At 66.5% G+C, this 222,459-nt stretch carries 216 protein-coding genes, 13 tRNA genes, 2 pseudogenes and 1 riboswitch (2 of these 232 cut by a window edge); of the genes and pseudogenes, 96 read left to right on the plus strand and 135 right to left on the minus strand.

Going from position 1 to position 222,459, the window contains the following annotated elements; all coding sequences use genetic code 11:
- From AASM09_RS14265 to AASM09_RS14305, 9 genes are all read left to right on the plus strand, one after another.
- Window positions 1-305 carry the 3' portion of a peroxiredoxin gene (locus AASM09_RS14265; protein WP_049430673.1) on the plus strand. It extends 175 nt beyond the left edge of the window, so only the last 305 of its 480 coding nucleotides appear in the window; its start codon lies beyond the left edge, outside the window; its stop codon occupies window positions 303-305.
- An 84-nt stretch (window positions 306-389) separates the two neighbouring features.
- Complete coding sequence (locus tag AASM09_RS14270) at window positions 390-1,790, plus strand: PhoH family protein (protein ID WP_014036782.1); 1,401 nt, start codon at window positions 390-392, stop codon at window positions 1,788-1,790.
- On the plus strand, window positions 1,787-2,290 hold the full coding sequence (locus tag AASM09_RS14275) for a hypothetical protein (RefSeq protein WP_049430676.1): 504 nt from the start codon (window positions 1,787-1,789) through the stop codon (window positions 2,288-2,290). Before AASM09_RS14270 ends, AASM09_RS14275 begins: the two co-directional genes overlap by 4 nt.
- A gap of 12 nt (window positions 2,291-2,302) precedes the next feature.
- Entirely contained in the window at window positions 2,303-2,971 is a 669-nt protein-coding gene (locus tag AASM09_RS14280) for a YoaK family protein (RefSeq protein ID WP_049430678.1), read from the plus strand.
- A 135-nt stretch (window positions 2,972-3,106) separates the two neighbouring features.
- The gene (thiD, locus tag AASM09_RS14285; RefSeq protein ID WP_100443620.1) at window positions 3,107-3,916 is read left to right on the plus strand and encodes a bifunctional hydroxymethylpyrimidine kinase/phosphomethylpyrimidine kinase; all 810 of its coding nucleotides are present in this window, start codon (window positions 3,107-3,109) and stop codon (window positions 3,914-3,916) included.
- Window positions 3,913-4,839 carry an alpha/beta hydrolase family protein gene (locus AASM09_RS14290; protein ID WP_049426725.1) on the plus strand — a complete coding sequence of 309 codons (927 nt, stop codon included), beginning with the start codon at window positions 3,913-3,915 and terminating at the stop codon, window positions 4,837-4,839. Before thiD ends, AASM09_RS14290 begins: the two co-directional genes overlap by 4 nt.
- Window positions 4,830-4,906 (plus strand) — tRNA-Arg (locus AASM09_RS14295). The genes AASM09_RS14290 and AASM09_RS14295 overlap by 10 nt, the downstream gene beginning before the upstream one ends.
- Before the next feature lie 69 nt (window positions 4,907-4,975).
- Window positions 4,976-5,052, plus strand: a tRNA-Arg gene (locus AASM09_RS14300).
- Between the two features lie 32 nt (window positions 5,053-5,084).
- Window positions 5,085-5,161 (plus strand) — tRNA-Arg (locus tag AASM09_RS14305).
- A gap of 617 nt (window positions 5,162-5,778) precedes the next feature.
- On the opposite strand, the gene AASM09_RS14310 is transcribed toward AASM09_RS14305, so the two are convergent.
- Complete coding sequence (locus tag AASM09_RS14310) at window positions 5,779-6,699, minus strand: LysR family transcriptional regulator (protein WP_100443621.1); 921 nt, start codon at window positions 6,697-6,699, stop codon at window positions 5,779-5,781.
- A gap of 140 nt (window positions 6,700-6,839) precedes the next feature.
- Between AASM09_RS14310 and AASM09_RS14315 the strand changes: the two genes are divergently transcribed.
- Window positions 6,840-7,541, plus strand: a complete 702-nt coding sequence (locus tag AASM09_RS14315; protein WP_049428172.1) for a pirin family protein — start codon at window positions 6,840-6,842, stop codon at window positions 7,539-7,541.
- Window positions 7,542-7,653: 112 nt separating this feature from the next.
- On the opposite strand, the gene AASM09_RS14320 is transcribed toward AASM09_RS14315, so the two are convergent.
- Together AASM09_RS14320 and AASM09_RS14325 are read right to left on the minus strand one after the other, a co-directional pair.
- Entirely contained in the window at window positions 7,654-9,858 is a 2,205-nt protein-coding gene (locus AASM09_RS14320; protein WP_080354986.1) for a TonB-dependent siderophore receptor, read from the minus strand.
- A gap of 144 nt (window positions 9,859-10,002) precedes the next feature.
- A complete protein-coding gene (locus AASM09_RS14325; protein WP_049428171.1) occupies window positions 10,003-10,698 on the minus strand; it encodes an alpha/beta hydrolase in 696 nt (231 codons plus the stop codon).
- Between the two features lie 184 nt (window positions 10,699-10,882).
- Between AASM09_RS14325 and AASM09_RS14330 the strand changes: the two genes are divergently transcribed.
- A complete protein-coding gene (locus AASM09_RS14330) occupies window positions 10,883-12,022 on the plus strand; it encodes an MFS transporter (RefSeq protein ID WP_049428188.1) in 1,140 nt (379 codons plus the stop codon).
- Window positions 12,023-12,116: 94 nt separating this feature from the next.
- Here AASM09_RS14330 and AASM09_RS14335 read toward each other — a convergent pair whose 3' ends face one another.
- Entirely contained in the window at window positions 12,117-13,235 is a 1,119-nt protein-coding gene (locus AASM09_RS14335) for an alpha/beta hydrolase (protein ID WP_049428170.1), read from the minus strand.
- A gap of 182 nt (window positions 13,236-13,417) precedes the next feature.
- Between AASM09_RS14335 and AASM09_RS14340 the strand changes: the two genes are divergently transcribed.
- Complete coding sequence (locus tag AASM09_RS14340; protein ID WP_049428167.1) at window positions 13,418-14,764, plus strand: c-type cytochrome; 1,347 nt, start codon at window positions 13,418-13,420, stop codon at window positions 14,762-14,764.
- Complete coding sequence (locus AASM09_RS14345; protein ID WP_049428164.1) at window positions 14,761-15,687, plus strand: c-type cytochrome; 927 nt, start codon at window positions 14,761-14,763, stop codon at window positions 15,685-15,687. Before AASM09_RS14340 ends, AASM09_RS14345 begins: the two co-directional genes overlap by 4 nt.
- A 12-nt stretch (window positions 15,688-15,699) precedes the next feature.
- On the opposite strand, the gene AASM09_RS14350 is transcribed toward AASM09_RS14345, so the two are convergent.
- Window positions 15,700-17,319, minus strand: coding sequence for an OmpA family protein (locus tag AASM09_RS14350; RefSeq protein WP_238378627.1), 1,620 nt, complete (start codon window positions 17,317-17,319; stop codon window positions 15,700-15,702).
- 60 nt (window positions 17,320-17,379) lie between these two features.
- Between AASM09_RS14350 and AASM09_RS14355 the strand changes: the two genes are divergently transcribed.
- Complete coding sequence (locus AASM09_RS14355) at window positions 17,380-19,758, plus strand: TonB-dependent receptor (protein ID WP_049428162.1); 2,379 nt, start codon at window positions 17,380-17,382, stop codon at window positions 19,756-19,758.
- Between the two features lie 8 nt (window positions 19,759-19,766).
- On the plus strand, window positions 19,767-21,875 hold the full coding sequence (locus AASM09_RS14360) for a phosphocholine-specific phospholipase C (RefSeq protein ID WP_049428159.1): 2,109 nt from the start codon (window positions 19,767-19,769) through the stop codon (window positions 21,873-21,875).
- Window positions 21,876-21,975: 100 nt separating this feature from the next.
- On the opposite strand, the gene AASM09_RS14365 is transcribed toward AASM09_RS14360, so the two are convergent.
- The 4 genes from AASM09_RS14365 to AASM09_RS14380 form a co-directional block, all read right to left on the minus strand.
- Window positions 21,976-23,571, minus strand: a complete 1,596-nt coding sequence (locus AASM09_RS14365) for an alkaline phosphatase D family protein (RefSeq protein WP_049428156.1) — start codon at window positions 23,569-23,571, stop codon at window positions 21,976-21,978.
- Window positions 23,572-23,581: 10 nt separating this feature from the next.
- The gene (locus AASM09_RS14370) at window positions 23,582-26,515 is read right to left on the minus strand and encodes a TonB-dependent receptor (protein WP_343368477.1); all 2,934 of its coding nucleotides are present in this window, start codon (window positions 26,513-26,515) and stop codon (window positions 23,582-23,584) included.
- 141 nt (window positions 26,516-26,656) lie between these two features.
- A complete protein-coding gene (locus AASM09_RS14375) occupies window positions 26,657-27,679 on the minus strand; it encodes a FecR family protein (protein WP_049428151.1) in 1,023 nt (340 codons plus the stop codon).
- Entirely contained in the window at window positions 27,676-28,191 is a 516-nt protein-coding gene (locus AASM09_RS14380) for an RNA polymerase sigma factor (protein WP_049428148.1), read from the minus strand. Before AASM09_RS14380 ends, AASM09_RS14375 begins: the two co-directional genes overlap by 4 nt.
- Before the next feature lie 139 nt (window positions 28,192-28,330).
- On the opposite strand from AASM09_RS14380, the gene AASM09_RS14385 reads away from it, so the two are divergent.
- Together AASM09_RS14385 and aceE are read left to right on the plus strand one after the other, a co-directional pair.
- Complete coding sequence (locus tag AASM09_RS14385) at window positions 28,331-28,630, plus strand: hypothetical protein (protein WP_049428145.1); 300 nt, start codon at window positions 28,331-28,333, stop codon at window positions 28,628-28,630.
- A 244-nt stretch (window positions 28,631-28,874) separates the two neighbouring features.
- Window positions 28,875-31,547, plus strand: a complete 2,673-nt coding sequence (gene aceE / locus AASM09_RS14390; RefSeq protein ID WP_049428143.1) for a pyruvate dehydrogenase (acetyl-transferring), homodimeric type — start codon at window positions 28,875-28,877, stop codon at window positions 31,545-31,547.
- A gap of 51 nt (window positions 31,548-31,598) precedes the next feature.
- On the opposite strand, the gene AASM09_RS14395 is transcribed toward aceE, so the two are convergent.
- The gene (locus AASM09_RS14395) at window positions 31,599-32,081 is read right to left on the minus strand and encodes a hypothetical protein (protein ID WP_049428141.1); all 483 of its coding nucleotides are present in this window, start codon (window positions 32,079-32,081) and stop codon (window positions 31,599-31,601) included.
- A 203-nt stretch (window positions 32,082-32,284) separates the two neighbouring features.
- Between AASM09_RS14395 and AASM09_RS14400 the strand changes: the two genes are divergently transcribed.
- A complete protein-coding gene (locus AASM09_RS14400; protein WP_049428137.1) occupies window positions 32,285-34,615 on the plus strand; it encodes a TonB-dependent receptor domain-containing protein in 2,331 nt (776 codons plus the stop codon).
- A gap of 120 nt (window positions 34,616-34,735) precedes the next feature.
- Complete coding sequence (locus AASM09_RS14405; protein WP_049428182.1) at window positions 34,736-35,170, plus strand: DUF4189 domain-containing protein; 435 nt, start codon at window positions 34,736-34,738, stop codon at window positions 35,168-35,170.
- A gap of 105 nt (window positions 35,171-35,275) precedes the next feature.
- Here the strand turns inward: AASM09_RS14405 and AASM09_RS14410 are convergent.
- The 15 genes from AASM09_RS14410 to rlmE form a co-directional block, all read right to left on the minus strand.
- Window positions 35,276-35,368, minus strand: a tRNA-Ser gene (locus tag AASM09_RS14410).
- A gap of 78 nt (window positions 35,369-35,446) precedes the next feature.
- Window positions 35,447-35,650, minus strand: coding sequence for a carbon storage regulator CsrA (csrA, locus tag AASM09_RS14415; RefSeq protein ID WP_004152909.1), 204 nt, complete (start codon window positions 35,648-35,650; stop codon window positions 35,447-35,449).
- A gap of 147 nt (window positions 35,651-35,797) precedes the next feature.
- On the minus strand, window positions 35,798-38,446 hold the full coding sequence (alaS, locus tag AASM09_RS14420; RefSeq protein WP_049428135.1) for an alanine--tRNA ligase: 2,649 nt from the start codon (window positions 38,444-38,446) through the stop codon (window positions 35,798-35,800).
- Window positions 38,447-38,555: 109 nt separating this feature from the next.
- Window positions 38,556-39,047 carry a recombination regulator RecX gene (recX, locus tag AASM09_RS14425; RefSeq protein WP_005409024.1) on the minus strand — a complete coding sequence of 164 codons (492 nt, stop codon included), beginning with the start codon at window positions 39,045-39,047 and terminating at the stop codon, window positions 38,556-38,558.
- A gap of 110 nt (window positions 39,048-39,157) precedes the next feature.
- The gene (gene recA / locus AASM09_RS14430; RefSeq protein ID WP_049428133.1) at window positions 39,158-40,195 is read right to left on the minus strand and encodes a recombinase RecA; all 1,038 of its coding nucleotides are present in this window, start codon (window positions 40,193-40,195) and stop codon (window positions 39,158-39,160) included.
- A 204-nt stretch (window positions 40,196-40,399) separates the two neighbouring features.
- Window positions 40,400-41,035, minus strand: coding sequence for a transcriptional repressor LexA (gene lexA, locus AASM09_RS14435; protein WP_049428130.1), 636 nt, complete (start codon window positions 41,033-41,035; stop codon window positions 40,400-40,402).
- 186 nt (window positions 41,036-41,221) lie between these two features.
- Entirely contained in the window at window positions 41,222-42,904 is a 1,683-nt protein-coding gene (gene ubiB / locus AASM09_RS14440; RefSeq protein WP_049428179.1) for a 2-polyprenylphenol 6-hydroxylase, read from the minus strand.
- A gap of 34 nt (window positions 42,905-42,938) precedes the next feature.
- Window positions 42,939-43,433: a CinA family protein gene (locus AASM09_RS14445; RefSeq protein WP_049428177.1), complete on the minus strand. Its 495-nt coding sequence runs from the start codon at window positions 43,431-43,433 to the stop codon at window positions 42,939-42,941.
- 103 nt (window positions 43,434-43,536) lie between these two features.
- Window positions 43,537-44,847 carry a ribosome rescue GTPase HflX gene (gene hflX, locus AASM09_RS14450; RefSeq protein WP_049428128.1) on the minus strand — a complete coding sequence of 437 codons (1,311 nt, stop codon included), beginning with the start codon at window positions 44,845-44,847 and terminating at the stop codon, window positions 43,537-43,539.
- 14 nt (window positions 44,848-44,861) lie between these two features.
- Window positions 44,862-45,137, minus strand: coding sequence for an RNA chaperone Hfq (gene hfq, locus AASM09_RS14455; RefSeq protein ID WP_004152891.1), 276 nt, complete (start codon window positions 45,135-45,137; stop codon window positions 44,862-44,864).
- Window positions 45,138-45,233: 96 nt separating this feature from the next.
- On the minus strand, window positions 45,234-46,187 hold the full coding sequence (gene miaA, locus AASM09_RS14460; RefSeq protein WP_049428127.1) for a tRNA (adenosine(37)-N6)-dimethylallyltransferase MiaA: 954 nt from the start codon (window positions 46,185-46,187) through the stop codon (window positions 45,234-45,236).
- Window positions 46,187-47,083 (minus strand): dihydropteroate synthase, encoded by an 897-nt coding sequence (gene folP, locus AASM09_RS14465; protein ID WP_049428125.1) that lies wholly within the window; start codon window positions 47,081-47,083, stop codon window positions 46,187-46,189. Before folP ends, miaA begins: the two co-directional genes overlap by 1 nt.
- Before the next feature lie 648 nt (window positions 47,084-47,731).
- Window positions 47,732-47,917, minus strand: a complete 186-nt coding sequence (locus AASM09_RS14470; RefSeq protein ID WP_008265807.1) for a hypothetical protein — start codon at window positions 47,915-47,917, stop codon at window positions 47,732-47,734.
- Window positions 47,918-48,018: 101 nt separating this feature from the next.
- Window positions 48,019-49,953, minus strand: a complete 1,935-nt coding sequence (ftsH, locus tag AASM09_RS14475) for an ATP-dependent zinc metalloprotease FtsH (RefSeq protein WP_049427664.1) — start codon at window positions 49,951-49,953, stop codon at window positions 48,019-48,021.
- Window positions 49,954-50,022: 69 nt separating this feature from the next.
- The gene (gene rlmE / locus AASM09_RS14480; RefSeq protein ID WP_005409014.1) at window positions 50,023-50,655 is read right to left on the minus strand and encodes a 23S rRNA (uridine(2552)-2'-O)-methyltransferase RlmE; all 633 of its coding nucleotides are present in this window, start codon (window positions 50,653-50,655) and stop codon (window positions 50,023-50,025) included.
- A gap of 65 nt (window positions 50,656-50,720) precedes the next feature.
- On the opposite strand from rlmE, the gene yhbY reads away from it, so the two are divergent.
- A complete protein-coding gene (gene yhbY / locus AASM09_RS14485) occupies window positions 50,721-51,026 on the plus strand; it encodes a ribosome assembly RNA-binding protein YhbY (protein WP_004152868.1) in 306 nt (101 codons plus the stop codon).
- A 13-nt stretch (window positions 51,027-51,039) separates the two neighbouring features.
- Entirely contained in the window at window positions 51,040-51,414 is a 375-nt protein-coding gene (locus AASM09_RS14490; protein ID WP_010485970.1) for an Mth938-like domain-containing protein, read from the plus strand.
- A gap of 149 nt (window positions 51,415-51,563) precedes the next feature.
- On the opposite strand, the gene AASM09_RS14495 is transcribed toward AASM09_RS14490, so the two are convergent.
- The 4 genes from AASM09_RS14495 to surE are packed head-to-tail and all read right to left on the minus strand — an operon-like array spanning window position 51,564 to window position 54,429.
- On the minus strand, window positions 51,564-52,346 hold the full coding sequence (locus AASM09_RS14495; RefSeq protein ID WP_049429574.1) for a peptidoglycan DD-metalloendopeptidase family protein: 783 nt from the start codon (window positions 52,344-52,346) through the stop codon (window positions 51,564-51,566).
- Window positions 52,343-52,957: a YqaA family protein gene (locus AASM09_RS14500; RefSeq protein WP_014036746.1), complete on the minus strand. Its 615-nt coding sequence runs from the start codon at window positions 52,955-52,957 to the stop codon at window positions 52,343-52,345. The genes AASM09_RS14495 and AASM09_RS14500 overlap by 4 nt, the downstream gene beginning before the upstream one ends.
- Before the next feature lie 18 nt (window positions 52,958-52,975).
- A complete protein-coding gene (locus AASM09_RS14505; RefSeq protein ID WP_049429575.1) occupies window positions 52,976-53,653 on the minus strand; it encodes a protein-L-isoaspartate(D-aspartate) O-methyltransferase in 678 nt (225 codons plus the stop codon).
- Window positions 53,650-54,429, minus strand: a complete 780-nt coding sequence (gene surE / locus AASM09_RS14510) for a 5'/3'-nucleotidase SurE (RefSeq protein WP_012510655.1) — start codon at window positions 54,427-54,429, stop codon at window positions 53,650-53,652. The genes AASM09_RS14505 and surE overlap by 4 nt, the downstream gene beginning before the upstream one ends.
- A 208-nt stretch (window positions 54,430-54,637) precedes the next feature.
- Here surE and AASM09_RS14515 point away from each other — a divergent pair, with 208 nt between their 5' ends.
- Window positions 54,638-55,177 carry a Smr/MutS family protein gene (locus AASM09_RS14515; protein WP_049429576.1) on the plus strand — a complete coding sequence of 180 codons (540 nt, stop codon included), beginning with the start codon at window positions 54,638-54,640 and terminating at the stop codon, window positions 55,175-55,177.
- A gap of 215 nt (window positions 55,178-55,392) precedes the next feature.
- Here the strand turns inward: AASM09_RS14515 and truD are convergent, their stop codons facing one another.
- From truD to AASM09_RS14565, 10 genes are all read right to left on the minus strand, one after another.
- A complete protein-coding gene (gene truD / locus AASM09_RS14520; protein WP_049429577.1) occupies window positions 55,393-56,424 on the minus strand; it encodes a tRNA pseudouridine(13) synthase TruD in 1,032 nt (343 codons plus the stop codon).
- Entirely contained in the window at window positions 56,421-56,918 is a 498-nt protein-coding gene (ispF, locus tag AASM09_RS14525; protein WP_049429578.1) for a 2-C-methyl-D-erythritol 2,4-cyclodiphosphate synthase, read from the minus strand. The genes truD and ispF overlap by 4 nt, the downstream gene beginning before the upstream one ends.
- A gap of 34 nt (window positions 56,919-56,952) precedes the next feature.
- Window positions 56,953-57,651 carry a 2-C-methyl-D-erythritol 4-phosphate cytidylyltransferase gene (gene ispD, locus AASM09_RS14530; RefSeq protein WP_049429579.1) on the minus strand — a complete coding sequence of 233 codons (699 nt, stop codon included), beginning with the start codon at window positions 57,649-57,651 and terminating at the stop codon, window positions 56,953-56,955.
- Window positions 57,648-58,001, minus strand: coding sequence for a cell division protein FtsB (gene ftsB, locus AASM09_RS14535; protein ID WP_100443622.1), 354 nt, complete (start codon window positions 57,999-58,001; stop codon window positions 57,648-57,650). Before ftsB ends, ispD begins: the two co-directional genes overlap by 4 nt.
- A gap of 4 nt (window positions 58,002-58,005) precedes the next feature.
- The gene (gene eno / locus AASM09_RS14540; protein ID WP_049429549.1) at window positions 58,006-59,298 is read right to left on the minus strand and encodes a phosphopyruvate hydratase; all 1,293 of its coding nucleotides are present in this window, start codon (window positions 59,296-59,298) and stop codon (window positions 58,006-58,008) included.
- A 96-nt stretch (window positions 59,299-59,394) separates the two neighbouring features.
- The gene (locus tag AASM09_RS14545) at window positions 59,395-59,652 is read right to left on the minus strand and encodes a hypothetical protein (RefSeq protein ID WP_238378628.1); all 258 of its coding nucleotides are present in this window, start codon (window positions 59,650-59,652) and stop codon (window positions 59,395-59,397) included.
- Window positions 59,653-59,723: 71 nt separating this feature from the next.
- Window positions 59,724-60,071, minus strand: coding sequence for a hypothetical protein (locus AASM09_RS14550; protein WP_049429548.1), 348 nt, complete (start codon window positions 60,069-60,071; stop codon window positions 59,724-59,726).
- Window positions 60,068-60,898: a 3-deoxy-8-phosphooctulonate synthase gene (gene kdsA / locus AASM09_RS14555; RefSeq protein WP_049429547.1), complete on the minus strand. Its 831-nt coding sequence runs from the start codon at window positions 60,896-60,898 to the stop codon at window positions 60,068-60,070. The genes AASM09_RS14550 and kdsA overlap by 4 nt, the downstream gene beginning before the upstream one ends.
- 89 nt (window positions 60,899-60,987) lie before the next feature.
- Entirely contained in the window at window positions 60,988-62,652 is a 1,665-nt protein-coding gene (locus tag AASM09_RS14560; protein WP_005408998.1) for a CTP synthase, read from the minus strand.
- A gap of 400 nt (window positions 62,653-63,052) precedes the next feature.
- On the minus strand, window positions 63,053-63,286 hold the full coding sequence (locus AASM09_RS14565; RefSeq protein WP_049429546.1) for a hypothetical protein: 234 nt from the start codon (window positions 63,284-63,286) through the stop codon (window positions 63,053-63,055).
- Window positions 63,287-63,458: 172 nt separating this feature from the next.
- Here AASM09_RS14565 and parE point away from each other — a divergent pair, with 172 nt between their 5' ends.
- The 3 genes from parE (at window position 63,459) to AASM09_RS14580 (ending at window position 67,708) form a co-directional block, all read left to right on the plus strand.
- Complete coding sequence (gene parE, locus AASM09_RS14570; protein WP_049429545.1) at window positions 63,459-65,348, plus strand: DNA topoisomerase IV subunit B; 1,890 nt, start codon at window positions 63,459-63,461, stop codon at window positions 65,346-65,348.
- Between the two features lie 180 nt (window positions 65,349-65,528).
- Window positions 65,529-66,107: a GNAT family N-acetyltransferase gene (locus AASM09_RS14575; RefSeq protein WP_049426670.1), complete on the plus strand. Its 579-nt coding sequence runs from the start codon at window positions 65,529-65,531 to the stop codon at window positions 66,105-66,107.
- Between the two features lie 107 nt (window positions 66,108-66,214).
- Window positions 66,215-67,708 carry a S10 family peptidase gene (locus AASM09_RS14580; RefSeq protein WP_343368478.1) on the plus strand — a complete coding sequence of 498 codons (1,494 nt, stop codon included), beginning with the start codon at window positions 66,215-66,217 and terminating at the stop codon, window positions 67,706-67,708.
- Window positions 67,709-68,068: 360 nt separating this feature from the next.
- Here the strand turns inward: AASM09_RS14580 and AASM09_RS14585 are convergent, their stop codons facing one another.
- Together AASM09_RS14585 and AASM09_RS14590 are read right to left on the minus strand one after the other, a co-directional pair.
- Window positions 68,069-69,190, minus strand: coding sequence for an inorganic phosphate transporter (locus AASM09_RS14585; protein WP_006431323.1), 1,122 nt, complete (start codon window positions 69,188-69,190; stop codon window positions 68,069-68,071).
- 13 nt (window positions 69,191-69,203) lie between these two features.
- Window positions 69,204-69,830 (minus strand): DUF47 domain-containing protein, encoded by a 627-nt coding sequence (locus tag AASM09_RS14590; RefSeq protein WP_004152833.1) that lies wholly within the window; start codon window positions 69,828-69,830, stop codon window positions 69,204-69,206.
- 292 nt (window positions 69,831-70,122) lie between these two features.
- Here AASM09_RS14590 and AASM09_RS14595 point away from each other — a divergent pair, with 292 nt between their 5' ends.
- Entirely contained in the window at window positions 70,123-71,427 is a 1,305-nt protein-coding gene (locus tag AASM09_RS14595) for a hemolysin family protein (protein ID WP_005408992.1), read from the plus strand.
- Window positions 71,411-72,070: an exopolysaccharide biosynthesis protein gene (locus AASM09_RS14600; RefSeq protein WP_049428963.1), complete on the plus strand. Its 660-nt coding sequence runs from the start codon at window positions 71,411-71,413 to the stop codon at window positions 72,068-72,070. The genes AASM09_RS14595 and AASM09_RS14600 overlap by 17 nt, the downstream gene beginning before the upstream one ends.
- 109 nt (window positions 72,071-72,179) lie before the next feature.
- Here the strand turns inward: AASM09_RS14600 and AASM09_RS14605 are convergent, their stop codons facing one another.
- The 4 genes from AASM09_RS14605 to AASM09_RS14620 all read right to left on the minus strand — a co-directional run bounded on the left by AASM09_RS14605 (window position 72,180) and on the right by AASM09_RS14620 (window position 75,362).
- Entirely contained in the window at window positions 72,180-72,677 is a 498-nt protein-coding gene (locus AASM09_RS14605; RefSeq protein ID WP_049428962.1) for a pyridoxamine 5'-phosphate oxidase family protein, read from the minus strand.
- Window positions 72,678-72,746: 69 nt separating this feature from the next.
- Window positions 72,747-73,742, minus strand: coding sequence for an LLM class flavin-dependent oxidoreductase (locus AASM09_RS14610; RefSeq protein ID WP_049428961.1), 996 nt, complete (start codon window positions 73,740-73,742; stop codon window positions 72,747-72,749).
- 192 nt (window positions 73,743-73,934) lie between these two features.
- Window positions 73,935-74,702 carry a sulfurtransferase gene (locus AASM09_RS14615; RefSeq protein ID WP_100443623.1) on the minus strand — a complete coding sequence of 256 codons (768 nt, stop codon included), beginning with the start codon at window positions 74,700-74,702 and terminating at the stop codon, window positions 73,935-73,937.
- A 294-nt stretch (window positions 74,703-74,996) separates the two neighbouring features.
- Entirely contained in the window at window positions 74,997-75,362 is a 366-nt protein-coding gene (locus AASM09_RS14620; protein ID WP_049430657.1) for a DUF6164 family protein, read from the minus strand.
- 70 nt (window positions 75,363-75,432) lie between these two features.
- Here AASM09_RS14620 and AASM09_RS14625 point away from each other — a divergent pair, with 70 nt between their 5' ends.
- Together AASM09_RS14625 and AASM09_RS14630 are read left to right on the plus strand one after the other, a co-directional pair.
- Window positions 75,433-75,867 (plus strand): FKBP-type peptidyl-prolyl cis-trans isomerase, encoded by a 435-nt coding sequence (locus AASM09_RS14625; RefSeq protein ID WP_049430655.1) that lies wholly within the window; start codon window positions 75,433-75,435, stop codon window positions 75,865-75,867.
- Window positions 75,854-77,101 (plus strand): TIGR03862 family flavoprotein, encoded by a 1,248-nt coding sequence (locus tag AASM09_RS14630; protein WP_049430653.1) that lies wholly within the window; start codon window positions 75,854-75,856, stop codon window positions 77,099-77,101. Before AASM09_RS14625 ends, AASM09_RS14630 begins: the two co-directional genes overlap by 14 nt.
- Window positions 77,102-77,223: 122 nt before the next feature.
- On the opposite strand, the gene AASM09_RS14635 is transcribed toward AASM09_RS14630, so the two are convergent.
- The 4 genes from AASM09_RS14635 to AASM09_RS14650 form a co-directional block, all read right to left on the minus strand.
- Complete coding sequence (locus tag AASM09_RS14635) at window positions 77,224-77,685, minus strand: GNAT family N-acetyltransferase (RefSeq protein WP_049430650.1); 462 nt, start codon at window positions 77,683-77,685, stop codon at window positions 77,224-77,226.
- A gap of 106 nt (window positions 77,686-77,791) precedes the next feature.
- Window positions 77,792-79,414: an FMN-binding glutamate synthase family protein gene (locus tag AASM09_RS14640; RefSeq protein WP_049430648.1), complete on the minus strand. Its 1,623-nt coding sequence runs from the start codon at window positions 79,412-79,414 to the stop codon at window positions 77,792-77,794.
- A gap of 55 nt (window positions 79,415-79,469) precedes the next feature.
- A complete protein-coding gene (locus tag AASM09_RS14645; protein ID WP_049430646.1) occupies window positions 79,470-80,756 on the minus strand; it encodes a nucleotide sugar dehydrogenase in 1,287 nt (428 codons plus the stop codon).
- A 142-nt stretch (window positions 80,757-80,898) separates the two neighbouring features.
- Window positions 80,899-81,333, minus strand: coding sequence for a BLUF domain-containing protein (locus AASM09_RS14650; RefSeq protein WP_049430643.1), 435 nt, complete (start codon window positions 81,331-81,333; stop codon window positions 80,899-80,901).
- A gap of 131 nt (window positions 81,334-81,464) precedes the next feature.
- Here AASM09_RS14650 and AASM09_RS14655 point away from each other — a divergent pair.
- Window positions 81,465-81,551: transfer RNA gene (locus tag AASM09_RS14655), tRNA-Leu, on the plus strand.
- A 56-nt stretch (window positions 81,552-81,607) separates the two neighbouring features.
- On the plus strand, window positions 81,608-81,856 hold the full coding sequence (locus tag AASM09_RS14660) for a hypothetical protein (RefSeq protein WP_049430641.1): 249 nt from the start codon (window positions 81,608-81,610) through the stop codon (window positions 81,854-81,856).
- Window positions 81,857-82,019: 163 nt separating this feature from the next.
- Here the strand turns inward: AASM09_RS14660 and hemN are convergent, their stop codons facing one another.
- Window positions 82,020-83,429, minus strand: a complete 1,410-nt coding sequence (hemN, locus tag AASM09_RS14665; protein WP_049430659.1) for an oxygen-independent coproporphyrinogen III oxidase — start codon at window positions 83,427-83,429, stop codon at window positions 82,020-82,022.
- A 44-nt stretch (window positions 83,430-83,473) separates the two neighbouring features.
- Complete coding sequence (locus AASM09_RS14670) at window positions 83,474-83,914, minus strand: group III truncated hemoglobin (protein ID WP_049430639.1); 441 nt, start codon at window positions 83,912-83,914, stop codon at window positions 83,474-83,476.
- 179 nt (window positions 83,915-84,093) lie between these two features.
- Between AASM09_RS14670 and AASM09_RS14675 the strand changes: the two genes are divergently transcribed.
- Together AASM09_RS14675 and AASM09_RS14680 are read left to right on the plus strand one after the other, a co-directional pair.
- Complete coding sequence (locus AASM09_RS14675) at window positions 84,094-84,381, plus strand: hypothetical protein (protein WP_049430638.1); 288 nt, start codon at window positions 84,094-84,096, stop codon at window positions 84,379-84,381.
- Window positions 84,378-85,427, plus strand: coding sequence for a 4Fe-4S dicluster domain-containing protein (locus AASM09_RS14680; RefSeq protein WP_049430637.1), 1,050 nt, complete (start codon window positions 84,378-84,380; stop codon window positions 85,425-85,427). The genes AASM09_RS14675 and AASM09_RS14680 overlap by 4 nt, the downstream gene beginning before the upstream one ends.
- Before the next feature lies 1 nt (window position 85,428).
- On the opposite strand, the gene AASM09_RS14685 is transcribed toward AASM09_RS14680, so the two are convergent.
- Both AASM09_RS14685 and AASM09_RS14690 read right to left on the minus strand, forming a co-directional pair.
- Window positions 85,429-85,665 (minus strand): hypothetical protein, encoded by a 237-nt coding sequence (locus tag AASM09_RS14685; RefSeq protein WP_005408923.1) that lies wholly within the window; start codon window positions 85,663-85,665, stop codon window positions 85,429-85,431.
- Window positions 85,666-86,018: 353 nt separating this feature from the next.
- Window positions 86,019-86,228 (minus strand): hypothetical protein, encoded by a 210-nt coding sequence (locus AASM09_RS14690; RefSeq protein WP_049430635.1) that lies wholly within the window; start codon window positions 86,226-86,228, stop codon window positions 86,019-86,021.
- A 111-nt stretch (window positions 86,229-86,339) separates the two neighbouring features.
- Here AASM09_RS14690 and AASM09_RS14695 point away from each other — a divergent pair, with 111 nt between their 5' ends.
- On the plus strand, window positions 86,340-86,741 hold the full coding sequence (locus AASM09_RS14695; RefSeq protein WP_005408921.1) for a transcriptional regulator: 402 nt from the start codon (window positions 86,340-86,342) through the stop codon (window positions 86,739-86,741).
- A 22-nt stretch (window positions 86,742-86,763) separates the two neighbouring features.
- A riboswitch (Fluoride riboswitch) is annotated at window positions 86,764-86,827 on the plus strand.
- Window positions 86,828-86,901: 74 nt separating this feature from the next.
- On the plus strand, window positions 86,902-87,294 hold the full coding sequence (gene crcB / locus AASM09_RS14700) for a fluoride efflux transporter CrcB (RefSeq protein ID WP_049430634.1): 393 nt from the start codon (window positions 86,902-86,904) through the stop codon (window positions 87,292-87,294).
- 3 nt (window positions 87,295-87,297) lie between these two features.
- Here the strand turns inward: crcB and AASM09_RS14705 are convergent, their stop codons facing one another.
- The gene (locus AASM09_RS14705) at window positions 87,298-88,131 is read right to left on the minus strand and encodes an AraC family transcriptional regulator (protein ID WP_100443624.1); all 834 of its coding nucleotides are present in this window, start codon (window positions 88,129-88,131) and stop codon (window positions 87,298-87,300) included.
- 134 nt (window positions 88,132-88,265) lie between these two features.
- On the opposite strand from AASM09_RS14705, the gene AASM09_RS14710 reads away from it, so the two are divergent.
- A complete protein-coding gene (locus AASM09_RS14710; RefSeq protein ID WP_049430632.1) occupies window positions 88,266-88,760 on the plus strand; it encodes a DUF6265 family protein in 495 nt (164 codons plus the stop codon).
- An 18-nt stretch (window positions 88,761-88,778) separates the two neighbouring features.
- Here the strand turns inward: AASM09_RS14710 and AASM09_RS14715 are convergent, their stop codons facing one another.
- Window positions 88,779-89,285: an AAA family ATPase gene (locus tag AASM09_RS14715; protein WP_049430630.1), complete on the minus strand. Its 507-nt coding sequence runs from the start codon at window positions 89,283-89,285 to the stop codon at window positions 88,779-88,781.
- A gap of 261 nt (window positions 89,286-89,546) precedes the next feature.
- Here AASM09_RS14715 and AASM09_RS14720 point away from each other — a divergent pair, with 261 nt between their 5' ends.
- The 3 genes and pseudogenes from AASM09_RS14720 to AASM09_RS14730 all read left to right on the plus strand — a co-directional run.
- Window positions 89,547-90,623, plus strand: coding sequence for an alpha/beta hydrolase family protein (locus tag AASM09_RS14720; protein WP_049430629.1), 1,077 nt, complete (start codon window positions 89,547-89,549; stop codon window positions 90,621-90,623).
- Window positions 90,624-90,713: 90 nt separating this feature from the next.
- Window positions 90,714-90,914, plus strand: a complete 201-nt coding sequence (locus AASM09_RS14725; RefSeq protein ID WP_049430627.1) for a hypothetical protein — start codon at window positions 90,714-90,716, stop codon at window positions 90,912-90,914.
- Window positions 90,915-90,955: 41 nt separating this feature from the next.
- Window positions 90,956-91,033: pseudogene (locus AASM09_RS14730) on the plus strand (thioesterase family protein); the annotation flags it as partial.
- Window positions 91,034-91,117: 84 nt separating this feature from the next.
- Here AASM09_RS14730 and AASM09_RS14735 read toward each other — a convergent pair.
- Together AASM09_RS14735 and AASM09_RS14740 are read right to left on the minus strand one after the other, a co-directional pair.
- Complete coding sequence (locus AASM09_RS14735) at window positions 91,118-91,387, minus strand: hypothetical protein (RefSeq protein WP_049430626.1); 270 nt, start codon at window positions 91,385-91,387, stop codon at window positions 91,118-91,120.
- Between the two features lie 124 nt (window positions 91,388-91,511).
- Window positions 91,512-92,216 carry an ArsR/SmtB family transcription factor gene (locus tag AASM09_RS14740; protein WP_049430624.1) on the minus strand — a complete coding sequence of 235 codons (705 nt, stop codon included), beginning with the start codon at window positions 92,214-92,216 and terminating at the stop codon, window positions 91,512-91,514.
- 105 nt (window positions 92,217-92,321) lie between these two features.
- Between AASM09_RS14740 and AASM09_RS14745 the strand changes: the two genes are divergently transcribed.
- Window positions 92,322-92,969, plus strand: coding sequence for a flavin reductase family protein (locus AASM09_RS14745; protein ID WP_049430621.1), 648 nt, complete (start codon window positions 92,322-92,324; stop codon window positions 92,967-92,969).
- Between the two features lie 4 nt (window positions 92,970-92,973).
- On the opposite strand, the gene AASM09_RS14750 is transcribed toward AASM09_RS14745, so the two are convergent.
- The 3 genes from AASM09_RS14750 to AASM09_RS14760 form a co-directional block, all read right to left on the minus strand.
- On the minus strand, window positions 92,974-93,501 hold the full coding sequence (locus AASM09_RS14750; protein ID WP_238378629.1) for a DUF4124 domain-containing protein: 528 nt from the start codon (window positions 93,499-93,501) through the stop codon (window positions 92,974-92,976).
- A gap of 92 nt (window positions 93,502-93,593) precedes the next feature.
- The gene (locus AASM09_RS14755) at window positions 93,594-94,103 is read right to left on the minus strand and encodes a GNAT family N-acetyltransferase (protein ID WP_065428084.1); all 510 of its coding nucleotides are present in this window, start codon (window positions 94,101-94,103) and stop codon (window positions 93,594-93,596) included.
- 78 nt (window positions 94,104-94,181) lie between these two features.
- On the minus strand, window positions 94,182-94,679 hold the full coding sequence (locus tag AASM09_RS14760; protein WP_049430615.1) for a GNAT family N-acetyltransferase: 498 nt from the start codon (window positions 94,677-94,679) through the stop codon (window positions 94,182-94,184).
- 107 nt (window positions 94,680-94,786) lie between these two features.
- Between AASM09_RS14760 and AASM09_RS14765 the strand changes: the two genes are divergently transcribed.
- Window positions 94,787-95,191 carry an NUDIX domain-containing protein gene (locus AASM09_RS14765; protein WP_049430614.1) on the plus strand — a complete coding sequence of 135 codons (405 nt, stop codon included), beginning with the start codon at window positions 94,787-94,789 and terminating at the stop codon, window positions 95,189-95,191.
- Between the two features lie 72 nt (window positions 95,192-95,263).
- On the opposite strand, the gene AASM09_RS14770 is transcribed toward AASM09_RS14765, so the two are convergent.
- The 3 genes from AASM09_RS14770 to AASM09_RS14780 form a co-directional block, all read right to left on the minus strand.
- Window positions 95,264-95,337, minus strand: a tRNA-Cys gene (locus tag AASM09_RS14770).
- A 66-nt stretch (window positions 95,338-95,403) separates the two neighbouring features.
- Window positions 95,404-95,479 (minus strand) — tRNA-Gly (locus AASM09_RS14775).
- A 142-nt stretch (window positions 95,480-95,621) separates the two neighbouring features.
- Window positions 95,622-95,697: transfer RNA gene (locus tag AASM09_RS14780), tRNA-Gly, on the minus strand.
- Between the two features lie 130 nt (window positions 95,698-95,827).
- Here AASM09_RS14780 and AASM09_RS14785 point away from each other — a divergent pair.
- Together AASM09_RS14785 and AASM09_RS14790 are read left to right on the plus strand one after the other, a co-directional pair.
- A complete protein-coding gene (locus tag AASM09_RS14785) occupies window positions 95,828-96,217 on the plus strand; it encodes a hypothetical protein (RefSeq protein WP_049429468.1) in 390 nt (129 codons plus the stop codon).
- Window positions 96,210-96,623, plus strand: a pseudogene (locus AASM09_RS14790) (hypothetical protein); the annotation flags it as partial. The gene AASM09_RS14785 and the pseudogene AASM09_RS14790, both read left to right, overlap by 8 nt.
- Before the next feature lie 17 nt (window positions 96,624-96,640).
- Here AASM09_RS14790 and AASM09_RS14795 read toward each other — a convergent pair.
- From AASM09_RS14795 to AASM09_RS14885, 19 genes are all read right to left on the minus strand, one after another.
- Window positions 96,641-97,561, minus strand: a complete 921-nt coding sequence (locus AASM09_RS14795; RefSeq protein ID WP_049429470.1) for an HlyD family secretion protein — start codon at window positions 97,559-97,561, stop codon at window positions 96,641-96,643.
- On the minus strand, window positions 97,558-98,286 hold the full coding sequence (locus AASM09_RS14800) for an ABC transporter ATP-binding protein (RefSeq protein ID WP_049429471.1): 729 nt from the start codon (window positions 98,284-98,286) through the stop codon (window positions 97,558-97,560). Before AASM09_RS14800 ends, AASM09_RS14795 begins: the two co-directional genes overlap by 4 nt.
- A 10-nt stretch (window positions 98,287-98,296) precedes the next feature.
- Window positions 98,297-99,436, minus strand: coding sequence for an ABC transporter permease (locus tag AASM09_RS14805; protein ID WP_049429472.1), 1,140 nt, complete (start codon window positions 99,434-99,436; stop codon window positions 98,297-98,299).
- Window positions 99,433-100,896 (minus strand): efflux transporter outer membrane subunit, encoded by a 1,464-nt coding sequence (locus tag AASM09_RS14810; RefSeq protein ID WP_049429473.1) that lies wholly within the window; start codon window positions 100,894-100,896, stop codon window positions 99,433-99,435. Before AASM09_RS14810 ends, AASM09_RS14805 begins: the two co-directional genes overlap by 4 nt.
- Before the next feature lie 369 nt (window positions 100,897-101,265).
- Window positions 101,266-101,341: transfer RNA gene (locus AASM09_RS14815), tRNA-Gly, on the minus strand.
- A 115-nt stretch (window positions 101,342-101,456) separates the two neighbouring features.
- Entirely contained in the window at window positions 101,457-102,563 is a 1,107-nt protein-coding gene (locus tag AASM09_RS14820) for an NAD(P)/FAD-dependent oxidoreductase (protein ID WP_049429474.1), read from the minus strand.
- Between the two features lie 138 nt (window positions 102,564-102,701).
- Window positions 102,702-102,777, minus strand: a tRNA-Gly gene (locus AASM09_RS14825).
- Between the two features lie 111 nt (window positions 102,778-102,888).
- Window positions 102,889-103,515 (minus strand): CDP-diacylglycerol--glycerol-3-phosphate 3-phosphatidyltransferase, encoded by a 627-nt coding sequence (gene pgsA, locus AASM09_RS14830; RefSeq protein ID WP_010486073.1) that lies wholly within the window; start codon window positions 103,513-103,515, stop codon window positions 102,889-102,891.
- Window positions 103,516-103,533: 18 nt separating this feature from the next.
- The gene (uvrC, locus tag AASM09_RS14835; RefSeq protein WP_049432503.1) at window positions 103,534-105,378 is read right to left on the minus strand and encodes an excinuclease ABC subunit UvrC; all 1,845 of its coding nucleotides are present in this window, start codon (window positions 105,376-105,378) and stop codon (window positions 103,534-103,536) included.
- Window positions 105,375-106,787 (minus strand): nhl repeat protein, encoded by a 1,413-nt coding sequence (locus AASM09_RS14840; RefSeq protein WP_049432506.1) that lies wholly within the window; start codon window positions 106,785-106,787, stop codon window positions 105,375-105,377. Before AASM09_RS14840 ends, uvrC begins: the two co-directional genes overlap by 4 nt.
- Window positions 106,784-107,272, minus strand: a complete 489-nt coding sequence (locus tag AASM09_RS14845; protein WP_049432508.1) for a low molecular weight protein-tyrosine-phosphatase — start codon at window positions 107,270-107,272, stop codon at window positions 106,784-106,786. The genes AASM09_RS14840 and AASM09_RS14845 overlap by 4 nt, the downstream gene beginning before the upstream one ends.
- The gene (gene kdsB, locus AASM09_RS14850) at window positions 107,269-108,042 is read right to left on the minus strand and encodes a 3-deoxy-manno-octulosonate cytidylyltransferase (protein WP_100443625.1); all 774 of its coding nucleotides are present in this window, start codon (window positions 108,040-108,042) and stop codon (window positions 107,269-107,271) included. The genes AASM09_RS14845 and kdsB overlap by 4 nt, the downstream gene beginning before the upstream one ends.
- A 74-nt stretch (window positions 108,043-108,116) precedes the next feature.
- Window positions 108,117-109,136, minus strand: a complete 1,020-nt coding sequence (gene lpxK, locus AASM09_RS14855) for a tetraacyldisaccharide 4'-kinase (protein WP_049432514.1) — start codon at window positions 109,134-109,136, stop codon at window positions 108,117-108,119.
- Window positions 109,136-110,884: a lipid A export permease/ATP-binding protein MsbA gene (gene msbA, locus AASM09_RS14860; protein ID WP_049432515.1), complete on the minus strand. Its 1,749-nt coding sequence runs from the start codon at window positions 110,882-110,884 to the stop codon at window positions 109,136-109,138. The genes lpxK and msbA overlap by 1 nt, the downstream gene beginning before the upstream one ends.
- Window positions 110,881-111,303 carry an ExbD/TolR family protein gene (locus tag AASM09_RS14865; protein WP_004152323.1) on the minus strand — a complete coding sequence of 141 codons (423 nt, stop codon included), beginning with the start codon at window positions 111,301-111,303 and terminating at the stop codon, window positions 110,881-110,883. The genes msbA and AASM09_RS14865 overlap by 4 nt, the downstream gene beginning before the upstream one ends.
- Window positions 111,304-111,306: 3 nt before the next feature.
- Window positions 111,307-111,969, minus strand: a complete 663-nt coding sequence (locus AASM09_RS14870) for a MotA/TolQ/ExbB proton channel family protein (protein ID WP_049432517.1) — start codon at window positions 111,967-111,969, stop codon at window positions 111,307-111,309.
- Between the two features lie 3 nt (window positions 111,970-111,972).
- On the minus strand, window positions 111,973-114,372 hold the full coding sequence (locus AASM09_RS14875) for a DNA internalization-related competence protein ComEC/Rec2 (RefSeq protein WP_049432519.1): 2,400 nt from the start codon (window positions 114,370-114,372) through the stop codon (window positions 111,973-111,975).
- A gap of 59 nt (window positions 114,373-114,431) precedes the next feature.
- Window positions 114,432-115,775: a sensor histidine kinase gene (locus AASM09_RS14880; RefSeq protein WP_049432522.1), complete on the minus strand. Its 1,344-nt coding sequence runs from the start codon at window positions 115,773-115,775 to the stop codon at window positions 114,432-114,434.
- 1 nt (window position 115,776) lies between these two features.
- On the minus strand, window positions 115,777-116,448 hold the full coding sequence (locus AASM09_RS14885; protein WP_033833867.1) for a response regulator transcription factor: 672 nt from the start codon (window positions 116,446-116,448) through the stop codon (window positions 115,777-115,779).
- Between the two features lie 145 nt (window positions 116,449-116,593).
- Here AASM09_RS14885 and AASM09_RS14890 point away from each other — a divergent pair, with 145 nt between their 5' ends.
- Together AASM09_RS14890 and AASM09_RS14895 are read left to right on the plus strand one after the other, a co-directional pair.
- The gene (locus AASM09_RS14890; protein ID WP_049432526.1) at window positions 116,594-117,361 is read left to right on the plus strand and encodes a MipA/OmpV family protein; all 768 of its coding nucleotides are present in this window, start codon (window positions 116,594-116,596) and stop codon (window positions 117,359-117,361) included.
- A 30-nt stretch (window positions 117,362-117,391) separates the two neighbouring features.
- Window positions 117,392-117,676 (plus strand): hypothetical protein, encoded by a 285-nt coding sequence (locus AASM09_RS14895; RefSeq protein ID WP_049432529.1) that lies wholly within the window; start codon window positions 117,392-117,394, stop codon window positions 117,674-117,676.
- Window positions 117,677-117,718: 42 nt separating this feature from the next.
- On the opposite strand, the gene AASM09_RS14900 is transcribed toward AASM09_RS14895, so the two are convergent.
- On the minus strand, window positions 117,719-117,859 hold the full coding sequence (locus tag AASM09_RS14900; RefSeq protein ID WP_005408867.1) for a hypothetical protein: 141 nt from the start codon (window positions 117,857-117,859) through the stop codon (window positions 117,719-117,721).
- 162 nt (window positions 117,860-118,021) lie between these two features.
- Between AASM09_RS14900 and AASM09_RS14905 the strand changes: the two genes are divergently transcribed.
- From AASM09_RS14905 to AASM09_RS14915, 3 genes are all read left to right on the plus strand, one after another.
- On the plus strand, window positions 118,022-118,591 hold the full coding sequence (locus AASM09_RS14905) for a TlpA family protein disulfide reductase (RefSeq protein WP_049432533.1): 570 nt from the start codon (window positions 118,022-118,024) through the stop codon (window positions 118,589-118,591).
- Window positions 118,592-118,703: 112 nt separating this feature from the next.
- Entirely contained in the window at window positions 118,704-118,892 is a 189-nt protein-coding gene (locus AASM09_RS14910; RefSeq protein WP_005408865.1) for a hypothetical protein, read from the plus strand.
- Between the two features lie 257 nt (window positions 118,893-119,149).
- Complete coding sequence (locus AASM09_RS14915) at window positions 119,150-119,470, plus strand: hypothetical protein (protein WP_100443626.1); 321 nt, start codon at window positions 119,150-119,152, stop codon at window positions 119,468-119,470.
- Window positions 119,471-119,565: 95 nt separating this feature from the next.
- On the opposite strand, the gene AASM09_RS14920 is transcribed toward AASM09_RS14915, so the two are convergent.
- The 3 genes from AASM09_RS14920 to uvrB all read right to left on the minus strand — a co-directional run bounded on the left by AASM09_RS14920 (window position 119,566) and on the right by uvrB (window position 121,945).
- A tRNA-Val gene (locus tag AASM09_RS14920) sits at window positions 119,566-119,640 on the minus strand.
- A 98-nt stretch (window positions 119,641-119,738) separates the two neighbouring features.
- Window positions 119,739-119,813: transfer RNA gene (locus AASM09_RS14925), tRNA-Val, on the minus strand.
- A gap of 107 nt (window positions 119,814-119,920) precedes the next feature.
- On the minus strand, window positions 119,921-121,945 hold the full coding sequence (uvrB, locus tag AASM09_RS14930) for an excinuclease ABC subunit UvrB (RefSeq protein WP_343368479.1): 2,025 nt from the start codon (window positions 121,943-121,945) through the stop codon (window positions 119,921-119,923).
- 171 nt (window positions 121,946-122,116) lie between these two features.
- On the opposite strand from uvrB, the gene AASM09_RS14935 reads away from it, so the two are divergent.
- Window positions 122,117-122,611 (plus strand): GspH/FimT family protein, encoded by a 495-nt coding sequence (locus AASM09_RS14935; RefSeq protein WP_049432598.1) that lies wholly within the window; start codon window positions 122,117-122,119, stop codon window positions 122,609-122,611.
- 48 nt (window positions 122,612-122,659) lie between these two features.
- Here the strand turns inward: AASM09_RS14935 and AASM09_RS14940 are convergent.
- The 13 genes from AASM09_RS14940 to grxD form a co-directional block, all read right to left on the minus strand.
- A tRNA-Asn gene (locus AASM09_RS14940) sits at window positions 122,660-122,736 on the minus strand.
- A gap of 47 nt (window positions 122,737-122,783) precedes the next feature.
- A complete protein-coding gene (locus AASM09_RS14945; protein WP_049432588.1) occupies window positions 122,784-123,209 on the minus strand; it encodes a type IV pilin protein in 426 nt (141 codons plus the stop codon).
- Between the two features lie 13 nt (window positions 123,210-123,222).
- Window positions 123,223-127,038 carry a pilus assembly protein gene (locus tag AASM09_RS14950; RefSeq protein WP_049432585.1) on the minus strand — a complete coding sequence of 1,272 codons (3,816 nt, stop codon included), beginning with the start codon at window positions 127,036-127,038 and terminating at the stop codon, window positions 123,223-123,225.
- An 11-nt stretch (window positions 127,039-127,049) separates the two neighbouring features.
- Complete coding sequence (locus tag AASM09_RS14955) at window positions 127,050-127,571, minus strand: pilus assembly PilX family protein (RefSeq protein WP_049432582.1); 522 nt, start codon at window positions 127,569-127,571, stop codon at window positions 127,050-127,052.
- A gap of 3 nt (window positions 127,572-127,574) precedes the next feature.
- On the minus strand, window positions 127,575-128,744 hold the full coding sequence (locus AASM09_RS14960; RefSeq protein ID WP_049432579.1) for a PilW family protein: 1,170 nt from the start codon (window positions 128,742-128,744) through the stop codon (window positions 127,575-127,577).
- The gene (pilV, locus tag AASM09_RS14965) at window positions 128,741-129,241 is read right to left on the minus strand and encodes a type IV pilus modification protein PilV (protein ID WP_005408857.1); all 501 of its coding nucleotides are present in this window, start codon (window positions 129,239-129,241) and stop codon (window positions 128,741-128,743) included. Before pilV ends, AASM09_RS14960 begins: the two co-directional genes overlap by 4 nt.
- Window positions 129,238-129,753: a pilus assembly FimT family protein gene (locus AASM09_RS14970; RefSeq protein ID WP_049432576.1), complete on the minus strand. Its 516-nt coding sequence runs from the start codon at window positions 129,751-129,753 to the stop codon at window positions 129,238-129,240. The genes pilV and AASM09_RS14970 overlap by 4 nt, the downstream gene beginning before the upstream one ends.
- Window positions 129,754-129,914: 161 nt before the next feature.
- Entirely contained in the window at window positions 129,915-131,303 is a 1,389-nt protein-coding gene (ppnN, locus tag AASM09_RS14975) for a nucleotide 5'-monophosphate nucleosidase PpnN (protein WP_049432572.1), read from the minus strand.
- A 251-nt stretch (window positions 131,304-131,554) separates the two neighbouring features.
- Complete coding sequence (locus AASM09_RS14980; RefSeq protein ID WP_049432570.1) at window positions 131,555-131,956, minus strand: hypothetical protein; 402 nt, start codon at window positions 131,954-131,956, stop codon at window positions 131,555-131,557.
- A gap of 29 nt (window positions 131,957-131,985) precedes the next feature.
- A complete protein-coding gene (locus AASM09_RS14985) occupies window positions 131,986-132,753 on the minus strand; it encodes a Fic family protein (RefSeq protein ID WP_157804737.1) in 768 nt (255 codons plus the stop codon).
- A 120-nt stretch (window positions 132,754-132,873) separates the two neighbouring features.
- Window positions 132,874-136,122: a TonB-dependent receptor gene (locus tag AASM09_RS14990; RefSeq protein WP_080355089.1), complete on the minus strand. Its 3,249-nt coding sequence runs from the start codon at window positions 136,120-136,122 to the stop codon at window positions 132,874-132,876.
- A 232-nt stretch (window positions 136,123-136,354) separates the two neighbouring features.
- Window positions 136,355-137,131, minus strand: coding sequence for an SDR family NAD(P)-dependent oxidoreductase (locus AASM09_RS14995; RefSeq protein WP_049432566.1), 777 nt, complete (start codon window positions 137,129-137,131; stop codon window positions 136,355-136,357).
- The gene (gene grxD, locus AASM09_RS15000) at window positions 137,128-137,448 is read right to left on the minus strand and encodes a Grx4 family monothiol glutaredoxin (RefSeq protein WP_005408852.1); all 321 of its coding nucleotides are present in this window, start codon (window positions 137,446-137,448) and stop codon (window positions 137,128-137,130) included. Before grxD ends, AASM09_RS14995 begins: the two co-directional genes overlap by 4 nt.
- A gap of 121 nt (window positions 137,449-137,569) precedes the next feature.
- Here grxD and AASM09_RS15005 point away from each other — a divergent pair, with 121 nt between their 5' ends.
- On the plus strand, window positions 137,570-138,148 hold the full coding sequence (locus AASM09_RS15005; protein WP_049432595.1) for a superoxide dismutase: 579 nt from the start codon (window positions 137,570-137,572) through the stop codon (window positions 138,146-138,148).
- A gap of 48 nt (window positions 138,149-138,196) precedes the next feature.
- Here AASM09_RS15005 and AASM09_RS15010 read toward each other — a convergent pair whose 3' ends face one another.
- The 5 genes from AASM09_RS15010 to purE all read right to left on the minus strand — a co-directional run bounded on the left by AASM09_RS15010 (window position 138,197) and on the right by purE (window position 141,553).
- Window positions 138,197-138,736: a transposase gene (locus AASM09_RS15010; RefSeq protein WP_238378630.1), complete on the minus strand. Its 540-nt coding sequence runs from the start codon at window positions 138,734-138,736 to the stop codon at window positions 138,197-138,199.
- A 133-nt stretch (window positions 138,737-138,869) separates the two neighbouring features.
- Window positions 138,870-139,160 carry an IS110 family transposase gene (locus AASM09_RS15015; protein WP_238378631.1) on the minus strand — a complete coding sequence of 97 codons (291 nt, stop codon included), beginning with the start codon at window positions 139,158-139,160 and terminating at the stop codon, window positions 138,870-138,872.
- 280 nt (window positions 139,161-139,440) lie between these two features.
- The gene (locus tag AASM09_RS15020) at window positions 139,441-139,782 is read right to left on the minus strand and encodes a carboxymuconolactone decarboxylase family protein (RefSeq protein ID WP_004152082.1); all 342 of its coding nucleotides are present in this window, start codon (window positions 139,780-139,782) and stop codon (window positions 139,441-139,443) included.
- Window positions 139,783-139,904: 122 nt separating this feature from the next.
- Window positions 139,905-141,053, minus strand: a complete 1,149-nt coding sequence (locus tag AASM09_RS15025) for a 5-(carboxyamino)imidazole ribonucleotide synthase (protein WP_049432564.1) — start codon at window positions 141,051-141,053, stop codon at window positions 139,905-139,907.
- Complete coding sequence (gene purE / locus AASM09_RS15030; protein WP_005412808.1) at window positions 141,050-141,553, minus strand: 5-(carboxyamino)imidazole ribonucleotide mutase; 504 nt, start codon at window positions 141,551-141,553, stop codon at window positions 141,050-141,052. Before purE ends, AASM09_RS15025 begins: the two co-directional genes overlap by 4 nt.
- 58 nt (window positions 141,554-141,611) lie before the next feature.
- Between purE and AASM09_RS15035 the strand changes: the two genes are divergently transcribed.
- The 4 genes from AASM09_RS15035 (at window position 141,612) to AASM09_RS15050 (ending at window position 144,321) form a co-directional block, all read left to right on the plus strand.
- On the plus strand, window positions 141,612-141,881 hold the full coding sequence (locus AASM09_RS15035) for a Trm112 family protein (RefSeq protein ID WP_049432560.1): 270 nt from the start codon (window positions 141,612-141,614) through the stop codon (window positions 141,879-141,881).
- Window positions 141,878-142,729 carry a carboxylating nicotinate-nucleotide diphosphorylase gene (nadC, locus tag AASM09_RS15040; protein ID WP_049432557.1) on the plus strand — a complete coding sequence of 284 codons (852 nt, stop codon included), beginning with the start codon at window positions 141,878-141,880 and terminating at the stop codon, window positions 142,727-142,729. Before AASM09_RS15035 ends, nadC begins: the two co-directional genes overlap by 4 nt.
- 172 nt (window positions 142,730-142,901) lie before the next feature.
- On the plus strand, window positions 142,902-143,903 hold the full coding sequence (locus tag AASM09_RS15045; RefSeq protein ID WP_049432554.1) for a DUF2272 domain-containing protein: 1,002 nt from the start codon (window positions 142,902-142,904) through the stop codon (window positions 143,901-143,903).
- Window positions 143,904-143,970: 67 nt separating this feature from the next.
- The gene (locus AASM09_RS15050; RefSeq protein ID WP_005415950.1) at window positions 143,971-144,321 is read left to right on the plus strand and encodes a DUF3301 domain-containing protein; all 351 of its coding nucleotides are present in this window, start codon (window positions 143,971-143,973) and stop codon (window positions 144,319-144,321) included.
- Window positions 144,322-144,406: 85 nt separating this feature from the next.
- On the opposite strand, the gene AASM09_RS15055 is transcribed toward AASM09_RS15050, so the two are convergent.
- From AASM09_RS15055 to AASM09_RS15085, 7 genes are all read right to left on the minus strand, one after another.
- On the minus strand, window positions 144,407-144,859 hold the full coding sequence (locus tag AASM09_RS15055; protein WP_049432553.1) for a ClpXP protease specificity-enhancing factor: 453 nt from the start codon (window positions 144,857-144,859) through the stop codon (window positions 144,407-144,409).
- 84 nt (window positions 144,860-144,943) lie between these two features.
- The gene (locus AASM09_RS15060; RefSeq protein ID WP_005415948.1) at window positions 144,944-145,579 is read right to left on the minus strand and encodes a glutathione S-transferase N-terminal domain-containing protein; all 636 of its coding nucleotides are present in this window, start codon (window positions 145,577-145,579) and stop codon (window positions 144,944-144,946) included.
- Window positions 145,580-145,713: 134 nt separating this feature from the next.
- Window positions 145,714-146,463 (minus strand): cytochrome c1, encoded by a 750-nt coding sequence (locus AASM09_RS15065; RefSeq protein WP_049432549.1) that lies wholly within the window; start codon window positions 146,461-146,463, stop codon window positions 145,714-145,716.
- A complete protein-coding gene (locus tag AASM09_RS15070; RefSeq protein WP_049432546.1) occupies window positions 146,456-147,715 on the minus strand; it encodes a cytochrome b in 1,260 nt (419 codons plus the stop codon). The genes AASM09_RS15065 and AASM09_RS15070 overlap by 8 nt, the downstream gene beginning before the upstream one ends.
- Entirely contained in the window at window positions 147,715-148,335 is a 621-nt protein-coding gene (petA, locus tag AASM09_RS15075) for a ubiquinol-cytochrome c reductase iron-sulfur subunit (protein ID WP_049432544.1), read from the minus strand. Before petA ends, AASM09_RS15070 begins: the two co-directional genes overlap by 1 nt.
- Window positions 148,336-148,537: 202 nt before the next feature.
- Window positions 148,538-149,458 (minus strand): lytic transglycosylase domain-containing protein, encoded by a 921-nt coding sequence (locus tag AASM09_RS15080; RefSeq protein ID WP_049432541.1) that lies wholly within the window; start codon window positions 149,456-149,458, stop codon window positions 148,538-148,540.
- 46 nt (window positions 149,459-149,504) lie between these two features.
- Window positions 149,505-150,473, minus strand: a complete 969-nt coding sequence (locus AASM09_RS15085; RefSeq protein WP_100443627.1) for a helix-turn-helix transcriptional regulator — start codon at window positions 150,471-150,473, stop codon at window positions 149,505-149,507.
- 80 nt (window positions 150,474-150,553) lie between these two features.
- On the opposite strand from AASM09_RS15085, the gene AASM09_RS15090 reads away from it, so the two are divergent.
- Both AASM09_RS15090 and miaB read left to right on the plus strand, forming a co-directional pair.
- Window positions 150,554-151,174: a glutathione S-transferase family protein gene (locus tag AASM09_RS15090; RefSeq protein WP_012510589.1), complete on the plus strand. Its 621-nt coding sequence runs from the start codon at window positions 150,554-150,556 to the stop codon at window positions 151,172-151,174.
- 187 nt (window positions 151,175-151,361) lie between these two features.
- The gene (gene miaB / locus AASM09_RS15095; protein ID WP_049431322.1) at window positions 151,362-152,780 is read left to right on the plus strand and encodes a tRNA (N6-isopentenyl adenosine(37)-C2)-methylthiotransferase MiaB; all 1,419 of its coding nucleotides are present in this window, start codon (window positions 151,362-151,364) and stop codon (window positions 152,778-152,780) included.
- A gap of 87 nt (window positions 152,781-152,867) precedes the next feature.
- Here miaB and AASM09_RS15100 read toward each other — a convergent pair whose 3' ends face one another.
- The 3 genes from AASM09_RS15100 to AASM09_RS15110 are packed head-to-tail and all read right to left on the minus strand — an operon-like array spanning window position 152,868 to window position 155,877.
- Window positions 152,868-153,980, minus strand: a complete 1,113-nt coding sequence (locus AASM09_RS15100; RefSeq protein ID WP_049431320.1) for an ABC transporter permease — start codon at window positions 153,978-153,980, stop codon at window positions 152,868-152,870.
- Entirely contained in the window at window positions 153,977-154,900 is a 924-nt protein-coding gene (locus AASM09_RS15105) for an ABC transporter ATP-binding protein (RefSeq protein WP_049431317.1), read from the minus strand. The genes AASM09_RS15100 and AASM09_RS15105 overlap by 4 nt, the downstream gene beginning before the upstream one ends.
- A gap of 20 nt (window positions 154,901-154,920) precedes the next feature.
- Window positions 154,921-155,877 (minus strand): HlyD family secretion protein, encoded by a 957-nt coding sequence (locus tag AASM09_RS15110; RefSeq protein ID WP_049431315.1) that lies wholly within the window; start codon window positions 155,875-155,877, stop codon window positions 154,921-154,923.
- A gap of 441 nt (window positions 155,878-156,318) precedes the next feature.
- Between AASM09_RS15110 and AASM09_RS15115 the strand changes: the two genes are divergently transcribed.
- From AASM09_RS15115 to AASM09_RS15150, 8 genes are all read left to right on the plus strand, one after another.
- Entirely contained in the window at window positions 156,319-157,305 is a 987-nt protein-coding gene (locus AASM09_RS15115) for a PhoH family protein (protein WP_033834734.1), read from the plus strand.
- Entirely contained in the window at window positions 157,302-157,787 is a 486-nt protein-coding gene (ybeY, locus tag AASM09_RS15120; RefSeq protein ID WP_005408831.1) for an rRNA maturation RNase YbeY, read from the plus strand. Before AASM09_RS15115 ends, ybeY begins: the two co-directional genes overlap by 4 nt.
- 48 nt (window positions 157,788-157,835) lie before the next feature.
- Window positions 157,836-158,444, plus strand: coding sequence for a hypothetical protein (locus AASM09_RS15125; RefSeq protein WP_049431310.1), 609 nt, complete (start codon window positions 157,836-157,838; stop codon window positions 158,442-158,444).
- Window positions 158,445-158,519: 75 nt separating this feature from the next.
- Entirely contained in the window at window positions 158,520-159,128 is a 609-nt protein-coding gene (locus AASM09_RS15130) for a hypothetical protein (RefSeq protein ID WP_100443628.1), read from the plus strand.
- A complete protein-coding gene (locus AASM09_RS15135) occupies window positions 159,128-159,715 on the plus strand; it encodes a hypothetical protein (protein WP_049431302.1) in 588 nt (195 codons plus the stop codon). The genes AASM09_RS15130 and AASM09_RS15135 overlap by 1 nt, the downstream gene beginning before the upstream one ends.
- A gap of 64 nt (window positions 159,716-159,779) precedes the next feature.
- Window positions 159,780-160,661, plus strand: coding sequence for an HlyC/CorC family transporter (locus tag AASM09_RS15140; protein ID WP_005408827.1), 882 nt, complete (start codon window positions 159,780-159,782; stop codon window positions 160,659-160,661).
- On the plus strand, window positions 160,658-161,908 hold the full coding sequence (locus AASM09_RS15145; protein WP_343368480.1) for a DUF4105 domain-containing protein: 1,251 nt from the start codon (window positions 160,658-160,660) through the stop codon (window positions 161,906-161,908). The genes AASM09_RS15140 and AASM09_RS15145 overlap by 4 nt, the downstream gene beginning before the upstream one ends.
- A gap of 6 nt (window positions 161,909-161,914) precedes the next feature.
- Window positions 161,915-162,937, plus strand: a complete 1,023-nt coding sequence (locus tag AASM09_RS15150) for a magnesium and cobalt transport protein CorA (RefSeq protein ID WP_049431296.1) — start codon at window positions 161,915-161,917, stop codon at window positions 162,935-162,937.
- A gap of 84 nt (window positions 162,938-163,021) precedes the next feature.
- On the opposite strand, the gene AASM09_RS15155 is transcribed toward AASM09_RS15150, so the two are convergent.
- The 4 genes from AASM09_RS15155 to AASM09_RS15170 form a co-directional block, all read right to left on the minus strand.
- The gene (locus tag AASM09_RS15155; protein WP_343368481.1) at window positions 163,022-164,386 is read right to left on the minus strand and encodes an NAD-dependent succinate-semialdehyde dehydrogenase; all 1,365 of its coding nucleotides are present in this window, start codon (window positions 164,384-164,386) and stop codon (window positions 163,022-163,024) included.
- A 66-nt stretch (window positions 164,387-164,452) separates the two neighbouring features.
- On the minus strand, window positions 164,453-165,295 hold the full coding sequence (locus AASM09_RS15160) for an ABC transporter permease subunit (RefSeq protein WP_049431292.1): 843 nt from the start codon (window positions 165,293-165,295) through the stop codon (window positions 164,453-164,455).
- Window positions 165,292-166,224: an ABC transporter permease subunit gene (locus AASM09_RS15165; protein WP_049431291.1), complete on the minus strand. Its 933-nt coding sequence runs from the start codon at window positions 166,222-166,224 to the stop codon at window positions 165,292-165,294. The genes AASM09_RS15160 and AASM09_RS15165 overlap by 4 nt, the downstream gene beginning before the upstream one ends.
- Window positions 166,221-167,357 (minus strand): ABC transporter ATP-binding protein, encoded by a 1,137-nt coding sequence (locus AASM09_RS15170; RefSeq protein WP_010486163.1) that lies wholly within the window; start codon window positions 167,355-167,357, stop codon window positions 166,221-166,223. Before AASM09_RS15170 ends, AASM09_RS15165 begins: the two co-directional genes overlap by 4 nt.
- 291 nt (window positions 167,358-167,648) lie before the next feature.
- On the opposite strand from AASM09_RS15170, the gene AASM09_RS15175 reads away from it, so the two are divergent.
- Window positions 167,649-169,031: a flavin-containing monooxygenase gene (locus AASM09_RS15175; RefSeq protein ID WP_049431288.1), complete on the plus strand. Its 1,383-nt coding sequence runs from the start codon at window positions 167,649-167,651 to the stop codon at window positions 169,029-169,031.
- Window positions 169,032-169,070: 39 nt separating this feature from the next.
- Here AASM09_RS15175 and AASM09_RS15180 read toward each other — a convergent pair whose 3' ends face one another.
- The 3 genes from AASM09_RS15180 to AASM09_RS15190 form a co-directional block, all read right to left on the minus strand.
- Window positions 169,071-170,180 carry a polyamine ABC transporter substrate-binding protein gene (locus AASM09_RS15180; protein ID WP_049431287.1) on the minus strand — a complete coding sequence of 370 codons (1,110 nt, stop codon included), beginning with the start codon at window positions 170,178-170,180 and terminating at the stop codon, window positions 169,071-169,073.
- Window positions 170,181-170,272: 92 nt separating this feature from the next.
- The gene (locus tag AASM09_RS15185; RefSeq protein WP_005408818.1) at window positions 170,273-171,670 is read right to left on the minus strand and encodes a glutamine synthetase family protein; all 1,398 of its coding nucleotides are present in this window, start codon (window positions 171,668-171,670) and stop codon (window positions 170,273-170,275) included.
- Window positions 171,667-172,428 carry a gamma-glutamyl-gamma-aminobutyrate hydrolase family protein gene (locus tag AASM09_RS15190; RefSeq protein ID WP_049431284.1) on the minus strand — a complete coding sequence of 254 codons (762 nt, stop codon included), beginning with the start codon at window positions 172,426-172,428 and terminating at the stop codon, window positions 171,667-171,669. Before AASM09_RS15190 ends, AASM09_RS15185 begins: the two co-directional genes overlap by 4 nt.
- A gap of 160 nt (window positions 172,429-172,588) precedes the next feature.
- Here AASM09_RS15190 and AASM09_RS15195 point away from each other — a divergent pair, with 160 nt between their 5' ends.
- The 5 genes from AASM09_RS15195 to AASM09_RS15215 all read left to right on the plus strand — a co-directional run bounded on the left by AASM09_RS15195 (window position 172,589) and on the right by AASM09_RS15215 (window position 179,260).
- The gene (locus AASM09_RS15195; RefSeq protein ID WP_049431281.1) at window positions 172,589-173,866 is read left to right on the plus strand and encodes an NAD(P)/FAD-dependent oxidoreductase; all 1,278 of its coding nucleotides are present in this window, start codon (window positions 172,589-172,591) and stop codon (window positions 173,864-173,866) included.
- A 50-nt stretch (window positions 173,867-173,916) separates the two neighbouring features.
- Complete coding sequence (locus AASM09_RS15200) at window positions 173,917-175,521, plus strand: MASE1 domain-containing protein (RefSeq protein WP_049431278.1); 1,605 nt, start codon at window positions 173,917-173,919, stop codon at window positions 175,519-175,521.
- Between the two features lie 198 nt (window positions 175,522-175,719).
- Window positions 175,720-177,273 carry an MASE1 domain-containing protein gene (locus tag AASM09_RS15205; RefSeq protein ID WP_049431275.1) on the plus strand — a complete coding sequence of 518 codons (1,554 nt, stop codon included), beginning with the start codon at window positions 175,720-175,722 and terminating at the stop codon, window positions 177,271-177,273.
- Window positions 177,274-177,369: 96 nt separating this feature from the next.
- On the plus strand, window positions 177,370-178,713 hold the full coding sequence (locus AASM09_RS15210) for a diguanylate cyclase (protein WP_049431271.1): 1,344 nt from the start codon (window positions 177,370-177,372) through the stop codon (window positions 178,711-178,713).
- Window positions 178,714-178,798: 85 nt separating this feature from the next.
- Entirely contained in the window at window positions 178,799-179,260 is a 462-nt protein-coding gene (locus tag AASM09_RS15215) for a bacteriohemerythrin (RefSeq protein ID WP_004151683.1), read from the plus strand.
- Here AASM09_RS15215 and AASM09_RS15220 read toward each other — a convergent pair.
- Window positions 179,241-180,542: an MFS transporter gene (locus AASM09_RS15220; RefSeq protein WP_049431326.1), complete on the minus strand. Its 1,302-nt coding sequence runs from the start codon at window positions 180,540-180,542 to the stop codon at window positions 179,241-179,243. The genes AASM09_RS15215 and AASM09_RS15220 overlap by 20 nt on opposite strands.
- Window positions 180,543-180,674: 132 nt before the next feature.
- On the opposite strand from AASM09_RS15220, the gene AASM09_RS15225 reads away from it, so the two are divergent.
- Window positions 180,675-181,214 (plus strand): hypothetical protein, encoded by a 540-nt coding sequence (locus tag AASM09_RS15225; RefSeq protein ID WP_238378632.1) that lies wholly within the window; start codon window positions 180,675-180,677, stop codon window positions 181,212-181,214.
- On the opposite strand, the gene AASM09_RS15230 is transcribed toward AASM09_RS15225, so the two are convergent.
- Entirely contained in the window at window positions 181,189-182,685 is a 1,497-nt protein-coding gene (locus tag AASM09_RS15230) for an aldehyde dehydrogenase (RefSeq protein ID WP_049431269.1), read from the minus strand. The two genes, AASM09_RS15225 and AASM09_RS15230, sit on opposite strands and share 26 nt — an antisense overlap.
- A gap of 103 nt (window positions 182,686-182,788) precedes the next feature.
- On the opposite strand from AASM09_RS15230, the gene AASM09_RS15235 reads away from it, so the two are divergent.
- From AASM09_RS15235 to AASM09_RS15265, 7 genes are all read left to right on the plus strand, one after another.
- On the plus strand, window positions 182,789-184,141 hold the full coding sequence (locus AASM09_RS15235) for an aspartate aminotransferase family protein (protein WP_049431265.1): 1,353 nt from the start codon (window positions 182,789-182,791) through the stop codon (window positions 184,139-184,141).
- 63 nt (window positions 184,142-184,204) lie between these two features.
- Entirely contained in the window at window positions 184,205-185,083 is an 879-nt protein-coding gene (locus AASM09_RS15240; RefSeq protein ID WP_049431261.1) for a plasmid replication/partition related protein, read from the plus strand.
- A gap of 124 nt (window positions 185,084-185,207) precedes the next feature.
- Entirely contained in the window at window positions 185,208-186,494 is a 1,287-nt protein-coding gene (locus AASM09_RS15245; protein ID WP_049431259.1) for a DUF445 domain-containing protein, read from the plus strand.
- 250 nt (window positions 186,495-186,744) lie between these two features.
- The gene (locus AASM09_RS15250; protein ID WP_049431256.1) at window positions 186,745-187,059 is read left to right on the plus strand and encodes a DUF3649 domain-containing protein; all 315 of its coding nucleotides are present in this window, start codon (window positions 186,745-186,747) and stop codon (window positions 187,057-187,059) included.
- A complete protein-coding gene (locus AASM09_RS15255; RefSeq protein WP_049431254.1) occupies window positions 187,056-188,684 on the plus strand; it encodes a PepSY-associated TM helix domain-containing protein in 1,629 nt (542 codons plus the stop codon). Before AASM09_RS15250 ends, AASM09_RS15255 begins: the two co-directional genes overlap by 4 nt.
- Window positions 188,681-189,010: a DUF3325 domain-containing protein gene (locus AASM09_RS15260; protein WP_049431251.1), complete on the plus strand. Its 330-nt coding sequence runs from the start codon at window positions 188,681-188,683 to the stop codon at window positions 189,008-189,010. Before AASM09_RS15255 ends, AASM09_RS15260 begins: the two co-directional genes overlap by 4 nt.
- A gap of 29 nt (window positions 189,011-189,039) precedes the next feature.
- The gene (locus AASM09_RS15265; protein ID WP_049431248.1) at window positions 189,040-189,513 is read left to right on the plus strand and encodes a hypothetical protein; all 474 of its coding nucleotides are present in this window, start codon (window positions 189,040-189,042) and stop codon (window positions 189,511-189,513) included.
- Window positions 189,514-189,632: 119 nt separating this feature from the next.
- On the opposite strand, the gene rlmKL is transcribed toward AASM09_RS15265, so the two are convergent.
- Both rlmKL and AASM09_RS15275 read right to left on the minus strand, forming a co-directional pair.
- A complete protein-coding gene (rlmKL, locus tag AASM09_RS15270) occupies window positions 189,633-191,771 on the minus strand; it encodes a bifunctional 23S rRNA (guanine(2069)-N(7))-methyltransferase RlmK/23S rRNA (guanine(2445)-N(2))-methyltransferase RlmL (RefSeq protein WP_049431246.1) in 2,139 nt (712 codons plus the stop codon).
- Between the two features lie 145 nt (window positions 191,772-191,916).
- Window positions 191,917-192,444, minus strand: a complete 528-nt coding sequence (locus AASM09_RS15275; RefSeq protein WP_049431244.1) for an alpha/beta hydrolase — start codon at window positions 192,442-192,444, stop codon at window positions 191,917-191,919.
- Window positions 192,445-192,516: 72 nt separating this feature from the next.
- Between AASM09_RS15275 and AASM09_RS15280 the strand changes: the two genes are divergently transcribed.
- Window positions 192,517-193,083: an N-acetylmuramoyl-L-alanine amidase gene (locus tag AASM09_RS15280; RefSeq protein ID WP_049431240.1), complete on the plus strand. Its 567-nt coding sequence runs from the start codon at window positions 192,517-192,519 to the stop codon at window positions 193,081-193,083.
- A gap of 385 nt (window positions 193,084-193,468) precedes the next feature.
- Here the strand turns inward: AASM09_RS15280 and AASM09_RS15285 are convergent, their stop codons facing one another.
- From AASM09_RS15285 to AASM09_RS15295, 3 genes are all read right to left on the minus strand, one after another.
- Window positions 193,469-194,371 carry a sulfurtransferase gene (locus tag AASM09_RS15285; protein ID WP_049431238.1) on the minus strand — a complete coding sequence of 301 codons (903 nt, stop codon included), beginning with the start codon at window positions 194,369-194,371 and terminating at the stop codon, window positions 193,469-193,471.
- On the minus strand, window positions 194,368-195,171 hold the full coding sequence (locus AASM09_RS15290; RefSeq protein WP_049431235.1) for a CoA pyrophosphatase: 804 nt from the start codon (window positions 195,169-195,171) through the stop codon (window positions 194,368-194,370). Before AASM09_RS15290 ends, AASM09_RS15285 begins: the two co-directional genes overlap by 4 nt.
- Before the next feature lie 177 nt (window positions 195,172-195,348).
- A complete protein-coding gene (locus tag AASM09_RS15295; protein ID WP_005408797.1) occupies window positions 195,349-196,050 on the minus strand; it encodes an FKBP-type peptidyl-prolyl cis-trans isomerase N-terminal domain-containing protein in 702 nt (233 codons plus the stop codon).
- A gap of 167 nt (window positions 196,051-196,217) precedes the next feature.
- Between AASM09_RS15295 and AASM09_RS15300 the strand changes: the two genes are divergently transcribed.
- Genes AASM09_RS15300 through nth form a run of 3 tightly spaced genes read left to right on the plus strand, consistent with a single transcriptional unit; the run spans window position 196,218 to window position 198,050 of the window.
- On the plus strand, window positions 196,218-197,000 hold the full coding sequence (locus AASM09_RS15300; protein ID WP_049431232.1) for an enoyl-CoA hydratase/isomerase family protein: 783 nt from the start codon (window positions 196,218-196,220) through the stop codon (window positions 196,998-197,000).
- 4 nt (window positions 197,001-197,004) lie between these two features.
- Entirely contained in the window at window positions 197,005-197,358 is a 354-nt protein-coding gene (locus AASM09_RS15305; RefSeq protein ID WP_049431229.1) for a hypothetical protein, read from the plus strand.
- Window positions 197,358-198,050 carry an endonuclease III gene (gene nth, locus AASM09_RS15310; RefSeq protein WP_049431226.1) on the plus strand — a complete coding sequence of 231 codons (693 nt, stop codon included), beginning with the start codon at window positions 197,358-197,360 and terminating at the stop codon, window positions 198,048-198,050. The genes AASM09_RS15305 and nth overlap by 1 nt, the downstream gene beginning before the upstream one ends.
- Window positions 198,051-198,131: 81 nt before the next feature.
- Here nth and AASM09_RS15315 read toward each other — a convergent pair whose 3' ends face one another.
- Window positions 198,132-199,364, minus strand: coding sequence for a porin (locus tag AASM09_RS15315; protein ID WP_049431224.1), 1,233 nt, complete (start codon window positions 199,362-199,364; stop codon window positions 198,132-198,134).
- A 509-nt stretch (window positions 199,365-199,873) separates the two neighbouring features.
- Between AASM09_RS15315 and pstS (AASM09_RS15320) the strand changes: the two genes are divergently transcribed.
- The 11 genes from pstS (AASM09_RS15320) (at window position 199,874) to rnt (ending at window position 209,759) form a co-directional block, all read left to right on the plus strand.
- Entirely contained in the window at window positions 199,874-200,890 is a 1,017-nt protein-coding gene (gene pstS / locus AASM09_RS15320) for a phosphate ABC transporter substrate-binding protein PstS (RefSeq protein ID WP_049431219.1), read from the plus strand.
- 651 nt (window positions 200,891-201,541) lie between these two features.
- Entirely contained in the window at window positions 201,542-202,630 is a 1,089-nt protein-coding gene (pstS, locus tag AASM09_RS15325; RefSeq protein ID WP_049428038.1) for a phosphate ABC transporter substrate-binding protein PstS, read from the plus strand.
- Between the two features lie 82 nt (window positions 202,631-202,712).
- Window positions 202,713-203,681 carry a phosphate ABC transporter permease subunit PstC gene (gene pstC, locus AASM09_RS15330; protein ID WP_005412771.1) on the plus strand — a complete coding sequence of 323 codons (969 nt, stop codon included), beginning with the start codon at window positions 202,713-202,715 and terminating at the stop codon, window positions 203,679-203,681.
- Window positions 203,681-204,544 carry a phosphate ABC transporter permease PstA gene (gene pstA, locus AASM09_RS15335; protein WP_032127902.1) on the plus strand — a complete coding sequence of 288 codons (864 nt, stop codon included), beginning with the start codon at window positions 203,681-203,683 and terminating at the stop codon, window positions 204,542-204,544. Before pstC ends, pstA begins: the two co-directional genes overlap by 1 nt.
- Before the next feature lie 19 nt (window positions 204,545-204,563).
- Entirely contained in the window at window positions 204,564-205,394 is an 831-nt protein-coding gene (gene pstB, locus AASM09_RS15340; protein WP_005408788.1) for a phosphate ABC transporter ATP-binding protein PstB, read from the plus strand.
- A gap of 65 nt (window positions 205,395-205,459) precedes the next feature.
- On the plus strand, window positions 205,460-206,167 hold the full coding sequence (gene phoU / locus AASM09_RS15345) for a phosphate signaling complex protein PhoU (protein WP_049444209.1): 708 nt from the start codon (window positions 205,460-205,462) through the stop codon (window positions 206,165-206,167).
- Window positions 206,168-206,424: 257 nt separating this feature from the next.
- Window positions 206,425-206,781 (plus strand): HvfA family oxazolone/thioamide-modified RiPP metallophore, encoded by a 357-nt coding sequence (locus AASM09_RS15350; RefSeq protein WP_049428737.1) that lies wholly within the window; start codon window positions 206,425-206,427, stop codon window positions 206,779-206,781.
- Window positions 206,768-207,643 (plus strand): HvfB family MNIO-type RiPP peptide maturase, encoded by an 876-nt coding sequence (locus AASM09_RS15355; protein ID WP_049428734.1) that lies wholly within the window; start codon window positions 206,768-206,770, stop codon window positions 207,641-207,643. Before AASM09_RS15350 ends, AASM09_RS15355 begins: the two co-directional genes overlap by 14 nt.
- Window positions 207,636-208,391 carry an HvfC family RiPP maturation protein gene (locus tag AASM09_RS15360; RefSeq protein ID WP_049428732.1) on the plus strand — a complete coding sequence of 252 codons (756 nt, stop codon included), beginning with the start codon at window positions 207,636-207,638 and terminating at the stop codon, window positions 208,389-208,391. The genes AASM09_RS15355 and AASM09_RS15360 overlap by 8 nt, the downstream gene beginning before the upstream one ends.
- 26 nt (window positions 208,392-208,417) lie before the next feature.
- Window positions 208,418-208,939, plus strand: coding sequence for an HvfX family Cu-binding RiPP maturation protein (locus tag AASM09_RS15365; protein ID WP_049428729.1), 522 nt, complete (start codon window positions 208,418-208,420; stop codon window positions 208,937-208,939).
- Between the two features lie 235 nt (window positions 208,940-209,174).
- Complete coding sequence (gene rnt, locus AASM09_RS15370) at window positions 209,175-209,759, plus strand: ribonuclease T (RefSeq protein ID WP_005408782.1); 585 nt, start codon at window positions 209,175-209,177, stop codon at window positions 209,757-209,759.
- A 141-nt stretch (window positions 209,760-209,900) separates the two neighbouring features.
- Here rnt and AASM09_RS15375 read toward each other — a convergent pair whose 3' ends face one another.
- The 3 genes from AASM09_RS15375 to AASM09_RS15385 all read right to left on the minus strand — a co-directional run bounded on the left by AASM09_RS15375 (window position 209,901) and on the right by AASM09_RS15385 (window position 215,249).
- Complete coding sequence (locus tag AASM09_RS15375) at window positions 209,901-212,927, minus strand: ligand-binding sensor domain-containing diguanylate cyclase (RefSeq protein ID WP_049428725.1); 3,027 nt, start codon at window positions 212,925-212,927, stop codon at window positions 209,901-209,903.
- Window positions 212,928-213,104: 177 nt separating this feature from the next.
- Window positions 213,105-214,514, minus strand: a complete 1,410-nt coding sequence (locus tag AASM09_RS15380; protein WP_049428723.1) for an ATP-binding protein — start codon at window positions 214,512-214,514, stop codon at window positions 213,105-213,107.
- Between the two features lie 6 nt (window positions 214,515-214,520).
- Complete coding sequence (locus AASM09_RS15385) at window positions 214,521-215,249, minus strand: response regulator (RefSeq protein WP_005408779.1); 729 nt, start codon at window positions 215,247-215,249, stop codon at window positions 214,521-214,523.
- 203 nt (window positions 215,250-215,452) lie between these two features.
- Here AASM09_RS15385 and AASM09_RS15390 point away from each other — a divergent pair, with 203 nt between their 5' ends.
- The 3 genes from AASM09_RS15390 to AASM09_RS15400 are packed head-to-tail and all read left to right on the plus strand — an operon-like array spanning window position 215,453 to window position 220,082.
- Window positions 215,453-216,691, plus strand: coding sequence for an efflux RND transporter periplasmic adaptor subunit (locus tag AASM09_RS15390; RefSeq protein WP_049430101.1), 1,239 nt, complete (start codon window positions 215,453-215,455; stop codon window positions 216,689-216,691).
- On the plus strand, window positions 216,688-218,646 hold the full coding sequence (locus AASM09_RS15395; protein WP_049430102.1) for a MacB family efflux pump subunit: 1,959 nt from the start codon (window positions 216,688-216,690) through the stop codon (window positions 218,644-218,646). The genes AASM09_RS15390 and AASM09_RS15395 overlap by 4 nt, the downstream gene beginning before the upstream one ends.
- Window positions 218,643-220,082, plus strand: a complete 1,440-nt coding sequence (locus AASM09_RS15400) for a TolC family protein (protein WP_049430103.1) — start codon at window positions 218,643-218,645, stop codon at window positions 220,080-220,082. The genes AASM09_RS15395 and AASM09_RS15400 overlap by 4 nt, the downstream gene beginning before the upstream one ends.
- 172 nt (window positions 220,083-220,254) lie before the next feature.
- On the opposite strand, the gene rlmB is transcribed toward AASM09_RS15400, so the two are convergent.
- The 3 genes from rlmB to rnr form a co-directional block, all read right to left on the minus strand.
- Complete coding sequence (gene rlmB / locus AASM09_RS15405) at window positions 220,255-220,998, minus strand: 23S rRNA (guanosine(2251)-2'-O)-methyltransferase RlmB (protein ID WP_049430104.1); 744 nt, start codon at window positions 220,996-220,998, stop codon at window positions 220,255-220,257.
- Between the two features lie 93 nt (window positions 220,999-221,091).
- Entirely contained in the window at window positions 221,092-221,541 is a 450-nt protein-coding gene (locus tag AASM09_RS15410; RefSeq protein ID WP_080355057.1) for a GFA family protein, read from the minus strand.
- A 132-nt stretch (window positions 221,542-221,673) separates the two neighbouring features.
- A protein-coding gene (rnr, locus tag AASM09_RS15415; RefSeq protein ID WP_049430106.1) for a ribonuclease R crosses the window boundary here: on the minus strand, window positions 221,674-222,459 show its 3' end. It continues 1,680 nt past the right edge of the window; only the last 786 of its 2,466 coding nucleotides appear in the window; its start codon lies beyond the right edge, outside the window; it ends in the stop codon at window positions 221,674-221,676.

Below are 222,459 nucleotides of genomic sequence, written 5' to 3' on the forward strand. Positions count from 1 at the left end.
CGAAGTTCAGGAAGGCCGGTGCGGTCGTGCTCGGTGTCTCGCGCGACTCGGTGAAGTCGCACGACAACTTCTGTGCCAAGCAGGGCTTCAGCTTCCCGCTGGTCAGCGATGGCGACGAAGCGCTGTGCACCGCCTTCGACGTGATCAAGATGAAGAACATGTACGGCAAGCAGGTACGTGGCATCGAACGCAGCACCTTCCTGATTTCCCCCGACAGCCGCATCGTGCAGTCCTGGCGCAAGGTCAAGGTTGCCGGCCATGCCGATGCTGTTCTCGCCGAACTGAAGGCCTCCCAGTCCAAGTGAGTCCCACTGCCTACTGTGTCTGCCATCACCCTGCCCCGCAGCAGGCCGTGGTGGTTTTTCCCTGTCCGTAACCAGGAATCGACGATGACCCGAGGCAAGCGCATCTACGTGCTGGATACCAACGTGCTGATGCACGATCCCACCGCGCTGTTCAAATTCGAAGAGCACGACGTCTACCTGCCCATGCAGGTGATCGAGGAGCTGGACAACGGCAAGAAGGGCACCTCCGAAGCGAGCCGCAACGCCCGCCAGGTGAGCCGCTTCCTCAACGAGCTGGTGCAGGCGTCGGGCCTGGACAACCTGGCCGACGGCATTCCGCTGCAGCGGCCCAATGGCCTGCAGCTGCGCGGCAAGCAGAGCGCGGGCAAGCTGCGCTTCCAGACCAGCCATTTCGATGCCGGCAAGAGCTTCGGCAAGGTCATCCCGGACAACGCCATCCTCGGCGCGATCCTGGCCCTGAAGGAAGAGACCCCGGACCTGCCGGTGGTGTTCGTTTCCAAGGACATCAACCTGCGGATCAAGGCTGCGATCGCCGGCATCGTGTCCGAGGACTACGAGAACGACCGCGCGCTGGACGATTTCAGCCTGCTCTACACCGGCGCCACCGAGCTGCCGGAAGACTTCTGGAAGCGCCATGGCGACGACCTGCGCAGCTGGAGCGACAAGGGCCGTACCCATTACGAAATCCTCGCGCAGGACGGCGAGGAGTGGTATCCGAACCAGTACGTCTACCTGCCCGGCGAAGACGAAGTCGAACTGCGCGTAAGCCGCGTGGTCGGCGACGGCAAGGTGGTGCTGTCGCTGGTCGATGATTTCCGCCACGGCAGCCACGCCGTGTGGGGCATCAGTGCGCGCAACCGCGAGCAGAACTTCGCGCTCAACGCACTGATGGACCCGGAGATCGACTTCGTCACCCTGCTGGGTACCGCCGGTACCGGCAAGACCCTGCTGGCACTGGCCGCCGGCCTGGCGCAGACGATGGACCAGCAGCGCTACCGCGAGATCATCATGACCCGCGCCACGGTCAGCGTCGGCGAGGACATCGGTTTCCTGCCGGGCACCGAGGAAGAGAAGATGACGCCGTGGATGGGCGCGCTGACCGACAACCTGGAAGTGCTCACGCACAACCAGGAAGGCGGCACCTGGGGCCGCCAGGCCACCAACGACCTGCTCGCCAGCCGCATCAAGATCCGCTCGATGAACTTCATGCGCGGCCGCACCTTCCTGTCGCGCTACCTGATCCTGGACGAGGCGCAGAACCTCACCCCGAAGCAGATGAAGACGCTGATCACCCGTGCCGGCCCCGGCACCAAGATCGTCTGCCTGGGCAACGTCGAGCAGATCGACACCCCGTACCTGACCGAAACCACTTCGGGCCTGACCTACGCGGTGGATCGCTTCAAGAACTGGCCGCATAGTGCGCACATCACCCTGCGCCGTGGCGAGCGTTCGCGCCTGGCCGATTACGCTTCGGAGGTGTTGTGAACCGCTGCACCCGCCTGCTGCTGCCCACAGCTGCGATCACCCTCACAGCCGTGCTCGGCGCCTGCACCACTACGCGCGGCCCGGCCAGCGTGCCGACCGCCGAGCGCACCGGCCAGTCCTGGGTCGTCACCCGCCCGATCATCGCCGCGCAGGTGCTCGACACCTGCTCGCGGCCCAGCCCCGGCCGCGAGGCCGGGCGCGTCAGCGGCTACTGGGCACCCAGCCGGCAGCAGATCGATCAGCTGGAAGCGCGGCTGTCATCGCTTGAAGCACAGGTGCCGAAGGTGCTGGACTTCGACCGCCAGTACGTCGGCATCGAAAGTGCCGGCAAGCGGCTGATCTACATCAACGCCTTCCCGCACGACGACAGCGGCGTGAATCCCGCACGGGAAGCGATCCGCACCTGCGATGGCGGCGCACAGTTCTGGGGCGCAGTGTTCGATCCGGCCAGCAACACCCTCAGCGAGCTGCAGTTCAACGGCGGCTTCGGCGGGCCCTGAGGGGCCCCGCCGATGGGAATACGCCTGCCCACCTGGGTCTGGATCGGTGCGGTCGCGCTCTCGTGCGTAGCCGGCATGGTCAACGTGGTCGGCTTCCTCGGTTTCGAGCACCAGGCGGTCAGTCACATGACCGGCAGTACCAGCCAGCTCGGCATGGCACTGGCCCAGGGGGACTGGCGCGCCGTCGGGCACCTGTGGGGGCTGCTGATCGCGTTCTCGCTGGGCGCGATGCTCAGCGGCCTGCTGATCCAGGACAGCGCCCTGCAACTGGGCCGGCGCTATGGCGTGGCACTGGCGCTGGAATCGGCGCTGCTGCTGATCGCCATTCCGCTCTTTGAACAACAGCAGATCTGGGGCGCGCTGGCCGCCGCCATGGCCTGCGGCCTGCAGAACGCGATGGCCACCACCTTCAGTGGCGCGGTGGTGCGCACCACCCACCTCAGCGGCATGTTCACCGACCTTGGCATCGGCCTCGGCCACCTGCTGCGCGGGCTGCCGCTGCAGGTGCGGCGCCTGACCCTCAGCGGACTGATCATCAGCGGCTTCCTCGCCGGCGGTGTCATCGGCGCCTGGCTGTTCGTACGCTGGCAATACGACGCCCTGCTCGCTCCGGCCCTGCTGACCGGCCTGACCGGGCTGGGCTATGTGCTGTACCAGCAGTGGGCACGTTGGCGGCATTGAGGGTCGCGCTGCGGGCGCCCGGGGGTCAGATCCCTTTTCCTGCGAAAAAGGGATCTGACCCCGCCTGACGGATCAAAGGCATCCACGCATGGCGTGGATCTACCCTCCCCTGCAGGACCACGGCACAATCGCCTGATGAGCCCGACCACTCCCGTTTCCGCCCTCACCATCGCCGGCTCCGACTCCGGCGGCGGCGCCGGCATCCAGGCCGACCTGAAGGCCTTCGCCGCACATCGCGTGCACGGCCTTTCGGCGATCGCCGCGCTGACCGCACAGAACACCCGCGGCGTGACCGCCGTGCATGTGCCACCGATCGACTTCCTGCGTGCACAGCTGGACGCCTGCTTCGACGACTTCGACATCCACGCGGTGAAGCTCGGCATGCTGGCCAACGCCGAAGTGATCAACGCCGTCGCCGACGCACTGGAGAAGCATCGTCCGCCCCACGTGGTGCTGGACCCAGTGATGGTCGCCACGAGCGGCGCACGCCTGCTGGAAGACAGCGCATTGCAGGCCATGCGTGAGCGCCTGATCCCGCTGGCCACGCTGATCACCCCCAACACGCCGGAAGCAGAACTGCTGGTCGGCCGGAAGATCAGCAACGGCGAAGACGCTGAGCAGGCGGCCTCCGCCCTGCTCGATCTTGGTGCGGGCGCGGTGCTGCTGAAAGGCGGCCACCTGCAGGAAGGCAATCGCGTGATCGACCGCTATTTCGACGGCGTCAGCAGCGAAGAATTCATCCATGCGCGCCTGCCACTGGATGCGCACGGTACCGGCTGCACGCTGGCCTCGGCCATCGCCGCGCAGCTGTGCAATGGCCTGAGCCTGGCCAATGCCTGCGAAGCCGGCATCGACTACATCGCACGTGGGCTGCAGCAAGGCTATGCGCCGGGCCGCAGCGAAGTGCTGGTGCTCGACCATTTCGGCGCGGCACCGCACGCATGAGCCTGACGCCGCGCATCCTCGCCGTGCAGTGCAACGACGGCCATCGCTACGAAGTGATCGCCTGCGTGCCCGCACAGCCCATCGCGCGCCTGCTGTGGCTGCCCGCGCTGGGCGTGGCTGCGCGCCACTACCTGCCGCTGGCGCAGGCACTGGCGGCGAAGGGCGTGGCGGTCTACCTGCATGAGTGGCGCGGCAACGGCAGCAGTTCGCTGCGGCCATCGCGCACGCGGGACTGGGGCTATCGGGAAGTACTCGAACAGGATCTGCCGGGCAGCCAGGCCGTTCTGGCTGCAGCGGATGACGAGGCTGGCGCCCTGCCCTGGATCATCGGCGGCCACAGCCTCGGCGGGCAGCTGGCCTGCGTGCACGCAGGCCGCAATCCGCAGCACTTCAACCGGCTATGGCTGGCCGCCAGCGGCTCACCGTTCTGGCGCAGCTTCCCGCCACCGCGGGGCTGGCTGTTGCCGCTGGTCTACCGCTTCCTGCCGTGGATCGCGCAACGCCAGGGCGTCCTGCATGGTCGTCGCCTTGGCTTCGGCGGTACCGAGGCGCGCGGCCTGATCGCCGACTGGGCGCGCGTCGGCCTGAACAACCATTACGCCGCGGTCGGCATGGACGAAGACCTCGACGCGCAGATGGCGCGCGTGCATGGCAGCGCGCAGGCGGTGCTGATGGAACATGACTGGCTGGCACCGACCGGATCGATGCGCACGCTGCTGGCGAAACTGCCGAATGTGGTCGCGCAGCTGCGCGTGCTGTCCGCGCAGGAACTGGGTACGCACGCCGATCACTTCGCCTGGCTGAAGGCCCCGGACGCCGTGGCTGACAGCTTTTTCATTCAGTTGGATGAAAATTTTCACAAAACTGTTGACGGTGCGCGCCGACATCCGCATAATTCCGCTCCTGTCGCAGGGCGCCCGTAGCTCAGTTGGATAGAGTACCTGGCTACGAACCAGGCGGTCGGGAGTTCGAATCTCTCCGGGCGCACCACTCGACAGGTTTCCAGCATCCGCCGCTGGAAATGAAGTAAAATTAAGTAGTAAATTGATTGTGTACCGCGCGCCCGTAGCTCAGTTGGATAGAGTACCTGGCTACGAACCAGGCGGTCGGGAGTTCGAATCTCTCCGGGCGCACCATACACAGTCAACACAACAAGTTTATGTAATTGGCGCCCGTAGCTCAGTTGGATAGAGTACCTGGCTACGAACCAGGCGGTCGGGAGTTCGAATCTCTCCGGGCGCACCATTACACCGAAACAGCAGGCCTCGGCCTGCTGTTTTTTTTATGTGTGTTTTTCGGCAGGGCTGCGCCCTGCACCTGCCGAAGCCACGGCCGGAGCAACAGCAACAGCTGGCATTCCGAGGGATGGTGGGGCGGCATGGGCAGGCAGGACACGCCGTAAACCCATCCATGGGGGCTCGATGGCGGCATCCATGCCGCCAACGGTCCTGCCTGCCCATGCCGCCCCACCTCTGACAGATTTCCGCGATCTGATGGATCCACGCCATGCGTGGATGAATCTCCATCGAGTTCGAGTTCGAGTTCGAATATTTCGACAATTGATCGAAGAGCATCCACGCATGGCGTGGATCTACTGTGTCGACCAAGGTCGACACCCACCGATCGCACCAGCACCGACAGATCGCCGGAAACTGTCGAAGGCGGGGTGGGTCCGGTTGCGGGAGTGTCCGCGGCATGGATGCCGCGGCCAAGCCCCCATGGACGGGTTTACGGCGTCTCCCGCAACCGGACCCACCCCGCCATCCCTCAGGAAACCAGCTGTTGCTGTTGCTGTTGCTGTTGCTTTTGCTTCGGCCATAGCTGTTGCTTCGGCGGGTGCAGGGCGCAGCCCTGCCAAACCCCTACCCCCTGGCCATTGCCTGCCACCACTGCGACAGCAGCTCCGGCCTGCGCAGGCGCTCGCGCCACCAGCGCAACGCGGCGCCGTCCTCACCGGTGCGCCAGGCCAGCCAGAAGGTTTCTTCCGGCTTGTGCTCCTCCACCTCACGGATCACCAGCTGGCCGCGCGCGACCGCGGCGCGCGCGCACGGCTCGGGCAGGAAACCGAAGCCCACGCCTTCGCACTGCAGTTTCAGCTTGCTGGCCATGTCGGGCACCGTCAGCATCTCCTGCCCCATCAACAGGCCCACCGTGCGCGGCAGCAGCCGTCGCGCCGAATCGGAGACGGCGATCGCGCAGTGCTCGACCAGCTGCTCGCGACCCAGCACACCCGGCACTGCAGCCAACGGATGATCGGGCGCGACCGCGAACACGAACTCCACCGTGCCCAGCGGCTCGACCACGTAGCCACCCCCACTGGGGCCCTCGCCCGGTGCACCGACCAGCAGGTCGGCCCGGCGGTCCAGCAGGGCCTCCCAGGTGCCGGACAGCGCCTCGCCGATCAGCCGCAACCGGGTCGGTGCCTCGGCCTCACGAAACGCGGCGATGTCCGGGCCGAGCAGCCAGGTCGGAAACACCGAGTCCACCGCCAGGGTCAGCTCGGTCTCCCAGCCCGACGCCACCCGGCGCACCCGCAGTTCCAGCTCGCGTGCGGCGCGCAGCAGATGCCGCCCTTCATCCAGCAGCGCGCGGCCGGCCTCGGTCGGCTCGGCGCGCGGGCCGACCCGGTCGAACAGCTGAACGCCCAGGTCCTCCTCCAGCTTGGCCACGGTGTAGGAGATGGTCGAGGGCACCTTGTGCAGGGCCTTGCCGGCGCCGGCAAACGAGCCGCGGCGGTCGATGGCGTCCAGGATCTGCAGGGCATCGAGGCTGAGCTTGAGCATTCGAATTTTTCGATGATGGCTGTCAAAACTATCCGTTTTTCAAACCCTGGGCGCAAGCGGATACTTCTCTCCAACGGGGAAACACAGCGGCTACCGACCCACCCCGCCCCATCGAAACCATCGAACAAGGAGATTCCATCATGCTGCAGATCCGCAAGAGCGCTACCCGTGGCCTGGCCGAGCATGGCTGGCTGTCCTCGCGCCATACCTTCTCCTTTGCCAACTACTACGACCCCCGCTACGTCAGCTTCGGCCCGCTGCGGGTGATCAACGAAGACAAGGTGATCGGCGGACAGGGCTTCGGCACCCACGGCCACAGCAACATGGAGATCATCTCCTACGTGCTGGGCGGTGCGCTGGAACACAAGGACTCGATGGGCACCGGTTCGGTGCTGCGCTACGGCGACGTGCAGCGCATGAGCGCCGGCAGCGGCGTCACCCACAGCGAGTTCAACCACTCGGCCGACGAGACCGTTCACTTCCTGCAGATCTGGATCTTCCCGGATGCGGAGAACATCGCGCCGTCCTACGAGGAGACCCACTTCACGCCGGACAGCAAGCGCGGCCAGCTGCGCCTGATCGCTTCGCCGGACGGTGCCGACGGTTCGCTGCGCATCCACCAGGATGCCCGCATCTTCGCCACCATTCTCGATGGCGGCCAGAAGCTGCACCACGCTCTCGGCAACGGTCGTGGCGCGTACGTGCAGGTGGCGCGTGGCCAGCTGCAGGTGAACGGCATCACCCTGGAAGCCGGTGATGCGCTGCAGGTCAGCGACGAAGCGCAGCTGACCCTGGAGAACGGCAACGACGCCGAAGTGCTGGTGTTCGACCTGCCGCTGTAACGACAGCGCCCGCGATGCCATCACGCATCGCGGGCGTCTTTGTAGAGCCGAGCCCATGCTCGGCTGCGGTTGGCAGCCAGCCGAGCGTGGGCTCGGCTCTACAGGACCGGTGTCAGAACCTGTAATTCAAGCTCAACCGCACATTGCGCGGCTCGCCCCAGGTATAGGTGCTGTACCAGCTGAAGATCGTGTAATACCGCTTGTCCAGCAGGTTGTTGACGTTGAGCGTGGCCGACAGGCGATCGTTGAATTCATAGCGCGCCATCGCATCGAGCAGCCAGTACGGCTGGGTGCGATGCACGACCTGCGCACCGGTGGCCGGGTTGCTGATCTCGCCGAACGTGGAATCCTGCCAGCGCGCGCCACCGCCCAGCGTCAGGCCCTTCCAGTCGCCACGCAGGCGATAGCTGGTGTGCAGGCTGAACTGGTTTTCCGGCTCCAGCGTGGTGACCTTGGCACCGGCCTGGCGGGCGATCTTGTGCGAGAAGCCACCCTGCACCTGCCAGCCCTCGGCCAGCTGGCCCGACATCTCAAGCTCGTAGCCCTTGGTACGCACGCCCATCAGGGCGCGATAGGCATCCTGCCCGTCCGGTGTCTTGCCGCCGGTGGGCTGGGCGAAGTTGTCCTGGTCGAGCTGGAACAGCGCCGCACTGGCGTTGAAGCGCCCATCGAGGAACTCGGCCTTCAGGCCCACCTCATGGCTGCGGCCTTCCAGCGGATCCAGCGCCTTGCCCTGCTCGTCGCGTTCGCTGTGCGGCTTGAAGATGGTGCTGTAACTGGCATACACCGAGTAGTGCTCGCCAAGGTCATAGACCACACCGGCATATGGCACGAACACGCCCGTCTCGTGCGTGCCCGGCGAGCGGTAGCTGGCCAGGCGGCTACCCACGATCACCTTCAGTGGATCGGCCACGTCGAAACGACCGACCACATAGACGCCATTCTCGCGCGTCACTTCATTGTTGTCGTAGCTGCGCTGCCATTGCGGCTCCGCAATGTCGCCCTGCCATGCGCGGTAATCGGACACCTCGGTCGGATAGCCGGGCTGCGGCGCGTAACCGGTATTGGTCCAGCGCTTGCGCGAGGCGCTGCCACCGACCACCAGCTCATGCTCGCGGCCGAACAGGCCGAAATGACCGCTCAGGTAGAAGTCGGCCGCGTTGCTGACAGTCTTGCCAACGTACTTGCCCAGCCACAACGACACGCCTTCGCCGGTGACCGGATCGGGATTGCCACCGGCCGCACCCGCCAGCGCCGCGTCATAGCCGTTGACCTGGTGGTTGAGCTGCAGCTTGGCCACCCAGTCGTTGGCGAAGGTGTGCTCGAGCGTGGCAAAGCCGGTGCGAACATACTGGCGCCAGCCACTCCAGCGGGTGCCGTTGTTGAACGAACGCGGCATGTCATTGAAGTTGCCGGCACTGTCCAGCAGCGGAATGCCGCCCCAGGTCGAACCCTTCGGGTCGCTGTCCATCGCATCGCCACCCACGGTCAGCAGCGTGCGCTCGCCCAGATCGGCTTCCAGCACCGCGTAGCCGACCTTGCTGGTGCGCTGGTAGTAATCGAGATTGGAATGCTTGTCCTGCCAGGCGCCCACTGCACGACCGCGCACGCGTCCATCGGCGGTCAACGGGCCGCCGACATCGATCTCGGCACGGTAGTCATCCCAGCGCCCCACACCCAGCGTCGCGCTGCCGGCGAAGTCCTTGCCCGGCTTCTTGCGCACCAGGTTGATGGTCGCGCCGGGATCTCCCATGCCGGTCAACAGACCGGTGGCGCCCTTGAGCACCTCGATGCGGTCATAGATGGCGGTATCACTGAGCGTGTTGCCCGCCGAGTAGGCCGAGTCACGCGACATCGGGATGCCGTCGTACTGGAAGTTCTGCACGGCGAAGCCACGTGCGTAGTACTCGGTGCGCTCGCTGTCGTAGGTGACGATGCTGATGCCAGGGGTCACCCGCATCACGTCATCGATGCCGTGCAGGCCGAAGTCATCCATCTCGGCACGGGTGATCACGCTGATGGTCTGCGGAGTCTGCCGCGGCGTCAGCACCAGGCGGGTGGCGGTGGCGATGGTGCCCGGCGTATAGGCGCCGCTGCCTTCGGTGATGGTGCCCAGCTGGTTGGCCGTGACCTGCACCGTCTGCAGGGTCTGCGAGGCGGGTGCCTGGCGATCCTTGTCCGGTTCGGTCGCGGACTGCGCGGCAGCCATTGCGCTGCTGCCCAACAATGCAATCAGAAGGCTCTGCGCGAGCACCTGCGGCAGCAGGCGGCGACGCGGCAATGAGGACGGAAGACGGACAACGGGCACGTACAGCACGACAGGACCTCCACGATCGGGTGGGATCCTCTGGCGGCGGCTGGAGGCAGGATGGGAACGCGGCCGGACAGCCGCAGGCGCAGGAGTGTACTCCCCTGCGCCCCGGCTGTCGTGCAGCGTGCCGTCGTGCTGTGCTGCTGGGGCTCAACCGCCGATGGCGGCGCAGGCCTCCAGGATCAACGCGGTGACCTCCCTGGGCTTCGATGCCAGCGAGGCATGGCTGGCATCCAGCTCCAGCAGGCGCTTGGGCTGCATCCGTCCGGCCATGGCCTTCTGGTTTTCCGGTGCGATCATGCGGTCATGGCGGGAGAGCTGGTACCAGCTTGGCTTGTGCTTCCATGCAGGGTCGCTCACCGTATCGCCGAAGGTGCTGGCCAGCGGCGCCTTCTGGGTCACCGCCATCACCCGGCCTTCGTCGTCGCTCAGGTCCTGGCAGAAGCTCTCATGGAACTTGTCGGCACGCAGCCACAGGTAGCCGTCGCTGTCCGGGGCGAGGTTCGGCGCCGCTTCCGGAAGATGCTGCTGGGTGATGCCGCCGGGGCTCTCGCCTGCATCGGGAGCAAAGGCGGCGATGTAGACCAGGCCCTTCACATTGGCCTCGTTGCCGGCCTCGCTGATCACTGCGCCGCCGTAGGAGTGGCCGACCAGCAGCACCGGTCCATCGATCTGACGGATCATTTCCCGGGTGCGCCCTGCGTCGTCAGCCAACGATGTGAGTGGCAGTTCCACCGCCTGCACGCGGTCGTGGCCATTGCGATGCAGTTCCAGGATCACCTTGGCCCAATGTGCGGCCCCGCCCCAGAATCCATGGACGAGGAGGATGGTCGGTGTCGTGCTCATGAACAGGTCTCCGGCAGCGGCCGGCGGGATGCCAACCGTGCAGCCACTGTCCGTGCATGGCGTTAATCACTGGTGACGCAATCGGGTCACTGCAATCGTATGCGTCGTCCGATGTCATGCATGGCACTTGCCGAACCCGACTGGAACCGTTTTCATGGCGATTCCCTGGAGCTTCGCGCCGCGCATGACGCCTTCATCCCCACGTGCCCAGCAGCACGCCACCCGTGCTGCCTTCTTCATTCCCGGATTCGCCACCGCTGCATGGGCACCGATGGTGCCTTACGCCAAAGCCAAGGCCGGGCTGTCCGATGCCAGCCTCGGTGCCGTGCTGCTGTGCCTCGGCCTCGGCTCGCTGCTGGCGATGCCGCTGGCGGGCGCATTGACGGGGCGGCTGGGCTGCCGCCGGGTAATGGTGATCACCTGCGCGATGATGCTGTGCGCCCTGCCCCTGCTGGTACTGGCACCGACGCCACTGGCACTGGGGGCGGCACTGTTCGTGTTCGGTGCAGGCGTCGGCGCCTTGGACTGCGCGATGAACATGCAGGCAGTGGCCGTCGAACGCGACGCCGGGCGGCCGATGATGTCGGGCTTCCATGCCTTCTACAGCATCGGCGGCTTCGTCGGCGCCGGCTGCATGACCGGCCTGCTGGTGCTTGGAACACCGTTGTGGATGGCCGCGCTGGCTTCGGTGACGGCACTGCTGCTGGTGGCGGCGCTCTCGGCGCCGCACTGGCGCCCGCAACGGATCCTGCATGAGGGGCCGTTGCTGGCGTTGCCGCATGGCGTGGTGCTGTTCATCGGCGTGCTGGCCTTCGTGGTGTTCCTCGGCGAAGGCTCGATGCTGGACTGGAGCGCGGTGTTCCTGGCCGAAGTGCGACAGGTGCCGCGCGACCAGGCCGGGGCTGGCTTTGCGGTGTTCACCCTGGCAATGACCGCGATGCGTTTGTTCGGCGATGGCATCGTCGAGCGCCTCGGCCGTACCCGCACGATCGTCATCGGCGGCATCACCGCAGCGGCCGGTTTCAGCCTGGCCACGCTGGTGCCGTCGTTCCCGGTGGCACTGGCCGGCTACGTGCTGGTCGGGCTGGGCTGCGCCAACATCGTGCCGGCGCTGTTCTCGATGGCCGGCCAGCAACGGGTGATGCCGGAGAGCATCGCCATCACCGCGGTCACCACGCTGGGGTACGCCGGCATCCTCGCCGGCCCGGCAGCCATTGGTGCGCTGGCTCACGCCACCAGCCTCGGCTTCGCCTTCCTGTGCGTGGCCGCCCTGCTGCTCGGCGTAGCCGCCTCCGCCCGCGCACTGGCACAACGCCTGCCCTGACACAAAAAGGGGACGGAGGGAATTAAGTCGTTTCCAACGCAGGTGTGCGGGAAACGACTTAATTCCCTCCGTCCCCTTTTCATCCGTCCCCTTTTCAGGTGTGGGTGAGCCACTCGGCCTGGGCTGGCAGCTGCGGGGCCGGACAGGCGCTCTTCGGGTGGTGCTCGTCGCGCGCCATCCAGTCGTCGACCACGCCGGCCAGCAGGTCCAGCCGCAGCGGCAGGGTGATGTGGTCCTCGCCGCGCATCTCGATGTAGTGCGCGCGCGGGTTGGCCAGGGCCAACTCGCGGCCCTGGCTGACCGGAATGTGCTGGTCGCCCTGCCCGTGCAGCAACAGCACGCAGGCGCGGGTATCGGCCAGCGCGCGGGCCACGTCCACACGGTCCAGATCGACGTCGATGCGGCGGCTGGCGGCGGCGATCACCTGGTTGATGTCCTGGCCGCCATAGCGCCAGCGCGCGTAGGAGGCCACCGCCTGCGCCTTCAGGCCTTCCGGCTGCAGCCCCATCAGGTGCGGAATCATCGTGCGGATGGCCACGCCGGCGTTGGCGAACGATTCCATCGCCACCACGCCTTCCACCTGGTCCCCCAGCTTGTCGGCGGTGAACACCGCCGTGGCCGCGCCATACGACACGCCGAACAGATACAGCGGGCCGGTCACTTCGCCGCGTGCACGCAGTTCGCTGATCACATCGACCACATCGTCCGATTCGTAGGTGCCATAGCCGGACGGCCCCGCACCGGACTGGCCATGATTGCGCAGGTCGAGCGTGACCACGCGGTAGCCGGATTCGGCCAGCTGCAGCGACCACGGCAACATCGAATCACCGTTCATCATCCAGCCGTGCAGCAGCACCACCGTGCCGCGCGGCGCCTGCGCACGGAACGGCTGCGGTACCGCAAGGCTCAGCCCGGTGTCCAGCGGCAGGCCGTTCTCGTGGCGCTGCGGCAGGTAGCGGTAGCGCGCGCCGTAATCACCCGGGTCGAACACGCGCCAGAAGATCGGCACGCCATCGCGACCCGGTGCGAAGCCATGGCGGTTGGGCAGTTCGGCAATGGCCGCGGCGATGCGCGGGCGATCGAGCAGGGTCGACACGCCACCCGGCGCGATCAGCCGATCGGCGAGCGAGGTGGACGACGCGTTGATCGAGGAAGAGCATGCAGCCAGCCACAGGCCGGCGCACGCCAGCAACAACAGCAGCAGGCGCTTCATGGGCAATCGAGGAAAAGGTGCGACAGCGTGGCAGGTTAGCGCGCGGGCGCGGGCCATCTATCGCGCATGGATGACGGCTTGATGACAACGCAGGAACGATTCAGCTTGGTGTACAAGCTGTATCCGTTCAGTCATTGATCCGGATCAATGAACGCGCGCGAGGGAATCTCCACAGTGCCACCATGCGCACCTCGCTCAAGCTCGCCATTGCCTTGGCCGCCTCGCTGGCCGCCGCCTACGGCATCGCCCGCACCACGCCCTACTGGTTTGCGCCGCGGCAGACGGCGCAGGTCGATATCCACGACCCGACGCTGATCGCGCAGGGCCAGTACCTGTCGCGCGCCGCCGATTGCGCGGCCTGCCATACCGCACCGGGCGGCAAGCCGTTCGCCGGTGGCCTCGGCATGCAGACGCCGATGGGCACGATCTACTCGACCAACATCACGCCCGATCCGCAGACCGGCATCGGTGCCTACGATTACGCCGACTTCGAACGCGCGGTGCGCCGTGGCATCCGCCACGATGGCCAGCCGTTGTATCCAGCCATGCCGTACGCCTCGTATGTGATCGCCAGCGATGCCGAGGTCAAGGCGCTGTACGCCTACTTCATGGGCTCGGTGCAGCCGGTGAAACAGGACAACGCCGACAGCACCATCCCTTGGCCGGCCAACATGCGCTGGCCATTGGCCTGGTGGCAGCTGCTGTTCGCGCGCCCACGCAGCTTCAGCCCGGATCCGAAGCTGGATGCCGGCCAGCAGCGCGGCGCTGAACTGGTTGAAGGCCTGGCCCATTGCGGTGCCTGCCATACGCCACGCGGCCTGGCCTTCCAGGAAAAGGCCATGGCCGACGATGGCAGCCGCCAGTTCCTGTCCGGCTCGGTGCTGGAAGGCTGGTATGCGAAGAACCTGCGCAATGAATCGACCGGCCTGGCCAGCTGGAACGAAGGCGAGATCGTCGACTTCCTGCGCACCGGCCGCACCGATCGTTCGGCGGCTTTCGGCGGCATGGCCGATGTGGTGGAGCACAGCACGCAGTACCTGTCCGACGCTGACCTGCTGGCGATGGCACGCTACCTCAAGCAGCTGCCCGCCCGCGAAGGGCGTAGCGCGCAGTGGTCGCCCGGCACCGATACGACCACCGCCGCACTGCGCAGCGGCGACTACCGCGTGGCCGGTTCGCTCGCCTACGCCGAGCACTGCCAGGCCTGCCATCGCGCCGACGGCCGCGGCATGCCGCGCGTCTATCCAGCCCTGGCCGGCAACTCGATCGTGTTCGCTGACGATCCCAGTTCGCTGGTGCAGGTGACCCTGATCGGCGGCCGCACGCCGCATACGCCGCATGACCGCATGGCCTTCACCATGCCCGGCTTCGAGCAGCTGCCGAACGCGCAGCTGGCACAGATCCTGACCTTCATCCGCAGCAGCTGGGGCAACCAGGCCGGCGCGGTGAGCGAGGTCGACGTGGCGCGGATGCGCCGGGTGGTGCGCGACAAGCCGGTGCACTACGTTCCGCAGGAGGCCGCACGATGAAGCGTTCGCGCAGACGTTCCCGCCTGCTGATCGGCAGCGCGATCACCCTGGTGCTGCTGGCCGCTGCTGGCACCCTTGCCTATCGCCACCTGTACCCGGACCTGGATGCCGCCGTGGCCAGCACGATCGATATCCTCGACGCGCAGGGCAAGGTGGTCGGCCACTACCACGCGCCCAGCGCCGAAGAGATCGCCGGGCTGGGCAATGCCGAATCGGTGATGCTCGGTCGCCGCCTCCTCAACGAAACCGCGCGGCTGCTGCCGGACAACGTCGGCAACGATCTGAACTGCAATTCGTGCCACATGGCCGAAGGCAAGCGACCGTTCGGCAACCACTACTTCAACACCGGCGGTGGTGCCTATCCGCGTTACATGCCTCGCCCGGGCAAGGTGATCGGGCTGGCCGAGCGCATCAATGGCTGCCTGCAGCGTTCGATGAACGGCAAGCCGCTGCCGAAGGACGCGCCGCAGATGCGCGCGATGCTCGACTACATGGCGTGGCTGAGCAGTCCTGTACCAGACGGTGCAAAGGTCGCCGCGCCAAGCGAAGGACCGATCGACAGCACGCTGACCCCGGACCCGAACCGTGGCCAGGCGCTGTACGCCGTGCAGTGCGCGGCGTGTCATGGCGACAACGGCGAAGGCCGGCGCGACGCCAGCGGTGACACCGCCTTCCCGCCGCTGTGGGGCGACCACAGCTTCAACATCGGCGCCGGCATGGCGCGCCTCTACAAGGCCGCCGGTTTCGTCAAGCACAACATGCCACCGGCAGTGACCCGCGAGCCCCCGCTCGGGCAGCAGGTGATGCCCGACCAGGATGCGGTGGACATCGCCAGCTACTTCATCAACCAGCCGCGTCCGGACTTCGCCAACAAGGCCAAGGACTGGCCGCGCGACCCGAAACCCAAGGACGCGCGGTACTGAGCACGCCGCGGGTCAGCGCTTGACCAGCTCGACCCGGCGGTTGCGCGCCTTGCCGTCCTCGCTGCCGTTGTCGGCCAACGGTTTGTCGGCGCCGAATCCGGCTGCCTGCAGGCGGTCGGGCGCGATGCCCTGGGCGGTGAGCGCGGCCACCACCGACGTCGCACGGTCCTGCGACAGGGTGCGGTTGTGTGCTGCGGCACCGCTGTTGTCGGTGTGGCCTTCAATCGAGAGCTTCAACGAAGGATCGCCACGCAGAAGGTCCAGCACCTGCGCCAGCTGCGGTTCGGAGGTTGGCAGGATCTGTGCCTTGTCAGTGGCAAAGTTGACCTGGATCGCCACCCGGCCATCACTGTCGAGCTTCTTCTTCAGCGCATCGGCCGGCAGCAGCGCCGCTGTCTGGGCGAATCCCTTGCGCTCGGCAACCACCCAGCCGGCACTGAGGTATTCCAGCCGCGCGTGCACCCACACCTGGCGGCCGTCGGCCAGGTCCACGCGGTAGACCACGCTGTCGTAGTTGTTCCAGTTGTAGCTTGCGGATTCGCTGTAGGCCGACTGCACCTGCTTCGAAACGCCCTCGGCGGCCTCGAGCGGAATACGGCCCTCGAACACCTTGGTGCCCTTTGCCTGCTCCATCATCGCTTCGAGGTTGCGGCGTACTTCATGCATCGAGTACTCACGCTCGCCCTTGTCGAAGTCGGCAGCGAAGATGCGGCCCTCGACCTGCTCGAAATGATCGCCGGTCCAGAACGGGAAGGCATCGAAGTCACGCTGTTTGGCCTTGTTGCGGTCGCGATAGCCGGCGGGCAGCGACAGGTGCGGGAAGGTCTCCAGCCACTGTGCGGTGGCCTTGAATGGCACTTCATCCACCACCACCAGGCCGGCGCCGTTGCTGTCCACTTCCAGCTGCACCCAGACGTTGCGGTTAGCCTGGCGCAGTACGTAGACCGTGGTCGGCGCATCCTGTTCACCGTTCACCGCATCGATGAATCCGCCACCGATCTCGCCTTCCAGCTGCGGGCCGTAGTAGATGTCGCGCAGCAGCGTGCCTTCGAATACCTTGCGGCCACCGGCGGCGGTGATCACGCCATCGAAATTGCGCTGCACTTCAAGTGCAGAGAACGTTTTGTCGGGAGCGCCCTGGGAGTCTGCAACGATGCGTGCCGACCAGCTCGGCCCCTCCACCCAGTGCACGCCGTCGCCCATGCGGAACGGGAAGCGTGCCCAGGCGCGTGGGTGCGGGGCGTTCTGTGGCGCGTAGCCCTGCGGCAGGCTGAAGAACGGCAGCTCGCCCAGCACGGCGTCACTCAATGGCACGCTGGCGATATCGAACGGCACCTGCGGTACTGGTTTGCCATCGCGATCGGTCAGGCCCGCGCCCTCGGCAGGTGCCGAAGATCCCGCTGGCGTGACGGCCGGCACCGCGGTCTCGCCCGCCGTCGGTGGCGCCGCCCGCGCCACCTGTTCGTCTGGCGGCGTGCGGTTGCACCCCGCCAGCAGCACCAGGGCCGCACCCCTCAGCCAGATCTTCGATCGCATCTGCATCGCCACCACCTCAGGTCCATTGAAGCGCCGAGCATACCCGAAGGTCGTGACCGGCCCCACAGTGCCATCGTAGTTGCGCGGCCACGTCATGCCGATGTCATTGGCGCTGCCGACACTCCGGGGCTTCCCTCTGCTGAAGGTCCGGTTTCGATGCGAACGATTGCGCGCTTTCCCCGTGTTTCGCTGCTTGCCCTGCTGATCGCCCCTGCACTGGACGCCCTGGCCGAAGCACCGCAGGGCGACGCGGCCGAGGCGCGCAGCACGGATGCCCGTACCCTGGACCAGGTGCAGGTGATCGGCCAGGCCACCAGCTACGCCAAGACCTCGGTACGCGCGGAAACGCTGAACCGGCAGACGGTGATGAGCAGCGTCAACGATGCGCTCAACGAAGTACCCGGCGTGGTGGTCAGCGAGGCCGATGCCACCGGCTCGTCGGTGTGGGGCACGCAGATCAGCATGCGTGGCTTCGTCACCAACCGCGATACGCAGCAGATCGGCACCACCATCGACGGCCTGCCCAACGGCGGTTCGGGCTACGGCGGCGGCTCGCTGGCCAACCGCTACATCGACACCCTCGACCTGGAGACGGTGGAAGTCAGCCAGGGCACCGCCGACATCTCCTCACGCTCGAACGAGGCGCTGGGCGGCACGCTCAACTTCCTCACCAGCGACCCGCTGCAGGACAGCCGCCTGCGCTTCGTGGTCGGCGCCGGTGACAACGATGCGCGCAAGTACTACGTGCGCTACGACACCGGCCTGCTCGGCGGCCACAGCCGCGCCTGGGTCAGCGCCTCCTCGTCGAAGGTGCACGACTGGATCGACGGCACCGGGCACGCCAGCAACGACCACATCGCCGGCAAGTTCATCACCGAACTGGACCGTTGGACGCTGACCGGCTACCTGTCCTACAACGATGCCGACGAACCGGAGTACACCAGCGTTTCGCCGAAGGGCTTCGCCACCAACCCGGAGCGCGACAACCTGGTCGGCACCCTCACCGGCATCCCGTACCTGGACCAGAACTACCGCTCCGGTTCGCGTGCGCTGCGCGAGAACACCTTCGGCTACCTGCGCGCGGCGTTCGATGGCGGCAATGGATTCAAGGCCTCGATGGCCGCCTACGGGCACCGGATGCAGGGCCGTGGCGACTGGCTGCCACCTTACCTGGCACAGGTCAGCGATGACGGTGCCGGCCGCCCCGAATCGGAGTACATCGGTGGAAAGACCGTGTACGGCGGCAGCAACCGTGGCCAGATCTTCTTCGTCAATCCCGACGGCAGCGCCGCACAGCGCCTGGCCAGCTGCACCCCACGGCTGGGCTTCAGCGCCGAATATGATCCGAACTGCTACGCCGGCAACGTGCTGGGCGCGCAGTCGTATCGCCATACCCACTACGACAACGACCGCATGGGCGTGACCGCCGACGTCGAGTGGCGACAGACCTTCGGCGCGGTCGACAACACGATCCGTGGCGGCCTGTGGGTGGAGAAGCTGGACCGTTCGGCGCGCCGCGACTGGCATCGCCTTCTCAATGTCGGCCAGAGCATCGACTTCGACCACCAGCCGTACTGGGTGCAGTTCGAAGACAAGTACAAGGTTGACGAGCAGATGTACTACATCGAGGACGTGGCCCGCTTCGGTCCGTTCAGCGCGCGCCTGGGCGTGAAGCAGTTCTTCGTCGACCAGTCGCGCCGACGCGTGATCGGTGCCAGCGAGCACGTCACCTCCGATTCCAAGTCCGATCCGCTGCTCTCCACCGGCTTCACCTGGGCGCCGGGCGTGGAAGGCATGGAGCTGTTCGCCGGCTTCTCGCAGAACTTCGCCGCGATTCCGTCCGGCGTGCTTGGCGAGACCGACCCGCAGCGCTTCCGCAACGTCGAGCCCGAAACCGCCGACAACATCGAAGTAGGCATGCGCATCAGCCGCTGGCCGCTGACCGCCTCGGTCACGCTGTACAACATCAAGTTCGACAACCGCATCGTCTACCTGCCAGCAGGCTTCGTCAGCGGCATCGACTACCTGGGCGAGACCGACGGCGTCTATGAGAACTTCGGTGGCGTGGAAAGCAACGGCCTGGAAGCGGCGTTCGGCTATGGTTGGGACAATGGCTGGCGGATCAACGCGGCCTACACCTACAACCGCTCCAAATACCTGGGCAGTGGCAATGCCGCCCGCGATACCCAGCTGGGCATCGTCGACGGCGCCAAGGTGATCGGCCAGCCGGAGAACACCCTGGTGCTGTCGGCCGACTGGCAGGGCGCCAACTGGAACGTCGGCCTCTCCGGCCGCTACCTGGGCACGCGCTACCTCGATGCCGCCAACGTCAACAAGCTGCCGTCGGCCACGGTGTTCAACGCCAACATCGGCTTCGACCTGCAGGGCCTGTCGCCGCGCCTGAAGGGCATGGGTGCCAACCTGGTGGTGAGCAACCTCACCGATAAGCGGTATCTTGCAGGGGTGGACGGCCGCGACAACGCCTTCATCGGCGCTCCGCGCACCGTCGGCATCTCCTTCCGCGTGGACCTGTGAGTGAGCCCGTGACCGATATCGGCCGACGCCGGTTGTTGCAGGCCGGCGTTGCCGCCGGCCTTTCTCCGCTGCTGCCCAGCATCGCCCGGGCCGCAGCGATCGCCCCTGCCGCGCAGACGCGCAGCCTGGAAGACCTGCAGCACATCGTGGTGTTCATGCAGGAGAACCGTTCGTTCGACCACTACTTCGGCACGCTGCCAGGCGTACGTGGCTTCGGTGATCGGTTCGTCGCCCCGGCCGCCGCGCTGCAAGCAGGTGGCCGCACCCGCAGCCTGTGGCTGCAGCCCGATGCCAGCGGCGAGCGAGCGATCGCGCCGTTCCCGCTGGATACCGCCGCGCACTTCGGCTACATGCGCGTGGAAGGCACGCCGCATACCTGGCCCGATGCGCAGCGCGCCTGGGACCACGGCCGCATGGGGCAATGGCCGAAGGCCAAGCAGAACCACTCGATGGGCTACTTCCAGCGCAGCGACCTGCCGTTCCAGTTCGCGCTGGCCGATGCCTTCACGATCTGCGATGCGTACCACTGCGCCATGCAGGCCGGCACCAACCCGAACCGGGTGTTCCTGTGGACCGGCCACAACGATGCAGAGGCCCGTGCCGGTGGCCCGGTGATCGCCAACTCGCATGACAACTTCCCCGAACACGGCGGGCATCCGGCGTCGTACCGCTGGACCAGCTATGTCGAGCGCCTGCAGAACGCCGGCGTGTCCTGGCAGATCTACCAGGACATGGCCGACAACTTCACCGACAACCCGCTGGCCGGCTTCGAGGCGTTCCGTCGTGCCTACAGCGCGGCACCCGGGCATGATCCGCAGCTGCGCGCACGCGCTGTCAGCACCCGTGGCCTGCCACAGCTGCGCCAGGACGTACTCGACGGGCGCCTGCCGCAGGTCAGCTTCATCATCGCCGATGCCGCCGGCAGCGAACATCCCGGTCCGTCCAGCCCGGCCCAGGGCGCGGCTTATACGGCGCGCGTGCTGGATGCGCTGACCGCCGATCCGGAAGTGTGGAGCCGCACCGCCCTGCTGCTGATGTTCGACGAGAACGACGGATTCTTCGACCACATGCCGCCACCGGCCCCTCCCTCACCGGTGAACGGTGGATGGGCAGGTGCCTCGTCGGTCAGTACCGAGGGCGAGTATCACCGTCATCCCGCACCGGGCGACGAGAAGTACGATGCCGCCGAACTGCGGGGGCGCCCGTATGGTCTCGGTCCGCGTGTGCCGCTGTACGTGATTTCGCCGTGGAGCCGCGGCGGCTGGGTCGATTCGCAGGTGTACGACCACACCTCGGTCATACGCCTGATCGAACGTCGCTTCGGCGTGGCCGCACCGGACATCTCGCCTTGGCGCCGTGCGGTCTGCGGGGATCTGAGCAACGCGTTCGACTTCGCCCAGCGTGATACCCGTCCGTTCGTGCGCGGCCTGCCCGATGTCAGCGCGGTGGCGGCACGTGCGGCGGCCCTGCCGCGGCGTACCGTGCCGGCGCTGCCCGAGGGACTGAAACCGGCGAAACAGGAAAGCGGTGTACGACCGGCGCGTGCCCTGCCCTACCGGCCGCAGGCATCGATCGCTGCGGTCGACGCTGCGGGCGTGGAGCTGACGTTGTCCTGCGAAGGCGCAGCGGCTGTGCTGCATGTCTACGACCGGCTCCGGCTGGATGCGGTGCCACGCCGCTACACGCTGCTGCCCGGTACGCCGCTGCGCGAGCGCTGGCCGCTGGACGCCCAGGGCCGCTATGACCTGTGGTTGCTCGGCCCGAACGGCTTCCACCGCCACTTCAAGGGCAGCGCCAAGGCATCCGCGGTCCAGGCCACGGTCGAGCGTGCGGATGGTCAGCTGCGGCTGCGCCTGCGCAACCTGGGTGACAGCACGCAGCAGGTGCGCGTGCAGGCAGGTGCCTATGCCGGGCACATGCCCGAGCAGGCGCTGGCGGTGCCGGCGCATGCCGAGACCACGGTGGCCTGGGAAGCAGCGTCCACCGCAGGCTGGTACGACCTTCAGCTCAGCGCGGGTGAAAGCGTGCTGCGCCTGGCCGGCCGCGCAGAGGATGGACGCCCCGGCACCAGCGACCCGGCGATGGGCAGCGAGCCATTGCGGTTCGAGCACGATTGAAGGATCTCTGTAGAGCCGAGCCCATGCTCGGCTGCTTTTCCGGTCAGTTGTCGAAGAGCAGCCGAGCATGGGCTCGGCTCTACAGGCTAGACCGGTAGGATCAGGCCTCCTGCAGCCCCGGCCGGCCGTGCTCCACCGCATAGCGCTTCCAGCTCTGCACCGCGCCATTCGGCTGCATCACGGTATCCAGCGTCTTCATGTCGCCAATCCACGCATCGCGGGTGACATCGCACAGCACGTAGCCACGCTTGTCGGTGGTCGTCTTCAGATAGGGGCTGTGCGCAAGCTGGTTCCTGGCATACGCATCCACACCCTGGCCATCGGCGCCGGAAGTAATCGATGTGGCCAGGAACTCGCTGGAGATCACCCCTGAGTCACGGTGGTCCTGCACCAGATCGCTGGCATAGTGGCGATGCGCGTCGCCACAGGCGGTCACCACGTTGCCGAAGCCGACCTTCTGGATGTGATCGAGCAGGCGCCGGCGGCTGTCCAGATAGCCCGACCATTGATCGTCGGACGACTGCACGATGCCATCATTCTCGCGCATGTAGTTGCCCAGTGCCACCTGATGGGCGATGGTGTGCCAGCGCGGTGCGACATCGGCCAGACCATCGAACAGCCAGCGCTCCTGCTTCGCGCCCACAATGCTGCGTTCCGGCGATTCCACGTCCTCACGCAGCGCCATGTTCGCCTGCTTGCTCCGGTACTGGCGGGTGTCGAGCAGGTGCAGATCCATCAGTGTGCCGTAGCGTGCGCGCCGGTACATCTGCATGTGGCCATCGCGCGGGAATGCCGAACGGCGCAGTGGCATGTTCTCGTAGTAGGCCTGGAACGCCTGTGCCCGGCGCAGCAGGAACACTTCGCTGGGCGTGTCATCCTGGTCTTCGGCACCGGCCCAGTTGTTGTCCACCTCATGGTCATCGAAGGTGACGAACCACGGTGCCGACGCATGCGCGGCCTGCAGGTCGGCATCGCTCTTGTACTGGGCGTAGCGGCGACGGTAATCGTCCAGCGTGTAGGTCTGCGGCCCGACATGATTACGCAGGTTGGTGAACGGCTGGCCGTTCATCTTCCGCAGGCCCGGTTGGCTTTCGCCTTCGTAGATGTAATCACCGTAGTGGAAGACGAAATCCAGCGGTTCCTCGGCGATGCGCCGCCACGCGGTGTAGTGGCCCTCTTCGTAGTGCTGGCAGCCAGCCACCGCAAAACGCACACGATCCACTGCGGCCGTGGCTGCGGGCAGCGTGCGGGTACAACCGATCGCACTGGCGTGGCCGCCTACGGTGAAGCGGTACCAGTAGGGTCGTCCGGGCGCCAATCCGCCCAGCTCCACGTGCACGGCGTGGCCGAGTTCGGGATGCGCCATTGCCGAACCCTGGCGCACCACCTTGCGCATGCCATCGTCTGCCGCCAGTTGCCACTCGACCACCATCGGCCGGGTCGGCATGCCACCGCCGAACACCAGCGGTTCGGTCGCCAGGCGCGTCCACAGCACCATGCCATCGGCCGAGGGATCACCCGAGGCCACGCCCAGGGTGAAGGGTGTACTGGCAAAGCGCGGCTTGGCCAGCAGGTTGCGCGGGTTCAGCGCGGTGGCATCGGCCTGCGCGGCCAGCGCGTGTGCCGTGCCCATCCAGGCACCGGCAGCGGACAGGCCGGCCAGGGCCAGGAATCGCCTGCGATTGATCGTCTCCACGGCTGTGCCCTCAGTTGTAGATGATGTGGAAGTAGAAGAAGCGGCCGTAGTCGTCGATCTCGGTTCGGAAGCGTCCGTTCGGACCGGTGCTGTAGGTCGGCTGGGTGTTGAACAGGTTCTTGGCCTCGTACTTCAGTGTCACGTGCTTGCTGACCTTGTGGCTGAAGGCCATGTTGAAGGTCATGTATGGGTCGTAGTACGAATCCAGCCATTGGGTGTCACCGAAGTCGACCAGCATCCGGCTGCGGTAGGTGCCGGACAGGCGCAGCTGCGCGCTCTTCCATGGCATGCGCCAGATCACCGAGCCATTGAGCGACCAGTCCGGCTGGTACAGCAGCCGGTCCAAGCGGCGCTCGGTGCCATCGCTGATGCGGTAGTTGGTCTGGCCTTCCAGACGGGTTGCATTGAAGTACATGTCGAAGCGCTGGCGGCCCCACTGCAGGTTGCGGTTGGCCACCGCGAACTCGACGCCACGCAGCTTCGACTCGTCGGTGTTCATCGGCTGGGTGACCCGGTAGCGGGTATCCCCCACGTTCTCGAACGTGGTCAAGGTGTAGATATCGTCCTTGATCACCTTGTCGAACAGCGCCACCGAGACCAGGCCATTGTTGCCGTTGAAGTACAGGTCCCACGCCAGGTCGATGTTGGTGGAACGGCGCGGCTGCAGGTTGGCGTTGCCCTGCTTGATGCTGCAGAAGCCCCTGCCCTCCTCGTCATCGCCACAGCTGGTGCTGGTGGCCTGCGCGATGTTGCTCGGCGTCGGCCGGCCCAGCGTGCGACTGGCGGAGAATCGCAAGCGCTGGTCCTCGCTCAGCTTGAACGTCGCATTCAACGAAGGCAGCAGGTTGTTGTAGCCACCGCTCGTATTGCGGAAGGCGGAGGTATAGGTAGTGCCGCCATCATCGCTGAACGGGCTGTAGGCATCGAAGCGGGTGTGGTCATAGCGCAGGCCGCCGATCAGCAGCAGCCGATCCCAGGCGTAGTGCGCGGATACATAGGCATTGGTGATGTCCTCCACGTACCTGTAGTCGCTGGTGAAGTTGGCATTCGGATACGCCGCATTGTTGTTGCCCAGCTTGGGCAGCAGTTCCTCGTTCCACTTGCGGTTGTCGATCAGCGGGAAGCCCGGCACGCTTCCCAGCAGCGTCGAACCCGGATACAGGTAATCGTTGAGCGTGGCACTGCTCTTGAAGTAGTCGAAGTCGATGTCCTGCCAGATCTTCAGATGGCGGTATTCGGCGCCGGTGGCCAGGCCGAAGCCACGGGCATCGGCGTCGATGTTGTAGCTGAAATCGGCGCGCAGGTTGTCGATGCTCTCCTTGGCATCGCGCGGGGAGACATAGGCCTGCGCGGGATTGAGCTTGAACGCCGAGCTGGTCAGCAGGCTGGAATCGGAAACCGCCACCGCGTTCGGGAACCCGTGGCTGTCGTTCTCGTAGTCGACGAACAGATTGCTTGGGTAGGCGCGCACACCCCAGTAGACCTGGCTGTTGTGGAAGGTCTCTTCGGTATGGCCGCCACGCAGGGTCAGCCGTGAACGGTCGCCCATGTCCCAGTTGAAACTGGCGATGGCACCACGGTTGCTGCGGTCCCAGCGGTCGTGACGGTTCTTGATGTAGATGCTGTTGATCTGGGTGGTGCCGCTGTCCTCGGTCTGGTTGCGGATCGGAAACCTGGCATTGCCGTACAGATCGGTCTTGTTCATCGTCGAGTTCTCGTAGAACCGGTACGAGTACAGCAGCAGCGATGCGTAGAACGGGTCATCCGACGGCTTCCACTCAAGCTTGGCGGAGCCACCGAAGTTGGTGATGAAGTTGGTATAGGTGCCGGTGCTGAAGTTGCCAGGCGCACGCAGCCCGTTCCAGCCCTTGGCCTCGTCCGGACCGGTGGTACCGTCGGTGAGGTATCTGCCAGCGTCGTTGTAGTAGTAGTTCGACTCCACCCAGCGCTTGTCGCTGTTGCGTGAACGCTGCTCGTAGCGTGCCACCGCAACGATGCCGAACTCCTGGTCGGCGCCGAACTGATTGGAGAACACCATCTTGGCGCTCTTGCCGAAGTGACCCATCGCCTCGTGGTTGCCACCAGCGCTGCGCTCGACGTTGGTCTCAGCGGTGGAATAGATGCCCGCCACATCGGCAAACACGTACTTGCCGGATCGGTCGAAAGCACTGCGGCTGATGATGTCGATCACGCCGCCGATCGCATCCGGTGCCTGCTCCGCACTGAAGCTCTTGTAGATGTCCGTACGGGTACCGATGTCGCTGGGAATCAGCTGCAGGTTGTTCATCCGCTCGCCGGAGCCACTGCCTCCCACGCTGGCAATCGCGATGCCATCGATGGTGGTGTAGTTGAGGTTGGCCTGTACGCCGCGCACGGTCACGTAACGTGGCTCGCCGGCATCCTCCACCGCACTCAGGCCTGGAGCGGCCATCAGGCTCTCGGCCAGGGTCTCGTCGCCGTAGCTGTCCATCTCGTCGTAGACCACCGAATCCTTGATCACCGGCGACGACTTCTTCTGGTCGATCACCTCGTGCGCGGCAATCACCTTGACGGTGTCCAGGGTCGGCGCCACCACCGCCTCTGCCTCGCGCGGCTTCGGCGCGGCCGGCTTCGGCGCGTTGCTTACGGGTGCCGGATCGATTGCGATGACATTGCCATCGACCACGGTGTAACCCAGGCCGGTACCGGCCAGCAGTGCATCCAGCGCCTGCTTGACGGTGGCACCGCGCGGCACCGCACCGGCCATGCGGGCATCACCGCCGGCCGAGTACAGGAACTGCACCCCGGAACTGCGCGACAACTGCTCCAGTGCGCGTGCCAACGGCTGCGCCGCGATCGGCGCCGAAACACGGGCCTCAAGGCCATCGGCAGTGGCCGCGACCGCCAGCGGTACGCTGCAGGGAGACAGGGCGAGGATGATCGACAGGTAGAGCGTGTTGCGCATCACGGGTCCTTGGAAGAGAGAAGGCAGCAGGCGCCGCTGCGTGGCTCGGCAGCGGCTTCTCCCAAGTAAGAGCCCGCATCCACCGAAGTGGAGAATGCGGATTCGATGAATTTTTTCTGACAGTCAACGGCCACGTCGGCCTCAGCGACTGCCGACCCGCACGGTGTCGCCTTCACGCCTCACCACGAAACGCGGGTCGCGTTCGAGGAAGGCCTGCAGCGCACCGATGCGATGCGCATCGAGACTGCCCGACAACCGTGCCGATGCCGCGCCTTCGTCCAGCACGCGCACCTGTACCTGGTTGTGCCGGTTGAAGGCAGCGGCCACCTCGTCCAGCCGTTCATCAAGGAAGGACACTTTGCGCTGCTGCCAGTCCAGCAGCATCGACAACGGTACGTCCAGTGACTCCACCGAATGGCTGCGCGCATCGACCTGCACCACCCGGCCCTCGCCCAGTTGCGCAAGACGCCGGGCGTCCGCACGCTGGCTCCAGATCTCCACCTCGCCGGAAACCACGCCGATGCGTGTGCTCTGCAACCGTCGCGAGACATCGAACACCGTGCCGATATCGCGGATCTGCAATCCGTTCACCTGCACCTCGAACGACCGTCGGTCACGGGCGATATCGAACGTGGCCTCGCCCTGCAGCAGCTCCACCTTGCGGCTGAACCAGCCCATGCGTACCCGCAGGCGGCTGTCCGCGTTGAGCCGCACCTGGGTCTGGTCGGGCAGCACCACGTCGCGAAGCTCACCCTGTCCGGCACTGTAAAGCTGCTCGGTGGGCATCACCTGCGGAACCAGGCCCACGCCGAGCAGGGCGATACAGGCTGCGGCAGCCGCCATCCACCAGCGCGCACGACCGCGACGCGGCACAGCGCGCGGCGGCGCGTGCACGCTACCGAACAGCGGCACCACCTTGGCAGCGACCTGCCGCGGTGGCACCGGCGCCTCTTCAGGCAACGGCGATTGCAGCGCCTCACCGACCTGCCGGTGCAGCGCGAGGGCGTGCATATAGGCGCGCACGTGCTCCGGCGAGCGCTTCATCCAGTCCAGGAACGCAACCCGCTCGGCCTCGCCCAGTGTTCCGTCGCGATTGCGCAGGAACCAGTCCATGGCCTCACAGGCGATCGTGTCGTCGACCACGGGCGATGAGTTCCGGTTCATGTGTGGTCCCTGGCGCCCAGCGCCTTCCTGCAAGCCTCCAGCCCCTTGCCTATGTGCTTGCGCACCATGTGCACCGACACCTGCAGCTGCTGGCTGATTCCCGGGCAATCCAGCCCATCGCGGTAGTGCAGCTCCATCACCCACCGCGTGGTCGCCGGCAGTCGTGCAATGGTGCTGCGGATATCACTCCAGCGCTGCGCACGCTCGAATTCACCCTCGATGTCTTCTTCGCTTTTCAGCACTTCGGCCAACAGATCGACATCTTCCAGCGGCGGCAGCGACGACCGCGCACGCGCATGCTCGCGCGCCAGGTTGGCCGCCACGGTGAACAGGTAGGCTTCCGGGTTCTCGACCGCATCGGCATCTTCGCCGGTGCTGCGCAACAGGCGAAGGTAGACCTCCTGTGCCAGGTCTTCGGCATCCTCGCTGGCCGAACCGCGACGCAGGAAGAAGCCACGCAGCAGTCGTCGCCGCAGCGCGTAGCTCTTCTCCCAGATCCTCACGCTGTTCACGGCCGACCAACCATCCCGAGGCTGGAAAGCCCCGCAGGGTGACCGCCATCGATGACAGTGGCGTTTCAACGACCGGCAGGCAGCCGCTAGAATGCCGCCCCTGCAATGTCCCGGCAGCCGGCACAAGGAGTGCCCCGCAATGAACGCACGCACCGCCATCAACACCCTCAGCAGCCTGCTGTTCCTGCTGCTGGTCGCCCACACCACCGCCTACCAGCAGCAGATGTGGCCGCCCAGCCGGGTCATCCACGTGCATCCGGTGATCGTCGCCCTCGCCTATGCACTGGGCGTGCTCACGCTGCTGCTGTGGATCGGCGGCCGTCGCACACCGGAACCCGCCCAACGCCTGGCGCGCTGGCTGCCCATCGTCGCCTGGTGCCTGCTCGGCATCGGCGTGGCGGTCATCCCGGTGTTCCTGCCTGGGCTGTCCCCGGCCTGATCAGCGCCCGCGCCCAGCGCATCGGCCCATGATACGGCGCGCGGCGCCAACCCTTGCTTGCCAGAGACCCAAGCCAGGCCCGCCTATCGAAGCCGGGGGGGCCGGCCTACGCTTGTCTCCTCGGTGGCCGCCACGGCCGCTCTTCGCGTCACGGCCCTGCCGTTGCGACCCCGCTCCAGTGCTGTGCGCCCTGCCGGTGTTGTCGCCCAGGCAGACGTCCGACCGGCGCCCTCTGGAGACAGCCATGAACCAAGCCCTCATTCCCTTCGATACCGATCCACTGGAAACCCAGGAGTGGCGTGAATCGCTGGAGGCGGTGATGCAGGCGGGCGGCCGGCCGCGCGCGCACTATCTGATCGACCAGCTGAGCGATCTGGACGCCCAGCAGCACGGCGACCTGCATACCCGTGTCTGGACCGCCTACGTCAACACCATCCCGCCCGAGCGCCAGCCGGCCTACCCGGGCGACCTGGCCATCGAACGCCGCCTGAACGCGATGATCCGCTGGAACGCGATGGTGATGGTGCTGCGCGCCGGCAAGCACTCCAACGTCGGTGGCCACATCGCCACCTACCAGTCGGCGGCGGTGCTGTACGACGTCGGCTTCGATCACTTCTTTCGTGGCCGCACCGACACCTTCGACGGCGACATGATCTACATCCAGGGCCACTCCGCGCCGGGCATCTACGGCCGCGCGTATGTGGAGGGCCGCATCGATCCGGCACGGATGGACAACTTCCGCCGCGAAGCCGGCCGCGAAGGCCTGTCCTCGTATCCACACCCGCGCCTGATGCCGGAGTTCTGGCAGTTCCCCACGGTGTCGATGGGGCTGGGCCCGCTGACCGCGGCCTATCAGGCGCGCTACATGCGTTACTTGGAATACCGCGGCCTGAAAGCACACCAGGGACGCAAGGTCTGGGCCTTCCTCGGCGATGGCGAGATGGACCAGCCTGAATCGCTGGCGGCGATCTCGCTGGCCGGCCGCGAGCGGCTGGACAACCTCGTGTTCGTGGTCAACTGCAACCTGCAGCGCCTGGACGGGCCGGTACGCGGCAACGCCAAGGTGATCCAGGAACTGGAGGGCACCTTCCGCGCTGCTGGCTGGAACGTGATAAAGCTGATCTGGGGCAGCGGCTGGGACGACCTGCTGGCCCGCGACCACAACGGCCTGCTGCGCCAGCGCATGATGGAATGCGTGGATGGCGACTACCAGACCTTCAAGTCGCAGAGCGGCGCCTACGTGCGCGAACACTTCTTCGGCCGCTATCCCGAGCTTCTGGAGCGGGTCGCGCACATGAGCGACGACGATATCTGGGCGCTGGCGCGTGGTGGCCACGACCCGCAGAAGGTGTTCGCTGCCTACCAGCAGGCGGCGAACACCAGCGGCCGGCCGACGGTGATCCTGGCCAAGACGGTCAAGGGTTTCGGCATGGGCGAGGCCGGTGAAGGCCAGAACATCAACCATCAACTGAAGAAGATGAGCGCCGACGCGGTGCGCGCCTTCCGTGACCGCTTCAACCTGCCGGTCAGCGACGACCAGCTGGAAGAAATGCCCTACCTGCGCCCCGAACCCGGCAGCGCCGAGGCAGCCTACTTCGCCGAACGCCGCCGCGTCCAAGGTGGCCAGCTGCCAGCGCGCCTGGCCAAGGTCGATCCGCTGCCGCTGCCACCACTGTCGATCTTCAACACCCAGCTGCAGGGCAGTGGCGATCGCGGCCAGTCCACCACCATGGGCTTCGTGCGCATCCTCACCAGCCTGCTGAAGGACCCGGACCTGGGCAAGCTGGTGATTCCGATCGTGCCCGATGAATCGCGCACCTTCGGCATGGAGGGCCTGTTCCGCCAGATCGGCATCCACTCCTACCTCGGCCAGCTGTACACCCCGCAGGATGCCGGCCAGCTGAGCTACTACAAGGAGGCCAAGGACGGCCAGATCCTGCAGGAAGGCATCAATGAATCCGGTGCGATCTGTTCGTGGATCGCCGCCGGCACTGCCTACAGCAACCATGGCCTGGCCACGATTCCGTTCTATATCTTCTATTCGATGTTCGGCCTGCAGCGCGTTGGCGACCTCGCCTGGGCTGCAGCCGATGCACGTACGCGCGGCTTCCTGCTCGGTGCCACGTCGGGCCGCACCACGCTGATGGGCGAAGGCCTGCAGCACGATGACGGCCACAGCCACGTGCTGTCATCGGTGATTCCCAGCTGCGTGTCCTACGACCCGACCTACAACTACGAACTGGCGGTGATCATCCACGACGGCCTGCGCCGCATGTATGTCGAGCAGGAAGACATCTACTACTACATCACCGTACTCAACGAGAACTACCCGCAGCCGGCCCTGCCCGAAGGCGTCGAGGCTGGCATCCTGAAGGGCCTGTACCTGCTGCATCCGGCGGCCGCCGATGCCGCCCCACAGCCACGCGTGCAGCTGATGGGCAGCGGCTCGATCCTGCGCGAAGTGGAAGCGGCGGCAGAACTGCTGCTGCAGGACTTCGGCATCGCCAGCGACGTCTGGAGCGCCACCAGCCTGACCGAACTGCGCCGCGATGGGCTGGCCGCCGAACGCTGGAACCTGCTGCATCCGGCCGAAGAACCGCACGTGCCCTACGTGCAGCAGTGCCTGCAGGGCCACGACGGCCCGGTGGTGGTAGCCACCGACTACATGAAAATCGTCGGCGACCAGATCCGTCCCTTCATCAACGACCGCCGCTTCACCGCACTGGGCACCGATGGCTTCGGCCGTTCCGACACGCGTGAATCGCTGCGCACGTTCTTCGAAGTCGATCGCCACTTCATCGTGCTGGCGGCATTGAAGTCACTGGCCGACGAAGGCCGCATCGAGCGCTCGCGGATGCAGGAGGCCATCGACAGGTACGGCATCGACACCGGCAAGCGCGATCCGGCTGCGGTGTAAGACGGCTGCATTCGCCACGCCCGAGGTACGGGCGTGGTGAATGCAGCAGCGCTAAGGCACCCGCTTGAACAGATTGGTCTGCAGGATCGGCGTACCGTCGTGGCCGTAGAACGCTTTGGTCTCAGTCATCGTCGTGCGGTCGGCGGCCACGGTATAGATGCGGGTGGACGCGGGCGTGCCATGGTCCACCAGCTGCATGACCAGCGTGTTCGGCGCCGGCAGTTTCAGGTTGGCCTTGTCCGCGCCGTAGGTGCCGGACAAAGGCCCCGGCGTGCCGTCGAGGGACAGCGTGCCATCGGACTTCATGGTCTTGCCGTCGTGCAGGACGATGTCCACGTGCGAACTCCAGCGTCCACCACCGGCATCCTTGAATTCCAGCACCACCTGTTTCGGGCGCTGCGCCTCGGGCAGCGCCGAGGTGGCAATGTCCAGCGACCAGCGTCCCAGCAGCGGTGAGGGCGGTGCCTCCATCGCGAACGCCGGGGCGGCCGGCAGCGAAAGCGCAGACAACAACACAGCGGACAGCAGCTTCATACGTTGCTCCGTTCGAGTGAAGAAGGGGCTGCGGGAGTATTGCGCTACGCAGTGACCCGGATCGTGCGCGCTGCCAAGGCGCCAGGCAAGCCATTCAGATGAACAGGGGCATCCTGCCAAGACGCTTGCAGCAGGCGCGTCTGCAACTTGTCACATCAAATAGTTACGTTATAACATTTCACGTCATTTTCACGGATCGTGTCATGCGTCGTCATCTCCTTGCTGCAGCCATTCTGTTCGCCGTCCAGTCCGCCCATGCCGCGGACGAACCCACCCTTCCCACCCTCCGGGTCGAGGCCTCCCAGTCCTCGCGCATCGACAGCCGGGTCACCGTCGACAACCCGCAGGCGCAGAACCGCACCCTGGGCAACCTGCTGGAGCACGTCTCCGGCGTGCAGAGCAGCGCCTTCGGCCCGAACGCCGGCGCGCCGGTCATCCGCAGCCTCAGCGGCAACCGCGTGCAGATCCTGCAGGACGGCCAGTCCATCCTTGGCATGAACGCGATCAGCGCCGATATCAACATTCCGTTCGACCCGCTGTTCGTGCGCAGCGTCACCGTCAACAAGTCGTCCGATACCGTGCGCTACGGTGGCAACGCGATCGGCGGCAGCGTGGAGATCGACTCCGGCCTGATCTCGCGCAGCATGGAAGACAGGGACCAGTCGATGGAACTGGTCCTGCGCAAGGGCTTCAATGCCGCCGACGCGCAGGGCTTCCGCATGAACTTCAACAACCAGCACAACGTCTCGACCAACCTGCAGGTCTCTCGGCAGCGCATCTCGCACTACGACATCCCTGGCAACAGCAAGGCCAGTGTCTGCAATACGCGTCTGTTCCCGCCGACCGGTGGTGTGAACTCTGCGCTGGCCGACAGCTGCCAGAAGGAAGCGCGCGTGCAGCAGATCTACAACAAGGCCTCGCAGCCGTACATCGACCAGTTCATGACCGAGAACCCGGACTGGGCCGACGGTGATTTCTCGTTCTACACCAACAACCCGACTTCGGTCTGGCAGCGCCGCACCTACATCAATCCGGTCAATCCTGCCTATGTCTCAGGCACGCCCTCATACGTGCAGAAGCAGATCAACAACGATGTGACGCCCGACTACCATCGCCGGCTGGGCAACAGCTACGCGCGCAACTCGCAGGTGGCGTTCGGCTCCACGCTGTTCTTCGATCGTGGCTATGTGGGCATCAGCATCGATGCCAAGGACAGCGAATACGGCGTGCCAGGGTTCTCGATGCAGAACCTGTCATTCGGTTCCAACTATGCCGACGGGCTGCCGGTGGGCGTGGTGATCAAGCAGGAGCGCTACGCGCTGGAAGCACTGCTGCGCGATCCGCTGCCGGGGCTGGAGCGTGCCGAACTGCGTGTCTCCAGGCTGGACAACACCTCGGGCGAACGGCTGGGTGCTTCCAGGGCCAACGACTACGATTTCGAGGGTACCCAGGCCGAACTGCTGCTCAGCCACCAGCGGATCGGACCGCTCAGCGGCCTGCTCGGTTTCAGCCACCAGTCGCGTGACGTGACAGGTAGTGGCTCGCTGCGCTATCTGCCTGATGTGGACTCCCGCAGCAACGCGGTGTTCCTGAAGGAAACGCTGGACTTCGGCTGGGCCAGTTTCGACGCTGGCGTGCGCCACGAGCGTGTCGATCACGAACTGCAGCCGAGCCGCTTCAAGACCGCGCGCAATGCTGCCAACACGAAACTGCAGGATCGTTCCTACCGGCTCAACAGCTACAGCCTGGGTTCGTATGTCGAGCTCGGTCCGTTGTTCGCCGCCAAAGTGCGCTACTCATCCTCGCAGCGCGCACCGGAAATCAACGAGCTGTACGCCAGCAACGCGCACTACTCGGTGATGACCCAGGAAGAAGGCAACCAGAATCTCGAACCGGAGCGCGCGAAGAATCTGGAGCTGACCGGCCTGTTCCACCTCGGCGGTTTCGAACTGTCAGGCACCGCCTACCGGATGCGCTACGAGAACTATCTTTACCTCGGCCATTCCGGCGCGCAGATGGCCAACCGCCTGCCGCTGAAATACTGGAAACAGACCGATACCACGGTAAAGGGCTTCGAGATCGATGCCTCGCAGGCATTGGACCTGGGCCGCTACGGCACGTTGAACGTCTCCGCCTTCGCCGACCTGGTGAAGAACAAGGCCGATCACCCCGATTCGTTGCGTGCCCACAATGACGGCGAGTACCTGCCGAACATGCCGACCAACCGCTACGGTGCCAACCTGCAGTGGCAGCGCGAAGGCTGGAAGGCGCAGCTGTCCAGCACCTATTACGACACGCAGAAGTACCTCGGCCGCAACGTCAGCGAGGAAGTACCGCTGGATGCCTTCAACCTGGTCGACCTGCAGGTCAGTCGTGAGCTGCCGGTGCGCAACAGCTACATCGCCGGCATGGAAGTGTTCGTCAATGGCAGCAACCTGCTTAATGAAGAAGCACGGCCGCACAACTCACCGTTGAAGTACATCGCGCCGTTGCCGGGGCGTGGGTTCCAGGTGGGGGTGACGGTGAGGCTCTGAGGCAGAGGCCGGAGAAAGGCAAGCCTGCAGGTGAGCCACCTGTGGGCGTCCTGGGTCACGGACTGCGTGGTTGCCTCCCGGGCCGCGATTGATCCACCATCGGCGAAAATGGAGAAGGTGATGAACTGGAAACAAGCGATTTCCCTCGGGGTGCTGTTGAACATTGCATCCGGCGCCGGTGCCGCATCGGCGATCACCTACGACAAGGACGGTCGCTACGGCTACTCGATGAACCAACGTTCCTTGACCACCGCGATGCAGCAGTCGCTGCACTACTGCGCAGCGCGATCACGCAATTGTGGTCAATCCGCCAGCACGGCCAACGAAGGCTATTCGGCCATCGCCACAGGCACGATTGCGCTGGGCTTTGCACTGGCAGAGAAGACGCCGGATGCTGCGCAGAAGAAGGCAGAGAGAATGTGCAGGGAGCGTGCCAACGATTGCGTGCTTGCCCTGCTGTGGAGGGAAGCGCCATCCGATGAGCTTGAACCGCCGGTCCACCCAGGCGCACCTGTTTCGGTGCCCGCGGCCACTCCCGACCGGCGCCTGCGATGAGCACGGTGGACCAGGCAGACACGGCTCGGCACTGACCTGTCCATTCGAGCCTCAGGCAAAGAAAAACGCCTGCAGATCGAAGATCTGCAGGCGCTTCTTTGTATCTGGCGGAGTGAGAGGGATTCGAACCCTCGATAGAGCTTTTGACCCTATACTCCCTTAGCAGGGGAGCCCCTTCGGCCACTCGGGCATCACTCCGGGGTTTTCTCCGCGTCTGGTGCGTTGCACCTCAGCGGGGCGTGAATCATAACGTTAATCGAGTGCGAAGGTAAAGCGTTATTCGGCAGAATTTTCGCTACCGGTGCCACCGGCTTCGTCACCGCGCTGGATGCGCTGATAGATCTCTTCGCGATGCACAGCGACGTCCTTCGGCGCGGTGATGCCGATACGCACCTGGTTACCCTTGACGCCAAGCACGGTGACGCTCACCGAGTCACCGATCATCAGGGTTTCGCCGACGCGGCGAGTCAGGATCAACATTTTTGTAAGTCTCCATGGAACCGTGTGGAAGGGTATCCCCCACCGGCTTGACGCTCCGTCAAGAAGCGCTACCACGACAAAGGGAAAAGATTCGCAATGGTACCGTCAGCCGTCCCGCTCCTACAAGGAGGGGGACGGCCAGGTTCATCACAGGCGGGGGCTGACCCATTCGACGACCGCAGCCAGCGCAGTGGCAAGGGCGGGCCCGTCCTCGCCACCACCCTGGGCGAGGTCCGGGCGTCCGCCGCCCTTGCCCCCGATCTGACTGGCGATATGGGACAACAGTTCCCCGGCCTTGACCTTGCCCATTGCGCTGCCGTTCACACCCGCGACCAAGGCGGCCTTGCCGTCCTGGGCGCCGGCCAGCACGATCACCGCATCGCCCAGCTGCTGCTTGAGACGGTCCATGGCGTCACGCAGGGCCTTGGCATCGAAGCCCTCCAGGCGGGCCGCCAGCACCTTCACGCCGGCAACCTCGACGGCCTGGCCGGACAGGTCGGCCGTGGCACCTGCGGCGACCTTGGCCTTCACGGCATCCAGTTCGCGCTCCAGCTGCTTCTGGCGCTGGCCAAGGGCACGGATCTTCTCGACCACGTCGGTAGCGCTGCCGCCGAGCAGTTCAGCGGCCTCGGCCAGGCGGGCCTCTTCGGCGTCCACGTAATCCAGGGCGCCCTGGCCGGTAACGGCCTCGATGCGGCGCACGCCGGCGGAGACACCACCCTCGGAGGTGATCTTGAACAGGCCGATGTCGCCGGTACGGTTGACGTGGGTGCCGCCGCACAGCTCGGTGGAGTAGTCACCCATCTTCAGCACGCGCACGTGCTCGCCGTACTTCTCGCCGAACAGCGCCATCGCACCGAAGTCCAGCGCTTCCTGCATGCCCATGTTGTGCACTTCGGCGGCGTTGTTGGCGCGCACCTGCTGGTTGACCTTGCGCTCGATCACGGCAAGCTCTTCCGCGCTGATCGGCTGGAAGTGCGAGAAGTCGAAACGCAGGCGGTCCGGTGCGACCAGCGAGCCCTTCTGCTGCACGTGGGTGCCCAGCACTTCGCGCAGGGCGGCGTGCAGCAGATGGGTGGCCGAGTGGTTGAGGATGGTGGCGCCACGGCGCTCGCCATCGACCTGGCCGGACAGGACGTCGCCAACCTTCAGGCCACCTTCGGACAGGGTGCCGACGTGGCCATGGAACTGGCCGGCGAACTTCTGGGTATCGTCCACCGCGAGGCGCACGCCGTTGCCGGTCAGCACGCCGGTGTCGCCGACCTGACCACCGGATTCGGCGTAGAACGGGGTCTGGTCAGTGATCACGATGACGGCGTCACCGGCATCGGCCGACTGCACCGGACGACCGTCCTTCAGCACGGCCAGCACGGTCAGGCCATCGGCCTGCAGGCGGTCGTAGCCCAGGAACCGGGTCGGGCTGAGGGTCGCCACCAGCTCGGCCGGCAGGGTCACGCCGCCGCCGAACTTGCCGGCCGCACGTGCGGTTTCGCGCTGCTGCTCCATCGCAGCATCGAAGCCGGCGATGTCGACGGTCAGGTCACGCTCGCGGGCGATGTCCTGGGTCAGGTCGAGCGGGAAGCCATAGGTGTCGTACAGGCGGAAGGCGTCAACGCCCGGGATCACGCCATTGCTGGCCTTGCCCGCGACGTCTTCGAAGATCTTCATGCCAGCATCGAGGGTTTCAGCGAAACGCTCTTCCTCGGCCTGCAGCGCACGGGTGACGGTGTCCACCGCTGCCGGCAGTTCCGGATAGGCCTCGCCCATCTGCTCGACCAGGGTCGGCACCAGCTTGCTGAAGAACGGCTGGCGCACGCCCAGCATCCAGCCGTGGCGCAGGGCGCGGCGGATGATACGGCGCAGCACGTAACCACGGCCTTCGTTGGACGGCAGCACGCCATCGACGATCAGGAACGAGCAGGCGCGGATGTGATCGGCGATCACGCGCAGCGACTTGTTCTCCAGGTCGGCGGTGCCGGTCAGCTCCGAGGCCTTGCGGATCAGCGCCTGGAACAGGTCGATCTCGTAGTTGGTATGCACGTGCTGCAGGATCGCCGCCAGGCGCTCCAGGCCCATGCCGGTATCAACGCACGGCGCCGGCAGCGGCACCAGGGTGCCGTCGGGCTGGCGGTCGAACTGCATGAACACCAGGTTCCAGATCTCGATGAAGCGGTCACCGTCTTCATCCGGAGAACCCGGGGGGCCACCGGCGATATGGTCGCCGTGGTCGTAGAAGATCTCGGTGCACGGGCCACAGGGGCCGGTGTCAGCCATCTGCCAGAAGTTGTCCGAGGCGAACGGTGCACCCTTGTTGTCGCCGATGCGCACGATGCGCGCTTCCGGAATGCCGACCATGTCGCGCCACAGTTCGTAGGCTTCGTCGTCGGTCTGGTACACGGTGACCAGCAGGCGCTCGGCCGGCAGCTTCCAGACCTGGGTCAGCAGTTCCCAGGCCCAGGCGATCGCATCCTTCTTGAAGTAGTCGCCGAAGGACCAGTTACCCAGCATTTCGAAGAAGGTGTGATGGCGCGCGGTGTAGCCGACCTGGTCGAGGTCGTTGTGCTTGCCGCCCGCGCGCAGGCAGCGCTGGACGTCGGCTGCACGCACGTAGCTGCGCTTCTCCGCGCCAAGGAACACGTCCTTGAACTGCACCATGCCGGAGTTGGTGAACAGCAGGGTCGGATCATTGCCCGGCACCAGCGGCGCCGACGGCACGATGGTGTGGCCTTTGCCCTTGAAGAATTCAAGGAAGTCGCTGCGGATCTGGGAAGTCGTGAATTTGGCGGATGCGTTCATTGGGGGCTGGCAGTCTGCGGGCCGGCGGGCCCGGACCACCAGCCGCGTTGGCCAGAGTCGCGAGGGACCGCCGAAAACCTAAAGGGTATCAGGCCCGGCGCCGCCAGTCTCAGTCATCCGGGTCGTAGCGGGTCGCACGGCGGATGCTGTCGCCGTCGAAGCCGCGTCGGGCCAGCAGATCGGCCGCCTTGCGCCGCTGCGTCAGATCCTGCGGGCCGGCCTCGCCGAAGCGCCGGCGGACCAGGTCACGGGCGTTTTCCTGCCAGTCGCCTTCGTAGCTGTCCATCGCCGCGGCAATGGCGGCACTGTCCAGGCCGTGGGTGCCGAGTTCGGCACGGACATGGATCGGCCCATAGCCGGTGTTGGCGCGCATCCGCACCAGGTTCTCGGCGAAACGGGTGTCGTCCTGCCAGCCGGCCTCGGTCAGCTTGGCGACAGCGGCCTGCGCGGCCTCGTCTTCGATGCCACGGGCGGTCAGCTTGCGGGTGAGTTCCTTGCGCGAGTGCTCGCGGCGGACCAGCAGGCCCAGCGCCCGTTGCACGGGGGTCTGCTCACGCGGCCGGCGCTTTCGGCCGGTCGGAATGTCTTCGGCGTCGGACATGGGTACTCCAAGGGTGGCGCCATCCGTGGCGCCCAGCCCATCCCTGGGCGATTCGAACCTGCGGGACAGGGCGACGTCACTGACGGCGCCGCCCTGCCCCACAGCAAGCCTTACTCGTCGTCGCCTTCGTCGTCGCCTTCCTCGCGGGCCGCTTCGGCCGGCTGGAACTTCTCGCGCAGCTCGGCCTCGAGCTTGGCGGCGACAGTCGGGTTGTCGCGCAGGTAGCCGCGGGCGTTGTCCTTGCCCTGGCCGATGCGTTCTTCACCGTAGCTGTACCAGGCACCGGCCTTCTCGACCAGCTTGGCATCCACGCCCATGTCGATCAGTTCGCCTTCGCGGCTGATGCCCTCGCCATACAGGATCTCGGTGATGACCTGCTTGAACGGCGGTGCCAGCTTGTTCTTGACGACCTTGATCTTGGTCTGGTTGCCGATGATCTCGTCGCCCTTCTTGATCGCGCCGATGCGGCGGATGTCCAGGCGGACCGAGGCGTAGAACTTCAGCGCGTTGCCACCGGTGGTGGTTTCCGGGCTCTGGCCCGGCATCATCACACCGATCTTCATGCGCAGCTGGTTGATGAAGATCACCAGGGTGTTGGAGCGCTTGATGTTGCCGGTCAGCTTGCGCAGCGCCTGGCTCATCAGGCGGGCCTGCAGGCCCGGCAGCTGGTCGCCCATCTCGCCTTCGATTTCGGCCTTCGGGGTCAGCGCGGCGACCGAGTCGATCACCAGGATGTCGACCGAACCCGAACGGACCAGCATGTCGGCGATTTCCAGCGCCTGCTCACCGGTATCCGGCTGCGACAGCAGCAGGTCGTCCACGTTCACGCCCAGCTTGGCGGCGTAGATCGGGTCCAGCGCGTGCTCGGCGTCGATGAAGGCCGCGGTGCCGCCCAGCTTCTGGCATTCGGCGATCGCCTGCAGGGTCAGCGTGGTCTTGCCCGAGGATTCCGGCCCGTAGATCTCAACGACACGGCCCTTCGGCAGCCCGCCAATGCCCAGTGCGATGTCGAGCATCAGCGAACCGGTCGGGATGGCTTCGACGGGCTCGACCACACGGTCGCCCATGCGCATCACCGAGCCCTTGCCGAACTGCTTCTCGATCTGGCCCAGAGCTGCAGCGAGGGCGCGCTTCTTGTTCTCGTCCATCGGATGGGTCCTTGCAGAGGTCGTGTCGTTGGAGGTGCTGTCTTTGGGGGTCTTCTTTGCCATGGGCTCACTTTAAGTCGGACGTATCGCACAGGCTGAGATTCTGCCCGGCGCTCTGAAAAGAATTATCGGACATCCGTACCAACCTCAGTGGAACCAGAGAATCGCCACAAAAGACCGCGGGGTAATGCGCTATGGAACGGGTCACCGGTTGGGTCGCAACAGGCCGCAATAGAGGCCTTCGATCGAGAAGTCCTGGTCCGGCAGCACCTCGATCGGCTTGTAGTCGGGGTTGCGCGGCAGCAGGCGGATACGATCCTTGGCGATCTTCAGCAGCTTGACGGTGATCTCGTCATCGATGCGGGCCACCACGATCTGCCCGGAATGGGCGTCGCGGGTGCGGTGCACGCCGATCAGGTCACCGTCGAAGATGCCCTCGTCGATCATCGAATCGCCCTGCACCTTCAGCAGGTAGTCCGGCGCTGGCGAGAAGAAGACCCGGTCCAACACCACGAAATCGTCCGAGCCGATATCGGCGCCGATCGGCAGGCCGGCCGCAACCCGGCCGAGCACCGGCAGGCGCAGCACGCTGTCGGGCAGATCTGGCTCGGCCAGCTTCTCGACCGGCGGTGCCTGCACCAGGCGGATGCCGCGCGCCTGGCCTGGGATGCGACGGATCGCACCGGCCTGCTCCAGGGCTTCCAGGTGGTACTGGGCCGCGCGCACGCCCTTGAAGCCGAACGCGCGTGCGATTTCAGTTTGCGACGGCGGTGCGCCTTCGCTCTCGATACGCTCGGCGATCAACTGCAGGATCGCCTGCTGGGTGTCGGTCAGGTCCATGGTTAGTAGTATTACTACTAACGTGCGGGACTGCAAGTGCCGAAGACGACACGGCGACATCTGCAGTGCCGAGCCGTGCTCGGCAATGTGGCGAATGGCTGGGCTGGGCTGGGCTGACCTGGGCAAGAGCAGCCGAGCATGGCTCGGCTCTACAGGAATCGCTGCGCGATTCCGCGGTAAACACACTCATGTGTGTTTACCGCTTCTCCATATAGAGAACAGGATCCACACGCCGCAGAAGCCGGCGCCGATGAAGCCGCAGACCCCCAGCGCCAGCAGCCAGCGGCTGGAAACACCGCCGACGCTGTGCATCACGATCGAGGAGCCGATGATCAACGCGGCGGTGACGATGCCCATCACCAGCCGGTTCGCTGCGCGGTTCACCTGTTCGCCGAAGCCCTGCAGCGCGCTGGTTTCCACCTTCAGCTGGAGACGACCGCGACGCGCCGCCTGCACCAGCTTGCGCAGGTCGCGCGGCAGCTCACCGGCGAAGTCGACCAGGCCCAGCAGGCTGCGTCGGCCCCGCTTGAGCAGCGCCTTGGGCGCATAGCGCTGCAGCACTACCCGCTCCAGGAACGGGCGCGCAGCACTGGCCATGTCGAAATCCGGATCCAGCTGGCGCCCCATGCCCTCCAGGGTCAGGAACGCCTTGATCATCAGCGCCAGGTCGGCCGGCAGGGTCAGGCTGTAACTGCGCAGCAGCTGGGTGATGTCACCCAGCATCAGGCCGATGCGCAGGTCCTTCAGCGGCACGCCGCGGTACTGATCGACGAACTGGCTGATGTCGTGCTGCAGCCGGTTCTCGTCCACTTCCACGCCACCGGCCCAGTCCAGCAATACGTCGGCTACGCCCTGCGGGTCCTGCTCGACCAGACCGTGCAGCAGCTGCGCGACCTGGAAGCGGCGCACTTCCGACAAGGCGCCGACCATGCCGAAATCGATCACGCCGATGCGGCCGTCACGCAGGTAGATGATGTTGCCGGGGTGCGGGTCGGCATGGAAGCTGCCGTCTTCGAGCACCATCTTCAACACGATGTCCGCGCCGCGCCGGGCCAGTTCGCGCCGGTCCAGGCCCGCCGCATCGACACCGGCCAGGTCACGCCCGGGAATGCCGTCGACGAAGTCCTGGACGTTCAGGCTTTCGCAGGTCCACTGCCAGTGCACGCTGGGGATCAGGATGTCGTCACGGCCGTTGAAGTTGCGCGCGATGCGCTCGGCATTGCGGCATTCGGCAGCGAAATCCAGTTCGCGGCGCAGCGACACGGTGAACTGCTGCACGACCTCGGCCGGGCGGTAACGACGCAGGTCCGGCAGGCGCGCCTCGACAATCTCGGCCAGTCGGGCCAGCAGCCGCAGGTCGGCCTCGACCACATCGCGGATACCCGGGCGCCGCACCTTCAGCACCACCTCGCGGCCGTCATGCAGGCGCGCGCGGTGGGCCTGCGCCAGCGAGGCGGCGGCCATCGGGGTTTCATCGAGGAAGGCGAACACTTCCGTCGGCGAGGCGCCAAGGTCGGCTTCGAGCTGCTCGCGGATATCCGCGTACGGCAGCGCCGGCACCGCGTTCTGCAGTTCGGACAGTTCAGCGATCCATTCCGGCGGCAGCAGGTCAACGCGCGTCGCCAGCACCTGCCCGAGCTTGACGAAAGTGGGACCGAGATCCTGCATCGCACTGCGCACACGCACCGGCGCGGTCATCCGCAGCAGTTCCTGCCGCTCTTCGTTCCAGTGCAGCAGGCGCCCTGCCCGCTCCAGCGTGCTGGCCAGGCCGATGCGTCGCACCACGTCACCAAAGCCATAGCGGATCAGGACAACCGCAATTTCCTGCAGTCGGCCCAGGTCACGGACCGTGCCCAGCGTTTCCCACATCATGCGTGCTCCGGACGATTACCGGAGCAGCATGTCACAGCTGGGCGTCGATGCCGCGCAATGCCGCCGCCACGGTTTGCCGGCGGATGGCTTCGCGGTCGCCATCGAACTGGAACAGCTCGGCGCGGGCATAGCCGCCACGGCGCTTCCAGCCGATCCAGACACTGCCCACCGGCTTGTCCGGGCTGCCACCGCCGGGGCCGGCGATGCCGGTCACCGCCACCGCGATGCCGGCACCGGAATTGACCAGCGCACCGGAGACCATTTCCAGCACGGTTTCGCGGCTGACCGCACCGAACTGCTCCAGGGTCTGCGCGCGCACGCCGAGCAGGCGCTGCTTGGCTTCGTAGCTGTAGACCACCATGCCGCAGTCGAAGAACGCCGAGGAACCGGCAATGTCGGTCATGCACTTGGCAATCCAGCCACCACTGCAGCTTTCAGCGGTCACCAGCTGCAGCGAGGCCTGCTGCAGGCGCCGCCCGAGCGCGGCGGACTGGGCATTGAGTTCAGCGTCGGTGGGGATGGACATCGGCATGACGGTGGGGTGAAGAACCTGCACGTTGTACCGCAGATGACAGCCTCATGTCGCGCACCACCGCAATGGCAGCCGCCGGGCATGGCCCGGCGCTATCTCACCACTCCGGCAGCTTCTCCGGGAGCAGCGACCGGATCGGTGCACCGTCGGCGCTGGCGGCCAGCTTTTCGGCTTCGGCGATCGGCAGGTCAACCTGCAGCAGCCAGCCCTCTTCATCCGCCTGTTCGCTGCGGATCACTTCCAGCTGGTGCAGCCGCGCGCGCAGGCGACCGGCATCGGGTGGCAGGCGCAGTTCGCCGGTGACGTGCTGCAGGCCCAGGCGCTTGCCCAGCACCGCCTGCAGCAGCTCCAGGCCCTGCCCGTCGCGTGCGGAAATCCACACCCGCTCGCGGCGCGATTCGTCCGGGATGCCATCCTGGCCGTCGTGGCGGACGTCGGCACCCTCGATGCGGTCGATCTTGTTGAACACCAGCAGCTGCGGCAGGTCACCGGCACCGACGGCGGTCAGTACTTCGTCCACCTGAGCGATGCGCTCCTCGCGGTGCGGATCGGCGGCGTCAACCACGTGCAGCAGGAAATCGGCCTCGCGTGCCTCCGACAGCGTCGAGCGGAACGCGGCGACCAGGTCATGCGGCAGGTCGCGGACGAAACCGACGGTGTCGGCCAGCACCACGTTGCCACCGGGCACCGCGATGCGGCGCACGGTCGGGTCCAGTGTGGCGAACAGCTGATCGGCGGCGTAGGCCTCGGCGCCGGTCATGGCATTGAACAGGGTCGACTTGCCGGCGTTGGTATAGCCCACCAGGGCCACGCGCGGCAGCTCGCTGCGCACGCGCGCACGACGCATCTGGGTGCGCTGCACTTCGACCTTTTCCAGACGCTTCTGCAGCTGCTCGACCCGCTTCTGCAGCAGGCGGCGGTCGGTTTCCAGCTGGGTTTCACCCGGGCCGCGCAGGCCGATCGAACCGCCACGCTGGCGCTCCAGGTGGGTCCAGCCGCGCACCAGCCGCGTGGCCAGGTGACGCAGCTGCGCCAGCTCGACCTGCAGCTTGCCTTCGTGGCTGTGCGCACGCTGGGCGAAGATGTCCAGGATCAGGCCGGTACGGTCGATCACCCGGCGCTCCAGGAAACGTTCCAGGTTGCGCTCCTGGCCTGGGCTCAAGGCATGGTTGACCAGGATCAGGTCGGCACCGCTGGCGTCGGCCGCTGCCTTGATCTCGTCCAGCTTGCCGCTGCCGATCAGGGTCGACGGATTGGGACGGTCCAGGCGTGCGGTAATGGTCGCGGCGATGCTGGCCCCAGCCGAGCGGGCCAGATCACCGAATTCTTCCAGCACATCGTCTTCCAGCTTGCCGAAATGGGGCTGGATCAACAGGGCGTGTTCACCCTTTTTCGAGCGGTCAAACATTCACCGCTCCGGTCTTACTCGTCTGCTTCATCACCTGCCTGACCACCTTCACCCGACTGCACATAACCACCGCCCGGACCGACCTTCACGTTGCGTGCCGGAACGACCGTGGAAATGGCGTGCTTGTAAACCATCTGACTGACCGTGTTGCGCAGCAGGACCACGAACTGGTCGAACGACTCGATCGTGCCCTGCAGCTTGATGCCGTTGACCAGGTACACCGAAACCGGCACGCGTTCGCGCCGCAGTGCGTTCAAGAAAGGATCCTGCAGCGATTGCCCCTTGGACATTGCACACTCCTGATTATTGTTCTTATTGGGTTGCCGACGGTTGCCACGGCCCCCGAGCCGCCCGCCGACCGATGATGTTACACGGCTGGCGGGGGGTCAGCGTGCGACGAAGGTCGACACCGCGCCGGCCAGGCGCTCTCCATCCACATGGGGGTCGAACCAGCGCGCATCAAGCTCGCCGCGCAGCCAGGTCAGCTGGCGCTTGGCCAGTTGCCGGGTGGCGAAGATCGCCTTGTCACGGAATCGGGCGGCATCGCCCTCCCCGTCCAGGTACTCCCAGGCCTGGCGATAGCCGACCGCGCGCACCGCCGGCAGGTCCAATGGCGCCGACATGGCAGCCATTTCCGGCATCGCGCGCAGTGCCCGTACCTCGTCAAGGAAGCCCTGCGCCAGCATGGCGTCGAAGCGCGCTTCGATCCGCTGGTGAAGCACCGCGCGGTCACGGGGAGCCAGGATCAGCTTGAGGGTGCGCACCGGCAAGGGTGCCACGCCCGGCCGACGCTGCCATTCGGTAATGGGGGTACCGGTCAGGCGGTAGACCTCCAGCGCCCGCTGGATGCGCTGCGGGTCGGTGGCATGGATGCGCCCGGCCGCAGCCGGATCGACCTCGGCCAGTTCAGCATGCAGGGCCGCCCAGCCGCGCTCGGCGGCTTCGGCGCTGAGCACCTCGCGCATTGCCGGGTCGGCCTCCGGCATTGGCGACAGGCCCTGCAGCAACGCACGGAAGTACAGGCCGGTGCCACCGGCCAGGATCGGCGTTTTGCCACGCGCCACGATGTCGGCCACGACCCGGCCGGCATCGGCGGCGAACTCGGCCGCCGAATAGGTCTGCCACGGATCACGCAGGTCCAGCAGATGGTGTGGCGCCTGCGCACGCTCGGCGGCGTCGGGCTTGGCCGAACCGATATCCAGATGGCGGTAGACCAGCGCCGAATCGACGCTGACGATCTCGCCGTCCAGCTGCCGCGCCAGGGCGATCGCCGTGGCGGTCTTGCCACTGGCAGTCGGCCCCATCACGGCGATCGCCAGCGGCCGCCGGTCGATGCCCATCAGTCTTCGTCCGGCCAGCGGATCGATGGCGTGGCATCAGCACGCGGCGTAGGCACGGCGTCGACGGCCTGCCAGATCTTCAGCGCATCCACGGTGGCTGCCACGTCATGCACGCGAACGATTCGCGCACCGCGCTGGACCGCAATCAGGTGTGCGGCCACCGAGGCAGCCACGCGCTCGGAGGGCGCGTCGCGGCCGGTCAGTTCGCCGAGGCTGCGCTTGCGCGACAAGCCGGCCAACATCGGCACGCCCAGTTCCAGGAAGCGCTCGGAGCGTGCCAGCAGGGTCATGTTGTGGGCGGTGGTCTTGCCGAAACCGAAGCCGAGATCGATCAGCAGATTCTTCTTGGCGATACCGGCCATTTCCGCAGCGAACAGCCGCTGCACAAGGAAACCGTGCACCTCGGCAACCACATCGTCGTAGTGCGGATCGGCCTGCATATGGCCCGGCTCACCCCGCATGTGCATCAGCACCACCGGCACGCCGACGTCGGCAGCGGCTTCCAATGCGCCGTCCTGGCGCAGGCCATAGATGTCGTTGATCATGCCGGCGCCGGCCGCCACGGCTGCGCGCATCACCTCCGGCTTGAAGGTGTCGATGCTGATCGGCACGGCGCTGCGCGCGGCCAACTGCTCGATCACCGGAATCACCCGGCGCAGTTCTTCCTCGACCGATACCGGCGCAGCGCCCGGACGGGTCGATTCGCCACCGATGTCGAGCAGGTCGGCGCCCTCCTCCACCAGCTTCAGGCCGTGCGCGACTGCGGCTTGGGTTGTGTCGTGCGCGCCGCCGTCGGAGAACGAGTCCGGGGTGACGTTGACGATGCCCATGACCCGGGCACGGTCCAGGCGCAGGATGCGGCCGGCGCAATCGAGCTGGGGCGAGGTATCGAACATGGGCAATCCTGCAGGGACAACGGCGGGTAGTTTAGTTCGGCAGGGCGGCGCCCTGCACCCGCCGAGGCCAGAGCGACAGCAACAGCCGGAGCAACAGCGGGTTTACTGAAGAATGGCGGGGTGGGTCCGGTTGCGGGGGCCGCTGCAAGTACGTCCATGTAAGCTCGGTCGCCGCATCCATGCGGCTCACGCCCCCGCAACCGGACCCACCCCGCCTTCGACAGATTTCCGCGATCTGCAGTAGATCCACGCCATGCGTGGATGAATCTCCATCGGAATCAAACATTTCGAATTGGAATCGAAATGTCTCCACGCATGGCGTGGATCTACCGTGTCGACCAAGGTCGACACCTACCAGCAGCTGCCGAAATCTGTCAGAGGTGGGGCGGTGTGGGCAGGCAGGACCGTTGGCGCCATGGATGGCGCCATCGAGCCCCCATGGGTGAGGGGGCTTTGCTTGCGAAGCATTGCTTCGCAAGCGCCCGAACGCACAGCCGCCAGCGGCTGGGCCGGACCGCGGAGCGGGGTTTACGGCGTGTCCTGCCTGCCCACACCGCCCCGCCATCCCACGGACAGCCAGCTTCTGCTGTTGCTTCGGCCGTTGCTTGAAGCTTCGGCAGGTGCAGGGCGCAGCCCTGCCGATACCCCTCAACGGCGGCGGCGCTTGCGGTCCACGTACAGGGTCTTGGCAATGCTCAGCACGATGCCAACGGCGATACCCACCACACAGCCCAGCAGCAGGTTGTCGGCGCCAAGGCCCACACCCACGCCGACCACCGTGGCGATGACCATTTCGACGGTGTGGGAAATCGGTTCGGGCTTCGGGGCGGACATGCAGACTCCAGCATCAGTTCAGTTGAGCAGAGGGGCCGGGGGCCCGGAAACGACGAAGCCGGGTTGCCCCGGCCTCGTCTGGTGTCACCTGCAGCAGGCCATCAGTGCGATTCGGCCGGGCCTGCGATCGGCGGCAGCGGACGGGCGTCGCCGCCCTTGTCGTCGCCACCATCCTTGTTCGACTTGTTCCAGCCAGCCGGCGGCGGCGGATCGCGACCTTCCATGATGGCGTCGATCTGCGGCGCGTCGATGGTCTCGTACTGCAGCAGCAGCTGGGACATCGCGTGCAGCTTGTCCAGGTTGGCCGTCATCAGCTCGGTGGTGCGTGCGTAGGCCTCGTCGAGGATGTTGCGCACTTCCTCGTCGATGCGGCGCGCGGTGTCGTTGGAGACACTCTTGTGCTGGGTGACCGAACGGCCCAGGAACACTTCGTCGTCCTCTTCGCCATAGGCGATCGGGCCAAGCTGATCGGAAAGACCCCACTTGGTGACCATGTTGCGGGCCATCTTGGTGGCACGTTCGATGTCGTTGGAGGCGCCGGTGGTGACCTTGTCGGCACCGAAGATCAACTCCTCGGCCACGCGGCCGCCGTACAGCGAGCACAGCTGCGACTTGATGGCCACGCGGTTCATCGAGTACTTGTCGCCTTCCGGCAGGTACATGGTCACACCCAGCGCGCGGCCGCGCGGGATGATGGTGACCTTGTAGACCGGGTCGTGCTCGGGCACCAGGCGGCCAACGATGGCGTGGCCGGCTTCGTGGTAGGCGGTGAGGGTCTTCTCCTCCTCGCTCATGGCCATCGAACGGCGCTCGGCACCCATCAGGATCTTGTCGCGGGCACGGTCGAAGTGGTCCATGCGGACTTCCTTCTCGTTGCCACGTGCGGCAAACAGGGCGGCCTCGTTGCAGAGATTGGCCAGGTCGGCGCCGGAGAAGCCCGGGGTACCGCGCGCGATCACCATCGGCTCGACATCGTCGGCCAGCGGCAGCTTGCGCATGTGGACCTTCAGGATGTGCTCGCGGCCCTTCACGTCCGGCAGGCCGACCACGACCTGGCGATCGAAACGGCCCGGGCGCAGCAGCGCCGGATCCAGCACGTCCGGACGGTTGGTCGCGGCGATCACGATCACGCCTTCGCCACCTTCGAAACCGTCCATCTCGACCAGCAGCTGGTTCAGGGTCTGCTCGCGCTCGTCATGACCACCGCCCAGGCCGGCACCGCGATGGCGGCCGACGGCATCGATTTCGTCGATGAAGATGATGCACGGCGCGTGCTTCTTGGCCTGCTCGAACATGTCACGCACGCGGCTGGCGCCAACGCCGACGAACATTTCCACGAAGTCCGAACCGGAGATCGAGAAGAACGGCACCTTCGCTTCGCCGGCGATGGCCTTGGCCAGCAGCGTCTTGCCGGTACCCGGCGGGCCGACCATCAGCACGCCGCGCGGAATCTTGCCGCCCAGCTTGGTGAACTTGGACGGGTCGCGCAGGAAGTCGACCAGCTCGCCTACTTCTTCCTTGGCCTCGTCGCAGCCGGCGACATCGGCGAAGGTGACCTTGATCTGGTCTTCGCCCTGCAGCTTGGCGCGCGACTTGCCGAAGGACATCGCGCCCTTGGCACCGCCGCCACCGCCCTGCATCTGCCGCATGATGAACAACCAGAAGCCGATGATCAGGATGACCGGCAGGAAATTCATCAGGATCGCACCGAGGGAAATGCCGCTGGACGGCTCCTCCTGCACGATTTCCACGTTCTTGGTACGCAGCACGTTGATCAGGTCACGATCGAACGGCGCGGTGATGGTGGACGACTGCCCACCGCGGGTGGTGTAGGTCAGCTGGCTGGTGCCGCCGCGCATGTCGCCGCCGAAAGCGACTTTCTGCACGTTGCCGCTGTCCACCTGGTCCAGGAACTGCGAATACGACGCGCCCTGCGCCCCGGCCCCGGAGGACTTGGGCGAGAAGCTCTGGAAGACCACCATCAGCACGACGGCGACGACCACCCATAGCAGGAGGTTCTTGGTCAAGTCGTTCATCCTCATTGGCTCCGGTGTTCCTCTCAGTGCTGGCGTTGCGTTGGGGTCGAACTTGCGTACGTTGCGAGCTTACTTCATGTGGGCGCGTTTTCCCTGACCCAAGGCATACACCTCGGGAGAGCGCTTGCGCGAGGCCTCCGGCTTGCGGATGGAGACCTTGTCGTACCGGCGGCGCATGTCGCGCACGTAGTCGTCAAAGCCTTCACCCTGGAACAGCTTGATCAGGAACGCCCCACCGGTCTTCAGGTGGTTGTCGGCAAAATCCAGGGCCAGCTCCGCCAGGTGCATCATCCGCGGCTGGTCAACCGCGCCCACACCACTCTTATTGGGGGCCATGTCCGACAGCACAAGGTCTACCGGCTGGTCCCCGAGCATGGCTTCAAACTGTGATAGGACGGCTTCTTCCCTGAAGTCACCATGAAGGAACTCCACACCGGCCAGCGGCGGCATGTCCAGGATGTCCAAGGCGAGCACGCGACCGGTGTCGCCGATCTGTCTCCGCACCTGCTGAGACCAGCCACCCGGCGCCGCGCCGAGGTCGACCACCACCATGTGCGGCTTCAGCAACCGGTCACGTTCGAGCAGCTCTTCGAGCTTGTAGGCGGCGCGCGAGCGCATGCCTTCGGCCTGCGCCTTCTTCACGAAGGGGTCGGAGAAGTGTTCCTTGAGCCAGCGCTGGCTGCTTTTGCTGCGGGTAGCCATTGAAAATAGGGGCTGATGGGGTCCTCATGATACCCTGATCGCCCCATTCAACCGTGTTTTCCTGCATGTCCATCGCCCTGACCGCCTCCCAGACCCGTTTCCTGCGCGGCCAAGCCCACGACCTGAAGGCCCTGCTGCAGACCGGCGGCAAGGGTGTGACCCCGGCCTTCATCGCTGAGCTGAACGAAGTGCTGGAGCGCCACGAGCTGGTCAAGGTGAAGGTCGCTGCCGAAGACCGCGACGCACGTGACGTGATGATCGGCGAGATCGTCGAAGCCACCGAAAGCGCGCTGGTGCAGCGCATCGGCCACGTCGCCGTGCTGTACCGCCCGAGCAAGGAACAGCGCCAGATCGTGCTGCCGCGCGGCTGATCGCCCGACTGCCATGCAGCTGAACCACGAACCGCCGGATTACGCCTACAGCCTGCGCGCCGCCGATGGCCGCTCGGCCCGGGTCAACGAGCTGGTGCTGGGCAGCAGCTTCTTCCTGACCCCGGACCAGCTGGTCGAGCGCTGGCCGGTGAAGCAGGCCACCGAGCTGCAGCTGGCCGACCTGGAGCCGATCCTGGCGCTGAACCCGGCACTGATCGTGCTCGGCACCGGCGACCGCCAGGTGTTCCCGCCGGCGGTGGTGATGGCGGCCTGCCTGTCGCGCGGGATCGGCCTGGAAGTGATGAACAATCCGGCCGCCGCGCGCACCTTCAACATCCTTGCAGGCGAAGGCCGCAAGGTTGCCGCCGCCTTCATTCTCGAAGGCTGACGTGGTGCCGCCGGGCATGGCCCGGCGCTACCCTGGATCACACTCGACTCTGTAGCGCCCGAGCCCACGCTCGGGCGGCGCCGCATCGCAGCGAAGAGCAGCCGAGCATGGCTCGGCTCTACATGTGGCGCTGCCCGTCTCTGCCTGCGTCAGCGCGCCGGCAGATACTGCTGCGGGTCGACCGGCTTGCCGTTGTAGCGGATCTCGAAGTGGACCATGTCGCGGTTCGCACCGGTACGGCCCATTTCGGCGATCTGCTCACCGGCCTTCACGCTCTGGCCTTCGTTCACCAGGCGCTTGCGGTTGTGGCCATAGGCCGACAGCCACTGGTCACTGTGCTTGATGATGATCAGCTCGCCATAACCGACCAGGCCGGCACCGGAGTACACCACCACGCCATTGGCGGTGGCCTTCACCGCCTGGCCGCTGGTGCCGGCGATATCCACGCCCTGCTTGGTTGCGTCACCGGCCACGTAGCGGCCAACGATGGCGCCGTCAGCCGGCCAGCGCCAGGCGATGTTGCTCTTCACCGGGCCGACCGGCGCCGGGGCTGGCGTGGTGCTGCCCGTGCTGCCACCGCCGGAACGCGGCGGGGTCACCACCGTGGTCGGCGCGCGGCCACCGCTGGCACCGGCCGGATACAGGCGGATCACCTGGCCCGGATGAATGGTCGACGGGTTGTCCAGGCTGTTCCAGGCGATCAGGTCGGCCGGAGTGATGTCATGGATGCGGGCCAGCGCATAGATGGTGTCGCCCTTGCGCACCACCACGGTCTGCCCGGGCTTGGGCACCGAGGTCTTCGGCGTGGTCACGCCACCAGTGCTGCCGCCGCCCGGGCGGACCACGGTGGCGGTGCCGCAGGCGGCCAGGGTTGAAACCAGCAACGCCAGCGCGCCGATGCGCACTCCCTTGCTCAGACGATCAGGATTCATGCGAACTTCGACCTCCATACAAGCCAGGCGATCAGCACCACCACCAACGCGGTGGCGATCCAGCCCAGCGGTTCAATCCAGCGACGCAGTGCCGCTTCAGCACGCGCACCACCGATACGGATGACCGCAGCCAGCACGAACACGCGCTTGCCACGACCGATCAGCATGCTCAACAGGTACTGCGGCATCGGTACACCGACGATACCCGATGCCCACGTGAAGACCTTCATCGGGATGGGCATGAAGCCGCCCAGCACCAGGAAGGTGAACACCGCCCAGGGCGACTCGGCCATCTTCGCCTGCACGGTGGTGATGCCCTGCTCGATGGCCGGCAGCATGCCCAGCGCTTCGAACAGCGGCTTGATCGCCTCGAAGGCGTAATGACCCAGTGCATAGCCAACCAGCGCGCCGACCATCGAGCCGGCCAGGCTGAGGGTGGCGAACCACCAGCCGCGCTTGGGCTGGGCCACGCACATCGGCGCCAGCATCACTTCCGGCATCACCGGGAAGATGATCGCCTCGAAGAAGCTCAACACCGTCAGGTAGGTCGGCGCGCGTTCGTGCGCCGCCCACTTCATCGCCCGCTCGTACAGCGGCCCGAAAATCTTCATGCAACCCTGCTCCGTGGATTAGTCGAGCATGCCGGACAGCAGCGGCACGAAGGTGACCGGCGCCAGCACGCGTTGTTCGATGCTGCCGTCAGCCTTGCGGTCCAGCTGCACCAGCGACTGCCCGCCCGGCCCACCGACCGGCGCCACCAGGCGGCCGCCCTCGGCCAGCTGCCCGACCAGTTCATCGACCAGTGCGGGCGCTGCAGCGGTGACCACGATGGCATCGAACGGGCCATGCTCGGCCCAGCCGGCGCGGCCGTCGTCATGCTTGGTGCGGATGTTCATGCCCAGCGCACGGAAGCGCTTGCGCGCCTGCCGCAGCAGGTCGCCGATGCGCTCGACGGTGTAGATTTCCAGGCCCAGCGCGCCGAGCACGGCGGCCTGGTAGCCGGAACCGGTACCGACTTCCAGCACTTTCTTCGGCGAGACTTGCAGCACGGCTTCGGTCATGCGCGCCACCACCCACGGCTGGGAAATGGTCTGGCCGTGGCCGATCGGCAGGGCGGTGTCTTCGTAGGCGCGTGACGCAAGCGCTTCGTCGATGAACAGATGACGTGGCACCACCCGGATCGCATTCAAGGTCGACTCGTCGACGATGCCGGCCTCGCGCAGGCGATCGACCAGGCGGTCACGCACGCGCTGCGAGGTCATGCCGATACCAACGGCTTCCGGTTGCAGGCGAAGGCGTGGACTCATGCCGGCTGGTCCAGCGCGGCGCTGAGGCCGCCGACCCAGCTGGCCACCTTCTCCAGGGCCTGGTAGCGGGTCAGGTCGACCTGGATGGGGGTGATCGAGATGTGGCCGGTGCGTACCGCGTGGAAATCGGTACCAGGGCCGGAGTCCTGCTCACGACCGGCCGGGCCGATCCAGTAGACCTCGTTGCCGCGCGGGTCCTTCTGCGCGATGCAGCCTTCGGCGCGATGGCGGTTGCCCAGGCGCGTGACCTCGAAGCCCTTGACCTCGTTCCACGGCAGGTCCGGCACGTTGACGTTGAGGATGGTGTCGGCGGGCAGCGGATCGGCCTTGAGCCGGGCAACGATCTCGACCGCGGCGCGCGCTGCGGTCTCGAAATGCTTCGGGTCGTGATTGCGGCTGACCAGTGAAACAGCAACCGCCGGCAAGCCGAGGAAACGACCTTCCATCGCCGCCGAGACGGTGCCGGAATAGATCACGTCATCGCCGAGGTTGGCAGCATTGTTGATGCCGGACACGACAATGTCGGGCTCGAATTCAAGCAGGCCGGTCAGCGCCAGGTGCACGCAGTCGGTGGGCGTACCTGCCACCGAGACGGTGTAATGGTCGATGCGCTTGAGGCGGATCGGCAGGTCCAGGGTCAGCGAGTTGCTGGCACCGGAGCGATCGCGGTCGGGTGCGACCACCGTGACTTCGTGTCCAGCCTCGCGCAGCACCGAGGCCAGCATCCGGATGCCTGCGGCGTCGACACCGTCGTCGTTACTCACCAGGATTCGCATCTTCGATTTAACCGCTTGATTTTCCAAGAATTCGATTCCGTCACCGTGCAGTGTGGGCGGGACCGTCGTGCTCCCTGCGGAAGCCGTCGACCCTGCAAGGGCATCATCTATTGTGCCGCATGCGAGCCGCCGGTCCTACCCTGCCGGCGGTCACGACCGACATTGAACCGTCATAGGCAGACCTGCGCCGGCGGTTTACCCTGTGCGCATGTCGCACCCTGAAGACGAAGATCCGGCCGCATTGTTCCGTGCGGCCATCGGCGAAGTGACGCCGCTGCGCAAGGATGCCGAGCCGGCCCCCGCCGCGCCCCGGCCGAAGCCGCGCGCGCGCATGGCCGAACGCGACGAGGCCGAAGCGGCCGGCGAGTTCGCTCGGCTGCTGCGCGACAGCTCCCCGCTGGAAGCCGGCGACGTGGCCAGCTATCGCCGCGACAACCTGCCGCCGCGCCTGTTCCAGCGCCTGAAGCGTGGCCAGTATTCGGTGCAGGACGAACTGGACCTGCATGGTGCCACTGCCGCGCAGGCACAGACGCTGCTGCGCCAGTTCCTGCTGGAGGCGCATGCACACGAGTACGGCTGCGTGCGCATCATCCATGGCAAGGGATTGCAGTCCGATGGTGGCGCGCCGGTGCTGAAGAACCTGGTCGATCGCCTGCTGCGGCTGCGCAACGACGTGCTGGCCTTCCATTCGGCGCCGACCGGACAAGGCGGCACCGGCGCGGTGCTGGTGCTGCTGGCGCGACGATGAAAAAAGGGGACGCCATGCATCCAGGTAGAGTCGACTGTCAGTCGACTGCTCTTCCAGCGGCACGCGAATACCCCGCGCTGCGCGCGCAAGTCGACTAACAGTCGACTCTACCGCGCGCCCTGCTCAGGCCGAACCGAGTTCGTGCAGCACAGCGGTGTAGAGTCGACTGTCAGTCGACTGCTCTTCCAGCGGCGCGCGAAAACCGCGCGCCCTGGTCAGGCCTGCGAAGCGTCTTCGACGGGGCCGAGCTCGTGCAGCACGGCCGTCGCGTAGCAGCCGGGCGGCAATGCGAACGACAGCTCCAGCACGTCATCGGCCAGCCACTGGTGCTGCAGCAGCGCCGGGCGCAGGCGCAGCGCGCGGCGCTCCTGCTTCAGGCGCGCGTCTTCCAGGCCGGCCCGCAGCGCCTTCGATTCCTCGTCGTCCAGCGCGGCCAGCTCCAGCTCGCGTGCCGCTTCGGTGCTGCGCAGCTCGCCTTCGCCCCACAGCGGCGCGCTGGGATGGATGTCGAAACGCGTCAGGCGCTCGGCCAGCACGTCGGTGTACGGCTCGGGTCCGAACACGCTGCGGCTGCCATCGAGCATCCACACTTCACCGTCCAGCGGCTGATCCCAGCTGCCCTGCTCCACGCGCGCGGCCAGCACACGGTTGAACAGCGCCGAGCGGGCCGCCGACAGCAGCAATGAACGCTGGTCCTTGCGCATGCGGCGGCCACCGAACATCGCCAGTGCCGCCGGCACGTTGCCGCCGTCGCGGCCGAAGCGCTGCTCACCGAACCAGTTCGGCAGGCCGCGCCCGGCAATCTGCTGCAGGCGCTCGCTGATCGCAGTGGCATCACCCTGCACCTCGCGCAGCACCAGCTTGAAGCGGTTGCCAGCCAGTGCGCCACGCTGCAGCTTGCGGTTGTGCCATGTGGACTCGATCACTTCGATCTCGTCACCGGCCAGCTCGGCCAGGTCCGGCGCAACGCGCTTGGGCAGGTGCACGCTGAAACGCTGGGTAGTGACCGCGTGGCGATCCTTCATGCCCGCGTAGCTCACCGCCATTTCCGGCAGGCCGGCCCACTTGGCCAGCAGCTTGGCCACATGCACGGTGTTGGCACCGCGCTTGCGGATGTGCAGCAACAGGTGCTCGCCTTCGCCGGTGGCCTCGAAGGCGGGCAGCTCGTCGACCTGGAAATCTTCCGGCGTGGTGCGGATGCGCGCCGTCAACAACGGCGCACCGAACGCGAGCGGCAGCGGGATCATGCCGCCACCAGCAACACGACCGCCTGTGCGGCAATGCCTTCACCGCGCCCGGTGAAACCCAGCTTCTCCGACGTGGTTGCCTTCACGCTGACCGTATCCAGCGGCAACTGCAGCAGCTCGCCGATGCGCTCACGCATGGCCAGGGCATGCGGGCCGACCTTGGGCCGCTCGCAGATCACGGTGATGTCGGTGTTGCCGACACGCCAGCCGCGCTCGCGCAGCAGGGTGTCGCAATGGCGGACGAAATCGCTGCTGTCGGCGCCCTTCCAGCGGTCGTCACTGGGCGGGAAATGCTGGCCGATGTCACCCAGCGCCAGCGCACCGAGCATCGCATCGCACAAGGCGTGCAGGATCACGTCGCCGTCGCTGTGCGCAAGCACGCCACAGCTGTGTGGAACGTTCACGCCGCCAAGCATGATGTGATCGCCTTCGCCGAAGGCATGGACGTCATAGCCCTGGCCGATGCGGACGGGCGGGAACGGTGCGGTGCTCATGGATGCAACCCTTGCAGCAGGGCCGCGCGGGCAATCAGCTGGCGCGGCGGGAAAGTACGAATTCGAACCGGTCCAGATCGGCCGGGGTGGTGACCTTGAAGTTGTCCTCGCTGCCTTCCACCAGCAGCGGGCGCTGGCCCTGGCGCTCCATGGCCATCGCCTCGTCGGTGACGTCGACACCGGCGGCCGCGGCTTCGGACAACGCGCGGCTGAGTTGATGGCGACGGAACAACTGCGGGGTCAGCGCGCGCCACAGGCGCTCGCGCGGCTCGGTGCCATCGATGCCGCCGTCGTCACCCGCACGCTTGAGCGTGTCGCGCACCGGGGCAGCCAGGATCGCGCCGACCGGGTCGGCACGGCCGACCTCAAGCAGGCGGCCGAGATCGGCCGGCGACAGGTTCGGCCGCGCGGCATCGTGGACCAGTACGAACTCATCCGCGCGCACCGTTTCCGGCAGCGCCTGCAGGCCTGCCAGCACCGAAGCGGCGCGGGTCGCGCCACCAATGCAGGTCAACACCGGCTTGCCCACCCATTCGTTCCAGCCGGGCCAGTCGGCATCGTCCTGGCCGATCACCACCATCGCCCCGGCCACGGCCGGGTGCGCCAGCAGGGCGTCCAGGGTATGGGCAAGCAGGATCTGCCCACCTGCCTGCAGGTACTGCTTGGGCAACGGCGCGCCGAAGCGGGTGCCACGGCCGGCAGCCGGAACCACGACCCAGATCGCCGCACTCATGGCACGTCCGCCGGGTGTTCGCCGACCTGCGCACTGACACCTGCCGCAGGTTGCGGCGGTTGGACCGGCGCATCCTCGACCACGCGGTAGAACTTTTCGCCAGGCTTGATCATGCCCAGCTCGCTGCGCGCGCGTTCCTCGATGGCGGACTGGCCTTCCTTGAGGTCCTTCACTTCCGCAGCCAGCGCATCATTGCGCTGCTGCAGGCCCTCATTGTCCCGCTCCTGGTTGGCGACCTGGGCTTCGAGCATCATCACTTCGCCCGAATTGCCCGGACCGAACCAGAAGCGGTACTGCAGCCAGCCCAGCAGCAGGGCCAGCACCAGCAGCATCCAGCGCCAGTCGCGCATGGGTTCAGCGCTTCAGCGAAACGAACGCGTCACGACCGGCGTAACGCGCGCCAGCACCGAGGGCTTCCTCGATGCGCAGCAGCTGGTTGTACTTGGCCACGCGATCGCTGCGGCACAGCGAGCCGGTCTTGATCTGGGTGGCGGTGGTGGCCACGGCGATGTCGGCGATGGTGGTGTCTTCGGTTTCGCCCGAACGGTGCGAGACCACGGCAGCATAGCCGGCGCGGTCGGCCATGGCGATCGCTTCCAGGGTTTCGCTCAGGGTGCCGATCTGGTTGACCTTGATCAGGATCGCGTTGGCGGTGCCCGAGTCGATGCCTTCCTGGAAGATCTTCGGGTTGGTCACGAACAGGTCGTCACCGACCAGCTGCACCTTCTTGCCGATGCGGTCGGTCAGCAGCTTCCAGCCGCCCCAGTCGTTCTCGGCCAGACCGTCTTCGATCGTGATGATCGGGTACTGCGCGGCCCAGTCGGCGAGGAAGTCGACGAACTGCTCGGAGGTCAGGCGCTTGTTCTCGCCGACCAGGTTGTACTTGCCGTTCTCGAAGAACTCGCTGGACGCCACGTCCAGGCCCAGCAGCACGTCTTCACCCGCGGTGTAGCCGGCCTTGCCGATCGCTTCGAGGATGGTGTCCAGCGCTTCGACGTTGCTGCGGAAGTCCGGCGCGAAGCCGCCTTCGTCGCCGACCGCCGTGCTCAGGCCGTGGCCCTTCAGCACCGACTTCAGCGAATGGAAGATTTCGGTACCGGCGCGCAGCGCTTCGGAGAACGAGGTGAAGCCGACCGGCAGCACCATGAACTCCTGGAAGTCGACGTTGTTGTCGGCATGCGCACCGCCGTTGATGATGTTCATCATCGGCACCGGCAGCGACGGGGTCACGCCGGTCTTGGCGGCCAGGTACTGCCACAGTGCCTGCTTGCTCGATGCGGCGGCGGCATGCGCGGCGGCCATCGAAACACCCAGCAGTGCGTTGGCGCCCAGGCGGCCCTTGTTCTCGGTGCCGTCGAGGTCGATCAGGCGACGGTCGAGGCCGGCCTGGTCGGTGGCCTCGAAGCCCTTCAGCGCGGCGGCAATGGTGGTGTTGACGTTGTCGACGGCCTTGCGCACGCCCTTGCCCAGGTAACGGGTCTTGTCGCCGTCACGCAGCTCGACCGCTTCCTTGGTGCCGGTCGAGGCGCCGGAGGGAACCGCGGCACGACCGAACGAACCGTCCTCCAGGATGACTTCGGCTTCCAGCGTGGGGTTGCCACGGCTGTCGAGGATTTCACGGGCGTGGATGCTGCGGATCGTACTCATGGTCGGGCCGGTTACCTGTCTGGAGAGGGGGCGACAAAACGAATGCCGCGTGATTATCCCCGGCTGCCCGCCACTTGCCAAATGGCGCAGGCCGCTTCAGCCCCAGCTGGACCCGATCACGATCAGGACCATCGATACCAGCATCACCAGCAATGCACCGGCAATCGCCGCCAGGATGGGGCCACGCTGCCGACGCCAGGGCAGCACCATCGCCACCGGGCAGCCCAGGAAGGACAGCACCATCGTGACCAACGCGCCCAGCATCCACCATTGCGTGGCCTGCACGCCGTTGTTTCCGTCCCCCGGCGGCCGGAAGCCGGCCGTGAAGGCCAGCACGCCCACCACAAGGGCCATCTAGGTCAACAAGGCCAGGCCCAGAGCGATCAGCCCCCAGGGCCAGCCGCGCGCCGACGTGGTCGTATTCATCAAAGCACTCCGTAGAACAGGGCGCCGAACCACAGCGACAGCAGGATGATCGCCAGGCCGGCGGCCACCTTGCCACGGTTCAGGCGCCAGGCCAGTACGGCCGCAGCGGCGCAGCCCATGGCCGCTACCAACTCTGCGACCATCAGCCCGATGAAGTACGCGCGCAGATTGAGCGCGCTGCCACCATCACCCGGCGGCCGCACGGACGCTGCGCCGATCAGCACCAGGCCGAACATGCCCACGGTGAACAGCACGGCAAGGCCCAGTGCAATCAGGCCCCAGGGCCACTGCTTCCAGTGCCGGCGGCGGCGCTGGGCTTCCAGCGCCAGCCACGGGTCACGACTCACGCGAAGCGCGAGAAGCCGTGCTTCTTGGTCACCGCATCGAGTTCCATCAGGGTCTCGAGCAGCGCTTCCATCTGGTCCAGCGGCCACGCATTGGGGCCATCGGACAGTGCCTTGGACGGATCCGGATGGGTCTCGGCGAACAGGCCGGAGATGCCCACCGCCACGGCGGCACGGGCCAGCACCGGCACGTGCTCGCGCTGGCCGCCGGAACTGGTGCCCTGCCCGCCCGGCAGCTGCACCGAATGGGTGGCGTCGAACACCACCGGGCAACCGGTATCGCGCATCACCGCCAACGAACGCATGTCGCTGACCAGGTTGTTGTAGCCAAAGCTGGCACCCCGCTCGCAGACCATGATCTGCTCATTGCCGGTGGCCTTGGCCTTCTCAACGACCGGCTTCATGTCCCACGGCGCCAGGAACTGGCCCTTCTTGATGTTGACCGGCTTGCCGGCCGAGCACACCTTGCGGATGAAGTCGGTCTGGCGGACCAGGAACGCGGGGGTCTGCAGCACATCCACCACCGAGGCCACTTCGTCCATCGGGGTGTATTCGTGGACGTCGGTCAGCACCGGCACGCCGATCTGCTTCTTGACCTCGGCCAGGACCTTCAGGCCCTCTTCCATGCCCGGGCCGCGGAAGGCGGTGCCCGAGGTGCGGTTGGCCTTGTCGAAGCTGGACTTGAAGATGAAGCTGACGCCGAGCTTGTCGGTGACCTCCTTCAGCTTGCCGGCGGTATCGAGCTGCAGCTGCATCGACTCGATCACGCAGGGGCCAGCGATCAGGAACAGGGGCTGGTCCAGCCCGACCTCGAATCCACACAGTTTCATGGCGTTTCCTTGTTGTCCGCAGCACCGGACGGGCCGGTGCGCTGGGGGTTGAAGCATGCAGGATGGGGGCCGAAGCCCCCATCCACAAGTCAGGCACGCGCTTCGGAAAGCAGCTTGCCACCGGCCTTGCGCTCGCGCGCGGCACGGATGAAACCGATGAACAGCGGGTGGCCGTCACGCGGCGTGGACAGGAATTCCGGGTGCGCCTGGCAGGCCAGGAACCACGGGTGCGCATCGCGCGGCAGCTCGACCACTTCCACCAGGGTGTCATCCATCGACTTGCCGGCGATCACCAGGCCGGCATCTTCCAGCTGGGTGCGGTAGCGGTTGTTGAACTCGTAACGGTGGCGATGGCGCTCGGCGACCACGTCCTTGCCGTACAGCTCGCGGGCCAGCGTGCCCGGCTTCAAGCGCTGTTCCTGCAGGCCCAGGCGCATGGTGCCGCCAAGGTCGCTCTTGTCGTCGCGCTTCTCGACATCGCCGGTGGCGGTGCGCCACTCGGTGATCAGGCCGATCACCGGGTTCGGCGACTGGCGATCGTTCTCGGTGCTGTTGGCGCCTTCCAGGCCGACCACGTTGCGGGCGTAGTCCACCACCGCCGCCTGCATGCCGTAGCAGATGCCGAAGTACGGCACCTGCTGCTCGCGGGCGAACTTCGAGGTCAGCACCTTGCCTTCAAAGCCGCGGTCACCGAAGCCACCCGGCACCAGGATGCCGTCGACATCGGCCAGTGCGGCCATGTCGGTGCCTTCCAGATCCTGCGCTTCCAGCCACTTCAGGTTGACCTTGGTGCGCTGGCGCAGGCCGCCGTGCTTGAGGGCTTCGCCGACCGACTTGTAGGCGTCCTGGTGGTCGACGTACTTGCCGACCACGGCGATGGTCACTTCGTCCAGCGGGTGCAGGGTCGCATCGACCGCGTCTTCCCACATCGACAGGTCGACCGGACCGGCCTTGTCAGCCAGCTTCAGCTGGTTGACCACGATCTCGTCCAGGCCCTGCGCATGCAGGCCCGACGGAATGCGGTACAGCACGTCCACGTCCGGCACGCTGATGACGGCACGCTCGGAAACGTTGGTGAACTGGGCGATCTTGCGTCGCTCAGAATCCGGCACCGCCTGCTCGGAGCGGCACAGCAGCACGTCCGGCTGGATGCCGATCGAGCGCAGCTCCTTCACCGAATGCTGGGTCGGCTTGGTCTTCAGCTCACCGGCGGCGCCAATGTACGGCACCAGGGTGAGGTGCATGAACAGCGCCTTCTCCGGGCCACGCTCGGTGCGCACCTGGCGGATCGCTTCCAGGAACGGCAGCGACTCGATGTCGCCGACAGTACCGCCGATCTCGACCAGGGCCACGTCGTAGCCTTCGGTGGCTTCATCGATGCAGCGGCGGATCTCGTCGGTGATGTGCGGAATGACCTGCACGGTCGCGCCCAGGTAGTCGCCGCGGCGCTCCTTGCGGATCACGTTCTCGTAGATGCGGCCGGTGGTGACCGAGTTCTTGCGGCTCAGGCGGGTGCGCACGAAGCGCTCGTAGTGGCCCAGGTCGAGGTCGGTCTCGGCGCCGTCGTCGGTGACGTAGACCTCACCGTGCTGGAACGGGCTCATGGTGCCCGGGTCGACGTTGATGTACGGGTCGAGCTTCATCATCGTGACCTTCAGGCCACGGGCTTCGAGAATGGCGGCCAGTGACGCAGCGGCAATGCCTTTGCCGAGCGAGGACACCACGCCGCCGGTTACGAAAATCAAGGGAGTCATGGCTGCAAGCATCCTGTCTGGAAATGGAAAACGGCAGCACCACGCGCACCCGGAGGGCGGGCATGGAGCTTGAAGGGGGTTTTCCGGTTCGCTGGGGCAGCGAGGGAGGTGCTGGGCCGTGCGGCGGCAGGCGCCGGACGGGGACCACCCTGCGAGGTCGGGGCGGCCGTGCCGGTCATATCGACCGTCACCTGCGACCCGTATTGCTGGCGACCACGCATGGTCGTGCCAGCCCATTCGCAAAGGGTGGACACGCACTTACTCCCGGAAAGCCATAGTTTACAGATTGATGGCCGCCAACCCAAGAGGCAGTTGCGGCCATCACCCAAAAGAAACGCCCCGCTGGGCGGGGCGTCGGGGGGCGAATCCCTTGCGGCAAGGGCTTCGGAGGGTGGAAGGATTACTTCTTCTTCCTCGCCTCTTCTTCCTCTTCCTGCTGCGGGGCCGGCTGGCCCTGCGCCTTCATTTCGGCATTGGCCTGGGCGCGGCGCTTGGCCTTGGCATCGGCTTCGGCCTGCGCCTTGTCGGCCTGGTCACCCTGCTGCGGGGCCGGCTGGCCGGCGTTCTGCGCCACCACCAGCGGCACTGCAACGGCGGCAGCGGCCAGGATCGCAATGGTCAGCAACTTCTTCATGAGGTCCTCCTCGCGGTATGGCTTGGATGTTTCGACCCAACGGGGGTCGCCGGCGTTCAGATTCCAGCGACTGCCATTTTACCCCCTCCCCGCCGCCGAGGCTGAACCGCAGGCGTGCAAATTCGGCGCACAGACCGCACACTTGCGCGTCGCTCCGCGCTTTAGAAGATAGATGAACGCCCGCTATAACGCCGCCGATATTGAAGTCCTGTCCGGCCTTGACCCGGTCAAGCGCCGTCCCGGCATGTATACCGACACCGCGCGCCCGAACCACCTGGCGCAGGAAGTGATCGACAACTCGGTGGACGAGGCCCTCGCCGGCCACGCCCGCTCGATCGAGATCACCCTGTACAAGGACGGCAGCGTGGAGGTCAGCGATGACGGCCGCGGCATGCCGGTGGACATCCATCCGGAAGAGAAGATCCCGGGCGTCGAGCTGATCCTCACCCGCCTGCATGCGGGCGGCAAGTTCAGCAACAACAACTACACCTTCTCCGGCGGCCTGCACGGCGTCGGCGTCAGCGTGGTCAACGCGCTGTCGACCCTGGTGGAAGTGCACATCAAGCGCGAAGGCGCCGAACACCGCATCACCTTCCGCAACGGCGACCGCGCCACCCCGCTGGAAGTGGTCGGCACTGTCGGCAAGAAGAACACCGGTACCCGCGTGCGCTTCTGGCCGGACCCGAAGTACTTCGATACGCCGAAGTTCGCGGTGCGCGCGCTCAAGCACCTGCTGCGCGCCAAGGCCGTGCTGTGCCCGGGCCTGACCGTCAAGCTGACCGACGAGGCCACCGGCGAAGTCGACACCTGGTACTACGAAGACGGCCTGCGCGATTACCTGAAGCTGGAACTGGGCGAGCGCGAATCGCTGCCGGCCGACCTGTTCGTCGGCAACCTGAAGAAGGACACCGAGGTGGTGGACTGGGCCGTGGCCTGGCTGCCGGAAGGTGAACTGGTGCAGGAAAGCTACGTCAACCTGATTCCCACCGCCCAGCATGGCACCCACGTCAACGGCCTGCGTACCGGGCTGACCGAGGCGCTGCGCGAGTTCTGCGACTTCCGCAACCTGCTGCCGCGTGGCGTCAAGCTGGCCCCGGAAGACGTGTGGGACCGCGTGTCGTTCGTGCTGTCGCTGAAGATGACCGACCCGCAGTTCAGCGGCCAGACCAAGGAACGCCTGTCCTCGCGCCAGGCAGCCGGTTTCGTTGAAGGCGCCGCCCACGATGCCTTCAGCCTGCTGTTGAACCAGAACGTGGAGCTGGGCGAGAAGATCGCGCAGATCGCCATCGAGCGTGCCAGCGCACGCCTGAAGACCGAGAAGCTGGTCGTCCGCAAGAAGGTCACCCAGGGCCCGGCCCTGCCCGGCAAGCTGGCCGACTGCATCAGCCAGGACCTGTCGCGCACCGAGCTGTTCCTGGTGGAAGGTGACTCGGCAGGCGGCAGCGCCAAGCAGGCCCGCGACAAGGACTTCCAGGCCATCATGCCGTTGCGCGGCAAGATCCTGAACACCTGGGAAGTCTCGTCCAACAGCGTGCTGGCCTCGGAAGAAGTACACAACCTGGCCATCGCCATCGGCTGCGACCCGGGCAAGGATGACATCAGCGGCCTGCGCTACGGCAAGGTCATCATCCTGGCCGACGCGGACTCCGACGGCCTGCACATCGCAACGCTGCTGACCGCACTGTTCCTGAAGCACTTCCCGGCGCTGGTCGATGCCGGCCACGTGTTCGTGGCGATGCCGCCGCTGTTCCGCATCGACGTGGGCAAGCAGGTGTTCTACGCCCTGGACGAAGAGGAAAAGCGCTCGATGCTGGACAAGATCGAACGCGAGAAGATCAAGGGCGCCATCAACGTGACCCGCTTCAAGGGCCTGGGCGAGATGAACCCGCCGCAGCTGCGTGAATCCACCATCCACCCGGATACGCGCCGGCTGGTGCAGCTGACCGTGGACGATCGCGAACAGACAAGTTCGCTGATGGACATGCTGCTGGCCAAGAAGCGCGCCTCCGACCGCAAGGGCTGGCTGGAGTCGAAGGGCGACCTGGCCTCGCTGGAAGTCTGATGCCGCCGCGGGGTCAGATCCGTTTCCTGACAGGAAACGGCTCTGACCCCACTGCCGCCAACCGGGTCGGAGCCCCTTCCTGCGGAAAGGGCTCCGACCCCATCCGCTCCGGAGCCATCCCGCCGCCATCGGCAAACCCTACGGCGCCATAATGCGCGTCCACCCGTGTGGACCATCGTATTGGCCAGCCACTCGTTGCTGTTCCCCGCCCTGCCGCTGCACAGCCCGCGGCTGGTGCTGAGCCCGATCCGCCGTGACGACGCGGCCGCGCTGTTCACGCTGCAGTCCAATCCGGACGTGATGCGCTGGTGGAACCACCCGGCCTGGACGCGTCCGGCCGAAGCCCGCGAACAGATCGACGACGATCTTGCCGCGCACGCCATCGGTACCCAGTTGAAGCTGGCCGTGCGCGAATCGCCCAACGGCCCACTACTGGGCATCTGCGTTGCGTTCGCCATTGATCGCGAGGCCATGCGGGCCGAGATCGGCTATCTGTTGGCGCCCGACCGCCAGGGCCAGGGATACATGCATGAGGCCCTGCAGCAGATGCTGGGCTATCTGTTCCGCACCCTGCACCTGCACCGTATCGAAGCCGAGATCGATCCACGCAACGTACCCTCGGCACATGTGCTTGACCGCCTGGGCTTCCACCGCGAGGGGGTGCTGCGCCAGCGCTGGCGCATCCAGGGTGAGCTTTCGGACTCGGCCGTCTACGGCCTGTTGGCCAACGACGAAGCGGCAACCGCCCTGCCCGCTTGACCCAATCTGGCCGCAACCGGCCAGCGCCCAGGCATGCCTTTGGACACATCCGGTGCGGCACCCACCGGCATAGCATCGGAACCCCCTTCCGTTGCCGATACGGTGCCATGAAGTCCCTGCTGCACACTGCCGCGCTCTGCGTCGGCCTGCTCATCGCCCCTGCCAGCGTGCTGGCCGCACCGGCCGACGCCAAACCCGACCAGAAGGATGACAAGAGCGAAGCGCCCGCACTGCCGGCCGATGCCTCGGTCCGCCAGAGCATGCGCCTGGCCGGGCGCAGCCTCGATTACACCGCCACGGTCGGCACCCTGCCGGTGCGCGATGACAAGGGCAAGGTGATCGCCGATGTGGTGTTCACCGCCTACACGATGCCGGGCAAGGACCGGCCGGTGACCTTCGCGCTCAACGGCGGCCCCGGTGCCTCGTCGGTCTACCTCAACATGGGCGCGATCGGGCCCAAGGTGGTCACCTTCGGTTCGGAGGGCGACAGCGCCTCGGCGCCGGCCACCCTGCATGACAACCCGGGTACCTGGCTGGATTTCGCCGACCTGGTGTTCATCGATCCGGTCGGCACCGGTTTCAGCCGCGCGCGCATCGGCGATGACGAGGCGAAGAAGCAGCTGTACAACCCCAGTGCCGACATCGAGTACCTGTCGCGCTCGATCTACGACTGGCTGCTGCGCAACCAACGCATGGCGTCACGCAAGTACCTGACCGGCGAGAGCTACGGCGGTTATCGCGGCCCACGCATCACCCACTTCCTGCAGACCCGGCTGGGCGTGGCGATGAACGGCCTGGTGCTGGTATCGCCGTACCTTAGCCCGACGCTGGAAGACAACGCCGACGTCTCGCCGATGGCATGGATGCAGACGCTGCCGTCGATCGCGGCCGCGCACCTGGAGCGCCAGGGCAGGCTGACCGACGCGGCGATGCGCGAGGTGGTCGAGTACACCCGCGGCGACTACGCCACCGCGCTGATGAAGGGCCGCAGCGACCCGCAGGCGACCGAGGCGATGCTGCGCCGGGTGACCGAGCTGACCGGGCTTGACCCGCAGTTCGTGCGCCGTGCTGGCGGCCGTCTGGAAACCCAGGCCTACCTGCGCGAAGTGTTCCGCGACAAGGGCACGCTGGGCAGCCGCTACGATTCCAACGTGACCGCGTTCGATCCGTTCCCGAACGATCCGGAGCAGCGTGCCAACGATCCTCTGCTGGACAGCATCATCGCGCCGACCACCACGGCGATGGTCGACTTCGTGACGCGCGTGGTCGGCTGGAAGGTGGATGCGCGCTACCAGGCGCTGAACTACGACGTGAACCGGCTGTGGGACCGCAATGGCGATCTGCGCCAGGGCGCGGTGACCCAGCTGCGCCAGGCGGTGGCGATCGACCCGCATCTGCAGGTGCTGATCGTGCACGGCTGGAATGACCTGTCGTGCCCGTTCATGGGTTCGATCCTGACGGTGGACCAGATGCCGACGATGGGCAGCAACCCGGACCGGGTGCAGGTGCGTAGTTATCCGGGTGGGCACATGTTCTACAGCCGGGCGGACAGCCAGGCGGCGTTCCGGAAGGATGTGCGGGCGCTGTTCCAGCGCAATTGAGGGGGGCGGCCGGGCCTGCGGCCCGGCACCCGCTGACGGCAACGGCAACGGCAAAAGCTGGCTTCCTGAGGGCTGGCGAGGTGGGGTGGATATGCAGGACACGCCGTAAACCCGTCCATGGGGGCTCGATGGCGCCATCCATGGCGCCAACGGTCCTGCATATCCACCCCACCCCGCCGCTGACAGGTTCCTGCTGCTGTTGGTGGGTGCCGACCGTTGGTCGGCACGGGATCGGATCCCTGCTTCTGCTCTGGTAGGTGTCGACCTTGGTCGACACGATGTGTGCGGAAAAATTCTTTGCCCATGAAAAAGCCCGCCGGATATCGGCGGGCTTTTTCGTTTGCAACCTTGGCGTGGCGATCAGGTCCAGCCGAACAGCTCGAACAGCTTCAGGATCAGGTACGCACAGCCGCCTGCCGCCGGGATGGTCAGGATCCAGGCCCAGACGATGCGTTCGATCACGCCGAACTTCAGCGAGCGCGGGTTCTTGGCGAAGCCGACGCCCATGATCGCGGTGGAGATGCTGTGCGTGGTCGAGACCGGCATGCCGAAGTGGGCGGCCAGGGTCAGGATGGTGGCCGAGCTGGTCTCCGCGGCGAAGCCGTGGATCGGGTGCAGCTTGACCATCTTGTGGCCCAGGGTCTTGATGATCTTCCAGCCGCCCGAGGCGGTACCGGCGGCCATCACCACCGCACAGGTCAGCACGATCCACATCGCGATGCCGTCACCGGCATGCGCGTCCGGGTGCATGAAGGCAAGCCAGGACGGCAGGTCGTTCAATGCGCCGGTGGCTTCGGCACCGATCAGGGTCATGGCGATGATGCCCATGGTCTTCTGCGCGTCGTTGTGACCGTGGGCGAAGCCCATGTAGGCCGCCGAGGCGATCTGGGCCTTGCCGAAGAACGCATTGACGATGCGCGGACGGGCCAGGCGACCGATGGCGCCACCGATCTTGGCCAGGCCGGCGATCAGGCCCCACAGCAGCACCATCACCACGATGCCGAGCAGGAAACCGGCGATCGGCGAGGTGATCATCGGCACGAACACCTTCCACAGCAGGCCCTTGTTCTGGGCCCAGCTGCCCAGACGCTCGGACCAGATCAGCGCGTCCCAGTTGTTATGGGCCGCGGCCAGGCCGGCGCCGCAGAGGCCACCGATCAGCGCGTGCGAGGACGAGGACGGCAGGCCCTTCCACCAGGTGATCAGATTCCAGATGATGCCGCCGAGCAGCGCGCACAGGATCACCTGCGGGGTGACATCGACGACGTTGGTGTTGAGCAGGCCGGAGGCGATCGTCAATGCGACGGCCGTACCGGTCAGCGCACCGATCAGGTTCATGAAGGCGGCCAGCATCACCGCCCAGCCGGGCGAGAGCACCTTGGTCGCCACCACGGTGGCAATGGAGTTGGCGGTGTCGTGGAAGCCGTTGATGAACTCGAAGACGAGCGCGGCCAGGATCACCACCAGGACAAGGGTCAACATGCGGCGGCGTCCGTCAGCTGTTCTTCAACACGATCTGGTACGCCACCACGCCGGCCTCGCGGCAACGGTCGATGGCCTTTTCCAGGATCTCGAAGAATTCCTTCAGCAGGAACATCTGCAGGTTGTCCAGGCGACCGGAATAGATGTCGCGGTACAGCTCGAGCATCAGGCGGTCGGCCTCGTTCTCCAGCGAGCGCAGCTTCTCGTTCAGCGCGGTCATCCGGTCCAGGTTCATGTGGCGCAGGTCGGCCACCATCTCCACCACCACGCCGGCAGCCTGTTCCAGCATCGCCGCGCGCGGCGCGAAGTCGATGTGTTCCAGGTGGGTCGTGGCCAGCGAATAGCGATCGGCGAACTTCTCGATCTGCTTCGGAATCTTGTACAGGGCCGAACCCAGCGCTTCGATGTCTTCGCGCTCGATCGGGGTCATGAAGCTGTCCACCAGCGCCTGGCTGATCTTGTCCGAGGCCGCGCGTTCGCGCAGGCGGGCCAGCTTGAAAGCGTCCAGCGCGGGCTGGCGGTCGGCCTCGCGCAGCATGGAATGCAGCGCCTTGGCGGCGTCGGACGCCGCGACGGCGGCCTCATCGAGCAGGGTGTAGAACTGTTTGCCGGAACCGAAAATGGTCTGCAGAGAGAACATTGAGAAACCTGTCAGCCGTCGCGGGAAGGACGGCACCAGACGGAATTATGACGGCTAGATGACCATCTCGGGTATCCCCGCCCCCTTTCAAGGGCGTTGAACCCCCAACCTGAACAGGCGGTTGCCACCCTGCCACGCCCCTTTGCTAAGATGCCAGCGCGCCTTCGGGCGCACCTTATGGACGACGACCCTTATCCCCCAGCGCCGCGCCGGACCCCATTCCTGAGCGCCTGCCGCCATCGCAAGCACCCGCCCTCCCTGCCACCAACCGGGGACGACGCCCGTGTTTGAAATGATCCTGATTGTCTTCGCGCTTGTTCTGTTGAACGGCTTCTTCGCCATGTCCGAGATGTCGGTCATGACCTCGCGCAAGAGCCGCCTGAAGCAGATGGCCGCCACCTCCAAGCGCGCCGCCAAGGCGCTGGAGCTGTCGGAGAAGCCGGAGAGCTTCCTGTCCACCGTGCAGATCGGCATCACCGTGATCGGCGTGCTGACCGGCTACCTCGGTGGTGAAGCACTGGGCGAGGCCTTCGCCGGCTGGATCCAGGGCCTGATGCCGGGCTTCGCCTACGCCGGCAACATCGGCACGGCGCTGGCGGTCAGCCTGATCACCTTCATCACGCTGATCTTCGGCGAACTGGTACCCAAGCGCCTGGCACTGACCCGTTCGGAGGCCATTGCCGGCCTGGTGGCGATGCCGATGAGCTGGCTGGCCAAGCTGGCCCTGCCCTTCGTCTGGCTGCTGTCCAAGACCACCCAGCTGGTCCTGCGACTGTTCGGCCTGGGCAAGGATGAAGTCGCCTCGGTGACCGAAGAAGAGATCCGCATGCTGGTGGCCGAGAGCCACGAGGCGGGCGTGATCGATGCCCACGAGCGCGACATGATGAACCGCGTCATGCGCCTGGGCGACCGCACCGCCGACAGCCTGATGACCCCGCGCAACCGCATTGCGTGGCTGGATACCCAGGCCGGGCTGGAACGCAACCTGGAAATCATGGCCGAGCACGAGTTCTCGCGGTACCCGGTGTACCGCGACAACGACATGGACGTGGTCGGCGTGCTGGAGCTGAAATCGCTGGCCACGCGCATGGCGCGCGGCGACAACGCGCTGTTCCAGACCCTGCGCGAGCCCCTGTACGTCTCCGAATCGACCCATGCGATGAAGCTGCTGGAAATCTTCCGCGAGGAACAGCAGTCGATGGCACTGGTGGTGGACGAGTACGGCGAGATCCAGGGCCTGGTGACCATCAGCGACCTGATGGGCGCGGTGGTCGGCCGCCTGCAGGCGGTGGAGAACGCCGACGAGGATGCGCTGGTGGTGACCCGCGAGGACGGCTCGCTGCTGGTCGACGGCTCGCTGCCGATCGAAGACGTGCGTGAACTGATCGGCAGCAACGACCTGCCCGATGCCGAGGATGGCGACTACTACACGCTGGCCGGCATGTGCATCCACTACTTCGGCCGCATTCCGCACGCGGGCGAGTACTTCGACTGGGCCGGCTGGCGCTTCGAGGTGGTCGACCTGGATGGTGCGCGGGTGGATAAGCTGCTGCTGCGCACGCTGTCCGACGAGCAGGCCGATGAGCTCACCGCCTGAGGCCGGCCAGGGTCCGGGCATCGAGCGCCCGGCCTACCGCAACGAGGGCATCCGCACCCTGCTGGAGATGTTCGCCTCCGGTGATCCGGCCGAACACATGCCGCTTGGCCAGATCCTGTGCAACCTGCAGCAGAGCGCGTTCGGCGTATTCCTGTTCGTAGCGATCCTGCCCTCGTTCATTCCGATTCCGGGCATGGGCGGCGCGGTCAGCGGTCCACTGGTGGTCCTGATCGGGCTGCAGATGCTGTGCTGCCTGCGCCGCCCCTGGTTGCCCGGTTTCATTGCCCGGCGCGGGCCGAAGCGCGGCACCATGCACCGCTTCCTCGACCGTATCGATCGCCCGCTGCGGCGCCTGGACAAGATGCTGAAGCCGCGACTGCCCCAGCTGCTGACACCGCTGCCGGCGCATGCCTTCACCGGCCTGCTGCTGGTGCTGCTGGGCATCCTGCTGTCGCTGCCGATTCCCTTCACCAACTTCCTGTTCGGCTTCCAGTTGCTGCTGTTCTCGCTGGCGCTGCTGGAACGCGATGGTGCGCTGATGCTGTTCAACTGGATCGCGGCGCTGGCGGCGATCGCCTTCTTCGGCTTCAGTTCGGGGCAGCTGGTGGGTTATACCGTCGATCTGTTCCAGCGCTGGTTCTGAAAGCCGGAATTCACCGGGCACACCCCATCCACGCATGGCGTGGATCTACCGGGGGGATGCGGGTATCTGGATTCAGTAGATCCACACCATGCGTGGATGGGGCGTGCCCTCAGCGCAGATCAATGAAACCGTTGTCGGCCAACGCCGCCGGCTCGTCCTGCACCGCCGACAGCACGAAGGTCAGCGCCTTGCCCAGCAGCGTGCCCGGACCATCCCAGTATTCAGCACTGTCGGCGCGCACATGGATCAGGCGCAGGTTGGGGTCATCCTTGCCACCGGGGAAGAACAGCTTCATCGCCGGTGACCACAGCTCCTCGATCTTCGCGCGATCGTCGACCACGCGCGCGCGCCCCGCCACCGACACGTAGGTGTTCTTCGATGGAGAGGCGTAGGCCACGTTGACCCGCGGATCGAGCGCGATCTCGGCCACCTTCGGGCTGTCGCCGGTGATCACGAACCAAAGGTCACCGTCGAAGGCGACCTGCTGGGTGGCCAGCGGCCGGCTGTAGAGTCGCCCGTCGACGCCGGTGGTGGTGAACATCGCCACCTCCACGTCCTTGATCAGTTCGGCCAGCTGGGCAATGTGTTCGGCGCGGGTCTCGGCCATGGTGGGGACTCCAGAAGTAGGAGGCCCCATCAGACGCGGTTCGGCCGCAACAGGCCGTGACGCAATTGTTCAGCCCGCGTGGCGGGCATGCCAGGCGTGCATCGCCAGTTCGAACGAACGCAGGCGAGCGCGGTGGTCGTACAGATTGGCGGTGAGCATCAGTTCGTCGGGCTTGTGCCGTTCGACGAAGGCGGCGATGCCCTCGGCCACCTGCTGCGGATCACCCAGTACGGTGCAGGCCAATGCCCGCTCCACGCCCAGCTTTTCATGCGGTTCCCAGAAGGACTCGATGTCGTCGATCGGTGCCGGAATCTTGCCAGGACGGCCGCGGCGAAGGTTGACGAAACTCTGCTGCTGGCTGGTGAACAAACGCCGCGATTCCGCTTCGCTGTCGCTGGCGACAACGTTCAAGGCCAGCATCGCGTGCGGCTGTTTCAGCGTGGCCGAGGGGCGGAACTCGCGGCGGTACACCGCCAGCGCTTCGTCCATCACGTCGGGCGCGAAGTGCGAGGCGAACGCGTACGGCAGGCCCATCGAGGCGGCCATGCGCGCGCCGAACAGGCTCGAACCGAGGATCCAGGTCGGCACCCGCAGCCCCCCACCCGGAACCGCCTGCACTGCCTGCCCGGGCTCTACCGGTTCGAAGTAGTGCAGCAGTTCGCGAACGTCCTGCGGGAACTGATCGGCGCTGTCGAAGTAGCGGCGCAGTGCACGCGCGGTCGGCTGATCGGTGCCGGGTGCGCGACCCAGGCCGAGGTCGATGCGGTCCGGATACAGCGAGGCCAGCGTGCCGAACTGCTCGGCCACCTGCAGCGGCGCATGGTTGGGCAGCATGATGCCGCCGGCACCGACGCGGATGCGCTTCGTGCCCCCGGCCACATGGCCGATCAGCACGGCGGTGGCCGCACTGGCGATGCCGGGCATGTTGTGGTGTTCGGCCAGCCAGTAGCGGCGATAGCCCAGTGCATCGGCGTGCTGGGCCAGTTCCAGCATGTTGGCGAAGGCGGCGGTGGTGTCACTGCCCTCGCAGACCGGGGCCAGGTCAAGGATCGACAACGGGATCATCAGGCGGTTTTCCGTCACAGGATTCCCCATGCATGGGGTCGGCCGTGCGCAACGGCCAGTGACGGTGGCGGGATGCTGATTCCCGTGTGGCCGGTTCATCGCCCGCCGGATCGTGTAGAGCCGAGCCCGTGCTCGGCTGCCATTCGTCGACCAACAGCAGCCGAGCATGGGCTCGGCTCTACGGAAGCACGGTCAGAACGCGCTCGGGCGCGGCTCCGGCAGCGGCTGATCGACCATGGGCTTCAATTCTGCATCCAGCGCCACGCGCTCATCGAACACGAAGCAACGCCCCTCGTAGCCTTCGCCGCCCACTGCCTCGAAGTAACCGAGGATGCCGCCGTCGAGCTGCAGCACATTGTCCATGCCGTCGTTGACCATCCACAGCGCGGCCTTCTCGCAGCGGATGCCACCGGTGCAGAAACTGACCACGGTGCTGTCCTTCAGCGCCTCGCGGTGCGGCGCCAGCGCCCCGGGCAGGTCGGTGAACTTGTGGATGGGCAGCACCAGCGCGTCCTTGAAGGTGCCGTACTCCACCTCCTGCAGATTGCGCGTGTCGAGCATCACCACCGGCTTGCCGGCGTCGTCATGCCCCTGGCGCAGCCACCGCTGCACCGTGGCCGGATCGACCGCCGGCGCACGCGGATAGTCCAGCGGCTGGCCATCATCGCGGCGGAAGCTGATGATCTCGTCCTTCACCTTGGCCTTCAGCCGCGCGAACGGCTGGTGCTCGCTCAGGCTGGTCTTGACCCGCATGTCGGCGAAACGCGCATCGGCATGCAGCGCCGCATAGAAGCCCTCGATGGCCTGCGGCGCGCCGGCCAGGAACAGGTTCAACCCCTCGCGCGCCACCAGGATCGTGCCGCGCAGCTCCGCCGCCTCGGCACGCGCCAGCAGCTGGTCGCACAGGGCCTGGGGGGCGTCGATGACGGCGAAATGGTAGGCAGCGGTATTGGCGATCATCCCGCCATTTTAGCGCCAGACAGCCAAAGGGTCAGATTTTCACGTTCATCCACGCATGGCGTGGATCTGCTGTGTCGACCAAGGTCGACACCTACCAACAGCCGCGGGGAACTGTCAGAGGCGTGGCGGTGTGGGCAGGCGGGACCGTTGGCGCCATGGATGGCGCCATCGAGCCCCCACGGACGGGTTCACGGCGTGTCCCGCCTGTCCACACCGCCACGCCATCCCACGGAAACCAGCTTTTGACGTTGCGGTTGCGTCTGCGGGTGCCGGGTGCAACCCGGCCGAAACCCCTTACCCCCGCAACAGCACGAACGGCAGCAGCACCAGCGCCGCTGCACCCACCATCCCCAGCAGCACCAGCACCACATAGACCGGCCGTCGCCGGAACAGGCTGCCGAAGGTCTCGGCGGTGCCATCACGCAATGCCTGCTCACGCTCAGCGCGGATACGAGGACCGCGCTCGGCCTGGTACTCGGCCATCAGCGCCTTCGCGCGCGGATGATCAGCGTCCTCGCGCAGCCACAGGCCGCCATTGGAAATGCCCCACGGGCTGGGTTCGGTGCGATACCAGGCGATGCCGTGCTGGTCGAGCAGCGTGCAGACATCGGCATATTCGTCGTCACCGACATTGCGCAGATTGAGCAGGAGTTTTGCCATGTACCCATGATACCCGGCGCCGATGCGCTACCCTTGCCGCCCTCGCCCTGCGCCCTTCCGGAGACGCCTGATGCGCCGCCTGCTGCTTCCCCTGCTGCTGTCCCTCGCCGCCGCTGGCTGCACGACCGAACCGTCCGGCCCGCCGCCCGGGGGCACTCTGACCACCTTCGAGCGCATCGATACTGTGCCCGGCACCGGCGCCGAAGCCGTCTCCGGCAGCAAGGTGACCGTGCACTACACCGGCTGGATCTACGACAACCGCACCGAAACCAAGCACGGCAAGACCTTCGACAGCTCGGTCAGCCGTGGCGAACCGTTCACGTTCGCGCTGGGCGCAGGTCAGGTCATCCGCGGCTGGGATGAGGGCGTGGCCGGCATGAAGGTAGGCGGCAAGCGCACCCTGATGATCCCGCCGGACTACGGCTACGGCGACCGCCGCGTCGGCCCGATCCCGGCCGGCTCGTCGCTGGTGTTCGACGTCGAGCTGCTCGATGTCAAACCGTAATACCGCACTGCCCCAGCGGGTCGCCGTCATCGGCGGCGGCCCGGCCGGCCTGTTCGCCGCCGAGCGCCTGCGCACCGCTGGGCTGGAGGTCGACCTGTACGAGGCCAAGGGGTCACCCGGCCGCAAGTTCCTGATCGCCGGCAAGGGCGGGCTCAACCTCACCCATTCCGATCCGCGGCCGTTGTTCGACAGCCGCTACCGCGAGCAGGCCGCCGTGGTCGGCAGCTGGCTGGATGGCTTCGACGCGCAGGCATTGCGCGACTGGGCCGCCGGCTTCGGCGTGGAGACCTACGTGGGCAGCTCTGGCCGGGTGTTCCCGGTCGACCGCAAGGCAGCGCCGCTGCTGCGCGGCTGGGTGCGCCGGTTGAAGGATCAGGGTGTGCGCCTGCATGCCAACCACCGTTGGATCGGCTGGAGCGACGACGGCGCCCTGCGCTTTGCCACCGAGGCGGGGGAAATCGGTGTGCACCCCGATGCCACGGTACTGGCGATGGGCGGCGGCAGTTGGCCGCAGCTGGGCAGCGACGGCGCCTGGGTTGCGCCACTGCAGGCGTGTGGCGTGGACATCGCGCCACTGCAGTCAGCCAACTGCGGCTTCGACGTGGACTGGACCCCGTTCTTCGCCCAGCGCAATGCCGGTGCACCGTTGAAGCCGGTAGTTGCACACTGGATCGACCTGGCCGGACAGCCACAGTCGCTGCAGGGCGAATGCGTGGTCAGCGAGTACGGCATCGAAGGCAGCCTGGTCTATGCGCTGGCAGCGGACCTGCGCGAGACCATCAACCGCGATGGCCACGCCATGCTGTGGCTGGACCTGGTGCCCGGCCGCGACGAAGCGCGCCTGCTGGCCGACCTGTCGCGTCCGCGCAAGGGCCGCAGCTTCGGCGAACACCTGCGCCGCCAGGCGGGCCTGGATGCGGTGAAGGCCGCACTGGTGTTCGAGAGTCTTGGCAAGGAGGCCGGCAACGATCTACCGGCCGTGGCTGCCACGCTCAAGCACCTGCCGCTGCGCCTGCTGCGGCCAAGGCCGATGGCCGAAGTGATCAGCACCGCCGGTGGCGTGCGCCTGGATGCGATGGATGACGGCCTGATGCTGCGGGCAGTGCCCGGCGTGTTCTGCGCCGGCGAGATGCTGGACTGGGAAGCCCCCACCGGCGGCTACCTGTTGACCGCGTGCTACGCCAGTGGCCTGCGTGCTGCTGAAGGCGTGATCGGGTGGCTGGCGGAGCGGTGACGCCTGCCTTGTAGCGTCGAGCCATGCTCGACTGCGCTACCTGTAGAGCCGAGCCCACGCTCGGCTTGAATCAAAAGCAGCCGAGCGTGGGCTCGGCTCTACAGAACGCAGAAAACGGGCACTCACCACGGCCGGCGCATGCTCACCGACGCCAGCGCCACGCCGCTGGGATGTGGGTAGGCCTTTTCGCTCACGCTGATGAACCCCTGCCGCTGATAGAACGGCACGGCATTGAGCGAGGCCGACAGCACCACCTCACGCTCACGATCGGCCATTGCCAGCAACCGCTGCATCAGCGCCTGGCCGATGCCCTGGCCGCCACGATCGGGATCAACGAACAACGCATCGACTTCATTGGCATCGACATCGAACACGCCAAAGCCGAGCAGACCGCCCTGCTCGTCCTCGGCCACCACGCAGCCACCCTGCGACAACAGCCGCGCGTACTGCGACGGTGGCGGCGAGGCAGACCAGGGCGCAATGACCTCAGGCGGGTAATGACTGCTGCAGGTCTCCCGCACGCACCGCGTGCGCAGCGCCCACAACATGGCCACGTCATCCATGGTGCCGGTCCTGAACTGCATGACATCTCCTTGTGGAGCCGAGCCCATGCTCGGCTGTTCTTCGTTGCAACATCGCGATGCGTGATCGAGAAGCAGCCGAGCATGGGCTCGGCTCTACAACATCACGTCATCGCGACTTGCTGGCGCGCAGCGCCTGGATCTTCGGCGGCGGCTGGAAGGAATCGCTGCGCGCATCGGCCCAGAACGCATGGAACACGGCGTGGTCCGGCACCTTGTGCAGCAGCTCGCCCGGTTCCAGGTAACGGTACAGCGAGGCCAGCGAACGGATCTCCACCGGCGAAACACGGCGCAGGATGTGTTCCGGCCCGAGTTCAGCCGGATCATTCAGGCCCGCGGCACACAACAGTTCCTTCAAGGCATGCAGCGTATGCTCGTGGTAGCTGTACACGCGGGTGGCCTTGTCCGTTGCATCCAGATGCTTCCAGCGCGCCGGGTCCTGGGTGGCGATGCCGGTGGGGCACTTGTCGGTATGGCAGCTCAGCGACTGGATGCAGCCCAGCGCGAACATGAAGCCCCGGCCGGCATTGCACCAGTCGGCGCCCAGCGCGATGGTGCGCGCGATGTCGAACGCACTGGTGATCTTGCCGGCCGCACCGATGCGGATGCGCTCGCGCAGGTCGAGGCCGACCAGGGTGTTGTGTACCAGCAGCAGCGCCTCGTGCATCGGCACGCCGACATGGTCGACGAACTCGGCCGGTGCCGCGCCGGTGCCGCCTTCGGCGCCGTCCACCACGATGAAGTCCGGCAGCAGCCCGGTTTCCTGCATCGCCTTGGCGATGCCGAACCACTCCCACGGGTGGCCGATGGCCAGCTTGAAACCAACCGGCTTGCCACCGGACAGCTCGCGCAGGCGGGCGACGAACTGCAACAGCTCCACCGGCGTGGAGAACGCAGAATGACGCGACGGCGACACACAGTCCACGCCCATCGGCACACCGCGCGTCACCGAAATCTCGGCGGTCACCTTCGGCGCTGGCAGCACGCCGCCATGGCCTGGCTTGGCACCCTGCGACAGCTTGATCTCGATCATCTTGACCTGGTCATGGGTGGCATTGGCAACGAAGCGTTCCTCGCTGAAACCGCCCTTCTCGTCGCGGCAACCGAAGTAGCCCGAGCCGATTTCCCACACCAGGTCACCGCCCATCTCGCGGTGGTAGGGCGAGATCGAGCCTTCGCCGGTGTCGTGGTAGAAACCACCGCGCCGCGCGCCTTCGTTCAGTGCGCGGATCGCATTCGCCGACAGTGAACCGAAGCTCATCGCCGAGATGTTGAACACGCTGGCCGAATAGGGCTTGGCACAGTTCGGACCGATCAGCACGCGGAAGTCATGCTTGGCGATGGCAGTCGGTGCCAGTGAATGGTTGATCCACTCGTAGTCCACCGCATAGGTGCTGCGCAGGGTGCCGAACGGTACCGTGTCCATCTCGTTCTTGGAGCGCTGGTAGATCAGCGCGCGCTGCTGGCGCGAGAACGGCACGTCCTCCAGGTCGCTCTGCACGAAGTACTGGCGGATTTCCGGTCCGATCGATTCGAGCCCGTAGCGGAAATGCGCCAACACCGGATAGTTGCGGCGCAGCGTGCTGCGCTTCTGCAGCAGATCCCAGGTCCCCAATGCCACCATCGCGGCAGTCAGGCCGACGCCCCAATACCAGGCCGGCCATATCGTGGCCAGCCACAGGCATATCGGGAACATCAGGATGGCGAGCAGGTAGACGATATACCGGTGCATGGCTTTCCTCGGTTGCAACTGCTCCCGAGTCTACCGCGCTGCCCGCCGCCCAGGCTTACAGGCGACCGTCAACCACGTTGCGCGGCCAGGCCGATTTCACGTCGTAGACCAGCCCACCCGGTGCAAGCAGGCCCCGGATGGCCGCTTCATCCATGGCCTTGAAGCGGGCATGGGCCACCGCCAGCACCACCGCGTCATAGCCGCCTGGAACCGGCTCGGCCAGCCACTGCACGCCGGCCTCGGCCAGCGCCGCCGGGCCCACCCACGGGTCGCTGACTTCCACCTCGGCACCAGCATCGCGCAGTCGCTGGGCCAGTTCCAGCGCGCGACTGTTGCGCAGGTCCGGGCAGTCCTCCTTGAAGGTCACGCCCAGCACCAGGACACGCGACTGCGCGGGTGCGCGGCCACGCTCGGCCAGCATGGCCAGCACCCGCGCGGCGACGTGCTCGCCGACGCGGTTGTTGACCTGGCGTGCGGTGTGGATCAGGTCCGGGTGGTAGCCCACGCTTTCGGATTTGTGCAGCAGATAATACGGATCCACGCCGATGCAATGCCCCCCCACCAGGCCGGGCCGGAATGGCAGGAAGTTCCACTTGCTGCCCGCCGCATCGAGCACGTCCTGGGTATCGATGCCGAGCCGGTCGAAGATCAGCGCCAGCTCGTTGACCAGCGCGATGTTGACGTCGCGCTGGATGTTCTCGACCACCTTCGCTGCTTCGGCCACGCGCATCGACGGCGCCGGGAAGGTCCCGGCGTCGATGATGCGCTGGTACAGGCCATCAATCACCGCCGCGACCTCGGGCGTCGAGCCGGAGGTGATCTTGCGGATGTCGGCCAGGCGCCGCTGGCGATCGCCAGGGCTGACCCGCTCCGGGCTGTAGCCGCAGTAGAAATCCTCGTTGAAGCGCAGGCCCGAGCCCTGCTCGAGCAGCGGCACGCAGACCTCTTCGGTGGTGCCGGGATACACCGTGGATTCGTAGATCACCAGATCGCCCGTGCGCAGATGGCTGGCGATCAGGCGGCTGGCCGAACGCAATGGCTCCAGGTCGGGCTGCTCGTAGGCGTCGATCGGGGTAGGCACGGTGACGATATAGACGTTGCAGGCATCGAGCAGCGAAGGATCGCTGCCGTACTGCAGATGCGTGCCTTCGGCCAGCTCGTCAGCCTCCATCTCCAGCGTGTGATCGCGGCCACCGCGCAGCTCGGCGATGCGGCCGGCATCGATGTCAAAGCCCAGTGTCGGCCAGTGCCGGCCAAACGCCACCGCCAACGGCAGGCCGACGTAACCCAGGCCGATCACAGCGAAACGCGGCGTCACCGCCGCGGCAACGGGCACGCTCATCGGCACATCCCGTGCACCGGGTGAAACCTGATGCGTGCTGCCATGGCTTCGGCCAACCCACTCATTCGCTGTACCACTCCGGAAAACCCGCACGAGGAAGGCTACAGCCTAACGGCCCCGGTACCCCGCCGCCAAGGCGGGCTCAAGAGCCCAGCGCGACCGCAGCGGGTTCCAGCTCGCCATCGGCACCGGTCCAGGCCTGCAGCAGGCGCTCGAAACCTCCACTACCCAGCAGGAAACCCGGCCACGGCGCGTCAACGATCTGGGTCAGCAGGTCCGCATCGATCCGCCGCGTGCCCATCGACCAGCGCGGGAACGCACGCTGCAGTACCGGCGCGCGGCACAACACCCTCATCTGCGCATGGCTGCGTGCATTGGCGATGCGCTGGAACACCGAATCGATGCCATCTTCGGGGCCTTCCAGATACTGCAGGAAGCGGCTGCCGTCGAACATCAGCACACCGGTGACGCCGGCTACACGATTGAAGGCCGTGGCATCGGCCAGCAGGCGATCAAGATCGGTTGTCCGCAGATCGGCGCGGGCCTCACTGGCATAGGCAATCGCGTGCAGCGACATCGGGTGGCTCCCCCCCTGGGAACGATGGCTGGGACTATGACATGAACAGGGATAACAGTTAAGCACGTCACCGCCGCGACGCGATCCGGTCGTCGCGCTGCAGGTGGGCTACAATCGGCGCCGCGCTGCAGGCCCGGATGGCGAAACTGGTAGACGCATCGGACTTAAAATCCGCCGGGGGCGACCCCATGCCGGTTCGATTCCGGCTCCGGGCACCAACATCGCAGCGCAGGATGGCGTCCGCCCTTCGGGGCATTGCACAAGGAACCCGCACATGAAGCTGTCTGTCCTGATACTCCCCCTGCTGTGCGTGATCAGCCTTCCGGCGCTGGCGCAGTCCTACTCCGACAGCCGCCACAATCGCGACGGAAGCGTGGACATCCGCTACAGCGATGGGTCTTCCAGCCGCATCACGCGCGATCTGTCCAAGCGCGTGATCGCCGAGCACAGTGACGGCAGCCGCTCGCCCACCACCTCTGACCTCAGTGGCCGCAATCGCAGCACCTACAGCGACGGCAGCTAGTCCGACACCAGCACCGACCTGAGCGGCAGGGTCATCACGCAGTACAGCAACGGTGCGCGCTCCACCAGCACACGTGACCTGAGCGGCAGGTGGCGCACCACCGCCAGTGGTGGCATGGCCGCCCGTCATCCAGAACGCGGCGTCGGCAAAAAGCCCTGAGCGATCAGATCGCACGCGAGTAGCGTGGTTGCTCGTGTGCGGCGCGCAGGTAGGGGTCAAAGCACATCGCCAGCAACCGCAGCAGTGGTCGCCCCGGCTCGCTGGCGCGCACGACCCCCTCCCGGTACTCGGCCAGGCCGTCCTGTTGCAGCCGCTGCACCGCACGCAGGTCTTCGGCAAAGTACTGCTGGAAATCCACGCCGTGGCGCTGCCCCAGCACTGCACCATCCACCTCGCCCTGGCACATCAGCTGCTGGATCAGCTCCGCGCGCAGCTGGTCGTCGGCACTCAGCGCGACACCGCGCCAGACCGGCAACTGTCCCTGGTCCACCGCGTCCTCCCACGACGGCAGGTCACGTGGATTCTGGCTGTAGGTGGCACCGATATGGCTGATCGCACTGACGCCCAGGCCGAGCAAATCGGTATCGGCGTGGGTGGTGTAGCCCATGAAGTTGCGATGCAGCTGGCCGGCACGCTGCGCGCGTGAAAGATCCTCCTCCGGCAATGCGAAATGATCCATGCCGATGTACTGGTAGCCGGCCGCGGAGAGCTTCTCCACCGCCAGCCCCAGCAGCGCCAGCTTGTCTTCTGGAGAGGGCAACCGGCTTTCGTCGATCTGCTTCTGCGCGCGGAACAGATGCGGCAGGTGCGCGTAGCCATAGACCGCCAGGCGGTCGGGGCGCAGCGCCAGTACCCCGTCCAGGGTTCGCCCGAATCCCTCCAGGCTCTGCCCGGGCAGGCCGTAGATCAGGTCGACGTTTACCGAACGCATGCCGCTGTCGCGGCACGCACGGAGGATGTCCAGGGTCTGCTGCACGCCCTGCACGCGGTTGATCGATTCCTGCACCAACGGGTCGAAATCCTGCACGCCCAGGCTGGCCCGGTTGAACCCCAGCCGCGCCAGCATCCCCACGTCGCGGGCATCGATGAAGCGCGGATCGAGCTCGATCGAAAAATCGCGCTGCGGCGAATCGCTGAAGTCAAAGCGACGGCGCAGGCCTTCCACCAGCGTGGTCATCGCCTCGGCATCCAGGAAATTCGGCGTACCGCCGCCGAGATGCAGCTGGATGACCTCGCGACCGTCATCGAACTGTGGTGCCAGCAGATCGGCCTCGGCCAGCAGGCGCGAAACATAGCTGTGGCCACGACCGCGATCGCGGGTGATCACCCGGTTGCAGCCACAGTAGAAGCACGGGCTGGAACAGAACGGCACATGCACGTACAGCGACAGCGCGCGTGCCAGCTTGTTGCTGTCGGCAATCGCCTGGCGCAGCGCCGGTGCATCGAAGCCATCGTGGAAGTGCGGCGCGGTCGGATACGAGGTGTAGCGTGGCCCCGGCCGGTCATGCCGGCGCAGAAGGTCGGGGTCGAAGGTCCAAGCCAGGCCACCGGCGGCGGGAGAGAACGTGTCCATGCCACCAGCATCGCGCCGGACGGCCGCTGCCGCCTTGACCCAGATCAATCCTTGGCGGCGATCCCCAGCACCGGCAGCCCGACCTGGGGCCAGCGCAGCATCTGGTAGCGCTTCCAGAAGGTATCGCCGATGCGTGCGGCCACGTCGTTGGCCAGTTCCTGCATCGCCGGGTTGTCGCATTCGGCCGTGGTGATCCGGAACAGCACCAGCCAGCGGTCGAACAGGTCCTTGTCCAGCTCGATGGCCATGTGCTTGGACATCGGCGAGCCCTTGAAGCGGCGGGTACCGCGCAGCATCGCCGACCAGAAGTCGACCAGCTGTGCCAGGTGCTCTGGCCAGTCGTGCACATGCGCCTCGAACACCGGCCCGAGGCGCTCTTCCTCGCGCACGCGCGCGTAGAAGTCGTGGACCAGGCGGGTCACCTCCTGCTCGGTACACAACCCAGGCGAGGCGACGGGGAGAACAGGCGGCGGTGTTGCGTTCATCGGGGTACCCAAAGCGTGCCGGCAGTGTGCCGCAGCGAGGCGGCACCACCGTTGATCCAGATCAATGTCGGCGCAGTCGGCTGCACCTAGGCTGGCACGCCTGCAGGAAGCATGCCCTGCGGATGCTGCGCCAACCTCGGCGGAGTATACGCGCCGCCCACTTTTCGATCCGGGACAGCATGAACAGACCCCCTCCCAGCCGCCGCCAGCAGCTGATCCAGCACTGGGGCGCCATCCTTTGGCCCAGCTTCATCGCCGCGGGCGTGGCCAGCGTGGTGTTCTTCGCCTTCGTCGATCCCCTGCGCCTGCAGGCAATCAGTTTCCCGGACACCTCCATCAGCCGCGAGCTGGGCTATACCGCAGGCTTCTTCATGTTCTGGACGGTGACGGCGCTGTCCAGCGCGGTCACCTGGTACCTGCAACGCCCCATGCCCAGTGACGACGACGACGAGCTGCCACTGGGATGAGCGCGCGCCCTACCTCGAGAACCAGGCCCCGGCACTGGCGCGGCACGCTCAGCACTGCCCTGCTGGCACTGTTCTACGCCCTGCCGTGGCTGCGCTGGGACGGGCGGCAGGCGTTGCTGCTGGACATCAACGCGCGGCGCTTCGACCTGTTCGGCTGGACCCTGTGGCCCAACGACGTCGGCGTGCTGATCGGCCTGCTGGCGGTGCTCGCGGTGGGCCTTGCCCTGCTCACCCACCTCGCCGGGCGCATCTGGTGCGGCCATGCCTGCCCGCAGACACTGTGGCGCCGCACCTTCGACTGGATCGCCGACGGCATGGTCCGCACGCTTCCGGCACGCGTTGCGCGCGCGGCCACGCAGCTGGCCTGGGGGCTGCTCTCACTGTGGACCGGCATTACCTTCGTGGGCCTGTTCAGCCCGATCGCCGAGCTGGTGATCGCAGCGCCGCGTGCCGGCTGGAGCGGCTGGGAGACCTTCTGGGTGCTGTTCTACGCCGCCGCCACCTGGGGCAATGCCGGTTTCCTGCGCGAACAGGTCTGCCGTTCGCTGTGCCCATTCGCACGCATGCAGCCGCTGCTGACCGATCCACACACGCCACGCATGCTGTACGACGCCCGACGCGGCGAGCCGCGCGGGCCGCGCCCGTCGGGGCTGGGCGGCGTACTGGGCCGGGGTCGCGGCCTGCTCGACCCGACCACCGCCCAGGACTACGTGTTCCGCGCCGCGCACCCGCTGCTGGCCGGACCGATGCCGACCTTCAACGCCGATCGTCTCGGAGACTGCACCGATTGTGCCGCCTGTGTCAGCGCCTGCCCGATGCAGTTGGACATCCGCCAGGGGCCGCAGGCCGACTGCCTGGCCTGCGGCGCGTGTCTGGAAGCCTGCGCACAGCAACAGCACCGGGCCGGGTTCGGTCCGGGGCTGGTGCGTTACTGCAGTCCGCAGGCGATGGCCGGGCAACAGAAGCGCTGGTGGCGACCCCGGACCCTGGCCCTGCTGTGCTTGATGCTGACGCTGCTTGCATTCGGCGCCTGGCGCTTGTTCTGAATCAACGCGGCCCGTCGGCGTGCGGCGGAACCAGCTGCGCACGTCGGACAATGCCCAACTGCTCGATGATCAGCGCCATTTCGTTGGTGAACTCGGTACGCTCGGTTCCCTGCGGGACGAGCCGGTCCAGCACCTGCTGGTAGGTATCCCAGAACGCCGGACCGCATCCGTGTTTGTGATAGCTGGCTTCCAGTTCGCGGCGTACCCGTTCAGCCAAGCCATGCATGCCGTATTCCATACGACCTCCGTTGGACTTGTTCTGCATCGTTGACGGTCTACCGACTCACTTGCGTGCTACTGAAAGACTCCCGGGCTTCACGTCCGGTTGATCCAAATTAGTCACAGATTTCACGACAGGTCAATTACATGCAGCGACTTTCGCGATTGAAATTATTAATCGTTCACGAAACTACATACGGGACCCCGCCCCTCCCGGATGGGGTGAAGCCGACAACGCGACCCAGGCACCTGGCACGGCAGCCGGTAGGCGTCGACGATCGGTACTGCCAGAACGATCAGTTTTTCCTATTTTGCTAAGTGTACTTAACAGAATGTGCTTAGCGTGCTAAATGCGACAAAAGGCGGCGTCATTCAGATGGATTCGACTTCGGCGGCGGCAGTTGCGGGGAACAGGTTCGGGTAGCGCTGATGCAGGATGTACTGCCGCAGAGCCGGAATCGGAAAGTCTTTAGGCCATTGCGATACTGCGGAACGGCTGATGCCGAAGAAGCGCGCCAGCTCCGCATCGGTCTGGAATCCCAGCCGCGTGCGCACCTGCCGCTTGTTCCAGAATTCGGTCATGGTCTGCCCTTCTGTTAACCAGGCTTATTCTTGCGGCAAGGATTCTTCGCATTCCACGCGTTAAGCTGGCTTGCATAGATGAATACTCTCGGCCAACGACTCGCCGCCGCCATGAAGAAAGCCGGGCACCCCCGCCCGGCCGATCTGGCCCGCGCTGCCAAATCCACCACGGCAACCATCAGCAACTGGCTCAACGACCATGTCAGTGCGTCCCATGTGAAAGCCGAGCAGCTGTTCCGCATCGCAGATGCGGCCAAGCTGGACGCACGCGAGCTGCTGTACGGAGTGAACGGGCGCGGCGTCGGGGAGCCGGGTAACGCCTACATTCCCAGCCAGGCCCACCTGGATGTATGGCAGGACGCCTACGAGCTGGTCAGTCACCTGGTGGCCGAGAATGGCCTGGAAATCGACCACCGCCGCCACGCGGCGCTGGACCTGCTCGCGTTCGAACTGCTGATGGATGGCTTCAGCCGCAGCAAGGTCGCCCGCGTGCTGACCACCTCGATGACGTGAATGCACTACCGCTGGTAGCATGGACCACGATGGGGATGGGGCTCCCCCGATAACCGCCTGAGAAGGCTGATGGCTCCTGCCAAGACGAACCCGGTGTTCGTCGATGGCAGGCCGTGCCTGCCCTCGGCGTTCGCCATCGACCCTGCACTCGAGGCACGCGATGCAAACGCTGAACAACTATGTCCTGGTCTTCATCGGAGGTGGCATCGGCGCCTGCCTTCGCCATGCCTGCAACCTGATCGGCGCCCGGGTGGCCGTCGGCAGCCCCTGGCCGTGGTCGACCTTCCTGATCAACATCAGCGGCGCGCTGCTGATGGGCGTGGTTGTCGAGGTCTTCGCGATGCGCAATGGCGCCTCGCCGCAGCTGCGCCTGCTGCTCGCCACCGGCATCCTCGGCGGCTACACCACGTTCTCCACCTATGCGCTGGAGATCGGCCTGCTGCTGCAGCGCGGCCAGCATGGGCTGGCCGCGCTGTATGCCGGTGGCTCGGTGGCACTGGGCCTGGCCGGCCTGTTCGGTGGCATGAAGCTGGCCCGGCTGGTCCTGGGCTGAGGCTCAGGCCGCGCCAGCACGCGCCTGTCCGCGCCATTCGCGTGGTGACTGCCCCGTGTGCGCCTTGAACGCGCGCGAGAGTGCCGCCTCGCTGCCATAGCCCACCTCGTCGGCAATCCGCTTCAGCGGCCGGCCCTGGCGCAGCGCCTGCTGTGCCAGCCCAACCCGCCAGCCCTGCAGGTACTGGCCCGGGGTGGTCCCCATCGCTTCGCGGAAGCTGGCGGCGAACACGCTGCGTGACATCCCGGCCACCTCGGCCAGATCTTCCAGCGTCCATCCCTGCGCCGGGGCTTCATGCATCGCCACCAGCGCCAGCCGCAATCGCGGATGGCCAAGCCCAGCGAACAGACCGCCGCGCATTTCGCCACCTTCCATCAGCTGGCGCAGCACCTGGATCATCACCACCTCGAACAGACGGTTGACCATCGCCGCTCGCCCGCAACGCTGCTCGAACGCTTCTTCGAACAACAACTCCAGGGCCGCCTTGCCGCCATACAGCTCGGCCAGTGGCAGGCAGATGAAATCAGGCAGCGCGGCACTGATCGGATTCAGCCGGCCGCCTTCGAAATGCAGGTTCGCGCAGGCCATGTCGGCGCCCTGCTGAGGATCGGTACTGAAGCGGTGCGGCATCGGGCGCGGGTACAGCAGCAGGCTGGGCACCTCGACCTGTACGGTCTGCTGGCCATGACTGACCCGCAGCGGGCCACGTCGCACCAGGTGCAGTTGGCCGGCCTCATCCTCGCCGTCCAGCGTGTTGATGCCGCACAGCGCACCGGCATGGAACACCGAGGCGGTGACCGCGAAGCGTTCAAGCAGAATGGCGAGGCGATCGACCATGGCGGGACGTTGGGTCAAGCGAGACAGGCTCAGTGCGACAGATCGTATCGGAATCACTGCAGGAAAGGAGGGCACTGGCCGGGCGGTCCACCGGGCGCTATACAGGCCCCAGATTCCCGCGCATGGAGGCACCGATGTCGATCCGCATCGCCCCGGCCCTGCTGACGCTGCTGCTTGCGGTGGCCCACGCACAGGCCTCGCCGCCGTCGAAGATCGAACACCTGGCCTGGCTGGCCGGCTGCTGGCAACTTGACGGGCAGCCGCCCGGCGCCGGCGAGCAGTGGTCCAGCCTTGCTGGAAACACCCTGTTCGGCAGCAGCCGCAGCCTGCGTGACGGGCGAACCGTCGGCTTCGAATTCATGCAACTGCGCCAGCACGATGATGGGCGCCTGGTGCTGACCGCCCTGCCCTCTGGCCAGAACGCCACGGACTTCAACGCCACGCGGGTCGATGGCAACGAGGCGGTGTTCGAGAACCCGACCAACGACTTTCCGCAGCGCATCCGCTACCGGCGCCTGGACGAGCAGCGGGCGCATGCGCGCATCGAGATCGCGCAGGACAATCCGGCACAGGCGATCGACTTTCCCATGCATCGCGTCGCCTGCGGTGGACCGGCGCCCGCGCGCTGATCCGCTTCCAGGTCACCCCTACGCCGTATGGCGGATTACCACGAAGCCTTCTTCCCTGGCCGGTGCCACGAAGTGACGGGTGATCTGCTCGAATTCCTCATCGCTGGCCTGGAAGGGATGCTCGCCGCGCGCATTGCGTGCACGCAGCCGCGCCTTGCAGACTTCGTCGGCAACATCGAGGAAGTGCAGTTGATGCGCGGCGCCCACTGGCGAGAACACCTCACGCGCCCACGCGCGGGTGGCGGGCGTGTTGAAGGGAAAATCGAGCGCCACCGAAACGCCGGCCTGCAGCAGCGCACGCAGATGATCGGTCAGCACGCTGCGCAGCGTGGCTGCGCGCTGCAGATAATCCGCGATGGAGTGGATTTCGCCCGGGTGCAGCGCTGCCAACCATGCGTCCTCGCTGATCAGCACGTGGTGCGGCCTCGCCACCAGTTGCCGCGACAGCGTGGACTTTCCTGCGCCAATCTTGCCGCACAGCAGGTGCAGGGTTGCGCCGTCGGCGGCGGGTGAAGGGTATTGCATCTACGATCTCCTCGGTGGATTCCAGTTCCCGGGAGAGCGCTGCGTGCAATCCGCCTTCCCGGGCGGGTTGCAGGGCCGTAACGACCGCGCGCTACCCCGCCTTCCCGTGGGGAATGCGGATAATCGACGCGGTGACATGCGGGGCCATGCCGCCAGCGTAGAGCGCCGCCTCTTCGGCCCGCAACCCCCTGCGGCAGTGCAGCGCGCGCAACGTTTCATTGGCATCTATGCTCGGCGCCATTCCCGCATGGAATGACCACGATGCGCCCCTTGCTTCGATGTGCCCTCGCCCTTGGCCTGCTGCTTCCTTCGACGGCATTGCTGGCAGCACCACCCTCGGCGCCACGCACGCTCAGCGGCGAGCTGCAGGGCGCCCCCTGGCGGCTGGATGTACCGGCAGACTGGAACGGCGACCTGGTGATGCTGGCCCACGGCTATGAGCCCGTGGGCGTGCCGCGCACCATGCCAATGGCCGCCAACGACAGCACGGCAGCGCTGCTGGGCGCCGGTTACGCCGTCGCGCAGAGCGCGTATTCCGGCCAGGGCTGGGCGGTGGCTGATGCGGTCAACGACATGGAACACCTGCGACACCATGCGCTGGGTGAACTCAAGCGCGTGCAGCACACCTGGATGCTGGGCTTCTCGATGGGCGGCGCCGTGACCATCGGCAGCCTCGAGCGCTTCCCGCAGCACTATGCCGGTGGCGTGTCGCTGTGCGGTGCCAATCTCAGTGGCGAACAGATCGCGGCCGACCTGCTGACCACGCTGGTCGCGTTCGATTATTTCTTCCCCAAGGCGGAGGGGCTGCCGGGCACCGGATTGGCATCGCGCGAAGCGGCCCTGCTGCCGCAGGGTGAGCTGTACCAGGGAATCGCTACTGCGCTGCAGCGCGACCCGGCGCATGCCGCGTTGCTGGCGCAGCGGCTGCAGGTCTCCCGCGGCGAAGTGGCCGGCACGATCAGCCTGCACGCCCTGGTCCTGCATGAACTGGCCACACGCAGCGGTGGCATGCCGGTCGGCAACAGGGGCGTGGTCTACAGCGGCTTCGGCGATGACTCCGCATTCAATGCCGGGGTGCAGCGCATCGAAGCTGTACCCGCCGCGCAGGCCAAGGTGCGCGCGACGCTGGCGCTGACCGGCGCCCTGAAGCGCCCGCTGGTGATCCAGTTCAACCACAACGACCCGACCATCGTGCCGCACATGCAGACGGCGTATCCGCAGTTGGCCGCACACGCCGGTGCGCGGCCGGCGCCACGGGTACTGCCATCGGTGGGCGAAGGGCATTGTGGCTTTTCGGAAGCACAGGTGGTCGACGCCTTGAAGGCGGTACAGCACTGAGACCAGCGCGTGCCGCAGCGCATCAGGACCGTCCAGCAAGTGCTGCTATGGTGGCCCGGCCCATTGACGGGCACACAAAGGACTGACGTGATGATCAAGACGACCTTGAAGACCGTGATGCTCCTTGGCATGGCCGTGACCGGCCTGGCCTTCGCTGCAGATTCCTGCGAGTTCTGCACCCTGAAGTACGAGCAGTGCCTGCGTACATCACATGGACCGCTGGGCAAGACCTCCGAGCAGTGCCTGGCCGAATACAAGCTGTGTCGTGAAATGGACTGCCCGTCGCCCTGACCGGTGTCCGGCCGGCTCCTTCGGGGGCCGGCTCAGCCCACCTGTTCGGCACGCCCGAAGGCGAATGGCTGGGCTTCGACACGTCAGTCTCGTTCGGCCGACAGGGGCTTGGCCTGACCCGCACGGTGCTGCACGATGCGCGCGGTCCAATTGGCACGCTTGACCAGGCCTTGACCGTGCGCCCGTTGCCGCAACAGGCCGGATCAACCGCCCAGCGTGCCCATCGTGAAGGTGTAGCCGGAGCTCATCAGGAATTCGCGCATGCGCATTTCCGCCCGCCGTGGCGAGGCCAGGTTGGCCGGCGCATACAGTGCATACACCAGGCCCGATCCCTCGATATGCTCGCGGCGGACCTCGCAGCGAGCGGTCTCCGAGGCAATCACCCATCCGTCCTTCAGCCGCTCCGGTCCAATGGATTGCCCGTTCTTCAACCGGAAGGTCAGCCAGCGCACATCTGCCAAGATTTTGCTCATTTCCGATTCGCTCCGTGCCCGAAGCGACCCGTGATGTCCTTGCTCGCCATTGCAGCTCCCTGAGACGTGGAACTCGACCATAACGCCTTGCCATGTCGTGGGTGACTGAGACTGGACGGGCACCTCAGGTCGCCAGGTTGAACAGCCGCCACAATGCCTCACGCCCCGGTGGGGTCAGGCGCAGTTCCCGGCGGCCTTCCACGCGCCGAAGCCAATCGTTGTTCACGAAACTGTCCAGCATCGCCTCACCGACCAGGCCTGCCAGGTGCGGGCGACGTTCGGTGCAATCCAGGCAGCCACGGCAATAACGCGCCGGCTTGGCCACCACCGGCTGCCGCAGAAGCTCGCGCAGTGGCTGGCCCAGCCCGCCGAGGAATGCGGCGCCTTCGGCGCTGATCCGCCAATGCCCTTCGCAGGGCAGCACATGCCCCACCTGCAGCAGGCGATCGGTGATGGCTACCGCGTGCACACCGGCCAGGTGCCGATAGCAGGAACGCGCCTCGCGCAGCGCGGGCATGCTGCGCGCGGCCGCAGCGGTACACGAGGGGGTACGATCGGCCACGCGCAGGATGCCTTCGAGCATCTCTGCCACCTCGCTTGACGCCAACCGGTGATAGCGATGCCGCCCCTGCGCCAGCGCCACCAGCAGATCACCTTCGACCAGCCTGCGCAGGTGCATGCTCGCCGTCTGCGGGGTCACACCGGCCACGTGCGCCAGCTCCGTTGCGGTGTAGGCACGCCCGTCCATCAACTGCAGCAGCATGGCCGCGCGTGCCTGGTCACCGACCAGGGCGCCGACACTGACAAGGGAACCAGAGGTGTGGACCATGCCGGGATTGTGGCACGCCCACCTGTGCAGACACTTCGATGCAGACCGAAGCTTCGGTGCCCGCAACCACGCCACAGTGGCCGTCCCGCCACCGTGAGATCCACCGTGAACACCGCCTCGATCCAGCGCCGCCGCATCACCCCATCGGTCCTGTACCCGGGCACGCCCGTGCTGCTGATGACCACGTTGAATGACGATGGCAGCAACAACATCAGCCCGCTTTCTTCGTTCTGGGCACTGGGCAACCGCGTGGTACTGGGCCTCGGCACGCAGGGCCAGGGCTATCGCAACCTGCAGCTGCGCAACCAGTGCGTGCTGAACTTTCCCTCATCCGCGCAGGCCGCACAGGTCGAGGCCATCGCCAGAGCGACCGGCTGCAACCCTGTGCCGGCCGCCAAGCAGGCGATGGGCTACGTGCACGTGCGTGACAAATTCGCGCTGGGCGGGTTCAGCCCCGTCGCATCCACCCACGTTGCGCCGATGGCGATTGCCGAATGCCCGTTACAGGTGGAGGCCAGCGTAATGGCGATGCATCCGCCCGGCGAGGATGATGGCCAGGGCTTCGTGATCGTCGAAGCCCGCATCCGCTGCGTGCATGCGCACGAAGACATCACCGTGGACGGCACCCAGCACATCGATGTGGCGCGCTGGAAACCATTGATCTACCTGTTCCGGCACTACCTGGGTGTAGGAGAGCCGGTCGGGCGCAACTTCCGCGCGGAAACGCCCATGCGCGCGTCTACCGCGCAGTGACCAGTCAATTCGCAGGGGCGGTCGAACTGCTGAACTTGTCGCGCACCGACCGCTCACGTTCGCGCCGGACCGATGCACACTGTTCGCGCGCGTTCGACATCTGCGTATCTGCTGCAACGCGCTCAGCGCTCAACGACTGCTGCAGGCTGGCGATCTGTGCACGGATGCCGGAGTCCTGTGTCGCGCCGGCCAGGTTGGTGCCCGCCGCAGCAAGTTGATGGTTCAGCTCGGCGACCTGCCGGCCAACCTGCTGGCTGCGGGACTCCAGCGGACCGTAGATGCGCGAGCGCTCACCCTGCACGCAGTTGCGCTCGGCGATGCCGGCGTCGGCCAGTTCGGTGTTCTGGTACACCGCCGCGCGGTTCGATGCCTCCCCCGCCGTTTCCGTGGAGGAACGGCTGGAACGCAGCTTCATGGGTTCAGCGCCGGCAGCACAAGGATTCTGGCTGTACACCGTTTCGCCGGATGCGCACTTGAACTTGTAGACCTGGGCCGATGCCAACGGGGCACACCCCAGCAGGATCATCGCCATCACTGCCTTCCCTTTCATCCTGCACCGCTCCCTGGTTCATTGGACAACCGCCACGATACGGTGGTTTGGTGGCGACTGCACGCTGGCGCCATTCAGACCGTTTCGCCCTGCAGATCGAGCACATCCGTGGTCCAGCGGCGCGCTCCCAGCGTGGCCACCATGCCGCCGCGATAGACGAACCGACGTGCGTGACCGTCTTCAATGAAGCAGGTCTCGTTCTGCATCGGCACATAGCCCGCAGAAGCATAGTGCCGATGATCCAGAGCGAACAGCACGGCGAAATCGACACCGTGCCGGCGCAGCTCTGCATGGGCCGCCTCGATCAAGCGCGAGGCAACGCCTTGCCGGCGAACGTCGGCACGCACCACCACGCCGCCGATCAGGCCGATGCGTTCCGGCTCGCCATCCAGCAGTGCATTGCGTTCGTACAGTGCGAGGTGGGCGACCACGTGATCACCTTCCATCGCCAGGACCAGAGCGACCGGCCCCGGGATGGCGTAGCCCTCGCCCTGCATGTCCGGGAAAGCCTCGCGGAGCAGATCCACCGCCTGCTGACGGTGTTCCGGCGCCACGCGCTCCCTGCTGGATACCTGAACGTGCATTGCCCTGTCTTCCTGGAACCGGTGTCCAGCCTCATCGTGCCACGGAAACATGACCGTGCCCGCGGCAACGTTTCACTGTCAGTGCAGTGTGATCCAGTACGAGACGATATCCGTGTAGCTGCCCTCGCGCTTGACTGCCCGCGGCTCCCTGCCGAGTGCGCTGAAACCCAGCGATTCATACAGCCCGCGCGCGGCAGTATTGTCCGCCAGCACCGTGAGGGTGAGCGATTCAATGCCTTCGGCGCGCGCAGACGCAAACGCAGCACGAAGAAGCTGGCGGGCGACACCCTGGCCACGATGGTCGGTGCCCACATGGACACTGTGCACTTCCGCCGTATGCCGTCGCGCCATCCGCATCGGGCGTACGTAGCGCAGGAAGCCCGCAAGCATGCCGTCGATGAAAGCGCCGAAGTAGCGCGTGCCAGGATCAGCAAGTTGGATGCGCATCACGTCTGCCGTCTCATTCTGCGCTTCGGCCAGCGTGGACAGGAACGCAGCGGGCGACTCGCCAAGCGCCTGCAACCGTGCCTGCCAGAGAATGTCGGCGTCGTCAGCACCAAGCTGCCGGATGAGCATGCGACACACCTGCGAGGTTGTTGATACACAGGCGCCCAGCCTAGCGCGGGTCCGCCTGATGCGACGTGCATGCGGGAATGAAGAACGTCCCTTCTTCACCCAACGCCATGACTGAACTGCAGATTCCCCGCGTGGGATGTGGCGCCGTCGTCCGTGATGCCGACGGCCGCATCCTGCTGATCCAGCGCGGACGCGAGCCGGAGCGCGGGCACTGGGGCCTGCCCGGTGGAAAAGTCGACTGGATGGAAACGGTGGAGGCTGCCGTGGTCCGTGAAATCCGCGAGGAGACGGCGCTGGAAGTGACGTTGCTGCGCCTGCTGTGCGTGGCCGATCATTTCGAGCCGGCGCTTGCGCAGCATTGGGTCGCGCCGATCTTCGAGGCACGGGCATCTGCCGCTGCCGAGGCCTCCATCCAGGAACCGGGCGTGCAGACCGGGCTGGGCTGGTTCGCGCGGGATGCCCTGCCCCAGCCGCTGACCCAGGCCACGGTGCAGGCGCTGGCCATGCTGTAGCGGGTATCGATCCGGGCGCGTGCCGGTATCCAGGCAAACAAAAAGCCCTGACCGGAGTCAGGGCTTTTCAATTGGAGGCCTCAAGCGGAATCGAACCGCTGTAAACGGATTTGCAATCCGGTGCATAGCCACTCTGCCATGAGGCCAACGTACTGCGCGCCAGGAACGTAGCCCTGACAAGACAAAACCCCAAGATGGGGCCTGTCGGAACATGGAGCGGGAAACGAGACTCGAACTCGCGACCTCAACCTTGGCAAGGTTGCGCTCTACCAACTGAGCTATTCCCGCGTAAGCCGACATGCTACCGGAAATCCGGAAAACACACCAGCGATTTCACCTTTCTGACTGCGCGTAAAGCCTTGTGGCCCAACGTGCCCCGCCTTGCCATGGCGGGAGAAAAGCAAGGCCCCTACCGGGGCCCTGTAGAATCTGGAGCGGGAAACGAGACTCGAACTCGCGACCTCAACCTTGGCAAGGTTGCGCTCTACCAACTGAGCTATTCCCGCAGCTTCCGTTCGACCTGCGTCGAAGGAGCGCTATTGTGTCCAAATTCCTTCACGCCGTCAACAGTCTTCACATCATGCGGTCACAGGCGTCCGCGCTGGGGTACGCTGCCCCGCCCGGCCCGGTTCGCCCATGTTCCTTCGCGGCACGCCCCTGTTGATCGCCCTGCTGCTGCACCTGCTGTACTGGGCACTGATACCACTGGGAATGAACGGGTATCGCGACCATTTCGGCTTTACGTCACATCGTGACATCGGCCTGGGCATCGCCCAGTTCCATCTGTTCTGGATGTTCATTGGCGCCCAGCCGCTGATTGCGGTGCTGCGGCCGCTGTTCGCCAAGCTGCTCGTGCTGGCCATTCCCTTGGCATTCGCAACCTGGACGCTGATGCACAACCATCCGCTGCGCCTGCTGTACTTCACGGTCGGGCCGGGTTTGCTGGCACTGGCCGCGATCGCCATATCCGTGCGCCATGCATCACGCAGCCACTTGCCCACCACCACGGACACCGCCGATGCCTAGACGCTACGTCCGCCTGTTCTGGTTGCTGGTTGCATTGACCTGGCTGGCGTTGATCGCAGCGCTGGTCAACGCCGGCTTCACCCCGGACTACTGGCTGCTGCATCGCCTGGAAGGCGCCGAGCTGCCCTACCCAACCAGCACCGTCATCGTGTTCACGCTGCTGGGCACGGTCGAGCTGGTGGTGGCCGCCTTGATCGTGCGGCCCTGGAAACTGAAGCGGCTGTGGTTGCGCCTGCTGATCGCCTTCGCGCTGCTGCTTGTGTGGTCGGTACCGTGGATGCTGTCGGCGATGCACCAGCCGCCCGTACACGGTATGCACCTGCTGTGGTTGCTGCTGCTGGATGTGGGCCTGCTGCTGGCGCTGTGCGTGGTGTCGGCGGTGAGCGCATGGCGGGCACTCAGGCGTCCGACACAGCGCCAGGCCTACTTCCGGAACTCCACCCGCACATGCTGGCCGAAGCGCGCCTTGGCCTCGCCATCGAACTCCAGCACGCACTCCACCACCTTGGCCACGCCGCGCCCTGCGTCTTCAGGCAGGCGTGCCTGCGCGAACACCGGGCTGATGCGCACCACGCGTGCAGTTGGCAGCGTGCCGGTGCTTTCGGCGCCATCGCTGTCCGGCACCACCGTGGCCTGCATGCCTACCTGCACGGCATCGGCATAGGCGGCGCTGAGTTCGGCACGCACCTGCAGCGGGCGCGCCGGCAACAACGAGATCGCCGGCTTGCCCGCCTGCACGAAGGCGCCAAGGCCCGGCACCTGGCCGACCACCGTGCCGGCTTCCGGCGCACTCAGCGACATCTGCTGCAGTTTCAGCCTGGCGTGTTCCAGCTTGTGCTGGGCCATGTCGACCTGCGCACCGGCAACGTCGACATCGGCACGTACGCCGGCCAGCTGCTGCTTGGCCGCATCGGCCTGCTGGTTCGAGGACACACCTTCGCTGGCGCCCGTAGACAGGCGGGTGGCGTTGCGCTCCAGTTCGCGCAGCTGCGCCTGGCTGCCCTTCAGGCGGTCATTGGCCAACGCCAGGTCGGCGGTGGCCATTGCCACTTCCTGCTGCAACAGGGCGCCATCCAGCGACAGCAGCAGCTGCCCCTTCTTCACCACGGCGCCTTCCTTCACCGGCGCAGCGGTGATCGAGCCATCCACCGGTGGCGCCAGTGCGATCAGCCCGCCTTCGACGTCGATGATGCCCCGCGCCACGGCGACCTTGCCGGCGACGACAGTACCCGGCTTGCCTGAGGGTGCCGATGCGGGGGTGGGCGCTTCCCTGGAACAGGCACCGAGCAGCAATGCCGCCGACAGGGCCAGGCTGAGGGGAAGCAGGTTCGACGTCTTGGTCATGGGGCGGACTCTACAGTTTCGTTCTGGCGGCGGTCATCACGGACCATGCCGTCTTCCATGGCGATCACCCGGTCGGCATGCCGGATCAGGCGCGGATCGTGGCTTACGCACAGCACGGTGGCGCCATGCGCACGTGCGTAGCGATGCAGGATATCGATCACGCGCTGGCCGTTCTCGGCATCCAGCGCGCTGGTGGGCTCGTCGGCGAAGATCAGCGTCGGCGACTTGGCAAACGCGCGGGCCACAGCAACGCGCTGCTTCTCACCGCCGGACAGCTGCGCCGGGCGCATGTGGCTGCGATGGCTGAGGCCGACTTCTTCCAGTGCACGGCGCGCCAGCGGTTCGCTTTCGCGATTGCGCATGCCGCGGTAACCCAGTGGCAGCTGCACCTGCTCCAGCGCAGTCAGTGCCGGGAACAGGTTGAAGCCCTGGAACACGAAACCGACATGGTGCAGGCGGAAACGCTCCACTTCGGCGCGGCTCATGTGGCCCACATCCTGGCCGAGTGCATGCACGCGCCCCCCATCGGGGGCGGACAGGCCGGACAGCAGTGACAGCAGCGTGCTCTTGCCGCATCCGGAAGGGCCGGATACCAGGGTCAGCTCGCCGGGATAGATGTCCAGCGACAGGCCACGCAGCACCGGCACCTGCACATCGCCGGACATGAAGCCCTTTTCCAGTGCGTCGGCCCGCAGGGTCGGAGCGACGGCGCGTGTAGAAGTCATCAGCCGGTCCTCAACGCAGCAGCAACGATGGATCGGAGCGGACCACGCTGCGCACCGCCATGATGCTCGACAGCATGGCCATCACCGCGACCAGCGCCACGCAGCCGAGGATCACCATCGGTGTCAGCTGGACCGGAACGCGCTGGGTCTGCGCAATCAACAGCACCACCGTGCTGAAGGCTGCCGCCAGCAACATGCCCACGCCGCCGATCAGCAAGGCCTGCTCGAACACGACGCGCGCCAGCGCATAGCGACCCGCACCGAGTGCATTGAGCGTGGCGTACTCGCGTACCGACCCGGCCACCACCGACGCGAACGACTGGTTGGTGATCACCGCACCGACGAAGCAGACGATGACCGCCATGAACAACACCGCGATACCCGCGCCGGTATCGAACAACCAGTACTGCTGAGAGCGGCTGGCGAATTCCGGTGCGGTCCAGAGCTCGACCGGTGTGGCCTGGCCCATCGACGCCGCAAGGCGGTCACGCACGCGATCGGCCAGTTCCGGCGAGCGCACGCCCGCCACGAAATAGGTACTGCCCTCATGCGGGTCGGTGCCGGCGATGGCGCGCGCGGTATCCAGCGAGGCCAGCACGTTGACGCCACCAAGACCACGCAGCCCCGGCTGCGCGGCAACCACACGCACGGCCTTGCCGTTGATCCACGCGCGGTTGCTCTGCAGGTCCACGCCGAGCGTATCCAGGTCGGCGCTGTCCACGATCACGGCCCCCGGTTCACGCAGCTGTGCACGCAGATCGGCCGGCAGGATGCGAGCGAACATCATCGCGTCGTCGCGGGTGGAGATGCCGGACAGGTAGACCGACACATTGCCTGTACCCTGCGCACTGGAACGCCACTCGCCATCCACCCACTCGTAGGGTTCGACGCGGGTGACATCCGGGTCCATGCGCAGGTAGCTTTCAACATCCGCGCTGATCGCATGGCCGTAGTTGACGCTCTGGGTACCGGGGAAACCGGCCCAGATATCGGCCGAGGACGCCTTCACGTAGATCGCGGCGGTGCCGAAGATGCCCAGCACCAGTGCCGCCTGCACGATCAGCAGCACACCGGCGAAACACATCGCCAGCACCACCGGCAGGAACCGCCGCCACTCATAGGCCAGGGTCTTGCGGGCCAGCGCGATCATTGCGAAGCGTCCTCACCCTCGACCGGCAGCGGTGCGCCGCCCAAGGCGCGGTACAGCGAGGCGAACGCCAGTACGCGCGCGCCCTGCGCGGCGATCAGGTCGCCCTGCGAGGCCAGCGCCGCACGCTGCGTGTCCAGCCCATCGAACTCGCTGGACAGGCCCAGCTGCACCTGCCGCGCCTGGCGCTTGACCTGCTGGCCAGCAGCATCATTGGCCGCACGCAGCGACTGGATGCTGCTGTCCTGGCGAGCCAGGCTGCCCAGCGCGCCTTCCACTTCACTCACACCCTCCAGCACCGCCTTGCGGTAGCCGAGCAGCGCGGCATCGAGCTGCTTCTCATCGGCATGGAAGCGCGCGCGGCGCTGGCCCCAATCCCACAGCGGGATGTCGATGTATGGGCCGATCGACGGGCTGGAATCGGAATTGGAGCGCGCGTTCTGGGTGAGGTTGTAGGCGTACAGGATCGAGCCGCCGAGGCTGACCCGCGGATACATTGCCGCGCGGGCGGAGCCCTTGCTGGCGGCGGCCTGCATCACCTCCGATTCGGCCAGCAGGATCTGTGGCCGGTGGCGCAGCAGATCCGCAGGCACCTGCTGCAGCGAGAACGTGCCCAGCCTCGGCGGCGCGCGGTATGCGCGCCAGGCCGGATCTGGACCGTCACGGCCCAGCAGCAATGCCAGCGCGCGGGCCGCGTTGTCAGCGTTTTCCCGAGCCTGCGCGACGGCGGCGCGGGTGGCGGCCTGGCGTGCACGCAGGCGGTCCAGTTCGCCCGGCTCACCCAGTCGCAGCCGTTGACGGATCAAGGCCAGCTGCTCGCCGCGATCATCCACGGCCTGTTGCCGGGCCAGCAGGTCCTGCTGGGCCTGTGCCACGGTCAGGTCCAGATAGCTGCGCACCACGTCGGCGATCACCGCAACCTGCGCGGCGCTACGCAGCGCCTCGGCATTGCCGGCCGAGGCCTGCGCGCCCAGCTGCGCGCTCTCGGCGGCACCGAACAGGCCCAGGTCCCAGATCGCTTCGATGCCGGCATGGAAATAGGTATCGACCGCAGCAGCGTCCTGCACCTGCTTGGCGCTGGCCGAGATTTCCGGCAGGAAGCGCGAGTCCGAGGTGCCGGCGACGATCCGCACGGCCTGCAGCCGCAGCGTGGCCTGCTGCAGGTCGAGGTTACCGGCGATGGCCTGGTCCACCAGGCCGTCCAGCGCCGGGTCGGCCAGCACCTTCCACCACTGCCTGGCATCCACCGCCACGCCCTGCCCCTGCGGCACCTGGGTCCAGGCGCTGGGCGTGCGATCAGGCAGATCCGGGACGGACACCGACATGCAGCCAGCCAGGGCCAGGCTTGCCAGCAGCGCGGAGGGGCGCAGCACTGCCTGCAGGGAGAATCCGCGCCCGGTCCTGGGCACTGCCACTGGAGTGATACGCCTGACCACCAGCCCGCCAACGTGTAGAAGGAGCATGAAGGCTACCGTGCGATTGTGGAGCGAACATGGAGAAATGGTCCGAAAAAGGTCACAGCACGCGTGCGGTTCAGGCAACGATGCCATTGGCCTTTCGCCAGCCTTTCACTGCATGCGACGCACGGAACGCTGGTGCGACATCCAGGCCATTGCGTCTTGTTGCCACCTTCCCCGAGCCCCGCGCCTGCGGCCATCCCCACGACCGATACGCCCCGCTATTCCGATTGCGACACTGACGTCGGATTCGTCACGCTTGGCCACTGATATCATGCCCGCCATGAAGATGCCGTGGCGCGACTGTAGCGGCCCTGCCGGCCAACTTCATGACAAACGAAAAACGCCCCCTTGCGGGAGCGTTCCTCTTGAATCTGGAGCGGGAAACGAGACTCGAACTCGCGACCTCAACCTTGGCAAGGTTGCGCTCTACCAACTGAGCTATTCCCGCAGATTTCGTTCGACCTGCGTCGAAGGAGCGCTATTGTGTCGATATTGCTGCGCGGCGTCAACAGGAATTTTCACGTGAGTGAAGGACGGTGTTCAGACGCCCCCACCTGCTCTCTTCACGTGCGCACACCACGGCGGTGGAAGTAGACCTGCTCGGCGATGCGCCGCGTAGCCGCCGTGTGCAGCAGTGCGTTGAGCGGCCAGTCGGCCTGCAGATGATCCATCGCCCAACGCAGCAGGTATTTGCCGTGAAATGCAGGCGCGGCCTGCCGCGCCACCCGTTCGGCGTCCGGCCCCTGGCCACGCAGATGGCGGGCAATCGCCTCGCCGACTGCCCAGCCGTGTCGCCATGAGGAGTGGATGCCGCCGGCCGAGAGCGGCGAGACGATGCCGGCCGCGTCGCCGGTCAGGATCACGCGCTGGCCGGTGATCGGCCCGTCCGGCCGGCCGCAGGGCACCAGGCCGGCGCGGGTGGCCGAGGGACGCGCCGAAGGCGGAATGCCGACCACGTCGCGCACGTGATCGAGGAAACCATCGATGTCCGGCCGCCGCACCTGTTGCGGGTCATGACGCAACGCCAACCCGACCTGCAGGCCGGTTGGATTCTGCGCGACCCAGCCGATGTAACCCGGCGCGTAGCGCTTGCTGACGAAGCAATGCAGCGCATCGCCCTGCGTCACCTGCAGGCCGGCGAACTCACGTTCGACGCCGTAGAGGTTGTCACGCACCTGGCCGAGCCCGGTGCGCTGTGCCACGCGTGAGCGTACGCCGTCAGCGCCAACCAGATAGGCACATCGCCCTGACCCATCCACCAGCCAGCCGTCACCATTGCCATGGGCATCGGTGAAGGACTGTTGCAGGCGCAGGTCGACACCGTTCGCGCGCAGCTCGCTGGCCAGCCAGCGCATCAGGTTCGGCGTATCGGTGGTGAGGAAGTAGTAGCCCGGCGCGGCGAGCAACACGCTGCGAAGATTGGGGGCATACAGGCGCACGTTCGCGACCCGCTGCACCAGATGTCCGGGCATGCGTCCCAGCCAGGTCTGCTCCATCGCTTCCTTCACCACGATGCCGGTGGTGTGCAGGCGTTCGCCGGGGTCGGCCTTGCGTTCCAGCACGCAGACACGCAGGCCGTATTGGGCGGCCGCCAAGGCGCAGGCGGCACCGGCGAAACTGGCGCCGACGATGACTACGTCGTGGTCGTAGGCGGAGGGCGTGTGGGGCATTGCTGCATCGTCCTGGAGGAACACAGATGCAGCTTCGAGCGGGGGCGTGGTGAGACGAAGAAGTGGCGGTGAAGTGGGAATGAAGCGCGCAGTACGCAAACGAAAAACGCCCCCTTACGGGAGCGCTTTTCTTGAATCTGGAGCGGGAAACGAGACTCGAACTCGCGACCTCAACCTTGGCAAGGTTGCGCTCTACCAACTGAGCTATTCCCGCTTGGGAGGCGAAATTTTACCTATTCCAAGGATTGCGTCAAGCGCTTTTTTCAGGGTCTGGGAGGCGCCTTGCACCACGTATCCACGCCATGCGTGGATCCGACCCCGTGCCTCAGTTGCCCAGCTTCTTCTGTCGCGAGCGCTCGCGTGCGGCGCGTTCGTCTTCGCGCAGGCTCGGCCAGGCGGCGTGCAGGTACTGCAGGCCCGACCACAACGTCAGCACTGCGGCAATGGCCAGGGTCCAGTCGCCGATGTGGAACACCGGCCAGCCCATCCAGATGTCTTCCACCGGCACGTTCGGCGCCACCGAATACAGCAGGCACAGCAGCGCGACCATCTGCGCGGTGGTCTTGACCTTGCCGATCATCGCCACGCGCACCTTGGCGCGCTGGCCCAGTTCGGCCATCCATTCGCGCAGCGCCGACACCGCGATCTCGCGACCGACGATCACCGCCGCCCAGAACGCCATCCACGGCGTCGGGTGGCCCTGCACGATCAGGAACAGCGCCACCGCCACCATCAGCTTGTCCGCGACCGGGTCGAGGAAGGCGCCGAAGGCCGACTCCAGCTGGTAGCGGCGGGCGATCCAGCCATCGAGCCAGTCAGTGATCGCGGCCAGGCCGAAGATCGCCGCCGAAGCGAAGTTGGTCCAGGTGTAGGGCAGGTAGAACACCAGCACCAGCACCGGGATCATCACGATCCGCAACAACGTCAGCCAGGTGGGCAGGGTCAACTTCATGCTTGCGTGCTTCTCTCTCTACTCGGCCGCATCAGGCGTGGCCAACCCGTGCAGGTTAGCGTAGATACGTGCCGCGAGGGCGTCATTGATGCCTTCCACCTTGGCGATTTCCGCTTCGCCAGCGGCTTTCAGGCCCACCAGGCCGCCGAAATGCTTGAGCAGGCTGGCACGGCGGCGCGGCCCGATGCCGGGGATGTCCTCCAGCTTGCTGGTCATCCGCGCCTTCTGGCGGCGGCCGCGGTGGCCGGTGATGGCGAAGCGGTGGGCCTCGTCGCGCACCTGCTGGATGAACTGCAGCGCCGGGTTGGCCGCGCCGGGGCGCAGCTCGCGGCCGTCGGGCATCACCAGCGCTTCGTGGCCGGCGCGGCGCTCCACGCCCTTGGCCACGCCCACCAGCAGAACGCCTTCCACGCCCAGGTCGGCCAGTGCGGCCTGCGCCTGTGCCAGCTGACCGGCGCCGCCGTCGATCAGCAGCACGTCCGGCAGCACACCCTGCTCTTCCACTGCACGGCGGAAGCGGCGGTCGATGGCCTGGCGCATGGCGGCGTAGTCATCGCCCGGCTCGATGCCGCTGATGTTGAAGCGGCGGTACTGCGCGCGCACCGGGCCGGCGGCATCGAACACCACGCACGACGCCACGGTGGCCTCGCCCAAGGTGTGGCTGATGTCGAAGCATTCCACGCGCTTGACCGGCTCGGCCAGGCCCAGCATGTCGCGCAGCGCATCGCTGCGCGCGTGCTGCGCATTGCGGCTGTTGAGTTCAGTGGCCAGCGTCAGCTGCGCGTTGCGGCTGGCCAGTTCCACGTAGCCGGCGCGCTCGCCGCGCACGTTCCACTTCAGCTGCACCTTGCGTTCGGCCGACGCGGACAGCGCGGCGACCAGCAGGTCGGCATCGGGAATCTCGCGGTCCAGCAGGATCTCGCGCGGCGGCTCGAATTCGATGTAGTACTGCGAGACGAACGCCGCCAGCACTTCCTCGGGGCTTTCCTCGCCATTGGTGCGCGGGAAGAACGGACGGGTGCCGAGGTTGCGGCCATCACGGAAGGCCAGCAGCAGCACGCAGGCCTGCGAGCCCTGCATGGCCACCGACAGCACGTCCAGGTCGGCGGCGCGGCCATCCACGTACTGGCGGGTCTGCATGCTGCGCAGCGAGGAGATCAGGTCACGCAGGCGCGCAGCCTGCTCGAATTCCAGTGCCTCGCTGGCGGCCTGCATCTGCTCGCCCAGCTCGCGGGTCAGCTCGTCGCTCTTGCCTTCCAGGAACAGCGCGGCGCGACGCACCGATTCGGCGTACTCGGCAGGCGCCACCAGCTCCACGCAGGGCGCGCTGCAGCGGCCGATCTGGTATTGCAGGCACGGCCGCGAGCGGTTGCGGAACACGCTGTCCTCGCAGCTGCGCAGCTTGAACAGCTTGTGCATCAGGTTAAGGGTTTCGCGCACCGCAGTGACGCCGGGATACGGCCCGAAATAGCGCCCGGGAATGGCGCGCGGGCCGCGATGCAGGGCGATGCGCGGCCAGTCCTCGCGGGTCAGCAGCACATGCGGATAGGTCTTGTCGTCGCGCAGCGAGACGTTGTAACGCGGCGACAGCGACTTGATCAGCTGGTTTTCCAGCAGCAGCGCCTCGGCCTCCGAGCGCGTCACGGTCACGTCCATGCGCGTGATCTGCGAGATCATCGACATGATCCGCGCATTCTTCGGGCTGCCGTTGAAATAGCTGCCGACGCGGTTGCGCAACGCACGCGCCTTGCCGACATACAGCAGCGTGTCGTCGGCGGCGTACATGCGGTACACGCCGGGGGCGGTGCTGAGCTGGGCCGCGAAGGCCTTGCCGTCGAAGGCCGGGGCGGGAACGTCGGTCATTCGCTGATCGATACTTCGCTGAGCACGCCACTGTCGGGATCGAAACGCAGCACGGCGTGGGCGTCGGTCTCAGCGATCCACACCGCGCCTGCACCCACCGTCAGGCCGGCCGGGCCATGCAGGCGCCGCGGCAGCGGCTGGGTGGTCAACTCACCGCCGCCGAGGCGCAACGTGCGCAGGCGGCCGTTGCCGGTGTCGGCAATCCACAGCAGCGGCGCATCCGGACTGAGCGCGATCGCCTGTGGGAACTGCAGGCTGGCCTGCGCGCGCGGGCCATCTTCGTCACCGAAACGCCAGGGACCCTGCCCGACCAGCGTCTGCACCAGATCCCCGCGCAGCTGCAGTGCACGGATCGAGGAGCCCAGCGCATCGGCCACGTACAGCACCTGCTGCACCACGGCGAGTGCAGTCGGTTGTGCGAATGCGGCCAGGTGGCCGCTGCCATCACGCTCGTCGATGGCACCGCTGCCGGCGCGCCACTGCAGGCTGCGCTGACCCAGGTGGTAGCTCCAGATGCGGTTGTCGCCGGCCATGGCGATGTGCAGCTGGTTGTCGGCGATGGCCAGGCCGACCGGGTGGTCCAGCGAGACCTGCCGCGCCTGCACGACTGGGCCCTCCACCGGCGCGCCGGGGCGGCCATTGCCGCACAGCGTGTCGACGATGCCGGTCAGCAGGTTGATGCGGCGCACGGCATGGTTGCCGGTGTCGGCCACGTACAGCGCATCGCGCTCCAGCACCAGCGCCTGCGGGCGATGGAACGCCGCTTCGGCGAGGTTGCCGTCCATGAAATCGGCCGTCCCCAGCCCGAATTGGCGCAGGATGCGCCCGCCGTGGCTGCATTCGAGGATGCGGTGATGGCCACTGTCGGCGATGTACAGGCGTTCGGTGCTGACCGCCAGGCCCAGCGGGAAACGCAGTGCCTGGCGCGGCTCCGGATGCAGCTCGGCACCGCCGCGCGGCGGTGCCGACGGCGCACCGTGGCACAGCGCATTCAACGCACGCTCCAGGTCTCCCGGAGCACCCAGCCCGACCAGCCGTTGCTGTTCGCGACCCTGCGCGTCCAGCAGGACCACGGTCGGCCACGATGTAATGCCGAAGCGACGCCAGCCATCCCAGTCGGCATCGAGCAGGACCGGCATTGACAGCCCCTGGCGACGCAGCAGTTTCAGTGCGGCGCCGGCGTCACGCTCGAAATCGAAGCGGGGTACCTGCAACACCAGTGGCTGCAGCATGCCAGGGTGACGCGACAGCCATTGGCCGAATTCGGCCAGGCGCTGCGCGCTCCAGGCAGAAGCGGCGTTGACGAACAACAGGGCCACCGGCCGACCGCGCAGTTCGGTCAGGGTGCAGGGGGCGGCATTGAGCCAGGTGGCGAACTCGGGCAGGTCCGGGACGGGCTGGACGTTCATGGCCCGATTATGCCGGAGTCGGCGTCATGCAACAGTCGTGCCACTGCACGTTTTGCAGCATTGTCGACCAGCGTCCAGACCTGTTCAAAGTGATCGCTGCCGCCGGTGTAGGGATCCGGGATGGCCACCTGCCCCTCCCCGCCCGACCAGGGCAGGTACAGCGCCAGCCGCTCACGCTGGGCAGGTGCCACCAAGCGTCCCGCATCCCGCAGGTTCGCCTCGTCGGCGCACAGGATCCAGTCGAAACGGTCGAAATCCGAGGCGTGCAGCTGGCGCGCACGCAGGCCGCCGATGTCCACGCCGTGCCCGGCCGCGCAGGCGATCGCGCGCCGGTCCGGCGGCTCGCCGACATGCCAGTCGCCGGTGCCGGCCGAATCCACCTGCACCCGCCCCGCCAGCGGTGAAGCGTCCAGGCGTGCGCGCAGCGCACCTTCGGCCATCGGCGAACGGCAGATGTTGCCGAGGCAGACGACCAGCAGCCTCATCGCGCGGCCAGCGTCTGCAGCAACGCTTCGGCACGCTCCAGGTCCTCGGGCGTGTCGATACCCGGCGGGAACGGCTCCGGCGAGATCGCCACGCTGATCGGGTAACCCGCCTCCAGCACACGCAGCTGCTCCAGCGATTCGACCTGCTCCAGCTGGCCCGGTGGCATCGCGGCGAACTGCTGCAGGAAACCGGCGCGGTAGCCGTAGATGCCGATGTGGCGCAGCCAGGCATGGCCTTCCGGCAGCGCGTCGCGGCTGCGCGCGAAGCCATCGCGGTGCCAGGCGATCGGTGCACGGCTGAAGTACATCGCCTCCTTGCGTGCGTTGCGTACCAGCTTCACCACGTTCGGGTCGAACAGGGTCTGCGCGTCCTCGACGGTCGTGGCCAGGGTCGACATGGGCGAGCTGCCGCCGACCAACGCTTCGGCCACCGCACGGATGCCGGCCGCAGGCGCGAACGGTTCGTCGCCCTGCAGGTTGACCACTACGGTGTCGTCGGCCCAGCCGGCGATGCGTGCGCACTCGGCCAGGCGGTCGGTACCAGAGGCATGCGAGGTGGCGGTCATCGCGACCTTCACCTCGGCCAGCCCGGACAGCGCGTCGGCAATGCGTTGATCGTCGGTAGCAACCCATACCTCGCCAGCGCCGGCCTGCAGCGCGCGGCGCGCCACGTGCAGCACCAGCGGCTCACCGCCCAGCAGGCGCAGCGGCTTGCCCGGCAGGCGAGAGGCGGCATAGCGGGCCGGAATGGCGACAACGAATTCAGTCATGGGGCGATACTCGGCAGGCTCATTACAACGGGGGTGCGGCCGGCGGCGCGTGAATGCAAGCGCCGCCGCGCCACTCAGTTCGGTCGCAGCTTGTCCAGGCGGTCAGTCAGCGCCACCCAGAACGCAGCAGGCAGTTCGGCACGCAACGGCACCGCGTAATGCCAATCGTTGCCGAACGCGCGGCATTTCACTGCGTCCTTCTCGGTCATCAGCACCGGCAGCTGGCTACCGAAGGACAGATCCTGCGGCTGGTAGGCCTGGTGGTCGGCGAAGGCATGCGGGACCACGCCGATGCCACGCGCGCGCAGCATGTCGAAGAAGCGCTGTGGATGGGCGATGCCCGCCACCGCATGAACACGCTGGCCCTTGAAGTACGACAACGGGCGCGCGCGGCCACCGGCCAACGGCTGCGCACTGTCGATGTGCAGGGCCATCGGCCACTGGCCGAAACCGCAGGCCTGGGCCGCGGTTTCCTCATCGGCCTGGCCCAGGTTGACCACACGGAAATCGCATTCGCCGGCACGGCTGACCGGCTCGCGCAGCGGTCCGGCGGGAATCATCCGGCCGTTGCCGTAGCGCCGCTGGGCATCGACCACTTCGATCTCGATGTCGCGCGCCAGCCGGTAGTGCTGCAGGCCGTCATCGCAGACGATCACATCGCAGCCGGCCTGGATCAGTGCCTTGCCTGCGGCCACGCGGTCGGCGTCCACGCGCACCGGTACGCCGGTCTTCCAGGCGATCAGCACCGGTTCGTCACCGCCCTTGGCAGTTGGCGTGTCGGCCTGCACCCACAGCGGCTTGTCGGCGTCTTCGCGGCCATAGCCACGGCTGGCGACGCCCGGCTTCCAGCCGGCCGCGCGCAGGCGCTCGACCAGGGCGATGGTCAGCGGTGTCTTGCCGGTGCCACCGGCGGTGATGTTGCCGACCACGATGACCGGCACCGGCAGCGTGTAGCGCTTGCGCCAGCCGCGCCGATAAGCGCGGCGACGCAGCGCGGTGACGCCGGCATACAACGGTGCCAGCAGGCGCATCGCCCACGGAACCGGGCTGCCGTCGTACCAGTACGGCGGGGTCTGGGTACCCTTGCCAGCCATCAGTCCTGCCTTTCGCGGAACTGCATGCTGTGCAGATGCTGGTACAGGCCACCCATGGCAAGCAGCTCCTTGTGGGTGCCCCGTTCAACGATGCGGCCGTGGTCCATCACCAGCACCAGGTCGGCATGCTCGATGGTCGACAGGCGGTGCGCGATCACCAGCGTGGTGCGTTCGGGCATCAGGCGCTGCAGCGCGTCCTGCACCAGTCGCTCGGATTCGTTGTCCAGCGCGGCGGTGGCTTCGTCGAGGATCAGGATCGGCGCGTCACGCAGGATCGCGCGGGCGATCGCCAGGCGCTGGCGCTGGCCGCCGGACAGCAGCGCGCCATTCTCGCCGACCGGGGTCTGCAGCTGCTGCGGCATGCGCGCGATGAACTCCCACGCATTGGCTGCTTCGGCCGCCGCACGGATCTGCTCCTCGCTCGCTTCCATGCCATAGGCGATGTTGGCCGCGATGGTGTCATCGAACAGCATGACCTTCTGCCCGACCATCGCCACCTGCCGACGCAGGTCGGCCAACGGATAGTCATCCAGCGCGACGCCATCGAGGGTGATCACACCACCGCTGGGCTCATAGAAGCGCGGCACCAGCCGGATCAGGCTGGTCTTGCCACTGCCGGAACGACCCACAATGGCGGTGACCGTACCCGGCTTGGCCACGAAACTGATGTCGTCCAGGGCGATGCCGCTGTCCTCGCGGTAGCGCAGCATGACGTGGTCGAAGGCCAGCTCGCCACGCACGCGCTGCACGTTGTTGCGGCCCTCGTCACGCTCCACCTGCATGTCGAGGATGCCGAACAGGCGCTCTGCGGCGGCCACGCCGCGCGAAATCGAGGTCTGCACGCTGGTCAGGCGGCGCAGCGAAGGAATGATGGCCATCATCGAGGTCATCAGGCCCATGAACTGGCCGGCATTGAGGCGGCCGGCCAGCGCTTCGCGGGTCGATACCCAGACGATCACCGCCAGCGCCAGTGCGGCCAGGAACTGCACCACGCTGGACGCCGCCGCTCGGGTGACTTCCACCTTCATGTTCAGCGCCAGCATGCGGTTGGCCAGGCGCGAATAGCGCGAGATCTCATGCTGCTGGGTGCCGTGCACCTTCACTTCCTGCTGTGCCGCCAGCGACTGTTCGGCGGTCTGCGCCATCGACCCCATGCCGTCCTGGATACCGCGGCTGATGCGGCGGTAGCGCTTGCCCACGTAGGACACGATCACGCCGATCAGCGGCACCACCACCAGCATGGCCACGGTGACCTTGACGCTCATCTGCAGCATTACCGCCAGCATGGCGATGATGGTCAGGGTGTCGGCGACCACGGTCTTGAGTGCGTCGGCACTGGCCTGGGTGACCTGTTCGGTGTCGAAGTTCAGGCGGCTGACCATCACCGGCGTCGCTTCGGTATCGAAGTGCGAGGACGGCAGGTGCAGGTACTTGGCCAGCACCTGTTCGCGCAGGTCGCGCACCACGCTGCGGCCGGTCTTGGCCAGCGCATAGTCGCTCACCCAGGTGGCGAGGCTGCGCATCAGGAACAGGCCGAGGATGGTCAGCGGCAGGATCACCGCCATGCGCGGTTCCGGGTTGACGAAACCACGGTTGACCAGCGGCTCCATCAACTTTGTGAAGTGGTAGCCCGCCAGGGCTTCGACCACCATGGCGATGACCGCGGCCACCATGAACACCCAGTAGGCGCGGGTGTACCCCAGCAGGCGTTTGTAGATCGGCCACACCGGCGCGTGATTGGAACTCATGGACGCACCTCGGGTGCTGTTGCAATGGCAATACGGCGGAAGCCGAGCTGACCCAGCGCGTCCTGCGCGGTCACCACAGCCTGGTAGGGAGTGCGTGCGTCGGCGCGCAGCAGCACGGTCTGCTCGCGATCGCTGCCGGCCACGGCGGCGATGGTCTGCTTGACCGACTCGACGTCGCTGCGCAGCACTTCCTGGTCATTGATGAAGTAGCGGCCTTCGGCGTTGATCAGCACGCTGAGCGAGCGTGGCGGCTCGTTGGTCTGCTGCTGGCTGGCGGTCGGCAGCTGCACCTGCAGCGTCGAACGCGCGTCGAAGGTGGTGGTGACCACGAAAAAGATGATCAGCACCAGGATGACGTCGATCAGCGGCACCAGGTCGATATGCGGCTCATCCTGGGATCGGTCGTTGCCGATACGCATCGATCAGGCCTTCGCCGTGGCGGCGCCGGCCTGGCGCGCGGCCGGGGCCGGGTTCATCACCCCGGGGCGGCCGTCGAGCGTATCCAGCAGGGCACTGGCTTCCTGCTCCATCTCCACCACGTAGCCGTGGATGCGGCCCTTGAAGTAGCGATGGAACATCAGCGCCGGGATCGCCACGATCATGCCGGTGGCGGTGCACACCAGCGCCTTGCCGATGCCGCCGGCCAGCTGGTTCACATCGCCCACGCCGTGGTCGAGGATGCCCAGGAACATCTGGATCATGCCGATCACCGTGCCGAGCAGGCCCAGCAGCGGGCCCGCCGAGGCAATGGTGCCCAGTGCGTTCAGGAATCGCTCCATGCGGTGCACCAGGTGGCGGCCGGTGTCTTCGATGCGCTCGCGGATCTGGTCGCGCGGGCGGTTGCGGGCTTCCAATGCGGCAGCCAGCAGCGCCCCCAGCGGCGAGTTCGCCCGCAGGGTCTGCAGGTGGGCAGGGTCGAGCTTGCCGCGAGCGGCCCAGTTGCGCACTTCCTGGCCGAGGCCGGGCGGCAGCACTTCAGTCCGCCGAAGGGACCAGAAACGCTCCAGGATGATCGCCAAAGCCAGTACGCCCAACAGCAGCAGCGGCACCATCGGCCAGCCACCGGCCTTGACCAGTTCCCACACGTTTCAACCCTCCGGCCCAACGGCCGCTTGTTCGATCGGCGATAGGATAGCAGCCGACCGCGCCCGCCCAGCGGCATCCCACCACCGGGATGCATGGATGCGCTGTTCACGCAGCTGCAGGCCTTGTGCGCCAAGCCATACGCGGATCGCCCCGGAGTCGGCCGTGGCCAGCACTTCCGCGCCTTGCGCCTGCCAGCGCTGGACCACCTCCTGGCGCGGGTGGCCGAAGCGGTTCCGGTGCCCGGCCGAGACCACCGCCAGCCGCGGCGCCACCGCCGCAACCCACGGCGCACTGGAGCTGCCGCCGCTGCCATGGTGCGGCACCAGTACCACGTCCGCCTTCAGCGCGTGCGGATACGCCTGCAGCAGCGCCCCCTCGGCCGGTCGACCAATATCGCCGGGAAGCAGCACCACGCCGTGGCGGCTGGCAATGCGCAGCACGCAGCTGTCTTCGTTTTCGGCCTGCCGGCTGCCCGGCGCGGGGTGCAGGACCTGGAAATCGACCCCATCCCACTGCCAGCGCATCCCCTGCTGGCACGGGGCAGCCCCGGCGATGGTGCTGCCGGGCGGCGCCAGCAGTTGCAGCCCGGCCAGCTGCCGGCGCAGGCCGGGCAGGCTGCCGATGTGATCCAGGTGGTCATGGCTGAGCATCGCCTGCTGCGGTGGCCCCTGACCGAGCGCACGCAACGCCGGAACCAGGATCCGCTCGTTGCCGTCACCACCGGTCGGCGGTCCAACGTCGTACCAGAGCGCGTGCCGGGCCGTGCGCACCAGCACCGCCGTGCCCTGGCCCACATCGTGCACCAGCAGCTCCAGCTCGCCGTCGGCAGGGGCATGCCGTGCCGGCCACAGCAGTGGCAGGCACAGCAGCAGGCCAGCAAGGCCACCGCCGGCACCGCGCGGCAGCAGCCACCAGAACACGCCCAGCAAGGCCACCGGTACCGCCCAGCGTGGCGCCTCGGCCAGCCACCACATCGCCTGCGGATGCAACGCCAACGGCTGCAGGGCCTCCCAGCTGAGCTGGAACAGCCAGGCCGCGGCGCGCCAGGCCCAACGCCCCGCGCCGTCATGCAGCACGTGCAGGCCGGTACCGAGCAGCGACAGCGGAACAACCAGCATCGTCCACCACGGGATGATCGGCAGATTGACCAGCGGCCCCAGCCGCGCGGTCCCGCCAAACAGCGCAACGCACAGCGGCAGCAGGCCGAGGCTGGCAACACCCTGCGCGGCAAGGAACCCGCGCAGCCCACCACCGATGCCCTCCGGCCCCGTCCTCGGCAGGCACCAGAGCAGCCACAGCACGCCGCCGAAGCTCAGCCAGAATCCAGCCGAGAGCACCGACAGCGGCGCCGGCAGCAGCATCACCATCGCGGCCAACGCCAGCCCCTGCCCTGCACCGACCGGGCGACGTCCGGCCCTGGCCAGTGCGACCAGCCCGATCATCAACGCCGCGCGCACCGTCGGCAGTGCACCACCCGCAGCTACCGCATAGGTGGCTGCGGCAAGCGCCGCTCCACATGCGGCGGCCTGCGGCCGTGGCCAGTACCGTCCCAGCAGCGGGCACAGCCACCACGACAGGCGGCACAGCAGCACGCCGAAGCCCGCGACCACGCCCACGTGGAAACCGGAAATGGCGACCAGATGGGTCAGGCCCAACGCGCGCAGGTGTTCCCAGTCGGCATCGGACAGGCCACGGGTATCGCCCAGTGCCAGCGCCTGCACGAACCGTGCGGCAGGATGTGCCACCTGCACGGCGATCGCGGCACTGCTGCGTTCCCGCCAGGCCTGCAGGCCCTGCGCCGGCAGCCACTCGCGTGCACTTGCCGGATCACGCACCGAGGCATTGCCGGAGATGCCCCGCAGCACGGCGTGGCGCTCGCCATCGAAGCCACCGGGATTGATCCGTGAACGCGGCGCCCGCACGCGCAACGACAGTTCCCAGTACGCCCCGGCGCGAACCCCACGGCGTCCAGCATCCGGACCACCTTGCGGAGGCCCGCGCCACGGATCGTTCCAGGTCACCTGCAGGCGCTTGCCACGCAGCGATCGCAGGGCTTCGGCATCTTCCACATGCAGCACGAAACGCGTGTAGCCGGGCCCCTGCTGCGGAAGGTCGGCAACCCGGCCCCGCACCTGCACGTCCTGCGGCGGCGCGCCGGGCGCAAGTTGGCCGTGCAGGACCCAGTGCCCGTGCAGTGTGGCCCATGCCAGGCCGAGCAGGGTCGCGGCCCACGCACGGCCGCGCCAGCGCAACAGCCAGCCGCTGGCGCCGGCGACCGCCATCGGCGCACTCAGCCAAAGCGGCAGCAACACCGGCATCTGCACGCAGGCCAGCGCCCCCAGCACCAGGCCTGCGGCGCAGCCAAAGCCAAACAGGGCCGGGGCGGAGCGATCGGGAACCATTCCCCCAGCCTGCCGCTGGAGGTGGCAGGCTGCCTATCGGGCCTTTCCCCGTGTGCCTGTCAGCGCCGTACGGTACCGCGGTGGAAATTGACCCTGAAGCTGGCGCCGCCGCCCGCCGCTTCACCGACGCTGACCGAGCCACCGTGGTGCTGCACGATTTCCTTCACCAGGTGCAGGCCCAGGCCACTGCCGCTGCCGGCTGCACGCAGGCGGTGGAAGGGCTCGAAGATCGCTTCGCGGTCACCGACCGGAATGCCGGCGCCCTGGTCGCTGACCTCCAGCAGGCCGCGTGCATCCAGGCGCACGCAGATGATGCCGCGCCCGCCACCATGGACGATGGCGTTGTGCACCAGGTTGGCGATCACCCGCCCCAGCGCCAGGCTGTCGCCATGGATCCACACGGGCGACTCCGGCGCATCCACCTCGAAGCCATAACCGGCGCCGACCACCAGCGGTGCCAGATCGGCGGCCGCCTCGCGCACCAGCAACGCCAGGTCCAGCCGCTGCAGCGCGCCGACATTGCGGTCGAGCCGCTGCAGGTCGAGCAGGTGCTCGGCCACGTTGCCGAGGCGGGCGACATCGGTCAGCAACTGCGATTTCAGTTCACCCTGCGGCAGCTGCGAGAGGCGCGCCTGCACTACCGCGATCGGCACGCGCAGCTCATGCGCGGCATCGGCGAGGAATTTGTCGCGTGCTGCATAGCCCTGCTGCACCTTGTCGATCGCATCGTTGAACGCTTCCACCAGTGGTGCGACCTCGGTCGACACCAGCTGCGCATCCAGGCGCGCGCCCGGCTGGCCGATGTCCAGTTCCTTGGCCTGCTGCGCGGAGCGGCGCACGCCGCGCATCGCGCGATGGATCACCGTCGGCATCACAAGCAGCGTGACCACGATCAACGGCAGGAAGAACCACAGGCCGATCAGGCGCAGCACCATCAGCGCGCCATCCAGCAACCCGCCCTTTGGAGCGCCACCGACCATCACCGTGATGCGGCGCCCCTCTTCGTTGCGGATCATCACCCGCGCCACATCCAAGTACGGCGGCACCAGCGAACCAAGTTCGGTCGCGCCCAGCGTCGGCAACCGCGCCAGCAGCGGCGCGTGGATCGCCGGAATCGTGCCGCGCTCCAGCCAGGCACCCTTGTCGTCGACTGCCGCGAACCAGAGGTTGCCGCCTGCACTGGCATCGAGCTTTTCCCAGCGCGCCTGGTCCAGCACCAGCCGGCCACCCTCACTGTGCACCGCCTTGGCCACTGCCTCGGCCATGAACATGTCCATGCCCCAGGTGTCCTTGTCACCCCAGGTCAGGATCAACGCGACCACCGCGAACAGCACGGTGAAGGCCTGTGCAAGGAACAGGCGCCAGGCCAGGCCCAGGGTGATGGAGCGGATCGGACGTGCCATCTCAGGCCTCCGCCAGCAGGTAGCCGACACCGCGGATCACATGGATCTCCACGCCGGCCCCCGCCTGTTGCAGCGCCTTGCGCAGCTTGGAGATATGCGCATCCAGTGCATTGGACTGGATCTCGTCATCGAAGCCGTACACTGCTGCCTCCAGCGCACTGCGGGTGACGGTGCGTCCCTGCCGCATCGCCAGCGCCTGCAGCACCAGCACCTGCCGCCGCGGCAGCGCCAGCAGCTGGCCATCGACCTGCGCCTGCAGCGATTCGAAATCGAATTCCAGCCGGCCCAGTCGCAGGCTGGGTGTCACCATCGCAGAGGGCCGCCGCGACACCGCACGGATGCGCGCCATCAGTTCCTCGATCGCCACCGGCTTGACCAGGTAGTCATCGGCGCCGACATCCAGGCCCTCGACCTTGTCCGACAGCGTGCCCTTGGCAGTCAGCATGATCACCGCCAGGTTCGGGCGCAGGGCCCGCGCAACGGCAACGAAGCCCGCGCCATCGCCATCAGGCAACTGGCGGTCGAGCAGCATCAGCTGGTGCACGGGTTCGCGCAGCGCGATGGCGGCTTCGGCCAGGCAACCAACCACATCGGCGACCACGCCCTGCCGCTCCAGTCCCGATTGCAGGGCTCGGGACAGATCAGGATCGTCTTCGACCAGGAGGATGCGCATCGGGGGCTCGGCTTCCGGAAACGGTGCCGATCATAGTGCCTGGCGCCCACTTTTTCCGCTTCGGCCTGCCGGATGCGCCGACGCAATGTTCTGACAATGTTGCTCCCCCACCATGCGCAGCCATCCCCTGCAAAGTCGCTGATCGATGCCGTTACTGTCCCCGACCCTGCTGCGCCCGCTGCTGTTCTCCGCTGCCTTCGGCCTGCCGGTGTTCGCGCAGGCCGCCGACCGCAACCCGGGCGTGCAGGCCGGCATGAGTGCTGGCGCAACCTCGGGCGCGTATGCGCACTACGACGTCAAGCCGCTGGTGGTCCCGTCCATTGCCTGGCAGGGCCAGCGCTTCTTCGCAAGCCCCGGCTCGCTGGGGATGTATCTGTACAAGGGCCAGGGCCTGCGCCTTTCGACGGCGGTCACGCCCTACACGCTGCGCTTCAAGACCGATGACGTGAATGATCCGCAGCTGCGCCGCCTGCACAGCCGGCAGATGTCGGCCATGGCCGGCATCAACGGCGAATACAGCGCCGACTGGGGCATCGTCGAAGCCGGGGTGATGCGTGAGATCACCGGCCACGGCGGCGGTTTCGAATCGCGCCTGCACTACAGCTATCAGATCCAGGCCGGCCGCTTCACCTGGCTCCCCAAGGTGGGCGTGGTGCACTCCAGCGCACGCTTGCTGGATTACTACTACGGCATCAGCGATGAGGAAGCGTTGCGCTCCGGACTGGCCGCCTACCAGCCGGGCAGCACGACATCGCCAAGCCTGCAGATCGCCGTCAGCACGCCCCTGGGCACGAAGTGGCGCGCGACCGGTGTGGTTGCCAACCAGTGGTTCGGCGATGCAGTGAAGGACAGCCCGATGGCACGACGCGGCACCCAGTCGTCGGCCTTCATTTCCCTGATGCGCTCGTTCTGAACGAGCGCCCGCTACGGACAAGGACCCCCCATGGCCTCCGTCTCCCCCACCTCCGAAGCACACGCGATCCTGCGAGCCCCCGATCTGGACAGCGCCGAGCGCGCCTACCTTGGGCTGATGCCCGACCTTGAGCACGTGAGCGCGCTTGCACGCCGCGCGCTCGGCCAGTCGCGCGTTGCCGACGCGGCCCGGGGATACGCGCTGTCGATGACTCTGGTCGGGCTGCGCCTGCAGGAACTGGAGATGGGCGAGGCCAGCGCGAAAGAGCATCGGCAGGCCACCCTGCGCAGCCTGCGCCAGGCCTTCAGCGCCTGAGCGCAGGCCATCGGCAACGATGCTGCAGTGCCGCGCACCCGCTCAGCGGAACGTGGTCCAGGCCAGCACAGCGGACAACAGGGCGACCCAGATTACTGCCTTGAACGTACCTTCCAGCATGTTGCCGCCGAACAGCAGTTCAAAGAACGGATTGGGCCTGGAAACCGGCACATGATCGCTCATCGGTGAAAGATCCTGGTGATGGGTGGAGGGTATGCACGCATGCCTGCGCGGGCATCACTCTAGTACAGGCCCGTCATCGGTGGATGTGCCGAGAACATCCGCTTAACACCCTGCGCGCCAGTTCGGGTATGTTCGACCCAACGCTGCGTTCAAGGATGATCGATGCTCAAGCGCGCCTTGTTCCCTGTTGTCGCCCTGCTGCTGTCCGTGCTGGTCATCGCGCTCGGATGGCAGAACCGCCATCTGCGACAGATCAACGAGCAGATGGCCACTCAGCTTCAGGACATGCGCCTTGAAGCACACGGCCTCGAGCTGGGCAGTCGCCCGGATGCACTGTCGCTGCGCACCACGCAGCAGACCTTCGTCGATATCGGCGGTGCGCGCGACGTTCCGCAGATCCTCTATTTCTTCTCCACCGCATGCCGCTACTGCCTGGCCTCGGTACCGCAGCTGCAGCAGATCGCCGCGGCCCGCGGCAACAGCGAACTGGTCGGTGTCGGCCTGCCGCCATACGACCGGCTGGCGGACTACGCCGGCAAGCATGCACTGCGCTTCCCGATCGCCATCGACAACGAAGCCGCTGCGTCCACGCGCTATCGCGCCACTGTCACGCCGATGCTGATGGTGCTGGCCGCCGATGGCCGCGTTGCCTACAAGCATGTCGGGCAGCTCGACGCCCAGGTCGTGCAGGCCGCCGTCGCGTCGCTCGCGCCGAAGCCGGCGCTGCCCTGATCCCGCATGCCGCGCATCACGTCGCGGCGCCCTGTTACTGCATTCGCGCCACAACCGGCACTCCCGTGCCTTCGGCAACTGCAACTCCACAACGCCAACCAAGGAGATACACATGATCGGAAAGAAAGTGCTTTCGTCCGTCGCCGGTATCGTCGTTGTCGCGGCCATGGCCTTCGGCGCCAGCCAGGCCTTCGCCGTCTCGCCCAAGACCGGATATGCACCGGGCTGCGAACCGCACCCGCAGTGCCCGTTCGGCAACGCGGGCAAGCACGGCCAGCTGCTGTGCTGCGACCCGCTGTAACCGGATCCGTGCATGGGGTCGGCATCGCTGACCTGCCACACCCGCCGCGGAGCTGAGCCAGCGCCGCGGCCATGACCGGGCCACCCCGCAGTGGCCCACCACGCCGGGCCGCCGTGATGCGCGGCCCGGCACTTCCCGGCCCGGATTCATCCTTCCCGCATCGACTTGGCGCACGCTTTACCGGCTTTCGTCGCATACCGGTTTCACAGCGCAGGGGGCAGTGCCACGCTGGACTCCCTTCTCCGGAGCACCGTGCCATGCCGATGCTTGCCCTGCTGCTGTTGTGCGCTGGCCTGTTCGGCCGCGATGCCGACGCCGGGGATGCCTCCCTGCGCAGCCAGATCCTGCAGGCCGACGCCGGGCGTGCGGGCATGCCCCCGGCACATGAGCCGACGGCCCTGCAGTTGTTCCGGTTGCGCCAGGACCGCGTGCTGCGGGTGGGCAACCAGCGCCCGCCTGCGGGCGGCCAGCAGCATCAGGCCGGTTCAGCACGTTTCGCGCAGGTCTGGGAACGCGTGGACGGCCACTGGCGACTGCAGCGCATGATCAGCATCGACGAATGGGTTGCCCAGCGCTGACGCTCGGGCACCGGTAACCATCGCAAACGAAAAAGCCGGCCCAGGGCCGGCTTTCATCGTGATCCACCGCTGCACCGGCAGTGCCGGGAGCCAGGTGGTGGGCGGTACAGGGTTCGAACCTGTGACCCCTACCATGTCAAGGTAGTGCTCTACCGCTGAGCTAACCGCCCATCTTGTTCTTGCCGCCCGAAAGCTGGCCCTGCTACGTAAAAACCCGGCGCCAGGGCCGGGCTCTTCAGTTCACGACAGCCCCCTTCCGGAGACTTCGTGGTGGGCGGTACAGGGTTCGAACCTGTGACCCCTACCATGTCAAGGTAGTGCTCTACCGCTGAGCTAACCGCCCGTTTTTGCTTCTGAACGTCCGCGATTGCGTCGGTGCAGGCCGCGTATATTACGGATGCCGGCCGTGAAGCGCAACACTTTTGTGAAGAAGATGCTGCACCGCCGCGTTCAGCCCAGACTCGCTTCCTTCAGCTGCCGGATCTGGTCACGCACGCGTGCGGCATCCTCGAATTCCAGGTCCTTGGCGTGCTGGTACATCTGCTGTTCCAGCGCCTTCAGACGGGCCGCCAGCTGGGCCGGGCCGAGCGAGCGGTAATCGGCTCCGTCCTCGGCAACACCCGCCCTGCCCTTGCCCTTGCCCTTCTTGGCTTCCTTCTCCGCCGCATCCGAACGCGCACCTTCGAGGACGTCGACGATCGGGCGCGCCACCGAGCGCGGCACGATGCCATGTTCTTCGTTGTACTCGACCTGCTTGGCGCGGCGGCGGTCGGTCTCGTCGATCGCTGCCTGCATCGAGCGGGTCACCTTGTCCGCATACAGGATCGCCTTGCCTCGCACATTGCGGGCGGCGCGGCCGATGGTCTGGATCAGCGAGCCGGTGGAGCGCAGGAAGCCTTCCTTGTCGGCGTCGAGGATTGCCACCAGCGACACCTCGGGCATGTCCAGGCCCTCGCGCAGCAGGTTGATGCCCACCAGCACATCGAACTTGCCCAGGCGCAGGTCGCGGATGATCTCCACGCGCTCGACCGTGTCCACGTCCGAGTGCAGGTAGCGCACGCGGATGCCGTGTTCGGTCAGGTATTCGGTGAGGTTCTCGGCCATGCGCTTGGTCAGCGTGGTGACCAGCACACGGTCACCGGCCTTGATGCGCGCGTTGGCCTCGCTCATCAGGTCGTCGACCTGGGTGCCCACCGGGCGGATTTCCACCACCGGATCGATCAGGCCTGTCGGGCGCACCACCAGCTCGGTGATCTCGTCGCCGGCCTCGCGGTACTCATACGGGCCCGGCGTGGCGGACACGTAGATCGCGCGCGGGCAACGCTCCTCCCACTCCTCGAAACGCAGCGGCCGGTTGTCCAGCGCCGACGGCAGGCGGAAGCCGAACTCGACCAGGGTCTCCTTGCGCGAACGATCGCCCTTGAACATGGCACCAATCTGCGGAATGGTCACGTGCGATTCGTCGATGACCAGCAGCGCGTCCGGCGGCAGGTAGTCGAACAGCGTCGGCGGCGGCTCGCCGGCATTCTTGCCGGTCAGGTGCCGCGAGTAGTTCTCGATACCATTGCAGAACCCGACTTCGGCCATCATCTCGATGTCGAACTGGGTGCGCTGCGCCAGGCGCTGCGCCTCGACCAGCTTGTTTTCCGCATACAACTGCTCAAGCCGTTCCTTCAACTCCACCTTGATGGTTTCCACCGCGGCCAGCACGCGCTCGCGGGTGGTGGCGTAGTGGGTCTTGGGGTAGACAGTGAACCGCTGCATGTTGCGCATCGTCTCACCGGTGAGCGGGTCGAACAGGGTGATCTTCTCGACCTCGCCGTCGAACAGCTCGATGCGCAGCGCTTCGCTGTCCGACTCGGCAGGGAACACGTCGATCACTTCGCCACGCACGCGGAACGTGCCACGCTGAAGCTCGTACTCGTTGCGCGTGTACTGCAGCTGGGTCAGGTGATTGATCAGGTCGCGCTGGTCGATGCGCTCGCTCTTGGACAGGATCAGGCGCAGCGACAGATAGTCCTCGGGCGCACCCAGGCCATAAATCGCCGACACCGTGGCAACCACGATCGCATCCGGGCGCGACAGCAGGGTCTTGGTCGCGGCCAGCCGCATCTGCTCGATGTGCTCGTTGATCGAACTGTCCTTCTCGATGAAGGTGTCCGACGAAGGCACGTAGGCCTCCGGCTGGTAGTAATCGTAGTAGCTGACGAAGTACTCGACCGCGTTGTGCGGGAAGAACGCCTTGAACTCACCATACAGCTGCGCCGCCAGCGTCTTGTTCGGCGCCATGATCAGCGTCGGCTTCTGAACGTTCTGGATGACGTTGGCGATGGTGTAGGTCTTGCCCGAGCCGGTGACGCCCAGCAGGGTCTGCTTGGCGATGCCCGCTTCGAAGTTGCTGGTCAGCTTCGCGATGGCATCAGGCTGGTCGCCCGCCGGCGAATACGGCGAGACGAGTTCGAAACGGTCGCTCATGGTGTTGCCAGTTCCCGGGGAGGACAAGTATACGGGGCAAGGGGTGACGGCCAGCTGAGGGGTTTCCGGGCAGGCTGGCGCGGCGGTGCCTGATGGCGGCGCTGCTGCCGGGGCGCGAGGCTTGAAGCCATGCACCACATCCCCCGTCCCAATCGTTCGGCGCTACGCGGCATGCACCTGGTCGAGATGCTGGTGGTGATCGCCGTCCTTGCCGTCCTGGTGGCCGCGGGTTGGCCCGCGCTGCATCCGCTGCTGTTGCGGCATCGCGCCGACGCCCTGCAACTGGCCCTGCATGCCAGTCTCTCCAGCGCCCGAAGCGAAGCTCTGAAGCGCCGCGAATTGATCGGGCTGTGCGCCAGCGACGACGGTGAGCAGTGCTCACGCGACTGGAGCGCCGGCTGGATCATCTATCGCAGCGGCAGGCATCGGGGGACACCGGCATCCGCCGAGGACATCCTGACCCACCACCAGGGCCGGACCGACATCGCAATCGTCGCCCAGGCCAGCAGTGGACGGCCGTTGCTGTTCTTCCAGCCTGATGGGCGCAGTCCCGGCGCCAATCTCACACTACGCATCTGCGCAGGAAACCGGCTGCATGGCAGGTTGGTCATCAACAATGGCGGCCGTATCCGCAGCGAGCGTGTCGACCGCACCCTCCCCTGCTGACGGGCCAAAAAGACAAAAGCCGCGATTTCTCGCGGCTTTTGCAGTATCTGGCGCCCGAAGTTGGACTCGAACCAACGACCCCCTGATTAACAGTCAAGTGCTCTAACCGGCTGAGCTATTCGGGCGGGGAGGCGCATTGTACTGGGCGATCAGAGGAAGATCAACACCTGATTTACCAGCAATCGGAAACCGTGCCGCTGGCCGTTTTGCGGTTGGCCTGGTCCACGCCCAGCGTCCCGCAGCTGTCCTTGGTCTGGTTGCCCTGGGGCGTCGCCGTCAGCGTGAACGAGGACGCCTTGCCATCGAAGGTGATCGCGTAGCGTGTGGTCCCGCCCTCGCGCGGCGACACCTTGCTGGGCAGCGCGAAGCCCGAATAGGTGTTGTTCACCGAGTAGTAGCGCTCAGCACGCTGCGCGTACTCCACCAGGTCCGCCTTGGCCACGCCCCGGTGCGACTGGCGGATGTACTGCTGGTACGACGGAACGACAATCGCCGCCAGGATGCCGAGCACGATCACCACGATCATCAATTCGATGAGGGAGAAACCGTGCTGCTTGCCGGGACGACGCAGGGTACTGGAAAGAGTGTTCAGGCTCATGGGAATGTCTTCGTTACTGGATCTGGCGCCAGGATTGGCGACCGCAGGGATAAGGCACGTACATCGTCGGAGCACCCGCCACGTTGACCGCCATCCAGCAGGCGCGCCCGCCTCGATCGGCACCCTTTGCCAGGCGCGGCATCACCGAGACATTGACGTCCTTCACCGGTGCGGTGCCGCCGGTGTCGAGACTGACGCCGGCCGTGCCCGCTCCGTAGGGCGTGCCGGTAATGGACCCGACCCGCGCCTGCTCCAGCGATGCAACACCCGAGATCGGATTGAGGCCAAACAGCCAGTTGCTTCCCTCGGTCGAACAGCCACGGCCACCCGCGGTGGGCATGTAGGTCGGCATGAACACCGTTCCCGACGCCACGGCAGGATTACCAACAAAGCGTTCACCTGCGCCGGGCAATGCAATGCTCCACCCGCGCGCCGCCCCGGAGAAGGGCGTGGCCGTGACCGTGCGCAACTTGTTGGTGGTGGTCACCGTATAGGCCAGCAGATTGGCGGGCACGATCGTGGCCTCCGGCTGGTCCTTGCTGGTGTCGTTGACACCGTACAGCGACTGCGCGGTGAGATCCTGCGGATCATTGTCGAAGGAGAAGCTGCCGGTACCCAGCACCAGCATCACGCCACCACCCGGTCCGGTCACGGCGGTCATGCCGCCGGTAATCGGCTGGCGGTACACCTGGTTGTTGTTGTTGGTCTGGCGCGCCGTGGTGAACACCGGCGTGGTGACCGAGGTCGCCGTGCTTTCCAGGTCGAACTTCCACAGCGCGCCGCGCTGGTCGGCCGCATAGATCGTGTCCGCCAGGCCGTCGCGGCCACGTACACGCCCCGTCCCGCCGGCGCTGTCGGCGCGCCAACGGTCGACGGCCACGATGTTGCCCAGGCCGTTGTCACCGGCAGGTGCAGTCGCCGCGGCCTCGGTAGCAGTGATCATCCGCACCGCGCCCGATCCCAGGTCGACCACGAAGAGCACGGCCTTGCGGCTGAGGCTGTTGTAACCGTTGCCGAAGATCGCTTTCCACGCCACCCCGGTCCCTTCCTTCACCGGCACGATCACCGGCTTGCCAAGGACATGGCCGATATTCGCCTTCACGGTGCTATCGAGCCCCGGCGCCACGTCACTGATTTCCCACAGGCGATTGCCGGTACCGAAGCTGGATGGCGTGGTGACATCCAGCGCGAACACCGAGCGCCCACCGGCGCCCGCCGTACCAACCAGCGCCGTGGCCCAGTTGCCACCGATCTGTGCGTCCGCCACCGCGATCGGTCCATCCACGTAGTAGCGATGACGGAAGCGCTGGTCGGACTTGTTGGCCGCCACGTAGGGATACAGCAGGTTGGCCATGTGGCCCAGCGCAGTTCCAGGGATGTAGGCGAAGGTCTCGCTGCCACCGGCACTGTCACTCACGCCGCTGCCGTTCATGCCACCGTCGAAGGCATGCAGCATGCCGTCGTTGGCACCGACATAGACCATGTAGCGGCCGTTGTTGCGCTTGCGGGTCAGATACGTGGCATACGAGGTCGCCATCGCGGTGCTGATGCGCTGGTAGCCATAGTCGTCGCGGGGCGAACTGATCACCGGGCTGGAGTTGACGATGTCGCCCAGCACGGTGGTACGGGTGCGATAGATGCCCCCCGAGTTGCGTACTTCGCGTGATGCGTCGCCGCGCAGATAGGCCATGGCCGTGGCGATGTCGCCGCCCAGCTTTTCAGCCTCGGTCGCAGAACAGCGCGCAATACCGGGATACTGCTTCTCGTCCTTGTTGCAGAGATCGGTGAAGGCGATGTTGGTGCTGCTGAAGTCAACTGCAGCATTGCCCTTGGTGGCGACGATGGTGCGCGAACGCTGCGCGCCCAGTTTCTCTGCCGCTTCCCACACCTGCGTGTACTCGGTCTGCTGCGTCTTGTCGTTCACCGCGAGCTTGGATGCCTTCAGGCGGCTGAACCAATCGGTTTCCTCGTTGGCCACTTCGAACTGGGGCGTGACCGCCAGCGACCCGGTACCGATACGCGCGCCGGTCAGGCCCTGGCTGCCCGAAGGCGCTGGCCCGGAGGTGACCGACGACAGCACCCGGCGCATGGCCGTGGTGATGTCTGCTGGAGTACGCGCGTTGATGTACTCACCACGGGTATTGGTCGCGGCGTGCCAGATGTCATCCACGGTGCTGGGATTGTTGTTCTGACGTGGCGGCCAGTTGTTGTAGATGGCCGAATCGGTATACGGATTCTGCTGTTTGTCCGGATCGAACAGGTTGCCACGTGCACCCAGGGTGATCCCGTAGAAGTTGATGTGCAGGTCCTTGTTGCAGTCCAGCGACTTGTCGGTACTGGTCGCACACTGCTCCGGCACCGGCACATTGCCCTTGGGCATCGCGGTATCGGTGCGCAATGGATTGACGTAGTAATACGCCGCGATATCAGCCATCGTATCCGAGTTGCTGTCCGAGAACGGGGCGCCCATTGCCTTGTCGATGTTGCCCGGGGCGGGCGCCAAGGATGTCGGCAGGCTGTTGCCATTGTTGCTGTAGCCATCGGTGAACAGCATCACCGCGTTTTTCTGGCAGGAAAGCTTGATGGGGGCATTGTCATCGGTCCGCATGAACTGCAGGCCGGCCGCATTGACCGCATGCCGATTGGGCGTACCGCCATTGGCGGTCAACGCAATCATGTCGCTGTACAGTTTCGCTTTCTGCGTGATCAGGCTCATGTCCTGGATCGCCAGACGCTTCGCATCATCGGACGAGCTGTTGTACTTCTGGAACTCGTTGATCTTGAAGTAGCCGACATACATGTCGTTGACGTTCATCGCATGCGTCATGCCCGCGATCATCGCGCGGTTTCGGTTGCCGTAGTAGGAGTACCAGTTGGCGAAATTCTGGAGCGCGGCCGCATCACCGGACGCGATGACATACTTCCACATGTCACACCCCGTGCCACAGGCACCCGCAATCCTGGTACGGGTGACGCCGGCATATGCATTGGTCGCCCCCGGCAGCTGGGGCCGGGGATCAGCATCACTGCTGTAGGGCATGAAGAACGTTGCCGGAACATACCTCAGGGATGCGTAACCCGCCGAAGTCCAGCTTCGGCCATTGCCATTGTCGTTCTCGGCGCCGAATGCATACGTTACGTTCCCCCAGCGATCCTCGTTTCGGGTCACATTCGCATAGGCCTGCCCCTTGGGCGCAACCATGCCCTTCTGCATCCGTTGGACATCCCAACTGGATCTACCCAGGTAGCTCGCAGCAAGCGACAGCGAATTACCCGTGTCACGCGGATCAATGAGGGTGGCTGCCGTATTGGCCTGCGGATAGGACACGACCTCTTCCTTGACGACGTTCAGCCAAGGCTCGTACTTGATGTTCGGATCGTAGTACGCCGGGTTGTAGGCGGCCGATCGCGCGAACCCGAATACGTCCAGCGCGGGAATGCCGCTGTTGTCGTTGATTCGGGCGCCTGGCAGTACATAGAAGTAGTCGCACTCCCCCGCGCCATAGATGGGATTGTCATAGCGATCGTAGCCACTGATGATGTCATCAACGGTGTTCAGTACACCCTTGGATCTGAAGAAGCTCTGCCGCGCATAGTTCCAGCACGCCGTACCATCCTGCCCCGGGAACTGGGTCTGGAAGGTCATCGAACCCGAATCGTCCACCGCCATGATGAATGACGGCGGCGCGGAGACCTTCAGGTTCATCGGGTGCTGCGACAACGTGCCCTGCGCCTGCGCGGCGAACAGGTTCATCGCAAGCCAGGTGCCGCCAGCCACCGCCAGCAACAGCCCGGAGCCGGCCAGGATCTTGATCTTTCGGGTCGCCATGACCGGGTTCCTCAAAGCTTGAAAACAGTGTCGACAGCCGCCGAGGAAGTACCCTCGTTGCTGGTGGCGGCATCGCGATCGGAGCCGAACGCGGTGATCTGGTAGACGCGGGTGGGCTCTTCGCTTTCCGGCGTGCCCATGCCCAGCGTCGATTCGCCCTGGATGCAGGCGTCGATACGGCGCACGCTGACCACCGGCGCCGCCGACAGTTTCTGCTCACCCACCCAGCGGGTGGGATCGAAGCCGTCATCGCAGATGCGCTTGATGGCGTCAGCCTTCAACGCGCCGCCATCGCCGGTATTGTTGTCGATCTCCTCGATCGACCGCTCGGCATCGCGTACCGCTCGTTCGCTGGCCTGGAACGCCACGTTGGCGGCCCGGTAGTTGGAGGACATGCGCTCCTGCATGCTCGCCACCTGCATGCCGACCACGCCGATCAGCGACAGCAGGATCAACAGCATCAGGGCCACGTACAGCACCGCACCGCGCTGTTGCGTACGCCCCTGGAATCTACGGGAGACGGAGGGCTTCATGGGTCAGTTCCCGAACAGTCGGTTGCGCAGTGCCACGGACACCTCGTAGGAGGCACGGTAGCGATCGTCGTAGGTCGTGGGCGGATTGAAGCCAACGCCGAGCACGCCCAGCTGGGCCACCGCCGTATTGGCCTGCTCGGCCGCGGCCCGCTGCGGGCTGCGCACCAGCAGTCCGAACTGCACCAGGCCAACCCGCCGCCACGCAGCGACAGCGGCGGCATCGGTACCGGTGCTGACCCCGCTGGCAGTCTTCTGGAAGGCGATTACTCCGGTGGGCGGCGCGGTGCTGCTGATTGCCGTCTCGGTATCTTGGCCGTAGAGGAACTGCAGGCTCTCAATGCCCTCCACCAGCTCCTCACCGGTGCCGAACGTGTTGTCGCCAGCGCCACGCGCGCGGTACAGCGCGGGTTCGCCTGCGGTATTGGTGGCCACGTAGTACGCCATCGATTCCACCCGATAGACCATGGTCACCGCGTTGTTGGCCGAATACGCCGAGAGATCGGCTTTGCTGGCCGTGATCGTGCTGTCGGCGATTTTCCCGGCGAACACATCCACCTTGCTGCAATCGGCCACGGCAAACGCCGAGGGCGTGGTGACGGCACCGGCCGACAGTCGGGCCGCCGCGTCCTTGGCGATCGTGATGTCCGGTGAATTACCGGAACCGATGGACAGCACCGGCGAGCCTTCCGGCGCCAGGTAGCGCATCACGATGATGTCGCTGCCACCCAGCGGTTTGGGCTTCAGATTGGTGATCGCCGACGGCGTGCTGCCGGCAGCTCCCCAGCTTGCGCCGAGGGTCAGCTTGTTGCCAGGCGCAGTACCCTGCGCCTCGTAACCCTGGATCGGCACCGAGAAGTCCATCGGGCTGCCATCACCCGACTTCACGCCGGCAATGTTGACCTTGACACTGTCCTGGGCGCGCACCAGGTGCGCCTGGTCGTTCACGCAGCCCATGTGCCCGGCCATCCGAATGTCGCGCTCGAGGAACTCCAGTGCGAATCGAGCGTTTTCCTGGGTGCGCGCGACGCCTTCGGAGAGCTGCGAGGCCGCCCGCGAAGCCATGAAGATCTGGGTCACGCCCAGCATCAGCACCAGGCCGATGACCAGCGAGATCAGCAGTTCCACCAGCGAGAGGCCAGCCGCATGGCTGGCAGCGGAAGGCGCGCGCTTCATAGACGGGTAACCAGGGTGAACGTGGTGATGCTGTCGGGATTGGCTGCGTTCCATCGCTCGTCTCCCCAGCCGATGCCCACCGTGACCAGGCCATCATTGACGGTCACGTTGGCGCTGGCCTTGCCTCCCAGCACCTTGACCACCTGGCATTGCCAGCGCGCCACGTTCGCCTTGGAGGCTGTCACGTCGGCACTGTTGGGCCAGGTGCAGGGGCCAGCCGGCGCGGTGACCGAGCCGGCGGTGAAGGAGGCCTTGGTGTATTCGCCACCGTTGAGGGTTTCGCTGCGCTGCACGCGCATCAGCTCGATCAGATCGTAGGCCAGGCTGGTGGCCTGGGTGCGCTGGCTGGCGCTCTGCACGAACCGCACGTTCATGGTCTGCAGCAGCGCAAAGCCAAGCAGGCCGAACGCCAGCACCAGCAGCGCGATCAGCACCTCGATCAGGCTGAAGCCACGACTGCGGGCAGGCCCGCCCATGCCGGAACGACGACGTTTCATTTGCAGGTCCCTGCGGTGGAGCGGACCTGGCCCGAGAACAGGACGGTCAGGGTCCGCATGGGGTCACCCGCCTTGCAGCCTTGCGGCACCAGGCTCACGACCTGGTCGGCGGACGCGCGGCGGCGCCCCTGGGAGTCGAAGGAGATGACGGTTGGACTGGGAGCCTCGACCGCCAGGCTGCTGCTGCCCTTGGAGAAGCGCAGCACGCTTTCGCTGCCGCTGACGGCGCCATCGCCATCGGCGTCGCCCCAGGCCAGCATGCCCTTGCTCCAGTCGCCATCGCAGGACGTGCCATTGCTGCTGCCGCACACCCCGCCACCATGGCGGTTGCGGATGGCCTCGCTGCGGGCGAGCGACAACAGGCCGATCACCTCGTTGTTGGTGGTGGTCAGGCGGTTCGAGCGCATCGCGGTGCGGAAACTGGGATAGGAGATGCTGGCCAGAATGACCAGGATGACCAGCGTGATCATCAACTCGACCAGTGTGAAGCCGTTTTGCCGGCGCAAAGACATTGGACGCTCCCCAGCGTGTTGATGGCCACGATGGGCCATCGCCCTGCCACCGGCAAGCGGCGGCAGGATGAACGGTCAATCCAGGGCGACGGGCGTCAAAGCCTTGACGACCCGCCCCGCCCCACTCCGGCCGGCGCGATCCCCATCGCGCCGGCACAGGCTCAGGCCAGCACCTGGTAGCAGGGCTGGTATTCGCCGGAGATCTTCATCCGGCGCTGCTCGACGAAAGCGCGCAGCAGCCCGTCCAGAGCCTGCATCATGTCCGGGTCGCCATGGATCTGGAACGGCCCGAACTCTTCGATGCGGCGCATGCCGTCTTCCTTCACGTTGCCGGCAACAATGCCCGAGAACGCCCGGCGCAGGTCCGCCGCCAGCGCATGCGGTGCACGCCCGTGGTGGAGGTCCAGCGCTGCCATCGCCTCATGGGTCGGCACGAACGGCTGCTGGTACTCCCACGGAATCTCGATCGACCAGTTGAAGAAGAACGAGTCCTTCTGCGCCAGGCGGTGCTCGCGCACGCGCTTGATGCCATTGGCCATCTTCTTCGCCACCGCGACCGGGTCGCCGATGATGATCTCGTAGCGCTCGGCTGCTTCGTCACCCAGGGTCAGGCGGATGAAGCGGTCGATCTGCTCGAAGTACGGCGCCGCCACGGTCGGTCCGGTCAGGATCAGCGGGAACGGCAGGTCCTTGTTCTCCTCGCGCAGCAGGATGCCGAGCAGGTACAGGATCTCCTCGGCGGTGCCGACGCCACCGGCGAACACGATGATGCCGTGGCCGATGCGGACGAAGGCCTCCAGGCGCTTCTCGATGTCCGGCATGATCACCAGGTGGTTGACGATCGGGTTCGGCGACTCGGCGGCGATGATGCCCGGCTCGGTCAGGCCGATGTAGCGCGTCACGGTACGGCGCTGCTTGGCGTGGGCGATGGTGGCGCCCTTCATCGGGCCCTTCATCGCGCCCGGGCCGCAGCCGGTGCAGATGTCCAGGCCGCGCAGGCCCAGCTCATAGCCCACCTGCTTGGTGTACAGGTACTCGTCGCGCGAAATCGAATGGCCGCCCCAGCAGACCACCAGGTTCGGGTCGCCCGGATTGAGGATGCGCGCATTGCGCAGGAGGCCGAACACCGCATTGGTGATGCCTTCGGACGACTCCAGTTCGGCCGCGTAGGCCGGGCCCATCTCGATGGCCATGTAGGCCAGGTCACGCACCACCGCGAACAGCAGTTCGGCGACGCCGCGGATGATCTCGCCATCGACGAAGGCCATCGCCGGTGCGTTGACCAGGTCGATGCGCACGCCGCGATCCTGCTGCGCCACCTGGATGTCGAAATCCGGATACAGATCGCGCGCCGCGCGCGGATCGTCAGAGGCGCTGCCGCTGGTCAGCACGGCCAGCGCGCAGCGGCGCAGCAGTTCGTGCATGCCGCCGGCAGACGCATCGCGCAGGCGGGCCACTTCGGCCCGCGACAGCACATCCAGCCCACCGCGCGGGTAGATCCGCGCGTCCTGCACCGGCAGTGCGCGGGCTGATTTTTCGTTCGTGGTCATGTCCAATTTTTCGCTTCCTTCAAGGTTTCCGACTGTACTGCCGCCCCCTTAAAAAGCAAAACGGCCGGGAAGCCCGACCGTTGGATGTGTGCTCCCCGCGTTCGCCTTTCCGGGACCGCATCGGCGGCGTTGGCACCGCGCACATTTCTGGATGCTACGCCGATGCGGAGTGGCCTGCAAGGACTTTCGCCTGAACGGAAAACGGCCGGGTTTCCCCGGCCGTTTTCCACCTTCTTCCTTCTGGCTACCTACTATTTGAAGCAATAGTTGAATATGTTCCCGGGCCAGAAGGGATCCTGAGAGTATGGATCCTTGAAGCTGAGCTCGATGAGGCCATAACTGTTGGGCCCTTTGAAAATGAACGCAACGACTCCCGCATATTCATAGTAGGTCTTCTTCATTTCGTACGACCAGCCAAGATAATCGTTCACGGCGGCCGATCGCATCAGCTCCGCATTCTCCACGCAATCGCGATGCAACTCATACACCGTCGCCGGATAGGAGGTATCTTCCCGCGTAGTATCACCGGTTCCCGGATAGGTGGGCGTGGGCGGGCAATAGCTCGGGTTACACCAAGGATCAAGGCCAGCCTTAGCACCACCTGCAATGGACATGGCCACAACGAACGTGCTGATCAATACCGAAAGCTTCATGAGAACTCCTCTCCTTGTAGTTCCAACTTTTACCAGGCTCGAGCTAGAAGAGACCCTTCAGGCTCGATTGAGATTGCCCAATCAAATACTCGTGCACTCGCCTCCTCATCGAAAAGACCTTCGAAGAACGTTACGGCTGCGGCATGGAACTCCTGGACACCGGAAACAAAACCCTCAGAAAGCTGATCCATGGCGACCACAAGATCACGCTGCCTGAACTTCACATAGAGAGCCAAAAACGACACAAATTCCGCAACTTCAGCCGATTCGGACGAAGCCGCAAGAGAGATAAGCCACATGCGCATTGTCCGCCCATTTCCGTCCTCAAATGGATGAAGAATGCTCATGATGAACACTGCAAAATAAGCTTTCTGCAAGGTCTCAAGAGATTGATATGAGGGTGATATTTCCCTGATGATGCGAGCAACATCGACTTGAGCGGCAACAAAACTCAACGGATTCCCGCTACTCCCCACCCGGATACGGTTCACTCGAAAACTGCCGGAACGATCAGCCTCTTCTGCCGCACACTTGTGCAGTAGACAGAGCAGGGGTCCATTTATCCGCGCGACATCCCTTTTCCGGCTCATCTTCAGATAGCGCCGAGCACGTTCACACCGCTCAAATCGATCCGGCCGGGAATCACAACGTGGGCAGTAGCGAAGTCGGCAACTGGCGACACTGGCCATCAAGTCCAGCGCATGAGAACAGCGCGCTACACAACGTACAGGATGTTGTAGATCCAGCTTATTCAGTGCAAGCAATGCCTGCGGAGACACTCCATATCTGACTTTCATTTCCACCATCCATGGACAGCCGTATCCCAGCTATAGCAAACCAAAAATTTCTTGTCTACCACAACAAAAACGGCCGGGTTTCCCCGGCCGTTTTCACTTACCGCTTCAGGCTCTGATTGATCAGAACTTGTACTTCACAGTCAGCTGCATGGACCAACGCGACACGGCAGTGTTGCCCTTGTCGTTGTTGTTTTCCTGGATCGACGAATCATCCGCACCGGTGAACGAGTACACATACTTCCCGGTGGCCGGATCGATACCTGCGAAGTTGCCCACGCGGCGGGTTGCATAGAAGCCGTAGTCGTCAATGAGGCCCCACTTCTTGTTCAGCAGGTTGCCGACATTCATGATGTCCAGGGCAACTTCACCCTTGTGACCCTTCACGAAGCCTGGGAATTCCTGGCTGATACGAACGTCGAAGCTGTTGACCCACTTGGCGCGGTGCGAGTTGGCCGGGACCACGCTGCCACGGTAGGCCTCGAGTTCCGGGTTCTGCGCCAGCCAATCGAAGAACTTCTTCTCCATCGTTGCGCCGCCAGTGAACAGCACGTCGCCCACACCCTTCGGCACGTAGAACAGATCGTTGCCGATCGCACTGTCGCCGTTGGCATCGTTGTAGAACACGTAGCTGTACGGACGGCCCGAGCGACCTTCGTAGAACAGGCCGATACGGGTAGCGTTGTCACCGAAGAAGTTGTGCTTCCACTCCAGGGTGCCGGTGATACGGTCCTTGATCGCATAGCGCGAGTTGTACGCGATGTTCTCGTTGGCGTTCAGGATCTGGGTGTTGTTCCAGTTCGAGGTGTTCTGCGAGCTGGTCAGCGGGCTCACTTCCTTCGACTGGGTGTAGGTGTAACCCAGCGACCAGCCCCAGTTCTCGGTCAGCGGCTTGGCCAGCGAGAAGGTAGCCTGGCTGCCACGACCCTTGTCGGTGTTGCGCAGCAACATCACGTCACCGATGTTGTTCGGACGGTTGGCGCGGTTCAGCGCGCCGTTGGTGCCGTTTTCCATACCAAGGTTGTCGCCGGAACGGCTGTCGATCTTGCTGTTGGCCTGATTCAGACCTGCCGGGTTCCAATACAGCTCACGACCGTCCTGCGCCGAAACGAAGGTCGCACCCTTGCCCTTGCCGTCCGTCAGGTCCAGACGTTCGAAGTACAGACCATCCTTGACCTTGGTGAACAGCACTTCAGCCGACGCCACGATGCCGTACCACGGCAGCTCATGGTCGAACGCCAGGTTGGCCTTCCACACTGACGGCAGGCGGGTGCCCGGAGCGATAATGTCCACGTTCTGGCGAGCAATGATCTTCGACGGATCCGGAATGAACGGATTGTCGGCATCAGCACTGAAACCACCCGGGTTGCCACTGACGTTGTACTCAACGTAGTTCAGACCGGTGTTCTGGTAGGCACCTGCCAGCCACACGTTCGGTGCTGCACCGCCGAACAAGCCAACGCCACCACGCAGCTGAGTCGGACGATCGCTGTCGAAGGTGTAGTTGAAGCCAACACGCGGCTGGAACAGGCTCTTGTCCACCAGCTTGGTGTTGTCGTAGCCGTAGCGCGACTGGATGTCGGTGTTGTACTTGTTCTGGCTGGTGAAGTCCGGGATATCGAGACGGACACCAAACATCAGGCTCAGGTTGTAGTTGATCGCCCAGGTGTCCTGGATGAACAGGCCAGTGTTCTTCAGATGGAACTTGGCCGGAATATCATCCAAGCTGCCACCCGGACGCGGCACGCGCAGCTGGTAGCCGTTGGCGGTACCCTTCAGGAACGACGCCAAGTCGCGGAAGTCATACGCGCCGTACAGATTACGGCCGTAGAAGTTCATCAGGTTATTGTCGGTGTAATCGAAACCGAACTTGACGGTGTGGTCACCGATGTACCAGGTACCAGCACCGAAGGCGCTCAGTTCCTTCGACTCGACCAAGTTGGTGTGAGTGTTCTGCTCGGTGCCCAGGTACAGCGAGTTGTTGCCGAAGCGCACGCGCATCTGCGGCAGGTGCGAGGCCGCGACACGATTGGACGAGTAGTCCTTGTGCGAAACCTTGAACTCGGTCGAGAAGTTCTCGGACCAGTCACTGAACAGTTCACCCATCCAGGTTTCGTACTGGGTCGGCTGGGTGTACCAGAAGTCACTCAGCGACAGCGCGCTGCTGCTGACCTGCGGGAAGCGGACGACGTCCTGCTTCATCTTGTTGTAGCGCAAGGCCGCACGGTGGTTCTCGTTGATGTTCCAGTCGAGCTTGACGGCGTACTCTTCGATCGTCGTCTTGTTGTTCAGACCGTCAACGCCGCCGACCGGATAGCCCAGATCACTCATGCGCTTCTGGACTGCCGAGATATCGGCGTCACTGATGCCGCCCTTGGACGGATCCTTGTTGTACGGGCTGTCACTCAGGCTCACGCCGCCGCCGCTACGCTCGTACTTTTCATAGTTGGTGAAGAAGAACAGCTTGTCCTTGAGGATCGGACCGCCGAACGTCATGCCGTAGGTCTTCTCGTCCTTGAAACCATTGAAGTCCGACTTGTCACCTTCCAGGCGCGAACGGACCATGTCCTTGTCGCGGTACGAGCCGTACACGGTGCCGTGGAACTCATTGGTACCCGACTTGGTCACGGCGTTGATCACCGCACCGGTACCGCCGGAGATGGTGGTGTCGTAGTTGGCCAGGTCGATGTTGATTTCCTGGATGGCGTCCATCGACACCGGCTGACGCTCGGTCGGCAGGTTGTTGGAGCCCAGGCCGAACGGATCGGAGGCACTGATGCCGTCGATGCGGATGGCGTTGTAGCGGGTGTTCTGGCCACCGGCCGAGATCGCGCCGTCAGCCTTGCTGACCTGCGAGATGCGCGGGTCCAGGCGGATGTAGTCCTGGATGTTGCGGTTGGCCGACGGCAGCGCGTCCATCGTTTCGCGGGTCACGTTGCTGCCGGTGCCCATCTTGTTGGCACTGAACAGGTCCAGGCCACCCGCGGTGGCGACGACGTTCACTGCGTCCAGATTGGTCGCAGCCAGGTCACCGCCGAGGCTGGCGTTGACGGTGTTGACCTGATTCAGGTTCAGGAAGACACCTTCTTCGGTCTTGGTACCTTCACCGGACTTGGTGATGGTGATGGTGTACGGACCACCCACGCGCAGGCCGCGCGCGTTGTATCGACCCGACGCATCGGTCGTCGCACGCGAAACGGTGCCCGACTCGGTGTGGGTGATGGTGACTTCAGCGCCGGCGACAGGCTGGCCTGCGGCGGACATCACCTGGCCACCGACACCTGCAGAGGTGCTCTGGGCAAAGGCGGGAGCGGCGGCAAGTGCGGCCACGAGACCAAGGGTAAGCTTGGACATCCGGAGTGGGTGGGTCATTTTTCGGTAGCCTCGATGCGAGTTGGCGATGGCGGAAAAAAAGCGCATCCAAACAGCCCTGCGGGTGGCTGGTCGGAGATTTATCTGGGGTTCCCTACCGCTTGGCTGAAGGCAGCCATAACGGTTAACACTAGATTAACACGCTACGCCATCAATGTGACGGTTGTGCGACAAACGGCACCGGATCGCAACGCAATCGTGACGGGTTCTTCACTCCGCCTTTCCCCGGGGCTCACTCGCCGGGGAATGCCTGGCTGGCATCGAGAATCTGGCCCCGCCAGGCGCTGCCAGCGCTGGACAGCAGGGCCACGGCCGCAGCAGCGGCGGCCTCCGGGCCCTGCGCGGCCGGGTCCTGGTCGACGGAATAGGCCCGGGCGCGCAGCGCCGTGCGCAGGGGGCCCGGATACAGGCCGCTGACCCGCACCGGGCTGCGGCCAAGTTCGTCGTGCAGGCTGGTGATCAGCCCGCGCAGGCCATGCTGGGCCACGCCGTACCCACCCCAATAGGCCTGCCCCACCCGTTCGGAGGCATCGACCGCAAACACCAGGGCGGCATCCTCGCGCTGCCGCAGCAGCGGCAGGCAGGCCTGGGCCAGCCATGCCGGAGCAGTCAGGGTGACATGCACCGCACGGGCGAAACTGGCCGGGTCGGCCAGTTCGAACGGGGTCAATCCGGGGAAATGGGCGGCACAGACCAGCACTCCATCCAGCCGCCCCAGCTCGCGCTGCAGGGCCTGGGCCAGTTCGGCATAGTCGTCGGGACCCGCACCCTCAAGGTCCAGCGGATACAGCAGTGGTTCCGGGCCGACGGCCTGGACCTGGGCATAGACACGGTCCAGGCGGCGCGGCTTGCGCCCCAGCAGGACCACGGTGGCCCCGGCTGCGGCAGCGGCAACGGCCGCCGCACTGCCCAACCCACCGCCGGCGCCGGCAACCAGCACCACGCGATCCTGCAACGGGCGGCCATCGAGCGCCCCGTTGGTCGGTGACGTCGATGGCCAGGCACTCATCCCTGGGTCGCCTCTTCGACGATGCGCTTGAGCTCGCCGGCTTCAAACAGTTCCAGGACGATGTCGCAGCCGCCGATCAGCTCGCCGTTGATGAACAGCTGCGGGAAGGTCGGCAGGTTGGAGAACCGCGGCAGGTTGGCGCGGATCTCGGGTTCTTCCAGCACGTTGACGGTGCGCAGGGTGACCGCGCCGGCTGCCATCAACGCCTGCACGGCGCGGCTGGAGAAGCCGCACATCGGGTATTGCGGGGTGCCCTTCATGAACAGCACGAGCGGGTAACGATCGACCTCGGCCTGGATTTGCTGCATTACCGCCACAACCTCACTCCTTGCTTCGCCGGACAAACCGACCGCGGTGGTCGGCTAGACTGCCCACGGTAGCCGCCATTGTAAGCGGATGGAACCGGCTGCCGCCGCCCCTCTGGCCACGAACCTGTCCATGCCTGTCGAATTGCCTGCCCTGCCCTACCTTTCCGGCTCACTGCAGCCGCACCTGTCCGCACAGACCCTGGAACTGCACCACGGTCGCCACCATCGCGCCTACGTGGATGCGGTCAATGCCGGCATCCTCGGCACCGAGTGGGAAGACGCGTCACTGGAGGAAATCGTCCGCCAAGCCCAGGGAAAGCTGTTCGATGCGGCTGCCCAGGCGTGGAACCACGGCTTCTACTGGCAGTGCCTGCGCCCCCGAGGCGGCGGCGAACCGCAGGGCCGCCTGGGCGAGCTGGTCAAGCGCCAGTTCGGCGACGTGCAGCGCCTGCGCGAGGAATTCAACCGCACCGCGCTGGGCCTGTTCGGCTCGGGGTGGGTGTGGCTGGTGCAGCACCCGGGCGGGCAGCTGGGCATCCAGGCGACCCGCAATGCCGGCACGCCGCTGACGGGTGAAAGCACCCCGCTGCTGTGCTGCGATGTCTGGGAGCATGCCTACTACACCGACTACCAGAATGACCGCGCGCGTTATCTGGAGGCGTTCTGGCAGCTGGTCAACTGGGAATTCGCCGAAAGCCAGCTGCGCTGAGGCAGGGACGCTGCCCCCCCCTGTAGAGCCGAGATCCTATGTTCGCGGTCAAGCCTGCTGGAAGCAGGCTTGACCCACTTTCAGCATGGCTGGGTCAAAGTCCCGACCGCTTTTGAAGACTCCCCAGGCGATCCTGGCCAGCTTTCTGGCCAGGATGTTAAAGCTGGCGGTACTGCTGTGGCCACGTTCGCGGATGGCCGTATAAAGGGCTTTGCCGCCTTTGGATCGGGTCAGGCCCATGGCCGCCATGTAGAGGATCTGGCGCAGGCTGGCGTTACCACGCTTGGACAGGCGCCGTCTGCCGATCCGCGCACCGGATTCGTTGGGTCGCGGATCCAGACCGCTGCAAGCAATCCAAGCGTCTGAGCTGGTCAAGGGCCAGCGCGTGATGTGATGGGTGATGAAGGCCGCAACCGTCGGTCCGATCCCCGGGATGGTCATGATCCGCCGATACAGGTCGCGCTGTTCACCGCTGCGGCACAGTTGCTGAATCTGTTGGTCGAGCATGGCAATGGCCTCTTTCAGACCAACGAAGATGCGCCCAAAGATGGCCGACTCCGACGCTCCCGCGCCTAGCGAGAGATTCAACTTCGCCTTGCTCCGGACCAGGCTGTCGCGTTGCTGGAGTAGCACATGCAGCTGCTCCTGGGCAGGTGAACGGGCGACATGCTCATGCAGATTGTCGGCCTCCTTAGCGATGTAACGCGCGATAACCTGCGCGTCACCTGAGTCGGGTTTTGCCGCGGCAGGCCACGCCCTTGGCGTAATGTTTGATGTCGCGCGGATTGAGCACAAAGACGGCGTGCCCGGCCTTCTGGGCAGCTTGAACCACAAGCTCGTGGTAGCGATTGGTTGCCTCCACTCCAATGCGAGATCTGGCCGGCAGGCCGGACACCCACTTAGTGATGGCCGACGCTGAATTGGTGATGCGGGCGCTGCCCTTGGTGCCGTGACAGGCCACCACAAGGGTCTTTGAATCGGCATCGATGCCGACGGCCAAACGATCTGACATCTGAACAACTCCCAGCTATTGTTGAGGGGCTGGGGTGGTACCGCACCACGTTGGCTTGCCTACATCGGCGGTCCTCAAAGGCCGCTAGATCCTTTATCGACGTTAAGGTGCGGGATGGGGATCGCTCGGCTCGTCTGTCGGCTGGTACCCGCAGATATCATGTTGACGGTCCCTCCACCCTGGCTCCTACATACCTCGTAGGAGCCGGGAGGAACATACAAGCCCATGCTCGGCTGGCCGGACAGCAGCCGAGCATGGGCTCGGCTCTACAGATGAAGCTTCAAGCGCTCTCGTGCGCGGCCACCGCGTCCATCACCCGCGCCGAATACACCAGCGCCGCACCGGCATTGAGCGACACCGCCACACCGAGTGCCTCGGCGATTTCCTCGCGGCTGGCGCCGTGCTTCAGCGCGGCATCCACGTGCACGGTGATGCAACCGTCGCAGCGGGTGGTGACCGCCACCGCCAGCGCGATCAGCTCGCGGGTCTTCGCATCGAGGTGGTTGGTCTGGGCACCGGCATTGGCCAGCGTGGCGTAGCCCTTCACCGTATCCGGCGAGAGCTTGCCGATCTCGCCGATGCGGCCCTTCAGTTCCTTGCGATAGGCATTCCAGTCGAGCATGGGGTGACTCCTGTGAAAGGAGCCCCACGCTACCACCGGGAATGTTGCGCCGATGCCTGCACTGGCGCGCCACACCGTTGCAGCCACACAGGGTCGTGCCGGCCGCTGGCCGGCCCCCTTGTTCAGCGGTTGCGCAGCGCGTGCACCGCCGGTGCCACCTGGGCCTGACGGCCCAGCTCCAGGCCGACCTGGTCCAGTGCATCGGCCAGCGCGGCGGCATCATCATCGCGCAACGTGGCGTGACCGACCTTGCGACCTTCGCGCGACTCCTTGCCGTAGTCGTGCCAATGGCCGCTGGCCTGGCCCAGCACCGGCGCCGGGTCGGGCATCGCGCCCAGCCAGTTCAGCATGCAGGCATGGCCGAGCATGCGGGTGCTGCCCAGCGGCAGGCCCAGCACGGCACGCAGGTGGTTCTCGAACTGCGAGGTCTCGCTGCCTTCGATGGTCCAGTGGCCGGAGTTGTGCACGCGCGGCGCCATCTCGTTGGCCAGCAGTTCGCCATCGCGGCAGAACAGCTCCAGGGCGAACACGCCGACGTACTGCAGGTGCTCGGCAACGCGGCGGGCATAGCCGATCGCGGCCTGCCGCTCGGCATCGGACAGCACGGCCGGGGCCACGCTGGCCGACAGCACGCCGTCGACATGCCAGTTGCCGGTGACCGGCCAGGCCTCGAAGCTGCCATCGCGGCCACGCACGGCGACCACGCTGACCTCGCGCTGGAACGCCACGAAGCCTTCCAGGATCAGGCCGGTACGCTCGACCTGCGCACCCAGTGCATCCCACGCGGCGTCGATGTCGGCCTCGCTGCGCAGGCGGAACTGGCCCTTGCCGTCGTAACCCAGGCGGCGGGTCTTGAGGATGCACGGCAGGCCGAACTCGGCCGCCTTCGCAGCCAGCTCGTCACGGCTGCGGATATCGGCAAAGGCCGGCAGCGGGATGCCCAACTGCTGGAACAGGGTCTTCTCGCTCAACCGGTCCTGGGCCACCGCCAGCGCGGCCGGCGGCGGATAGACCGGCACGCGGTCGGCCAGGAACTGCGCGCTGTCAGCGGGCACGTTCTCGAAATCGAAGGTGACCACGTCGACCTTGGCAGCGAACTCCGCCAGCGCCTGGCGGTCGTCGAAGGCACCGACGGTGAGCGGCGCCAGCGGGCCGCTGCAGGCGTCGGCCGCCGGGTCGTACAACTGGAAGCGCAGCCCCAGCGGCGCACCGGCCAGGACCATCATGCGGGCGAGCTGGCCGCCGCCCAGGATGCCGACGGTCAGGCTCATTGGCGCGGATCGTCGTGGGCCATCACGTCTTCGGTCTGGCGTGCACGGAAGGCGTCAAGCGCCTGGCCGATCGCCGGCTGGTCGCTGGCCAGCATCGCGGCGGCGAACAGCGCGGCGTTGGACGCGCCGGCATTGCCGATGGCGAAGGTGGCGACCGGGATGCCGGCCGGCATCTGCACGATCGACAGCAGCGAGTCCATGCCGTTGAGGGCCTTGGACTGCACCGGCACGCCCAGCACCGGCACCGCGGTCTTGGCGGCGATCATGCCCGGCAGGTGGGCGGCCCCGCCGGCACCGGCGATGATCGCGCGCAGGCCACGCGGGCCCGCCTGCTCGGCGTAACTGAACAACACATCCGGCGTCCGATGCGCGGACACCACCTTCACTTCGAACGGAACACCCAGGGCTTCAAGCTTCTGGGCGGCGTGCTGCATGGTTTCCCAGTCGGAACGGGAACCCATGACGATGCCGACAAGCGGCGCGATCGGGTTGGGGGTCATTGGCCGTCACCTGCCTTAAAGACGTATTCTAGCCATCTTCCACGCAAGACGAAGAACCATGGATCGCAAGCTGCTCGACCTGCTGGTGTCGCCGGACACCCGCCAGCCCCTGTCCCTGCTGGATGGCAAGGGCCTGGAAGCCCTCAACAAGGCCATTTCCGCCGGTGCGGTGAACAAGGCCGATGGCAACCCGCTGGCGCAGCCGCTGCGCGAAGCGCTGGTCACCCGTGACCGCAAGCAGGTGTTCCGCGTCGACGACGGCATTCCGGTGCTGCTGGCCGAGGAAGCCATTCCCACCGCCCAGATCACCGACTTCCCGGCCGCATGAGCGCGCTGCCGACGCCGGATGCGGCCGTTGTCGCCGCCGATGTCGCGCGTGCGCTGGCCGAGGACCTGGGCAGCGGCGACGTCACCGCTGCGCTGCTGCCCGACCAGGCCGACAGCGCTTACCTGCTGTGCAAGCAGGACGGAGTGATCGCCGGCCGCCCCTGGTTCGACGCCACTCACCGCGCGCTCGACCCGGACGTGCGCATCGAATGGCGCGTCTCCGAAGGTGACGCGGTCACCGCCGGCACCGTGCTGGCCCTGCTGCACGGCCGCAGCCGCAGCCTGGTCAGTGCCGAGCGCACCTCGCTGAACTTCCTGCAGACGCTGTCTGGCACCGCCACCACCACGGCCCGCTACGTGGCCGCCGTGGCCGGTACCGGTACGCGCATCCTCGACACCCGCAAGACCCTGCCCGGCCTGCGCCTGGCACAGAAGTACGCCGTGCGCTGTGGCGGCGGCGAGAACCACCGCTTCGGTCTGTACGACACGGTGATGCTGAAGGAAAACCACATCCGTGCCGCCGGTTCGCTGGCCGCGGCCGTGGCCGCCGCACGCCGGCAATGGCCTGGGCTGCCGCTGGTGGTCGAGGTCGAGGATCTGGCGCAGCTGCGCCAGGCACTGGAAACCGGTTGCGAACGCATCCTGCTGGATGACTTCAGCCCCGACCTGCGCCGCGAGGCGGTGCGCATCACGGCGGGCCGCATCCCGCTGGAGGTCTCCGGCAGCGTGGGACTGGGGGGCCTGCGCTCGATCGCCGAAGACGGCGTGGACTGCATCTCCATCGGTGGCCTGACCAAGCACGTGCAGGCCATCGATCTGTCGCTGAAGCTGGGCCCGCCGCCGGGTTGAGGCCTACGTGACCTTGTAGAGCCGAGCCCACGCTCGGCTGCCTCTCGATCTGCAGCGAGCCCCGCACGCGATGAGCCGAGCACAGGCTCGGCTCTACAGGATCCGGGGCACCTTCACGGCTCGGCTACGCCAGCCTCTGCGACGCTGCGGCCATCCCCCACAGGAGCCGCGCATGCGCCGGATGCTCTTGCCTGCCTGCCTGCTGCTGGCCGCGGCGCCGCTGTCCGCGGCGGCCGCCGAAGCCTGCGATGTGCCACCGCGCTTCGGCCTCAGCCCCTTGGCCGTGGCCATCCGCAACACCGCCTGCAACGAGCACCGGTTGTGGTTCCGGCCCTTCATCGATCGTGATGGCCGCGCCGCCAGCCTCAGCGTCACCGAGGCCGAAAGCGATCACCTGGCCGACAATGGACTGATCGCCTGGCAGCGCGTGGCCGGCTACTGGCGCAACAGCGGCACGCTCAATGCGATGGGCAGCATCGCGGGGGCCAGCAGCTGCCTGGCCCCGTTGGGCACGCGCTACACCGACAGTGACTGCCGGGCGTTCCTGATCGACAACCCTTGGTCGGCTGCCTTCATTTCCTGGGTGATGGTGCGCGCCGGTGTTCCGGGCTTCAACACCTCGCCACGCCATATCGACTACATCCGCGCGGCCTACCAGGGCGGCCCATCGGGCGTACCTTACCGGCTGGTCGACCCCGCCACCGCCAAGCCCGCGCCCGGCGACCTGCTGTGCTTCCTGCGTGACCGCAGTACCACGCTCAGCTACAGCGGGCTGGTACAGGCGCTGGGCAATGGCTCGGTGGGCCACTGGAAATCGCATTGCGAAGTGGTGGTGGCGGCCAACCTCGGCGGCGACCAGACGCTGTACCTGGTGGGTGGCAACGTGATGAACACGGTGGCGATGCGGTTGCTGCAGCTTGATCGTACCGGGTTGATCAAACTGCCACCGGCGCGCGAACGCAACAGCACGGGCATTGACCCCAGCTGCACCCCGGGGCGTGAGGAAGAATGCAGTTTCAACCGCCAGGACTGGGCCGCCCTGCTGCAGCTGACTGCAACCTCACCGCTGGTGATGCCCTCGCCCACTGCCGCGCCGATACAACCCACGCCGGTGTCGCAACCGACCAGCGCGCCCGCACAGCCGGTGACGGACGAACCCCGACCGACACGCTGATGCCGGCGCTTGATCCAGCGCGCGTTCGCCGCCATCTTTGCGGGATCGACCTCTGACGGCTGACGCCATGCCCACCCTGCTGCTGTTGCTGATTGCCGGCGGAATCATCTACTTCTTCTGGAACGCTGCGCGTTCGGCCGCCGAGCGCGCCGTCGAGCTGGGTCGCAACGCCTGCCGCGCCGCCGATGTGCAATGGCTGGACCAGGCGGTGCACGCCACCGGCCTGCGCCTGTCGCGCGGCGAAGATGGCCGGCTCGGCTTCGAGCGCACCTTCAAGTTCGAGTATTCCTACGATGGCATCGACCGCCATGTCGGTCGCATGGTGCTGCGTGGCGACCAGCTGATCTCGTTCACCGGCCCGGGGGCGGCGCGGATCAGCCAGATCCGGCCGGATGTGGAGGATGCCGAGGATGTGTAGGGGCTTGGGGTGCCGACCAACGGTCGGCACGCACCGGTGAATCCTGCAAAGAAAAACGCCGCCCATCGGGGCGGCGTCGGAAACATCATTTGACGACGCGCAGGTTCGGGCGTCCCTTGGGCGGCGGACTGGCCGGCGGCGTATCGTCCGGCGGCGTACCTTCATCGTGCAGCAGTTCATCGCTGGTCGGAGCGGTATCGTTGCCCGGAATATCGTCCGGCAGCGCCATTCCCTGCCCGGTCTCGCGCGCGTAGACGGCCAGCACGGCGCTGATCGGTACCTGCACCGGATAGCTGGTGCCGGAGAAGCGCGCCGAGAAGCTCACCATCTCGTTGTCGATCATCAGCCGTACGACGGCACGTTCGGCGATGTTGAGCACGACCCGGCCATCCTTGACCGCCGAAGGCGGGACCTGCACGCCGGGAACGCCGGCGTCGACCAGGATGTGCGGGGTCAGCTGGTTGTCGTTGATCCATTCCACCAGCGCCCGCAGCAGGTACGGGCGGTGGCTGGTCATGTGGAAGAAGTCTTCGGTCATGCGTGAAGTGTACGCGCCCGGCGCCCCGCCGGGGCGGATCGCCTGCACGCCGGTCGGCGTGCAGACGGGTAACGCATGCCAGGATCAGACCGGCAGATCGCGCAGTTTCTTTTCCTGCTCGGTCAGGCTGCGGACGAAGCCGGGGTGGCGGAAGATGCGGTTGCCATAATCCTCGATCGCCTTGCCGTCCTTCGGCAGCGGTACATCCAGCGACTGCAGGCGCCAGATGATCGGCGCCATCGCGCAGTCGGCCAGGCTCATTTCCGGGTTGAGGAAGAATTTGCTGGCCTTGAACAGCGGCAGCGAGGCGGTCAGCAGTTCCTTCAGGCGCTTGCGCCCGGCCTCGGCCTGGGTCTTGTTGCCCAGCTGGATGGCCTGCACCTGCGGCACCCAGTCGTGCTCGATGCGCAGCATCGCCAGGCGGATGCGCGCGCGCGAGAGCGGATCGACCGGCATCAGTGGCGGATGCGGATAACGCTCATCCAGGTACTCGCTGACCACCGATGCGGCGTACAGCACCAGCTCGCGCTCGACCAGGGTCGGCACCGAATGGTACGGATTGAGGTCGATCAGGTCTTCAGGCGGGTTCTGCGGATCGACCGGAACGAAGTCGAACGTGACCCCCTTGGCCGCCAGCACCAGGCGTACACGGTGGCACAGTACATCGTCGTTCGAGGAAAACAGCGTCAGTGTATTGCGCATGCGTACGCTCGCCGCCATCAAAGGCTCTCCCACGACAGGAGACCGCCTGCCGCATCGGCGCCGCCGGCACCGTGCCAGCGATCGACTCCTCCCCGAGTGTGCAACCGACCATCACAAAAGCCAATAGGCCCGTGCGATGGCCGGCGGCAGAATCAGTGAACGTCCTTCCAGTATTCCTTCTTCAGCAGGTACAGCAGGAAGGTCAGCAGGGCCAGGAACAGGATCACCCACACGCCCAGCTGCTGGCGCTTGAGCGCGGCCGGTTCACCGGCGTATTCGAGGAAGTTGGTGATGTCCCGCACGGCCTGATCGTACTGCCCGGCATCGACCGACCCGGGCGTTTCGATTTTCAGGCCGGTCACCGGCGGGTCCATGCCGGGCGCTTCCGCCTTGCCGTGCACCGCATGCTGCAGGCCCTGCATCTCCCACAGCGGGTTGGGCATGGACGCGTTGGCGAACAGCGCGTTGTTCCAGCCCAGCGGCCGGCTGCTGTCCAGGTAGAACGACTTGAGGTAGGTGTAGACCCAGTCGCTGCCGCGTACGCGCGAAATCAGGCTGAGGTCCGGCGGCATCTTGCCGAACCACTTCTCGGCGTTCTCCTTGGGCATCGCCACCGGGATCGGGTCACCGATCGCCGAGCCGGTGAAGTTGAGGTTGTTCATCACCTCCTCTTCGGTCAGGCCCAGGTCCTGCGCCATCCGCGAATAGCGCAGGTACTTCAGCGCGTGGCAGCCGGAGCAATAGTTCATGTAGAGCTGCGCGCCGCGCTGCAGCGAGGCCCGGTCACCCAGGTCGTTGCCGGCCTGCAGCAGCTTGGTGCCACCTTCGGCGGCGGAGGCCAGGAAACTGCCCAGCATCAGGGCGGCCATCAGGGCCAGCCGGACCATCCAGCGATCAGTCATGGGTGGTCACCCTCTCCGGTACCGGCTTGGTCTTGTCCAACCGTGTCCATAGCGGCATGGTGATGAAGAACGCGAAGTACAGGAAGGTCAGCACCCGCCCGATGTAGGTCTCGTGCACGTCGGTGCCCGGACCGGAGCCGATCACGCCCAGCCACACGAAGCACACCGCCAGCACGCCCAGCATCACCTTCGAGATCCAGCCGCGGTAGCGCACCGACTTCACCCGCGCCTTGTCCAGCCACGGCACCAGGAACAGGATCGCGATGGCCGAGAACATCACCAGCACGCCGCCCAGCTTGTTCGGCACCACCCGCAACATCGCGTAGTACGGCGTGTAGTACCAGACCGGCTTGATGTGTTCCGGGGTCACCAAGCGGTTGGCCTCGGTGAAGTTGTCGTGCTCCAGGAACAGGCCACCGAAACCGGGCGCGAAGAAGATGATGAAGGCGGCGGTGATCAGCAGGAAGCCGGCGCCGACGCCATCCTTGAGCGTGTAGTACGGGTGGAACGGAATGCCGTCGGCCGGCGCGTTCGGCGACCAGCGGTTGCCCTTCGGCCCCTTCTTGATCTCCACGCCATCGGGATTGTTCGAACCCACTTCGTGCAGCGCGCCCAGGTGCAGTACCACCAGCAGCAACAGCACCAGCGGCAATGCGATGACATGCAGCGCGAAGAAGCGGTTGAGCGTGGCGTCACTGGGCAGGTAATCGCCCATGATCCATTCGGTCAGTCCGTTGCCGATCACCGGTATCGCGCCGAACAGCGAGATGATCACCTTGGCGCCCCAGAACGACATCTGGCCCCACGGCAGCACGTAGCCCATGAAGGCTTCGGCCATCAGCACCAGGTAGATCAGCATGCCCAGGATCCACACCAGTTCGCGCGGCTTCTGGTAACTGCCGTACAGCAGGCCGCGGAACATGTGCAGGTAGACCACGATGAAGAACAGCGAGGCCCCGGTGGAGTGCATGTAGCGGATCAGCCAGCCCCACTCCACGTCCCGCATGATGTATTCGATGGAACCGAACGCCTCGGCGGCGTTGGTCTTGTAGTGCATCGTCAGGAAGATGCCGGTGACGATCTGGTTGACCAGCACCAGCAGCGCCAGCGAACCGAAGTAGTACCAGATGTTGAAGTTCTTCGGCGCATAGTACTCGCTGACGTGCTTGCGGTAGACCGGCATCAGGCCGGGCGCGCGGGCGTTGACCCAGTCGGCCACGCCGCTGGCGGTACGGCTGAGGATATTGGCCATCAGGCTGCCCCCTGCGGATCGACACCGATGATGATGGTGTTGTCGTCCTGGTAGTGGTGCGCGGGCACCTTCAGGTTGATCGGCGCCGGCACGTCCTTGAAGACGCGCCCGGACATGTCGAAGCGCGACTTGTGGCAGGGGCAGAAGTAGCCGCCCTTCCACTGCGGGTCGTAGGGTTCAGGCCGGATCTCGGCGACCATTTCCGGCGAGCAGCCCAGGTGCGTGCACAGGCCGACCAGCACGGAGATGTCCGGCTTGATCGAGCGCAGCTCGGGATTCTGCTTGAGCACGTAGTCCGGCTGCTGGTCCTTCTCGCCGGACTCGGGGTCCTTGAGACGGCCATCCAGCCCGTGCAACGCTTCGAGGATCGCCTTGGACCGTTTGACGATCCAGATCGGCTGGCCACGCCATTCCACTATCAGGCGTTGGCCTTCCTGCAGGGCGCTGATGTCGGCCACCACCGGTGCGCCGGCAAGCTTGGCGCGGGCACTGGGGTTCCAGGATTTTATGAAAGGAACTGCGGTGAATCCGACGCCGACGGCGCCCACCACGGCTGTGGTGGCAGAAAGAAAACGCCGACGTCCGGTGTTGACTGGATCGTGTACCCCATCGTTGGCCATCCGGCACTCCGATATTGATTAGGTAGCTTTAAGGCTGCCAGCGGATCCGGTGGGGGCCAGAGCCGCATTGAATCTTGGGCGAGTGTAGCGGAACCGTCGCGCGCCACACAACGCACTGCAACAACATTGAATTACGGGGTTGCCGGCCAGCGGCCGGCACTACCGGCTGCTTGCCGCTTCGCTCGCCAGGCATGGCCTGGCGCTATTGCTTGCTCAATGCGGTGCGGTAACGTTCGGCCAGCTGCCCGACCCGGCGCACGTAGTACTGCGTCTCGCTGTAGGGCGGCACGCCGCCGTGGCGGTCGACCGCGCCCTCGCCTGCGTTGTAGCCGGCCGCGGCCAGGGTCAGGTCGCCATTGAAGCGCTTCAGCAACCACGCAAGATACTGCACGCCGCCGCGGATGTTCTGCCCAGCGTCGTAGGAATCACTGACCCCGAAGCGCGCGGCGGTCGGCGGCATCAGCTGCATCAGGCCCTGTGCGCCGGCACGGCTGAGCGCGGTCGGATTGTAGGCCGACTCGGCATGGATGATGGCGCGCACCACCGCCTCTTCCACGCCGAACTCGCGCGCAGCCGACGTGATCTCGGCCTGGAAGGCCGAGGTGTTCAGCCGCACCGTGCCGAAGTCCACGCGCGGGTTGACCCCGCAGGCGTAGCAGCGCTCGATGAAGCTGTAGCGGATGGTCCGCACCGGGCCAAGATTGGCCACTTGCCTCGGGCGCGCACTGGTGTAGTGCCGCACGCCGTCCTTCATGAAGGAATAGACCTGGCCACTGACCATGCGCCCGGCACGCGAGGGCGTCGGTGCGGCGACGGGGGCTGGCGCAGCCGGCGTCGGTGCGACCTGGGGGGGCGCAGCGGCGCTGGCCGCCACGGCAACCGGATTGCGTTCGATGCTGGCCACGGTGGTCGGCGCAGGCTTCGGTGCAGCCACCACCGCGCGCGGCGCCGGGCGGGTATCGCGGCTATAGCTGATGGTGCTGCAGCGCGCGCCGGCCACCCGCTTGCTCACATAACTGGTGACGCCGTCAGCGCCCTGGCACTTGTACAGGGTTCCAGCGCTGGCCGGCGCAGCGGTCAGCGCAGCGATGATAATCGCCGTTGTCCCCAGTATCCCCTTCATGGCGGCGAGTGTCCCAGCTTCGCCGCGGCTTGCCAAGCGATGTGGCTCAGCCTGTGACCGGCGGCACAGCCAGCAGCTGGCCGAGGCCCGCCAGGCGCTGTGCCAGTTCGTCGCGCAGACCTGGCGGGGTGGTCCAAAGCGCCACCGGTATGCGGTCCAGGCTGAGGATCTGCGCCAGCATCATGCCGCGGCTCTCGGCCCCCATCCGCAGCAGGCAGTGGTCGGAGCCATCCGCTTCCAGTACGCCACACCACGGCGGGATGCGGCCTTCCAGCTCGGAATGGCTGCCGGCCAGGCGGAGGATGGCCTGCAGCGCGAACGGCGCCTGGCTGACCGCCTGCCGCACCATCACGTCTGGAGGCGCCGGCGTGCGCCGATGCAGGCCTGGCTCGGTGCACTCGCGCACCGCGCCCATCCGGTCCACGCGCAGGGTGCGCCAGTCCTGGCGCCCCAGGTCCCAGGCCAGCAGGTACCAGCGCCGTCCATAGTTGACCAGGTGCTGCGCCTCGACCTCGCGCTGGGTAACCGCGTCCTGCGCGCTGCGGTACTCGAAGGCCAGCCGCGAGGCCTGCCGGCAGTGCTGGGCCAGCCGGCCGAGCAGGCGTGCATCTGTGGCGGGCAGATCGGACAGGGTGGCGGTGGCCGCATGCACTTCGCCTGCCTGCTGTCGACGGCGGGTCGGCACCAGCGGGTCGAGCTTGGACAGCAGGCCGCGCGCGGTGTCATCGATGCCGGCGACAGTGGCCGAGGCCGCACGCAGGGCAATGGCCAGCGTGGTGGCTTCCTCCTCGTCCAGCAGCATCGGCAGCACCGGCGCACCGGCCCCGAGCTGATAGCCGCCGCCGACCCCGGCCGAGGCCTGCACCGGGTAGCCGAGTTCGCGCAGGCGCTCAATGTCGCGGCGGATGCTGCGCCGGTCCACGCCCATGCGTTCGGCCAGTTCGGCCCCCGACCACTGGCGGCGGGCCTGCAACAGGGCGATCAGGCGCAGCAGGCGATGGGCGGTATGGCGCATGAAGGATCGAGGACAGAAGTCGTCCGCAATAGTGCCCCAGGATGAGCGCCAGTTCACCACCCACTGCAAGGAGCACTGCCATGACCTCACGCCAGATCACCCTGTACCACGCCGCCCGTTCGCGCTCGAGCGGCGCGGTGGCCCTGCTCGAAGCACTCGGTGCCGACTACCGCATGCAGGTGCTGGACCTGAAGGCCGGCGCCAACCTGGCCCCGGCCTACCTGGCGATCAACCCGATGGGCAAGGTGCCGGCCATCGTCCACAACGGTGCGCTGGTGACCGAACAGGTGGCGATCTACCTGTATCTGGCCGACCTGTACCCGGAAGCGGGGCTGGCGCCGCCGATCGGTGATGCCCTGCGCGGCCCCTACCTGCGCTGGATGGCGTTCTATGGCGCCTGTTTCGAGCCGGCGATGATCGACAAGGCGATGCATCGCGAGCCGCCTCCGCGCCTGATGTCGCCCTACAACGACGCCGAGACGGTGCTGCAGGTGATCGAGGCCCAGCTGGCGCAAGGCCCGTACCTGCTCGGCGAGACCATGAGCGCCGCCGACGTGCTGTGGGGCAATGCGCTGGCCTGGACCACCGCCTTCGGCCTGGTGCAGCCGGCGCCGGCAACGGCCGACTACATCGCCCGGATGAGCGCGATGACCGCCTTCGACCGGTCGCGGCAGATCGATGCGGAGCTGGCGGCGGCGTAAGCAGCGCCCCCTTGTAGAGCCGAGCCCACGCTCGGCTGCTCCTCCGCCTTGCCAAAGGCAGCCGAGCGTGGGCTCGGCTCTACAGTGATGGCCACGCCGGGCATGGGCTCGGCTGCTTGAACGCGGCGCACGCCCCGGGATGCGGGTAGAATTGCCCCCTTTCCGCCACCCGAATGGATTAAGCGCCATGACCGGGACGCCAGACGTCTTTCCGCCCGCCACGCCGGGCGGTACCCCGCTCGTTGCCCTGCCCGCCGGTCCGCGCAAGCCCGACCAGGTGAAAGGCAAGCTGTACATCAAGACCCACGGTTGCCAGATGAACGAGTACGACTCGGCCAAGATGGCCGACGTGCTTGCCGCCAGCGATGGCCTGGAACTGACCGACAGCCCGGACGACGCCGACGTCATCCTGGTCAACACCTGCTCCATCCGCGAAAAAGCGCAGGAGAAGGTGTTCAGCCAGCTGGGCGTGTGGAAGGGCCTGAAGAACAAGGGCCGCGAGGTCATCATCGGCGTGGGCGGCTGCGTCGCCTCGCAGGAAGGCGAAGCGATCATCAAGCGCGCGCCGTTCGTCGACCTGGTGTTCGGCCCGCAGACCCTGCATCGCCTGCCGGAACTGATCCGCGCCCGTCGCGAGCAGAAGCGCCCGCAGGTGGACATCAGCTTCCCCGAGATCGAGAAGTTCGACCGACTGCCGGAGCCGCGCGCTGAAGGTGCTTCGGCGTTCGTGTCGATCATGGAAGGCTGCTCGAAGTACTGCTCGTTCTGCGTGGTGCCCTACACCCGCGGCACCGAAGTCAGCCGCCCGTTCGAGGACGTGGTGGTGGAAGTGGCCCAGCTGGCCGCGCAGGGCGTGCGCGAGATCAACCTGCTCGGCCAGAACGTCAATGCCTATCGCGGCCCCTATGGTGATGGCGAGTTCGCCGACCTCGGCCTGCTGATCCGTACCATCGCCGAGATCGACGGCGTCGGCCGCATCCGCTTCACCACCTCGCACCCGCTGGAGTTCAGCGATTCGCTGATCGATGCGTTCCGCGACGTGCCGCAGCTGGCCAACTTCCTGCACCTGCCGGTACAGGCCGGCAGCGACCGCGTGCTGTCGGCGATGAAGCGTGGCTACACCGCGCTGGAATTCAAGTCGAAGATCCGCAAGCTGCGCGCGGTGCGTCCGGACATCTCGATCAGCTCGGACTTCATCGTCGGCTTCCCCGGCGAGACCGATGCCGATTTCGAGAAGACCATGAAGCTGATCGAGGACATCGGCTTCGACCACAGCTTCTCCTTCATCTATTCGCGCCGCCCGGGCACCCCGGCGGCCGACCTGGAGGACACGATCAGCGATGCCGAAAAGCACGCGCGCCTGTCGCGGCTGCAGGAACGCATCAATGCACACGCCGCGAGCATCTCCGAGAAGATGGTCGGCACCGTGCAGACCGTGCTGGTGGAAGGCCCCTCGCGCAAGAACCCGAACGAGCTGACCGGCAAGACCGAGAACATGCGCTCGGTCAACTTCCCGGCGCCGCCGCGGCTGATCGGCCAGTTCGTGGATGTGGTGATCACCGAAGCACTGACCAATTCGCTGCGCGCGCGGGTGGTGGCGGAGTAAATCCAGGGGTCGGATCCTCGAATGGGGCTCCGACGCGCCGGCCCGATCAATGGGGTCGGATCCCCTGCAGGGATCCGACCCCTGGCCTCAATCCAGGCGCTTGCGGAAACGCAGGATCGCCAGCGTCATCATCACCACGATGAAGGCCAGCAGTGCCAGTGCGTCGTGCCACAGCTCCCACAGCGAGGCGCCGCGCAGCATGATGCCGCGCACCAGCCGCAGGAAGTGGGTCAGCGGCAGCACTTCGGCCAGCCACTGGACCGGCCGTGGCATGCCGGCGAACGGGAACATGAAGCCGGACAGCAGGATCGACGGCAGGAACAGGAACAACGTCATCTGCATCGCCTGGAACTGCGAGCGCGCGCGCGTGGAGATCAGCAGGCCCAGCGCGAGGTTGGCCAGCACCAGCAGCACCGCGGCCAGGTAGATGTCCAGCAGGCTGCCGCGGATCGGCACCTGGAACAGCCAGGTGCCCAGCACCAGCACCAGCGTGGTCTGCAGCAGGCCAATGGCCGCATAGGGCAGCACCTTGCCCACCATCAGTTCGCTGCGCGATACCGGCGTGGCGATCAGCAGCTCCATGTTGCCGCGCTCGCGTTCGCGCACCACCGCCACCGCCGTGAACATCACCAGGGTCATGGTCAGGATCACCCCGATCAACCCCGGCACGATGTTCACCGCCGAGCGCCGCTGCGGGTTGTAGAAACTGGTCACGCTGACCTGGCCGCTGGCGATGCTGCCTTCGCGCAGCGGCCGCGTGTTGCTGGTCGGGCGCGTATCCAGCGGCACCTGCGCCAGCTGGATCGCCGCACTCTGCACCACGGTGTCGCTGCCATCGACCAGCACCTGTACCGCTTCGCGACCGTCGAAACGGCGACGCTCGAAATCTGCCGGCACCACGATGCCGACACTGATCTCGCCGCGGCGCAGCGCCTGCATCAGCTGGTCCGGCGTGTAGGCCTCGCTGCGCGGGGTGATCACACCGGTGGCGACCATGTCCTGCACCAGCGCGCGCGAGGCCGCGCTGTTGGCCTGGTCTGCCACACCCGCATCAAGGTGGCGCAGGTTGAGATTGATCGCATAGCCGAACAGCAGCAGCTGCATCACCGGAATGCCGACGATCATCGCCAGCGTGATGCGGTCACGGCGCAGCTGGCGCAGCTCCTTGAGCATGATCGCCCACAGCCGGCGCAGGTTCATGCCGCCGGCTCCCGGCCACGGCCGCGGGTGGCGGCGACGAACACGTCTTCCAGGTTCGGCGCCACCGCCTCGATATGCGCCTGTGGATCGGCACCGGCCAAGGCGCGCTGCAACGTCGCCATGTCGGCCGCGTCTTCACTGCACAGTACGCGCAGCTGCGTGCCGATCTGCGCCACGCTCAGCACGCCAGGCAGTTCGGCCAGCGCGCGGCTGGCCTGGCGCGGCTGCGAGGATGTCACCTGCAGCGTGCGCCCTTGCAGCCGTGCACACAGTTCGGCCGGCGTGCCGTCGGCCACCAGCGCGCCGCGATCAAGGATCGCCAGGCGGTGGCAGCGCTCGGCCTCGTCCATGTAGTGGGTCGAGACCAGCACGGTGGTGCCCGCATCGGCCAGTTCGAACAGGGCCTCCCAGAAATCGCGGCGCGATTCCGGGTCGACCGCACTGGTCGGTTCGTCCAGGAACAGCAGCTCCGGGGCGTGCACGACGGCACCGGCCAACGCCAGGCGTTGCTTCTGGCCACCGCTGAGCGTGCCGGCCAGCTGCGCCTGCCGGTCCTGCAACCGGTACTGCTGCAGCAGCTCATCGACCCGCTGCCGTGCCTGGCCGCGCGGCAGGTCCTGGATGGCGGCGAGGAACTCCAGGTTCTCGCGCACAGACAGGTCTTCGTACAGCGAAAAGCGCTGGGTCATGTAGCCGATGCGGCGGCGCAGCGCTTCAGCCTGTTCTGGCACAGCGAGGCCCAGCACCTCGATCTGCCCCGCGCTCGGCTCCAGCAGGCCGCACAGCATGCGGATGGTGGTCGACTTGCCCGAGCCGTTCGGGCCGAGGAAGCCGTAGACCTGGCCACGAGGCACGGTCAGGTCGACATTGTCCACGGCCAGCAGATCGCCGAAGCGCCGAGTCAGGCCCTGCGCATGCACGGCAATGTCGTCGCCAGTGTTCAGAAGCTCACCTGCACCGGCATCCCCGCCGGGAGTTTCTGCATGTCGGCGGTCGTATCCACTTCGATCTCGGCCAGATAGCTCAGCCGCGCAACGTCGTCGCCGGTCAATGCGTAGTAAGGGGTGAACGACGGCTCGCTGCGGATCGAGCGCACATGCCCCTTCAGCGCAGCGCCTTGCCCTTCCAGATGCACCTGCGCGGCCTGCCCGACCTTGACCTGCAAGCGCAAGGGCTGCGGCAGATAGACGCGCGCATAGGGACGCTCGCCGACCAGCATCACCGCCAGCGGTGCGCCGATCGGCGCCTGGTCACCCTGCCGGTAGGGCAAGGCATCGACCATGCCATCGCGCGGTGCGCGCAGCTGCAGCTTCTGCAGGTTGACGCCCTGCACCACCTGCTGCGCCTGCGCAGCGTCCGCTGCGGCCTGTCCCTGCGCGATGTCCTGCGCTCGGCTGCCATGCACCAGCTCCAGCCAGGCCTGCTCGGCGGCACGCACGCTGGCCTCGGCATTGCCTGCGGCCGCGCGTGCGCGGTCCAGCTCGGCGGCGGCGATCAGGCTCTGGCGTGCCAGCGGTTGCACCCGGCGGTAGTACGCACTGGCTTCGGCAGACTGCGCACGCAAGGCGGCCAGCTGCGCCTGGGCCTGGGCGATCTGCTCCTGCCTCGGGCCGATCTTCAATTCATCCAGCTGTGCCTGCGCGCGCACGGTGTCGGCCTGCGCTGCGGCAAACTGCGCATCGCCACGAGCTGGGTCGAGCTGCATCAGCAGCGTGCCGGCCTTGACCTGCTGTCCCTCGCGCACATCCACCGTAGCAATCACCTCGGCCGCCGGTGCCGGCACCGTGATCCGGTCCCACTCCAGCGTCCCCAATGCAACCGGAGGCGTCTGGCCACAGCCTGCCAGCAGGGCGAGGCCTGCCAGTCCGATCCCACGTGTCCAGCTACCGGTATCCATGCCACCCCCTCCTGCGACGGCGCCACGGTGCCACGCGCCCCGTGCACCCACAATGATTGCAATCAGCCATGGTGTTTTTTTCACCGCCGACTGCCGAGCCTTTTACCGCAAGGCTCCGCGCCACCTATCCACAACTTGGTTCAGCATCATTCCACAGCCGGTGTGGAAAACCGGCGGGAGGTGGCCGTGTTGGGTGCCTGGCAGCGGAACATGCGCTGCCGTCACACAGGCCGAGCGGCCGTGACGGTTTTTTCACCACCACCTCATGGACCTTGTGGCACAAGCACTGCGAAGGCCTATCCACAGGTTTTCGCGCACCCCGTCCACACCGGGTGTGGAAAACCGCGTATCGGCCCGCTGCTGGCCGCGCGCCCCGTGCGCACGCTACCCTTGTCCCCCCTGAATACACTGCGGTGGAAGGCGTCCGCCCCACCGGAAGCAATGAAAAGCATCGAGCATCGAGACTTCACCCTGTCGCCGGAAGACAACGAACGGCTGGCCAACCTGTGTGGCCCGTTCGACGGTCATCTGCGGCAGATCGAACTGAAACTCGGCGTGGAAATCGCCAACCGTGGCTTCGTGTTCCGCATCAGCGGACCGAACGAGGCCATCGTCGAGGCACAGAAGCTGGTTGAAGCGCTGTACGCCGAAGCCGGCGAAACCACCTTCGACAACCACGCCATCCACCTGCGCCTGGCGCAGGCCAACGTCGAGCAGATCGCCGAACGCTCCTACGAAGCGCAGGAGGTAGCGATCAAGGTCAAGCGTGGTACGGTGCGCGGTCGCGGTGCCAACCAGGCCCGCTACCTGCACCAGATCGCTACCCACGACATCAACTTCGGCATCGGGCCGGCCGGTACCGGCAAGACCTTCCTGGCCGTGGCCAGCGCGGTCGAAGCACTGAACGAATCGCGGGTGCAGCGGCTGATCCTGGTCCGCCCCGCAGTGGAAGCCGGCGAGAAGCTGGGCTTCCTGCCCGGCGACCTGAGCCAGAAGGTCGATCCCTACCTGCGACCGCTGTACGACGCCCTTTACGAGATGATGGGCGTGGAGAAGGTGGTCAAGCTGCTGGAAAGGAACGTCATCGAGATCGCACCGCTGGCCTATATGCGCGGCCGCACGCTCAACGATGCGTTCGTGATCCTGGACGAAGCACAGAACACCACCATCGAGCAGATGAAGATGTTCCTGACCCGCCTGGGCTACGGCTCCACTGCGGTGGTCACCGGTGACCTGACCCAGACCGACCTGCCCAAGCACGTGAAGTCGGGCCTGCGCGATGCCATCGATGTGCTGCGCGACGTGGAGGGTGTCAGCTTCACCTTCTTCGAATCCCGCGACGTGGTCCGCCACCCGCTGGTGGCGCGCATCGTCAGCGCCTACGACCGCCGCGACCTGCATCAGATCCAACCTGGAGCAACTCCATGACCCGTGGTCCCGTGCGACTGGACGTCGCCGTCAGTTATGCCCTGCCGCGTGCCGGCCTGCCGGCGGCAGTGAGCTTCCGCAAGTGGGTGGCCGCCGCGTTGAAGGGCCGCATCCGCGAGGCCGATCTGGCCATCCGCGTGGTCGATGCCAAGGAAGGACAGTCATTGAACCGCCACTACCGCGGCAAGGACTACGCCACCAACGTGCTCAGCTTCCCGGCCGAAGTACCCGAAGGCCTGCCCAAGGGCGTCAAGTTCCCGCTGCTCGGTGACCTGGTGATCTGTGCACCGGTCGTGGCACGCGAGGCCGACGAGCAGGGCAAGGCGCTCAACGCCCACTACGCGCACCTGACCGTGCACGGCGTGCTGCACCTGCTTGGCTGGGACCACGAGGACGACAAGGAAGCCGAGGCGATGGAGCAGCTGGAACGGGAGATCCTGGCCGAGCTGGGCATCGACGACCCCTACGCGGGCGAGCGCTGACACCGGGCCCTGTTCCGAGCCCACGCACTCAAGGAAGAGGAACGCAGCATGACCCTACCCGCACTTGTGCTTGCCGCGCTACTGCAGTCCGGCGCAGGCCTGATGCGCGATCCTGACCGTCCCTCACCGTTCCCCACCAGCGACAGCGAGGCCGACATCGCCGCAAAGATCGCCGAACTACGGGCGTTCTTCGGCAGCAGCGAGCGCGACACCCGCAACATCGTCGCCACTGCCCAGCAACGGGCACTGATCGAGCGCCTGGAAGCGCGGCACGCGGCACGTCTGGCCGGCATCTGGGTGGACAATGCGAGGGGCTGGAACATTGTCGTGCGACTGACAGGCGCCGCACCCGAGGCCGATGAGACACATCCAGGGGCAGATGGCCCGCAACGTGTGCGCTACATCACCGGCGCCGCGATGACGGAAGCGGAGATGACGCGCCGGCTGCACGCACAGCAGGACTGGCTGCGGGCCCAGCTGCCTGACCTGTTCGGCTATGGCCTGGATGTCAAGACCGGGGAGCTGGAGGTGGAGCTGCGGGATACCCCAGCCAACCGCGCGACGGCGGCGGCCGTACGTGACCACCTGCAGGCGCGACTGGGCTACCCGGTCAGGCTGCGCTGGTACCCAGCGGCCACGCGCTGGAATCCGCCCTGACTGTGCCACGGCTGGAGTGCCAGCCCATGCGCTGGGCTACTGTTCAACACCGGCCAGGACGGGGAAGGAAAAAGGATGAACCCAGGGAACAGCTTCACGACGTTTGCGATGAGCGCGGGCCTGTTCGCCGGCCTGCTGATGCTGGGCGCGCACACCGTGCGCCGCCTCAGCGCTCATGAACCCGCCGGCAGGCACTGGCTGCTGCGCAGCCTCGCCCTGCTCTCGCCTTTGTGCCTGCTGGCTGGGCTGGCGACCGGCATGATCGGCCCCCACCTCACGGGTAGAGCGGAACCCGCCCACGTGCCCGGGCTGTGGGAAACGTCGATGGTGCTGATACTGGTCGGTGCCCTGACCCTGCCGGTGCTGTGGCGAACGCTGCTGCAGCAGCGGCTTGGCAGGCCGGTCAACGCACTCCCGTTCTTCCATGCCAGCCGCACCTCGTTGCTGGTGCTGTTCGTGCTGGCCGTGATCTACATGAAAGTGGCCAGGACAGCCGCATCGGAACTGATGCCCTGGCTGACCAGCCCGGGCCTGTGGCCGGCAGTGGCGCGCATCGCGGGGCAATCGATGCAGATCGCCATGCTTGCGGTCGTGCTGACCCTCTCACTGATGGTCGCGCGGCGGGCGATGACCGGATTCCTGCGCCTTCTCACCGGGCTGTTCAGACACTCACCGGAGCTATGATGGCGGCCCTTCGCCTGCGGAAACCGCCCGTGTCACTGCGCTGCTGCCTGCCTTTGCTGTGTGCCCTTGCGGTCCCATCCGCCTTCGCTTCCAGCCTGGACCTGCCGGCGCTGATCGAATGCCGCCAGGGTGTGGCCGACCAGGCTGCGCTGGCGCCGTTGCTGGCCGACCCGCTGAAGGCCGTGGCCCAGGGCCTGCAGCCGCTGCCGCAGGGCAACCAGTTCATGAGCGAGTACCGCCTGGCCCAGCCGATCAGCGTGTTCGGGGTGAGCACCGAGCGGGTGGCGGTGGCCGGGGCCAGCGTCATGGCGGTCCTCGATCAGGCCGACCCACGCCCGCTGGCCAAGCGCCTGGCGTTGGAAACCGGCTACGACCAGGACGGCAAGTTCATGGCCGGCCGCGAGGTGGTCAGCCGCGACGTGACCGACCCGAAGACCGGCGAGGCCCAGATCGAGTCGATCATCCTCAGCGTCTCCACCGTGGCCTCCCACCCCGGCAAGACCCTGGCCGGCTGCACCTACAGCCTGGACCTGCCCGAGGAGGAGCCGGCCCCGGCCGCCCCTGCCCCGGCCACCGGCAGTCACTGACAGGCCGCCACATCCTGCTAGACTTGGGCCAACGCCCGGCCTGCCGGGTGCCTTTTTTCCAGAGATGTCAGAAGACGACAGTAGTAGCTCCCCTGCGGAGCACAGTGAAAAGAAGCGCGGCTGGCTTGAACGCCTGACCTCCGCCTTCTCCGGCGAACCCCATACCCGCGACGAGCTGGTCGCTGTCCTGCACACCGCGCAGGAAGAGGGTCTGATCGCCGCCGATACCCTGAAGATGATGGAAGGCGCCATTTCGGTGGCCGAGCTGACCGTGGGCGACGTGATGATCTCGCGCTCGCAGATGGTCTCGCTGCCGGTCGAGGCGCCCTTCCTGGAGCTGATGAAGCAGGTGGTCGAATCCGGCCATTCGCGCTTCCCGGTGCACGGCGAGAACAAGGACGACATCCTTGGCATCCTGCTGGCCAAGGACCTGCTGCGCGGCGTGGTGGCCGACAACGGCCCGGCCAACGTGCGCGAGCTGCTGCGCCCGGCGGTACTGATCCCGGAGGCAAAGAAGCTCAACGTGCTGCTGAAGGAGTTCCGCCTGTCGCGCAACCACATGGCCATCGTTGTGGACGAGTACGGCGGTGTCGCCGGCCTGGTCACCATCGAGGACGTGCTGGAACAGATCGTCGGCGAGATCGATGACGAGCATGACGAGGCCGAGGATCCTTCCGCGCAGATCGCGATCCAGTCCGACGGCCAGTACGTGGTCGACGCGCTGACCCCGATCGGCGACTTCAACGAACGCTTCGGTGCCACCTTCTCCGACGAGGACTACGACACCATCGGTGGCCTGGTCACCGAGGCCGTGGGCCACCTGCCGGAAGTCGGGGACGAACTGGCGCTGGACCGCTTCATGTTCCGCGTAGCCCGCGCCGATGCGCGCCGGGTGCAGGCCTTCCATGTGACCGTGCTGCCGCCGGACGCGCAGGACGACGCTTGAAGCGCCGCGGCCTGCGCCTGACGCTGTGGCTGGCACTGTGCGTGCTGGCCATGGCCCTGCCGCTGGCCGCCTTCGCGCAGCCGGCGGCGGCCACGCCTGCTGCGCCCGGCACCGGCGCCGAGTCCCCTGCGCCTCGCATCGGCGTGGTCACCATGCAACCGGGCACAGTGTTCTTCGAGCGATTCGGCCACGACGCCATCGTCGTGGTCGATCCGCTCAGCGGCGAAGCGACCTCGTACAACTTCGGGTACTTCGATCCGTCCGAGGACGATTTCATCAGCCGCTTCGCGCGCGGCGACATGATGTATTACCTGGTGGCGCTGCCGCTGCAGCAGGACCTGTCGTACTACGACGAGACCGGCCGTGGCGCCAGCGTGCAGTGGCTGGACCTGCGCCCGGACCAGGCGCGCGCACTGGCCGCCGACCTGGCCGAACGGGCCAAGCCGGAAAACGCGCGTTACCACTACGATTACTACACCGCCAACTGCGCCACGATGGTGCGCGACACCGTGGACAAGGCACTGGGTGGCGGCCTGCAGTCACAGCTGGCCGGTCGCTCGCGCGGCAACACCTACCGCAGCGAATCGGTGCGCCTGGCCTCGCCGGCGCCGTGGATGTGGCTGGGCTTCGACGTCGGCCTGGGGCCGTTCGCCGACCAGCCACTGTCGCGCTGGCAGGAAGCATTCGTGCCGATGCGCCTGGCCGATGCCCTGCGCCAGGCGCGCAACAGCGATGGCCGGCCGCTGGTGCAGTCCGAACAGGAACTGCTGCCGCACCGCATCGCCCCGGAGCCGAAGGAGTTCGCGCGCCGTTGGTGGCCGTGGCTCCTGTGCGGCCTGGTGATCGCCGCCGGCGTGCTGGCGCTGCGTCGCCGTCCGCGCCTGCTGGCCGGACTGGCGCTGCCGTTCTGGCTGCTGTGTGCCCTGTTCGGTGGCGTGCTGGTGTTCCTGTGGGGCTTCAGCATCCACTACGCCGCGTGGGCCAACCGCAACCTGCTGCTGCTTTCGCCGCTGGCCGTGCTGCTGCTGCCGGGTGCGATCGCCCTGCTGAGCCGGCGCGTGCCGGGGCGCATGTTCAGGCTGGTGCTGTGGCTGCTGGCAGTGCAGGCCGTGGCCGCTCTGGTGCTGCACTGGCTGAGCCTGCAGGCGCAGTACAACGTGCAGTGGATCGTGCTGCTGCTGCCGGTGCACGTCGCCCTGGCGTGGGTGCTGGCGCGTCGTCCTCACTTGTCCGAAACACGGCCCTGACGCACGATGGCGGGCATGTCATTGCCCGCCTCCGCTTCCGCCCCGGCTTCGGCCAACCCTACCTGCGTCATCAACTGCGTCCACTACGATGACGAGGGCAAGCGCCACGACATCAGCCTGGACGCCATCAGCGATGTCATTGCCAGCGGCAACGGCTTCGTCTGGGTCGGCCTGTACGACCCCAACGAAGACGTGCTGCTGAAACTGCAGGAAGAATTCTGCCTGCACGACCTGGCCATCGAGGATGCGCGCAATGCGCACCAGCGGCCCAAGGTCGAGACCTACGGCAATTCGCTGTTCGTGGTGGTGACCACCGCGCAGATGGTCGACGAGCGCATCCAGTATGGCGAAACCCACGCCTTCCTCGGCCCGCGCTTCCTGGTGACGGTGCGCCACGGTGCCTCGCTGTCCTACGCCCCGGTACGCGCGCGGGTGGAACGCGAGCCGCAGCTGCTGAAGATGGGCCCGTCGTACTGCCTGTACGCGGTGACCGACTTCGTGGTCGACAACTACCTGCCCATCGTGCACCGCTTCCGCGACACTCTGGACCTGCTGGAAAAGGACATCTTCGCCGACACCTACAAGCGCAGCACCGTGGTGCGGCTGTATGAGCTCAAGCGCGAACTGAACAAGATGCGCATGGCGGTGGCACCGCTGCAGGATGTGCTGGCCCAGATCCGGCGCTACCAGGGTGACCTGATTCCCGACGAAGTGAAGCTGTACGTGCGCGACGTGCATGACCATGCGGTGCGCATCAGCGACGTGATCGACACCCTGCGCGAGATGCTGGGCACTGCGCTGAGCGTGAACCTGTCGCTGGTGACACTGGCACAGGGCGAGACGGTGAAGCGGCTGGGTGCCTGGGCCGCGCTGCTGGCCGCGCCGACACTGATCACCAGCTGGTACGGCATGAACTTCAGCCACATGCCGGAGCTGAGTGAGCCGTGGTCGTACCCGTTGATGATCGTTGGCGTGGGCGGTGTGTGCGTGGGCCTGTACCGGTTGTTCAAGCGCGCGAAGTGGTTGTGACCCGCATTCTTTAGAGTCGAGCCATGCTCGACTGCTGTGCGCAATGCAGCCGAGCATGGGCTCGGCTCTACACAGGCGACCGCATCAAGCGACGTAGACCGTCTTGATGTTCATGAACTCATGGATGCCGTGGTCGGCCAGTTCGCGACCGAAACCGGACTGCTTGCTGCCGCCGAACGGCAACCGCGCGTCGCTCTTGACGATGGCGTTGACGAATGCGGCGCCGCATTCCATGCGCTGAGCGAAACGTTCAACGCGCACCGGGTCGCGCGTCCACACGCTGCCGCCCAGGCCGAAACGGGTGTCGTTGGCCACGCGCAGTGCCTCGGCCTCATCCTTCACCCGGATCACCGCGGCAACCGGACCGAACAGTTCTTCATCGTAGGCCGGCATGCCCGGCCCCACTTGGTCGAGCACGGTGGCCGGATAGCCGGCATGCGTACCGGCAATCGGCTCGCCACCGACCAGCACACGTGCGCCCTTGGCGACGCTGGCCTGCACCTGCTTGTGCAGTTCGTCACGTAGGTCGGCGCGCGCCATTGGCGCCAGCGTGGTGCCCCGCTCATCGGGATCGCCGTACTGGCGCTCACCCGCCGCTTCCACAAAGCGACGGGTGAATTCATCGGCCACCGCATCGACCACGATGAAGCGCTTGGCCGCAATGCAGGTCTGCCCGCTGTTATCGAAGCGTGACTTCACTGCCGCCGCCACGGTTTTGTCGAGGTCGGCATCGTCGAGCACCACGAAGGCGTCACTGCCACCCAGCTCCATCACCGACTTCTTCAACTGGCTGCCGGCGTTGGAGGCGATCGAGCGCCCTGCCCGTTCGCTGCCGGTCAGCGTCACCGCCTTCACCCGTGCGTCGCGCAGCACGTCGGCGGCCTGGTCGTTGTCGATGTGCAGCACATCGAAAACGCCGTCCGGCAGGCCACCATCACGACACACCGCCAGGATCAGGTCGGCGCACTGCGGTACGTTGCTGGCGTGCTTGAGCAGGGCCACGTTGCCGGCCATGAACGCCGGGGCCAGGAAACGAAACACCTGCCAGATCGGAAAATTCCACGGCATCACCGCGAACACGCAGCCGATCGGCTCGTAGCGCACATAGCTGCGCTGGGCTTCGGTGTCGATCAGCTGCGGCTTGAGGTAGTCGGCAGCATGGTCGGCGTAGTACTCGCAGGCGGCGGCGCACTTGTCGACCTCGGCCAGCGCCTCGGCCTTGAGCTTGCCCATCTCGTGGGTCATCGCCTGCTGCAGGTCGTCGCGACGCGCGCGCAGCTGCGCCGGGATCCGGCGCAGGATGGCGCCGCGGTCCTGCAACGAGCGCTCGGCCCAGCCCGGAAATGCATCGGCAGCGGCCTGCAGGCGCTGCTCGATGTCGGCAGCGCCCATCAGTTCATGGCGGTAGGTCACCTGTCCGGTGGCCGGGTCGACGATCTCGACGGTCATGGGGGATCTCCTTCTGGAAGACCCCCATTGTGCGCCGCCGGCCGTGAGCCGGATGTGGCTGCGGCGTCAGCCGTTGTCCTGCCGCGCCAGCTGCAGGTCGCGCTGGCGCCGCTTCTCCGCACGCGCATTGATGTACCAGCCGATCACCGCGGCGACCGACACCGCCGACACCAGCAGCGTGGCCAACGCATTGATCTTCGGGCTGATGCCCATGCGCACCGACGCGAACACCTTCATCGGCAGCGTGGTCGAGCCCGGCGTGGCGACGAAGCTCGCCACCACCACGTCATCCAGCGACAGGGTGAAGGCCAGCAGCCAGCCCGCCACCAGCGCCGGCGCGATGATCGGCAGGGTGATGCGGCCGAACACGGTCAGCCGGCTCGCGCCCAGGTCCATCGCCGCTTCTTCCAGCGACAGGTCCATTTCCTGCAGGCGCGAGGACACCACCACCGTGACGAAGCACAGCGTGAAGGTGACGTGGGCGATCCAGATGGTGGTCAGGCCGCGTGCCGGGAAGCCGGGAATCGCGCCCATCGAGGCCAGCAGCGCCATCAGCGAGAAGCCCAGGATCACGTCCGGCATCACCAGCGGTGCGGTGACCAGCGCGCCGAACAGCGGCTTGCCGCGGAAGCGCTTGAAGCGGGTCATCACCATCGCCGCCAGCGTGCCCAGCACGGTGGCGGTGCAGGCGGTCCAGAACGCCACCACCAGGCTGGTCCACATCGCATCCATCAACGCGCGGTCGGCGAACAGGTCGCTGTAGGCACGGGTGGAGAAGCCGGCCCAGACCATCGCCAGCCGCGAGCTGTTGAACGAATAGAACATCAACAGCAGGATCGGAAGGTACAGGAAGGCGAAGCCGAGCAGCAGCACGCCCAGCCCCAGGCCCTTGGCAGTGCGCGGGCTCATGCCTGCTTCCCTTCCAGCAGGCGCTGCTGGGAACGGTTGAACAACAGGATCGGCACCAGCAGCAACAGGATCATCGCCACCGCCATCGCCGAGGCGCCCGGCCAGTTGCGGTTGTTGAAGAACTCGTTCCACAGTTGGCGGCCCACCATCAGCGTCTCCGAGCCACCCAGCATTTCCGGGATCACGAATTCACCGATCGCCGGAATCATCACCAGCATGCAACCGGCGATGATGCCCGCCTTCGACAACGGCAGGGTGATGCGCAGGAAGGCCTGCCACGGCTTGGCGCCAAGGTCGTAGGCCGCTTCCAGCAGGCGGTGGTCATGCTTGACCAGGTTGGCGTACAGCGGCAGCACCATGAACGGCAGGTAGCAATAGACGATGCCGATGTAGGCGGCGGTCGGCGTATCGATCAGCTGCAGCTTGGGCAGGCCCAGGCTGGTCATCAGCGACTGCAGGCCAGTGAACTGCAGGAACTGGTCGAGCAGGCCGTTGCGGTCCAGGATCGCCTTCCACGCATACACGCGGATCAGGAACGAGGTCCACGACGGCAGCACCACCAGCATCATCGCCACGTTGCGTGCTGCCGGTGAAAGGCGGGCGATGGCATAGGCCATCGGGTAGCCGATCAGCAGGGTCAGGAAGGTGGAGATCGCCGCGATCTTGATCGAGCTGAGGAACGCCTGCGCATAGATCGAATCACGGAACAGCGCCAGGTAGTTTTCAAGGTTCAGCTTCAGCGAGAAGCCGCCGTCCACGTACTGCAGCAGCCAGGTATACGGCGGCGAGCCGACCCGGCTGAGCGAGAAGCTGATCATCAGCACGATCAGGAACGGCACTGCAAAGAACAGCAGCAGCCACAGGTACGGAATGCCGATCACCGTGGCACGCAGCCCCGGCAGCCAGCGCTTCAGGCCGGCCGTGCTCATGAGGTCAGCACCACGCCGTCATTGTCGCGCCAGTGCACCCACACGCTGTCGCCCCAGGTCAGGCCATCGCTGGCCCAGCGCTGCGAGTTGGCGAAGTTGGCCAGCACCTTGGCACCGCTGGGCAGGCGCACGTGGTAGACCGAGTGGCTGCCGAAATAGGCGATGTCCTCGATCACCCCCTGGGCCTTGTTGGTGTGCCCTTCCGGCTCGTCCTTGCCGATCATCACCTTCTCCGGGCGCAGCGCGAACGCGACCGGCTGCCCTTCATAGCCCGTGATGCCATGGGCGATGTAGATCGGCGCCGGGAACAGCGGCGAGCGCACGGTGACGTACTCGGGCAGGTCCTCGTCGATCACCCCGTCGAACAGGTTGACCGAACCGATGAACTCGGCGACGAAGCGGTTGGCCGGCTGCTCGTAGACCTCGTCGGGCTTGCCGACCTGCTGGATCCAGCCGGCATCCATCACCGCGATGCGGGTGGCCATGGTCATCGCTTCTTCCTGGTCGTGGGTGACCATCACGCAGGTCACGCCCGACGATTCGATGATGCTGACCAGTTCCAGCTGCATCTGCGAGCGCAGCTTCTTGTCCAGTGCGCCCATCGGCTCGTCCAGCAACAGCAGCTTCGGCCCCTTGGCCAGCGACCGCGCCAGCGCCACGCGCTGCTGCTGGCCACCGGACAGCTGGTGCGGCTTGCGCTTGCCCAGGTGGCCCATCTGCACCAGGTCGAGCATCTCGCCGACGCGCTTGCTGATCGCATCCTTGCCCAGGCCGTCCTGCTTCAGGCCGAAGGCGATGTTCTGCTCGACCGTCATGTGCGGGAACAGGGCATAGGACTGGAACATCATGTTGACCGGCCGCTGGTACGGCGGCAGCGCGTCCAGGCGCTGGCCATCGAGGGTGATGCTGCCCTTGGTGGGCGTCTCGAAGCCGCCGAGGCAGCGCAGCAGGGTCGATTTGCCGCTGCCGGAGCCACCGAGCAGGGCAAAGATCTCGCCCTTGCGCACGTCCAGATTGACGTCGTCGACGGCGACGAAACCGTCGAATTCCTTGCGCAAATCACGAATGGAGAGATAGCCGGGCGCACCGGTCGTGTCGACGACGGCGGCTACCGGCTGGGCTTCAACGGGCATGGGGGCTCCGGGAGCGGGCGGTGGACAGCGGCGGCCATTCTAACGGCCGGGGGCCGAAGGGGATATGACGGCAGCAGGTGGAACCGGCCGGTGGGCGGCCTCGGGGCCCCGAGGGGTGTCGGTTTTCCCCCGCCATGGTGGCCTGTGCGCCGGAAGGCCCGGGCTCTCCTCGACGCCCGGGTGGCCGTCCCGGCCAGACACCACGGCCGGCAGCCCGATCTGCAACATTTTTCAGAACGGGATCCATTGAAAGCCCGGGACATTCCCCGCGCAATGCCCCGGATCTAGGCCTTGCATGGACCGACCCTGGTGATTTCCCCGGACAGCCCTTCCCCTTTCCCGCCCCGCCTGCCGGGTTGCCTGCCTGCACGGTTGCCGCTGGCCATCATCGGCGCCGGCCAGGCCGGGTTGTCCCTCAGCGCACTCCTGCAGGAGGCCGGCGTCGAGCATCGCGTGCTGGAGGCCGAAACCGTGGGCGCCAGCTGGCAGCGGCGCTGGGATTCGTTCCAGACCAACACCGCCAACGCGACCATGGCCCTGCACGGTCATGCCTATTCGGGCGATGACCCGGAAGGCTTCATGGGCGCCCCGGAGGTGATCCGCCGGCTCCGCGACTATGCCGACGAGCGCGTGTTGCCGATCAGCGAAGGGTGCGCGGTACATCGGGTCGCGCCCGAGTGCGGCGGCTATGCCATCGACAGCAGCCAGGGGCTGATCCATGCCCGCGCGGTGGTGGTCGCGACCGGTGAGTACCGCCGTGCGCGGATGCCCCGGGTCCCCTTCGCGCCCGGGCCCGGCCTTGCCGTGCTGCACTCGGGCGACTACCGCAGCGCCCGCCAGCTGCCCGATGGCGCCGTGCTGGTCATCGGCGGTGGGCAGTCCGGCGCGCAGATCGCCCAGGACCTGCGCGACAGCGGTCGCAGCGTGTACTGGTCACTGGCCCAGCGTCATTCGCATACCCGCAGGCTGCGCGGCAAGGACTCGATGACCTGGTGGGACATGGCCGGGCGCATCCACCAGCATGTGAGTGAAGCGGCGGGCGTGCTGGCCGGCGAACCGGATGCGCTGCGCAAGGCGCGTACCGCGGAGTTCCCGCTCATTTCCGGCAAGGGAAGCGGCGGCCTGGGCAGCTCGATCAGCCTGCTGGCGATGCACCGCGCGGGCATCAGGCTGCTGGGCCGGTTGCAGGGCTTCGATGGAAACATCGCCCGCTTCGCCGATGTCCGCCCGCAGCTGCGCACCGCGATCGAGGCGACGCGGGCCGAATACGCCTATCTCGATTCGCTGGCCAGCACGTACTACGCCACGCGTCCCGAGCCACGCACCGACGATGCCCGCTACATTCCGGAGGAGGTCTATCTGCACTGGGAACCGGACGCATCCCCGCGCGAACTGGACCTGCAGGCCGCAGGCATCCGCTCGGTGGTGCTGGCCACCGGCTTCGTCGCCGAATGGCCCTGGCTCGACGTACCGGGCGCGCTGGATGCACATGGCTACCCGCTGGGCGAGTTCGGTGTTTCACCGCAACCGGGGCTGTTCTTCATCGGCATGCACAACCTGCAGCGGATGAGTTCGTCGTTCCTGTGCAACGGCGGTCGCGATGCATGCGACCTGCTGCCTGCCATCCTGCAGCACCTTGGCCGGAGCGACAGGGTCGACTCCGACGCAGGGTAAGGCAGCCGCCGGGCATGGCCCGGCGGCTACCCGCGCCGCTTACCGGCCGGTCTTCACCTCGGTCCACAGCCGGGTGTAGAGCTTGTCGGTCTCCGGCGTGTTGATCGAGTACGTGAACATCTTCTCGGCCACATCGGCCGGCGGGTAGATGGTCGGGTCGGTACGGATCGCCTCGTCCACCAGCGGGGTCGCGGTCGGCACCGGGTTGGCGTAATGGATGAAGTTGGTGTTGGCCGCGGCAACCTTCGGCTGCAGCAGGTAGTTGATGAACGCGTACGCGGCTTCCGGATGCTTGGCGTCCTTCGGGATCGCCAGCATGTCGAACCACTGCGGGGCGCCTTCCTTCGGGATCGAATAGGCCACATGCACGCCATTGCTGGCTTCCTCGGCGCGGTCGCGGGCCTGGATGATGTCACCCGACCAGCCGACCACCAGACAGGTGCCACCGTTGGCCAGCGAACCCACGTACTGCGAGGAGTGGAAGTTCTGCACGTACGGGCGGATCGACTTCAGCAGGTCGGCCGCCTTCTGCAGCTCGGCCGGGTCGCCGCTGTGCGGGTCCAGGCCCAGGTAGTGCAGCGCGATCGGGATCATGTCCGCCGGCGTGTCCAGGATGGTCACGCCGCAGTCCTTCATCTTGCTGATGTTCTCCGGCTTGAACACCAGGTCCCAGCTGTTGGCGATGTCTGTACTGCCACCGAAACGCTGCTTCAGCATCTCCACGTTGTAGCCGATGCCGGTGGTACCGATCATGTACGGCACGCCGTACTGGTTGCCCGGGTCCTGGGTGGCGATGCGCTTCATCACCGCCGGATCGAGGTTGGCCAGGTTCGGGATCCTGCTCTTGTCCAGCGGCAGGAACACGCCGGCCTGGATCTGGCGCCCGAAGAAGTTCAGGGTCGGCACCACCACGTCGTAGCCGCTGTTGCCGGCCAGCAGCTTGGTCTCGACCATCTCGTCGCTGTCGAACACATCGTAGGTCACCTTGATGCCGCTCTCCTTCTCGAAGATCGGGATGGTGTCCTCGGCGATGTAATCGCTGTAGTTGTAGACGTTCAGGACCTGGCTGTCCTGCGCGCCGCCGTTGCCACCGCCACAGGCGGCAAGCATGGCGGAGGCCAGGCCGAGCGTGAGGATACGCAGCTTCATCGGGTGCTCCAGAATGCGGGAAGGGGGGGCCGGCGGGGCCGGCGACGGGTGCCAGCCTACCCCCCGGCGGCGGATTTTTCTATTCCAGATGCTCAGACGTTCAGCAGCAGGAACTCGCGCTCCCACGAGCTGATGACACGGAAAAAGGTCTCGTATTCCTTGCGCTTCACCGAGATGTAGGCCCGGCAGAAGCGCTCGCCCAGCAGGGCCTGCAGCTCGCTGCACTGCTCCAGCCCATCCAGCGCTTCGCCCAGCGAGCGCGGCAGGTTGTAGCCCAGTTCCTTGGCACTGCCGGTCACCGGCGCGTCCGGTGCCAGCCGCTCGCGGATGCCAAGCAGGCCGCAGGCCAGGGTCGCGGCCATCGCCAGGTAGGGGTTGGCGTCGGAGCCGGCGAAACGGCTCTCCACGCGCATGTTTTCCGGCGTGTCCAGCGGCACGCGCAGGCCGCAGGTGCGGTTGTCGAAGCCCCAGTGCACGTTGCTCGGCGAGACTTCGCCGAACACCAGCCGGCGGTAGGAATTGACGTTCGGCGCGAAGAACGCCATCGCCTGCGGCGCGTACTTCTGCAGGCCGCCCAGATAGTGGCCGAACACCGGGCTGAACTCGCCTTCAGCATCGGTATCACCGGCGAACACATTGCTGCCGTCGCTCACCCGCACCAGGCTCTGGTGGATGTGCATGGCACTGCCCGGCTCGTTCTCCATCGGCTTGGCCAGGAACGTGGCATACACGCCGTGGCGCATCGCCGCCTCGCGCATGGTGCGCTTGAACAGGAACACCTGGTCGGCCAGGTCCATCGCATCGGCGTGGGTGAAATTGACCTCCAGCTGCGCCGCGCCGGACTCATGGATCAACGTGTCCACGTCCAGCTTCATCGCATCGGCGTAGTCGTACATCAGGTCGAGGATCGGGTCGAATTCGTTGACCGCGTCAATCGAGTACGACTGCCGCGCCGTCTCCGGGCGCCCGGAGCGGCCGGCCGGTGGCAGCAGCGGGAAGTCCGGGTCGGTGTTCTTCTGCACCAGGAAGAACTCCAGCTCCGGCGCCACCACCGGGCGTAGGCCCAACTCGGCGTAGGCTGCCAGCACGCGGCGCAGCACATTGCGCGGTGCCAGTTCGTGCGGCTCACCGTTCTTGGTGTAGCAATCGTGGATGACCTGCGCGGTGGCATCGGCCGCCCACGGCACCATGCGCACCGTGTCAGGATCGGGGCGCAGCATCATGTCCGAGTCCGACGGCGAGGTCAGCTCGTAGTAGTCATCAGGGAACTCGCCGGTGACGGTGGTGGCGAAGATGCCTTCGGGCAGCCGCGTACCGTAGTCGTGCGAGAACTTGTCGGCGGGAATGATCTTGCCGCGCGCGTTGCCGGTGATGTCCGGCACCAGGCATTCGACCTCGGTGATGCGCCGCTCCTTCAACCAGCGCAGCAGGCTGCTTTCCTGCGGTGCGGGGGGCGTAGCCGTCTTGCGCGGGCGCGTTCGGGAACTCATCGGGAATCCAGTCGGTTCTGTTGGTGCTGCCGGCAAGCTTGGCCGAACGCACGGAAAATAACGTGATAGAACGGCGAATCCATGACACGCCACTCCGGGTGCCACTGTACGCCGAGCACGAAACGATGGCGTGTGCTGCGCGCCGCCTCGACCAGTCCATCATCGGCCACGGCCTCGACCTGCAGCCCGTGCGCCAGTCGATCGATACCCTGCCCGTGAACGGAATTGACCTGTGCGCGGTCGCCACCCTGCCACTGCGCCAGCCAACCATCAACCGCCAGGGCGACCGCATGGACCGGCCCATACTGCACCTCAACCGGCGCCTGCGGGTCTTCACGATGATCCGACAGACCCGGTACCGCGTGCACCTGCGGATGCAGCGTGCCACCCAGCGCAACGTTCAACTCCTGGAAGCCGCGGCAGATCGCCAGCACCGGCAGGTCCAACGCCAGCGCCTCGTGCAGCAGTGCGAAGGCGCTGGCATCGCGGGCCGGATCATGCGGGTTCCCCGGCCAACTGCGGCCGCCTTCGTAGTGTTGTGGTTCGATGTTGCTGACCGCACCGGTCAGCAGCAGGCCATCGAGGCCGTGCAGCCAGTCGGCGGGCGGCAGCGGTGGCTGCAGGCTGGGCAGTATCACCGGGGTAACGTCGGCCGCCTCAACCAACGCACGCACGTACTTCTCGCCGGCCACCGCGAAACGATGATGGCCGAGCACGGTGCTGTCGGTGGGCAGCCCCACCCAGGGCAGGCGACGCATGGAAAACTCCTTGGCGTGCCGACACGTTACCCGCCTGTCCGCAATGGGGGCAAGTCATCGCCGTCACGCCACGGCCGTCGCGCATCGGTGAAACTACGCGGGTGAACGCTGATCGACCTGCCCCGCTCCGTCCTGCCGCCCTGCGCCCGCGAGGCCAGCAGTGAGCGCCGCCTTCCCGCCCAGCTGGTACGCAGCCAGCCTGCCCGAGCCGCCCGCACTGCCTCCGTTGCAGGGTGACGTACATGCCGATGTCGCGGTGCTAGGCGCCGGCTATACCGGCCTCACTGCTGCGCTGGAACTGGCCGCGCGCGGCCAGCGCGTGGTGCTGCTGGAGGCGCAGCGGATCGGCTGGGGCGCCTCCGGCCGCAATGGCGGCCAGGCACTGGTCGGCTACGGCTGCGAGGTGGACGAGCTGGAGCGGCAGCTGGGTCGCGACGATGCACGCCACCTGTTCGACTGGTCGCGCGACGCGGTGCAGGCGATGCGCACCCGCATCGATCGCCACCGCATCGACTGCCATTGGGTTGAAGGCCACGCCAGCGTCGCCATCCGTGAACGCCACGAGCGCGACCTGCAGGCCAACTGCGAGCACCTGCAACGGCATTACGACTACCCCATGCAGTGGTGGAGCCGTGACGCCCTGCGCGCGCAGCTGGACAGCCCGCGCTATCGAGCCGCGATGTTCGACCCGCTCAGCGCGCACCTGCACCCGCTGGCGTACGCGCGCGGCCTGGCCGCTGCAGCGCGTGCGGCGGGGGTGGTCATCCACGAGGATTCGCCCGTGGTGCGCATCCAGCGCGGAGCGCAGCCGACCCTGCACACTGCACAGGGCCGCGTGCGCGCCGCACACCTGGTGGTGGCCGGCAACGCCTGGCTGCAGGGCCTGCTGCCCGAGCTGGAGCGGCGGATCATGCCGGTGGGCACCTACATCGGTGCCAGTGAGCCACTGGGTGCCGAACGTGCACGCGCCCTGATCGGCAACAACATGGCCGTGGCCGACACCGCCTGGGCACTGGATTACTTCCGCCTCAGCCACGACCACCGCCTGCTCTTCGGCGGCCGCGCCAGCTACTCGGCACTGCCCCCGCCCGGCCTGCGCGGGGTGATGCAGCGACGCATGCACGATGTCTTCCCGCAGCTGGCCGACGTGGTACTGGACCGGGTCTGGGGTGGCTACGTGGACATCACCCGCAACCGCGCACCCCACTGGGGCCGGCTGGACGGCAATCTGTATTTCGCGCAGGGGTTTTCGGGGCATGGCGTCGCCGCCGCCGGGTTGGCCGGCGAGGTGATCGCCGCCGCCATCGCCGGCCAGAGCGAGCGCCTGGACGTATTCCAGCGCCTGCGCCATGCGCCCTTCCCCGGCGGCCGGCTGCTGCGCACGCCGCTGCTGGTGGCGGCGATGTCGTGGTACAAGCTGCGGGATGCGTTGTGGTAGCGGGACCCTTCCCAGCCACATAATCGGCGCAGGCGCTGGGGAGCACGTGGATGCAGTGGTGGAAGGACGGCCTGCAGGTGAAGATACGCGTCAGCCCCGAGGGGCTGGTGCTGGCGCTGCTCTATGCCTTGGCCTGCTGGGGCGCGCGCAAGCTGTCTTTGGACCAGTTCTTCCTGCCTGCCGGCGTGCGGGTGGCCGCGCTGTTGCTGTGCCCACCCCGTCTTTGGCCCTACCTGCTGATGGGTGAATACGCCTACTTCGCGCATCTGCGCATCCCGCTGATCAGCAAATACAACCTGACCTGGGTGATCCTGGCCTCGGTATTCCTGATGCCTGCCGTGATGCTGATCGTGCGCCTGCACCGGAGACTGCTGGCACGTACCACGATCGTCGGCGTGATCTCCATCGCGGCATGCGCCGCGACGGTCATCAGCCTGCTCAACCTGGGAATCTCGTACCTGCTCTGGGCCCCGTTGCATGAAGAGACATTTCTCACCAATGTGTTGCGCTATGCGCTGGGCGACTTCACCGGCATCCTGATCCTCGCGCCTCTGGCATTGCTGTGGATACGCCGCGCCGAGGAAAAATGGACAACCCGGTCTGTTGCGGCCACGGTCGCAGCACTCGCCGCCATGCTGGTCATCGGCCTGCAGGCGACGCCGGTACCTGCCTCGATCACGGCCCCCGGTTCGCTGCAGTTGTTGTTGATCCTGCCTATTCCCGCAATCGCCCTGACCTGCCTGCTGGGATGGCGCGGTGCGGCCATCGGTGTCGCCGCCGTGAACATGATCCTTGGCCTGAGCACTCCCTCCGACCATCCGACGGCATTCGATCAGGCGACCTTCGCGACCCAGCAGGCCATGGCCATCGCCAGCATCGCCCTGCTCCTGCTGGGCGCTCGCATCACCCACTTCCAGAACCAGCACCGGTTGCGCGAGGAAGATGGCAGAGCGGCCCTGCAGCTTGCGCGGAATTCACATCTGGCCAGCGAGATGGACCTGCGCGAACGGGCGGCGCACCTGCGCCAGCTGGGCGATGGCATGGACCTGTCTCTGAACGAGATGGTGAACTGGCTCCATGCTCAGGGTCATCACGCGGTGGCTGACAGCCTGCGGCATACCTCGGAGGTGCATTCACGCCTGTTCCGGGCCCAGGCCAGCATGATCTATCCCGCCGCTCTGGAGCGACTGGGCTTGTATGTGGCGTTGCAAGCCGGTGGGGTGCGTGAGGCTTGGAATGCCACGCATCGAATCGGACAACCCAGGTTGACGGGGGACCCCTGCGCGCTCGGGGTCGGCCTGCAGCTTGCTGCCTACAGGCTCGTGGTTGACGCGGTATCGCTTCTATTGAAATGCGAGCCTGGGCAGATCTCGGTCAGTATCCGCTGCGGACGTTCCATCCGGAAGCGTGGTGCCTTCATCTGCGTGGCTCTTCTGGACCGCCGCGAATCACTGGGAAGCCGTGCAAAGGAACTGGCAAACGAGCAGCTGCTGGGCCGGGTCCTAGCACATGCGGGCCACATGGACTTGAGTGGCAACAGGCTCAGGATGGTATTGACCGAAGCACGGGAAGCTCCCCGCCAGGCAGGCGCTGCTGAAGCCGTGTGGGAAAGCACACGCTCCATCGACCGTGGCCCCCCCCGGACCGCGATCTGACTTTCCCAATGAAAGGAGATGCAGATCATTACTCGAAAGTGATCGTTGGTCGGCGCCGAACCTACCCCGTCAGGACCTGGCGCCGGCGTGCAATTGCGCGCCCATGCTCCTGTCGATACTGTCATCCAATGGCGCGTCCTGAGGCGTTCAAGCAACCCGCACCGCCGCTGCCATGTCACGAGCAAGGGAGGCTCGGGTTTGGACCGATTCAAAAAGGCCGTTGAACTGAGCTTCCGTATCCGGCCAGCCGGGATCGCCCTCGCGGCCGTCTATGCGCTGAGCTGCCTCGGTTCGCGTCAGTTCTCGCTGGATCAGTTCTTCCTGCCGGCGGGCATCCGTGCAGCGGCACTGCTGATCGTACCGACCCGCCTGTGGCCCTACCTGCTGCTGGGCGAGTACGCGTACTTCGCAACGCTGCGCATCCCCATGATCGACACCTATGGCCTGGACTGGGTCATCCTGGCTTCGACACTGCTGATGCCGATGGCGATGCTGGTGGTCTACCTGCATCGGATGAGAATGCCGTCCGAAGCAGCTACCGGTCTCTGGCTGCTGTCACTGTCCTTCTGCACGGCACTGTTCGTTCCGGGTCTCAACCTGGGCATTTCATATGTCCTATGGTCGAACCCACCACCCAGCAATCTGCTGGACGCGGTCGACCGGACGATCTTTGGCCACTTCGCCGCCATCATCACCCTGGTGCCGTTGGCATTCCTCTGGTCGCGACGGCAGGCCGACCCCGGTTGGAGCGACCGTTTCGTCGCCCCTACCGCCTCGGCGATCCTGGTGATGCTGGTGTTGGGCCTGAGCATGCAATTGACAAGCGCCGGCGCCCACACGACGCGGACACACATGGTGCTGCTGGCCGCCCTGCCCGCCATCGCCCTGACCTTCATGCATGGGTGGCGCGGCGCGGCCATCGCGATTCCGTTGTTGAACCTCCCCCTGCACGGTGCAACGCCCAGCACCGGCCTGCCCTCCTCATTCGACCTGGGCACGTTCGCCACCCAACAGAACATGGCGGTGATGAGTGTCGCACTGCTGGCACTGGGTTCCAGCATCAGCTACCACCATCAGCGCGCCCGGTCCCGCGGCCTGGCCGAGGCAACCACACTGCGCCTGGCACGCGGCTCGCATCAGACCAGCGAGCGTGAGCTGCGTGAACGGGCCGTCCACCTGAAACACCTGGGCGAGGGCATGGACAGTTCGCTCAGCGAGATGGTCAGCTGGCTGAAGTCCCAAGGCCACCATGCGGTCGCAAACAGCCTGCAGCACGCGTCGTCGGTGCATTCACGCCTGTTCCGTGAACAGGCCAGCCTGGTCTATCCCACTGGACTGGAACAGGTCGGGCTCTACATCGCGCTGCAAGCCGGCGGTGCATGCGAAATCTGGAACAACACGCATCGCGTCATTCCGCCCAGGCTGGCGGGCAATCCCTGCCTGCTGACCGTGGATCTGCAACTGGCCATCTATCGCTCGCTGATCGAGGCGGTTTCACTTCTGCTGGAGCTGGAGACCGGCCAGGTATGCGTGCGTGCCCGAAGTGGTCGGGCAGGCAAACGTCGCGGCATTGTTGCTGTGGTGAGCCTGCTCGACCGTGGCTGCACGCTGTCCACGCGAACCACCCACCAGGCCATCGAGCGCCTGGCCGGGCGGATGCTTGCCTACGGCGGAGCAGTCCACTGTCGGGGCAATCGGCTGCGACTGGTCCTGCATGAACCAATCACCCACGCGTCGCCCGCGGCGGCCTGACACGCAATCCCGCCCGGCGCGCAGCGTTCGCAGCTAAAGTTGCAGCCGAAACCGCCGTTATCCGTGCCGAGCCCCTCCCTCGTGAGCCACCGCATCATGCCCGTCCTGCCGCAGGCCGCCGTCGATGGCGACCTGGCCGATCCGCTGCCGCAGCGGATCCTGCTGGTCGAAAACTCCCGTGCTTTCACCGGCATGCTGCGCGAGGCCATCGAGCAGCGCCTGGAGCTGCCGGTGGTGATCGCCTCCACCCTGGCCGAGGCCGACCGCCTGCTGAACGAAGGTGGTGGCTGGTTCCTGGTACTGACCGGGCTGGTGCTGGCCGATGGCGACCGCGACGCGGTGGTCGAGTTCTTCCTCAAGCGCAACCTGCCCACCGTGGTGGTCAGCGGCGTCTACGACGAGGACCTGCGCAAGCGCGTGCTGCAGCAGCAGATCATCGACTATGTGCTGAAGAACACGCCCGGCAGCATCGATTACCTGGTGTGGCTGGTACAGCGGCTGGAACGCAACCGCCGCATCGCCGCGCTGGTGGTGGACGACTCACCGTCCGCGCGCGGTTATGCCGCAGCCTTGCTGCGCATGTATGGGCATGAGGTGCATGAGGCGGCCGATGGCAATGAGGGCCTGGCTGCAATCGAGGCGCATCCGGCGATCCGCCTCGCCGTGGTCGACCAGGAAATGCCGGGCATGCAGGGCGTGGAGTTCACCCGCCGCCTGCGCACCCTGCGCTCCCGCGACAAGGTGGCGGTGATCGGCATCTCCGGCAATACCGATGCGTCGTTGATCCCGCGCTTCCTGAAGAACGGCGCCAACGATTTCCTGCGCAAGCCGTTCTCGCGCGAGGAATTCTTCTGCCGGGTCTCGCAGAATGTGGACCAACTGGAGCTGATCGGCACCCTGCAGGACCTGGCCACCCGCGACTTCCTCACCGGGCTGCCCAACCGGCGCTGCTTCCTCGAGCAGAGCCAACGCCAGCTGCCGCAACTGCAGCTGCACGGGCAGTGCGTGGCGGTGGCGATGATCGACATCGACCACTTCAAGCACATCAACGACACCCATGGCCACGAAGCCGGCGACGATGCGTTGCGCGCTGTGGCCAGCGCGGTGGCCGCGCACGCGCGCAGCCATGACCTGATCGCACGCTTCGGTGGCGAGGAGTTCTGCCTTCTGGTACCTGACATGGAGCAGGACGAGGCACTGCTGTACTTCGAGGAACTGCGCCAGCGCATCGCCGCGCTGGAGGTCGACATCGGCACTGCCACCCTGCGCATGACCGTCAGCATCGGCCTGTGCTGCCTGCGCCCGCAGCGCGATGCACTGCACCGGCTGATATCCGAAGCCGACCGCCAGCTGTACCTGGCCAAGGCCGGTGGCCGCAACCGGGTCAGCTGCACCACGGTGGCCAGCCCGCTGCGCCCACGCGAGCCGGCGCTGCCCTGACCGGCACGCTTTGATCCAGATCAACGCCGCCCGCGCAGGGCGGCTCTACAGTCGGCCCCGACATACGCATGAAGGGGAGCCGGGGATGGCACTACTGGTCTGGCAGGACGATCTGAACATCGGCATCGATGTGATCGACCAACAACACCGCCGCATCATCGAAATGCTCAACCACCTGCACGTGGCCCAGGCCAGCATGCAGCGTGCCGCGGTGGGTGAAGTGATCGACGAAGTGGTGGACTACACCATGTCGCACTTCGCGTTCGAGGAAGAGCTGATGGAAGAAGCGGGCTACCCGTTCTGTGCCGCGCACAAGCGCGTGCATGAGGTCTTCATCAAGCGGGTATCGGAGTACCGCATGCGCTTCCAGGCCGGCGAGGACATCAGCGACGAACTGCGCACCATGCTCTCGCGCTGGCTGTTCAACCACATCCGTGGTGATGACCAGGCCTATGCCGAACAGGTCAAGGCGCACCTGAACCAGTTCGCCCGCGAACACCAGGGCGGTGGCTGGCTGGGTCGCACGCTCAAGCGCTTCTTTGGTTGAGCCGCAGCGCGCGCCGGTGCAGTGCCACGAGCGCGCACAGGGTGGCAACCGCGGTCAGGCACAGGTAGTAACCCACCGCGACCAGGCCGAAGCGCTCGGCCAGCCAGGTCGCCAGATACGGGGCCGGTGCCGCACCGAGGATGCCGGCCAGGTTGAATGACAGCGAAGCGCCGGTGTAGCGGACCTCCACCGGGTAGATCTCGGCCAGGAAGGTGCCGCAGGGGCCATAGGTCAGGCCCATCAGGAACAGGCCCAGGCACAGGAAGGCGGTGACCAGCCATGGGCTGTGCGGCTGGAACAACGGCGCGAACAGTACGCCGAAGCCGATGATCAGCACGCTGGCGACGATCATGGTGCGACGCGTGCCCCAGCGGTCGCCATAGCGCGCCGACAGCGGGATGCCCAGTGCGAAGAACAGCATGCCGACCATCTGCATCAGCAGGAACTGCTCGCGGCTATAGCCCAGCACCGCAGTGCCGTGGCCCAGGCTGAACACGGTCATCAGGTAGAACAGCACGAAGGTGGCGAAGGCGCCCAGGGTGCCCAGCAGCATCGGCACCGGGTGGTCACGCAGCACCGTCCACATCGGCAGCCGCACCGGCGCCTTGCGCTCCAGCGCCTTCTTGAAATCGGGCGTCTCGTGGATGTTCAGGCGCACCCACAGGCCGAGGCCGACCAGAAACGCGCTGGCCACGAACGGGATACGCCAGCCCCACTGCAGGAAGTCGTCCTGGCTCAGGCAGCGGCCCAGCACCAGGAAGATGCCGGCCGACAGCAGGAAACCGATGGGCGCGCCCAGCTGCGGGAACATGCCGTACCAGGCGCGCTTGCCCGGTGGCGCATTCTCGGTGGCCAGCAGCACCGCCCCACCCCATTCGCCGCCCAGCCCCAGCCCTTGGCCGAAGCGGCACAGCGCCAGCAGCGCCGGTGCCAACAGCCCGATCTGCGCATGGGTCGGCAGCAGGCCGATCAGCACCGTGGACAGGCCCATGGTCAGCAACGCGGCGACCAGGGTGGCCTTGCGGCCGATGCGGTCGCCGAAATGACCAAACACCGCCGAGCCGACCGGCCGGGCGATGAACGCCACCGCGAAGGTCGCCAGTGACTGCAGCAGGGCCGCCTGCTCGCTGCTGTCCGGGAAGAACAGGTGCGGGAACACCAGCACGGCGGCCGTGGCGTAGATGTAGAAATCGAAGAATTCGATGGTGGTGCCGATCAGGCTGGCCAGCAGGACACGACGGGGGGAATTCACGGGCGGCGCGGCAGCAGCGATCGTCGACATCGGCAGTACGGATAACGGTAGATCGGCCGATTCTGCCACGGGGCGGTGGTCGCACGGGGCGATGGTTTCAGCCGACACCGATGCCAACGAATTTTTTCCTGCCACCCGCTAGGCTGCACCACCGGTCCCTGCATGGATGCCTTGCCGATGGCTGCAGTTGCGTTGTCGTGGTCCGGTTCGCCGAAGCTGCCGCGGATGGCGGCGTGGCTGGTGGTACTGCTGGTGCATGGCGGGCTCTCTCTGTGGCTGCTGGACAGCGGCCGGATCGAACTGCGCAGCGACGACGGCCCACGGATCTTGCTGCGTTGGCTGCCACCGGAACTGCCGACGCCGGTAGCCAAGCAGCCCACCTTGCCCTCCGCACAGATGACGCGTCCGGCCGCATCGGTGATGCCCCGCCCTGCCCAGGTTGCGCAGGCAGACAGCGCCCAGCCTGCCGCGGAGGACGCGGCTGCGGTAGCACCACTGATCCTGAGTCTTCCTACGGGCAGCATCGACGGTGGTGACGGCATCAGCGCCGCAGTGGAGCCGAGCCGTGCTCGGCTGCATCTCGCGAAGAGCAGTCGAGCATGGCTCGACTCTACAAAGAGCAAACAGCAGCCGAGCGTGGGCTCGGCTCGACGAAAAGCGCTCGGCGGGCGCGTCGTTACAACTGGATCCAGGTGGCCTTGATCTCGCTGTACTTGTCGAACGCGTGCAGCGATTTGTCACGGCCATTGCCGGACTGCTTGTAGCCACCAAACGGGGCGGTCATGTCACCACCATCCCAGCCGTTCACCCAGACGCTGCCGGCGCGCAGCTGGCGTGCGACACGATGGGCGCGGCCCAGGTCACGCGTCCACAGGCCCGCCGCCAATCCATAGCGGCTGTCATTGGCCACGCGCACCGCTTCGGCCTCGTCGTCGAAACCAAGCACGGCCAGCACTGGCCCGAACACTTCCTCGCGTGCCAACGCGTGGTCCGGACGCACCTGGTCGAATACTGTGGGCTGCACATAGCAGCCGCCGGCTTCCACCTCGGCCCGATGGCCGCCCAGCAGCAGACGAGCGCCCTCGCCTTCGGCACGGGCGATATCGGCCAGCACCTTCTCCACGTGCGCGGCGTCGACCAGCGCGCCCATCGGTGCATCAGCCTCCAGTGGATGGCGGGGCTGCATGTGCTGGCCATAGGCAATCACCTGGTGCACGAAGTCCTCACGGATCGAGCGCTGCACCAGCAGGCGCGAGCCGGCGGTGCAGACTTCGCCCTGGTTGAAGAAGATGGCCTGCGCCACGGCCTTGGCCGCTGCGTCCAGGTCCGGGGCGTCGGCGAACACCAGGTGTGGGCTCTTGCCACCGCATTCCAGCCAGACCCGCTTGAGGTTGGACCGTCCCGCATACTCCAGCAGCTTCGCGCCGGTGGCGGTGGAACCGGTGAAGGCCAGCACGTCCACGTCCATATGCAGTGCCAAGGGCTCGCCCACGCGCGCACCATGGCCGGGCAGCACGTTCAGCACCCCCTCCGGCAGGCCCGCCTCGGCCGCCAGCGCCGCCAGCCGCAACGCCGATAGTGGCGAACGCTCGGACGGCTTGAGCACCACCGAATTGCCCATCGCCAGTGCCGGCGCGATCTTCCAGCAGGCCATCAGCAACGGGAAATTCCATGGCACGACCGCCGCCGCCACGCCGGCAGGCTCGCGCGTGACCAGGCCCAGTTCATGCGGTCCGGTGGGTGCGATTTCGCCATACAGCTTGTCCACCGCCTCGGCGGTCCAGGTCAGGCAGCGCACCACGCCGGGCAGGTCGATACGGCGTGCATCACGCACCGGCTTGCCCATGTCCAGGGTTTCCAGCAAGGCAAGCTCGTCGGCGTGTTTTTCCACCAGCTCCGCCAGGGCCAACAGCACGCGCTTGCGATGGACCGGGCTGGCCTGCGACCAGTGGCCCGCATCGAAGACACGCCGCGCCGCCCGCACTGCGCGCTCCACGTCCTCTGCGTCGCAGTCGGCAACCGCCGCCAGCACGCGGCCATCAATCGGGCTGATGCAGTCGAAGCGCGCACCGTGGGCAGCATCGACGTAGCGGCCATCGATGAATGCCTGGGTCGGCATCGAAAGCTGCTGGGCCAGTGCCTGCCAGTGGCTGCGGTCGGGAAAGTCGGCCATGCCGGGCTCCTCGGAACAGTTTCCCCGGTTATACCGGCGTGGCCGCGACTCCGCCGTGACGTGGCTGCGCTACATTCTCCCCATCGGACCCGATGGAGCTGGCATGAAGCGTTCCGCGAGCGACCTGCACGATCTGGCGACCCAACGCCCGGAGTCATTGGAGGCGTACTGGATGCCGTTCACCGCCAACCGCCAGTACAAGGCAGCGCCACGTGTGCTGGTGCGTGCCGAGGGCATGCACTACGAGGATGTCGACGGCCGCCAGATCCTCGATGGCACGGCCGGCCTCTGGTGCTGCAACGCGGGCCATGCACGGCCGCGCATCGTCGAGGCCATCGTCGAGCAGGCGCGCACACTCGACTACTCGCCCGCCTTCCAGATGGGCTCGCCGCCGGCATTCGCGCTGGCGCAGCGGTTGGCCGCATTGGCACCAACGCCCCTGAACCATGTGTTCTTCACCAGCTCCGGCTCGGAGGCGGTGGATACCGCGATGAAGATCGTGCTGGCCTACCACCGCCAGCGCGGCGAGGGCCAGCGCACGCGCTTCATCAGCCGCGAGAAGGCCTACCACGGCGTCGGCTTCGGTGGCATGGCACTGGGCGGCCTGCCCAACAATCGCAGGGCGTTCGGCCTGCAGCTGGGCGGCGTGGACTACCTGCGCCATACCCTGGACCTGCAGCGCAATGCGTTCAGCAAAGGCCTGCCGCGCCAGGGCGCTGAACTGGCCGACGACCTGGAGCGGCTGATCGCGCTGCATGACGCCTCGACCATCGCGGCGGTCTTCGTCGAGCCCATCGCTGGGTCCGCCGGGGTGATCCTGCCGGCGCCGGGCTACCTGCAGCGCCTGCGCGAGCTGTGCGATCACCACGGCATCCTGCTGGTGTTCGATGAGGTCATCACCGGCTTCGGCAGGGTCGGCATGCCCTTCGCCGCACAGCGCTTCGGGGTCACCCCGGACCTGCTGACCTTTGCCAAGGCCGTCAGCAACGGCGCGGTGCCGCTGGGCGGCGTCCTGGCCAGCGACGCCGTGCATGCCACGCTGATGCAGGCACCACCGCAGGCCATCGAGCTGTTCCACGGCTATACCTATTCTGGTCACCCGCTGGCCTGTGCGGCCGCACTGGCTACGCTGGAGGTGTACGCCGAGGAACGCCTGTTCGAGCGCGCCATCGAACTGGGCGAATACTGGCAGGAACGGCTGCACGCGCTGCAGGGCCTGCCCAACGTGATCGACATCCGCAACTTCGGGTTGGTCGGGGCGGTCGAGTTGGCGCCACGCCGGGACATGCCCGGCAGCCGCGGCTACGAGGTGTTCCGGCGCTGCTTCCACGACGGCCGGCTGCTGGTGCGCTGCACCGGTGACATCATCGCGCTGTCACCGCCGCTGATCGTGGACAAGGCGCAGATCGACCAGATCACCGGCACGCTGGGCGAGATGATCCGGGCCACGGCCTGAGCCCGGGCCCGCGGCGGCGAGCGGGTACAATGGGCGGTTCCGCTCCTGCTCGTTGCCGTGCCCATGGATATCGTCGTCAAAGAAGAACTCAAGGCCTATATCGACCCGCTGACCGCGGACGAACATGACGCGCTGGAGCGCAGCATCCTGGCCGAAGGCTGCCGCGACGCACTGGTACTGTGGGGTGACGTGCTGGTCGATGGCCATAACCGTTTCGGCATCTGCCAGAAGCACGGCCTGCCGTTCAACACGGTGCAGAACACCCGCTTCCAGAGCATGGAAGACGTGCACCTGTGGATGATCGAGCAGCACCTGGGCCGGCGCAGCGTGTCCGATTTCCAGCGCGGCGTGCTGGCGCTGCGCAAGCGCGACATCCTGGCTGCCCGCAAGCAGGTCGAGCAGGCCCAGCTGCAGCGCGAAAGCGATGGCACCGCCGACGTCACCGACGGGGGCGGCGAAGACAACCCGCCGTGGGAACCGGCACCGAAGATCAGCCGCGCCGAGCTGGCCCGCGAAGCCAAGCTGAGCACCAGCCAGGTCGGCATGATCGAACGCATCCACGCCCAGGCCGCGGCCGAGGTGGTGGAGGCGGTGAAGGCTGGCGTGATCTCGATCAGCGCCGCCGCGGCCGTGGCCGACCTGCCCGAAGAAGAACAGCGCGCCGCCGCCGCCGGTGGCAAGGACGAGCTGAAGCAGGCCGCCAAGCGCGTGCGCGAGTCCAAGCGCAAGCCGCGCGCGCCGAAGCCTGAACCGGCCGAGATGGATTTCGAGGAGGCGGATGAGGACGAGATCGCCAGCCGCGATGCCGAAGTGCTGTCCGCACTGGAACAGCTGGGCGAGGACCCACCGGCATTGCGTCGACGCGTGGTCGCGCTGACCCGCGAGAACGACACCCTGCGCGCGCAGCTGGCCGCGCTGCGCAAGCAGCTGGAAGCGCTGTAGGCGCTCTCGACGCGCTTCTGTAGAGCCGAGCCCATGCTCGGCTGCTTTGCGCGTGGCAATGAGCAGCCGAGCATGGGCTCGGCTCTACAGACAGGCGTCACCGGGCTGCGGTTAGACTTCCGGCATGATGCCTGCCCACGATCCGCGCCGCGCACAACTGCGGCGCCTGAAAGCCCTCGCGCTCGGCCTGCTGCTGTTGATGCTGGCCGGATTCGCAGTCAGCCACTGGCAGGGCGAGCGCGGTATCTGGGCCTGGGTCTCGGCGTTCTGCGAGGCGGCCGCAGTCGGTGCACTGGCCGACTGGTTCGCGGTCGTCGCCCTGTTCCGGCGGCCGATGGGCCTGCCGATTCCGCACACTGCCATCATCCCGCGCAGCAAGGAGCGCATCGGCGACAGCCTGGCGCTGTTCGTGCGCGACCAGTTCCTGGAGCCAGGTGTGCTGCTGGCCAAGCTGCAGGTATTCGACCCGGCCAGCCGCCTCGGCAGCTGGCTGGCCGACCCGGCACGCTCGCGCATGCTGGCCGACATGGCCCGCGGCTGGGCCCTGCAGGCGCTGGACTTCTTCGACGAAACCGCAGTACGCCGGCAGCTGCATGCCTTCGTGGTGCAGCAGCTGCGGCAGTGGAATGCCGCCGCCACCGCGGGTGAACTGCTGGCCCTGCTGACCGCCGATGGGCGCCACCAGCGCGTGCTGGACGAGGGCCTGCAGCGGCTGGGGCGCTGGCTGGAACAACCGGAGGTGAAGGAACGCGCCTCGCAGTTGATCGTGCGCTATATCCAGCGCGAATGGCCGACGTTGTCGAGCACGGTGAACTGGGTCAAGCCGATCGACGAGATCGGCGACAGCCTGGCCGAGCGCCTGGCGCGGGCGGTGCTGGAAGAACTGCAGCAGGTGCTGGCCGAGCCGCAGCATCCGCTGCGCCAGGACTACGAGACCTGGCTGCAGAATTACGTGCAGCGCCTGCGCGAGGACCCGGCCCTGGCGGAGCGCATCGAGCAGCTCAAGCAGGAAATGATCGACCACCCCGCCCTGCAGGACTACGTGCAAGGGCTGTGGACGCGCATCCACGCCAGCCTGCGCGCCGATCTGCAACGCGAAGACTCGGCGCTGGTCGGCCACCTGCAGCGCAGCCTCGCGTCGCTGGGCGCCAGCCTGCAGGCTGACCCGGCCCTGCGCGAGGCCCTCAACCAGCACCTGCTGGAAGGTGCGCAGCGCCTGACCGGCCGCCTGCGCGAGGGCGTGACCACGCATATCGCGCAGACCGTGAAAGGCTGGGACGAGCGGCACCTGGTCGAACAGCTGGAACTGAGCGTGGGCCGTGACCTGCAATTCATCCGCTTCAACGGCACCCTGGTCGGCGGTCTGATCGGCCTGCTGCTGCACGCTGCGACGGTCCTTTTCCGCTTCTGAAGCCTCCCTGCACGGGAGCGGGCGCCGTCACGCTTGATTAACGAAATGCGAATGCCTATCATTTTCTAATCGGTTGTACGCTTAGCCAAACAGGCGCGGAAGACGCGCCCATCGCCCGTGTACATCCCCGACCTCTGAGCTGCCCGTCTGCGCGGGCGGTGCTTCGTCGATGGGACACGCTGGGCGACATGCGCAGGGCGCAAGGGGGCCGCAGACGCGTTCCATCCCCTCCCCTACCTGCAGGAACGCCGTGGACCGCTCGCCCGCAACCGCCAGCCCCCGCACCTTCTTCTCCAACCCGCGCTGGGGCGTGCTGTCACGTTCGTTGGCCGCGATCTTCGGCGGCTATGCGCTGGCCTCGGTGACCAGCGTGTTCTGCGCGGTGGCGCTGCCCGGCGCGCGCGGCCAGACCGTGCTGACCGGCATGCTGCTGGCGATCCTGGTCGCCGCCTGTGCCGCACTGTGGGCATTCGCCACCCGCAGCGCACTGCGCGCCTGGGTGGGCATCCTCGCCCCGGCCCTGCTGATGGCAGGCATTGCGCGCCTGATGGGGGCCTGGGCATGAAGAACGGATTCCGCCAATCGATGGCCTGGCTGCACACCTGGACCGGGCTGCTGGTCGGCTGGTTGCTGCTGCTGATCTTCATGGCCGGCACAGCCAGCTATTACCGCGAGGAAATCAGCCGCTGGATGCGCCCGGAGCTGCCGGCCAACAAGGTCAGCATCGATGTGGCCGCGCAGCGCGCGGTGGACTACCTGCAGGCCAATGCCAGCCAGGCCGGGAACTGGTTCGTCACGCTGCCGCAGCCGCGCAACCCGGCCATGCAGATGTTCTGGCGGTTGCCACCGGAGCTGGCCGACCCCAGCCGTGGCCGCCGCGGTGGCTTTGGCGACGCCACGCTGGATCCGAACACCGGCCAGGCATTGAAGGCGCGCGAGACCCGCGGCGGCGACTTCTTCTACCGGCTGCACTTCGACCTGCACTACATCCCGGTGCTGTGGGCGCGCTATCTGGTCGGCTTCTGCGCGATGTTCATGCTGGTGGCGATCATCACCGGCGTCATCACCCACAAGAAAATCTTCAAGGACTTCTTCACCTTCCGCAAGGACAAGGGCCTGCGTTCCTGGCTCGATTTCCACAACGTCAGCGCAGTGATGGCGCTGCCGTACCACGCGATGATCACCTACACCGGCATCGTCACCCTGATGATCATGTACCTGCCTTGGGGCGTGAAGGTGGCTTATCCGCAGGACGAGGACAAATTCTTCTTCGAGGCCTTCGGCGGCATGCCGGAGGTGACCGCGCCCGCCGAAGGACGCGCCACCCCGCTGCCGATCGCACAGCTGCTGGACAGCGCACGCGCGCATTGGCACGGCGTGGAAGTGGCCGGCTTCACCGTATCCAACCCGGGCGCAGCCAATGCGGTGATCGACATCCGCCAGCGCGACGGCAAGCGACTGTCCACCGACACCCCGGCCGTGCGCTACAGCATGGTCAGCGGTGCGCTGCTGGAAGAAACACCGCCGTCCGGTGGCGCCACCGCCACCCGCGGCGTGCTGTACGGCCTGCACCTGGCACGCTTCGCCGACTGGGGCCTGCGCGCGTTGTTCTTCCTGTCCGGCCTGGTCGGCTGCCTGATGGTGGCCAGCGGCGTGGTGCTGTGGGCGGTGAAGGAACGGCCGAAGCATGCCAGGAGTGGACGCACCGGCTTCGGCCTGCGCCTGGTCGATGCGCTGAACATCGGCACCGTAGCCGGCCTGCCGATTGCCTTCGCGGCCTACTTCTGGGGCAACCGCCTGCTGCCGCTGGACATCGCCGAGCGCTCCAGCGCCGAGGCCAACGTGTTCTTCTACGCCTGGGGCGCGGCGTTGCTGGCGGCCTTCATCTGGCCCAAGCGGATGATGTGGGCGTGGCAGCTGTACCTCGGTGCAACGGCGTTCGCGCTGGTGCCGGTGGTCAACGCGCTGACTACACACGCGCACCTCGGCGTCACCCTGCGCAACGGTGAATGGGTGCTGGCCGGCGTTGATCTGTCGATGATTGCCTTCGGCGCGATGCTGGCGATGTGCGGCTGGCGCATGCAGCGCTGGACGCCACCGCTGAGTGCGGCCGAGAAGAAGAAGCGCGCGGCTGCCGCAGCAGCGCCGAAGGCATCAGTCGAAGCGGCCGAAGCGGAGGCCAGCGCATGATGCTGCTGGCACTGACGCTGTCGTTCTCTGCGTTCACCGCCCTGTCGCTGGGGATGGAAAAGCACCAGCACGACCTGCATGGCAAGGCTGCGGCCGCACCGGCACGGCGGATGCAGTGGCGGGTACTGGGCTGGGTGCTGCTGACAGTGGCCTTCGCACTGTGCGTGGCTGACCACGGCTGGGCGGTGGGCCCGGTGCTGTGGCTGGGTGCGATGACCGTGGGTGGCGTGGCGCTGTCGTTCGGGTTGTACCCGTATCGGCCAACGTGGATCGCGCCGCTGGCGATCGCGCTGCCGGTGATCGGGCTGGTGGTGGGGTTGGTGTAACCGCAGGACGGGGACAACGGCATCCACGCATGGCGTGGATCTACAATGGCGGCATGGATAGCGTGCTGCAGCGGACGTCTGGAATCGGCTTCTTTTCCCGGTTGGGTGAAACACTGCCCGCAACGGCCGGCGTCGTCGCCGTTCGGTCGCTGGCCGAAGCACTGCGGACCATCGATACCGATGGTTTCGAGTGGATGCCCACAACACTGGGCGATTCGGATCCGTTTCACGGCGCCCTGCCCCATCCCGCCGAACTGGCCGACGCCCGGCGCGAACTCAACCGGAGCTTGATGCGCGCGCTTTCGGCACTGGATCTGCCGGCACTGCGCTGCGGTGCACATGACCTGCACCTGGTGGCGCGCGATGGAGCGATGTTCGCCTTCCGTCAACGCCTGCTGGAAACGCACCTCGGCCTGCCGGCGCACTGGGAACCCGTGCTTGCGCTGTACGAACGGGGGCATTGGCCGCTGGCCCACGCGCCGGGGCGCTTGCTGGTGCTGTAGAGCCGTCCACGCAGGCATGGATCTACCGGGCCCACGCTCGCCGGGCATGGCCCGGCGCTACCGTTCTGCGCGCACGTGGGTAGTGCCGGCCGCTGGCCGGCATTCCCTTTCGGCTGGAATCACCCCAACCGCTTCAGTTCCCACGCGCGGTGGATGCGCGCGTTGCGTTCGAAATCCGGGCCGAGGGTGCGCGCGGTGATCTCGCGGCACTGGGCGAACTCGGCGATGGCGTTCTCTTCCAGCTTGAAGCGGCGGAAGTTGTTGGAGAAGTACAGCACACCGCCGGGCGCCAATCGTGCCACCGCCGCACGCAGCAGCTTCAGCTGCTCACGCTGCACGTCGAAATCGTCGGCGCGCGCGGAGTTGGAGAAGGTCGGCGGATCGCAGAAGATCACATCGTACTGGCCACGGTCCGCTTCCAGCCATGCCATCGCATCGGCCTGCACCAGCAGGTGCTGGTTGCCGCCCTGCCCGTTCAAGGCCAGGTTGTCGTAGCACCACTGAAGGTAGGTCGCCGACAGATCGACGCTGGTGGTGCTGGCGGCACCGGCCACGGCGGCCTGCACGCTGGCCACGCCCGTATAGCAGAACAGGTTGAGGAAGCGCTTGCCACGCACCTGCTCGGCCATCATCCGGCGCAGCGGGCGGTGGTCGAGGAACAGCCCGGTATCCAGGTAGTCAAACAGGTTTACCTGCAGCAGCGCATTGTTCTCGCGCACCACGATGAACTCATCACGCTGCTCGAAACGGCCGTACTTGCTGCCACCCTTGCCGCGCTCTCGCGACTTCATCGAGACCTGCTCCGGCGGCACGCCGAACACTTCGCGCGCAGCGGCCAGCAGTTCGTTGCGGCGGCGGCGCACGTCGTTCTCCGGGATCGCCGTCGGTGCGGCGTACTCCTGCACATGCAGGAAGGTGCGGCGCTTGCCACCATCTTCCTCGTAGACGTCAATGGCAGCCGCGTATTCCGGCAGGTCGGCGTCATAGGCGCGGAAGCAGGTGATGTCTTCGCGGGCGCGCCAGCTCTTGAACTTCTTCAGGTTCTTGCGCAGGCGGTTGGCCACCATCTGCGCACCTTCGCTCAACTCGCGCGGCGGCGCCGGATCGCGGCCCGGCACGGCGATCGGGTCGCAGACGATCAGCGCGCATTCCAGTGCGCCGTTGAACATCTGGTACTTCTTGCCGGCGCGCAGGCCGGTGGCGAAGGCCAGTTCGTCGTTGCCGCACAGCAGGCTGGCGCGCCATTGCGGCACCGCCTTCTGCAAGGCGTTGCCGAGCGCGCGGTACAGCGCCGGATCAGCGGCCAGGCGCTCGTCATACGGCGGGTTGCAGACCACCGCACCGATCTCCTGCTCCGGCGCGGCCAGGTCGGCCACATCGGCGCGGATGAAGCGGATCGCGTGGGCGACGCCCGCCACCTCGGCATTCTCGCGCGCCGCCTGGATCGCGATCGGGTCGATGTCGCTGCCGTGGATGACCGGCTTCAACGCGGCCAGGCCAGCCGCTTCGCGGTCACGCGCCTCGCTCTGGATGCTCTTCCAGGCCGCCTTGTCGAAGCCCAGCCAGCGGCTCGGCGGCAGGCTGCCATGGCGCATCAGGCCGGGAGCAACGTCGGCGGCCATCAGCGCGCCTTCGATCAGCAGCGTGCCGCTGCCGCACATCGGGTCCAGCAGCCCGCCACCAGCGGCGTGCAGGCGCGGCCACTGCGCGCGCAGCAGGAGCGCGGCGGCCAGGTTTTCCTTCAGCGGCGCTTCGTGGGCGGCGCCACGCCAGCCACGGCGATGCAGCGGGCCACCGCCGAGGTCGATCGACAGCGAAGCACGGCCCTTGCGCAGCGACAGGTTGACGCGCACATCGGGCAGATCGGTGTTGACCGAGGGGCGTTCCAGGCCCTCGTCGCGCATGCGGTCGACGATGGCGTCCTTGATCCGCTGTGCGGCGAAGCGCGCATGGGTGATCTTGTCACCGGACACGTGCGCGTCCACCGCCAGGGTCATCTCCGGCTTGATGTGCTCGTGCCACGGCAGCGCACGCACGCCGTCGTACAGGGCCTGTTCGTCCGGACAGTCGAACTCGTCGATCGGCCACAGCACGCGGCTGGCCAGACGCGACCACATCACGATCCGCAGCGCCTGCTCCAGTTCGCCCTCGGCGTTGACGCCGGCAATGGTGGCAGTGGCCTTGCCAAGGCCCAGGGCCGACAGCTCATCGGCAAGCAGGTATTCCAGGCCCTTGGCGCAGGAGACGAAGAATTTCACGGGATCGGTTCGCAGGTGGTCGGGCGCGGCACAGGGGCCGGGCCGGTCGGAAAGGAGGGCCGCAAGCACGGCCGGCAGGCCCGCGCCGGGGGCGGCGGGGCTGCCATTGTAGTCAAAGCGGGCGGGCGCGCCGTGCGCCCGGGCTTCACAGTTGCCGCAGCAGGCGCTCGAAGGCCTGCGCGGAGGCCTCCACGTGGCGTTCCAGGCGGTGCCCATCATCGACCAGCAGCAGCTGCGCCGAGCGCGCCTGGGCCCAGGCGATGACCCCGGCGGCCGGGACCACGTCGTCATGCCAGGCCTGGACCACGGTGGTCGGCACGGCGGCGGCGTCCAGCGCCGGCATCGGGCCCATGGTGGTCGGCGGCACCATCAGGAACAGGCCGGCCACCGGCACCTGCAGCGAGGCGATGGCAGAGATGTAGGCACCCAGGCTGGAGCCGGCCAGCACCACCGGGCCCTGCTGGGCCGCGATGGCGGTGCGCTCGACCAGGCGGCGCAGCCGAGTCGGCACGTCACCTACGCGGCTGACCTCGCTCATCGCGTCCAGGTCGGTGTAGTCGGGGCGCTCGTGGGTCCAGCCCAGCCGCTGCGCCACGTCGGCCAGCGCGGTGACCTTGGTCGCCTCCGGGCCGCTCTCGAAGCCATGCGACAGGATGCAGTGGCCGCGGCTCATGCGCGTGCTCCGTGCGAGCGGGCCAACGAGGAAAGGGAAGGCAGGTTCATGCCGCAATGCTAGCATCGCCGGATGCCCAACCCGCTCCTGCCCGGCCTGCAGCTGCAGCCCCTGCCCTACGAAGACCGTCTGCCCCTGCGCGACCCGGCCACGCTGGAAATGGTGGTGATCCACTGCACCGAGCTGCCCGACCTGGCGATGGCCCGCGAGTACGGCGAGCGCGTGCTGTACGACAGCGGTGCCGGCAACAGCGGCCATTTCTACATCGACCGCGATGGCCGCGTGGTGCAGTACGTGGCGCCGGAACGCGTGGCCCACCACGTACGCGGCATGAACGCGCATACGCTGGGCATCGAGCTGGTCAACACCGGGCGCTACCCGCACTGGTTCGACAGCCGTCACCAGGCGATGGACGAGGCGTACACCGAGGCGCAGCTGATGGCGCTGGAGGCGCTGCTGCTGGCGCTGGTGGCGCGCTACCCGTCGCTGCGGCGGATTGCCGGGCATGACCAGCTGGATCTGGAGCAGGTGCCGGCCAGTGATGATCCGGCGCTGACGGTGGCGCGCAAGCGTGACCCGGGGCCGTTGTTCCCGTGGGCGCGGGTGCTGGCGAGGGTGCCACTGCAGCCGGTTGGGTAAGCGGCAGGGCTGCGCCCTGCACCCGCAGAAGCCGAAGCCAGAGCAACAGCAGAAGCTGACTTCCTGAGGGGAGGCGGGGTGGGTCCGGTTGCGGGGGACGCTGCAAGTACGTCCATGTAAGCTCGGTCGCCGCATCCATGCGGCTCACGCCCCCGCAACCGGCCCCACCCCGCCTTCGACAGATCTCCGCCGCTGTTGGTAGGTGTCGACCTTGGTCGACATGGGGTCGAATCGATCGGAGGGTGCCTTTGTAGAGTCGAGCCGCGCTCCATGACCTGCGGGCGCCGATGATTTGAACGCATCGCCATGCGCGTGGAGCCGGCCGCTCGGCTCTGGAGAGGCTCCGCGCTCGACTGCTCTTTGCGTGGAAATCGAGACGATAGAGTCAGGCGCCGGTGGCGACCGGGCGGCTGCTGTCGCTCACCCAGCCGCTCCAGGAATCGGCATAGATGCGCGCACCGCTCAGTCCTGCGCTTTCCATCGCCAGCAGCAGGTGGCAGGCGGTCACGCCAGAGCCACACATCAGCACCACCTGTTCTGGATCGCGGTTGCCGATCACGCCCTGCAGTTCGGCGCGAAGTTCCTGTGCGTCGCGCAGGCGGCCCTCGAGCACGTTCAGGGCGAACGGCCGGTTGACTGCGCCCGGCACGTGGCCGGCAACCGGGTCGAGGGGCTCCACTTCGCCGCGGAAACGTTCACCCGCGCGTGCGTCGACCAGCCAGCCCGGTGCATGTTTCAGGCGCGCGGTGATTTCATCGGCGTTGGCGACCTGGGTGGTATCGAAACGGCCCGGGTAGGCCGGCAGCACCGCCACGTCACTCTGACCGCTTTCCAGCGCGTGACTGGCGGCCTGCCAGGCTGCGACACCGCCGTCGAGCACGGCCACCTTCTGGTGGCCAATCAGTCGCAGCAGCCACCACAGGCGCGAGGCGGCCATGCTGCCGTCGCTGCCGTCGTAGACCACCACCTGGGTATCGGGGCTGATGCCCCACTGCCCCAGCTTTACGGCAAAGGCATCGCTGTCCGGCAGTGGATGGCGACCGTGGCCGACGCGCGACAGATCGGACAGATCACGATTGAGATCGGCATACACCGCACCCGGGATATGACCGGCCAGATACTGGCTGCTTCCCGCCTGCGGGTCGGCCAGCGAGGCCCGCGCATCGACCACGCGCACTGCGGTGCTGGCGGTGGCGCGTGCGTCGACCACGCGGATGCCCTCGCCCAACGCGGCAGCCAAGGTGGCGACATCGACCAGGGTGGTCCACGGCGGATCGATCGGGTTCATTGCACTTGCTCCAGGCGGCGACGCAGGTTGTAGAGAATGGCCGCGGTGGCGCCCCAGATGCGCTGGCCGGGCCAGCCGTACTCAAGGACGTGGCGGATGCGGCCGCGATGGTTGATTTCGACCTGGCGCAGGTTGTCCGCCGCCATCAGGTAGTCCAGCGGCACCTCGAACACCTCGGCGACTTCGCTGGGCTGCGGCACCGGCACGAAGTCCGGATCGACCACCGCCACCACCGGGGTGACCCGGTAGCCGGTGATCGTCACGAAGGGATCCAGGTAGCCCAGCGCCTGCACCTGGCCGGGGGCCAGTGCGATTTCTTCCTGGCTCTCGCGCAATGCCGCCGCCAGTGCGTCGCGGTCGTCGGGCTCGGTGCGTCCGCCGGGGAACCCGACCTGGCCACCGTGCGTGCGCAGGGTTTCGGTGCGACGGGTGAGGATCACCTGCGCGCCATTGGCTCGCGGCACGATGCCGGCCAGCACCGCCGCTTCCACCGGAGGCCCGGGCGGCAGCAGGTCAATCAGTTCGCTGCGGTTCCAGCCATCACCAACCGGCGGTTCGGCCAGCGGGTGCAGCGCGCGCATCAGCCGTTCGTGGTCGGCCAGCGAGCCGCGCAGTGACTGCTGAAGCTGCGCGCGCAGCGGTTGCACGCGGTGCAGGATGCGGTTGCGTTCGTCATTGCTCATCGACGACCACCGCGCGATTTCGTCGATATGCCGCCCGCACCCGCTGCACTGCCGGTGCGGATCCAGCGTGCACACTCCGATGCAGGGACTTGCGACAACACGCGCCGTTTCTTCCATTGTTTGCACCCGGCAACAGTAGCGCGAATGGGCGGGATTTGCGCGGGTAACGATGCGGCGCGTGACGGCATCGCACTGCGCGCGTTCGCCGAGCATGGCTCGGCGCTACAGGTCGCGCGCTGCGCAAACAAAAACGCGCCGGTGGAATCACCGGCGCGTTTGGTTTACCGCTTCGATTTACTTGACGCTGACCAGCTTGATCTCGAACTGCACAGCCACGTTCGGCGGGAACGGGGTGCGCGGGTCGGCACCGTAGGCCTGGTCCGGCGGCAGGGTGACTTCCCACTTCGAGCCTGCCGGCATCTGCAGCAGGGTCTCGCGCATGGCCTTCATTTCGACTTCGCTGACCTTGATCGACGGGATCTGCTGGGCCGGGCGGGCTTCGGTCGGGCGCTGGCCGTACGGGAACGGACCGGCCACTTCCAGCTGCACGGTGCTGGCCTGGGTCGGCTTGGCACCCTTGCCGGCTTCGATCACGCGGTACTGGACGCCGCTCGGCAGCGACTGCACGCCGGCCTTGGCCTTGTTCGCCGCGATGAACTGGTCGCTCTTGGTCTTGTTTTCGGCAGCAGCCTTTTCGTACTCGGCCTTGGCAGCCTGGGCACGGCCCTGCTCGCGCTTCTGGAACGCTTCAACGGCCGGCTTCAGCTGCTCGGCGGTGATCGCCGGCTGCTTCTTGGCGTAGGCATCCTGCAGGCCCTTCACCACCGAGTTGATGTCCAGCTGCTCACCGCGACCGGTCAGCTCCGCCAGGTTGTTGCCGTAGTCGTAACCGAAGTAGTAGCTCAGCTTGCCCTTTTCGGACGAAACGTCCTGGGCGAAGGCATTGCCCGTCAGGGCCAGGGCCGCGACGGCGACCGCGATAGAACGCAACTTCATCAAACAGTTCTCCAGGGGTGGTAACTCAGGGACGTTCTGCGCCGCCCTGAGGCGACGGGTTAGGATAACGGGCGCAACGTGTAACCGCTACTCACGATGCAGGCTATGACCCGTCTGCGTTCGCGGAGTTCAATATCACTTTTTTTTAACGTTCCAGGAGTTTACCCGTGGCCGATGCCCTGATCGCTGTCACCGACGACGGCGCCATCCGCACCGTGACCGTCCAGCGCCCGGACAAGCTCAACGCCCTCAATGCCGCGACCCTGCAGGCCCTGGCCGAGGCCTTCAGTGCTGCCGCCGCAGACCCGGAAGTGCGCGTGGTGGTGCTGACCGGTGCTGGCCCGAAGGCGTTCGTGGCCGGCGCCGACATTACCGAGATGAACACACTCAGCGCGGTTCAGGGACGTGATTTCTCGCTGCTGGGCCAGGCCCTGATGCGCCAGATCGAGCGCATGCCCAAGCCGGTCATCGCCCGCGTGAACGGTTTTGCGCTGGGCGGCGGCCTGGAGCTGGCGATGGCCTGCCACCTGCGCATCGCCGCCGATACCGCCAAAGTCGGCCAACCGGAAATCAATCTGGGCCTGATTCCCGGCTTCGGCGGCAGCCAGCGCCTGCTGCGCCTGTGCGGCCGTGCCGCCACCCTGGAGCTCTGCCTGCTGGGTGCACCGATCAACGCCGCACGTGCGCTGGAACTGGGGATCGTCAACGAGGTGGTGCCGGCCGACGCGCTGGACAATCGCGTGAATGACGTCGCCCGGCAGCTGGCGCGCTCGGCGCCGCTGGCCCTGCGCGGCCTGCTGGACGCGGTGCACGTGGGTGGCGAATGCAGCCTGGAAGCCGGGCTGGAATACGAAAGCGCGCAGTTTGGCCTGCTGTTCGCCACCGAGGACATGCGCGAGGGAACCAGCGCCTTCCTGCAGCGCCGCCCGCCGGCCTTCCAGAACCGCTGACGCCATGGCATCCCGACCCAACCCCGCGCGGCTGTTCGCCCGGGTCCAGGCAGACGATCTCGATGGCGCCCTTCAGGCCGGGCTGATGGACTATGTCGCCCGCGCCGACGACGCACAGTTGCTGCCCGGCCACCCGGAACTCCCGCAGCGGTTGCAGCAGGCCCAGCAGCAGCTTCAGGCGGCCTGGGCGGCACGCGAACGCTATCGCGCCCGCGCGGTACGGCTGGCCCGCCGCGAAGCCGAACGCGACGCACGGCGCACCCCGGCCCCGGCGCCGGACGTGAAGCCCGCCCTGCCCGCCGCAGCGGCCGCCATCCTCGCCCGGGCCAAGGCCCGCGCCAGCGGCAAGGAGCAGTAATGGCCACCACGAAGAAGACTGCACGCGCTCCGGCGCGGCGTGGCGGCACGATGCCGCGCGCCGACGTGGTGGAGATGTTCACCCGCCTGCGCGAACTCAACCCGCACCCGAAGACCGAACTGGAGTACAGCTCGCCGTTCGAGCTGCTGGTGGCGGTGGCGTTGTCGGCGCAGGCCACCGATGTCGGCGTCAACAAGGCCACGCGCCGCCTGTTCCCGGTGGCCAATACGCCGGCAAAGATCCTCGCGCTTGGCGAGGATGGGCTGAAGCAATACATCGCCACCATCGGCCTGTTCAACGCCAAGGCCAAGAACGTGATCGCCACCTGCGCGATCCTGCTGGAAAAGCATGGCGGTGAAGTGCCGCGCGATCGCGATGCACTGGAAGCGCTGCCGGGCGTCGGCCGCAAGACCGCCAATGTGGTGCTCAACACCGCGTTCGGCGAGCCGGCGATGGCGGTCGACACGCATATCTTCCGCGTCTCCAACCGTACCGGACTGGCCCCGGGAAAGAACGTGCGCGAAGTGGAAGACAAGCTGGTGAAGGTGATCCCCGCCGAGTTCCTGCTCGACGCGCATCATTGGCTGATCCTGCACGGGCGTTATGTGTGCAAGGCGCGCAAGCCGGATTGCCCGGGCTGCGTGATCGCCGATCTGTGCCGGTTCAAGGAAAAGACCACGGCCGAGGCGTGACGCAGTCTCTGTTTTGACCAGAAGAAGACGGCGGGCACAAGGCCCGCCGTCTGTGTTTCAGGACAAGCGTGCTTCAGGAGATCAGAACGACAGGTCGCCCCAGACGCCGAATTCCTTGGTCTTGTCGTTCTTCTTGTCGCCAGCGTTGGCCAGGTGGGTGTACTTGTACACGGTCGACAGCTTGAGGTTCTTCATGACCGGGAACTCGACGCCGACGTTCCAGTACTTGTCGCTCAGGGTCGGATCCAGGGTCTTGCTGACGTCGGTGTCATCGTAACGACCGAACACGTTGATGCCGCCGTCGGTCACGCGCACGCTGCCCCACACCGACCAGCCGCTGGACTTGTCGGTGGCAACGGTCATCACGTTGTTGAGGTTCTTGGCCTGGAAGTACTCACCACCGACGCGGAAATTGCTGTCGGCGTAGGCCACCATCGCGTTGGCGCGGGTGTAGGTGTTCTCGGAACTCTGGATGTCGGTTTCCTTGCCCAGCTTGCCGCTGTAGCCACCGACGGCAACCACGAAGTTCTCGTTCGGGGTGTAGGCCACGCGGCCTTCCACGTCCATGCCCTTGCTGCGGGTCGGGTTCTTGTAGCCGGCGCCGGACACCACCGAGACGGCGTAGTTGAAGTTGTTGCCCAGGTTGCCGAAGCCATGCAGGCCCCAGTCGGACGAGTTGCCGTACTTCAGGCGGTCGGTCAGGGTGTTCTCGACATAGCGCATGCCGTAGAACTTCTCGACGTAAGGGATCCACGGCATGTCGGCGGCACCGACGCGCAGGTTGAAGGCCGGGTCGAAGCTGCCCTGCACGTAGGCCTTCTTGACGAACAGTTCGGTGTTGCCAATGGCCGAGCTGTACTGGAAGTCGGTGGTCAGGTTGGCCGACCAGATGTCGTTGAACTTGTGGTCGACGGTCAGGTAGAAGCGCTTGACGTCCAGACCGGTGCCGCTGGCGGCGGTGTCTTTGCCGTTGCTGGTCTTGTCGATGTTGGTCAGGTCGAAGAACATGCGACCGCCGATCTTGTTGTCATTGACCAGCTTGGCCAGCTTGTCGACGCTGGTCTGGGTCTTCTGTGCACCTTCCAGCGCCTGCGCCTGGGTGATGTTCACTTCGGACTGCGCGTCGGACTGCGCCTGCAGCGCCTGCGAATCGTTCTGCAACTGCTGGACCTGGGCCTGCAGCGCGGCGATCTGTGCCTGCAGCTGCTGCAGCTGTGCCTGGGATACGCCCGAGCTGGCGGGGGCTGCGAAGGCGTCGGCGGAAACCAGACCGAGGCTTGCAACGACCGCGGCGGCGAGCAAATGGGAACGCATTTTGGATCTCTCCAGAGGGTTGGAATGGCTTGGGCAGAACGCCACGCCGGCAGGCCGGTCAAGCGTTTTGCGAACGTTCCGTTAAAACCATGACAGTCGAATGACAAACTGCGCACCAAACACAGGTTTCTTCGTGTGGTCATGCGGACGACGCATTTGCGCCGGCACCTGTGCCTAGGCCTTGCGACACATGGCGTGATGTATCCGCTTCAAGGCGCAACGCGGCCCCCACGCATCCCTGTGCAGTACATGACATCGCTGCCGGATGCCCATTACCCGGAATGCACGTGCGTCAGCGCGGAGGCGCCGTCAACGACATATGGAGGTTGGCGACTCACCGCCCCGCCGCACTCCGACCGCGCGCGAAACCTTCACGGACACCGCTGCAGCGGCAGCGGCGAGCGCTGTAACGGTTGCGTCATACAACGGTCCCTGCGCTGTCATCGAACCGTTATGGAATGTGCGCCGGGCGGGTAACCCCGCATCCCAATCAACCCAGGAGCCACCCCGTGATCCACGCCTTCAAGTCGCGCGTTGCCGTTGCCGTCTTCGCAGCGTCGTCCGTGTTCGCCGCCAACGCCGCTGAAATCACCGGCGCGGGCGCCTCGTTCATCTACCCGGTGATGTCGAAGTGGTCGGCCGACTACAACGCCGCCACCAGCAACAAGGTCAACTACCAGTCGATCGGTTCCGGCGGCGGCATTGCGCAGATCAAGGCCAAGACCGTTGATTTCGGCTCCTCCGACGCCCCGCTGAAGCCGGAAGAGCTGGCTGCTTCGGGCCTGGCGCAGTTCCCGTCGGTGATCGGCGGCGTGGTGCCGGTGGTCAACGTGGCCGGCATCGCCCCGGGCGCACTGAAGCTGGACGGCACCGTGCTGGCCAACATCTTCCTGGGCAAGATCAAGACCTGGAACGACCCGGCCATCGCCGCGCTGAACCCGGGCGTGGCTCTGCCGAGCGCCAAGATCACCGTCGTGCACCGTTCGGATGGTTCGGGCACCACCTTCAACTTCGTCAACTACCTGTCCAAGGTCAGCCCGGAGTGGAAGAGCTCGGTCGGTGAAGGCACCTCGGTCCAGTGGCCGGCCGGCATCGGCGGCAAGGGCAACGAAGGCGTTGCCGCATACGTGAAGCAGATCAAGGGTGGCATCGGCTACGTCGAACTGTCCTACGCGCTGCAGAACAAGCTGTCTTACACCGCGATGAAGAATGCCGCCGGCAAGTTCGTGCAGCCGAGCGATGCGTCGTTCGCCGCAGCCGCCGCCAGCGCCGACTGGGCCAGCGCCAAGGACTTCTACCTGGTGATGACCAACGCCCCGGGCGCCGAGTCGTGGCCGATCACCGCCACCAACTTCATCCTGGTGCACAAGAAGCCGAAGAATGCTGCCAACGGCAAGGCCACCCAGGAGTTCTTCCGCTGGGTCTACAAGAGCGGCGACGCCCAGGCCCGCCAGCTGGACTACGTGCCGCTGCCGGACAGCCTGGTCCGCCAGATCGAGACCTACTGGTCGCAGAACCTGAAGTAAGCGCTCCCCCGCAGGAAGGGGGTCGGCGGGTCCTCTCTCCCCCGCCGATCCCACCCGGGCGCGAGATCCTCGAGATCTCGCGCTCTTCTTGTTTTGGTGGTTGGTCGTGAAATGCGCTGCGCCTCCGATCTACCGAGAGTAGGCGACGCAGGGCCCAGCCCGGGACACGCCGTAAACCCCGCTCCGCGGTCCGGCCCAGCCGCTGGCGGCTGTGCGTTCGAGCGCTTGCGAGGCGATGCCTCGCAGGCAAAGCGCCCTCACCCATGGGGGCTCGATCGCGCCATCCATGGCGCGAACGGTCCCGGGCTGGGCCCTGCGTCGCCTCTGGTCAGTTCATCGGGGGCGCGGTGGGGTCATGGAAGGCAGGAGCAAAGGCAGGAGCGCGTGTAGAGCCGAGCCTGTGCTCGGCTGATTCTGGCCCGGCCTCGGGCGGAGCCGAGCGTGTGTTCGGCTTTACCTTCCCCGGCCGTCATATCGGTGCGCAGATCGGGGGTTTCCGGGCACCTGCCGGATTGGTAGCAACCCCGTGAAACCCTTGTCAGAACGTGATCCAGGACACCTCTGTCATGGTCGTAATACGGCTGTAACAAAAACATCATTTCATAGCCGCATCCGCCGACGACGTCGGCTCTTCCCCGCTATGGAGTGACCATGAAACTGCACTCGGCCGGCCTTGCCGCCCTTTCCCTGGCCATCGCCCTGGGCCTGTCGGCCTGCGGTGGCGACAAGCAGGCCGCGCAGCAGCCGGCTGCCGACGGTGCCGCCGCTCCGGCCGCCGCCGGTGCCAAGGTAACCGCCGAAGTGTCCGGCGCGGGCGCGTCCTTCATCTTCCCGCTGGTCTCCAAGTGGTCGGCTGACTACAACGCCACCACCGGCGCCAAGATCAACTACCAGTCGATCGGTTCCGGCGGCGGCATCGCCCAGATCAAGGCCGGCACCGTCGACTTCGGTTCCTCCGACAAGCCGTTGAGCAGCGAAGAGCTGGCCCAGGCCGGCCTGGCCCAGTTCCCGTCCGCCATCGGCGGCGTGGTACCGGTGGTCAACATCGAAGGCCTGGAAGGCGGCAAGCTGCGCCTGAGCGGCGCCCTGCTGGCCGACATCTTCCTGGGCAAGGTCAAGACCTGGAACGACCCGGCCATCGTCGCCGCCAACCCGGGCGTGAAGCTGCCGGACGGCAAGATCACCCTGGTCCACCGTTCGGACGGTTCGGGCACCACCTTCAACTTCTCCAACTACCTGTCCAAGGTCAGCCCGGAGTGGAAGAGCAAGGTCGGCGAAGGCACCTCGGTGCAGTGGCCGGACGGCGTTGGTGGCAAGGGCAATGAAGGCGTCGCTTCGTACGTGAAGCAGATCAAGGGTTCGATCGGTTACGTCGAACTGGCCTACGCGCTGCAGAACGGCATGCCGTACACCGCCATGCAGAACGCGGCCGGCAACTGGGTCGAGCCGAGCGCGGAGACCTTCGCCGCTGCGGCCGCCAGCGCCGACTGGGCCAGCGCCAAGGACTTCAACCTGGTCATCACCAACGCCCCGGGCGAGCAGGCGTGGCCGATCACCGCCACCAACTTCATGCTGATGCAGAAGCAGCCGAAGGATGCCAAGCGCAACCAGGACACCCTGGCCTTCTTCAAGTGGGCCTTCGAAAACGGCCAGGCCCAGGCCAACGAGCTGCACTACGTGCCGCTGCCGGCCGAACTGGTCAAGCAGATCGAGGCCTACTGGGCGACCGACCTGAAGTGATGGACACGACGGTGCCCGCCCCACGCGGGCACCGCTTCTTCCACGCCGTGCCGCCCCGCCCCTTCCTGGCCCTGCCGTCCCCATGAATGCCATCGCCCAGCCTGTAGCCGCCCCGTCCACGCGTGATGCGCGTGATGCCCGCAACGACAAACTGTTCCGATGGGTGCTGGTCGGCACCGTCATCTTCGTCCTGATCGCCCTGGCCTGCGCCGCGCTTTCGATGCTGTGGGGCGGCCGCCATGCCCTGCAGATGCAGGGCCTGAGCTTCTTCTTCTCCGCCGACTGGAATCCGGTCGAAAACAAGTTCGGTGCGCTCGCCCCGATCTACGGCACCCTGGTCACCGCCGTCATCGCGATGGTCATCGCCGTGCCGGTCAGCTTCGGTATCGCTTTCTTCCTCACCGAAGTCGCGCCGCGCTGGCTGCGTGGCCCGGTCGGTACCGCCATCGAACTGCTGGCCGGCATTCCCTCGATCATCTACGGCATGTGGGGCCTGTTCGTGCTGGTACCGGTGATGACCGAGTACGTCACCCCGTTCCTCAACGAGACCTTGGGCGAATGGCCGATCATCGGCCCGATGTTCCAGGGCCCGCCGCTGGGCATCGGCATGCTCACCGCCGGTTTCGTGCTGGCCATCATGGTCATTCCGTTCATCTCCTCGGTGATGCGCGAAGTGTTCCTGACCGTTCCGACCCGCCTGAAGGAATCGGCCTATGCGCTGGGTTCCACCAAGTGGGAAGTGAGCTGGGACATCGTGCTGCCCTACACCCGCTCGGCGGTGATCGGCGGCATCTTCCTCGGCCTCGGCCGCGCCCTGGGCGAGACGATGGCGGTCGCCTTCGTGATCGGCAACAGCGTGCGCCTGTCGCCGTCGCTGCTGGAACCGGGCACCACCATCGCCGCGCTGATCGCCAACGATTTCGGCGAAGCCACTGAAACCTACCGCTCGGCCCTGCTGCTGCTCGGCTTTGTCCTGTTCATCGTCACCTTCGTGGTGCTGGCCATCGCCCGCCTGATGCTGATGCGCCTGTCCCGCAAGGAGGGCAACTGATGTCCACCACCGCTGATTCGTTGTACCTGCGCCGCCGCATCGGCAATGTCGTTGCGATCACCGCCTCCTGCGCCACAGCGCTGTTCGGCCTGTTCTTCCTGGGCTGGATCCTGTTCACCCTGGCCTCGAAGGGCCTGGCCGGCATCAACTGGGATCTTTTCACCAAGATGACGCCGCCGCCGATGCAGGAAGGCGGCCTCGCCAACGCCTTCTTCGGCAGCGCGGTGATGTGTGCGCTGGCGATCGGCATCGGCACCCCGCTGGGCGTGCTGGCCGGCACCTGGCTGGCCGAGTACGGCAACGCCCGCAAGGCCGGCACCGTGGTCCGCTTCGTCAACGACATCCTGCTGTCGGCACCGTCGATCGTGCTCGGCCTGTTCGTCTACACCCTGTACGTGATGCAGACCGGCGGCAACTTCTCGGCGTTCGCCGGTGCCCTGTCGCTGGCCTTCATCGTGCTGCCGGTGGTGGTGCGCACCACCGACGAAATGCTGCGCCTGGTGCCCTCGCAGATGCGCGAAGCGGCGTTGTCGCTCGGCATTCCGCAGTGGAAGGTGATCGTGCAGGTTCTGTACCGCAGTGCATCAGCCGGCATCATCACCGGCATTCTGCTGGCGCTGGCGCGCATCTCCGGCGAAACCGCCCCGCTGCTGTTCACCGCCTTCGGCAACCAGTACTGGAACAACAACATCTTCCAGCCGATGGCCTCGGTGCCGGTGGTGATGAACCAGTTCGCCGGCAGCCCGTATGAATCCTGGCAGGTTCTGGCCTGGGCCGGTGCCCTGGTGCTGACTGTCTTCGTGTTGCTGGTCAGCCTTGCCGCCCGCGGCATCCTGCTGCGCAACCGTATCTCCCATGACTGACCTTTCCGTGGATAACGCCATGAACGACCTTTCCAACGCCGTGCCGATGCAGCGCATCGCCGTGCCGTCCTCGCACGAGAGCCTGCACACGCCGTCGCCGGTGAAGCTGGCTGCGCGTGGACTGGACTTCTACTACGACAAGTTCCACGCCCTGAAGGGCATCAACCTGGAGATTCCGGAAAAGCGCGTGACCGCGCTGATCGGTCCCTCCGGTTGCGGCAAGTCCACGCTGCTGCGCATCTTCAACCGCATCTACGCGCTGTACCCGAAGCTGGAAGCGCGCGGTGAAGTGCTGCTGGACGGCGAGAACATCCTGTCGCCGAAGTACCCGATGAACCGCCTGCGCAGCAAGGTCGGCATGGTGTTCCAGAAGCCGGTGCCGTTCCCGATGACCATCTTCGAGAACGTGGCCTACGGCATCCGCCACCACGAGAAGCTGAGCAAGGCCGACATGGCCGACCGCGTCGAGCAGGCGCTGCGCCAGGGCGCGCTGTGGGACGAAGTGAAGGACAAGCTGGGGCAGAGCGCGCTGGGCCTGTCCGGTGGCCAGCAGCAGCGCCTGTGCATCGCCCGTGCCGTGGCCCTGCGCCCGTCGGTGCTGCTGCTGGACGAGCCGACCTCGGCGCTGGACCCGATCTCGACCAGCCGCATCGAGCAGCTGGTGGAAGAGCTCAAGCACGAGTACACCATCGTCATCGTCACCCACAACATGCAGCAGGCCGCGCGCGTGTCCGACTACACCGCCTTCATGTACCTGGGTGACCTGATCGAGCACGACCGCACCGAAGTGATCTTCTCGCAGCCGTCGCAGCGGCAGACCGAGGACTACATCACCGGTCGCTTCGGCTGATCGACGCTGTTCCTTCGACATATGTCCCAGCCAGGCATGGCCTGGCTCTACCCGGATTGCAGACCATGAATCTTCCCAACGACCACATCGTCAAGAGCTACGACGAAGAGCAGCAGCGCCTGGTGGCCGAAATCGTGCGCATGGGCGAAATGGCCGTCGCCCAGCTCGAAGCGGCGATGGACGTGATCGAAAAGCGCGACGAGAACGCTGCCCATCGCATCATTGCCAATGATGAAGCGATCGACGCGCTGGAACAGCAGATCAGCCACGACGTGATGCGTCTGGCGCTGCGTGGGCCGATGGCGCGTGACCTGCGCGAGATCCTCGCAGGCCTGCGCATCCCGGCGGACATCGAGCGCATCGGCGACTACGCGGCCAACGTGGCCAAGCGCTCGATCGCGCTGGGCAAGGTGCCGCCGCTGCCGCAGATCCAGGGCCTGCGTGCGCTCGGCCGCCTGGCCGCGCAGCAGGTGCGCCGTGCCATCGCCGCCTACCGCGACAACGACGCCGACGCTGCACTGGAACTGCGCGAAGACGACGCGCGCCTGGACGCGCAGTACACCGCGCTGTTCCGCGAGCTGCTGACCTACATGATGGAAGACCCGCGCAATATCACCCCGTGCACCCACCTGCTGTTCATGGCCAAGAACCTGGAGCGCGTGGGCGACCACGCCACCAACATCGCAGAGAACGTGTGGTTCCTGGTGCACGGCGAGCAGCCGCTGCCGCCGCGTGAAAAGCGCGACGAGACCTCCAGCACCGGCCAGATCTGACGCTGCACTGCAACAACGGAGCTGGGTCCAAGGTGGCCGCTGTCCTGGTGACAGCGGCCTTCTTTTTTGGGGTATTCCCCCGCATTGTGGGCGCCGGGCTGGCCCGGTGCGGACCTTCCGGATGCTTCTGTAACAAACCTCACGAAAATTTGAGTTCTTGGCGAGGATTCGTTGAGTAGGATCGCTGCACCATCGTTTCCACCGGCATCCCTGCCGGCCACCCGGGCACCCGCCCACACCACCCAGGAGCACGACCGATGAGCAGTTCCAACAAGACCCTGTCCCTGCTGACTGCTACCGCCCTGGCCGCCGGCCTGGGCATGACCGCCAGTGCCTCGGCCCTGAGCATGAGCGACCTCGCCCAGGGCTACCTGGTGGCCGGACAGGCAGCCAAGGCCAGTACCGACGCCAAGGCCGCCGACACCAAGATGGCCGCTGACGCGACCAAGCATGCCGAAGGCAAGTGTGGTGCCGACGGCAAGACCGCCGAAGGCAAGTGCGGTGCCGACAAGGGCAAGGCTGCCGGTGCGGCAGCAGGCGCCAAGGCCAAGACCGGCGACAAGAAGGCGGCCGAAGGCAAGTGTGGCGAAGGCAAGTGCGGTGGCAAGCACTGACGTCCGCGCCAGCGTCGTCAACCCGCGGTTGCCGCTTCGTGCGGCGGCCGCAGGGTTGGGGCTGCGCCGGGCGCTGCTGCAGGAGCTGCGCGATGCACCGGCCGGCGATTTCGATTTCCTCGAATGCGCGCCGGAGAACTGGATCCATGTCGGCGGCCCCGCCGGTGACGCGCTGGCCGAGCTGGCGCAGCGCCATCCGCTGAGCTGCCACGGCCTGTCGTTGTCGCTGGGCGGCAGTGCGCCACTGGATACGCAGCTGTTGGAGCAGGTCGGTCAGTTCCTGGAAAAACACCGCGTGCCGCTGTACAGCGAACACCTGAGCTACTGCAGCGACGACGGCCACCTGTACGACCTGCTGCCGATTCCGTTCACCGATGAAGCAGTGCACCATACCGCCGCGCGCATCGCCCAGGTGCAGGACCTGCTGGCCCGCCGCATCGCGGTGGAGAACGTCTCCTACTACCTGGCGCCGGAGCCGGCGATGGACGAGCTGGCCTTCACCAATGCCGTGCTTGCCGAAGCCGACTGCGACCTGCTGCTGGACGTCAACAACGTCTACGTCAACGCCTGCAACCATGGTTACGACGCCGACGCGTTCATCGCTGGCCTGCCCGCAGACCGCATCGTCTGCCTGCACGTGGCCGGGCACCTGGATGAAGCGCCGGACCTGAAGATCGATACCCACGGCAGTGCGGTGATCGACCCGGTCTGGGCGCTGCTGGCGCGCACCTATGCGCGCATCGGCGCTCGCCCCACCCTGCTCGAGCGCGATTTCAATTTCCCGCCCTACGCCGAGCTGCGCGGCGAACTGCAGACCATCCGCCGCCTGCAGGCCGTGCACGCGGAGGCTGCATATGGCTGATACCCCCGACACGCTGCGAGCGCAGCAGTACGCGTTCACCGCACACCTGCGCGATCCACAGGCGGTGGCTGCACCGGCCGGGCTGGAACCGCGCCGCGTCGCGGTGTACCAGCGGCTGCTGTTCAACAACCTGCTCGGCCTGTTGAGCAACGGCTTCCCGGTCTGCGTGCGCCTGCTCGGCGAACCGGCCTGGAGCACGCTGGTCCGCCACTACTTCGCCACGCATCGCTGCCAGACGCCATTGTTCACCGAACTGGCTGTTGAATTCGTGCAATGGCTGCATGCGCAGCCGCAGCTGCCACACCCGGCGCTGGCCGAGCTGGCCCACTACGAGTGGGTGGAAACCGCGCTGTACCAGCTGGACGCCGGGCCGCTGCCGGTCGCGGCGGACATCGACCCGCTGCGGGTGCCGCTGCAACGCTCACCACTGGCCTGGCCGTTGCTGTACCAGTGGCCGGTGCACCGCCTCGGCGCCGAGGATGCACCCACCGAGCCACCAGCCGAGCCGACGGGCCTTCTTGTGCGCCGCGATGCCGACGGCGAGGTGCGGTTCGCCACGCTCAGCCCGCTGGCGGTGTACCTGCTGTCCAGCATCGGCGAACACCCTGGCCTCGATGGCCGCAGCTACCTGCAGCAGCTGGCCGCGGCGCATGGGTTGGCCGAGGACGCCTTGGCCGGACCCGGTGCCGCGTTGCTGCAGCAGTTCCTGCAGGCCGGCGTGATCGGCCCACTGCCGGCCCCCGGCTGACACCCCCTTCCCCCGGAGATCCACCGATGAAGCTTCCGACCCTGGCCACCGCGCGTGGCCAGCTGGACCGTCTCGCCCCCTGGTTGGCCCCGCTCGGCCTGCGCCTGCTGCTGGCCTGGGAATACTTCGAATCCGGCCGTGAGAAGCTGCACGGCCAGAACTGGTTTGCCGACCTGCAGGATGCCTTCCCGTTCCCGTTCGACCAGTTGCCGGCAACGCTGAACTGGCAGCTGGCGACCTGGTTCGAGCTGGTCGGCGCTGCTTGCCTGCTGTTCGGCTTCGGCACCCGATTTGCCGCCGCCAGCCTGCTGGTGCTGACAGTGGTGGCCACCTATGCGGTGCATTGGCCGATGGAGTGGAACTCGCTGGCCGACCTGGCCATGGGGTATGCGATCAGCGACCAGGGCTACGGCAGCTTCAAGCTGCCGGTGCTGTTCATGGCGATGCTGCTGCCACTGCTGTTCACCGGCCCCGGCAAGCTGAGCGTGGATGCGTGGTTGGCGCGTTGGTCTCCCTCGGCCAGGCCTGCGCGGCCGACAGTCCGGTAGATGCCGACCTTGGTCGGCGCGCACCGTGCCAACCAAGGTTGGCACCCAACGGAATCCTGAGCGCGCGGTGGCCCGGTAGGTGTCGACCTTGGTCGACACACGCCCGCGCAGGGAACGCATGCACCGAAGGCTGGCCGGGCGCTCAGGGTCGCTCTGCTAGAATTCACGGATGAATGACCCCACCCCCGCACCTGCCGCCGCCTCCGATTCCGCAGTCCCCCAGGCGCAGCGCGCGATGTCACAACGCTTCCGCGGCTTCCTGCCGGTAGTGGTGGACGTGGAAACCGGCGGCTTCGACAGCCAGCGCAACGCCTTGCTGGAAATCGCCGCGGTGCCGATCGAGATGGACGAGAACGGCCTGCTCTACCCCGGCCAGACCGCCAGTGCTCACGTGGTGCCAGCCGAGGGCCTGGAAATCGACCCGAAGTCGCTGGAAGTGACCGGCATCATCCTCGACCACCCGTTCCGGCTGGCCAAGGAAGAGAAGGCCGCACTGGACCACATCTTCACCCCGGTACGCGCGGCGATGAAGAAGTACGGCTGCCAGCGCGCGATCCTGGTCGGCCACAACGCGCATTTCGACCTGGGCTTCGTCAACGCCGCGGTGGCCCGGACCGGCCACAAGCGGAATCCGTTCCATCCGTTCAGCGTGTTCGACACCGTCACCCTGGCCGGCATCGCCTACGGGCAGACCGTGCTGGCGCGTGCCGCCACGGCTGCCGGGCTGGGCTGGGATGCCAACGAAGCGCACAGCGCGGTGTATGACACCGAACAGACCGCGCGATTGTTCTGCACCATCGCCAACGCCTGGCCGCGGTAAGACAGCCAACGGCGGCGCCCCTCGTGGTGGGGTGAGGCATCCCGGTTGAGGCCGGGCAGGGTGGGCGCCACGGAAAGATCAGAAAAAACGAAGTCAGAAGCAGCGGGTCGCGCGGCAGATCCACGCCATGCGCGGATGAATTCAGCCGATGCTCGTGCGATCGCGGCCGTCGCTCTTGGCGCGGTACAGCGCGCGGTCTGCGCGCTGGTACAGCAGCGCCGGGGTGCGGTCATCGGCATCCAGTTCCACCAGGCCTGCACTGAAGGTCACGCGCAGGCCCGCTACACCGGCCCAGTCGGGGTGGTCATGGAACAGGCCACGCAGGCGCGCGCACAGCTGCGCGGCTTCTTCCAGGCGGGTGTCGTTGAGCAGCAGCGCGAACTCCTCGCCACCGGTACGCGCGGGCAGGTCCGAGTCGCGGCAGGCCGCGGCGATCAGCCTTGCCACCTGCACCAGCACAGCATCGCCAATGCTGTGGCTGTGCCGGTCGTTGACGTCCTTGAAGTGGTCGATGTCCAGCACCACCAGGCACAGCGGGTGGCCGCTGCGCTGTGAACGGGCGAAATCGCGCGCCAGCGTTTCGTCGAAGGCACGGCGATTGGCCAGCCCGGTCAGCGCATCCTCGCGCGCCTGACGCTCGAAAGCCTCGGCCTGCCGTGCAAGGCGCTCGGCCAGCTCGGTCTTTTCCTGGTTCAGTGCCTGCAGGTGCACGGTCTTGGCCTGCAGGTCGAAGGTTGCCTCGTCCACGCGCCGTGCCAGGCGCAGGTTGCTGGCCTTCAGCTGCTGCAGCAGCAGGCGGTACAGCACAACCAGCCCGGCCAGCAGCAGCAGCCCGCCCAGCACCTGCACGCTGCGGCGCTGCCACCAGAACGGCTCCACCGTGAAGCTCCACACGGCTTCCTGCTGGCCCCAGGCCCCGCCCGGATGCGCCGCCGACACGTGCAGGGTGTAGTCACCTGGAGGCAGGCCGACGAACTCGACGCTGCGCTGTGGGCCGCGCTCGACCCAGCCGGTGTCCAGGCCATCGAGCCGCGTGCGATAGCGGATCCGGTCCGACATCAGGTAACTCAGGCCCACATAGCTCACCGCCAGACGTCGGCCACCGGGAATGTAGTTGCGATCCGGGCCCTCCCAATGCACGGGGGCGCCATCCACCTGCACGCTCTCGATCGCTGCCGGCGGTGAAGGACGCTCACGGAAACGCTGCAGGCGCTGCGGGTCGACGGTGCTCAGTCCACCGGCGGTGACCACCCAGAACGTGCCGTCCTGGCGCAGGATCGCCGAGGGTCCGGAGCTGCCGTTGGCCTGTGCGTTGGCCATGCCGTCGATCTCGTTGTAGCGCTCCACCACTACCCGCGGTGCGCGGCCATCGGCCACGGCGTTGAGGGTGGCCATGTCGGTACGCAGCACGCCACGGTTGCTGCTGATCCACACATTGCCCAGGCGGTCCGGCACCAGCTGGAACACTGCATCCACCGGCATGCCCTGCTCCAGGCCGACGCGTGCCAGTTTTCCGTCGCGCCAGCGGTACAGGCCGCGGTCGCTGCTGACCCACATCGCATCGCCCAGCTGATGGAAGCCGAACACACTGCGGCCCCCGCCCATCGGTGCCAGGTCGATCGACTGCACGTGGTCGCCACGCAGCACGCGGATGCCCTCGATGGTGCCGATCCACAGATTGCCTTGGTGATCATGCTCGAGTGCGGTGATCAGGCCACTGGGCATGCCCACAACGTTTGATACCTGCACGCGGTCGCCGTCGATGCGGACTACGCCCTTCTGCGTGCCTGCCCAGACCACGCCCTGCGGGTCCACGCTGATCGCGCGGATGTTGCCGCCCGGCATGCCATCGGCGGCGGCATAGTTGTGCCGCAGCCGGCCATCGCGGCCAAGACGGTAGACACCATCGCCAAACGTTCCGACCCACAGGTCACCGTCCGGGCCCTGCGCCAGGCTGAGCACCGAAGGTGCCTTGCCGCCGCGGTTGTGCAGCGGCATTGCGCGGAAGCGGCCATCGGCGGTCTGCAGATCCAGGCCACTGGCGCTGCCGACCCACAACTGGCGGTCGCGGTCCTCCAGCACCGTGCGCACATAGTCGCCACTGAGACCATCGCGCTCGGTGTAGCTGCTGAACAGGGTTTCTCGCAGGCGGTACAGGCCACCGTTGGCCCCCACCCAGATGCTGCCTTCGGCATCCTCGCGCAGGCTGACAACGCGCCCGCCCGGCAGGTTCAGGCCGGCCGGCAACCGCTCCAGCCCATGCGCCGAGATCCGCAGCAGGCCCTGGTTCTCGGTTCCCAGCCACAGGTCGCCGTGCCGGTCCTGCAGCATCGAGGTCATGTGCAGCTGTCCCGGCAGCCGGTGCACCAGCACCAGCTGATCGTCCTCCACGCGGTACAGGCGCTCGCCGGCGACGATCCACAGCGCGCCATCCGGCGCCCGGTACGGCCATGACAGGCCCGTGCCGGCACCCAGGCCCCACGCCGCGGGTGCGCGCTTGAGCACGCCGTCGTTGTCGCGCAGCACCAGCCCGTCCAGCGTGCCAACCCAGACCCGGTCCTGCGCATCGACCACCAGCTTGGTGAAGCTCATCGCCATCGGCAGGTCGGCCGCCGGTGCCTGGTAGACGATGCCCTTGTCCGGCGTCAGATAGCCGATGCCCTTGCCTTCGTACAGCAACCACAGGCGCCCCTGGCTGTCCATCTGCATGGACTGGATCAGCACCTGCGGGGTGTCGGCCTGATGCTCCCAGACCCGCCACTGGCCGTCGTTGCCGCGATGGCTGACATTACCGCGCGAATCACTGATCCACAGCCCACCCTGCCGATCCACCAGCAGTGCGCCGATGCCGTTGTCGCGCAGCCCCGGGCGGGTGCTGCGGTCGAACACGGTGAAATCCAGGCCGTTGTAGCGCACCAGGCCTTCCCAGGTGGCAAACCACAGATGCCCCTCGGGGGTCTGCGCGATATCGCGCAGCGAGTTGTGCGGCAGGCCATTGCGCGAGGTCCACACATCGATGGCGTAGTCGCGCAGGGTCGGTGCTCCCTCCTGCGCGGCCAGCGGCAGCGCCAGGACAAGCAACAGCCACAGCAGGCCGCGCTGCAGCGCCTGCCTGGCTTTCGAAACGCGGCGCTCCACCCAGCACCCGTTGTCCCCTGGCCTGCCCATCAGCTCGGCGGCAGTGGCCGGTGGCGGCTGCAGGGCATGGCAGCAAGCGGGAACGACCGGGCAACGCGGAACAGCGTGCCGGCAGGAACAGGCTGACTCATCGGGGAGAAACTGGGGAGATGCGCAGATGATAGGCCAAACCCTGGCCCCGGCGTCATCACCGTGCGGCCGGCAGGCTCAGCCGGCCCGGCCTGGCGGCACCACCTGTGCACTGGCCGGCCACTGCACTACCGCCTCCAGCCCGCCTTCGGCGCGGTTGCGCAGCCACAGCCGCGCGCCATCCTTTTCGGCCAGGGCGCGGGCGATGGTCAAGCCCAGACCGGCGCCGCCGGTTTCGCGCGAACGCGAGGTCTCCACCCGCACGAACGGATCGAACACGGCTTCCAGCTGATCCTCGGCCAGGCCCGGGCCATCGTCGGACACCATCGCCGTGATCGCGCCGCCGCTGCGCTCCACCCGCACGCGCACGCGGTGGGCATACATCACGGCGTTGTCCACCAGGTTGGAGAACAGCCGGTGCATGGCCAGCGGGCGCAGCATCAGCACCGCACCGGTGCCACCTTCGAAGACCACGTCGGCACCGCCCTCGGCGGCGTCTTCCACGATGCTTTCCAGTAACGAATCCAGATCCAGCGCGGCGCGCTGCTCGGCGCTCTCTGCGCTGCGGGCCAGCTCCAGGCCTTCGCGCACCAGTGCCTGCATCGCCGCCAGATCGCCGATCAGGCGTTCGCGCAGCACCTCGTCGCTGACGTTCTCCAGGCGCAGGCGCAGGCGGGTCAACGGGGTCTGCAGGTCGTGGGTAATCGCCGCCAGCATCTGCGTGCGTTCGGCCAGGTGCCGCTGCAGGCGGTGCTGCATGGCATTGAAGGCCTCGGCGGCGCGCTGCACCTCGCGCGGTCCGCGCAATGGCAGTGGATCGCGCTGCAGATCGTCGCCGAGATCCTCGGCGGCGGCCGCCAGCTCCTGCAGCGGCGCGCTGGCCATGCGCGCGACGATGTAGGCCAGCACGGCGATGGCCAGCACCAGCAGGGTCAGGAACCACGGGTCCACGGCCAGAATGCCGTTGTGGGCCACCGCCGGCGAATCCAGCGCCAGCTTCAGCAGCGTACCGTCGTTGAGCGTCACGTCGACCGCGCGGCACTTGGGCGGAATGAAGGCCGGATCGCGCTCACGCGGATGCCGCCGGTGCCCGGGCGGAGGCGGCGGCAGCAGATCCTGCAGCTTGGGAATGCAGGAACGGAACGAAGTGAAGTGCACGTGCGCGCGCGACACCGGGCCGGGCCGGTCATCCAGGACTTCCATCAGTGCGGTATCCGCCCGCCCCAGGCGCGCGCCGGGCTGCAGCGCACGCACGCTGGGCCCACCGACCTCAAGCAGGCGCTCACGCAGTTCGGGATTGCCATCGAGCAGGTTGACGTAGCCCTGCAGGCGGTCGGCAATGCGGTTCAGGTTCTGCCGCTCGAACTCCTGCTGGCGTTTGGACGTAGCCAGCATGGTCGCGCCGATCGCAGCCACGCTCATGCCCAGCAGCAGGATGACGAACAACCGCCCGACCATCGAGGACAGGAAATGGCGCAGGCGCTTCATGGCGGCTTATTCCAGGTTCACCGAGGAGGCCAGTACGTAGCCTTCGTTGCGCACAGTCTTGATCAGGCCATCCGGGCCACCATCATCGCCCAGCTTGTTGCGCAGGCGGCTGACCTGCAGATCGATCGCGCGGTCCTGCGCCTCATAGTTGCGGCCACTGCTGAGCGCGACCAGCTGCTCGCGCGACAGCACCTTGTTGGCATGCGCGATGAACACCCGCAGCAGGCGGAACTCGGCGCCGGACAGCACCACCACGCGATCGTCCGGGTCCACCAGGTGGCGATGCTCCAGATCGAACACCCAGCGCGAGAAGCGCGCGCGGCGCACCGCCAGGGGCTCGAGATTGGCCGGCAGCGCCTCGGTCCGGCGCAGCACGTTGCGGATGCGCGCCAGCAGCTCGCGCGGTTCGAACGGCTTGGCCAGATAGTCGTCGGCGCCCATTTCCAGGCCCAGCACGCGGTCGATCGGCTCGGCGCGCGCGGTCAGCATGATCACCGGCGTGTTCGATCGTGCGCGCAGGTCGCGGCACAGGGTCAGGCCATCCTCGCGCGGCAGGTTGAGGTCGAGCACGATCAGATCCACGTGCTCGCGGTCCAGCAGCTGGCGCATGGCAGTGCCATCGGCGGCGGTGCTCACCTGGTAACCGGCACGGCCGAGCTGCTCGGCCAACAGGGTGCGGATGTCGTTGTCGTCGTCGACGATCAGCAGTCGATGCATCGTGTTTTCAGTCTCCATGGCGCGATCATCCCGTGTCGGCAGCTGAACCGCATCCGGGGCAATGCGTACCAGTGTATCCAGCCGGGGGCGGGATACCTGTGGTTACGCGTATTCACCGACAGTGTTACATAGAGACATACCCCGAGGATTGAGCCGCCCATCGCCCGGTCTTCACAATGCCCACCAACGCCGCCACCGCGGCCCGAGAGTGAAGCCACGACGTGACGTTCCGCCTGTTGCCCGCGACCCGCCGGGGTCGCCTGATACTGATCGCCCTGCTTGCCCTGATCGTTGCCGTGGCCGCCTGGTGGCTGCTTCGCAAGCCCGCCGCCCCGGCCGTGGCGACCACCCCGGTCAGCCGCGGCGACATCGAACAGACCGTGGATGCCACCGGCGTGATCGACGCCTACAAGCTGGTCAGCGTGGGTGCGCAGGCCTCGGGCCAGATCAAGTCGCTGAAGGTGCAGCTGGGCGACACGGTGAAGGAAGGCGACCTGATCGCCGAGATCGACGCCACCACCCAGCAGAACCAAGTGCTCAACGCGCAGGCCTCGCTGGACCAGGTCACCGCCCAGCGCGCCGTGCAGCAGGCCACCCTGCGCCAGGCCGAACTGGAGTTCGCGCGCCAGCAGCAGATGCTGGCCGCCGAAGCCACCTCGCGCCAGGAATATGATGCCGCCGAGGCCCAGCTGAAGACCGCCCGCGCCCAGTTGCAGTCCTACGAGGCGCAGATCAAGGGTCGCCAGACCGAACTGGGCACCGCCCGCGCCAACCTGGCCTACACCCGCATCACCGCGCCGATGGATGGCACGGTGGTGGCGGTGGTGGCCGAGGAAGGCCGCACCGTGAACGCCAACCAGACCGCGCCCACCATCGTGATGCTGGCGCGGCTGGACGTCGTCACCGTCAATGCCGAGATCTCCGAGGCCGACGTGGTCAAGATCAAGGCCGGCATGCCGGTGTACTTCACCACCCTGGGTGACCCGGACCGCAAATACCACGCCACCCTGCGCCAGATCAATCCGGCGCCGGCCTCGATCGCCAACGAGAACTCCTCCAGTTCCAGCAGTTCGTCCAGCTCCAGTTCCAGCAGCGCGGTCTACTACAACGCGCTGTTCGACGTGGAAAACCCGGACGGCACGCTGCGCATCGACATGACCGCGCAGGTCTCGGTACTGCTCAAGCAGGCCAAGAACGTGCTGATGGTGCCGGCGGTAGCGCTGGGGCCGAAGCGCCGTGGCGATGAGCGCATGGTGCGGGTGCTGGATGACAAGGGCCAGCCGCAGCCGCGCAAGGTGACGGTCGGCATCAACAACGGCGCCTCGGCAGAAATCCTGTCCGGGCTGAAGGAAGGCGAGCGCGTGGTGGTCGGCGAGGCCAATGCGGCTGCGGCCGGTGGCGGCAGCCGTGGCGGCATGCAGATGCGGGTCGGCGGCCCGGGCATGGGTCCGCGCCGATGAGCACGACGGCGCCGCTGCTGCGCCTGCGCGACCTGCGACGCGAATTCCCGGCTGGCGATGACGTCATCGCCGTACTGCGTGACGTCAACCTGGATATCCACGCCGGCGAGATGGTGGCGATCGTCGGCCAGTCCGGCTCGGGCAAGTCGACGCTGATGAACATTCTCGGCTGCCTCGACCGCCCTACCCGCGGCAGCTACCAGGTGGCCGGGCGCGAAACCGGCAGGATGGAGCCGGACGAACTGGCCGAACTGCGCCGCGAGCATTTCGGCTTCATCTTCCAGCGCTACCACCTGCTGGGTGACCTGGACGCGCGTGGCAACGTGGAAGTCCCCGCGGTGTATGCCGGCAGCCCCGGCCCGGTGCGCAACGCGCGCGCCGAACAGCTGCTGCAGCGGCTGGGCCTGGGTGATCGCATGCACCACAAGCCGGGCCAGTTGTCCGGCGGCCAGCAGCAGCGCGTATCGATCGCGCGTGCGCTGATGAACGGCGGCGAGGTGATCCTGGCCGACGAACCGACCGGCGCGCTGGACACGAAATCCGGCGAAGAAGTGATGGCGATCCTCGGGGAGCTGCATGCCGAAGGCCACACCATCATCATCGTCACCCACGACATGAGCGTGGCCCAGCACGCGCAGCGCATCATCGAGATCCGTGATGGCGAGATCATCGCCGACCGCGCCAACCCGGAGGCACCGACCTACCGTGCGCAGCGCGAAGCCAGCACCGGCGTTGCCCACGGCAACAGCTGGCGGGCGGCCCGGGATCGTTTCACCGAAGCGTTCCGCATGGCCCTGCTGGCGATGAACGCGCATCGGCTGCGCACCTTCCTGACCATGCTCGGCATCATCATCGGCATTGCCTCGGTGGTCTCGGTGGTGGCGCTGGGCAACGGCTCGCAGCAGCAGATCCTGCAGAACATCAGTGCGCTGGGCACCAACACCATCGACGTCTATCCCGGCCGCGGCTTCGGCGACATGCGCTCGGCCCGCGTGCAGACCCTCAAGGCCAGCGATGCCGATGCCCTGTCCCGGCAGAGTTATGTGGACAGCGCCACGCCCAGCGTGTCCAGTTCGGTCACCGCGCGCTACCGCAACCAGTCGTCCACCGCGCAGGTCAGCGGTGTCGGCGAGCAGTTCTTCCGGGTCAAGGGCGTGAACCTGCTCAGCGGCAGCTTCTTCGATGCCGATGCGGTGAAGGGCCTGGGCCAGGTGGCGGTGATCGATGAGAACACCCAGACCCAGTTCTTCCCCGATGTCGATCCGATCGGCCAGGTGATCCTGCTCGGCAACGTGCCGGCACGCGTGGTCGGCGTGGCCAAGCGGCAGAGCTTCGGCTTCGGTGGCAGCACCAGCCTCAGCGTATGGGTGCCCTACACCACGGTGATGTCGCGCATGCTCGGCCAGAGCCACGTCTCCAGCATCACCGTACGCGTGGACGACAGCACGCCGATGGATGCCGCACAGGAAGCGATCACCCGCCTGCTGACCCTGCGCCACGGCACCGAGGATTTCTTCCTCAGCAACAGCGCCGAGATCCGCGAGACCATCGAACAGACCACGCGCACGATGACCCTGCTGATCGGCGCCATTGCCGCCATCGCGCTGCTGGTCGGCGGCATCGGCGTGATGAACATCATGCTGGTGTCGGTGACCGAGCGAACGCGCGAGATCGGCGTGCGCATGGCCGTGGGCGCACGGCAGAGTGACATCCGCCAGCAGTTCCTGATCGAAGCGGTACTGGTGTGCCTGCTCGGTGGCGTACTCGGCATCGGCCTGGCCTTGCTGCTGGGCTCGATGATCGGCCGCTTCGCCAGTGACTTCCAGGTGCTGTTCTCCACCGCTTCGATTGTTGCCGCGTTCGCCTGCTCGACCCTGATCGGCGTGGCGTTCGGCTTCCTGCCCGCGCGCAATGCCGCGCAGCTCGACCCGGTCGAGGCCCTGGCCCGCGAATGACGATGATGACCCGACTGCCCTTCCCCGCTCCCTCGCGCCTGCTGCTGGCCGGCGCTGTCCTGCTCGCCCTGTCCGCGTGTGCCTCGGTGGGTCGCTATCCGGTGCAGGACCCCGACGTGGCGGCCAGCTACGGGCGTGGCGATGCCACGCTCAATGCACCGGCCGACGACCCGCGCAGCAGCCTGGATACCCCCGGCCGCGACATCCGCCAGGACACCTGGTGGACCGGCTTCGGCGATGAGCGGCTGGACCGTCTGGTGGCCCGCGCGCTGGTCGCCAACAGCGACCTTGCCGCCGCCGGCCTGGCCGTGCAACGCTCACGCCTGCAGGCCGGGCTGGCCAGCAACGCGCTGTGGCCGCAGCCTTCTTCGTCCGGCGTAAGCGGTAATGCCAGCCGCGCCACCGACCAAGCCGACGACTGGCGCCGCAGTTATTCCACTGGCGTCTCGCTGGGCTGGGAGGTCGATCTGTGGGGCCGCCTGCGCACCCAGCGCGACATCGCCCGCTGGGAAGCCCAGGCCAGCGAGGAAGACCGGCAGAACACCGCGCTGCTGGTGATCAGCGACACCATCACCCAGTACTGGAACCTGGCCTATCTCAACCAGTCGATCGCCACCGGGCAGGCCAACCTGGAGCGGCTCGAACGCACCCGCGAACTGGTGCAGGCGCGCTTCGATGCCGGTGCTGTGTCGCGCCTGGAAGTGCGCCAGGCACTGCAGAACCTGCAGTCGCAGCGGTCCTCGCAGAGCGCGCTGGAACAGCAGCGGGTGGAGGTGCGCAATGCGCTGACCGTGCTGCTGGACGGCACGCCGTGGCCGCAGCAGGACGAGCCGCAGGACCTGCTGGGCGCACACAGCCCGGGCATCAGCGAAGGCCTGCCGGCCGACCTGCTCGGCCGCCGTCCCGACCTGCGCGCGGCCGAACTTCGCCTGCGCAACAGCCTGAAGACCATCAAGGTGACCGCCACCCAGTACTACCCCGCGTTGAGCCTGACCGGCAGCCTCGGCTCCAGTGCAACCTCGCTGGGTGATGTGCTGCGCAACCCGGTGGCCACGCTCGGCGCGGGCCTGTCGCTGCCGTTCCTCAACCTGCAGCGCGCGCAGCTGGATACGGATATCGCCGGCACCGCCTATCAGATCGCCGCCACAAACTTCCGCAAGACGCTGTACACCGCGCTCTCGGAAGTGGACAACGCGTTGTCCGCGCGCGAACAGCTGGCACGCCAGGTGGCGGCCTCGCAGGCCTCGTACGACGAAGCGGTGGAAGTGGAGCGCGCGCAGGAAGTGCGTTACCGCGTGGGCGCCACCGACCTGCGCACCTGGCTGGAAGCGCAGCAGACCCGGCGCGATGCCGAGCTGTCGCTGGCGCGCGTGCGCCAGGGGCAGCTGAATAACGACGTCACCCTGTTCAAGGCGTTGGGCGGCAGCGCGGGGTGAAGCAGCGAGAGCGCCAACCAAGGTTGGCGACTACCGGGCAGGTGTCGACCTGGGTCGACACGCTACTTCTGTAGAGCCGAGCCCATGCTCGGCTGCTTTCTGATCGGGAAGACGCGCCCGCGCTGCGCGCGACAGCCGAGCGTGGGCTCGGCTCTACAAGACCGCTGGCGGATCAACCGCGCTGGCGCACGGCCTCGAACAGGCTGACGCCGGCAGCGACCGAGACATTCAGGCTCTCGATCTCGCCCGGCATCGGGATCTTGACCAGGCCATCGCAGTTCTCGCGGGTCAGGCGACGCAGGCCATCGGCCTCGCCACCGAGCACCAGGGCGATGTTGCCCTTCAGGTCCAGCTGGTACAGCGAAGCGGTGGCTTCACCGGCCAGGCCATAGATCCACACGCCCAGCTTCTGCAGGTCCTTCAGGCAGCGCGACAGGTTGGTCACCGCCACCACCGGGATCAGATCGGCGGCACCGGCCGAGGTCTTGCGCACGGTGGCATTGACCGTAGCCGACTTGTCCTTGGGGATGATCACGGCGGTCGCACCGGCCGCAGCGGCCGAGCGCAGGCAGGCGCCGAGGTTGTGCGGGTCCTGCACTTCGTCCAGCACCAGCAGCAGGGCCTTGCCTTCGGCTGCGGTGACCAGGCCTTCCAGCTCGTTCTCGCTGTAGGTGCGGGCAGCAGCATAGCGCGCGGCCACGCCCTGGTGGCGCACCGAACCGCCCACGCCATCCAGCGCCTGACTGTTCACCTTGCGCACGTCGATGCCCTTGCGGCGGGCATTTTCCTCGATCTCGGTCAGGCGCGGGTTCTTCGCACCGGCCTCGACCAGCACTTCGCGGACGTTCTCGGCGTCGTTCTCGATGGAGGAGGCGACGGCGTTGACGCCGACGATCCACTGGCTGTTCTTGCTCATGCGGGCGGGGACCGGAAAGGGGGTGGCTATGGTAGAGCATCGGCGGCGGCCGCGCTTCGCGCTCGCCGGGCATGGCCCGGCGCTACCCGCCTTTCACCCTTCGGCTGAACGGCTGCGCGGCGGCCAGTGCGGCGTGTCGTGGTCCGGGTGCTGATGGGACACGATGGTAGCCAGGAACTCCAGCGCCGCGATGTCTTCCTCGGTACGACGGGCCGGCAGGCTGGCCAGCGTATCGACAAACGGCAGCTTGCGCTCGACTCCGTACTGGATCGTCGGCGGCAGGCGCTCGGGTTCGTCAAAGGCACCGGCGGCCACCGCCACGCCGTCCGGCGCCTCGTAGGTCAGCGGCGTGCCGCAGTCGGCGCAGAAGCCACGCCGCACCACGTTGGACGACTGGAAATAGCGCGGCTGGCCGCGGGTCCAGCTGAACTGCACGCCGCGCACGGATACCAGCGGCGCGTAATAGGCACCGAACGCCTTCTGGCACATCCGGCAATGGCAGATCGAGCTGTCGGTCAGCGCACCGCGCGCCTGGAAGCGGATCGCGCCGCACTGGCAGCCGCCGCTGTATTCGGGTTGGCCTTACATGGTGCGTTCCTCCGAAACGTCGTGCCAACGCACGGTTGGCACCTACCGGGTGAGGTGGGGGCCGACCGTTGGTCGGCACGCCTTTCATCAATATTGCTTCTTGGTGCGCTTGGCCGGCTTGCCACGCTCGGGCAGCGGCGGCAGGCCATCGCCTTCGTCCTCGCCCTTGTGCTCGACCAGGCGGAAATCGATCTTGCGCTCTTCCATGCTGGCCTTCAGTACCAGGATGCGCACGCGGTCGCCCAGGCGGTAGCTGCTGCCGCGGCGTTCGCCGGTCAGCGTCTTGCGGGTGGCGTCGAACTTGTAATAGTCCTGCGGCAGTTGGGTCACGTGCACCAGGCCCTGCACCTTCGACTCGTCCAGTTCCACGAACAGGCCGAAGCTGGTTACGCCGCTGATCACGCCGTCGAACTGGCCGCCCACATGCTTTTCCATCCACGCGGCGCGGTAGCGCTCGTCCACCTCGCGCTCTGCCTCGTCGGCACGTCGCTCGCGTTCGGAACATTGCAGTGCCAGCGCGGCCATCTCGCGGGCGTTGTAGGTGAACTTGTCCAGCGGCTTGCCGGACAGTGCGTGCTTGATCGCGCGATGCACCAGCAGATCGGGGTAGCGGCGGATCGGCGAGGTGAAATGCGCGTACGCCTCCAGCGCCAGGCCGAAGTGGCCGTGATTCTCCGGGCTGTAGATCGCCAGGCTCTGGCTGCGCAGCAGCACCGATTCCAGCAGCGTGGCATCGGGGCGGTCGCGGATCTTCTTCAGCAGCTTGGTGTAGTCACCCGGGCGCACCTTCGACCACGGCGGCAGGCTCAGCTTGAACTCCTTGAGGAATTCCAGAAGGTCGGCGTACTTGGTTTCCGGCGGCTTCTCGTGGAT

Source organism: Stenotrophomonas maltophilia (assembly GCF_039555535.1).
Lineage (GTDB): Bacteria > Pseudomonadota > Gammaproteobacteria > Xanthomonadales > Xanthomonadaceae > Stenotrophomonas > Stenotrophomonas maltophilia_Q.

What these genes read in the sequence shown, in the direction of transcription:
- AASM09_RS14270 (WP_014036782.1), top strand. Translation starts at nt 390, where the DNA reads ATGACCCGAGGCAAGCGCATCTACGTGCTGGATACCAACGTGCTGATG.
- AASM09_RS14280 (WP_049430678.1), top strand. Translation starts at nt 2,303, where the DNA reads ATGGGAATACGCCTGCCCACCTGGGTCTGGATCGGTGCGGTCGCGCTC.
- thiD (WP_100443620.1), top strand. Translation starts at nt 3,107, where the DNA reads ATGAGCCCGACCACTCCCGTTTCCGCCCTCACCATCGCCGGCTCCGAC.
- AASM09_RS14290 (WP_049426725.1), top strand. Translation starts at nt 3,913, where the DNA reads ATGAGCCTGACGCCGCGCATCCTCGCCGTGCAGTGCAACGACGGCCAT.
- AASM09_RS14310 (WP_100443621.1), bottom strand. Translation starts at nt 6,699, where the DNA reads ATGCTCAAGCTCAGCCTCGATGCCCTGCAGATCCTGGACGCCATCGAC.
- AASM09_RS14315 (WP_049428172.1), top strand. Translation starts at nt 6,840, where the DNA reads ATGCTGCAGATCCGCAAGAGCGCTACCCGTGGCCTGGCCGAGCATGGC.
- AASM09_RS14325 (WP_049428171.1), bottom strand. Translation starts at nt 10,698, where the DNA reads ATGAGCACGACACCGACCATCCTCCTCGTCCATGGATTCTGGGGCGGG.
- AASM09_RS14330 (WP_049428188.1), top strand. Translation starts at nt 10,883, where the DNA reads ATGACGCCTTCATCCCCACGTGCCCAGCAGCACGCCACCCGTGCTGCC.
- AASM09_RS14335 (WP_049428170.1), bottom strand. Translation starts at nt 13,235, where the DNA reads ATGAAGCGCCTGCTGCTGTTGTTGCTGGCGTGCGCCGGCCTGTGGCTG.
- AASM09_RS14340 (WP_049428167.1), top strand. Translation starts at nt 13,418, where the DNA reads ATGCGCACCTCGCTCAAGCTCGCCATTGCCTTGGCCGCCTCGCTGGCC.
- AASM09_RS14345 (WP_049428164.1), top strand. Translation starts at nt 14,761, where the DNA reads ATGAAGCGTTCGCGCAGACGTTCCCGCCTGCTGATCGGCAGCGCGATC.
- AASM09_RS14350 (WP_238378627.1), bottom strand. Translation starts at nt 17,319, where the DNA reads ATGACGTGGCCGCGCAACTACGATGGCACTGTGGGGCCGGTCACGACC.
- AASM09_RS14355 (WP_049428162.1), top strand. Translation starts at nt 17,380, where the DNA reads ATGCGAACGATTGCGCGCTTTCCCCGTGTTTCGCTGCTTGCCCTGCTG.
- AASM09_RS14370 (WP_343368477.1), bottom strand. Translation starts at nt 26,515, where the DNA reads ATGCGCAACACGCTCTACCTGTCGATCATCCTCGCCCTGTCTCCCTGC.
- AASM09_RS14375 (WP_049428151.1), bottom strand. Translation starts at nt 27,679, where the DNA reads ATGAACCGGAACTCATCGCCCGTGGTCGACGACACGATCGCCTGTGAG.
- AASM09_RS14385 (WP_049428145.1), top strand. Translation starts at nt 28,331, where the DNA reads ATGAACGCACGCACCGCCATCAACACCCTCAGCAGCCTGCTGTTCCTG.
- aceE (WP_049428143.1), top strand. Translation starts at nt 28,875, where the DNA reads ATGAACCAAGCCCTCATTCCCTTCGATACCGATCCACTGGAAACCCAG.
- AASM09_RS14395 (WP_049428141.1), bottom strand. Translation starts at nt 32,081, where the DNA reads ATGAAGCTGCTGTCCGCTGTGTTGTTGTCTGCGCTTTCGCTGCCGGCC.
- AASM09_RS14400 (WP_049428137.1), top strand. Translation starts at nt 32,285, where the DNA reads ATGCGTCGTCATCTCCTTGCTGCAGCCATTCTGTTCGCCGTCCAGTCC.
- AASM09_RS14405 (WP_049428182.1), top strand. Translation starts at nt 34,736, where the DNA reads ATGAACTGGAAACAAGCGATTTCCCTCGGGGTGCTGTTGAACATTGCA.
- csrA (WP_004152909.1), bottom strand. Translation starts at nt 35,650, where the DNA reads ATGTTGATCCTGACTCGCCGCGTCGGCGAAACCCTGATGATCGGTGAC.
- alaS (WP_049428135.1), bottom strand. Translation starts at nt 38,446, where the DNA reads ATGAACGCATCCGCCAAATTCACGACTTCCCAGATCCGCAGCGACTTC.
- recX (WP_005409024.1), bottom strand. Translation starts at nt 39,047, where the DNA reads ATGTCCGACGCCGAAGACATTCCGACCGGCCGAAAGCGCCGGCCGCGT.
- recA (WP_049428133.1), bottom strand. Translation starts at nt 40,195, where the DNA reads ATGGACGAGAACAAGAAGCGCGCCCTCGCTGCAGCTCTGGGCCAGATC.
- lexA (WP_049428130.1), bottom strand. Translation starts at nt 41,035, where the DNA reads ATGGACCTGACCGACACCCAGCAGGCGATCCTGCAGTTGATCGCCGAG.
- ubiB (WP_049428179.1), bottom strand. Translation starts at nt 42,904, where the DNA reads ATGTGGGAAACGCTGGGCACGGTCCGTGACCTGGGCCGACTGCAGGAA.
- AASM09_RS14445 (WP_049428177.1), bottom strand. Translation starts at nt 43,433, where the DNA reads ATGTCCATCCCCACCGACGCTGAACTCAATGCCCAGTCCGCCGCGCTC.
- hflX (WP_049428128.1), bottom strand. Translation starts at nt 44,847, where the DNA reads ATGTTTGACCGCTCGAAAAAGGGTGAACACGCCCTGTTGATCCAGCCC.
- hfq (WP_004152891.1), bottom strand. Translation starts at nt 45,137, where the DNA reads ATGTCCAAGGGGCAATCGCTGCAGGATCCTTTCTTGAACGCACTGCGG.
- miaA (WP_049428127.1), bottom strand. Translation starts at nt 46,187, where the DNA reads ATGGGCATCGACCGGCGGCCGCTGGCGATCGCCGTGATGGGGCCGACT.
- folP (WP_049428125.1), bottom strand. Translation starts at nt 47,083, where the DNA reads ATGTTCGATACCTCGCCCCAGCTCGATTGCGCCGGCCGCATCCTGCGC.
- AASM09_RS14470 (WP_008265807.1), bottom strand. Translation starts at nt 47,917, where the DNA reads ATGTCCGCCCCGAAGCCCGAACCGATTTCCCACACCGTCGAAATGGTC.
- ftsH (WP_049427664.1), bottom strand. Translation starts at nt 49,953, where the DNA reads ATGAACGACTTGACCAAGAACCTCCTGCTATGGGTGGTCGTCGCCGTC.
- rlmE (WP_005409014.1), bottom strand. Translation starts at nt 50,655, where the DNA reads ATGGCTACCCGCAGCAAAAGCAGCCAGCGCTGGCTCAAGGAACACTTC.
- yhbY (WP_004152868.1), top strand. Translation starts at nt 50,721, where the DNA reads ATGTCCATCGCCCTGACCGCCTCCCAGACCCGTTTCCTGCGCGGCCAA.
- AASM09_RS14490 (WP_010485970.1), top strand. Translation starts at nt 51,040, where the DNA reads ATGCAGCTGAACCACGAACCGCCGGATTACGCCTACAGCCTGCGCGCC.
- AASM09_RS14495 (WP_049429574.1), bottom strand. Translation starts at nt 52,346, where the DNA reads ATGAATCCTGATCGTCTGAGCAAGGGAGTGCGCATCGGCGCGCTGGCG.
- AASM09_RS14500 (WP_014036746.1), bottom strand. Translation starts at nt 52,957, where the DNA reads ATGAAGATTTTCGGGCCGCTGTACGAGCGGGCGATGAAGTGGGCGGCG.
- AASM09_RS14505 (WP_049429575.1), bottom strand. Translation starts at nt 53,653, where the DNA reads ATGAGTCCACGCCTTCGCCTGCAACCGGAAGCCGTTGGTATCGGCATG.
- surE (WP_012510655.1), bottom strand. Translation starts at nt 54,429, where the DNA reads ATGCGAATCCTGGTGAGTAACGACGACGGTGTCGACGCCGCAGGCATC.
- AASM09_RS14515 (WP_049429576.1), top strand. Translation starts at nt 54,638, where the DNA reads ATGTCGCACCCTGAAGACGAAGATCCGGCCGCATTGTTCCGTGCGGCC.
- truD (WP_049429577.1), bottom strand. Translation starts at nt 56,424, where the DNA reads ATGATCCCGCTGCCGCTCGCGTTCGGTGCGCCGTTGTTGACGGCGCGC.
- ispF (WP_049429578.1), bottom strand. Translation starts at nt 56,918, where the DNA reads ATGAGCACCGCACCGTTCCCGCCCGTCCGCATCGGCCAGGGCTATGAC.
- ispD (WP_049429579.1), bottom strand. Translation starts at nt 57,651, where the DNA reads ATGAGTGCGGCGATCTGGGTCGTGGTTCCGGCTGCCGGCCGTGGCACC.
- ftsB (WP_100443622.1), bottom strand. Translation starts at nt 58,001, where the DNA reads ATGCGCGACTGGCGCTGGATGCTGCTGGTGCTGGCCCTGCTGCTGGGC.
- eno (WP_049429549.1), bottom strand. Translation starts at nt 59,298, where the DNA reads ATGAGTACGATCCGCAGCATCCACGCCCGTGAAATCCTCGACAGCCGT.
- AASM09_RS14545 (WP_238378628.1), bottom strand. Translation starts at nt 59,652, where the DNA reads ATGGCCCTTGTGGTGGGCGTGCTGGCCTTCACGGCCGGCTTCCGGCCG.
- kdsA (WP_049429547.1), bottom strand. Translation starts at nt 60,898, where the DNA reads ATGAAACTGTGTGGATTCGAGGTCGGGCTGGACCAGCCCCTGTTCCTG.
- AASM09_RS14560 (WP_005408998.1), bottom strand. Translation starts at nt 62,652, where the DNA reads ATGACTCCCTTGATTTTCGTAACCGGCGGCGTGGTGTCCTCGCTCGGC.
- AASM09_RS14565 (WP_049429546.1), bottom strand. Translation starts at nt 63,286, where the DNA reads ATGAAGAAGTTGCTGACCATTGCGATCCTGGCCGCTGCCGCCGTTGCA.
- parE (WP_049429545.1), top strand. Translation starts at nt 63,459, where the DNA reads ATGAACGCCCGCTATAACGCCGCCGATATTGAAGTCCTGTCCGGCCTT.
- AASM09_RS14580 (WP_343368478.1), top strand. Translation starts at nt 66,215, where the DNA reads ATGAAGTCCCTGCTGCACACTGCCGCGCTCTGCGTCGGCCTGCTCATC.
- AASM09_RS14585 (WP_006431323.1), bottom strand. Translation starts at nt 69,190, where the DNA reads ATGTTGACCCTTGTCCTGGTGGTGATCCTGGCCGCGCTCGTCTTCGAG.
- AASM09_RS14590 (WP_004152833.1), bottom strand. Translation starts at nt 69,830, where the DNA reads ATGTTCTCTCTGCAGACCATTTTCGGTTCCGGCAAACAGTTCTACACC.
- AASM09_RS14595 (WP_005408992.1), top strand. Translation starts at nt 70,123, where the DNA reads ATGATCCTGATTGTCTTCGCGCTTGTTCTGTTGAACGGCTTCTTCGCC.
- AASM09_RS14600 (WP_049428963.1), top strand. Translation starts at nt 71,411, where the DNA reads ATGAGCTCACCGCCTGAGGCCGGCCAGGGTCCGGGCATCGAGCGCCCG.
- AASM09_RS14605 (WP_049428962.1), bottom strand. Translation starts at nt 72,677, where the DNA reads ATGGCCGAGACCCGCGCCGAACACATTGCCCAGCTGGCCGAACTGATC.
- AASM09_RS14610 (WP_049428961.1), bottom strand. Translation starts at nt 73,742, where the DNA reads ATGATCCCGTTGTCGATCCTTGACCTGGCCCCGGTCTGCGAGGGCAGT.
- AASM09_RS14615 (WP_100443623.1), bottom strand. Translation starts at nt 74,702, where the DNA reads ATGATCGCCAATACCGCTGCCTACCATTTCGCCGTCATCGACGCCCCC.
- AASM09_RS14620 (WP_049430657.1), bottom strand. Translation starts at nt 75,362, where the DNA reads ATGGCAAAACTCCTGCTCAATCTGCGCAATGTCGGTGACGACGAATAT.
- AASM09_RS14625 (WP_049430655.1), top strand. Translation starts at nt 75,433, where the DNA reads ATGCGCCGCCTGCTGCTTCCCCTGCTGCTGTCCCTCGCCGCCGCTGGC.
- AASM09_RS14630 (WP_049430653.1), top strand. Translation starts at nt 75,854, where the DNA reads ATGTCAAACCGTAATACCGCACTGCCCCAGCGGGTCGCCGTCATCGGC.
- AASM09_RS14635 (WP_049430650.1), bottom strand. Translation starts at nt 77,685, where the DNA reads ATGCAGTTCAGGACCGGCACCATGGATGACGTGGCCATGTTGTGGGCG.
- AASM09_RS14640 (WP_049430648.1), bottom strand. Translation starts at nt 79,414, where the DNA reads ATGCACCGGTATATCGTCTACCTGCTCGCCATCCTGATGTTCCCGATA.
- AASM09_RS14645 (WP_049430646.1), bottom strand. Translation starts at nt 80,756, where the DNA reads ATGAGCGTGCCCGTTGCCGCGGCGGTGACGCCGCGTTTCGCTGTGATC.
- AASM09_RS14650 (WP_049430643.1), bottom strand. Translation starts at nt 81,333, where the DNA reads ATGTCGCTGCACGCGATTGCCTATGCCAGTGAGGCCCGCGCCGATCTG.
- AASM09_RS14660 (WP_049430641.1), top strand. Translation starts at nt 81,608, where the DNA reads ATGAAGCTGTCTGTCCTGATACTCCCCCTGCTGTGCGTGATCAGCCTT.
- hemN (WP_049430659.1), bottom strand. Translation starts at nt 83,429, where the DNA reads ATGGACACGTTCTCTCCCGCCGCCGGTGGCCTGGCTTGGACCTTCGAC.
- AASM09_RS14670 (WP_049430639.1), bottom strand. Translation starts at nt 83,914, where the DNA reads ATGAACGCAACACCGCCGCCTGTTCTCCCCGTCGCCTCGCCTGGGTTG.
- AASM09_RS14675 (WP_049430638.1), top strand. Translation starts at nt 84,094, where the DNA reads ATGAACAGACCCCCTCCCAGCCGCCGCCAGCAGCTGATCCAGCACTGG.
- AASM09_RS14680 (WP_049430637.1), top strand. Translation starts at nt 84,378, where the DNA reads ATGAGCGCGCGCCCTACCTCGAGAACCAGGCCCCGGCACTGGCGCGGC.
- AASM09_RS14685 (WP_005408923.1), bottom strand. Translation starts at nt 85,665, where the DNA reads ATGGAATACGGCATGCATGGCTTGGCTGAACGGGTACGCCGCGAACTG.
- AASM09_RS14690 (WP_049430635.1), bottom strand. Translation starts at nt 86,228, where the DNA reads ATGACCGAATTCTGGAACAAGCGGCAGGTGCGCACGCGGCTGGGATTC.
- AASM09_RS14695 (WP_005408921.1), top strand. Translation starts at nt 86,340, where the DNA reads ATGAAGAAAGCCGGGCACCCCCGCCCGGCCGATCTGGCCCGCGCTGCC.
- crcB (WP_049430634.1), top strand. Translation starts at nt 86,902, where the DNA reads ATGCAAACGCTGAACAACTATGTCCTGGTCTTCATCGGAGGTGGCATC.
- AASM09_RS14705 (WP_100443624.1), bottom strand. Translation starts at nt 88,131, where the DNA reads ATGGTCGATCGCCTCGCCATTCTGCTTGAACGCTTCGCGGTCACCGCC.
- AASM09_RS14710 (WP_049430632.1), top strand. Translation starts at nt 88,266, where the DNA reads ATGTCGATCCGCATCGCCCCGGCCCTGCTGACGCTGCTGCTTGCGGTG.
- AASM09_RS14715 (WP_049430630.1), bottom strand. Translation starts at nt 89,285, where the DNA reads ATGCAATACCCTTCACCCGCCGCCGACGGCGCAACCCTGCACCTGCTG.
- AASM09_RS14720 (WP_049430629.1), top strand. Translation starts at nt 89,547, where the DNA reads ATGCGCCCCTTGCTTCGATGTGCCCTCGCCCTTGGCCTGCTGCTTCCT.
- AASM09_RS14725 (WP_049430627.1), top strand. Translation starts at nt 90,714, where the DNA reads ATGATCAAGACGACCTTGAAGACCGTGATGCTCCTTGGCATGGCCGTG.
- AASM09_RS14735 (WP_049430626.1), bottom strand. Translation starts at nt 91,387, where the DNA reads ATGAGCAAAATCTTGGCAGATGTGCGCTGGCTGACCTTCCGGTTGAAG.
- AASM09_RS14740 (WP_049430624.1), bottom strand. Translation starts at nt 92,216, where the DNA reads ATGGTCCACACCTCTGGTTCCCTTGTCAGTGTCGGCGCCCTGGTCGGT.
- AASM09_RS14750 (WP_238378629.1), bottom strand. Translation starts at nt 93,501, where the DNA reads ATGGCGATGATCCTGCTGGGGTGTGCCCCGTTGGCATCGGCCCAGGTC.
- AASM09_RS14755 (WP_065428084.1), bottom strand. Translation starts at nt 94,103, where the DNA reads ATGCACGTTCAGGTATCCAGCAGGGAGCGCGTGGCGCCGGAACACCGT.
- AASM09_RS14760 (WP_049430615.1), bottom strand. Translation starts at nt 94,679, where the DNA reads ATGCTCATCCGGCAGCTTGGTGCTGACGACGCCGACATTCTCTGGCAG.
- AASM09_RS14765 (WP_049430614.1), top strand. Translation starts at nt 94,787, where the DNA reads ATGACTGAACTGCAGATTCCCCGCGTGGGATGTGGCGCCGTCGTCCGT.
- AASM09_RS14785 (WP_049429468.1), top strand. Translation starts at nt 95,828, where the DNA reads ATGTTCCTTCGCGGCACGCCCCTGTTGATCGCCCTGCTGCTGCACCTG.
- AASM09_RS14795 (WP_049429470.1), bottom strand. Translation starts at nt 97,561, where the DNA reads ATGACCAAGACGTCGAACCTGCTTCCCCTCAGCCTGGCCCTGTCGGCG.
- AASM09_RS14800 (WP_049429471.1), bottom strand. Translation starts at nt 98,286, where the DNA reads ATGACTTCTACACGCGCCGTCGCTCCGACCCTGCGGGCCGACGCACTG.
- AASM09_RS14805 (WP_049429472.1), bottom strand. Translation starts at nt 99,436, where the DNA reads ATGATCGCGCTGGCCCGCAAGACCCTGGCCTATGAGTGGCGGCGGTTC.
- AASM09_RS14810 (WP_049429473.1), bottom strand. Translation starts at nt 100,896, where the DNA reads ATGCTCCTTCTACACGTTGGCGGGCTGGTGGTCAGGCGTATCACTCCA.
- AASM09_RS14820 (WP_049429474.1), bottom strand. Translation starts at nt 102,563, where the DNA reads ATGCCCCACACGCCCTCCGCCTACGACCACGACGTAGTCATCGTCGGC.
- pgsA (WP_010486073.1), bottom strand. Translation starts at nt 103,515, where the DNA reads ATGAAGTTGACCCTGCCCACCTGGCTGACGTTGTTGCGGATCGTGATG.
- uvrC (WP_049432503.1), bottom strand. Translation starts at nt 105,378, where the DNA reads ATGACCGACGTTCCCGCCCCGGCCTTCGACGGCAAGGCCTTCGCGGCC.
- AASM09_RS14840 (WP_049432506.1), bottom strand. Translation starts at nt 106,787, where the DNA reads ATGAACGTCCAGCCCGTCCCGGACCTGCCCGAGTTCGCCACCTGGCTC.
- AASM09_RS14845 (WP_049432508.1), bottom strand. Translation starts at nt 107,272, where the DNA reads ATGAGGCTGCTGGTCGTCTGCCTCGGCAACATCTGCCGTTCGCCGATG.
- kdsB (WP_100443625.1), bottom strand. Translation starts at nt 108,042, where the DNA reads ATGACTGAATTCGTTGTCGCCATTCCGGCCCGCTATGCCGCCTCTCGC.
- lpxK (WP_049432514.1), bottom strand. Translation starts at nt 109,136, where the DNA reads ATGGCTGGCAAGGGTACCCAGACCCCGCCGTACTGGTACGACGGCAGC.
- msbA (WP_049432515.1), bottom strand. Translation starts at nt 110,884, where the DNA reads ATGAGTTCCAATCACGCGCCGGTGTGGCCGATCTACAAACGCCTGCTG.
- AASM09_RS14865 (WP_004152323.1), bottom strand. Translation starts at nt 111,303, where the DNA reads ATGCGTATCGGCAACGACCGATCCCAGGATGAGCCGCATATCGACCTG.
- AASM09_RS14875 (WP_049432519.1), bottom strand. Translation starts at nt 114,372, where the DNA reads ATGGTTCCCGATCGCTCCGCCCCGGCCCTGTTTGGCTTTGGCTGCGCC.
- AASM09_RS14880 (WP_049432522.1), bottom strand. Translation starts at nt 115,775, where the DNA reads ATGGCACGTCCGATCCGCTCCATCACCCTGGGCCTGGCCTGGCGCCTG.
- AASM09_RS14885 (WP_033833867.1), bottom strand. Translation starts at nt 116,448, where the DNA reads ATGCGCATCCTCCTGGTCGAAGACGATCCTGATCTGTCCCGAGCCCTG.
- AASM09_RS14890 (WP_049432526.1), top strand. Translation starts at nt 116,594, where the DNA reads ATGCCGTTACTGTCCCCGACCCTGCTGCGCCCGCTGCTGTTCTCCGCT.
- AASM09_RS14895 (WP_049432529.1), top strand. Translation starts at nt 117,392, where the DNA reads ATGGCCTCCGTCTCCCCCACCTCCGAAGCACACGCGATCCTGCGAGCC.
- AASM09_RS14900 (WP_005408867.1), bottom strand. Translation starts at nt 117,859, where the DNA reads ATGAGCGATCATGTGCCGGTTTCCAGGCCCAATCCGTTCTTTGAACTG.
- AASM09_RS14905 (WP_049432533.1), top strand. Translation starts at nt 118,022, where the DNA reads ATGCTCAAGCGCGCCTTGTTCCCTGTTGTCGCCCTGCTGCTGTCCGTG.
- AASM09_RS14910 (WP_005408865.1), top strand. Translation starts at nt 118,704, where the DNA reads ATGATCGGAAAGAAAGTGCTTTCGTCCGTCGCCGGTATCGTCGTTGTC.
- AASM09_RS14915 (WP_100443626.1), top strand. Translation starts at nt 119,150, where the DNA reads ATGCCGATGCTTGCCCTGCTGCTGTTGTGCGCTGGCCTGTTCGGCCGC.
- uvrB (WP_343368479.1), bottom strand. Translation starts at nt 121,945, where the DNA reads ATGAGCGACCGTTTCGAACTCGTCTCGCCGTATTCGCCGGCGGGCGAC.
- AASM09_RS14935 (WP_049432598.1), top strand. Translation starts at nt 122,117, where the DNA reads ATGCACCTGGTCGAGATGCTGGTGGTGATCGCCGTCCTTGCCGTCCTG.
- AASM09_RS14945 (WP_049432588.1), bottom strand. Translation starts at nt 123,209, where the DNA reads ATGAGCCTGAACACTCTTTCCAGTACCCTGCGTCGTCCCGGCAAGCAG.
- AASM09_RS14950 (WP_049432585.1), bottom strand. Translation starts at nt 127,038, where the DNA reads ATGGCGACCCGAAAGATCAAGATCCTGGCCGGCTCCGGGCTGTTGCTG.
- AASM09_RS14955 (WP_049432582.1), bottom strand. Translation starts at nt 127,571, where the DNA reads ATGAAGCCCTCCGTCTCCCGTAGATTCCAGGGGCGTACGCAACAGCGC.
- AASM09_RS14960 (WP_049432579.1), bottom strand. Translation starts at nt 128,744, where the DNA reads ATGAAGCGCGCGCCTTCCGCTGCCAGCCATGCGGCTGGCCTCTCGCTG.
- pilV (WP_005408857.1), bottom strand. Translation starts at nt 129,241, where the DNA reads ATGAAACGTCGTCGTTCCGGCATGGGCGGGCCTGCCCGCAGTCGTGGC.
- AASM09_RS14970 (WP_049432576.1), bottom strand. Translation starts at nt 129,753, where the DNA reads ATGTCTTTGCGCCGGCAAAACGGCTTCACACTGGTCGAGTTGATGATC.
- ppnN (WP_049432572.1), bottom strand. Translation starts at nt 131,303, where the DNA reads ATGACCACGAACGAAAAATCAGCCCGCGCACTGCCGGTGCAGGACGCG.
- AASM09_RS14980 (WP_049432570.1), bottom strand. Translation starts at nt 131,956, where the DNA reads ATGAAGCTTTCGGTATTGATCAGCACGTTCGTTGTGGCCATGTCCATT.
- AASM09_RS14985 (WP_157804737.1), bottom strand. Translation starts at nt 132,753, where the DNA reads ATGAAAGTCAGATATGGAGTGTCTCCGCAGGCATTGCTTGCACTGAAT.
- AASM09_RS14990 (WP_080355089.1), bottom strand. Translation starts at nt 136,122, where the DNA reads ATGACCCACCCACTCCGGATGTCCAAGCTTACCCTTGGTCTCGTGGCC.
- AASM09_RS14995 (WP_049432566.1), bottom strand. Translation starts at nt 137,131, where the DNA reads ATGAGTGCCTGGCCATCGACGTCACCGACCAACGGGGCGCTCGATGGC.
- AASM09_RS15005 (WP_049432595.1), top strand. Translation starts at nt 137,570, where the DNA reads ATGCCTGTCGAATTGCCTGCCCTGCCCTACCTTTCCGGCTCACTGCAG.
- AASM09_RS15015 (WP_238378631.1), bottom strand. Translation starts at nt 139,160, where the DNA reads ATGTCAGATCGTTTGGCCGTCGGCATCGATGCCGATTCAAAGACCCTT.
- AASM09_RS15020 (WP_004152082.1), bottom strand. Translation starts at nt 139,782, where the DNA reads ATGCTCGACTGGAATGCCTATCGCAAGGAACTGAAGGGCCGCATCGGC.
- AASM09_RS15025 (WP_049432564.1), bottom strand. Translation starts at nt 141,053, where the DNA reads ATGAGCCTGACCGTCGGCATCCTGGGCGGCGGCCAGCTCGCCCGCATG.
- purE (WP_005412808.1), bottom strand. Translation starts at nt 141,553, where the DNA reads ATGACCCCCAACCCGATCGCGCCGCTTGTCGGCATCGTCATGGGTTCC.
- AASM09_RS15035 (WP_049432560.1), top strand. Translation starts at nt 141,612, where the DNA reads ATGGATCGCAAGCTGCTCGACCTGCTGGTGTCGCCGGACACCCGCCAG.
- nadC (WP_049432557.1), top strand. Translation starts at nt 141,878, where the DNA reads ATGAGCGCGCTGCCGACGCCGGATGCGGCCGTTGTCGCCGCCGATGTC.
- AASM09_RS15045 (WP_049432554.1), top strand. Translation starts at nt 142,902, where the DNA reads ATGCGCCGGATGCTCTTGCCTGCCTGCCTGCTGCTGGCCGCGGCGCCG.
- AASM09_RS15050 (WP_005415950.1), top strand. Translation starts at nt 143,971, where the DNA reads ATGCCCACCCTGCTGCTGTTGCTGATTGCCGGCGGAATCATCTACTTC.
- AASM09_RS15055 (WP_049432553.1), bottom strand. Translation starts at nt 144,859, where the DNA reads ATGACCGAAGACTTCTTCCACATGACCAGCCACCGCCCGTACCTGCTG.
- AASM09_RS15060 (WP_005415948.1), bottom strand. Translation starts at nt 145,579, where the DNA reads ATGGCGGCGAGCGTACGCATGCGCAATACACTGACGCTGTTTTCCTCG.
- AASM09_RS15065 (WP_049432549.1), bottom strand. Translation starts at nt 146,463, where the DNA reads ATGACTGATCGCTGGATGGTCCGGCTGGCCCTGATGGCCGCCCTGATG.
- AASM09_RS15070 (WP_049432546.1), bottom strand. Translation starts at nt 147,715, where the DNA reads ATGGCCAATATCCTCAGCCGTACCGCCAGCGGCGTGGCCGACTGGGTC.
- petA (WP_049432544.1), bottom strand. Translation starts at nt 148,335, where the DNA reads ATGGCCAACGATGGGGTACACGATCCAGTCAACACCGGACGTCGGCGT.
- AASM09_RS15080 (WP_049432541.1), bottom strand. Translation starts at nt 149,458, where the DNA reads ATGAAGGGGATACTGGGGACAACGGCGATTATCATCGCTGCGCTGACC.
- AASM09_RS15085 (WP_100443627.1), bottom strand. Translation starts at nt 150,473, where the DNA reads ATGCGCCATACCGCCCATCGCCTGCTGCGCCTGATCGCCCTGTTGCAG.
- AASM09_RS15090 (WP_012510589.1), top strand. Translation starts at nt 150,554, where the DNA reads ATGACCTCACGCCAGATCACCCTGTACCACGCCGCCCGTTCGCGCTCG.
- miaB (WP_049431322.1), top strand. Translation starts at nt 151,362, where the DNA reads ATGACCGGGACGCCAGACGTCTTTCCGCCCGCCACGCCGGGCGGTACC.
- AASM09_RS15100 (WP_049431320.1), bottom strand. Translation starts at nt 153,980, where the DNA reads ATGAACCTGCGCCGGCTGTGGGCGATCATGCTCAAGGAGCTGCGCCAG.
- AASM09_RS15110 (WP_049431315.1), bottom strand. Translation starts at nt 155,877, where the DNA reads ATGGATACCGGTAGCTGGACACGTGGGATCGGACTGGCAGGCCTCGCC.
- AASM09_RS15115 (WP_033834734.1), top strand. Translation starts at nt 156,319, where the DNA reads ATGAAAAGCATCGAGCATCGAGACTTCACCCTGTCGCCGGAAGACAAC.
- ybeY (WP_005408831.1), top strand. Translation starts at nt 157,302, where the DNA reads ATGACCCGTGGTCCCGTGCGACTGGACGTCGCCGTCAGTTATGCCCTG.
- AASM09_RS15125 (WP_049431310.1), top strand. Translation starts at nt 157,836, where the DNA reads ATGACCCTACCCGCACTTGTGCTTGCCGCGCTACTGCAGTCCGGCGCA.
- AASM09_RS15130 (WP_100443628.1), top strand. Translation starts at nt 158,520, where the DNA reads ATGAACCCAGGGAACAGCTTCACGACGTTTGCGATGAGCGCGGGCCTG.
- AASM09_RS15135 (WP_049431302.1), top strand. Translation starts at nt 159,128, where the DNA reads ATGGCGGCCCTTCGCCTGCGGAAACCGCCCGTGTCACTGCGCTGCTGC.
- AASM09_RS15140 (WP_005408827.1), top strand. Translation starts at nt 159,780, where the DNA reads ATGTCAGAAGACGACAGTAGTAGCTCCCCTGCGGAGCACAGTGAAAAG.
- AASM09_RS15150 (WP_049431296.1), top strand. Translation starts at nt 161,915, where the DNA reads ATGGCGGGCATGTCATTGCCCGCCTCCGCTTCCGCCCCGGCTTCGGCC.
- AASM09_RS15155 (WP_343368481.1), bottom strand. Translation starts at nt 164,386, where the DNA reads ATGACCGTCGAGATCGTCGACCCGGCCACCGGACAGGTGACCTACCGC.
- AASM09_RS15160 (WP_049431292.1), bottom strand. Translation starts at nt 165,295, where the DNA reads ATGAGCCCGCGCACTGCCAAGGGCCTGGGGCTGGGCGTGCTGCTGCTC.
- AASM09_RS15165 (WP_049431291.1), bottom strand. Translation starts at nt 166,224, where the DNA reads ATGAGCACGGCCGGCCTGAAGCGCTGGCTGCCGGGGCTGCGTGCCACG.
- AASM09_RS15170 (WP_010486163.1), bottom strand. Translation starts at nt 167,357, where the DNA reads ATGCCCGTTGAAGCCCAGCCGGTAGCCGCCGTCGTCGACACGACCGGT.
- AASM09_RS15180 (WP_049431287.1), bottom strand. Translation starts at nt 170,180, where the DNA reads ATGAAGCTGCGTATCCTCACGCTCGGCCTGGCCTCCGCCATGCTTGCC.
- AASM09_RS15185 (WP_005408818.1), bottom strand. Translation starts at nt 171,670, where the DNA reads ATGAGTTCCCGAACGCGCCCGCGCAAGACGGCTACGCCCCCCGCACCG.
- AASM09_RS15190 (WP_049431284.1), bottom strand. Translation starts at nt 172,428, where the DNA reads ATGCGTCGCCTGCCCTGGGTGGGGCTGCCCACCGACAGCACCGTGCTC.
- AASM09_RS15200 (WP_049431278.1), top strand. Translation starts at nt 173,917, where the DNA reads ATGCAGTGGTGGAAGGACGGCCTGCAGGTGAAGATACGCGTCAGCCCC.
- AASM09_RS15210 (WP_049431271.1), top strand. Translation starts at nt 177,370, where the DNA reads ATGCCCGTCCTGCCGCAGGCCGCCGTCGATGGCGACCTGGCCGATCCG.
- AASM09_RS15215 (WP_004151683.1), top strand. Translation starts at nt 178,799, where the DNA reads ATGGCACTACTGGTCTGGCAGGACGATCTGAACATCGGCATCGATGTG.
- AASM09_RS15220 (WP_049431326.1), bottom strand. Translation starts at nt 180,542, where the DNA reads ATGTCGACGATCGCTGCTGCCGCGCCGCCCGTGAATTCCCCCCGTCGT.
- AASM09_RS15225 (WP_238378632.1), top strand. Translation starts at nt 180,675, where the DNA reads ATGGATGCCTTGCCGATGGCTGCAGTTGCGTTGTCGTGGTCCGGTTCG.
- AASM09_RS15230 (WP_049431269.1), bottom strand. Translation starts at nt 182,685, where the DNA reads ATGGCCGACTTTCCCGACCGCAGCCACTGGCAGGCACTGGCCCAGCAG.
- AASM09_RS15235 (WP_049431265.1), top strand. Translation starts at nt 182,789, where the DNA reads ATGAAGCGTTCCGCGAGCGACCTGCACGATCTGGCGACCCAACGCCCG.
- AASM09_RS15240 (WP_049431261.1), top strand. Translation starts at nt 184,205, where the DNA reads ATGGATATCGTCGTCAAAGAAGAACTCAAGGCCTATATCGACCCGCTG.
- AASM09_RS15245 (WP_049431259.1), top strand. Translation starts at nt 185,208, where the DNA reads ATGATGCCTGCCCACGATCCGCGCCGCGCACAACTGCGGCGCCTGAAA.
- AASM09_RS15255 (WP_049431254.1), top strand. Translation starts at nt 187,056, where the DNA reads ATGAAGAACGGATTCCGCCAATCGATGGCCTGGCTGCACACCTGGACC.
- AASM09_RS15260 (WP_049431251.1), top strand. Translation starts at nt 188,681, where the DNA reads ATGATGCTGCTGGCACTGACGCTGTCGTTCTCTGCGTTCACCGCCCTG.
- AASM09_RS15265 (WP_049431248.1), top strand. Translation starts at nt 189,040, where the DNA reads ATGGCGTGGATCTACAATGGCGGCATGGATAGCGTGCTGCAGCGGACG.
- AASM09_RS15275 (WP_049431244.1), bottom strand. Translation starts at nt 192,444, where the DNA reads ATGAGCCGCGGCCACTGCATCCTGTCGCATGGCTTCGAGAGCGGCCCG.
- AASM09_RS15280 (WP_049431240.1), top strand. Translation starts at nt 192,517, where the DNA reads ATGCCCAACCCGCTCCTGCCCGGCCTGCAGCTGCAGCCCCTGCCCTAC.
- AASM09_RS15285 (WP_049431238.1), bottom strand. Translation starts at nt 194,371, where the DNA reads ATGAACCCGATCGATCCGCCGTGGACCACCCTGGTCGATGTCGCCACC.
- AASM09_RS15290 (WP_049431235.1), bottom strand. Translation starts at nt 195,171, where the DNA reads ATGGAAGAAACGGCGCGTGTTGTCGCAAGTCCCTGCATCGGAGTGTGC.
- AASM09_RS15295 (WP_005408797.1), bottom strand. Translation starts at nt 196,050, where the DNA reads ATGAAGTTGCGTTCTATCGCGGTCGCCGTCGCGGCCCTGGCCCTGACG.
- AASM09_RS15305 (WP_049431229.1), top strand. Translation starts at nt 197,005, where the DNA reads ATGGCATCCCGACCCAACCCCGCGCGGCTGTTCGCCCGGGTCCAGGCA.
- nth (WP_049431226.1), top strand. Translation starts at nt 197,358, where the DNA reads ATGGCCACCACGAAGAAGACTGCACGCGCTCCGGCGCGGCGTGGCGGC.
- AASM09_RS15315 (WP_049431224.1), bottom strand. Translation starts at nt 199,364, where the DNA reads ATGCGTTCCCATTTGCTCGCCGCCGCGGTCGTTGCAAGCCTCGGTCTG.
- pstS (WP_049428038.1), top strand. Translation starts at nt 201,542, where the DNA reads ATGAAACTGCACTCGGCCGGCCTTGCCGCCCTTTCCCTGGCCATCGCC.
- pstC (WP_005412771.1), top strand. Translation starts at nt 202,713, where the DNA reads ATGAATGCCATCGCCCAGCCTGTAGCCGCCCCGTCCACGCGTGATGCG.
- pstA (WP_032127902.1), top strand. Translation starts at nt 203,681, where the DNA reads ATGTCCACCACCGCTGATTCGTTGTACCTGCGCCGCCGCATCGGCAAT.
- pstB (WP_005408788.1), top strand. Translation starts at nt 204,564, where the DNA reads ATGAACGACCTTTCCAACGCCGTGCCGATGCAGCGCATCGCCGTGCCG.
- phoU (WP_049444209.1), top strand. Translation starts at nt 205,460, where the DNA reads ATGAATCTTCCCAACGACCACATCGTCAAGAGCTACGACGAAGAGCAG.
- AASM09_RS15350 (WP_049428737.1), top strand. Translation starts at nt 206,425, where the DNA reads ATGAGCAGTTCCAACAAGACCCTGTCCCTGCTGACTGCTACCGCCCTG.
- AASM09_RS15360 (WP_049428732.1), top strand. Translation starts at nt 207,636, where the DNA reads ATGGCTGATACCCCCGACACGCTGCGAGCGCAGCAGTACGCGTTCACC.
- AASM09_RS15365 (WP_049428729.1), top strand. Translation starts at nt 208,418, where the DNA reads ATGAAGCTTCCGACCCTGGCCACCGCGCGTGGCCAGCTGGACCGTCTC.
- rnt (WP_005408782.1), top strand. Translation starts at nt 209,175, where the DNA reads ATGTCACAACGCTTCCGCGGCTTCCTGCCGGTAGTGGTGGACGTGGAA.
- AASM09_RS15375 (WP_049428725.1), bottom strand. Translation starts at nt 212,927, where the DNA reads ATGGGCAGGCCAGGGGACAACGGGTGCTGGGTGGAGCGCCGCGTTTCG.
- AASM09_RS15380 (WP_049428723.1), bottom strand. Translation starts at nt 214,514, where the DNA reads ATGAAGCGCCTGCGCCATTTCCTGTCCTCGATGGTCGGGCGGTTGTTC.
- AASM09_RS15385 (WP_005408779.1), bottom strand. Translation starts at nt 215,249, where the DNA reads ATGGAGACTGAAAACACGATGCATCGACTGCTGATCGTCGACGACGAC.
- AASM09_RS15395 (WP_049430102.1), top strand. Translation starts at nt 216,688, where the DNA reads ATGAGCACGACGGCGCCGCTGCTGCGCCTGCGCGACCTGCGACGCGAA.
- AASM09_RS15400 (WP_049430103.1), top strand. Translation starts at nt 218,643, where the DNA reads ATGACGATGATGACCCGACTGCCCTTCCCCGCTCCCTCGCGCCTGCTG.
- rlmB (WP_049430104.1), bottom strand. Translation starts at nt 220,998, where the DNA reads ATGAGCAAGAACAGCCAGTGGATCGTCGGCGTCAACGCCGTCGCCTCC.